185 protein-coding genes (1 of these 185 cut by a window edge) are annotated in these 230,686 nt (G+C 42.5%); 92 read left to right on the forward strand and 93 right to left on the reverse strand.

Going from position 1 to position 230,686, the window contains the following annotated elements; translation table 11 throughout:
* The 3 genes from CLV51_RS21095 to CLV51_RS21105 form a co-directional block, all read right to left on the reverse strand.
* A partial coding sequence (locus CLV51_RS21095; protein WP_211302076.1) for a hypothetical protein occupies positions 1-491 on the reverse strand: 491 nt, incomplete at its 3' end.
* Positions 492-524: 33 nt separating this feature from the next.
* Positions 525-1,382 (reverse strand): hypothetical protein, encoded by an 858-nt coding sequence (locus CLV51_RS21100; protein WP_146151341.1) that lies wholly within the window; start codon positions 1,380-1,382, stop codon positions 525-527.
* A 31-nt stretch (positions 1,383-1,413) separates the two neighbouring features.
* A complete protein-coding gene (locus CLV51_RS21105) occupies positions 1,414-2,754 on the reverse strand; it encodes a coiled-coil domain-containing protein (RefSeq protein ID WP_146151342.1) in 1,341 nt (446 codons plus the stop codon).
* 1,140 nt (positions 2,755-3,894) lie between these two features.
* On the opposite strand from CLV51_RS21105, the gene CLV51_RS21110 reads away from it, so the two are divergent.
* Positions 3,895-4,704, forward strand: coding sequence for an SDR family oxidoreductase (locus tag CLV51_RS21110; RefSeq protein ID WP_106530082.1), 810 nt, complete (start codon positions 3,895-3,897; stop codon positions 4,702-4,704).
* Here CLV51_RS21110 and CLV51_RS21115 read toward each other — a convergent pair.
* Both CLV51_RS21115 and CLV51_RS21120 read right to left on the reverse strand, forming a co-directional pair.
* Positions 4,701-6,893, reverse strand: a complete 2,193-nt coding sequence (locus CLV51_RS21115; protein ID WP_158267088.1) for an ATP-binding response regulator — start codon at positions 6,891-6,893, stop codon at positions 4,701-4,703. The two genes, CLV51_RS21110 and CLV51_RS21115, sit on opposite strands and share 4 nt — an antisense overlap.
* Before the next feature lie 23 nt (positions 6,894-6,916).
* Positions 6,917-7,501 carry a GNAT family N-acetyltransferase gene (locus CLV51_RS21120; protein ID WP_158267089.1) on the reverse strand — a complete coding sequence of 195 codons (585 nt, stop codon included), beginning with the start codon at positions 7,499-7,501 and terminating at the stop codon, positions 6,917-6,919.
* An 844-nt stretch (positions 7,502-8,345) separates the two neighbouring features.
* Here CLV51_RS21120 and CLV51_RS21125 point away from each other — a divergent pair.
* On the forward strand, positions 8,346-9,389 hold the full coding sequence (locus CLV51_RS21125) for a hypothetical protein (protein ID WP_106530085.1): 1,044 nt from the start codon (positions 8,346-8,348) through the stop codon (positions 9,387-9,389).
* Here CLV51_RS21125 and CLV51_RS29865 read toward each other — a convergent pair.
* The 6 genes from CLV51_RS29865 to CLV51_RS21150 form a co-directional block, all read right to left on the reverse strand.
* A complete protein-coding gene (locus tag CLV51_RS29865) occupies positions 9,364-9,477 on the reverse strand; it encodes a type II toxin-antitoxin system YoeB family toxin (RefSeq protein WP_106530413.1) in 114 nt (37 codons plus the stop codon). The genes CLV51_RS21125 and CLV51_RS29865 overlap by 26 nt on opposite strands.
* 323 nt (positions 9,478-9,800) lie before the next feature.
* The gene (locus CLV51_RS21135; RefSeq protein ID WP_106530086.1) at positions 9,801-10,661 is read right to left on the reverse strand and encodes a hypothetical protein; all 861 of its coding nucleotides are present in this window, start codon (positions 10,659-10,661) and stop codon (positions 9,801-9,803) included.
* A 1,122-nt stretch (positions 10,662-11,783) separates the two neighbouring features.
* A complete protein-coding gene (locus tag CLV51_RS29190) occupies positions 11,784-11,945 on the reverse strand; it encodes a hypothetical protein (RefSeq protein ID WP_158267090.1) in 162 nt (53 codons plus the stop codon).
* Positions 11,932-12,402: a PIN domain-containing protein gene (locus CLV51_RS21140; protein ID WP_106530087.1), complete on the reverse strand. Its 471-nt coding sequence runs from the start codon at positions 12,400-12,402 to the stop codon at positions 11,932-11,934. Before CLV51_RS21140 ends, CLV51_RS29190 begins: the two co-directional genes overlap by 14 nt.
* Before the next feature lie 52 nt (positions 12,403-12,454).
* Positions 12,455-12,817, reverse strand: a complete 363-nt coding sequence (locus CLV51_RS21145) for a hypothetical protein (protein WP_146151343.1) — start codon at positions 12,815-12,817, stop codon at positions 12,455-12,457.
* Between the two features lie 108 nt (positions 12,818-12,925).
* Positions 12,926-13,189, reverse strand: coding sequence for a SymE family type I addiction module toxin (locus CLV51_RS21150; RefSeq protein WP_158267091.1), 264 nt, complete (start codon positions 13,187-13,189; stop codon positions 12,926-12,928).
* 248 nt (positions 13,190-13,437) lie between these two features.
* Between CLV51_RS21150 and CLV51_RS21155 the strand changes: the two genes are divergently transcribed.
* Positions 13,438-13,776 (forward strand): helix-turn-helix domain-containing protein, encoded by a 339-nt coding sequence (locus CLV51_RS21155; protein WP_106530090.1) that lies wholly within the window; start codon positions 13,438-13,440, stop codon positions 13,774-13,776.
* A 74-nt stretch (positions 13,777-13,850) separates the two neighbouring features.
* Here CLV51_RS21155 and CLV51_RS21160 read toward each other — a convergent pair whose 3' ends face one another.
* From CLV51_RS21160 to CLV51_RS21225, 16 genes are all read right to left on the reverse strand, one after another.
* On the reverse strand, positions 13,851-14,075 hold the full coding sequence (locus CLV51_RS21160) for a hypothetical protein (protein ID WP_106530091.1): 225 nt from the start codon (positions 14,073-14,075) through the stop codon (positions 13,851-13,853).
* 55 nt (positions 14,076-14,130) lie between these two features.
* Entirely contained in the window at positions 14,131-14,898 is a 768-nt protein-coding gene (locus tag CLV51_RS21165; RefSeq protein ID WP_106530092.1) for a hypothetical protein, read from the reverse strand.
* 492 nt (positions 14,899-15,390) lie between these two features.
* Positions 15,391-15,804 (reverse strand): SRPBCC family protein, encoded by a 414-nt coding sequence (locus CLV51_RS21170; RefSeq protein WP_106530093.1) that lies wholly within the window; start codon positions 15,802-15,804, stop codon positions 15,391-15,393.
* Between the two features lie 4 nt (positions 15,805-15,808).
* On the reverse strand, positions 15,809-16,312 hold the full coding sequence (locus CLV51_RS21175) for an SRPBCC family protein (RefSeq protein WP_106530094.1): 504 nt from the start codon (positions 16,310-16,312) through the stop codon (positions 15,809-15,811).
* Positions 16,312-16,629, reverse strand: coding sequence for an ArsR/SmtB family transcription factor (locus CLV51_RS21180; RefSeq protein WP_106530095.1), 318 nt, complete (start codon positions 16,627-16,629; stop codon positions 16,312-16,314). The genes CLV51_RS21175 and CLV51_RS21180 overlap by 1 nt, the downstream gene beginning before the upstream one ends.
* A gap of 100 nt (positions 16,630-16,729) precedes the next feature.
* A complete protein-coding gene (locus CLV51_RS29805) occupies positions 16,730-16,855 on the reverse strand; it encodes a hypothetical protein (protein ID WP_281261534.1) in 126 nt (41 codons plus the stop codon).
* A gap of 255 nt (positions 16,856-17,110) precedes the next feature.
* A complete protein-coding gene (locus CLV51_RS21190; RefSeq protein ID WP_106530096.1) occupies positions 17,111-18,382 on the reverse strand; it encodes a papain-like cysteine protease family protein in 1,272 nt (423 codons plus the stop codon).
* Positions 18,383-18,585: 203 nt separating this feature from the next.
* A complete protein-coding gene (locus CLV51_RS21195) occupies positions 18,586-19,482 on the reverse strand; it encodes an HlyD family secretion protein (RefSeq protein ID WP_106530097.1) in 897 nt (298 codons plus the stop codon).
* Positions 19,482-21,668 (reverse strand): peptidase domain-containing ABC transporter, encoded by a 2,187-nt coding sequence (locus CLV51_RS21200; protein ID WP_106530098.1) that lies wholly within the window; start codon positions 21,666-21,668, stop codon positions 19,482-19,484. Before CLV51_RS21200 ends, CLV51_RS21195 begins: the two co-directional genes overlap by 1 nt.
* Positions 21,669-21,678: 10 nt before the next feature.
* Positions 21,679-22,617, reverse strand: a complete 939-nt coding sequence (locus CLV51_RS21205; RefSeq protein ID WP_106530099.1) for an SPASM domain-containing protein — start codon at positions 22,615-22,617, stop codon at positions 21,679-21,681.
* Positions 22,601-22,822, reverse strand: a complete 222-nt coding sequence (locus tag CLV51_RS21210; protein WP_106530100.1) for a hypothetical protein — start codon at positions 22,820-22,822, stop codon at positions 22,601-22,603. The genes CLV51_RS21205 and CLV51_RS21210 overlap by 17 nt, the downstream gene beginning before the upstream one ends.
* An 18-nt stretch (positions 22,823-22,840) precedes the next feature.
* Positions 22,841-23,818 (reverse strand): ATP-grasp domain-containing protein, encoded by a 978-nt coding sequence (locus tag CLV51_RS21215; protein WP_106530101.1) that lies wholly within the window; start codon positions 23,816-23,818, stop codon positions 22,841-22,843.
* Positions 23,819-23,960: 142 nt separating this feature from the next.
* Positions 23,961-24,146, reverse strand: a complete 186-nt coding sequence (locus CLV51_RS21220; protein ID WP_106530102.1) for a hypothetical protein — start codon at positions 24,144-24,146, stop codon at positions 23,961-23,963.
* Between the two features lie 105 nt (positions 24,147-24,251).
* Positions 24,252-24,419: a hypothetical protein gene (locus CLV51_RS29195; protein ID WP_158267092.1), complete on the reverse strand. Its 168-nt coding sequence runs from the start codon at positions 24,417-24,419 to the stop codon at positions 24,252-24,254.
* 104 nt (positions 24,420-24,523) lie between these two features.
* On the reverse strand, positions 24,524-24,700 hold the full coding sequence (locus CLV51_RS29200) for a hypothetical protein (protein WP_158267093.1): 177 nt from the start codon (positions 24,698-24,700) through the stop codon (positions 24,524-24,526).
* 75 nt (positions 24,701-24,775) lie between these two features.
* Positions 24,776-26,971, reverse strand: coding sequence for a TonB-dependent receptor domain-containing protein (locus tag CLV51_RS21225; RefSeq protein ID WP_106530103.1), 2,196 nt, complete (start codon positions 26,969-26,971; stop codon positions 24,776-24,778).
* Between the two features lie 186 nt (positions 26,972-27,157).
* Between CLV51_RS21225 and CLV51_RS21230 the strand changes: the two genes are divergently transcribed.
* On the forward strand, positions 27,158-28,255 hold the full coding sequence (locus tag CLV51_RS21230) for a DUF4932 domain-containing protein (protein WP_106530104.1): 1,098 nt from the start codon (positions 27,158-27,160) through the stop codon (positions 28,253-28,255).
* On the opposite strand, the gene CLV51_RS21235 is transcribed toward CLV51_RS21230, so the two are convergent.
* The 4 genes from CLV51_RS21235 to CLV51_RS21250 all read right to left on the reverse strand — a co-directional run bounded on the left by CLV51_RS21235 (position 28,215) and on the right by CLV51_RS21250 (position 31,827).
* Positions 28,215-28,937: a LytR/AlgR family response regulator transcription factor gene (locus tag CLV51_RS21235; protein WP_106530105.1), complete on the reverse strand. Its 723-nt coding sequence runs from the start codon at positions 28,935-28,937 to the stop codon at positions 28,215-28,217. The two genes, CLV51_RS21230 and CLV51_RS21235, sit on opposite strands and share 41 nt — an antisense overlap.
* An 11-nt stretch (positions 28,938-28,948) precedes the next feature.
* Complete coding sequence (locus CLV51_RS21240) at positions 28,949-30,022, reverse strand: sensor histidine kinase (RefSeq protein WP_158267094.1); 1,074 nt, start codon at positions 30,020-30,022, stop codon at positions 28,949-28,951.
* A 31-nt stretch (positions 30,023-30,053) separates the two neighbouring features.
* Positions 30,054-31,487, reverse strand: a complete 1,434-nt coding sequence (locus CLV51_RS21245; protein WP_106530107.1) for a S41 family peptidase — start codon at positions 31,485-31,487, stop codon at positions 30,054-30,056.
* A 148-nt stretch (positions 31,488-31,635) separates the two neighbouring features.
* Positions 31,636-31,827 carry a class I lanthipeptide gene (locus tag CLV51_RS21250; RefSeq protein ID WP_106530108.1) on the reverse strand — a complete coding sequence of 64 codons (192 nt, stop codon included), beginning with the start codon at positions 31,825-31,827 and terminating at the stop codon, positions 31,636-31,638.
* 438 nt (positions 31,828-32,265) lie between these two features.
* On the opposite strand from CLV51_RS21250, the gene CLV51_RS21255 reads away from it, so the two are divergent.
* From CLV51_RS21255 to CLV51_RS21280, 5 genes are all read left to right on the forward strand, one after another.
* Complete coding sequence (locus tag CLV51_RS21255; protein ID WP_106530109.1) at positions 32,266-32,979, forward strand: alpha/beta hydrolase; 714 nt, start codon at positions 32,266-32,268, stop codon at positions 32,977-32,979.
* A 209-nt stretch (positions 32,980-33,188) separates the two neighbouring features.
* A complete protein-coding gene (locus tag CLV51_RS21260) occupies positions 33,189-34,049 on the forward strand; it encodes a helix-turn-helix domain-containing protein (RefSeq protein WP_106530110.1) in 861 nt (286 codons plus the stop codon).
* A gap of 114 nt (positions 34,050-34,163) precedes the next feature.
* Positions 34,164-35,024: a helix-turn-helix domain-containing protein gene (locus tag CLV51_RS21265; protein WP_106530111.1), complete on the forward strand. Its 861-nt coding sequence runs from the start codon at positions 34,164-34,166 to the stop codon at positions 35,022-35,024.
* A gap of 70 nt (positions 35,025-35,094) precedes the next feature.
* Positions 35,095-35,961 carry an SDR family NAD(P)-dependent oxidoreductase gene (locus CLV51_RS21270; RefSeq protein WP_106530112.1) on the forward strand — a complete coding sequence of 289 codons (867 nt, stop codon included), beginning with the start codon at positions 35,095-35,097 and terminating at the stop codon, positions 35,959-35,961.
* 502 nt (positions 35,962-36,463) lie between these two features.
* On the forward strand, positions 36,464-37,987 hold the full coding sequence (locus tag CLV51_RS21280; protein ID WP_106530113.1) for a serine hydrolase domain-containing protein: 1,524 nt from the start codon (positions 36,464-36,466) through the stop codon (positions 37,985-37,987).
* 298 nt (positions 37,988-38,285) lie between these two features.
* Here the strand turns inward: CLV51_RS21280 and CLV51_RS21285 are convergent, their stop codons facing one another.
* Entirely contained in the window at positions 38,286-39,827 is a 1,542-nt protein-coding gene (locus CLV51_RS21285) for an FAD-dependent monooxygenase (RefSeq protein ID WP_106530114.1), read from the reverse strand.
* A gap of 72 nt (positions 39,828-39,899) precedes the next feature.
* Entirely contained in the window at positions 39,900-40,688 is a 789-nt protein-coding gene (locus CLV51_RS21290; protein WP_211302077.1) for a helix-turn-helix domain-containing protein, read from the reverse strand.
* Positions 40,689-40,999: 311 nt separating this feature from the next.
* Between CLV51_RS21290 and CLV51_RS21295 the strand changes: the two genes are divergently transcribed.
* From CLV51_RS21295 to ppsA, 5 genes are all read left to right on the forward strand, one after another.
* A complete protein-coding gene (locus tag CLV51_RS21295) occupies positions 41,000-42,382 on the forward strand; it encodes a hypothetical protein (RefSeq protein ID WP_106530115.1) in 1,383 nt (460 codons plus the stop codon).
* Positions 42,340-43,005, forward strand: coding sequence for a condensin complex protein MksE (locus CLV51_RS21300; RefSeq protein ID WP_106530116.1), 666 nt, complete (start codon positions 42,340-42,342; stop codon positions 43,003-43,005). The genes CLV51_RS21295 and CLV51_RS21300 overlap by 43 nt, the downstream gene beginning before the upstream one ends.
* Entirely contained in the window at positions 43,005-46,181 is a 3,177-nt protein-coding gene (locus CLV51_RS21305) for a coiled-coil domain-containing protein (RefSeq protein WP_106530117.1), read from the forward strand. The genes CLV51_RS21300 and CLV51_RS21305 overlap by 1 nt, the downstream gene beginning before the upstream one ends.
* On the forward strand, positions 46,150-47,073 hold the full coding sequence (locus tag CLV51_RS21310) for a hypothetical protein (RefSeq protein WP_106530118.1): 924 nt from the start codon (positions 46,150-46,152) through the stop codon (positions 47,071-47,073). Before CLV51_RS21305 ends, CLV51_RS21310 begins: the two co-directional genes overlap by 32 nt.
* Before the next feature lie 943 nt (positions 47,074-48,016).
* Positions 48,017-50,626, forward strand: a complete 2,610-nt coding sequence (gene ppsA, locus CLV51_RS21320) for a phosphoenolpyruvate synthase (protein WP_106530414.1) — start codon at positions 48,017-48,019, stop codon at positions 50,624-50,626.
* A gap of 16 nt (positions 50,627-50,642) precedes the next feature.
* Here ppsA and CLV51_RS21325 read toward each other — a convergent pair whose 3' ends face one another.
* The 6 genes from CLV51_RS21325 to CLV51_RS21350 form a co-directional block, all read right to left on the reverse strand.
* On the reverse strand, positions 50,643-51,545 hold the full coding sequence (locus CLV51_RS21325) for an NmrA family NAD(P)-binding protein (RefSeq protein WP_106530119.1): 903 nt from the start codon (positions 51,543-51,545) through the stop codon (positions 50,643-50,645).
* 178 nt (positions 51,546-51,723) lie between these two features.
* Positions 51,724-53,988 carry a catalase/peroxidase HPI gene (gene katG / locus CLV51_RS21330; protein ID WP_106530120.1) on the reverse strand — a complete coding sequence of 755 codons (2,265 nt, stop codon included), beginning with the start codon at positions 53,986-53,988 and terminating at the stop codon, positions 51,724-51,726.
* A 308-nt stretch (positions 53,989-54,296) separates the two neighbouring features.
* A complete protein-coding gene (locus CLV51_RS21335) occupies positions 54,297-55,271 on the reverse strand; it encodes a glycosyltransferase family 2 protein (protein ID WP_106530121.1) in 975 nt (324 codons plus the stop codon).
* 27 nt (positions 55,272-55,298) lie between these two features.
* Positions 55,299-56,324 (reverse strand): UbiA prenyltransferase family protein, encoded by a 1,026-nt coding sequence (locus tag CLV51_RS21340; RefSeq protein WP_106530122.1) that lies wholly within the window; start codon positions 56,322-56,324, stop codon positions 55,299-55,301.
* A 16-nt stretch (positions 56,325-56,340) separates the two neighbouring features.
* On the reverse strand, positions 56,341-57,558 hold the full coding sequence (locus tag CLV51_RS21345; protein ID WP_106530123.1) for a glycosyltransferase: 1,218 nt from the start codon (positions 57,556-57,558) through the stop codon (positions 56,341-56,343).
* A gap of 19 nt (positions 57,559-57,577) precedes the next feature.
* Positions 57,578-59,278, reverse strand: coding sequence for an ABC transporter ATP-binding protein (locus tag CLV51_RS21350; RefSeq protein WP_158267095.1), 1,701 nt, complete (start codon positions 59,276-59,278; stop codon positions 57,578-57,580).
* 454 nt (positions 59,279-59,732) lie between these two features.
* Between CLV51_RS21350 and CLV51_RS21355 the strand changes: the two genes are divergently transcribed.
* Complete coding sequence (locus tag CLV51_RS21355; RefSeq protein WP_146151344.1) at positions 59,733-60,665, forward strand: hypothetical protein; 933 nt, start codon at positions 59,733-59,735, stop codon at positions 60,663-60,665.
* Between the two features lie 120 nt (positions 60,666-60,785).
* On the opposite strand, the gene CLV51_RS21360 is transcribed toward CLV51_RS21355, so the two are convergent.
* Entirely contained in the window at positions 60,786-62,336 is a 1,551-nt protein-coding gene (locus tag CLV51_RS21360) for a glycoside hydrolase family 43 protein (RefSeq protein ID WP_106530126.1), read from the reverse strand.
* A 213-nt stretch (positions 62,337-62,549) separates the two neighbouring features.
* On the opposite strand from CLV51_RS21360, the gene CLV51_RS21365 reads away from it, so the two are divergent.
* The 5 genes from CLV51_RS21365 (at position 62,550) to CLV51_RS21385 (ending at position 68,960) form a co-directional block, all read left to right on the forward strand.
* Positions 62,550-64,763: a hypothetical protein gene (locus CLV51_RS21365; RefSeq protein WP_106530127.1), complete on the forward strand. Its 2,214-nt coding sequence runs from the start codon at positions 62,550-62,552 to the stop codon at positions 64,761-64,763.
* 99 nt (positions 64,764-64,862) lie between these two features.
* Positions 64,863-65,744 (forward strand): aldo/keto reductase, encoded by an 882-nt coding sequence (locus CLV51_RS21370; protein ID WP_158267096.1) that lies wholly within the window; start codon positions 64,863-64,865, stop codon positions 65,742-65,744.
* 11 nt (positions 65,745-65,755) lie between these two features.
* Entirely contained in the window at positions 65,756-66,928 is a 1,173-nt protein-coding gene (locus CLV51_RS21375) for an enolase C-terminal domain-like protein (protein ID WP_106530129.1), read from the forward strand.
* A gap of 16 nt (positions 66,929-66,944) precedes the next feature.
* A complete protein-coding gene (locus CLV51_RS21380) occupies positions 66,945-68,504 on the forward strand; it encodes an SLC5 family protein (protein ID WP_146151345.1) in 1,560 nt (519 codons plus the stop codon).
* 6 nt (positions 68,505-68,510) lie between these two features.
* Complete coding sequence (locus tag CLV51_RS21385) at positions 68,511-68,960, forward strand: L-rhamnose mutarotase (protein ID WP_106530131.1); 450 nt, start codon at positions 68,511-68,513, stop codon at positions 68,958-68,960.
* Here the strand turns inward: CLV51_RS21385 and CLV51_RS21390 are convergent.
* A complete protein-coding gene (locus CLV51_RS21390) occupies positions 68,950-69,723 on the reverse strand; it encodes an AraC family transcriptional regulator (RefSeq protein ID WP_158267097.1) in 774 nt (257 codons plus the stop codon). The genes CLV51_RS21385 and CLV51_RS21390 overlap by 11 nt on opposite strands.
* A gap of 326 nt (positions 69,724-70,049) precedes the next feature.
* Here CLV51_RS21390 and CLV51_RS21395 point away from each other — a divergent pair, with 326 nt between their 5' ends.
* The 3 genes from CLV51_RS21395 to CLV51_RS21405 all read left to right on the forward strand — a co-directional run bounded on the left by CLV51_RS21395 (position 70,050) and on the right by CLV51_RS21405 (position 77,433).
* Positions 70,050-73,166: a SusC/RagA family TonB-linked outer membrane protein gene (locus tag CLV51_RS21395; RefSeq protein WP_158267098.1), complete on the forward strand. Its 3,117-nt coding sequence runs from the start codon at positions 70,050-70,052 to the stop codon at positions 73,164-73,166.
* A gap of 21 nt (positions 73,167-73,187) precedes the next feature.
* Positions 73,188-75,002, forward strand: a complete 1,815-nt coding sequence (locus tag CLV51_RS21400) for a RagB/SusD family nutrient uptake outer membrane protein (protein WP_106530134.1) — start codon at positions 73,188-73,190, stop codon at positions 75,000-75,002.
* Between the two features lie 217 nt (positions 75,003-75,219).
* Entirely contained in the window at positions 75,220-77,433 is a 2,214-nt protein-coding gene (locus CLV51_RS21405) for a hypothetical protein (protein ID WP_146151346.1), read from the forward strand.
* 105 nt (positions 77,434-77,538) lie between these two features.
* On the opposite strand, the gene CLV51_RS21410 is transcribed toward CLV51_RS21405, so the two are convergent.
* Both CLV51_RS21410 and CLV51_RS21415 read right to left on the reverse strand, forming a co-directional pair.
* Positions 77,539-79,158, reverse strand: a complete 1,620-nt coding sequence (locus tag CLV51_RS21410; protein ID WP_106530136.1) for a flavin monoamine oxidase family protein — start codon at positions 79,156-79,158, stop codon at positions 77,539-77,541.
* A 35-nt stretch (positions 79,159-79,193) separates the two neighbouring features.
* Positions 79,194-81,131: a thiamine pyrophosphate-binding protein gene (locus tag CLV51_RS21415; RefSeq protein ID WP_106530137.1), complete on the reverse strand. Its 1,938-nt coding sequence runs from the start codon at positions 81,129-81,131 to the stop codon at positions 79,194-79,196.
* 826 nt (positions 81,132-81,957) lie between these two features.
* Between CLV51_RS21415 and CLV51_RS21420 the strand changes: the two genes are divergently transcribed.
* The 3 genes from CLV51_RS21420 (at position 81,958) to CLV51_RS21430 (ending at position 84,688) form a co-directional block, all read left to right on the forward strand.
* Positions 81,958-82,731, forward strand: coding sequence for a pseudouridylate synthase (locus CLV51_RS21420; protein ID WP_106530138.1), 774 nt, complete (start codon positions 81,958-81,960; stop codon positions 82,729-82,731).
* Positions 82,732-82,844: 113 nt separating this feature from the next.
* Positions 82,845-83,816 (forward strand): 3-keto-disaccharide hydrolase, encoded by a 972-nt coding sequence (locus tag CLV51_RS21425; protein WP_106530139.1) that lies wholly within the window; start codon positions 82,845-82,847, stop codon positions 83,814-83,816.
* Positions 83,817-84,241: 425 nt separating this feature from the next.
* Positions 84,242-84,688 carry a DUF1569 domain-containing protein gene (locus CLV51_RS21430; protein WP_106530140.1) on the forward strand — a complete coding sequence of 149 codons (447 nt, stop codon included), beginning with the start codon at positions 84,242-84,244 and terminating at the stop codon, positions 84,686-84,688.
* 103 nt (positions 84,689-84,791) lie between these two features.
* Here the strand turns inward: CLV51_RS21430 and CLV51_RS21435 are convergent, their stop codons facing one another.
* From CLV51_RS21435 to CLV51_RS21470, 8 genes are all read right to left on the reverse strand, one after another.
* The gene (locus tag CLV51_RS21435) at positions 84,792-87,200 is read right to left on the reverse strand and encodes an ABC transporter permease (protein ID WP_106530141.1); all 2,409 of its coding nucleotides are present in this window, start codon (positions 87,198-87,200) and stop codon (positions 84,792-84,794) included.
* A gap of 501 nt (positions 87,201-87,701) precedes the next feature.
* Entirely contained in the window at positions 87,702-88,772 is a 1,071-nt protein-coding gene (locus CLV51_RS21440; protein ID WP_106530142.1) for a lanthionine synthetase LanC family protein, read from the reverse strand.
* Between the two features lie 10 nt (positions 88,773-88,782).
* Positions 88,783-90,528 carry a galactosyltransferase-related protein gene (locus CLV51_RS21445; RefSeq protein WP_106530143.1) on the reverse strand — a complete coding sequence of 582 codons (1,746 nt, stop codon included), beginning with the start codon at positions 90,526-90,528 and terminating at the stop codon, positions 88,783-88,785.
* Between the two features lie 38 nt (positions 90,529-90,566).
* On the reverse strand, positions 90,567-91,877 hold the full coding sequence (locus CLV51_RS21450) for a putative HlyD family type I secretion protein (protein WP_106530144.1): 1,311 nt from the start codon (positions 91,875-91,877) through the stop codon (positions 90,567-90,569).
* A gap of 2 nt (positions 91,878-91,879) precedes the next feature.
* Positions 91,880-94,126 carry a peptidase domain-containing ABC transporter gene (locus tag CLV51_RS21455; RefSeq protein ID WP_106530145.1) on the reverse strand — a complete coding sequence of 749 codons (2,247 nt, stop codon included), beginning with the start codon at positions 94,124-94,126 and terminating at the stop codon, positions 91,880-91,882.
* A 21-nt stretch (positions 94,127-94,147) separates the two neighbouring features.
* Positions 94,148-94,759 (reverse strand): hypothetical protein, encoded by a 612-nt coding sequence (locus CLV51_RS21460; protein ID WP_106530146.1) that lies wholly within the window; start codon positions 94,757-94,759, stop codon positions 94,148-94,150.
* A 74-nt stretch (positions 94,760-94,833) separates the two neighbouring features.
* Positions 94,834-95,361 carry a hypothetical protein gene (locus CLV51_RS21465; RefSeq protein ID WP_106530147.1) on the reverse strand — a complete coding sequence of 176 codons (528 nt, stop codon included), beginning with the start codon at positions 95,359-95,361 and terminating at the stop codon, positions 94,834-94,836.
* 568 nt (positions 95,362-95,929) lie between these two features.
* A complete protein-coding gene (locus CLV51_RS21470; RefSeq protein ID WP_146151347.1) occupies positions 95,930-96,445 on the reverse strand; it encodes a hypothetical protein in 516 nt (171 codons plus the stop codon).
* Positions 96,446-96,730: 285 nt separating this feature from the next.
* Between CLV51_RS21470 and CLV51_RS21475 the strand changes: the two genes are divergently transcribed.
* The 6 genes from CLV51_RS21475 (at position 96,731) to CLV51_RS21500 (ending at position 105,357) form a co-directional block, all read left to right on the forward strand.
* The gene (locus CLV51_RS21475; RefSeq protein WP_106530149.1) at positions 96,731-97,315 is read left to right on the forward strand and encodes a sigma-70 family RNA polymerase sigma factor; all 585 of its coding nucleotides are present in this window, start codon (positions 96,731-96,733) and stop codon (positions 97,313-97,315) included.
* Positions 97,316-97,405: 90 nt separating this feature from the next.
* The gene (locus CLV51_RS21480; RefSeq protein WP_106530150.1) at positions 97,406-98,590 is read left to right on the forward strand and encodes a FecR family protein; all 1,185 of its coding nucleotides are present in this window, start codon (positions 97,406-97,408) and stop codon (positions 98,588-98,590) included.
* A gap of 131 nt (positions 98,591-98,721) precedes the next feature.
* Positions 98,722-102,255, forward strand: coding sequence for a SusC/RagA family TonB-linked outer membrane protein (locus CLV51_RS21485; RefSeq protein WP_106530151.1), 3,534 nt, complete (start codon positions 98,722-98,724; stop codon positions 102,253-102,255).
* Between the two features lie 37 nt (positions 102,256-102,292).
* Positions 102,293-103,729 (forward strand): RagB/SusD family nutrient uptake outer membrane protein, encoded by a 1,437-nt coding sequence (locus CLV51_RS21490; protein ID WP_158267100.1) that lies wholly within the window; start codon positions 102,293-102,295, stop codon positions 103,727-103,729.
* Between the two features lie 10 nt (positions 103,730-103,739).
* Positions 103,740-104,411 (forward strand): fasciclin domain-containing protein, encoded by a 672-nt coding sequence (locus CLV51_RS21495; protein WP_158267101.1) that lies wholly within the window; start codon positions 103,740-103,742, stop codon positions 104,409-104,411.
* 16 nt (positions 104,412-104,427) lie between these two features.
* Positions 104,428-105,357, forward strand: a complete 930-nt coding sequence (locus CLV51_RS21500; RefSeq protein WP_106530154.1) for a DUF5007 domain-containing protein — start codon at positions 104,428-104,430, stop codon at positions 105,355-105,357.
* Positions 105,358-105,467: 110 nt separating this feature from the next.
* Here the strand turns inward: CLV51_RS21500 and CLV51_RS21505 are convergent, their stop codons facing one another.
* From CLV51_RS21505 to CLV51_RS21515, 3 genes are all read right to left on the reverse strand, one after another.
* The gene (locus tag CLV51_RS21505) at positions 105,468-106,100 is read right to left on the reverse strand and encodes a hypothetical protein (RefSeq protein ID WP_106530155.1); all 633 of its coding nucleotides are present in this window, start codon (positions 106,098-106,100) and stop codon (positions 105,468-105,470) included.
* A 395-nt stretch (positions 106,101-106,495) separates the two neighbouring features.
* Positions 106,496-108,886, reverse strand: coding sequence for an ABC transporter permease (locus CLV51_RS21510; RefSeq protein WP_106530156.1), 2,391 nt, complete (start codon positions 108,884-108,886; stop codon positions 106,496-106,498).
* Positions 108,887-109,041: 155 nt separating this feature from the next.
* The gene (locus tag CLV51_RS21515) at positions 109,042-110,526 is read right to left on the reverse strand and encodes an XRE family transcriptional regulator (protein ID WP_158267102.1); all 1,485 of its coding nucleotides are present in this window, start codon (positions 110,524-110,526) and stop codon (positions 109,042-109,044) included.
* 183 nt (positions 110,527-110,709) lie between these two features.
* Here CLV51_RS21515 and aceB point away from each other — a divergent pair, with 183 nt between their 5' ends.
* Entirely contained in the window at positions 110,710-112,314 is a 1,605-nt protein-coding gene (gene aceB / locus CLV51_RS21520; protein WP_106530158.1) for a malate synthase A, read from the forward strand.
* 68 nt (positions 112,315-112,382) lie between these two features.
* On the forward strand, positions 112,383-113,660 hold the full coding sequence (aceA, locus tag CLV51_RS21525) for an isocitrate lyase (RefSeq protein ID WP_106530159.1): 1,278 nt from the start codon (positions 112,383-112,385) through the stop codon (positions 113,658-113,660).
* A gap of 23 nt (positions 113,661-113,683) precedes the next feature.
* On the opposite strand, the gene CLV51_RS21530 is transcribed toward aceA, so the two are convergent.
* From CLV51_RS21530 to CLV51_RS21550, 6 genes are all read right to left on the reverse strand, one after another.
* Positions 113,684-118,570 carry a PKD domain-containing protein gene (locus CLV51_RS21530; RefSeq protein WP_158267103.1) on the reverse strand — a complete coding sequence of 1,629 codons (4,887 nt, stop codon included), beginning with the start codon at positions 118,568-118,570 and terminating at the stop codon, positions 113,684-113,686.
* Between the two features lie 263 nt (positions 118,571-118,833).
* Complete coding sequence (locus tag CLV51_RS21535; protein ID WP_146151348.1) at positions 118,834-119,811, reverse strand: hypothetical protein; 978 nt, start codon at positions 119,809-119,811, stop codon at positions 118,834-118,836.
* Positions 119,812-120,133: 322 nt separating this feature from the next.
* On the reverse strand, positions 120,134-120,298 hold the full coding sequence (locus CLV51_RS29205) for a class I lanthipeptide (RefSeq protein ID WP_158267104.1): 165 nt from the start codon (positions 120,296-120,298) through the stop codon (positions 120,134-120,136).
* A gap of 246 nt (positions 120,299-120,544) precedes the next feature.
* Entirely contained in the window at positions 120,545-121,147 is a 603-nt protein-coding gene (locus tag CLV51_RS21540; RefSeq protein WP_106530162.1) for a DNA-3-methyladenine glycosylase, read from the reverse strand.
* 108 nt (positions 121,148-121,255) lie between these two features.
* Positions 121,256-121,648 (reverse strand): VOC family protein, encoded by a 393-nt coding sequence (locus tag CLV51_RS21545; protein WP_245898904.1) that lies wholly within the window; start codon positions 121,646-121,648, stop codon positions 121,256-121,258.
* A gap of 53 nt (positions 121,649-121,701) precedes the next feature.
* A complete protein-coding gene (locus CLV51_RS21550) occupies positions 121,702-122,154 on the reverse strand; it encodes a helix-turn-helix transcriptional regulator (protein ID WP_106530164.1) in 453 nt (150 codons plus the stop codon).
* A gap of 756 nt (positions 122,155-122,910) precedes the next feature.
* On the opposite strand from CLV51_RS21550, the gene CLV51_RS21555 reads away from it, so the two are divergent.
* On the forward strand, positions 122,911-124,191 hold the full coding sequence (locus tag CLV51_RS21555; RefSeq protein WP_106530165.1) for a TCR/Tet family MFS transporter: 1,281 nt from the start codon (positions 122,911-122,913) through the stop codon (positions 124,189-124,191).
* A gap of 279 nt (positions 124,192-124,470) precedes the next feature.
* Positions 124,471-125,064 (forward strand): hypothetical protein, encoded by a 594-nt coding sequence (locus CLV51_RS21560; protein WP_106530166.1) that lies wholly within the window; start codon positions 124,471-124,473, stop codon positions 125,062-125,064.
* A 172-nt stretch (positions 125,065-125,236) separates the two neighbouring features.
* Here CLV51_RS21560 and CLV51_RS21565 read toward each other — a convergent pair whose 3' ends face one another.
* Positions 125,237-125,443, reverse strand: coding sequence for a dodecin family protein (locus CLV51_RS21565; RefSeq protein WP_106530167.1), 207 nt, complete (start codon positions 125,441-125,443; stop codon positions 125,237-125,239).
* A gap of 291 nt (positions 125,444-125,734) precedes the next feature.
* Here CLV51_RS21565 and CLV51_RS21570 point away from each other — a divergent pair, with 291 nt between their 5' ends.
* Entirely contained in the window at positions 125,735-126,214 is a 480-nt protein-coding gene (locus tag CLV51_RS21570) for a DoxX family protein (protein ID WP_106530168.1), read from the forward strand.
* Positions 126,215-126,224: 10 nt separating this feature from the next.
* Here the strand turns inward: CLV51_RS21570 and CLV51_RS21575 are convergent, their stop codons facing one another.
* Positions 126,225-128,114, reverse strand: coding sequence for a glycoside hydrolase family 97 protein (locus CLV51_RS21575; protein WP_106530169.1), 1,890 nt, complete (start codon positions 128,112-128,114; stop codon positions 126,225-126,227).
* Positions 128,115-128,263: 149 nt separating this feature from the next.
* On the opposite strand from CLV51_RS21575, the gene CLV51_RS21580 reads away from it, so the two are divergent.
* From CLV51_RS21580 to CLV51_RS21590, 3 genes are all read left to right on the forward strand, one after another.
* On the forward strand, positions 128,264-128,959 hold the full coding sequence (locus CLV51_RS21580) for a DUF2461 domain-containing protein (protein ID WP_106530170.1): 696 nt from the start codon (positions 128,264-128,266) through the stop codon (positions 128,957-128,959).
* Between the two features lie 144 nt (positions 128,960-129,103).
* Positions 129,104-130,051: an SGNH/GDSL hydrolase family protein gene (locus CLV51_RS21585; RefSeq protein WP_106530171.1), complete on the forward strand. Its 948-nt coding sequence runs from the start codon at positions 129,104-129,106 to the stop codon at positions 130,049-130,051.
* A gap of 152 nt (positions 130,052-130,203) precedes the next feature.
* On the forward strand, positions 130,204-130,977 hold the full coding sequence (locus CLV51_RS21590; RefSeq protein WP_106530172.1) for a GNAT family N-acetyltransferase: 774 nt from the start codon (positions 130,204-130,206) through the stop codon (positions 130,975-130,977).
* Here the strand turns inward: CLV51_RS21590 and CLV51_RS21595 are convergent.
* From CLV51_RS21595 to CLV51_RS21665, 15 genes are all read right to left on the reverse strand, one after another.
* Complete coding sequence (locus CLV51_RS21595; protein WP_158267105.1) at positions 130,940-132,373, reverse strand: APC family permease; 1,434 nt, start codon at positions 132,371-132,373, stop codon at positions 130,940-130,942. The genes CLV51_RS21590 and CLV51_RS21595 overlap by 38 nt on opposite strands.
* Before the next feature lie 10 nt (positions 132,374-132,383).
* The gene (locus tag CLV51_RS21600; RefSeq protein ID WP_106530174.1) at positions 132,384-133,475 is read right to left on the reverse strand and encodes an aromatic ring-hydroxylating oxygenase subunit alpha; all 1,092 of its coding nucleotides are present in this window, start codon (positions 133,473-133,475) and stop codon (positions 132,384-132,386) included.
* Between the two features lie 152 nt (positions 133,476-133,627).
* On the reverse strand, positions 133,628-134,053 hold the full coding sequence (locus CLV51_RS21605) for an SRPBCC family protein (RefSeq protein ID WP_106530175.1): 426 nt from the start codon (positions 134,051-134,053) through the stop codon (positions 133,628-133,630).
* Positions 134,054-134,098: 45 nt separating this feature from the next.
* Entirely contained in the window at positions 134,099-134,668 is a 570-nt protein-coding gene (locus CLV51_RS21610; protein WP_106530176.1) for a dihydrofolate reductase family protein, read from the reverse strand.
* 27 nt (positions 134,669-134,695) lie between these two features.
* Positions 134,696-135,283 (reverse strand): dihydrofolate reductase family protein, encoded by a 588-nt coding sequence (locus tag CLV51_RS21615; protein ID WP_106530177.1) that lies wholly within the window; start codon positions 135,281-135,283, stop codon positions 134,696-134,698.
* 150 nt (positions 135,284-135,433) lie between these two features.
* Complete coding sequence (locus tag CLV51_RS21620; RefSeq protein WP_158267106.1) at positions 135,434-138,367, reverse strand: glycoside hydrolase family 2 TIM barrel-domain containing protein; 2,934 nt, start codon at positions 138,365-138,367, stop codon at positions 135,434-135,436.
* 84 nt (positions 138,368-138,451) lie between these two features.
* The gene (locus CLV51_RS21625; protein ID WP_106530179.1) at positions 138,452-140,029 is read right to left on the reverse strand and encodes a RagB/SusD family nutrient uptake outer membrane protein; all 1,578 of its coding nucleotides are present in this window, start codon (positions 140,027-140,029) and stop codon (positions 138,452-138,454) included.
* A gap of 18 nt (positions 140,030-140,047) precedes the next feature.
* The gene (locus tag CLV51_RS21630; RefSeq protein ID WP_158267107.1) at positions 140,048-143,380 is read right to left on the reverse strand and encodes a TonB-dependent receptor; all 3,333 of its coding nucleotides are present in this window, start codon (positions 143,378-143,380) and stop codon (positions 140,048-140,050) included.
* Positions 143,381-143,647: 267 nt separating this feature from the next.
* Positions 143,648-144,844 carry a FecR family protein gene (locus CLV51_RS21635; RefSeq protein ID WP_106530181.1) on the reverse strand — a complete coding sequence of 399 codons (1,197 nt, stop codon included), beginning with the start codon at positions 144,842-144,844 and terminating at the stop codon, positions 143,648-143,650.
* 123 nt (positions 144,845-144,967) lie between these two features.
* Positions 144,968-145,591: a sigma-70 family RNA polymerase sigma factor gene (locus CLV51_RS21640; protein ID WP_146151349.1), complete on the reverse strand. Its 624-nt coding sequence runs from the start codon at positions 145,589-145,591 to the stop codon at positions 144,968-144,970.
* 216 nt (positions 145,592-145,807) lie between these two features.
* Positions 145,808-146,506 carry a LytR/AlgR family response regulator transcription factor gene (locus tag CLV51_RS21645; protein WP_106530183.1) on the reverse strand — a complete coding sequence of 233 codons (699 nt, stop codon included), beginning with the start codon at positions 146,504-146,506 and terminating at the stop codon, positions 145,808-145,810.
* The gene (locus tag CLV51_RS21650) at positions 146,493-147,536 is read right to left on the reverse strand and encodes a sensor histidine kinase (RefSeq protein WP_106530184.1); all 1,044 of its coding nucleotides are present in this window, start codon (positions 147,534-147,536) and stop codon (positions 146,493-146,495) included. Before CLV51_RS21650 ends, CLV51_RS21645 begins: the two co-directional genes overlap by 14 nt.
* An 18-nt stretch (positions 147,537-147,554) precedes the next feature.
* A complete protein-coding gene (locus CLV51_RS21655; RefSeq protein WP_106530185.1) occupies positions 147,555-148,769 on the reverse strand; it encodes an acyltransferase family protein in 1,215 nt (404 codons plus the stop codon).
* Positions 148,770-149,047: 278 nt separating this feature from the next.
* On the reverse strand, positions 149,048-149,779 hold the full coding sequence (locus CLV51_RS21660; protein WP_106530186.1) for a hypothetical protein: 732 nt from the start codon (positions 149,777-149,779) through the stop codon (positions 149,048-149,050).
* Positions 149,780-149,862: 83 nt separating this feature from the next.
* A complete protein-coding gene (locus tag CLV51_RS21665; RefSeq protein ID WP_106530187.1) occupies positions 149,863-150,444 on the reverse strand; it encodes a Crp/Fnr family transcriptional regulator in 582 nt (193 codons plus the stop codon).
* Positions 150,445-150,656: 212 nt separating this feature from the next.
* Here CLV51_RS21665 and CLV51_RS21670 point away from each other — a divergent pair, with 212 nt between their 5' ends.
* From CLV51_RS21670 to CLV51_RS21690, 5 genes are all read left to right on the forward strand, one after another.
* Positions 150,657-151,262: a class I SAM-dependent methyltransferase gene (locus CLV51_RS21670; RefSeq protein WP_106530188.1), complete on the forward strand. Its 606-nt coding sequence runs from the start codon at positions 150,657-150,659 to the stop codon at positions 151,260-151,262.
* Between the two features lie 118 nt (positions 151,263-151,380).
* A complete protein-coding gene (locus tag CLV51_RS21675) occupies positions 151,381-151,674 on the forward strand; it encodes an Ada metal-binding domain-containing protein (protein ID WP_106530415.1) in 294 nt (97 codons plus the stop codon).
* Positions 151,675-151,678: 4 nt separating this feature from the next.
* Positions 151,679-152,392: a 2OG-Fe(II) oxygenase gene (locus CLV51_RS21680; protein WP_106530189.1), complete on the forward strand. Its 714-nt coding sequence runs from the start codon at positions 151,679-151,681 to the stop codon at positions 152,390-152,392.
* A gap of 110 nt (positions 152,393-152,502) precedes the next feature.
* Positions 152,503-153,678, forward strand: a complete 1,176-nt coding sequence (locus CLV51_RS21685) for an acyltransferase family protein (RefSeq protein ID WP_106530190.1) — start codon at positions 152,503-152,505, stop codon at positions 153,676-153,678.
* Between the two features lie 363 nt (positions 153,679-154,041).
* Positions 154,042-154,674 carry a DUF4389 domain-containing protein gene (locus tag CLV51_RS21690; RefSeq protein ID WP_106530191.1) on the forward strand — a complete coding sequence of 211 codons (633 nt, stop codon included), beginning with the start codon at positions 154,042-154,044 and terminating at the stop codon, positions 154,672-154,674.
* Between the two features lie 127 nt (positions 154,675-154,801).
* On the opposite strand, the gene CLV51_RS21695 is transcribed toward CLV51_RS21690, so the two are convergent.
* A complete protein-coding gene (locus tag CLV51_RS21695; protein ID WP_106530192.1) occupies positions 154,802-155,197 on the reverse strand; it encodes a hypothetical protein in 396 nt (131 codons plus the stop codon).
* Between the two features lie 17 nt (positions 155,198-155,214).
* On the opposite strand from CLV51_RS21695, the gene CLV51_RS21700 reads away from it, so the two are divergent.
* Positions 155,215-155,709, forward strand: coding sequence for an HAD family hydrolase (locus tag CLV51_RS21700; protein WP_106530193.1), 495 nt, complete (start codon positions 155,215-155,217; stop codon positions 155,707-155,709).
* Positions 155,710-155,781: 72 nt separating this feature from the next.
* On the opposite strand, the gene CLV51_RS21705 is transcribed toward CLV51_RS21700, so the two are convergent.
* Positions 155,782-156,075 (reverse strand): helix-hairpin-helix domain-containing protein, encoded by a 294-nt coding sequence (locus tag CLV51_RS21705; protein ID WP_106530194.1) that lies wholly within the window; start codon positions 156,073-156,075, stop codon positions 155,782-155,784.
* Positions 156,076-156,354: 279 nt separating this feature from the next.
* Here CLV51_RS21705 and CLV51_RS21710 point away from each other — a divergent pair, with 279 nt between their 5' ends.
* The 5 genes from CLV51_RS21710 (at position 156,355) to CLV51_RS21730 (ending at position 164,436) form a co-directional block, all read left to right on the forward strand.
* Entirely contained in the window at positions 156,355-157,776 is a 1,422-nt protein-coding gene (locus CLV51_RS21710) for an arylsulfatase (protein WP_211302079.1), read from the forward strand.
* Positions 157,777-158,066: 290 nt separating this feature from the next.
* Positions 158,067-160,274: a glycosyl hydrolase family 8 gene (locus tag CLV51_RS21715; protein WP_106530195.1), complete on the forward strand. Its 2,208-nt coding sequence runs from the start codon at positions 158,067-158,069 to the stop codon at positions 160,272-160,274.
* 147 nt (positions 160,275-160,421) lie between these two features.
* Positions 160,422-161,003, forward strand: a complete 582-nt coding sequence (locus tag CLV51_RS21720) for a methyltransferase family protein (protein ID WP_106530196.1) — start codon at positions 160,422-160,424, stop codon at positions 161,001-161,003.
* A gap of 178 nt (positions 161,004-161,181) precedes the next feature.
* Positions 161,182-161,853: a M24 family metallopeptidase gene (locus CLV51_RS21725; protein WP_106530197.1), complete on the forward strand. Its 672-nt coding sequence runs from the start codon at positions 161,182-161,184 to the stop codon at positions 161,851-161,853.
* Positions 161,854-162,060: 207 nt separating this feature from the next.
* The gene (locus CLV51_RS21730; RefSeq protein ID WP_106530198.1) at positions 162,061-164,436 is read left to right on the forward strand and encodes an ABC transporter permease; all 2,376 of its coding nucleotides are present in this window, start codon (positions 162,061-162,063) and stop codon (positions 164,434-164,436) included.
* 50 nt (positions 164,437-164,486) lie between these two features.
* Here CLV51_RS21730 and CLV51_RS21735 read toward each other — a convergent pair whose 3' ends face one another.
* Entirely contained in the window at positions 164,487-165,053 is a 567-nt protein-coding gene (locus tag CLV51_RS21735) for a hypothetical protein (RefSeq protein WP_106530199.1), read from the reverse strand.
* 52 nt (positions 165,054-165,105) lie between these two features.
* On the reverse strand, positions 165,106-166,080 hold the full coding sequence (locus tag CLV51_RS21740) for a GlxA family transcriptional regulator (RefSeq protein ID WP_106530200.1): 975 nt from the start codon (positions 166,078-166,080) through the stop codon (positions 165,106-165,108).
* 147 nt (positions 166,081-166,227) lie between these two features.
* Here CLV51_RS21740 and CLV51_RS21745 point away from each other — a divergent pair, with 147 nt between their 5' ends.
* Together CLV51_RS21745 and CLV51_RS21750 are read left to right on the forward strand one after the other, a co-directional pair.
* Positions 166,228-166,725: a hypothetical protein gene (locus CLV51_RS21745; RefSeq protein WP_106530201.1), complete on the forward strand. Its 498-nt coding sequence runs from the start codon at positions 166,228-166,230 to the stop codon at positions 166,723-166,725.
* Positions 166,726-166,744: 19 nt separating this feature from the next.
* On the forward strand, positions 166,745-166,954 hold the full coding sequence (locus CLV51_RS21750) for a hypothetical protein (protein WP_106530202.1): 210 nt from the start codon (positions 166,745-166,747) through the stop codon (positions 166,952-166,954).
* A gap of 15 nt (positions 166,955-166,969) precedes the next feature.
* Here the strand turns inward: CLV51_RS21750 and CLV51_RS21755 are convergent, their stop codons facing one another.
* Both CLV51_RS21755 and CLV51_RS21760 read right to left on the reverse strand, forming a co-directional pair.
* Positions 166,970-168,055 carry a YXWGXW repeat-containing protein gene (locus CLV51_RS21755; protein ID WP_106530203.1) on the reverse strand — a complete coding sequence of 362 codons (1,086 nt, stop codon included), beginning with the start codon at positions 168,053-168,055 and terminating at the stop codon, positions 166,970-166,972.
* Positions 168,056-168,233: 178 nt separating this feature from the next.
* Positions 168,234-169,019, reverse strand: a complete 786-nt coding sequence (locus tag CLV51_RS21760) for a DeoR/GlpR family DNA-binding transcription regulator (protein WP_106530204.1) — start codon at positions 169,017-169,019, stop codon at positions 168,234-168,236.
* Between the two features lie 298 nt (positions 169,020-169,317).
* On the opposite strand from CLV51_RS21760, the gene CLV51_RS21765 reads away from it, so the two are divergent.
* The 8 genes from CLV51_RS21765 to CLV51_RS21800 all read left to right on the forward strand — a co-directional run bounded on the left by CLV51_RS21765 (position 169,318) and on the right by CLV51_RS21800 (position 181,843).
* A complete protein-coding gene (locus tag CLV51_RS21765) occupies positions 169,318-172,557 on the forward strand; it encodes a SusC/RagA family TonB-linked outer membrane protein (protein WP_211302080.1) in 3,240 nt (1,079 codons plus the stop codon).
* A 24-nt stretch (positions 172,558-172,581) separates the two neighbouring features.
* Entirely contained in the window at positions 172,582-174,141 is a 1,560-nt protein-coding gene (locus CLV51_RS21770; RefSeq protein WP_106530205.1) for a SusD/RagB family nutrient-binding outer membrane lipoprotein, read from the forward strand.
* Positions 174,142-174,143: 2 nt separating this feature from the next.
* Positions 174,144-176,426 carry a glycoside hydrolase family 20 protein gene (locus CLV51_RS21775; protein ID WP_106530206.1) on the forward strand — a complete coding sequence of 761 codons (2,283 nt, stop codon included), beginning with the start codon at positions 174,144-174,146 and terminating at the stop codon, positions 176,424-176,426.
* 126 nt (positions 176,427-176,552) lie between these two features.
* Positions 176,553-177,869 carry a gluconate:H+ symporter gene (locus tag CLV51_RS21780; protein ID WP_106530207.1) on the forward strand — a complete coding sequence of 439 codons (1,317 nt, stop codon included), beginning with the start codon at positions 176,553-176,555 and terminating at the stop codon, positions 177,867-177,869.
* Positions 177,870-177,906: 37 nt separating this feature from the next.
* The gene (locus CLV51_RS21785; RefSeq protein WP_106530208.1) at positions 177,907-178,377 is read left to right on the forward strand and encodes a RidA family protein; all 471 of its coding nucleotides are present in this window, start codon (positions 177,907-177,909) and stop codon (positions 178,375-178,377) included.
* 66 nt (positions 178,378-178,443) lie between these two features.
* Complete coding sequence (locus tag CLV51_RS21790; RefSeq protein ID WP_245898881.1) at positions 178,444-179,484, forward strand: sugar kinase; 1,041 nt, start codon at positions 178,444-178,446, stop codon at positions 179,482-179,484.
* 22 nt (positions 179,485-179,506) lie between these two features.
* Positions 179,507-180,580, forward strand: a complete 1,074-nt coding sequence (locus CLV51_RS21795; protein ID WP_106530210.1) for a dipeptidase — start codon at positions 179,507-179,509, stop codon at positions 180,578-180,580.
* A 279-nt stretch (positions 180,581-180,859) separates the two neighbouring features.
* The gene (locus CLV51_RS21800) at positions 180,860-181,843 is read left to right on the forward strand and encodes an ABC transporter ATP-binding protein (RefSeq protein WP_106530211.1); all 984 of its coding nucleotides are present in this window, start codon (positions 180,860-180,862) and stop codon (positions 181,841-181,843) included.
* A gap of 5 nt (positions 181,844-181,848) precedes the next feature.
* Here CLV51_RS21800 and CLV51_RS21805 read toward each other — a convergent pair whose 3' ends face one another.
* The gene (locus CLV51_RS21805; protein WP_106530212.1) at positions 181,849-182,241 is read right to left on the reverse strand and encodes a YrdB family protein; all 393 of its coding nucleotides are present in this window, start codon (positions 182,239-182,241) and stop codon (positions 181,849-181,851) included.
* Positions 182,242-182,308: 67 nt separating this feature from the next.
* Between CLV51_RS21805 and CLV51_RS21810 the strand changes: the two genes are divergently transcribed.
* A complete protein-coding gene (locus CLV51_RS21810) occupies positions 182,309-182,974 on the forward strand; it encodes a GDSL-type esterase/lipase family protein (RefSeq protein WP_106530213.1) in 666 nt (221 codons plus the stop codon).
* Between the two features lie 31 nt (positions 182,975-183,005).
* Here the strand turns inward: CLV51_RS21810 and CLV51_RS21815 are convergent, their stop codons facing one another.
* The 3 genes from CLV51_RS21815 to CLV51_RS21825 form a co-directional block, all read right to left on the reverse strand.
* Positions 183,006-184,463, reverse strand: coding sequence for a hypothetical protein (locus CLV51_RS21815; protein ID WP_106530214.1), 1,458 nt, complete (start codon positions 184,461-184,463; stop codon positions 183,006-183,008).
* Between the two features lie 8 nt (positions 184,464-184,471).
* Positions 184,472-185,098 (reverse strand): RNA polymerase sigma factor, encoded by a 627-nt coding sequence (locus tag CLV51_RS21820; RefSeq protein ID WP_106530215.1) that lies wholly within the window; start codon positions 185,096-185,098, stop codon positions 184,472-184,474.
* 96 nt (positions 185,099-185,194) lie between these two features.
* Positions 185,195-185,548 (reverse strand): hypothetical protein, encoded by a 354-nt coding sequence (locus CLV51_RS21825; RefSeq protein ID WP_106530216.1) that lies wholly within the window; start codon positions 185,546-185,548, stop codon positions 185,195-185,197.
* A 102-nt stretch (positions 185,549-185,650) separates the two neighbouring features.
* Between CLV51_RS21825 and CLV51_RS21830 the strand changes: the two genes are divergently transcribed.
* The 27 genes from CLV51_RS21830 to CLV51_RS21955 all read left to right on the forward strand — a co-directional run bounded on the left by CLV51_RS21830 (position 185,651) and on the right by CLV51_RS21955 (position 222,669).
* A complete protein-coding gene (locus CLV51_RS21830; RefSeq protein ID WP_106530217.1) occupies positions 185,651-186,106 on the forward strand; it encodes a NanQ anomerase/TabA/YiaL family protein in 456 nt (151 codons plus the stop codon).
* Positions 186,107-186,331: 225 nt separating this feature from the next.
* Positions 186,332-186,961 carry an RNA polymerase sigma factor gene (locus tag CLV51_RS21835; protein ID WP_106530218.1) on the forward strand — a complete coding sequence of 210 codons (630 nt, stop codon included), beginning with the start codon at positions 186,332-186,334 and terminating at the stop codon, positions 186,959-186,961.
* A 66-nt stretch (positions 186,962-187,027) separates the two neighbouring features.
* Positions 187,028-188,221 (forward strand): FecR family protein, encoded by a 1,194-nt coding sequence (locus tag CLV51_RS21840; protein ID WP_106530219.1) that lies wholly within the window; start codon positions 187,028-187,030, stop codon positions 188,219-188,221.
* A 223-nt stretch (positions 188,222-188,444) separates the two neighbouring features.
* Positions 188,445-191,693, forward strand: coding sequence for a TonB-dependent receptor (locus CLV51_RS21845; RefSeq protein WP_158267108.1), 3,249 nt, complete (start codon positions 188,445-188,447; stop codon positions 191,691-191,693).
* Positions 191,694-191,714: 21 nt separating this feature from the next.
* Positions 191,715-193,355 carry a RagB/SusD family nutrient uptake outer membrane protein gene (locus CLV51_RS21850; RefSeq protein ID WP_106530221.1) on the forward strand — a complete coding sequence of 547 codons (1,641 nt, stop codon included), beginning with the start codon at positions 191,715-191,717 and terminating at the stop codon, positions 193,353-193,355.
* Positions 193,356-193,461: 106 nt separating this feature from the next.
* A complete protein-coding gene (locus tag CLV51_RS21855) occupies positions 193,462-194,622 on the forward strand; it encodes an aryl-sulfate sulfotransferase (protein WP_106530222.1) in 1,161 nt (386 codons plus the stop codon).
* Between the two features lie 24 nt (positions 194,623-194,646).
* Complete coding sequence (locus tag CLV51_RS21860) at positions 194,647-195,657, forward strand: c-type cytochrome (protein ID WP_211302082.1); 1,011 nt, start codon at positions 194,647-194,649, stop codon at positions 195,655-195,657.
* A 42-nt stretch (positions 195,658-195,699) separates the two neighbouring features.
* Positions 195,700-196,041 (forward strand): Gfo/Idh/MocA family oxidoreductase, encoded by a 342-nt coding sequence (locus CLV51_RS21865; protein ID WP_106530224.1) that lies wholly within the window; start codon positions 195,700-195,702, stop codon positions 196,039-196,041.
* A gap of 823 nt (positions 196,042-196,864) precedes the next feature.
* Positions 196,865-197,485, forward strand: a complete 621-nt coding sequence (locus tag CLV51_RS21870; RefSeq protein ID WP_106530225.1) for a Pvc16 family protein — start codon at positions 196,865-196,867, stop codon at positions 197,483-197,485.
* Between the two features lie 8 nt (positions 197,486-197,493).
* Positions 197,494-198,681, forward strand: coding sequence for a hypothetical protein (locus CLV51_RS21875; protein ID WP_146151350.1), 1,188 nt, complete (start codon positions 197,494-197,496; stop codon positions 198,679-198,681).
* An 11-nt stretch (positions 198,682-198,692) separates the two neighbouring features.
* Positions 198,693-200,138 carry a phage tail sheath family protein gene (locus tag CLV51_RS21880; protein WP_106530227.1) on the forward strand — a complete coding sequence of 482 codons (1,446 nt, stop codon included), beginning with the start codon at positions 198,693-198,695 and terminating at the stop codon, positions 200,136-200,138.
* A gap of 57 nt (positions 200,139-200,195) precedes the next feature.
* On the forward strand, positions 200,196-200,633 hold the full coding sequence (locus CLV51_RS21885) for a phage tail protein (RefSeq protein WP_106530228.1): 438 nt from the start codon (positions 200,196-200,198) through the stop codon (positions 200,631-200,633).
* Complete coding sequence (locus CLV51_RS21890; RefSeq protein ID WP_106530229.1) at positions 200,633-201,100, forward strand: phage tail protein; 468 nt, start codon at positions 200,633-200,635, stop codon at positions 201,098-201,100. Before CLV51_RS21885 ends, CLV51_RS21890 begins: the two co-directional genes overlap by 1 nt.
* 6 nt (positions 201,101-201,106) lie before the next feature.
* Entirely contained in the window at positions 201,107-201,268 is a 162-nt protein-coding gene (locus CLV51_RS29210) for a DUF5908 family protein (protein ID WP_158267109.1), read from the forward strand.
* Positions 201,268-201,951 carry a CIS tube protein gene (locus tag CLV51_RS21895; RefSeq protein ID WP_106530230.1) on the forward strand — a complete coding sequence of 228 codons (684 nt, stop codon included), beginning with the start codon at positions 201,268-201,270 and terminating at the stop codon, positions 201,949-201,951. Before CLV51_RS29210 ends, CLV51_RS21895 begins: the two co-directional genes overlap by 1 nt.
* 30 nt (positions 201,952-201,981) lie before the next feature.
* A complete protein-coding gene (gene vgrG, locus CLV51_RS21900; protein ID WP_106530231.1) occupies positions 201,982-203,619 on the forward strand; it encodes a type VI secretion system tip protein VgrG in 1,638 nt (545 codons plus the stop codon).
* 10 nt (positions 203,620-203,629) lie between these two features.
* The gene (locus CLV51_RS21905; RefSeq protein ID WP_106530232.1) at positions 203,630-203,923 is read left to right on the forward strand and encodes a PAAR domain-containing protein; all 294 of its coding nucleotides are present in this window, start codon (positions 203,630-203,632) and stop codon (positions 203,921-203,923) included.
* Positions 203,924-203,943: 20 nt separating this feature from the next.
* A complete protein-coding gene (locus CLV51_RS21910; RefSeq protein ID WP_106530233.1) occupies positions 203,944-204,360 on the forward strand; it encodes a GPW/gp25 family protein in 417 nt (138 codons plus the stop codon).
* Between the two features lie 78 nt (positions 204,361-204,438).
* A complete protein-coding gene (locus tag CLV51_RS21915) occupies positions 204,439-208,869 on the forward strand; it encodes a hypothetical protein (RefSeq protein WP_106530234.1) in 4,431 nt (1,476 codons plus the stop codon).
* Between the two features lie 37 nt (positions 208,870-208,906).
* The gene (locus CLV51_RS21920) at positions 208,907-212,425 is read left to right on the forward strand and encodes a hypothetical protein (RefSeq protein WP_106530235.1); all 3,519 of its coding nucleotides are present in this window, start codon (positions 208,907-208,909) and stop codon (positions 212,423-212,425) included.
* A 12-nt stretch (positions 212,426-212,437) separates the two neighbouring features.
* Positions 212,438-213,850, forward strand: a complete 1,413-nt coding sequence (locus CLV51_RS21925) for a contractile injection system tape measure protein (RefSeq protein WP_106530236.1) — start codon at positions 212,438-212,440, stop codon at positions 213,848-213,850.
* 12 nt (positions 213,851-213,862) lie between these two features.
* On the forward strand, positions 213,863-215,290 hold the full coding sequence (locus CLV51_RS21930) for an ATP-binding protein (protein WP_106530237.1): 1,428 nt from the start codon (positions 213,863-213,865) through the stop codon (positions 215,288-215,290).
* Between the two features lie 16 nt (positions 215,291-215,306).
* Positions 215,307-217,163 carry an eCIS core domain-containing protein gene (locus CLV51_RS21935; RefSeq protein ID WP_211302083.1) on the forward strand — a complete coding sequence of 619 codons (1,857 nt, stop codon included), beginning with the start codon at positions 215,307-215,309 and terminating at the stop codon, positions 217,161-217,163.
* Between the two features lie 101 nt (positions 217,164-217,264).
* Entirely contained in the window at positions 217,265-217,774 is a 510-nt protein-coding gene (locus tag CLV51_RS21940) for a hypothetical protein (protein ID WP_106530239.1), read from the forward strand.
* Between the two features lie 19 nt (positions 217,775-217,793).
* Positions 217,794-220,142, forward strand: a complete 2,349-nt coding sequence (locus CLV51_RS21945) for an eCIS core domain-containing protein (protein WP_106530240.1) — start codon at positions 217,794-217,796, stop codon at positions 220,140-220,142.
* 64 nt (positions 220,143-220,206) lie between these two features.
* Positions 220,207-221,901 carry an eCIS core domain-containing protein gene (locus tag CLV51_RS21950; RefSeq protein WP_106530241.1) on the forward strand — a complete coding sequence of 565 codons (1,695 nt, stop codon included), beginning with the start codon at positions 220,207-220,209 and terminating at the stop codon, positions 221,899-221,901.
* A 255-nt stretch (positions 221,902-222,156) separates the two neighbouring features.
* A complete protein-coding gene (locus tag CLV51_RS21955; RefSeq protein ID WP_146151351.1) occupies positions 222,157-222,669 on the forward strand; it encodes a hypothetical protein in 513 nt (170 codons plus the stop codon).
* Between the two features lie 20 nt (positions 222,670-222,689).
* Here the strand turns inward: CLV51_RS21955 and CLV51_RS21960 are convergent, their stop codons facing one another.
* Positions 222,690-223,094, reverse strand: coding sequence for a helix-turn-helix domain-containing protein (locus CLV51_RS21960; protein WP_106530243.1), 405 nt, complete (start codon positions 223,092-223,094; stop codon positions 222,690-222,692).
* A gap of 188 nt (positions 223,095-223,282) precedes the next feature.
* Between CLV51_RS21960 and CLV51_RS21965 the strand changes: the two genes are divergently transcribed.
* Positions 223,283-224,140: a DUF4349 domain-containing protein gene (locus CLV51_RS21965; protein ID WP_106530244.1), complete on the forward strand. Its 858-nt coding sequence runs from the start codon at positions 223,283-223,285 to the stop codon at positions 224,138-224,140.
* A gap of 56 nt (positions 224,141-224,196) precedes the next feature.
* Here CLV51_RS21965 and CLV51_RS21970 read toward each other — a convergent pair whose 3' ends face one another.
* The 5 genes from CLV51_RS21970 to CLV51_RS21990 all read right to left on the reverse strand — a co-directional run bounded on the left by CLV51_RS21970 (position 224,197) and on the right by CLV51_RS21990 (position 229,544).
* A complete protein-coding gene (locus CLV51_RS21970; RefSeq protein ID WP_106530245.1) occupies positions 224,197-226,497 on the reverse strand; it encodes a hypothetical protein in 2,301 nt (766 codons plus the stop codon).
* A 110-nt stretch (positions 226,498-226,607) separates the two neighbouring features.
* Positions 226,608-227,303 carry an alpha/beta fold hydrolase gene (locus tag CLV51_RS21975; RefSeq protein ID WP_106530246.1) on the reverse strand — a complete coding sequence of 232 codons (696 nt, stop codon included), beginning with the start codon at positions 227,301-227,303 and terminating at the stop codon, positions 226,608-226,610.
* A gap of 49 nt (positions 227,304-227,352) precedes the next feature.
* Positions 227,353-227,961, reverse strand: a complete 609-nt coding sequence (locus tag CLV51_RS21980; RefSeq protein ID WP_106530247.1) for a Crp/Fnr family transcriptional regulator — start codon at positions 227,959-227,961, stop codon at positions 227,353-227,355.
* A 270-nt stretch (positions 227,962-228,231) separates the two neighbouring features.
* The gene (locus tag CLV51_RS21985) at positions 228,232-228,687 is read right to left on the reverse strand and encodes a PA2169 family four-helix-bundle protein (protein WP_106530248.1); all 456 of its coding nucleotides are present in this window, start codon (positions 228,685-228,687) and stop codon (positions 228,232-228,234) included.
* Positions 228,688-228,776: 89 nt separating this feature from the next.
* Positions 228,777-229,544: an MBL fold metallo-hydrolase gene (locus CLV51_RS21990; RefSeq protein ID WP_106530249.1), complete on the reverse strand. Its 768-nt coding sequence runs from the start codon at positions 229,542-229,544 to the stop codon at positions 228,777-228,779.
* A gap of 111 nt (positions 229,545-229,655) precedes the next feature.
* On the opposite strand from CLV51_RS21990, the gene lgt reads away from it, so the two are divergent.
* The gene (gene lgt, locus CLV51_RS21995) at positions 229,656-230,486 is read left to right on the forward strand and encodes a prolipoprotein diacylglyceryl transferase (RefSeq protein WP_106530250.1); all 831 of its coding nucleotides are present in this window, start codon (positions 229,656-229,658) and stop codon (positions 230,484-230,486) included.
* A protein-coding gene (locus tag CLV51_RS22000) for a CobW family GTP-binding protein (RefSeq protein ID WP_106530251.1) crosses the window boundary here: on the forward strand, positions 230,464-230,686 show its 5' end (the start). It continues 716 nt past the right edge of the window; 223 of the gene's 939 nt are visible here — the first part of the coding sequence; its start codon is at positions 230,464-230,466; the stop codon falls past the right edge of the window. Before lgt ends, CLV51_RS22000 begins: the two co-directional genes overlap by 23 nt.

Consider the following 230,686-nt stretch of genomic DNA (forward strand, 5'->3'; position numbering starts at 1 on the left):
TTGCCGCTTCGCCCGTTAAAATTATAGAGGTAGGTATCAGGCTCCAGGTCCAGGAAGTCATGACTTAAAGCATAGAGATGATTTGTATTCGATGTGCTGAATGTAGATGGTTTGGCATAAGGGTTATTCAGCATTCCCATGTTCATATCATCCGGTTTTCCTCTCACCATCTGCGTGATGCGGCCAGCGCCGTCTGCCAGGCTAAAGCCTAATCCCACACAGCTGGACAGCTCTTCTACCTTTATCCCGCCCGTGCTGTTGTAGTTAAGCGTGACATTGGCAGATAGGGGGCCACTGGAAATGGTACAAAGAGGAAAACTAATTGGGATGGTACCTGTAAAAGTACCTATAGGTCGTTCCAGTACTTTAAACATAGACGCCGCATTAGGTGGTATGGGCCTTGCTTTGGGTAAGTTTTGTTGATACTGGGCAAAACAAAAAGTGGTGATTATTATAAGTATCAAGGTTGTTGCAAGAAATTTCACCCGCATACGATCTGTTTTAATAGTTTTTTGATTGCTTTTTTATTTTGTCAGTGCGTCCATCTTCTTCTCCTGCAACGCCATCCTCTTATTCAGTTCTATGATATAGAGTGTCAGCTCTTCAACTTTCTGTAACAACTGTTTATTCATCTCTCCCAGATCTAATCCATCCTCTTTTACTTGTTGTGCAGAAGGAATATCTGGTAAGTGATTATTCTTCTGAATAAAGTTTTCTACGTATTGTAAAGAAGGCAATTCATAATTTGATTGAAATACGAAATCAGCCCAGGTAATCTGTTCTACTTTAACCCGGCGCGCTCCTATAATACCATTCACTGCTAACTTATATCCGTTGGTGGTGTTTGTTCCTATGCCTACATTTCCGCCACCGTTTACCATTAGAATATTCCCGGAAGAAACGGAGTTAATGAACATCGCATTATTCGAACCCGGATTGGTTTCCAGCACCAGGTATCCCTCATTGCTGCCTCTGATCTTCCCGCCGGCATTTCCACCAAAATAGGTCCAGTCATTATAGGCATTGCCTAATATTGCTGCAGCCCTGTCCCCGTTTGGCAAGATGCTCACCTGTGTCACATGCAGACCTGCCGAAGGAGAAGTTGTTCCTATTCCCACATTACCCAAAGAAGTGATGTTCATCACATCCGTCCAGGTAGCCGAATTATTCCTTGCGGCAATCCGGAGATCGGTCCTTCCCCCCGGGTCATATGAATAAATCTTATGACCAAAACCAGTTCCAAAGGTAGAAGTGGTCCATATAATACTTTTATTGCCACCCACCCTTGCTGTCAAAGTATCAAACACTATATTCTGCGCTATGGTGGAAGAGGTAAACATGCAGAAGAAAACAGGGATTAATTGTAAGATTTTTCTCTTCATAACTATTTATAGGTTTTTAATTTTTTAATTATCAAAAAGTATAGCCCGTCCTTAGCTTTATAGGATCTGTTCTCGGTATATGCTCATTGTATAAAAAATCAAACAGCAAAATGATACTGCCTTTCATCTTACTATTGATTTTATACTTTTTACTGACCCCTATCAACCCGCTCTGCGTCCACTGTTGTCCACCTCCATTCGGTAGCGTTACATAATTGGGCTGATAGTTTTGTTCATAACCGCCGTTAAGAAAAAAGGTGCCCTTCAGCTTCCAGTCTATAAAAGAGCGTATACCTACACCCTGATTAGAAAACCGAACATTATCGAAACCTGTTCCCATGCCCAGCTTGTAGGAGAGCCCCAACCCGGTACTCCCGTTTTTGTGGAATTTATAAGCTACCTGTCCTGCCAGGTCTCCGGTGGTAGGGAAAAATTTATTACTACGCTGAAACTGGATATTACTCCCAAACTCCAGCCGTTGCAGAAAACGTTTTGTCTTCATGGCATCAGGCTTAAAGTTGGGCATCTCTCCGGCATTATCGAGATCGGGGAACTTACTTTTCAACTCATCCATCTTACCACAGGCTTCCGACATTTGCTGACTCACTGCTGCACCAGCATTAGGACCGGTACCAATGCGTTGCTGTATAAGTTGTTCTACCTGACTACGTGTTTGTAATCCTTCCAGGCTTTGAGCGGAAGCTGCAGCACCCTGTATATTAAATAAGCTGGCCAGTTGAGAATGTTGTTGCATAAAATCATTAAAGGCAGGGACTTTCTTAATCAGCTCCATTGCTTTCTGCTCCGCTTTCTTCTTATCTTTAAATACCTCTTTATATTCTTTCAGTTGCTGAGCATAGTAATAAGCTTCCTTATTCATTTTCTGCAGATCTTTGGAGAAACCGGTGTATTGTTTTAGCTGTTCATTCAGTAATTGTTTCCGTTCCCGTATATATGCTTTGATCTCCTCCGCTTGTTGTAGCTTATCTTTCAACTGCTCCACCGACTGAAGCGAACCATTTAATTTATCAGTAACTCCTTTTGATTGATTCAATAAATTTTTGGATTGTTTTAAGAAAGCAAGTGAATTTTGAAGGCTGTCCAGGTAAGGGGCGCCTGTCTGTAAAGGCCTGGACAGCTTGCCCAGCTTACCTTGCATGCGGGACTTCATGTTACCTAAAGAGTCAATGGAATTAACGAAAAGGTGCTGTGCTTTGAGGGAATCAATACGTGCCAATTTATTTTTCAGCTGTTCTTCTTCTTTCATAAAACGAAGCAGCACCTTATCCGTTCTTTTGGTGACCTGCTTCTCTAACTTTTCTGATTTCTTTTTAACCTGGGAGAGATATTTGACCGGGATTTTTCTAATCATAGCAGCTGCACTATCTTGCGCATGAACATCGAATAGTAGCAGCAAGTGAAAAAATACAAGTAAATAAAGAGATTTCATACGATCAATAACTTCAGGGTAAAAGGGGAAACTGAGCCTGTCTAAATTCCACAATTATTACATGCAGAAAATGCCGATCTATTTATCTATGAATTCTAAATGGAGTATTTGATTCGATTTTTGCTTATGCTAAATCTTGGTCAACTGATATGCTGCCATCATAGCTAATTTGGGGTTTTACTGCATCCAGATAAAATAACTTTCCGCTAAATATTAGTGGATGATTTTTTCTTCCTGGCTTCTTTCTGCCAATTAAGAAATTTTACTTTTCAGATATGATAGTGGATACCAGGTGTATCCTGATTCTGGAAAATGGTTGAATGGCCTGGATTCTTGTTATTCTAATAGCTTCCAAAGGCACAACACAGAATATAACAGGTCCCTGGCTAATAGGAATCCATTTAGCTTTTCGGAAAAAATAATACCAGAAAATAAACTATTAAAATTGATTTGTGATTTGTTTGAGGCCTTTGTAAAACAAACTAAAGCTAAGGTATCGTTATTTTCCTGTCAGATTGTAAACCGATTGTAAATGCGTATAAAAACAGAAACAGATGCGTATAAACACGGTACTACTAAATAATACCATCATAAACTCCTTTATTATTTTTTCAATACAAATTAATAAGATCTCCCCCGAAAATCCCTCTCCCCATTTCTGCTGGTTTAAGATAAGAATGGCAGAATATTCCCAAACCCAGCATAAGCTGATATCAGCCCAATCAATTTCTTGGATCTAGGGGGAGAATTTTTCTTCATGCCAACAAACATGTTTCATTTATGGATCCATATAAAATAATCGGGCTACAATAAAGCAACATACCGGTAAGATTTTTTTGAATTTCGGATGCCAATGGTTTTCTCCTACTAAATTGAGCTTTCTTTTCTTTTTTGTCAATAAGGGATTGACCGTAATTTGGTAGGGGGAAAGCCCTATTTTTAGAAGGGGCCTGGCATTTTATAAGTGGGAATGGGTTGATCTTTTATTTTATTGTAATATATTCGATTTTAAAAGGCCCGGATGATCTGCTATATTATCCATGCCCAAATTGTAAATTAATTATGCATCAATCAAAAAAGGTGGTTCTCATAACAGGTGCTTCCAGCGGCCTGGGATTAGCGGTCGCTTCTTACTTATGGACCAATGGCTATATAGTGTACGGAGCATCCCGAAGTATCCAGGGGGATAAATACCCCTTTCACACGCTTCAAATGGATGTTGCCCAGGAAGCCAGTATTGAAACGGCAGTAGGGGCTATAATCCAGGAGCAGGGACACATAGATGTTTTGATCAATAATGCAGGATTAGGACTTATTGGTCCCTCGGAATATTTATCCCTTAGTGATGTTGCAAAGGTCATGGATGTAAATGTTTTGGGAGCCTTACGTAGCATCCAGGCGGTATTACCGCAGATGAGGAGCCAAAAATCCGGCCTTATTATTAATATTAGCTCTATAGCTTCAGAAAACGGATTGCCTTATAGAGCCGCCTATAGCGCCAGTAAGGCCAGCTTGGACCGGATCACAGAAGCATTACGAGCAGAACTGGCTTCCTTTGGTGTACAAGCCTGCTATATACAACCCGGTGGTTTTAATACGGAGATAAACGACAACCGAATGGTCACACTCCTTAAAGGAGATGCCTATAAAGGAAGCTGGGAAAGATGCCACCGGATAATTAAGGATAGTGTAAGTCTTGGATTATCTCCTGCTATGTTAGGACCTGCAGTAGAAAAGATCATTGAAAGCAAAAGAGTGAAACGATGCTATAGGATAGGGAAACCTTTAGAAAAACTGTCAGTAGTCCTTAAAAAATTGCTCCCGGATCATATTTATGATAAGATGATCCGGAAACACTTTGAGATATACTAGGTATCCAGTTTAAGGAGCAATTGCGTTTTATTGGTAACTTTTATTTTCAAAAAAATATTTTGGATGTGTTTATCGATCGTTTTTTCACTTAAACACAGGTTTTCTGCGATCTGTTTATAGGTGATCCCTTGCCGGACTAATTGTATGATCTCAATTTCCCGACCAGACAAATTGAATATTTTATGATTTTGTACCCTTTTGGACACAATATCCTCCTGCATTTTATCCCGGGACCCCATTTTATTAAGGGCATGTATCATGGTATTGATCATAGTCGTTTTTTGATGATCTCTATTTTCCAAAATGGAGGAAACCTTCTGCAATAGTTCAATCGTTGAAAATGGCTTTTGTATATAGTCAACAGCACCCAGCTCTAATCCAATTAACTTGTCACCAGGGGTCGACTTAGCAGTAAGGAAAATAAATGGGATATGTCGCCATTCGGGAATTTCTGAGAGTACCGATGCAAATTTGAATCCGTCCATTTTATCCATCATCACATCTGAAACAATCAAATCCGGATATGCGGCATAGCTTTTTAATTTGGCAAGGGCTTCGGTTCCATTCAACGCCAGCACAACATTATAGGTATCAACAAGTTTAGAAAAAAGATAATGGATCATTGCCCTGTTATCTTCAATGATCAGGATGGTTTTTAATTGATCATTGTAATCAGTGTCAATTAGTTCCGTTATTTCTATTTCCAGCCCTGAGTAATTAGGAACAGAGTATGTACTTAAACTATCCTCCTTTTCGCCCGGAATATACCTATTCAATACTATTGTCATTATGGTACCATGCTCCTCATCCGGGTTATTGTCCGTACTGATCTGACCTTTAAGGTCATCCACTGTTTTCTTTACAATGGGTAAGCCAAGGCCCATTCCCTGAAAGCCTCCTTTCAATGAATTAATCTGGTAATAGGGTTCAAATATTTTGACACGTAACCCTTCATGGATACCAATTCCATTATCTTTCACAATGAAATAGATCCCGGTACCATCTGTTGCTAATGTAACCCTGATTTTTCCGGGGGAACACGTAAACTTGATGGCATTTTCAATCACATTGATCACTATCGCATTGATGGCATCAGGATCCGCTTTGATCCATACATCTTCTTCTATTTCCGCTAGTAATACCAGATTTTTTTTATTACAATACGACTTAAATAAAATAAGGTTATCAGAAAGTACCTGGCTGAAATCCGTCAACTGTGCATGATCATAGATAATAAAACCTTTATTATATCTTTCCAGCTCAAACAGATTACTGATATTCCTGTTTAATTTGTCGATACTGTTTTTTACGATTGTCAATTCCTTCTTGTGCCCATATTTGGCAATATATTCTTCTAAATAATTATTGATTAACGTGATGGGTGTTTTGGTTTCATGCACCAGGTTTACGAATGTATTGGTTCTTTGTTCATTGGAAGCTTCCAGTTGGGCTGTCCGCTCCCTTACTTTTTCTGAGAGCGTCCTGTTGGATTCCTGCAACAGATTATATTCTCTCCTGGATTTCCTTACTAATTGCCGCATGAAGAAGGCATTCAATACTAAGAAAAAAACATTGCTAAATAGACCTACTATCCATTTAGGGGCACCAGCAAAGGCTCCGACCAGGGGTTGGGTACACCAGAATATTATGGCCAGGAAAATATATAGACGCTCACGGGTGATGATACGATTGTTGTCCTCTTTGTATTCCATAAAGATCCATTTACCGGTGGCATATAATGCTGTAATAGCATACAATCCAGGAATGATAAACACGTACCTCCTGGTTAAGAGTAAATTTTCAGATATTGGATAGTATATAAAGAAAAAAGTTAGCGTCGGGATCAGTACGAACAACCATCCATACCAGCCGTGGAAGCCGGTACGGTCTCCTTTAAAGTTCATCGTTTTATAAGCATAAAAAGGAATGTATGCTGTTACAAAATAGCCGGTACTTTCTGAAATGATCCCCTGGGTTATATAGGGAAGGGGAATATGGGGATCAGGTAACATGAAGAGTGTTTCATCAAAATTATACAGGATTAATAATCCTATTAATAGGGTATGCCATAACCTGCCCTTTTCATGGGGCCTTGCAAAATATAATATGGATTGATGAACGAATATGGCAATTTCAAGAATGATAAGGACCAGAATTACCAGATTAACAGAAATGGGTAAATGGATCATGGGGTACTCTTTTAAGGTTGCGCCTATTCTTTTCCGGGTGCTATTTTCATGCAAGACCATTTCCTGTCCTCATGTATCAGCTCCTTATAAATAGAAAATCCCAACTTTTGATACCAGCTGGTATTTTGCTCCATCCTGGATTCCACACAAAGGATTCGATTTTTTGCCTCGGCATCGCCAATAAGGTCTTTCATTAAAGCTCCACCAATACCCTTTCCTGCATGTAAAGGATCAGTGGCCAGGTACCATAAATGATAAATAGGCCCTGTTGGATGCGCTTTTCTGACAGCATTTTCCCTGGAAAGCGCCTTAAGAGATTTTGAAAATCCACTGATCGTAAACAGGAACTGTATGTCCCAGCCTATAGTCTTTAAAGTGGTCCTTTTCTTTTCCGGAAAGAGTATCAAAGCCACGGCCTGTTTGTCATCGGATAAATAAACTTTGCCAAATTGCTTACACAAGAAAAATGAATATTTCATTAGTTTATGAAGCCTGGCGTTCCTGTTTTTATCCTGCATGATCGTTTCATTGATCGTTTCATTTTTATCATAAGCCTTAGTAAGAATTTCTATTACAAGTGATCGATCGGTATAATCCGCTTTTATCATGGGTTCAACTATTTTATTAGGAGGGTATTGGGGTTCATGGATAATTATTTTATCAATTACAAGATAAGGATAAAAATAAAGCAAATGGCAATCTGCCATTAAGAGTGAAAGGAAAGTGTGATCAGCCTGTAGAATTAAATTTTACCTGGCAAACCAGAATTAATCTATGGCTAAATTGTTGATTTGGAAATGTGGCAGGCCTAAATTTCTGCACGAATTTAATGAACAATTGGGTTGCAATAAATTTGGAATGTGTGCAAGTTTATTATTTACTTCAATAAGGCATAATACACTATCCAATACCCTGGAATAAATCCTGGTCATTCTATCGTACGCTATTATACGTTATTGATTTTACAAAAATGCCGTTTGTTCCAAGCCTTTTTGACTTAGATCGTAGAAAACATTATTATACAAAGAGATAGGATAGAGGCAGGAAACATTAAAATCATCGAATGACACATACATTAAAGACTAAACATTGCACCATCTGTTAATTTCCCAAAAACGTTAACTATATGACTTTATTAGAACTCATAGAATGTAAACCTCCAACCAGCCCCATAATTTCATAATCTAATTTTGACTCGATAGGAGCAATTCCCATATTCTGCTTTGCATTCCTTAATCAATCATTCCATTCATTTTCAAAAACACCATTCATTTTATTCAAAGCAGGAATTTCTCGTATGAATCGAAAAATCACTACTGGACTATTCGAAAAAATAATACCTTTAAATATCCTTTTTCTGGTACCCCTAATTCGATAAGCTCCAAAATTCTGTTTCAAACGCCAAAAATAGGCTTCTCAAAATAATTTCCTTACCTAACTAAATCTAGTCGTATGATTAAGCACTGTATCATTTTGATGGCGATGATTTTGCCACTATTGGCTCTTGGCCAAACCTCAATGAACCTAAACCTTAAAACAAGACCGGATGTTTCCCAAAAGAAGATGCTGGATTTAAAGCAAAAAATAAAGGAAAATGAAGAATCGCTCAACTTCTATAATGCATACCGGAACGCAGTAAATCAGCTATCACTCAATGAGAAAGCAGCCGCCGATTCCATAAGTAATGAACAAAAGACGGATTCTATTTTGAAAAAAGAAAAGGAAAAAATAACTGGCGAAAATACAAGACTTCAATTGGAAGTTGAAAAAATATCCAACTTGAATACTCAGGCGAAAGACTCGCTTCATATTAAGAGCCTGTCTACCTTTGGCCTTTATGGAATTGGGAATACCAACACTTCAACCTTTAACAACTTAAACGCTTCAGGTAAACTGAGTGGTTTTATACGCCCTCTTAAGCATGACAACCAATTTTTAACGCTAAACTTCGCTTACAATATAAATGCAAGTAATTCCGATAGCTTGTTGGCAAGTACATTTTTGTTTTCAGATGTTGGACAAAACTCCTTCTATATTAATGGCACATATGGCATTAAATTAAATTGGTCAGAAGGAGAAGACATTTACTTATGCTCTCCCCTGCTGGAATTCTCCTATAAGAACATCAAAGGTAGGAATACAGATTCTACAAGAAATTTCTATACTATCAACTTAACAGTAGGTTGTACCCTTCAATATTTGCTGATTGATGGTAATGATAAAATTTCCCTTGCGCTCACTGGGTACTATGCCAATATAAATGTTCCCTCTCAAAGTGAAAAGGACTACAAATACCTATTCAAAGCACAGGACGTTAAGGATTTGAGTAATTCGATTAGTTGTTGGGGCTTTAAAATAGCGTTCCAATACAATTATTTTCAAATTTTTTCAGATTGTAGATGGGTGGTAACAGATCCTAAAAAGTTGCCTGAAAGCATGGGAGGATTCCATCCCAATATTGGCGTGACTTTCAATGCTCAAATTTTTGAGCGATAATATTTTTATTAAGCACTTTAGGTTTCCCCAAGCCTTCAAATGGCTGTCGCATTGTGTCTTTTAATAATTCATTAATCTTTTTCAGGATTCTTCGATCCGTTTACAATACAACAGAAAAGAAAGTTGCAAAAGTAGGTGGACCAGCTGGGCATGGCTGTATGGACCTCGCAACTAAAGATTCTATTTGGGTATAGAATGAAAAGGGATCTATGTCTATACTTTAAAGAAGAGCGTGGCTGCCTTCTCACAAGATTGAAAGTAAAAAATTCCTAATTGATTGCAATATTTATCCTGGAAATAGCGGGGGACCTGTTTTTAGCTTCCCTTTCTAGGAACTATGAAAACGGCTAAAGGTACTGGCATTTTAAAAGAAAAATTATTGGGAATTGTTACTCAAAGAAGATTAATTAATTACATTCTTACAACGTGCGTAACAGATCCTGATAAAACACTTGAAATGAGTCTATTTATTGTTTTTTGACCACCGCCAAAATTATTATAAAAGCCTATAATTCTTGGATGTATTTCGGCATCTGCTTCATATATCTTAGCTTTTATAGCAGCTAATGCCATAATAGCATTTTGAATTGTTGTTGTATTCAATTGGCTTGGCATCGGGATTAATGTAGAAATATTTTGACCGCTGATTCCTAACGTTTGAATAACCAATGTGCCGTTAATTTTATTTGATTCCGCAGCTAATCCTAAACCAAAAAGATTGCTTAAGTTGACATTTCCATCCAGTACATGAATTGTTGCAGTAAACCGCAAACCAACCCCAACATACACGGGAATTATTCTAAAAGGCATTTGAAGTGTATCCGGTTTGTTTGTTGTTATAGATTTAAAGTCAGTAATATTCCCAGTATCATCCTGTTTTATTAATGCTGTTAAAGATTTAGTATCAAATTTAATATAGTCTAAAACTATAATGTAATTACTGTCCTTGTAACCAATACTCGTTGCCCCGAATGAAATACTCCCTGTTTTATTTACCTGTCCAATTGCGAGGCGCATGGTTTCATCAGGTAATGTCGCCATGATTTTTATATTTTCAACCTTAGGTATTTGGCCTATTTTGGGGCCTTTCCCAATAGTGTCCCCAGCAGCATTAAGTACAACTTCATAAACTGGTAAAGGGTCTAAAGGCTGATAACCATTTGATTCAACATTAATTTCATGCTCTAATGTTTTGGGTAATATGGACTGCTTTGAAGTTACACAACCAACTAATAAGATAGCTATTGTAAGTAATAGAAAATTTTTTTTCATGGTGCAGATTTTTTATTGCAAGTGACCAACGGAGAGGAGCAATGTTATTTTGGTTTAAGTATCAAATTCAGCTATTATTATTTGCATGGATAGTAATTTGCAGTGCCGTTAAACCCAGCGAAGGCATCTGGTCATATTCATAAACGCTTCTGTCGTTGGGCTTAAGATAGATTTTTTCGGTTTTGCAATCTTCCGGCTGGACCATGCCGGTTAAGTTGTAATTATCAAATAAATAATTATTATCTTCAACCTTTTTTCCGGGTGCTATGGTAAGTGAAAAACCGGTAGAAAGCCTGTTGTAGCAAAAGGTAATCTAAAGTTTCGAAAAGTGGAAATTTCGAGGTGATTTGCGTCAATTGCAAGTCTGAATTACATTCCAGAAGATGATAAAAACTGGATTTGGACCTCTGCTTGAGGGATGACCATTTTACCACTAGCTTCTTTGTTAATCATGCGACACTGAATAATCAATGCTTGCTTATAAAGCCCTAGCAGAGAAAAAGGTCTCACTACGGCCTCAGTCGGCAAAAAGGGCACTAGGCCTCCGTTCGGGTAACTCCCGGTTTGGTTAAGGTTTGCTTTTAAATGTGGTCGTCTTTATGCCCGCCAGCCACCCCGGCCTTGCATTTTTGATTTTGCCGTCCGCTGGCGCTCCCGGCTAGACAAAGGTCGAAGGCGCGGCGGGGCGACAGTAATTCTATTGAGCGGGAGATTATAGCACTGAACGATAGTCTCTGATTAAGCGACCAGCGGGGAATCAGGCGCGCGAACACCAGCATCAGTACCCTGGTCGACATTGTACTATCGCGCGGCGTCCGTGAGAACAGATGATGCGGGCATCGATAGAACATAGGCTCAGCAGTATCACTTTGATCAGCGGTAGATCATAACCTCAGCTGTTGTAACGCATCATCTATTCCCCCGGACGTTAACGCGTTTGATCCAACCGTAATTTTTAATTGTTCTGACTGATAGCCCAATAACTGGTCGCCTCCTGGTAGCGGTCCCTCCAAATAACAGCCCGCACGTTATCAGCCTGGATAAAACAGGCGGATAACGCTGGCAGCAATGTTATAAAAATGATTAGTTAATTATCAGGCTGTAGTACGCCTATAAAAGATTTTATCCGTGAGCAGCACGGGCTTTCGCCTCGCTGTGGTAGCTGTCACTGGCAGCCTTCAGGTCACGAAATAGCAATTCAGGGTGTTTCCAGTATTTAACACTCAACTTTTCCCGAATCTTACGGACCTCAGCAACCGCATCATATTTTTTAGCTTTTTTCATGGTCGTTAGGCTTTAAAATTTCTTGTGGTGTTCTGATTTCAATGATTGGATAACCCATCTGTAAGTTAATGGAATTATACAATTTTATACGGTTTAAATTAACAATATGCTTAAAATTCCAGCTGGCCAAAACTTCCGCTTTGCTCAGCGTAGCAATGGCAATATGTAATGCGTCATTAAAACTCTTATTACTTAGCGCGCCACCCGCAATATATGCCTCTGCCAGGTCTACGGCTTCTGGTGTGTTTTTATGTTCTGCTTTAAAACTGTGTGGTACTTCATCCAGTTTTAAGGTCACTTCTTCGCGGGCCTGTTTTAGTTCCAATATTACCAGATCAGATATAACCAGGTGCTTTATTCCACTTTTAAATTCTTCAAATAATGCGTTGCTGAATTCTTTGAATTCAATATCGAAACAGCCTCCGATCACGGAGGTGTCAGTATAAACATTCAACATGAATAACAATTAAAAAATGAGAAGAAGGGGTTAAAAACTAAGCAGGAGGTGCTTAGTGACTGGATGCCAGTATTTCAGTGCTGTTACTGTTATTCAGCGCATATACGAGGCTCGGTGAAATATCCAGGTATCGCAGCAGGTAGGAGAGCTGCGTTTTAATAATTATACGAACCTTCTGTATTTCTTCATCTGTTGGCCTCATATTCCTGCCGCCAAGCGTAGGCAGTACCAGTTGTGAAAATTGGGATTCTGTCCAGCCCAGTTCCCGGCGCAGATACTCTTTAATGTATAATGGAAAATTGCATAACCTCGTATAGGTATCATGCAGTTCATTATCTGATAAAGGTGCCGGAGGAAATAATTTTGCAAGGTTTTCAGCGAACATCTTTTGTTCGCTGGTGCGGAATTTTTTCATTAAAAAGATGGTTTGGTTAACAACCCGATCCCCGCGGGCGGAAAGATCATAGATGCCGCCCGCCCGCAGGCGCCCGGTTGTCAGGGTTAACAATAAAGAGGGGACACGTTATATTAGAGCATTGCGTATTTCACGCATTTTCATTTTACCATTTGCTTTTTCAGGTGTTGTTTCAGATGGATCCGGTTTCAATCTGCTAATAACAATCCGGTTTTCCTCTACGTCAACCATTACTTTATCACCAATTTTAAAACCGGCATTTTGAACCCATATCCCAGCTAAAGAAATTGACGGTACCTGCTTACATTCATAAGTTCGTTCCTGATGAATGTAGTTTACTGTTAAGTGTCTTGTTTTGTGTTGGTTTTTCATATTAATTGTATTTATTGATACATAAATGTACTTATAATTACAATATAAAACAAGCATTAAAAGTACTTTTTTGTACATTTAAGTATAAATATTGTCATTTATTTGATCTGTTTTCTTACCTATCAGTACAATATTTATATTGGTATTAATAATAATGTAATTGTAATATTCCAGCTTCTTCATAGATTTAGGGTAGTTTAAAATTTTACTTCAATTGATTTGAATTAACCCAATCAAAAAAAGAAAATATGACATTCGGACAGCGTGTAACAATAATGCGTAAACAGAAAAATATTAACCAATCTGAACTGGGGACTTTAATCGGCACCAGTGGGAATATTGTAAGCAAGTATGAGAGAGATTTTATTACACCATCGATTGACGTAGCCGCCAAAATTGCGAAAGCGTTGAACGTATCCATTGACTACCTGGTTAACGGAATAACCACGGAAAAGGGACCAATTACTGACGAAGAAGCAAATCAATTGCAACACTTTGACCAGTTACTACCAGAAGACAAAGTACATGTCCTGGCGGTTGTTGATGCCTTTCTGACAAAATCAAAATTGCAATCCCTAATTGGATAAAAAAAGCTCTCGCATTTAGCGAAAGCCTTTACACCAAACAATCCGCAAGGTAACCACACCTTTGGCCGGATGCACTATTTCGTTGCGGTTTTACTCTTATCACTTTCTACCGCAAACTGACTAACGCCAGCCATCACGGTACCAGCGACCGCCAGGTAACCCGCTATTTTTGCCACAGTTATCGGCACTACCGGCATACCAAGTAAAGCTCCGCTGATGGCTGTAAGTAACAACCCAATATTCCGGGCCTTACTGAAAAATGATGGCGTAGAAGCAATAAAACGTTCAGTTAATTTCATACGCTCTTTTTAAACTGTTAGTGAATACTTGTTTAATTGATGCAGCTAGCCTTTATTACGGTGCTGCTGGCAAGCCCGAAATGGACACCAATGCCAGGGCATTGTAAGCGCCATTTTTAAGACTATACAGCGCCCCGTTTACCTGTTGGAAGAACGCTACACCCAAAGCGAGAAACAGCGGTTTAGTGCTGTTTGCTGTTACATTAGTAGACAAACTGAGAACAGCTGTCGGGGCTGCATCAATTGGTAACGCTGCACTGCTCGCATTGCTATTGACGAAGGTTTCTGCCTCGAAATCAATCTCAGCACCGGCGGACATAATTTTAAAATGGGTGGCACCACCTGGTGCCGCTACCATGTTAATAGGTATGAAGACCGGAATATCTACTTTGAGAATTCCCGTCGCCCTGTCAATCGCCGCGATGAAAGGTGCAAACAGCGTACTAGCCAGCCGTGCATTGATATTGAACTCAAACCCATTCAAAAGCTCAGCTTCACCATCGATAACATTGCGCTGACCACGAACACTCTTAGCATCGGCTTGAATTACCTTCAACATATCACGGGTTAGCCGGGACGTCATGTAACTATCACTGGTATTTAACAGCATAGCCCGGAAAGCAGCCCTTAACAGTTTACCGGCTTTACCAGCCCGGCCAAACTCCGCCCCATTTTCCCGCGTACGGACAAAGGCGGCATCATTAGCAATACGACTTCCATCTATACCACCTTTCCCGCGGGCCAGGTGACCGGCTTTAGATTTATAAAAAGTAATGTTGCCGATAGTCCCTTTCAGTGGGATAATTCCATTTTGTTTTGCCATTTGAAAACAATTTTTTTGAGAACGAAAAGGGCTTTCACATAGCCAGGCCCGTTAGGCTCACATCTGCGCAGGATGTAGTAAATTTTCATTTAACCACACCAAACTAAGCCGGCATTTTATCTCAACAAAATTTCCATTCCGATTATGCCGATTTAGCGCACATTAATACCTAATCGCATAGTGATTTATGCAAAAGACATCAGGAATATTAAAAAGTTCAATCACTCAAACATAGATTTTACTTAAATCCACATTGGCAGCGTTAGCGCCAAAATAGGTATGGACACTTATGATATGAGCAATTTTTTCGGAGATTTGTCTGAATTATTCGCCGGAGCTGAATGAGACAAGAAATTTTCAGGAAGAATCTATAAATGATGTCAGTTCTTCAAAAAAAATCAAAAGACTTACGAACTTTTACATTCATAAGTCTTTTGATTTTCAATCGGCCGGCCTGTACAATTTTTTTAGCAATGTTTTTTCTTCCGTCCGTTAGTTTGTTTCTGCATATTTTTTAAAGTTGTCAAGTATTACTTGCCAACCTGCTTTTTGCATTTCTGTAGGATTTTCTTTTTCCGGGTCAAACGTAACATTAACCTCAGTTTGGTTGCCATTTTTCCCGAAAACAACGGTTACTTGCCTGCCGTCCGGCATTGTATAAGTGAACTTTTCATCGTCAATAATTTCATCGTAAATAGCATCGAAGTCAAAGCCAAAACTTCCATCTTTGGCTTCCATTCTTGCCGAATATTTTCCGCCTACCCGCATATCATTTGATGCAGAAGGACAATGCCAGGAAGGGTCTGCGAAGTTCCATTTTGTAATATGTTCAGGATTTGTATAATAGTCCCACACTTCTTTTGTATCTGCATTTATAGTAGCGGTAACAGTAATTTTGTTGCTCATTTTTTTACTTTTTCAAGGTTAATAATAATTTATCAAGTTTTTCCAGTGTTGCTATCATCCCCTGTTCCATACCCATTTGAATAACTTTTTCCAGGTCTGAAAGAGATTTATAGGTAACGATGGTTGTTACCAAAGCATTTTCTCCCTTGTCAGTAAAAGTTACAAGCCACTCTGCACTGGGCAGGTCTTTATTTATTTCACCTGCTGCATTACTGAAAGCATCTAAAGATGTGTAATAGTCAATTGGCTTGATTTTCAGGTACTCAGTATAACCCCAATATTCCGTTCCGTTGGGTTCTACCATTGCATAATGCCAGTGGCCTCCTTCGCGAAATTCCATTGATTTCGTCTTTGTGGTCAACGGGGCGGGCGCAAACCACTGGTCAAGCAATTCACTTTTTGTGTAACAATCCCAAACCAGTTGCCGGTCTGCTAAAAGCTCACGCCTGATTGTCAGCGTGTTTTTTTTCTTATCTGCAATGAAGTCGAACTGCAAATGGTGTTTCATTATTTCTTCTTTTTTATTGTTGCTAAAAGTTGATCGAGTTTTTCGAAGCGGCTTTCCCAAATCTTCCTGAATTGTTCCAGCCATTTATCTATCTCTTTTATTTTGTCAATTTCAAGTTGATAATATATTTCGCGGCCCTGGTATTCCTGTTTCACCAGTTCGCATTCAGTTAAAATTCTCATATGTTTTGAAATTGCCTGCCGTGTCATGTCAAAATGATCTGCAATAGCACTGGGTGTCATTGCCTGTAAGGCAATTAAAGCGATGATAGCCCTTCGTGTCGGGTCGGCAATGGCTTGAAAAATATCTCTTCTCACTGAAGTATCATTTTGATTTGTTGATTGTTGCTAATCGGGCCAATTCACAGTGAATATATACCGGCTTGAATTACGGGAATCAGGCGCTGTAACAACTAAATTATTTCCTTATTTTTTCAGGCATTTCCTTAGGCATCGGTATACAGTGGAAAAATTTATCCAAACCCGCATTTATAAACATTAGGCTGGCCAGCAGGGATAAAACAAAAAGAATTTTACTTTTCATAATTGTTATTTTATTTAGTAAACCAATCGGTTGCAAATATACGCGCAACCATTCGGTTTATCAAATTAATTTCAAAAAACTGTCAAGTAGTCAAGGATTTTAGAGATAGAATTGAATTAAAATAATTTTCACAACTCGTGCTGCCTACCCTCGGTGGCAGGAATATGAGGCCAACAGATGAAGAAATACAGAAGGCAAACAGGGCAAAATAAAAATTACTGCTAAGAACAAAAAGCCAGTAACATGTTGGTATTATCATCTGCTGGTTGTTATGGTATGCATCCAACCTCCGTTTGTGGGCACGGCTGTACTAAAGACATTTGCTTTTAACCGGATACTTCCCAACGCGAAAAATCTGTAAGGAACCCAATAGAAAGATCCAAATTGAGGATCAAATATTTTCAAAGAACTATCAAGCGGAGACACTGCGTCATGTATGTATCCTCCTATGATCGTTCCGTGCCCGGTACCGCCTAATGACATAGATGCAACAATGGGTCTGCCCGCATTTATTTCCGCCATAACGCGATCAAACGGAATTATATTATTAGTATGTGTTGCAGTAATTCCGATTGCCGTAAGCGTTGTTGCAACTTCATTTCCCTCTTCCAAAGACTTGCCTGTTGCTGCTGCAACCGTTTCCTCATTCCAATCATTGGAAAAGTAATAATTATGAATGGCTGCACTTACAGCAGCCCAACAGGAACTACCTGTGCTCTGTTGAAGTAGCGGTATTGCCAGTTCTCTCCTGACTCCGGCCGGTACATGACCAACTGTTATCGCATTTGTATTTACAACAGGCATGTCATCAACCTGATTTTCCTCATCGAAAGTAAGGTGAACAACATCATGTACCCTAAACAATCCTATATGAAAGAATTCACTCAGGTTTATCGGGTGTGGTAGCCCTGCTACTGTGATCTCCTCTTCTTCCTCATTGATTGCTGTTATAGTATAATCACCATCAGGAATCTGTTGCTCCATGGGCATCACTGCAGGCGCATGAGTAGGAGCAGGAGCAGGAGGCATCTCCTCTTTACCCTCATTGTTTCCTGTTGTATCATAATCAATTTCATCCATGTATGCATTATCCTCTTCCTCTTCTTCTTCCGGCAATCCACCGATGATTGCCTGTGCGGCGGTATAAAACGCTGCAACATGACTGACATAGTGGTGCATTCCATAAGGCGCTTCTTTTCCAAACATCTCGTTTCCTACTATTTCATGAAGGTTACTGATGAAATTCATAAAAGCGAGCGTTGTATTTTCTGCATGGAAGAGGATTGCCAAAGCATCACTGATTTCCGTGTTTATTACGATGTGAAATACCCCCAGCAATTTTATTATTATTCCCTGTTGTTCTTTATCGACTACCCTCTGTATTATATTTGCGCCGGAGAGGTTCTTTTCTATTTTCTGCGCCTGCACTACGGCCGGCATGGAAATACCTGTGGATCCTGTATTATTGGCTACGGCAGAACTGGTGGGCTGACGGGATCTGGTGGGTTGATGATGTCTATGTTCCATAAAAAGGGGCGATAATAGGATAACCGGACAATACTAATTTAAAATGATCATCTTCATAACAGTAATAAAATTCATTTCGTGTTGCAGGCGATGAATCCTGGCATCATGATAATTGAATACTTAATACAGTATCGTCGGGGTTAAAGATAAAATTTTCTCAGACAATAGTGATTATAACAGCTATCATTTATTTTAGGTCAGTTTCATTTGAAAAATGCTCTTGCAAACATACTCTCTCTGCCTGTGATAATTTCTGCATTGCCGGCCGCGCCCGGGTGCAGGCCTATCATTTTTTCACCGGTGTTATGTTTATTGGGAAACAGGGCTACTTTGGCCAGGTACAGATTGTTGTCAGCAGGAACGTCGGATATGGCAACTATTTTACCTTGTAATGTACCATAAATGGATTCCTGGTAGCCGTCCAGTCTGATTGTAACATCCTGTCCGATGTTGATAGCTGTAATATTGTCCTGTGTAAGGTATAACAGTCCATAATACACTGCTTTTTCAGGAATGATATAGGCGAGTTCCCTGCCGGTTTGAAGATCGTTGAAGAATATTTGTCCGCTGACGGGGGCAGCAATGAGTTTTTTGTTGAGCCATTGATGCAGTTTACTATAACTACTTTTCAATTGCCTGATGCCACCGGAATAGCCGGTAGCCGTTAAATTTATCTGCTGTTGACCAACCTGCTCCAGGCCGGCATTCAGTTTACTGAGCTTTTCAGGTGACAGGTGCTGATCTGTTCCGGATAATTCCTGCATCATCAGCAGCAGTTGTTTTGCAGTATTATATTCTTTCGCTGAGCCTTTGAATATAATGGGTTGCGCCATGGTTACCATGGTATGGCTGGCAATAAGGTAATAAAAAGCGTTATTGCTGCTGTCTGCCAGGATCCTGCTGATACCCGGATTGGTGAGTATTTGTACTTTACTGCTGCGTGTTGAAGGGAGCACCGTAAAGGTGCTCCAGCTGATGACGACGCATAGTATGATAAAAATGAGGCAGCTTCCTGTTCTGACGATCCAGGAGGGGATATTGCTGATAATTTCCTGCATTTCCTCACTCCGGACGTTATATTGTATGTTATTTGTTTCCATTAGTTACCAAGTTCAAGTTGATTTTTTACTAATTCGTAGTACTGCCCTTTTTGTTCGCAAAGAATAGTGTGTGTACCGCGTTCTACAATCTTACCCTGATTAATAACGATGATCTGGTCCGCATGCTTAACAGTGCTGAGCCGATGTGCCACTACCACTACTGTTCTGCCTTTAAAGAACTCATGGAGGTTTTCCATGATGATCTTTTCATTGTTGGCATCCAGTGCATTGGTAGCTTCGTCAAAAAACAGGTACCTGGGATTTTTATAGATGGCTCTGGCTATGAGGATACGCTGTTTTTGTCCCTGGCTGATACCATTTCCTTCTGCTCCTATTTTAGTACTGAAGCCTAACGGCAACGACTGTATGAAAGAAAGTATATTGGCTGTTCCGGCGGCATATAATAATTTTTCCTTATCGGGCACTTCTTCGCCTACGGCAATATTGCTGGCAATGGTATCTGAAAAAATAAATCCGTCCTGCAACACTGCACCGCAATTGCTGCGCCAGCTGGAGTGGCGGATGTTTTCCAGGGAAGTAGTATTTACAGTTACCTCTTCCGGGCTGGTTTGATAAAATTTCAGCAATAGTTTGATGAGTGTAGTTTTGCCACTGCCACTGGTACCAACAATAGCAGTGATCTTGTTTTCGGGTATCTCCATAGAAATATCTTTCAGGATATTGTTTTCTACTCCGGGATATCTGAATGAGAGGTGATTTATTTTGATGGAATTATCTGCAGTTAATACTTCATCGTGGGGGATCTTATTTTCTTCTTCTTCGTTTTTAAACTGATGGATTTCGTTCATCCGCTCTATGCTGATGCGGGCATCCTGTACGGAGGTCATAAACTCAACAAATTGTTCAATAGGATTATTGAGTTGTCCGATGATATACTGGATTGCCAGCATGGTACCAAGGGTTATATCACCGGAAAGTACCAGGCTTGCGGAAAAAAATGTGATCAGTATATTTTTCATTTCATTGATAAAATTGCCTCCTGTTTGCTGATACTGAGAAAGTTTAAGTCCCTGCAGATTAAACCGGAACAGGCTGGCCTGAATATTTTCCCATTCCCATCTTTTCTGCACTTCACAGTTGTTGAGTTTTATTTCCTGCATACCACCTATCAGCTGTACAATAGTGCTCTGATTGCGGGCATTGAGTTCAAAGGCTTTGTAATCCAGTGAACGCCTGCGTTTCAGGAAAAGTGTTACCCAGCCCACGTAGAGCGCACTGCCTGCGATGAATATGATAAAGATGGTAACGTTGTAGAAAAGCAATACTCCTGCAAATATCAGCAGGTTCATAAACGAAAACAGGAGGTTCAGTGTGGAGGAAGTGAGAAATCTTTCAATCCTGTGATGATCATTGATCCTTTGCAGAATATCTCCAAACATTTTTGTGTCAAAAAAGGAGAGGGGTAGTTTCATTAATTTGATCAGGAAGTCCGATAGGATAGAGATATTCACCCTGGTACTGATGTGCAGTAATATCCAGCTTCTGATAACTTCTATGGAAGTTTTGCCTATAAAGAGGAACAGTTGTGCAAACAGTATCAGGTAAATAAAATGCATACTTTTTTCATGAAGACCAACATCCACTATTACCTGGGTAAGAAAGGGAAATAGCAGTTGCAGTAAACTGCTTGCCAGTAGCCCGATGACCAGTTGGAAAAGTAGTTTTTTATATTTTTTCAGATATTGAAAGATCAGTGAGAAGCTGATACCGTTATTTTTCTCTTCGGGTGCATTGTAGAAGGCGGGGGTTGTTTCAAACAATAGTGCCACACCTTTTGACTGATCGCGTTCCTGCATGTTCATCCATCCCTGCAAAAATTCCTGCCAGGTGTATTTTATCAGTCCTTTACCGGGATCGGCAATATAGGCGATGCCCTTACTGATCTTATATAATACTACAAAATGGCTTTGTTTCCAATGGATAATGCAGGGCAATGGTACTTCCGCCACCAGCATGGCTGCTTCCAGTCTTACTGCCCTTGTTTTCAGGCCAATGGCTTCAGCAGCCTTACTGAGCCCGAGGAAGGAAACGCCTTCCCTGCTCATGTCGGAAAGTTCCCTCAATTTTTGCAGCGGAAAGTTCTTTCCATAATACGTGGCTATCATCCTGATGCAGGTGGGGCCACAGTCCATGGTGTCATGTTGTTTGTAAAACGGAAATCTCATAATACCTGGTTTATCGGGTGATACTGTAAGTACCGTCGTTGTTTTGTTGCAACGCTGCGGTGGTGTAAATGGCATATCTCATTTCTGAATCCCGCAGATCTGTGATCTTGTCGGGAGATACGTGCCATAGCTGCTGAAATTCTTTACTGTTCACTATTGCTGCTATATCGTCTGTATTAACATTACCAAAGCTCTGTGCGTGGGATAAACAGTTTTTGATGTCTCCGTTCCTGGAAATACAAACTTTTTTATTGTAGTAGGTATTGTAGGAAAGTGATTCCGTGAAAAAACTAAGGTTAACGTGGTAACTGTTTAATGGAAAAATATTGTTTATCCCTCTTACTGAATATATAATGTTACCTCCTGCCTGTTTCCCTGATTGCGGGGCGTTGTAGATATGTATCTTGCCGATTTTCCGGTACCTGTCTATAAGACTGATCAGAAAATCTTCTTTCATATCCGGGTGATAATCTATCACCAGGTTGATGCATCTGAATATGGTGCCATTGGCGCTGTTGAGCAGTTTTTCCAGCATTGCAGCTGAATAAGTGTGCAGTTGTACTTCCATAAACCGGCACCCCATTGCAGCCAGGTGGGGGATTAGTGAGGTTGTATTGTCTTTTATGAATGGATATTCCAGCACACAGGATTGCAGCAAACCGGGATACTTCCATTCCAGCGACATTTTAGGAAAACACTCCGGCGTTGTTGTGAAAAATCCCAGGCCTTCTGCCTGCAGTAATTCAAAGTAGCTGTCGAAGGTTTGCTGGTCATCTCCTTCGTAAAAAGACCGGATTTCTTCATATGGGTGTTGTGCTGTTTCCTGCAATATTTCGTACAGGGATACCGGGATCAGGCGGATGCGTTTGAATTGCAGATTGTAAATGGCTGCCCTGCTGGCGCCCTTTACGGGTATATTATATGCATATAGCTTAAAGTAGGTCTTCATCTTTTTCAGATAAATAAATGTTAGAAATGGGTTTATACAACCGTACCGTCATATAATCGGAGGTCCGGTGAATATCGCTGGTAGAAAAGCGCTGGCCCAGGTTTAGCTCTCCCTGTTTGTTTGCAAGTTCCTGTACCATATATCTATAGTTAACGGAAAGTTCTTCCAGCACTTCTTCAGGGAATATGGAGATCCTTTTTTTCATGCTTAATAATTTGACAGATTAACAGGAATGTGTAATGAGCCAGTCTGCAATTTTTTCTTCGAGATAATAATTGCCTCTGAAGCCGGGGGCATTGTATTGTCCGCCGGTGTTTACTTCTATAAAATAGTATGCTCCTGATGTTGTTTTAATGAGATCAATAGATCCGGTATTGTTATCGGTAGTCCGTAATAGTTTTTCCAGTTTTATTTCCAATGAACGGGGTAACTGATAGGGTACCCATTTGGTGGTGCTAAGTCCGAAGCTCAGCTTGATATCTGTTTCCTCTTTGCTTTCCTGGTCTGTTAATATGGCCATCGGGTAAAATTGCCCGTCGAGGTAAAAGCAACGGATCTCTATTTCGCCGCAGATCCTTTCCTGGAAAAGGGTGGGGAAGAATTTTTCCGGTAAACTTTCTATGGCTTCGTATGTGTTGAATGTGTTGGTATAAACGCTGTATACATATTCTTCACTTACAAAATAGTGTGAGTGATGAATTGGTTTGCTGATAATATTATTGTGGCAGCGGTGAAAGAAGGCTAGCAGGTCTTGTTTGTTATTGATCACTGCCGACGCGGGTACATTTAAACCTGCAGCAGCAGCGTCTTTCAGCATAGAAAGTTTGTTGACTTCATGGAACGGGCTACTGAGCCATATTTTATCCTTGAAACATTCATGCAGGTAATTGGTGAGGTAATTAATTTCATGATCATGCTCAAATATCAGTTGTTCATAAGGCCATTCATTTTCCGGATAATTGTTCAGTATCAGGCCGGAATCCTGCCATCTTCTGTCCCAGATCACTTTTACTTCATCCAGGTTTATCTGTATGCCATTAATAACAAGACTGCCTTCGTTTACATTCAGATCATACCTGTTTTCCCTGCCGATAATATCCTGGCTGGAGATCCGGATGAAATTTGCTTTCCTGGCATAGAGCCAGTCTATAACGGGATCTGTGCCCTGTTCATATTGCCTGAAGCTTAAGATGAGTATCATTGATAACAATATTATAAAGATGAATACCAATGTGTAAAGAAAAATGAGAGCATGGTGTAACCATTGACGCATGCTCTCTATTTTTCTTTTTTTGACGCATGCGATTTTCTACACCTCCATGTTTATGAAGGCTGAAATATCACTACAGTGCGGGTTTAGAAGGAGGACCAAAATGATCATGCTTTTTGCTGTCCTGTGTATTAGAATCATTTTTAGTTGAATCTCCGGCTGCAGCTTCTTCTAAACCGCCTTTGATCAGGTTCAGCTCTTCCTGATTAACCGCTTCGAATTTTTCGATGGATTCGAGGTTTTTTTTCAGATTTTTCATTTCTGTTGAGATTTATTGATGCCTACTCTATGCGGTTTTCGGCTATCCCGTGTTATACCATGGCGTTAGTCCAGGTGTTGTTGTTTGCCGTCAGTTTCCCTTTTCTCAGGGGTGTCCGAAGGTGTCATGCTTTTTGCTGTCCTGTGAGGTAGAATCATTTTTAGTTGAATCGGCTGCCGTCATTTCTGTACCGCCTTTGATCAGGTTCAGTTCTTCCTGATTGATAGCTTCGAATTTTTCGATTGTTTCGAGGTTCTTTTTCAGATTTTTCATTTTTGTTATGACTTATTGATTGATGCCTACTCTAAGCGGTTTTCAGCTTCCCCGTGTGAAACCATGGAGTTATTCCCGGTCATGTTTGTTTGCCGTCAGTTTTCTCAGCCTTTTCCGGGAGGAAAGTGATCATGCTTTTTGCTGTCCTGTGAGGTAGAATCATTTTTAGTTGAATCTCCGGCTGCAGTCATTTCTATACCGCCTTTGATCAGGTTCAGTTCTTCCTGATTAACGGTTTCGAATTTTTCGATGGACTCGAGGTTCTTTTTCAGATTTTCCATTTTTGTTAAGATTTATTGATTAGTGCCTACTCTGAAAGGTTTTCGGCTTCCCCTTATCTTTGTACAAATGATTTCTTATTTACCGATGGATACCCGGTTTGTTTCTTCTTCGTTTCCTGCTTCTTTTTCCCTGCCGGAGAAGCGGGTACCTTTGCGGAGGTTTAGTGTAAAGGTGAGTGTGAGTTTACGCGAGTCATAAAACTGGTAAAAGCGGATATCCTGGTTATCGAAGTGTATAAATCCCCTGCTTTTATCAGTCATGAAAAGATCGGTGGCACTGAGTTTTATAGTTCCGTTATGGTTAAGCACATATCTTTTTATTGCCAGCGATATGCTGCCGGCAGGTTCAAACGAAGAGATGTCCTGCAGGTAAGCGGAAGTATAAGTTCCCATTAATTGCACGTTTGTTTTCTTATCTATTGTAAAAGTGTTGTTGAGCGTTATCTTCCAGCTGGTCTGTGATCTGTTTAATATAGTGCCGGATAGCCCTGAATTGAACCGGTTATTGTATAGGGTAAAGCTGTTTTCTGTTTCCCACCAGGGGGATATGCTTACCGGTACCAGCAGATGAAGGCTTAGGTTATGTTTGCTGTCGAGGTTTACGGGAACGTATTCCAGTATTTTTGTGCTGTCGTTGAGATGGGAAATATCGCTGATAACATTGGTGGACGCTGTGTATCCTAAAGAGAGCATGTATTTGGACCGGAAGGTGTAAGACAGCTCAAACGAATTGGCAAATTCCGGGTTGAGATATGGATTACCCCTGGTGAGTGAGTATGGGTCGAAGTAGAACTCAAAAGGATTGAAGCTGTTATAATCCGGGCGGGTTATTCTCCGGCTGTAGGACAGGTTCAGTGTATGATCCGGAGATAGTTGCTGTTGCAGGAATATGCTTGGGAATAGCTGAAAGTAATTCCGGGAAACAATATTATTCAGTGTAATGGAATTACCGCTGGTGTTGGTGTGTTCGCCACGAAGGCCGGCCTGAAAGCTAAATTTTTTCCATTCTTTTTTTACTGATAGATATGCTGCGTTTATACGTTCATGATAGTCAAAATTATTACTCCGGGTTGCATCTGGTTTCATTATGCCATTAACGGGGCTTGCATATTTTATGTCGTTGCAGGTGTTAATAAAACTGCTTTTGGCACCTGTTTCGATTGTATATCCTGCTTTGTTGACCGTATAATCCAATTTCAGCACGTGTATATTAATCCGGATGGGGTTATAGCCACTCAGTATCGCAGCATCTCTGTATATTTTTCCGGTATTATTGTAAAAGTCTGTTCTGTAGCTGAGATCCTGCCGGTCATCGAAATGTGAAATATCGTAACTGAATGCCAGGCTTTGTCCGGAAGTATCCAGTTGTAGTGTATAATAAAGGCTGCCGTTGAGGTTACTATACTTATTGCCAAGTTGGTTGTTGGTATTAAATGAGGAATCGATGCTGCCGGTTTTAATGGTTGCTACATCTGTTACAGCTGTGTAGGGGTTGTTTTTACGGGAAAAATTCCCGTCTACAGAAAACCCTGCCGTATGTTGCGCATTTATTTTCCAGTCTATTCCTGCCTTTACAGAAGGGCCGCTGGCATTAGCCTTGTCGTAGCTCTGTTGCCGGAATTCAGTAGCAATACCTTTTGTATCAAAGCGTCTGTTTTCTGTACCTTGTGAAAAATAAGCGGAGTTGTAATAATCCATGTTCAGCAGGTAAGTAACTTTATTTATTCTGCTGCTGAGATTTGCGCCTGCTCCGTATGAACCGTATTTTCCCTGTGAGTACCTGGTGAAAAAAGTACCGCTATATCCTTGCTCCACATTTTTTTTGGTAACTATATTGATCATGCCGCCAGCACCTTCTGCATCATACTTTGCCGGTGGTGTATAAATGATTTCGATTTGCCGGATATTGTCGGAGTAAGTATTTTTAAGCATGTTTTTTAGCTGATCTCCGGACAGCATTACTTTTTTTCCATCGATCATGAAGGAGATACCTGTTTTGCCGCTGATGCTTACATTGTCTTCTCCTGTTACAATTACGCCGGGCAGATCTTTCAGCAGTTCGTAAACATTTTCGCCGGATGCTTTTGCGCTTTTCTCAACATTTACTATCAGTCTGTCCGCTTCTCTTTTTAATATGATCGTTTTTGCATTTACATTTACTTCCTTCAGGGTTTGTTGCTGCATTTCCTGTGCAGCTGCCGTTTGAATAACATTCAGCAAAATGCCGATACAACTATATATGAGGTATGATACTTTTAAATGCTTATTCATGTTAATAATTATTTTGATGATGTAAAGATGAAAAATGAAGCATCTCAAAAAAAAATCATTACACGTATTTGCATTTTATAGGGACAGATATCAGTTATAGAAAGAAAAATGAAATCCTGTTGTTATTATTCGGATGGTAGTAAAGAAAAATATTTTGATATATTTGGATAACCAAAATGTACTCCCGTGAAACATGTTGTTATACCCTTATTGTTAGTCATACTGACTTTAAATCGTTTACAGGCACAGGATCATATAGCCGTTGACGTAAAAATAGATCCCCGCTTTGAGGCGCTTAGCATTTTTTATTTCCTTGCTTTAAAAGATTCGCTGGATGCTGATGAGCGTCCTTCTCCATCTGTTTATTATAAAGCGGTAAAACAACATTTTGGGCCGTATGATGCACATCCTGCGTTGATGTGGTATAGGAAACTAAGTAATTGGGATGGTTATGATATGCCTTCACTGGGCATATTTTTATCAGATACACCTGTATTAAAGCCGGTCGCAAAAATGGAATTTTCTTATGTAAAGAACGGTACTACGTTGCAGGTATTACTGGATAAAGTGAATACATTTTATAAAGACAGCAGGGCGGGTGAATTTATGCAGGAGCAAAAAGGGCGCTATAAAAAAGTGGAAGCAGATGGAAAGGCTGCCATTGTTAACAGTGGTATTCTACGTGATGTACAGGCGTTTTATGGGAATCATCAGGTGAAGCGGGTTGTTATCTTCCCTGATCTGTTGAATAATATTGGCAATAACGCTATTCCGTTGCAGGATGGGAAATACAAAGAAGCCTGCATGATGCGTATTGGCTACATTACTGATTCTACGGATAATCTGACGGACGACAGTATGGTGCGTTTTAGTCCGCCGCTAAATGTAATTGCACATGAATGCAGTCATGTTTTCCTGCATGATTTCCTGGTACGTTACCGTTCACGTTTATTTGCGGTGCGGCGCATTTTCCTGGAATCTGCTGACGGAGAAAAATATGAAGAACAGGAGTGGGAGAATGAAATGGAAGAGTTATTGGTGAGGGCTTGCGTAGCTGGTATATTGGCGCGCAGGGATGGAGTGGTGGCTGGTGAAATGGAATGCAGCGGACAGGCACGCAAATACCGGTATATGCCTGGTTTATATGAGTTATTGGGGAAGTATGCGGCTGAAAGAAATAAGTATCATACCATTCAGGAATTTTACCCCCGGATAATGGCCTGGTTTGAGCAGTTGGCAGCCACTACTTCCGCAGGTTTATCAGGTCAAAGAAGGCGGTCTTAAAAGTTATTCCGATAGGGATATTTACAGTGGTGTTATCTCTCTTTCGTAATATAACCTGGTTACCTTCCACAGAAGTGATGCGGTTGAGGGAGATGATAAATGAATTGTGGATACGGGCAAAATTGTTTTTAGGGAGTGTGTTTTCCAGGTCTTTCATGTTCATGAGCGCCAGCACTTTTTCTTTATGGCAATGGAAAGCCACATAGTTTTTGATGCCTTCCACATATTCCACGTCTTCAAAATTTATCTTTATCTGTTTTCCTTTATGTTCTGCCTTAACAAAAATGTAGTTTAGGGCAGGGGGTTCTATGGCCTCTGTTTCGGTAGACTGAAAATAGATGAGTGCTTTCTGTGTAGCTTTCAGGAAGCGTTGTTGGGTAATAGGTTTGAGTAAGTAATCTATTACATCCAGTTCAAATCCGTCAAATGCGTACTCACTGTAGGCAGTGGTCAGGATAACGCGGGAAGTGCCGCCTACAATCTTTAGCAGGTCGATACCAGAGATTTCAGGCATATGGATGTCGAGAAAGATGAGTTTGATATTGCCTGCGCTGATGGCTTTCAGTGCTTCCAGCGCATTGGTGGAGCTGCCGGCCAGTTTGAGGAAAGGCGTTTGGGTTACGTATTTTTCCAGTAAGTCTATTGAATGTTGTTCGTCGTCTATAATATAGCAGTTAATCATAGCACAGGTATTTAATTTGTTTTCAGGTGGAGGTTAACAGTGTATAAATACTCCTTGTTGTCAATGTTAAAATGGTAATTGCCGGGATACATCAGTTCCAGGTGTTTTGCTACGTACTGTAATCCTACACCACTGGATATTTCTTTAGGTCCAAAACGTTTTTTGTTATGGATGTGGAAGTTGATATCCTTATCTTGTATGTCCAGGCAGATGATCAGCGGGTTGGCAGGATCGTGGAGGTCACCGTGTTTAAAGGCATTTTCCACGAGTGTAATTAGTATATGGGGCATAATCCTCAGATTGTATTCTCCTGCTTTGTTAAACAGAATATACACTTTGTTATTGTACCGCATCCGGTATATACTGATCAGGTATTCTATGTTTTCCACTTCTTCTTCCAGTGATACAAGGCCATCATGTGTTTTTTTACTGATAGAAGACCGCATAATATTGGTAAGGGCTACTATTCCTTCCGCTACATCCGGGTGTGTATCGGAAACTTTATTATAAAAATACCCGAGTGTATTGAACAGAAAATGCGGGTTGATCTGTGTTCTCAGAAATGCGTTTTCCAGTTCAAGCTTTTCCTGCCGTAGCTTTAGCTGTTCAGTTTCTTTTATAGTCATTTCATCTCTTACCATACTTACTTCCTGTTCCCGCTTGATGGATACTTTTGAAAACCAGTAACCGAATGAAAACAGGGTGGCCTGAAACCACCACCATGTGCTGATGATGGTGAAGCTGGTGAAATTCATATCTACTACCGTAGATGGGCTGCCCATAACAAACGGATCAATGTAATAAGCGAACAGGTAGCGGATGCCCAGGTGTACCAGGAATGAAATGATGATGCAGATAGTATATTTTACATATTCCTTTTTTTCGAAGAAAACGGGTAAAAAGAAATCGGAGTTGGTATAAAAGATAGCTGCGCAAATAAAGAAAGTTTCTATTGTTTCATAAATTACGATTTTGGGATGGGAGGACGAACTGGCATATACCAATAGGGTCACTGATGCATATAGTGTCCATACAATGAAATGCACCAGGATGGTAATCGGCGGGTATTGTCTGTATTTTCCCATGTTATTCTTCTGGCTGGGGGGGCAACTTTTGTTAGTGATTATTATGAAGGTGTTTTGCAGCAATCGTGATCCAGTCTGTTCCATTGTCCAGGATAGCAAAATCCGGTGCGATCCCTATATTGTCTATCGGATGTTCCGGTAGCCGGTTGCTTTTGGCAGTAGGGCAATACAGCTGAAAATAGCTGCATGGCAGTTCTCTTGGGCCTACTATGTTGGTATAATCTATAATGCCGGCAGAGCGGTGTCCCATCATTATACATTTTTTACTCTGTTTGGCTTTCAGGATTAGTTGTTCTGTTGCGCTGGCGCATTTTTCATTCATGATAACAGCTATTTTCTCCGGGTATTTATAGATGTGTGCCTGTTTATAGATTTCATCTTTTTCAACCAGGTAATTATTTTTCTTTTCTTTTAGTTGCTGTATGAGTGTCATTATTTTTTCTTTTCCGTCGGGCAGTATGTTTTTGTCGCTGAGCATTCCTTCGTAAAGGGCTATATTTTCGGGTGTGGCGAGAATACTGGTTCCGGAAGAAACGACCGGGTTGGTATACAGGATTGGTAAAATCTTTTCAAAGGACATATTAAAGCCCCCTAAGTTATCCCTCAGATCCAGGATGAGATAGGGGGTTTTTGTAATGAGGTCCAGGTTATTGGAGATCAGGCTGTCGATCAGTTCTTTGTAGTCGAGTGCGAAACTGGATATCCGGAGTACATTTGTTTGGTTGTCCAGTTGTTTAAAATAAAAAGGTGGCAGTGCTGAGTTATTAACCGGTGGCTGTCCTGCGGTTGCGGGCAGGATTTTTATCCAGCGGCTGTCGCTCATTTCCAGGATACCGGTTTCCGGCCGTAATATTATATCTGACACTTCATTTTCATGGCTTCTTTTTTTAAATACAACGTGGTATTTATTGTTGTGTGTTGGGCTGATTTTAAATTTAATTTGTCCGGGGAGCCAAAAAACACTGTCAGACTTCATCACTACGCCGGCATAGGTATTTGAATCCGGGAGGCGGATAATAGCCACCTTATAATTGCCGTCTTCCATTTCCCATATTCCTTCTATCGGATTTTGTGCAGGGGCGGGTTGTGCATAATATCTCAGGAGTGAATCTGCATTGATAGTAATGTGTTCTTCATCAGAGAATAAGGACCTGATGAACGGTGCACTACCAGCGTCCTGGTTAATGACAACGCTCAGGTGTTGATCGTTAAAAAAATTGATCCATTCCCCCATTAATTGATAACAAGTTCCATTTTCTGCGCGGGTAGCCAGCTTGCGCAAGCTATCTGTAAATTTGTAGAAGGAGGCCTGGCGGGCAGCGGTAACTTTGTCGTGGAATCCGGGGTAGTTTGCCGTTACCTGTTTCACAAGGGAGTCGAAGTTATTGCTGCAATCACATTGCTGTGATGACGCTGCAAAACCCGCAGCTGTGAAATATAATATCAGTACCACTCTTTTAAGCATCTTTTTAATTTAATGGGTTTAGCAGGTAAGGCATTGGATGCCTCTTCATCGTTAACGGATTATTAAGGGTTAACTTAATAACGGTTCATTCAGGCTAATTTAAGCATTGGCCGGCTAAAAGAGAAATCAAATGATTGGTTTTTGTTATTCAATGTGTAGGCCTCCTGCGGGTGGTGCGGGTAGGTACACAACCAAAGGAATCGCCGTCGTTACCGGCTCCTCCGTTATTGTAGACAGCCTGGCCTCCACGAATATGATACATCTGATGTTGGGTTAAATCAGCGATGTTGATTTTACCAAGGGAGAGTTTTTTTTCAAGGATTTTAGTTTTCTTTTTCATGCTATACAAGTTTTAAGAATCAGGATTAAATTATTTGGCTTGTGTTGATGAAACGAAACTATTGAAAGGGGTTTTGCGGAACAATTATATTGTATGGTTTATCATTTTGGCGGTACCGTTTACAGGATTAGCATTATTCTTATGAATGTTCCTTTGTTCATTATAACCTTAATGGTAATGAGGAAGGCAACAACAGGGAGAATATCATCATTAGCTTGAATAGTTTAAAAATATTATTTGTACCATCAATGAAATATCAGTGCAAATTTGCTGCACCTGCGCCATGTCCACCTTTGTTGTTTCGGCGGAAAACGCAGCCGGGAATTTCAAAAAAGGGAAATAATCACAACTAATCGGGAATTCCGTTAATAACCTTCGCCATGTTTTGACTGCATCTTTGTATCGTTAACAAAAACAAAAACTTCAAAATCAAACAAAATGGAAAATCTAGCAAATAAGCAAGCGGTAAAGAATGTGGTATTAGTACACGGCGCCTTCGCGGACGGTTCCGGTTACAAGGGCGTTTATGAAGCCCTTACCAAACAGGGTTACCATGTAACTGTTGTACAAAACCCATTGACTTCCCTGGAGGATGATGTGGCAACAACAAAGCTGGCGCTGGACGCCCAGGATGGCCCTACTATCCTTGCCGGTCACTCATGGGGCGGCGCTGTTATCACCCAGGCCGGAAACCACCCGAAAGTTGCCGGATTGGTTTATATCGCTGCCTTCCAGCCGAATAATGACGAGTCCGCGCTGCAATGGTTCCAGACCGCCGAACCTGCTCCTGAGAACGGGGTGCTGCCTCCCGATGATAAGGGTATCGTTTACTATGATAAAGAAAAGTTCCACGCTGGTTTCTGCGGTGATCTGAGCAAAGAAGAAGCAGCGTTCATGTATGCATCACACGGTGCGTTTTTTGCCAAATGCTTTGTGACCCCAATCACAGACGCCGCATGGAGAACCAAACCAGCATACGGTATTGTAGCTACTGAGGATAAAAGCATCAATCCCGAAATCCAGCGTAATATGTACAAACGCTCCAACACCAGGGTTACCGAGATCAAAGGCAGTCACGCCGTTTACATCTCACAGCCGCAGAAAGTAGCCGCTGTTATTGCAGCAGCAGCGCAAGAGGTGTCTATCAAATAGCCGGGATCTTCGATTATACCTTAGACCCCATTTGCTGCAATCGGTAAATGGGGTTTAGTACTTTACAGGACCGGGAAGGGTACACTAAAATAGCCGGAATGGTGGAACTTAAACTTTGGGCTTCGATGCTTCTTTTGTATTTTGAGTGATCATCCGGCGGCGCTATCCCGGTGGCTGCGCTGTATTCGCTAATAATTATTTAATCAATAATGAGGCTTAAACTAAGAGAGGAAAATACAGGAGGAGAATTGCTGCTTTTTAAGGAAGAAGCGGGGTTTGACAGGTTATTTTTTACCAGAGACCGGTTCAATAAGTACTTTACGATCGCATGGAACCCGGCGGAAAGCCAGACCGTTACCATCGACGGCGCTGAATATGAATTCCCGGCCAATTCTCTGCTGACGCTCCTGTTTAACCAGTCTTTTAGCTTTGAAAATTCCGCAGGCATCGTTGCCTGGCAATTTAACCGGGAATTTTACTGCATTATCGATCACGATAGCGAAGTGAGTTGTGTCGGGTTCCTGTTTAGCAGTACAGATCATTTGTTTGTTAAGCTAAACGACCAGGCTCAGCAAAAGTTACAGCTGCTATCGGATGTTTTCGTTGAGGAATTCAAGACCTCGGACCATATCCAGAATGAAATGCTCCTGGTGCTACTCAAGCGGCTGATCATCTATGTAACCCGGTTGGCTAAGTCCGGGTATGCGCCAATCAAAAAACTTCCCGACGAAAGGTTTCATATTATCCGAAAGTACAACCTGCTTGTTGAAGCAAATTTCAAATCCGAACACTCCGTTAGTTTTTATGCGGAGCAACTCTGTAAGTCACCCAAAACCTTATCCAATCTTTTTGCGATTTTCAACCAAAAAACGCCTTCGCAAATCATACAGGAAAGGATCACGGTGGAGGCTAAACGGCTTTTATGTTATACCGACAGATCGATAAAACACATCACTTTTGAGCTCGGATTTGAAGACGTGTCTTATTTCTCTAGTTTCTTCAAAAAAAACACCGGGTCATCGCCCTCGGATTTCAGAAATTCGCCGGTAGGCTCCCAAGAAGGGAAATAATAACCTTTTTCTGCTAAAAGTCTTGAATGCAAAACCGGCGGTTTGTTCTTTACGCCACCGGCCTAAAAAATAGATACTTCCGAATAAGCTATCATTCTAAACGAACCTCAAACAATGAATAATAATATTGCAACACATTCATTAAGGGATATAACCGACGAGGAAATTAGCATAGTAAAATTTATTGAAGCAGAGAATAGTGTCGCATCCTATAAAAAATCAGCACACCGCAGAGATGATCATTACCTGTTTATATTTCAAAGGAGCGGGCGCAGTAACGTTGTAGTTGATTTTAACGAAATCGAATTAACAGGGAGTGTAATCTTATGTGTATTGCCCGGTCAGATTCATTATGGAGTGTCTGTTGATAAAAATACGGAAGCATGGTTGATCACTTTGGATAGCGCTTATATAAATGATGATTACAAAGTGATTTTTGATAATTATTATTTTCAACCCAAACCACAAACCCTTTCAGGCATAGCAAACATTTCGCTCAATACATGCATTGAATTAATTGCATCAATAAAAGAAAATAACGGGCAACTTAATTTCCTTCCTCAGGCTGAACATTCTTTAATTAGCGCCTGTGTTGGCATGTTTGCATCTGCTTATCATCAATCTGAAAATAGCAATTCAATTTTACCACGCACACGTATTTTAACACAACAATTTAAGCAACTACTATTGCAGCAATTTAAAACGTGCAAAAGCACAGCAGACTTTGCCGCAACTTTAAACATTACACCGGCTTATCTGAATGAAGCTGTAAAACTGTCTACAGGTTTTACGGTCGGCTTTTGGATACAACAAACCATAATCATGGAAGCTAAAAGGCTGCTTTACGCAACGGATACTTCTATCAAGGAAATCGCCTACCTGTTGGGGTTCAACGATCACGCTTATTTCAATCGTTATTTTTCTAATGCTGAAGGTCAGCCACCCTTACAATTTCGAATGAAATACCGCAAATAATCCAATAGCTTCCTCCTTTTATCCATTTCCTGCCACAAGCCCTATCTCTAATTTTGCATAAAAATAAGGAATGGGAAATAGCATTGTTTTTATTATTGGTACATTATCAGCTGTATGGCTTTTGTATAGGTTAATCCGATTCATTCATCCTTATATCCGTCGTTCAAATCTTAAAAAATATCTGGTAAATGATGCTTACGCCATAGTAACAGGTGCTACTGATGGTATTGGAAAAGCCATTGCCATAGCGCTCGCCCACAATGGTTTTAATATCATTTTACACGGAAGGAACCGAAATAAATTACAGGCTGTAGAATCAGAAATCAAAGCAAACCACCCGGAGTGTAAAGTCATTTGTTTGCTGCATGATGGAAGTAAAAGTAGTTGGATGGACATTAAGGCAATTGCACATTTACCTATAAAGGTGCTGGTAAATAATGTTGGCGTCGGCCCGATCAATGCACTTGAAAATTTTTCAGGCAAAGAAATTGATGAAACAATTACACTCAATACAGCGTTCCCTTCACAACTGACGAGTAGCTTATTGCCACATTTTAGCAAACCATCATTAATACTAAATGTTTCATCCTATGCCGGCCTTTTTCCACCACCCTATTTAGCAATTTATGCAGGCACAAAAGCATACAACAATGCTTTTTCTATTTCGCTTGCCCGGGAACTGGAAAATATAGAAGTAATTTCTTTGATAACCGGAAGTGTAAACACAGGGACTAATACTAAACCGGTTACATTTATGCGGCCGGACGCAACAACCTACGCAAAACATGTTTTAGCGATTGTTGGTTGCGGCAGAAAAAGTATTATGCCTTACCTCCCGCATGCCATCCAGACCTTTTTAATATCGTTACTACCGGAAAAACTGATCGATAATGCGACCAAAAAAGCCATGCAGAAAGAAATAGACTATCATAGATGATACTCGTTTGAAACCGGCGCCGCAACTCCATACCATTCAAACATTAATACAGCTGGTTAACATTAAAATTCGTGAGCAATTAATAATATCTGAATCGAATGCATGTCAGCTTTATTTATTATATTTAGTTAGACCAACCGACACTGGTGCTGTGATCAACATTATACAATACTTGCCAATCGCAAACAGATTTTACAGAAGACCTTAAAAGTGTGGATGTTCCTGTACTTGTTCTACATGGCGAAGATGACCAGATTGTGCCATTTCCAATTACTGGGGCAAAGGCTGTAAAGCTTTTGAAAAATGGAAAACTTATTTCATACCCAGGTTTTCCTCACGGAATGCCAACTACAGAAGCTGCGACAATAAATGCCGACCTTTTGGCTTTTATTAAATCTTAATGAGTAAAAAATATGACGGAATTACGTCTAATATTTGTGACAAAACCGGCTGTCCAGGAAATTTTTTAACTTCACCCATATAGATATATAAATTCCTATTTATGCACAGCTTCCATTACAAAAGGATTACTTTGTTGCTACTGTTGCTGTTTAAAACAGTGCTGATTTTTTCTCAAATAACAAAGGTCTCTAAATCTAAGATTCCGGATGAAACATTTTCTTTCTCTGCACCGGAAGACGAGGGATTTTCCTCAAAAGGCTTAAGTGATATATTTACTTATGTGAAAGAAAAAAAAGTAAATATTCACAGCCTTTTAATCGTACGGAATAAGAAGATCGTACTTGATGCCTGTTTTTATCCCTTTCGCTCAAATCTACGGCATGATATAGCATCGTGTACCAAATCAATAACATCCATACTTATTGGCATAGCCATAGATAAAGGCTATATAAAGAGTGAAGATCAATTGGTTTCATCATTTTTCCCAGAGATCAAACTAACAGGTAAGGGGTTTGAAATATTATCAATCAAAGACCTGCTCACCATGACGTCGGGTTTTGATTGCGGCTTTTCAAATGAAGATAGTCTCTTCAATGAATTATTTCCATCAAACAATTGGCCCAAATTTATTTTCGATATTCCTTTTGTAGCTAATCCCGCCCAGCAATTCTCTTATTGCAGTTGCAATTATTACTTGCTGGCTGAAATTATTTACCGGGCAACTGGATTATCCCCTGAAGATTTTGCTAAAAAATACCTCTTTAATGATTTAGGGATAAAGTCCTTTTATTGGTCGAAAAATAATCAGGGTATTAATTACGGTTGGGGAGACCTTGCCCTAAAACCACATGATCTTGCTAAAATTGGCCAGCTATTGTTAGACGGTGGCAAATGGAATAATAAATCCATTATTTCCGCAGACTGGGTAAAAAAAGCCAAATCGATGAACACGGTATTTTCAAACGGAAATGGCTACGGCTATGGTTTTTGGATCGACAAGGATCATGCCTGCAATGCGGAAGGCAGGGGCACACAAAGGTTACATATCGATTCCATACACAATGCAATTGTCGTAATTACGGCAGGAGGGCTTGATGAGGATGAGAAGGAACGGATTGGTGATATTATTGGTAATTCGCTCCACTCTGATAAAAAATTGAAAAGTGATCGGGTGGCCTTTAATAGCTTGAAAAAAATGGAACTTCAAGCGGCAAAAGCGGTTATCGATTCGCCCGGGTACATTTCCATTGCTAGTGAAAAAGGGAAGTTATTTAATAAAGCAATCATTTTCCCAAAGAACAGTTTGGCCATTAAAAGCGCCGAAATTATATGGAAAAAAGGGAATCTATCCCTTATGTTAAAGCAAACCGGGGAACAAACCATCATCTATCCTTTAGGAATTGGTACTGCTTATAAATTTTATCAAGATGCCGGTTCAGGCCATCTGTATGCGTTAAGAGGATATTGGAAAGCCACCAATGAATTTGAAATCGAGTTTAATATGCTATCAAAGATTAATAAATACCTGGTTGATTTTAAAATTGGCGATAATGGAAACGAGGTTTTGATTAAGGAAGGGACCCATAAAATCAATGAAGTTTTTCCGGTGTCAATAATGGATTAAAAAGAGAACAAAGTGTGTATATTTCCACTTCCCGGATATAAGCATTTCGTCAGCTATCATGAAATGCCTGGCGCTGATTTCAAAGCCCGCACATGGAGTGTGGGCTTTGTTGTTTGTGTGCCGGCGGTTGATTTCTTGATGCACCTATTTTAATAGCTAATTTACCATCGTCTACTTTGTCTTTTTTAGGATTGGTAATTGGTAATAAGATGAACATTCTAAAAAACTCAGTATCTCACATAGGGATTATGGATATGATTGATTTCAAGTTTGCTGAAAGCCTTTTGGATAGTGGCTATCAAGCAAACCAAAGAGCAACCGCTTGTCTGATTGATTGTTCATTAGGTTCGCTGTCAGAAGCCCAGGCGATAAACCCATCAGGGCGTATCAGTACAGCGCTCAAGCCTAATTGTTCTTTCGCCCGGCCCGAAACATACTTCATTTGATCGCCATATTCACTCGCTAAAGTTTTAAGTGAAGCATTCATATCGAAGTCCAGCAGTATTCCTTGGCCATCGTGCATTAACTCGCCAATTCTTGCACCGTCTTCGAACTCAAAGTTGGGAACACTGTGGCCTACTAAAGGGTGGTCGCCACCGGGATTGTAGTGTGTGAAAACGCCCCACACCCTTCCTGCAATATAGGTGGCACCATCGTGCGTATTCATAAGGTCGCGGACAATTGCATTCAACGCGCGGGCATGTGGGTCTGGTCTCATGATTGCAACCTGGGCGCGTGACCAATCCAGGACCTGTACACCAATTGGGTGTCGTTCAGTATGATAACTGTCCAACAAACCTTCCGGCGCTTTCTTTTGGATGGTTGCGGCGAGCTTCCAGCCCAGGTTCATGGCATCGCCCAGCCCAAGGTTAAGTCCCTGGCCTCCCAGAGGCGAGTGAATGTGCGCGGCATCGCCGGCTAAAAGTACCCGTCCGTTGCGGTAGGTGGTGGCCTGCCGTGCGCGGTCAGTCCAGGTGGTTGCGAAATGCAGGGCGCCGATAGTCACGTCGGTGTTCGAGATGCGGCGTAACACCTCCTGAACGTGTTCAAGCGTGATTGGCTTTCCTGAATGATGAAATGCCCCGCTATCAAAATCCTGGATCGCCAGGTAGCCTGGCTGCGATTGGAGGTACATGCCTCTTGATGTCACGTTTCTGCCCGGGCTGAGCTTCTCCGGGTTGGTGATGTCCACTTTAGCGGAGTAGCCGGTAAATTCCGGCTCCGTACCGGCGAATTCAAAACCACCTGCCTTGCGAACAATACTACGGCTTCCATCGCAACCCACGAGCCATTTACTTTGATAAGATTGGCCACCTGCCTGAACAGTTACCCCGTCCCCGGTTTGATGAAAGTCAGTAATCGCAAGCCCGCGCTTGATGGCTACGCCCAGGGATGCTGTGCGGCAGGCCAGCACAGTTTCAAGCTCCTTCATTTCGGAAATTAAACTGGTATCGGTCGAACTTGGCAGGCGATACCTCCACTGGGAAGTGTCAATATCGCCGTCATGGAATGGAATGCCGGCGAAGTGTCCTGCCTGACGGCGTGGTCCTTGTACAGCGTTTGAGTGTGGATTTTTAAGATGTTTATATATCTCAAGTTCATTTAGCAACCCACGGCGGTAAAGTGCTTCAATAGTAGGCGCCGAGAGTCCTCGTATCCCGAAAGGAATTTGCTTCAATGGCGTGTGCGGATTTTCCGCCTTTTCCAGCATCAGAACTGAACATTTGGCTAAGGCCAGTTCACAGGCGAGGAATAGACCTACAGGCCCTGCGCCGGAAATGATTACATCGTGTATAGAATGATTTTGTGCAGATTTCTTGCTTTCAAGTGTAGCTTTCATATAGCATGATTGAAGCACAAAATTCTGAAATGCTTTTGCATTAGGCTTGTATAAACGCGACAAAATCGTTGCTTACAGCCTGTTTCTCTCTCTCTTTATTTTTCGCGCGAATGCCGCTGGCGTAGTACCGCTGTAGCGCTTGAATTCCTTGCTTAGGTGGGATTGATCCGTATAGCCCAGCTCATGAGCCAAGCCGGCAATGTTGGAATTTGGATAAAGCCATAATTGGTTTCGCACCTGCTCAAAGCGCATCAGACCGGACACGTCTTTAACAGTATAGCCAGAAGATTGCTTGAACTTCCTTTCCAATGTACGAACCGTTGCATGAGCCGCCGCCGCTACCTGGCTTACCGGCATGGAGCCGTTTGCTGCACTCATAGCAACTCCCGCTTTGAATAGCATATTGTCAATAGCAATCCGCGACCGGGCATTCAGGAAATACTGTTTTACCTGAGCCAGCGCTTCATCTATCCTACCAGCATGAACCCACTTATTTAACGCGTATTGAAGCTGGGCGATAGGATGCTCAAATATGCGCACTCCGTCTTTACCGGTCGGCAGTTCGAGCAAATCGAACACGGTCCAGGGATAGCATCTGATACCAATGATTTCTAAACAGTTTTTCGTGTGAAAAATAACAGGCTGATTGAGCAGCTCCATCATAAACGGTGATGGCAATGGCTGCAAGCCTCCATTGTAAGAAATGCTACAGGCACCTCCGAAATGAAAAATAATTTCAGCGTAGCCATCAGGTAGTACCTCAAAACTCGATTGTAGTTCTCCGACATCTCTTCTGTTGTACCAAAAGCATTTTATGGTATCCCGTAGCTCTTCAGGAGGTTCAAATTCTTGATGCTGCATTTTGAAAGATATGATATGGTTGATAGCGCAGTTTCAAAAGTAATGAATATCTCCAGAAAGTATGGTATTCAACCGCTATTTCATGAATTGTCCTTTGGAGCTGAGATGTGGTTAGATCAAAAGCTTGAGGTATAATCCTAGTAACTTAGAAATGGACCAACGAATGATAGATTACAACTTAAATGATGCTTGATTTATATTCTTATCATGATCGGATTAACATATGATTAACTGTCTGTTATTGATTTATTCTTTTTTTTGCAAGGATTATCCCTTGAAAAAGGTTTGTTATCCGATAAAGGCTCTATGCAATGAGAAGCAAGGAAATATACGACAACTATGATTTGTTGCTCCCTCGAAAAGAACGTGGCGGATATCTTGTGATTGCGCTATATGAAAAGATTGAATCTAAAGAGCTGGATTATTGTTTTAGTCTGTCAGACATAGAAGAAGTACTGCATGAAATATATCTGGACCGTAAGCATGAATTTAAGTCGGAACCGCAATGGAGCAAAATCCGTGATGTATTATTTAATTATTATGTACGAAACGTACCTGGTGAACCATGGAAGTATTACCTGACAGATCATGCAAAAGGCATTGTAGAACTAATGAGAGCCAAGTTGGAGAATCCCTATAAGGACCACCTGTTACAAAAGAGTTTTCAGGAAGCATTTACATTAAGACATGGAGAAATCAACTCAGGTGAAGAGTTGGAAAGGAAGTTTGGCCGCATTTTTATCATGGGACCAAAAGGAATTGTGCTTCAAAAAATTGAATCACTTGAGGATGAACTCAGAGATGCCTATGAAGATCTGAATCATATTTTGGATAATGATCAGGCCACAGCAACGAAATTGGTTCAGGAGTTTGCAAGAGTATTCAAAACATTTGGTGAAAAGGCAGAAGACATAAATAGAGCCATTTTCAGCAAGGATAAGTTTTTGTCGGATTTAAAGTTTAAGAAAGATGATTTCTATTCCTTAATGGAAACTACATCTCCATACGATCATGCACTTCTGGTCAATCGTAAATCCGATTGGGAAAAGGCTCAGCTTATTCTGACAGATATTGCCGATTTTTTCAAGGAGGTGGATGATAAATTAAGGATGATTCGTCAACGCATTTATCATGCGAATGATAAGTTGAATGAATTGAAAGAGACCATTTCAGCCAGGGCTAGCTATAAAATTCAGCTAAGTAAATTACAATCATTTTTGCTTCAGTTTAGTCAATACAGCAAGGAAGATGATGTGCTTTCCATTGATCTGCCCGTGAAATATTTTTATAGCCAGTATCGCCCATTGCCGGATATTAAAATACATCAACTGATAAAGCGTCCTCCTGATACAATCATAGAAGTGAGTCCGAATCAAGCATATGAAGATGAGGAAAGAAAAAGGATCAGGCAGGAAGTGGAAAGGCAGGAAACAATTAATAAATGGACCCGGCATTTTGTGGATGAATTGGTTCTTGGTAAGCAGCTGAAAGCAGAGGATGTAATGAATCAGGTATTTCAGCAAGAGGCAGATTTGTCGGTTGCTTATGCTGTGATGAGTACACTGATTGGGAGTGTGTCAGAGAATCCGAACCTGTTAATTAACGTTGATTACCATTTGACAGAGATAAAAAGTGATGAAAATATATACTTATGGCGAACTATCTTGCAGAGGAAAAATCATATGAATTCCTGAGTTCGGGCAAAGTGGAGGCTTGTTTCCATGAACTATCAGATTTGCTCTTATCAGGTAAGCATATTGATGAAAAGTACTATGCGTTTTTTACATTGCTTAGAGATGAGGAAGCAGGTTTCAGGGATTTTTTCAAACATCTGTATAAGCTCGAATTTGTCCATGACGTTTTTGACGGCACTCCCTGTTATTATCTAAACCCTATTCCGGGTGTACGTAGCAATTTAGTGGATAAAAAGTCAGCAGGATTCCTGTCGTCGCGGGAGACTATTTATGGCTTGATGTTAATAGATATCTATTATCTGAGATATTTCGATAAAGTAAAAATTGTCGTTTGGGAGGATTTGATGCACAAAATATTGGAGAGTGAGCATCAGGAATCTTATCAGACTCTCCTATTCAGTTCAGTCAGAGATTCTTATGATGAAAAAGAATGGAATATGGTGAAGAGTACCTTTGAACGAGTTTTTAAAAGGTTTGTAACATTAGGATGGTTGGAACAGGTAGAGGTTGAAGGAAAAGAATGGGCATATGAGTTGCGCCCGGCCTTATTCCGCCTCGCCAAGCTGTATGAGTTGGAGCTGAATGATTTTGATAAATTCTGTGAACTTTACAAACCGGTTTAATGATGATGTATCCCTACATTTATTCCTTATCTACAGTTGGAATAATCAAGCACTATATTCATGACTATCATTTTCACAATAAGCGAACGGATATCATAGGCCCCAATGGTGTTGGGAAATCAGTGCTGGCCGATTTGCTACAACTGATCTTTATTTTTGATCCCAATCTGATCCGGTTTGGAACGGATGGTGTGAATAAGGAGAAGCGGGAGATAAGAACACTTCCTTACAAATCAAGATACGCATATGCATTTATTAATATTGAGGCTAAACAAGGGCTGTTTTTAACCCTTGGGGTACAAATTAATAGTCAGCACGGAAAAGTATTGACGCCCTTTTTAATCACTCGTGAGGCAGATTTTGAACAACGATCCGATGATGTCTTCTTTACTAAAGAAAAATTGTTATATGCTACAGACTTTATTGTAGAAAACGTGATAACCGGCCTTGACGAACTATCGGATCATATTTCAGAAAACTTTGAGTTGAAGCTAAATATATTTAGGACGAAAGAGGAAATAAACCGCTATTACAAGGCCTTGTATCAAAAGGAAATACTACCGCTGGATTTAAGTCAGGATAAAAGTCTAAGGGCTTATGCTAAAGTAATCCAATCATTTTCCAAAGTGAAAACCCTGAATCTTGGAGGGGAGAATGTTTCAAAGAATTTGAAAGAGTTTCTTTTTGAGGAAACAGACAGTGATATCAAGAACCAGTTTGAAAGTAATAAGAATAAATTTGAAAAGTTTCTTGACGACTATAGACAATTGGATGAGGATATATCAATACTGTCTGAGAAACAGAAATACCTGCAAGAATCCACAGCATTATTTAAAGAGTACCAGGAAAAGAACAGACGATACCTTGGCGCCACTGTTAATGTTTTGGGTCAAACAGCTAAACACCTGGCGAATCAAATTCGTCAATTAGAAATAGATGACCAGAAGGAGCAAAAAAGGAAGGATATTAAGCATAACCGACTTTTGCTAATAGCCAATGCAAAGGGCATCATTGATAAAACGCTTCATAAAATAAAGGATCAGGAGGAACAGTTGGAGAGTAGTCGGAACTTGATGAATGAATTGAACGATGTAAATGAGCAACTGGATGTCTTACAAGCCTTTGAACTACCACCGCTAACTGAAGGATGGTCAAATTTTGTAATCGAACAGGAAGATACAATTCCATCAGTGTCGGAGGTATGCAGGGATATTAAACACAAGATGCCATTTTTTAGTAGATACGAGAGTATGGAACACCTACTCTATCAGCGGACTAGTCAGCAGGAGAGCCTGGAGGCGCTTAAGAATGAAGTGGTGGAGAAGAAAAAAACAGTGAATAAACTATTGGAATTATTGGCAGGTAAAAATGACTCATCCGTTATTAGTTGGTTTTTGAAGCAGGGCAAGAACTTATCTGCGGAACAAATACAGGCAATATTGCATTTTGCCGTATTACCTGTATCTCAACCAGATGAAGACACCGGCAACAGGCAGTATCTGGATATGGATTCCTTTATTGATGATTTTGAATTTATTCCGTCAAAAAAAGGGGGATGGCTGAAGCTCGGTGCCTTGAGGGAATATGTTCCATTTACAGAGGATGCGGTGTTGATTAAAAATGCAGATGCTACTGATGTATCCATCGGCCTCCTGAGAAAACGTTTGGAAAGTGACCTCAGTATTTTAGAAAGCAAATTGGAGGCAATCAGATGTGTGCAGGATGGCGGTGAAATAGATAAGGAACTTGTGCCTGAGAACATTGATGTACAGATAATAGAATCTACTGTGGTAAAGGCGATCCACAAGGCACTTTTCTACATAAAGAAAATGCCTGCAATTGAAAGAGGATTGATGGGAAAATGTAATAGTCTTCAACAAAAAATAATTTCTCTGAAGCAAGAGTTGGATGTTTCAGGAGCCACTATGGAGGATATCCGCCAACAACTGGTTAAGAAACGTGAGAAGTGGAACAATAGAAATAATTTGTGTGGGAAGACAGAGGTCCAATATAAAGCGGATGTAAAGACTGCTGAGCTGGCACTACTGCAAATTTCAAAAGATATGCAGGATACTACAGAAAAGCTCTCTGAAAACCGGTCAGATCTTGAGAATTATATCCGTGTTTATGCAAATCTGTTTGAGGAGGAACCACAGATCACTGAGGGGGCATGTGATGATTTACAACACCTCTCGAGTGATTACAAGAACGCTCAGGAAGCATATAAACGCCACTATATCACTACCTCCGCGCATTTTCAGGAAACCAAAGATGGAAAAAATGCTGATGTACAGATGGAGATCACAAGTTTGTCTCTTTCTTTTGCTGTGCTGGAAAGGGCATTGCTGGGAAACAGGGTGAAGGCAACAGATGATATCGTAGAGGCGCTAAAAGAAGCCAATGCATCAAGGAGTAGTATGGCGGATGGAGTTAGTGACGAAATGCTGAAGGTATTCAATTTAACTGTTACCAGGTATGATTTGTATAAGAGCCAAATTCAACGGATTAATAGCTTTTTTGTGGATAGAAAGATTAGCGGACACTTTTATTTTAAGGTAGACTTTGAAGAAAATAAAGTTATTAGTATTGAACATGTAAAAGACATAGCAGTTGAAATGAGAATAGCGCTTATGAAAGGTGCACTTGGTGTTACTGAATCCATAGTATCATTTATTGAAAACTCGTTCAACAACAAACTTAATCTTAAAACGCGGATACCATTCGAAGATTTATTGAATCCCAAAACCTACTTTGAATTATCCGCCCGCCTGACAGATGAGTTCGGGGTTGAAGTGCCGGGCAGTACAGGAGAAACTTATTCCGCAATTGCATTATTGGGTATAGCACGCCTATCACTCTCCCAGAAGGAACAAAGGAAGGGATTACGTTTTCTTATACTGGAAGAATTAGGAAGTCTGGATAATACCAATTTCAATACCTTTCCAGCCATTGCGGAGGAATTCCAATATCAAATTATTACGATGGCTCCTCATAGTTTTAACATTGGATTTTCTGATCACTGGTATGCTCATCATTTGATAAAAGGAATAAGCGATAAAAATATAAATTACTTTCCTTCTTCATCTTTTTTTAAGACCCCATTAGGGAATGAGAGCCTTTCGATATACCTAAAACGACAAAGGAATGAATTGGCTGGTGCTAAAAGCTTTGAATAACCTGTACAATGGATTAACATTGACGCTAAATGCAACATTGAATGCTGATCCTGAGATCTTTTATTTAAGCAGATCTAGAAAAGCATTGAAAATAGCTGGCAGCAAGATCTTTGCTTTACCCAAGTTTGGATACCTATATGAAAAGGATTATAAAGTCAAATTTTTGTTCTATCATGCATTCCTTGAGAGGTATGATCTGCTGAAGCCTCAGTTGAGAATAGAGGAGAAGGATATTAAAATTCTGATGAATGTGGCTCAGTTGTATGAGGCCGGCGATTTGGAGTCATTACGAGCTCAGATAATAGCCGCAGATGAATCACTCCGTGGTATTTCTGAAATGTTTTTCAGGGATGAAAAGTACCTTGATAATAAGGAGGCACTTGTAAAAGCATTAAAAAATATTTTAAACGTAGAGACCTTTGCAAACGAGAAAGACCAGCAATACATCTACAAATTGGAATGTCATAATCCTCGTATTATTGTGCTTTGCGAGAACCTGGATTTCCTGATGAAACCCGTTAAACCCCGTCTATTAGGAATTGAATTATGGTATGCAGGGGGGAAAAATGTGAATAAGCTGGAATTTGCAGATACCCGTGGTTTGCCCGTTTATTATTCCTGTGATTGGGATTATGATGGCATGTTTATTATTTATCCTATGGTTAAACGTTTGCTCCCGAATACACAGTTATTAATTCCAGATGGGGAACCAAAAGGAATTGTAGCTAGTGATCATAATAGTAAATGGCAGCTTAGTAGTCGAACCGTAGCTGATTTGGAATTGTCTGTTACTGGCAAACAATTGCTGCATAAACTTATTCAAAAAAATGCCTGGATTACTGAGGAGTCTAATAGCTTGGTCAATATGACCGTCAACCTACTATCTATATAACCCCCTATGGGATTTATCCACACCTGTTGAAAGTAAAATCCGTTGGATAAAATTACTCCTCATACATTTGAATTGTTATCGGGTTCATATACAGCAACGTACTGTAATGGTTAATAGGGAAGCCAGTGTAAGTCCGGCGCTATCCCGATAGCCGTAATCCTGACGTCTTAGCTGAATGATCTTCTAAGATCACTTTTCTTACCGGATATTGTTTATTTCGCAGTATTCCCGCAAACGTTCCTCCTGGTCACGTTGCGAATAGCCCTTATCGGCCTGTTTGTCCGTACTAACCCGTACATAAAGGCTTGCTATTTTCATGCATAATTCGTTATCCCGTTTGTTCTTTCAGGGAACTTCTTTTCTTTCCACATAAGCGGCCAAAGAAAAGATGTAAAAGAACGCCGCTTGATTGAATTAGTTTTTTAATTATTCACTGAATTTGTTATCAACAAAATAGTCGCTTGGTGCTGATATACAAAATACGCAATGCGTCTATTTTGAAAGTTACCAGCATCATCAGCTTTGAAGACCTGTAAAAAGACGACTGGTGGAAACAGCAGGGCGTATCCCTCATCCTGCTCTCTGACGCCTTTTCAGAACAGACCCCCGTGGAGAGTCGTGTTGAAGAGGACTTGTTGTTTGTGTAGAGGGTTTATATCGGGTTAAAAAAAGTCGCTCCCAGAGCGGCTTTTGCTATTTAGTGCATTTCCTGTTGCTTGTAACTATTTGCATGGAAAACGTAATGATCACAGCAATTATTGTACAAAAAAAATATAGTGCAAAATGATTTTTTTACACGGAGCTATTAGATATTTTTGACTGCTCAGTGCTGGTTTTTATTAAAGTATTCACATCTCAAAGCATACTTTAATTATGGAAGCAAAAGAAGAAATAGTATTAAACGTAGACCCTGCAATAAAAAAATATGGCTAATATTATAAGTATGAGTTCATTTGTATTTGGGTTTCAGCACATTGACAAAACAAAACTCAATGTTGTCGGGGGGAAAGGCGCGAACCTGGGAGAACTTACCAGGATTGAAGGAATCCACGTACCGGATGGGTTTTGTATTTCTACGGAAGCTTTTAAAAGAATCATTGCCGAAACGCCGTCGATTAACGAATTATTGGACCAGTTATCGCTGCTGAAGGTGGAAGACCGGGATAAAATCAGTGAACTTAGCGGTGAGATTCGCAGGGTCATCGAAGGGATAGCCATTCCTCAAGACATGAATGAAGAGATCACCCGCTTCCTCTCCTGGTTTGATGAAAAAAATGCCTATGCAGTACGATCCAGCGCAACTGCAGAGGATTTACCGACGTCCTCTTTTGCAGGCCAGCAGGATACGTATTTGAACATTATTGGAAAAAAGGCAATCCTACAACATATCAGCAAGTGCTGGGCATCGCTGTTTACAGAGAGAGCAGTAATTTACCGCCTTCAAATCGGCTTCGATCACCGTAAAGTCCACCTGTCTGTGGTTGTTCAGCAGATGGTCTTCCCGCAGGTGGCAGGAATTTTGTTTACTGCCGATCCCGTCACCTCTAACAGGAAAGTGTTATCCATTGATGCCGGCTTCGGACTTGGTGAAGCTATTGTCTCCGGCCTGGTGAATGCTGATATCTATAAAGTGTGTAACGGCAAGGTGATCGATAAGAAGATATCCGCCAAGAAACTGGCTATTTATGCTTTAAAAGATGGCGGTACGAAAGAACAAACGATTGAGCCGGAGAGGCAGAATAGACAAGCGCTGACGGACGAGCAGATTTTACAGCTTGAGCGTACAGGCAGAAAGATCGAAGAACATTTCGGATGCCCGCAAGATATAGAATGGTGTTTGGTGGATGATACATTTTATATTGTCCAGAGTAGGCCCATCACTACTTTATACCCGATACCTGAAGCGAATGATGAAGAAAATCACGTTTATATATCTGTTGGTCATAACCAAATGATGACCGATGCCATGAAACCATTTGGATTGTCATTTTTCCAGCTAACGACTTCCGGACCTATGTATAAAGCTGGCGGAAGGTTGTTTGTTGATATCACACCTCACCTCGCTTCACCAAACAGCAGAAAAAAGATACTGGAAACCGTTGGACAATCCCATCCACTCATAAAAGACGCCCTCATGACCATTGTAGGGCGAAAAGGATTTATCAGATCGTTACCGGATAGTACAGCGCAGAGCCCGGGGTACGTCGAAAAAGTACTGCCATGGAGTTATCTGGCACCATTCGAAACCAATCCGGCAATCGTTGCCGATTTGATTAACAGCAATCAAACATCCATAGCAGCGTTAAAACAAAACATCCAAACGAAATCAGGAGCAGACCTATTTGATTTTATCCTGGAAGATATCCCGCAATTAAAGAAGATACTGTTTAGTCCCCAAAGTTGGGAAGCGATTAAGGTTGCGCTGTATGCTTCATCATGGGTCAACAAAAAAATGATGAAGTGGTTAGGTGAAAAAAACGCAGCAGATACGCTTTCCCAATCTGCGCCCAACAATATTACTTCGGAAATGGGTCTGGCGCTATTGGATGTTGCAGATGTGATTCGTCCTTATCCGGCAATAATTGAGTATTTACAACATCTGAAAGAGGATAACTTTTTGGATGAACTGATTCAATTTAATGGTGGACAGGAAACACAAGAGGCTATCTATGCTTATCTCAACAAATACGGAATGCGATGTGTCGGAGAAATCGATATTACGAAAACCCGTTGGAGTGAAAAACCAGCTACACTTGTCCCCATAATACTCAGTAATATCAAAAACTTTGCGCCTGAAGCGGGCAAACGGAAATTTGAGCAAGGGCAACAGGAAGCGTTGAAAAAAGAACAAGCGCTATTAGATCGATTGAGGCAACTACCGGATGGTAAACGAAAAGCCAGGGAGACAAAACGAATGATCAACCTGATCCGGAATTTCGTGGGTTATCGTGAATATCCAAAATACGGCATCATTAATCGCTACTTCATTTATAAGCAGGCGTTACTGAAAGAAGCCGAACAACTCGTACAAGCCAACATTATTCGTGAAAAAGAAGATATCTACTATCTCACTTTTGAAGAATTTCGCGATGTCGTAGGCACCAATAAACTGGATTACCAGATCATCTCCAAACGAAAAGACGAGTACAAATTATATGAAAAACTAACTCCCCCACGCGTCATCACGTCTGATGGTGAAATCATTGCAGGGGAGTATAAACGGGAAAACCTCCCGGCGGATGCTATTGTAGGTCTGGCTGTTTCTTCCGGAGTTATAGAGGGACGGGCACGTGTCATCTTAAACATGGAAGATGCTGATCTGGAAGATGGAGATATATTAGTTACCTCCTTTACTGACCCTAGCTGGACACCATTGTTTGTATCCATAAAAGGCCTGGTCACCGAAGTTGGTGGACTGATGACCCATGGAGCAGTTATCGCACGTGAATATGGCTTACCGGCAGTTGTCGGAGTAGAAAATGCTACCAAACTGATAAAAGATGGGCAACGAATTCGCGTGCATGGAACAGAAGGGTATGTAGAAATCCTATAAACAGGAGAAGGCAATATTATTGATTATAAACCGCAGCAAACTCCTTTGCAAAATGAGTGAGCTTAACTTTTCCCAATGTTGGTTTATTTCGATAATAATCTTCATACAACACACCATCACGCATACTTGCTTGCATTTCCACAAAACCTTTGGCAATTTGCGGGTTCATTCCTGCTGCCAACGAACCATTCAGTAATTGTTCATCAGGAATTACCAACCATTTCAAATCAGGTTTTCCGATTGCTTCACCCAAAAAATTTGCTACTTCATCTGGCGAAACTTCATCGCTTGCTATGTAGCGAATTTTTCTGCCCTCAAAAGGTTTCTCCATTTCTTCGGCAATAGCAGCCGCAATATCTAAAGGCGAAACCCAGGGTTGTTTTTCATCGCCTCCATAATTTTGCACAATTGCGCCTTGTGTTTTTATGGTTCGTATAAACGCAAACATATTGTTATAGAAACCAACAGGACGCATAAATTTAATGGAAACATCATTGGGCAGTTGTTTCAAAATATTTTCTACATTGTAATGAACAGCAAGAATGCCATTTCCTTTGTCCATGTGAGCGCCAAGGCTGCTTAGATGCACTACACGCTTTACGCCGGACTGTTGAATAGCTTGTTTGTAATTACTGCCGATCCTGCTGATAGCAGCTATGAAGTCAGTATTTGGGTCAAAGAAACTGCCAACAGCGCCAAGTGTTTCCATAACATAAACTACATCTGCCCCTTTGAAAGTTGCCGATAGAAAATCAGCGTCTTCCATTGTGCCGATAGCAGCTTTTGCACCTAATGCTTCAATGTCTTTTTGTCTTTCGGTTTTGCTGCTGATAACGGTAACCGAATGCCCTTTTTGCACCAACTCTTGTGCGAGTGGTTTTCCAATGTGCCCTAACGAGCCTGTAAGTACGATGTTCATATTTCTGTTTTGTTTACGGCCATGCCTATGTAAAAGAGGCTGTATCAAAAGTACGATACAGCCTCTTTTAATTCAGGTACCTGATGGAGACACATGGTCGTTTAAGTGATTCTCAGCGCCTTAGTTTATTTTTGATACAACCTCGTCTGTTATATATATTCTTCGCTAAATTTTACAATCAGGCTAAATCAAATCTATCCAAATTCATCACTTTATTCCAGGCTGTTACAAAGTCTTTCACAAATTTGTTCTGAGCATCTGCGCTTCCATATACTTCTGCAATAGCTCTCAGTTCTGAGTTAGCGCCAAACACAAGATCTGTGCGGGTGCCTGTCCATTTTATTTTACCGGTGGCACGGTCGCTGCCTTCATAAAGTTCTTTGTCCGCTGATACTGCTTTCCATACAGTGCTCACGTCGAGCAGGTTTACAAAGAAATCGTTGGTAAGCAGGCCTGGGCGTGGTGTGAAAACACCATGTCCGGAACCATCAAAATTAGTGTTCAATACGCGCATACCACCTACCAATACCGTTAACTCAGGTGCTGTAAGTGTGAGCAACTGAGCCTTATCTATCAGCAACTCTTCGGTAGATGCGGGGAATTTTGATTTGCGGTAATTGCGGAAACCGTCAGCAATGGGCTCCAGGTAGCCGATTGATTCAACATCGGTTTGTTCCTGCGAAGCATCCATACGGCCAGGTGTAAAAGGAACGGTGATCGTATGTCCTGCATCTTTCGCTGCTTTTTCAACACCTGCGCAACCGGCCAGTACAATCAAATCTGCCAGTGAAACTTTTTTACCGTTTGATGGCGTACCGTTAAATTCTTTCTGAATGCTTTCCAATGTATCCAGTACTTTTTGCAACTGCGCCGGATTGTTCACCCGCCAGTATTTTTGAGGAGCCAGACGAATGCGGGCGCCATTAGCACCACCGCGTTTGTCAGAACCACGGAAGGTGGAAGCGGAAGCCCATGCTGTGGAAACCAGTTCAGATACGCTCAATCCGGATGCCAATACTTTTACCTTTAAGGCTGCAATATCATTTTCATTTATCAATACATGATCAATCGCAGGAATAGGATCTTGCCAAAGCAGTTCTTCTTCCGGCACATCAGTGCCCAGGTAACGTGCACGAGGTCCCATATCCCGGTGCGTTAATTTAAACCATGCCCGGGCAAAAGCAGCTGCCAGTTCATCGGGATTTTCCAAAAAGCGCCTGGATATTTTTTCGTAAACCGGATCAAATCTTAAAGAGAGATCGGTAGTAAGCATGGTTGGTACATGCTTTTTGGAGCCATCATACGCATCAGGAATAATACCGGCTGCATCTTTAGCTACCCACTGGTGCGCACCAGCCGGACTTTTAGAAAGTTGCCATTCAAAACCAAACAGGTTTTCTAAGAAATTATTGCTCCATTGGGTGGGCGTTTTCGTCCATATTACTTCAAGCCCGCTTGTAATAGTGTCTGCACCTTTACCGGAAGCATAACTGTTGCTCCAGCCCAGGCCTTGCATTTCCATGTCGGCCGCTTCAGGTGCTTTGTCTACATGGGTAGCAGGAGCAGCGCCATGGGTTTTGCCAAAGCTGTGACCGCCTGCTATCAGGGCAACCGTTTCTTCATCGTTCATTGCCATGCGGCCAAAAGTATCACGGATGTCTTTAGCGGCAGCAATAGGGTCTGGATTACCATCAGGGCCTTCGGGATTCACGTAGATCAGCCCCATTTGCACTGCAGCAAGCGGTTTTTCCAGGTTGCGGGCATTCGCATCGTCGTTCGATACAAGTACGCCATGACCCTCTTCCATGTCCGGGGAACCATTAGCATAACGCAGGTCGCCACCGAGCCAGGTAGTTTCGGAGCCCCAATACACTGCTTCATCCGGTTCCCATACATCTTCACGTCCACCGCCAAAGCCAAATGTTTTAAAACCCATCGACTCCAGTGCTACATTACCGGTAAGGATCATCAAATCTGCCCATGAAATTTTGCGGCCATATTTTTGTTTGATAGGCCAAAGCAGCCTGCGTGCTTTATCGAGGCTCACGTTATCGGGCCAGCTATTAAGCGGAGCAAAACGTTGCTGTCCTGCGCCTGCTCCACCACGGCCATCACCCACACGATAAGTACCTGCACTATGCCATGCCATGCGAATGAACAAGGGGCCATAATGCCCGAAGTCTGCGGGCCACCAGTCCTGTGAGTCGGTCATGAGTGCATGCAGGTCTTTTTTCACTGCTTCCAGGTCGAGGCTTTTAAAAGCTTCGGCATAGTTAGCATCTTCACCCATCGGGTTTGATAAGGACGAATGCTGACGCAGGATACTTAGCTTTAACTGGTTGGGCCACCAGTCATGATTCCTGGTGCCGCCACCGCCAACATTGTGCTTCATACTGCCATTATGAAACGGGCATTTACTGATGTCGTTTAACTCTTTTTCCATTTTTATTAGTTTAGGGTATGGAATGACATATGCTTGCACCTGTATTTGTGCAGGATTATAAAGTTATGGTATTGGATTAATAATCACAATCAATTAATTTCTATACTTCAATAGATAAAATCTATTATGATATTGTCAATCCAGACTATTTTATATCCGCTGATGGCAAAATAGATAAGGGGGCTTCTGGCAAGTACATGCCCTATCCTGATTCATTACGGGGTTCACTTTTTTTTAAAAGGATGGGGGCGGATTCCTACAGTATGATGCGTAATGATATGATACGCGATGATACATTCTTCTCCTTCTTATTGATTGTTTGCTATCTTTTTTGAAACCTTTCTTATCATGCGATAGATGATTCTCAGGAATACATCTCCGGTCAAAAAAGGGTTTGAACGCAATGCTTGCTTTAACAAGGTATTATCCCTGGTTGTATTTTTGCGCTTTAATAATTTATGCAGATAAAATTCATAAATGTTGCGGGAAATTCTTTTATTAAAAATTGCGATTTCTGATTTTTTCAGGTTGTGTTTATACCGTTCTAAAATTGCGGTATTGTCCCTGATACCTAAATGCTCTATCAGTTCAATGGGATTTCTTCCGTCATATATATTTTGACCATCAGTTCGTTTTGTCCATAGCTTTTCCGTCGTAAATGCTGCGTTACATCCCTTTAACAAAATCATGTCCAGTAACAGGCACCAGTCGTCTGCGATATTGAGTTGTTCATTCCAGTTTCCAAACATGCACTCCCTTCTGAATACAAAAGAAGAAGAGGGGGAAGGGCATGTATCGAGATAGATCTTTCGTAATTCTGCATTCTCTAATAATATCCAGGTTTTATTGAACGAACTAATATATTTACTTAACGTTTTCGTTTGTGCAAAGAAGTCGAAACTTTTTTCATCATTAACAACCTGTAACCAATTTGCAAAAGCGAAACCGATATTTTCATGCTCAAGTTTTTCAATACATCGCTCCAGGAAATCAGCGTTCCAGGTATCGTCGGAATCCAAAGAAGCTACATATAAGCCCCTGGCATGGCAAAGGCCTGTATTACGCGCCTTGCCTTGCCTTCCATTTGTCTGGAAAACATATTCCACCTGGGGATATCGTGCAACAAGCTCACGGGTCTTGTCAACAGAACCATCATCAACAACAATGATCTGCTTATTAGGGTAGGTTTGTTTAATAGCGCTTTCAATTGCACCTGAAAGTATATGCTCCCGGTTGTAAGTAGGAATAATAATTGAAACAAGAGGTTGCGAAACTGAGCTCATAATTTTCAGTAAAGGATGATTTTTTAGTTAATGATTATTTGCCTTTAAACGAATACCTGTGATAGTTTGCCGCAATAATTGTTTAATATCCCTGAGGATTCTCCATATGTTTGTCTGAAATAAAAAACAGTGGAAGCATAAGCCTGTTACGTTTACAGGGCTTTTATATATACATATAATCAATACCGACAAGGGAAGAAAAACCTGGTAGTACTCAAACAAAAAAATCCGGTATTGTTGGGGTTTCGGATTTATTAGTATTTGTTTAACATGGTATTGTTTTAGTAACAGCCAATTGTAGATAAAGTACAGAATTAATCCGGGGATAATTAAAAACAAAGCGTTGAGTGAGATGTAAGCCGCAAAAGCAATCATTTCCACGATGATGATAACGGTACTCAATCGTGACAGTTGCACTTCACTCATTTTTTGAACTAAGGTGACCAGCCCGCTAATTTTATCATTTTCTTTGTCTGCCAGCTGGTGCCAAAGAATCCCCCGCAGCCCGAAACAGAAAAGCCAGGTTCCCAGGAAAACAAATGGCAACACCCTTATTTCCTGATTTGTCCATTGATAAAAACAGATGGCAAGAAAGAATGTAGGAAACACTTGTGAACCCAGGGCATCTGCTGCAATGCCCGCAATCCCCCTTTTTTTCAGACGGAAAGGAGGTAAGGAATATAAGGTAAAAGAAATATAGGCAGCGAGGTAAAACAAATTTGCGTAGGAAAAAAAATCCAGAAAGCCGGCAATGATACAAAGCCCACCAACCAAAGGTAATAATACCAATATTATTTGGTGACCGGTACTGTAAGCGGCCATCCCGTTTTTTTTACCGGCTTTGGCATCTTCCGCAACATCTGTAGCATCGTTCAGCAAACTAACATAAATGGCACACAGGATGATAGCACCTAGCGAAATCATCATTAATGGCAGTAAATTGAAAAAAGTGTATTGGCTGTTTTGTATTATCATATATGCAATGGCAAGCATCGGCGGAAGTTTATACTCCCACCAATCGTTTGCTCTGACAACAGCTAAAATCTTTCTCATATACCAGCTTACAGGTTTATCCCTTCATCCTGCTTAAAAGCGAATCGGTAAATTGTTTTTCTGGTTGCAGGGGTACTTTTTCTTCAATAAAAGTATATGCGCGTTTTCCCATCACTTCCCACTCCTCACGTGCGTCCCATGCGCGTTCCATTGCCTTATCAAAATCATCTTCGTTAGCGTGGCCAACAAAACCGCTTACCCCGTCAGTAATAACCTCCTGGTTGCCACCTGCCGCTGATACAATGGCGGTTCGCCCGCAGGCCATAGCTTCGAGTAATACCAGTGGCAATCCTTCGGAACGGGAAGGCAAAATCAATGCATGATGATTTTGCCACAGCCCTGTAATATCCTCGACGTAATCGAGGAACTGCACATTTTCCACGCCCAGCAATTCCACCATTTCCATTAGACCTTCTTTATCTACACCTGAACCAATAAACGAAATTGTTACTGGTCTTGTTCTCCACTTTGGCTGCGCCATTATTCTGATCAATATATCCTGTCCTTTGTCCAGCAGGAAATAGCGGCCTATGCAGGCAAGTCGAAATCCTTCTTCCGTGCCGGGCATTGGTATGATCTGCCTTGCAACCTTCACCGTATTATAGATAATTTCTGACTTTGGAAAGCGTGTACCAAACTGCTCTTCAGTCAACTGTCTGTTATGATTCGATACGAAATAAGACCAGGAGGCTTTGAGGTAAACATCCCGCAATGCAGCTCTGTTAATATGAGAGGGCCAATAGAAATCCACTGCCTTTTGGGCTATGAGCACGTAAGGTATCCCAAGCTGTGAACAGCTATTGGCTAGTTCAAGCCCATCAAAATTTATACCCTGGGATACAATTACAAATTGTGGCTGTATCTTTTGAAGCTTTTTTCTAACCCGATAGTCGCCGTTAAAATACAGGGTATTGTCCTGTTTAACGCTTCCAAGGACCCGCCTGAAAACTTTATTAAGTAATCCGAAAGAAATAGTTATTGCCTTACTCAGATCAGCAGACATTTTAGCATTGTTTGATATCCTGAGCCCGGGTAGTAATTCTTCCAGCAACACCCCTTGCCTGGCAAGGTTGACAAATTGTTTATGTCGCTTATTTAAGTTACGTTTTAAAACGGTGATGCTGTATCCTGCCGATTGAAGGTGTGGTATAGCGCGAGCCCAAAGTTCCTCGCTGCCTCCCCAGTCTTCCTGGCAGCTCGCAATAATGGCAAGTTGTTTATTGGCTTCTGCCATCAGTAGATTTATTTATTATTTATGATTTATACAATGCAGCGTAAGTCCCGTTATTTTGAAGGAGTATTTCATGTGTTCCGTATTCGATAATTTTTTTGTCTCCCATCACATATATCAGATCTGCTTGTTGAATTGTTGATAACCTGTGGCTGATCACTAATGCTGAACGGCCACCCAGTTTTTGTTTGATATTTACAAACAATTCATGTTCGGCAATGGCATCAAGGGAGCTTGTAGCTTCATCCAGGATAATCAGTTGGGACTTGCCGTAGAATGCACGTGCGATAGCCAGCTTTTGCCATTGTCCAACGCTTATTTCATGACCATTCTCAAAAATTCGTCCAAGGATAGTATCGTATTGATCAGGGAAATTATTGATGTAATTTGCTGCACCTGCATCTTCAGCAGCTTTTTTTATCTCAGCTGTATTGGTGGGTGCATGGATGTTTCCCAACCGGATATTTTCATTTGCGGTCAGGTTGTATTTGACAAAATCCTGGAACACCACACTGATCTTACTGCGATATTCATTTATATTCAATTCACGGATATCTTTGTCTCCAATGCGGATCATTCCTTCCACCGGATCATATAACCTGCAAAGCAATTTTATTAAGGTAGACTTGCCTGCACCATTCAAGCCTACGAGCCCGATGATCTGGCCAGCGGGGATACTTAAATGAATATTTTCTAAAACATAGTCTGAGGCATGGGGATATTTAAAATATAGATTTTCTACGACGAAATCGTTCGACTCCTTTCCCTCTTTGAAGCCGGTGAAAACGGAAGATTCTATCACTGGCTTCAGATCAAAAAGGGCAAAGACATCTGAGAGATACCGGTTGTTTTGATATAAACGTGAAATGCCACCTGCAAGCCCCTGCATGACAGAAAAGGATTGTGGAAAAACAACCAGAAAAACAGCAATGTCGCCAACACTGGTTTTGCCGTTCATTATTCCGAAAATAATATAGGCTGTGACTGCAAAAAAGGCCACTGTTGTTACAACAGTGGAAATAAGTTCAACTATTGTCCTTTGCCTGCTATGTTCTACCTGATGTTCCAGCAATGTTCCTTTGATCCCACAATATTTATTTAACAGGTGCTGACCCAGGGAAAAAGATCTTATTTCTTTGGCAGATGAATCTCCCGTTATCAGCGTGCTTAGGTAGGATGCTTCGCGATCCATCCCCGTATGCTTTCTTTGCCACAAATAAAGCTTTTCAGAAAAATTAAGCCTTACCACCAGAAGAGGTGCAACAAAAAGGCACAGCAACGGAAGCAATATCCAGTCTATGGAAATTAAAATGTATCCCATAGAACCAAGCATAGTAATGTTTTTGCCTATTTCATGCAGACTTAATACAACCGCGTAAGGCCTGTCAATTCCCCCTTCTCTGGCTCTTTTTAAAACATCAAAGTAAGCGGGATCTTCATAGCAGCCATAATCCAGGCTAATTGTATGCTGATGAATCTGTTTATCTATATAATTATTGACGGCTGCTGATTGTTTTTCATTAAGAAAAGCAGATATGCTTTTAACACACCCATACAGGATCGCAACACAGCCAGCCAGTAAAATAGCAGACGTAATACCGGCGGCATTATTTACAGCAGGACGATTTACCAGTCTATCGATTAATAACTTTAATGTGTACATAGTACCTATCCAGCATATATTCTCGAGCAGCAGAAAGAGTAAAGATACTGTTGCCTGCATCGGTGAAATTTGCCAAATAAGCTGTAATGTTTTTTTTAAATGTAGATTCTGGTATAAATTCTTTACTTTGAATTTTAAATTGATCATTGATAGTTAGGGACGACAGTTTGCTAAGCACTTACGTGTCGTGTAAAGTAAATTAAATGTTATTTAAAATACAATAAGTGAAAGTGAAATTAATTTAGTATGAACTCATCCTATCAGGAAAGAAAGCCCTAAGCCGCGAGCAAAGTAAGTTTTAATTTTGATCTATATCCCCGAACATATTGATCATTTAACATAAATTCCAGTGAATAGTTCAAAGAGTGACGTTAATTCGAATTTTTTTTTACAGCCTGATGAAATCGTCCATCCTGATGCTACTGAAGCGGCAATCAATCGGGGATTAGACTACTTATCCCAACACCAATATCCAAACGGAGAGTTTTGCTGTTATATTTCCCCGGATGATCCTATGCAGGGCCCGTGCACTGTCGATAGTACGGTGTTTATTACCTCGGTAATAGGCTCCTGCTTATTGCCGCTGTCCAAAACAACTGCTGCTGAACCAATACTTTCCAGGGTTACTGATTATCTCCGCTACCAGATGGTTGGCGGTGGGGTATGGAACTTTTTTTCAACTGTCCATCCAATGCGAAGGATTCTTCCTTATGATGGAGACAGCTTATCTTTTGCGAGTAATTTCCTGCTGGAAAGGGGAGTACAAATACCAGAACGAAACAATAAACAGTTGTTATTGGATAACCGGGCCCGCAACGGCTTGTTTTACACGTGGTTTGTTCTTCACCCTAAACTGCATACCAATAGAACGCTTTGGCGTTTATCCCTCCGGGGATTACGGACGCCTGTTGCTTATTTTTTATTCATGATAAGGAACGCTGGTCACATCGATTTAGGTGTCAATGCAAGTGTCTTGTCTTATCTGGGAGATATTCCGGAAGTGGCTCCGGTTATCAATGAAGTTATCCGCGTCATTGCCAGCAACGAGGAAGACGACTGTGATGAATGGTACCGTAATCCCTTTGCAATTTACTACCTCATATCCAGGGCTTACAATCGTGGGGTGAAAAAGCTTCAGCCTGTGGTTTCCCCAATTATAGAGAGAATTCTTGCTACAGCTTCAGCCGACGGGCAATTAGGCAAATCGATTTTCTATACGGCCCTCGGTGTTACCACTTTAATCAATTTTGGATGTAAATCCAAAGAGCTGCATCAGGCAATCAGCTTTCTTATCAAACACCAGGGAAAGCACGGCGAATGGCCCCGTTGGCTGTTTTTTTACATAAATCCCACAATAGCATATGGCTGGGGCTCGGAAGAGTTGACTACCGCATTCTGTGTGGAAGCAATTGCCCGGTATAAACTTGATTGCTCTCATACAAATTGATAAGAATTGGATAGTTTTAGAAAAAGTAACAGTGGTATGAGATTGGTGTTGTTGTGACAATAATTAATTTAAGGAGGGCGCCTCTTCATTGTTGAGGCGCCCTTTTACATTTATAATAAATTATCGCCGGAACCAGTTGATATCTACACATCCGCCTGCAGCAGGCGTTGATAAGCTGGTATTGAAATTAAACAATGCAAACCGGTTGGCTGTCCAATCCAGTCCCAGACCCATTTTTAATTCGTTTCCGATAGGAATAAAGTGCTTGCCATTGGTACTGTAGGCAAAAGTGGCAACAAAGCCCTTCTCCCTGACATAGGATTTAAACCAGATCTTATTATTGCCCTTTAAATTAACAATCGCTACAGTGCTGTCATTGTTAGCCATTATAATTTTTTTTCTTCCGTTGGTTTGCTGAACGGCCACATAAGCATAGGGAATCTGAAATATGCCCAAACCGGCTATATCACCATCTTTCATCCCGCTGATATCCATTTCCACGGTTCCTTCAGAATAAGGGCCTTCGACCCGCTGACTTAAAGTGTTGATGGCATACAGCAATTTTGAAGCTTTTCCCGCTTTTAAACGAAGATAACCCGGACGTTCAGTCAGCGACCATTTGCTATTATCAGGATTATGGTTCCATTGCCATTGCAATGCCAACTCCGCAGAATTGAATTCATCGGAGCTGGCAGGAACGGTAATCGGGCAGGTTACTCCAACCACAGGTTTTTGGAACGTATCCACCCCCATCCCGTTTTTGCCCGGCATGGGCCAGCCATCTACCCAGGTAACCGGTTCCAGGTTAGGCACACGCCCTATAGGTCCGCGGTCCTGCATAATTATAAACCACCAGGAACCATCTTTCAACTGCACCATACCGCCCTGGTGTAAGCCATTGCCCGGATAGGTATGGTCATCCTGTATCACCACTTTCGATTCATACGGCCCGTAAATACTGTCTGAACGCAAACAAACCTCCCGACCTGCCGTGCCGCCGGTGGAGCCGAGCAGGTAGTATTTATTATTGACTTTGTACAGGTGCGATCCTTCGAGATAAGGGAAACCGGGATTGTCGTAAATCTTGCGCTGCGGAACTTTTACGGACTTCGCATCACTGTTTAACTCAGTGATATAAAGGGTTTGTTGCCCGTGTGCAACATATACTTTACCATTATCATCAAAAAAGAGCCCCGGATCATACAGGTATTCGTTGAAGATCGTTCTTGTCCATGGTCCGTTTATTTTTTTAGCGGTACAGATGGAAAAATGCCCTTCCTTTCCTTCCATCTTAGGCGTGCAGAAGCCTACGTAAAAGGTGCTGTCGTGGTAGCGGATCGTGGCCGCCCAGGAGCCGCTGAGGTACATATCTCCCCCTTTCATATCATAACGGGGATCTTCATCATACCGCGATACGGCATAACCGTTCATTTCCCAGTTTACCAAATCGCGGGAAACGGCAATGGGGCAACCCGGCACATAATGCATGCTGGTGGAAATAAAATAGAATTTATCATCCACCCGGATAATGTCCGGGTCCGGCCAGTCGCCCCACATGAGCGGATTGGTAAAATGTCCGTTGCCCAAATCGGGCGTCCAGCTTTTGCTAGTTTGTGAGAAGGTAGTGGTGAAGCACAGTAAAAGTGCAGATAATGCTAACATTCTTTTCATTGATCACTGTATTTTGTTTTCCGTATAACGTTATTTTTCTGAGTGCGGCCTTATCGCTTCTGACTGCAAAGGAGCAAAAAAACATTGATGAATGCAAAATTAGCGGATGTTTATATGTGTTGCCTTATAGTAACTTTGCTTTACGATAATTAAATTAACGCGCTTGTTTCAGCGCAGTTGTCAAGGCTCACAAATTTAATCAATAGCAGAACAATGAAAAAAAGCAATGGTTGTAACCGGAGGCGTTTAGCCGCCGGGATATTCATTTGTACATTACTGACTTTTAACAAGCAGGCAGGTGCGCAGTACATTACGCTGGCCACCAGGTATTCATCCATTGCTATCAATAAGAGCGGGTTTATTACCAGTATCAGGGGTAAACAAACGGCAACAGAATACAATCCGAAAGGACTGAGCTCACCGTTGCTGGCGCTGGAAAAGAACGGACGGAATATTTACCCGACAGGCGCAAAGCTGCAGGGGAAGCAGCTAAAGCTGTCTTATCCCAACGGCGCTGTTGCAACATTAAAAGTGGATCAGAACAACGACTATCTGCGCTTTGAGCTGCTGTCGCTGTCACCAAAGAACGGAGTTGATAATGTTGTATGGGGACCTTATAAAACCAACATCTCTAAAACCATCGGTGAAATATTATCGGTGGTAAGGAGTGATAATTTTGCCATTGGAATTTTGGCAATTGACGATAACACTACCAGTGGCCCGCCCTGCAATGGCGATATGTATCAGTCATGCTACATTATTCATTCGCCGGATTCGGTGAAGTACCCACTGCCGGCTAATCTCAAAGAAGGCCAACGGTTCCGTATCGGTGGAGATGGAATAAATGATGTTGCATTTTATTCGCATCCGGAGGAGTATTACCGATATCTGAATGGCAACGGCGCCAGCCTGGAACCTGCTTTTGGTTCTTCCATTGTATTGCATTCCCGCGACAGGAAGAAACCGTATACCATCTTTTATCCGCATTTTAATGATTTTCCCGGTGTTAAGTCGCCCCGTCATATGGAGCTAACCCCCGTTGACGTGGACTATATTGGTTCTTCTATCGCTTTTTATGCCTGTCCTGATTCACTGGGTCTCCGGGTAATTGAGCAGATTGTTAAAAATGAAGGTTTACCTTATGTAACCCGAAATGGAAAATGGGTAAAAGATCCTTCCAATTATCAGACAGATATAGCCTGGTCAGGTCCGCATGACAGTCTCGTATCCTATGCCGGTCAATTAGGGCTAAAAGCCGTTCAGGATGAAGGTATGGGAGAATATTACACTAATCCTGCAAACCGCTGGGGGGACAAAAAAGTGATGCTCAATCATCAAAAAAGCCCCATCAGTGATTTAACGGCTTTAACCAATAAAGAAGGAATTGCTTATGGCCTGCATACGCTGACCGAATTTGTTCAGCCATTTAGCAGCGATGTTCATCCTGTGCCTAACGATGGTTTGTGCACGGTATTGAAAACCCGTATTGCAAAGGCTATTGGTGCAAATGATACACTGATTCAAGTGATGGATACAAGCTATTTGAATGAGTTTGGCGGATGGGATGACAACCGGGTGAATGTGTTGAAAATCGGAAAAGAGCTGATCAGGTATAAAGGCGTAACCACTACAAAACCCTATACACTTACCGGTGTGGAACGGGGCGCTTTAAAAACCAATGCTGCATCGCATAATGCCGGAGAGCAGCTGGCCAAACTCCAGGTCAATTGTTATGGAGGATTTATTCCGGATATCACCTTACAGGACGATTATGCTGCATATTATGCCCACCTGCTGCATGACGGAGGTATGAATTTTATCGACTTTGATGGATTCGAAAGCTTTACCTACCAGGGACATGGACAATACTCTTTTAAGCGTTTTTTGCGAAGCCTTTTTGGTCATCTTGAAAAACTGGGAGTGCCTTACCTGAGAGTTATGGGGTCCTGTGTTTTTGAAGGAAACTGGCACTATATGAGCGTATGCAATGTGGGTGGTGGTAACAATATGTTCGACCCGGTTAATAATAAATGGGGTATTGAGGGAAAGGACATGCGTTATTCATTCAACGGTAGCTATTTCCCCTGCACTTTTGGTATACAAAATATTCAGCGTGATTGGAGCGTACAGGTAATAGAAAATCTCCAGTGTAAATCCATTGCCTGGGATGCCACCTATATGCTGGGTCTGAGCCAGGATGCAATGGAAAAAAGATCAGACAAGCAGGCTATATTCAAAGCCTTCCGGACCTGGGAGAATGCAAAAATAGCAGGTGCATTCGGCGACACATTGAAAAAGGAAATGCAGGAGGAAAAGAACCGGTATCATCTGGAGCAGCTGGACGATAATAGCTGGAAGCTTTATCCGGTAGCACCGGATGGTGTTTTAGGTACACCAAGAATATTGAAACGCAGCGGAACCAGATAATTGTCTACAGGGTAAATATAACATTGATGCTGGTCAATATTGATGTGTTGTACCTTACGAAGGTTATTTATTTTTGTCTGGTATTACTATGTATTAGTTATGGTCAGCGAACGTTTGGTACTTGGTACTGCCGGTTTGGGCGGTGTTTGGGGGAAGGTTGATCCGCATCAATCTGTATTGACAATTTTATCTGCACTGGAATCCGGTATAGCTGCCATCGATACTGCGCCGGCTTATGGAGATGCTGAAATTTATCTGGGACAGGCGTTACGGCAATGGCGTGGGGCCATGCCCGTTATAAGTTCCAAAGTGGGTCGCCTGAAATCCTATGCGGCAAACCAGGGTCATTATGATTTTACAGACAGGGCTATGGCAAAAAGTGTGGAAGATAGTCTCCGTACTATTGGTACTTCCTGTCTTGATATCCTGTTTTTACACGATCCCCATGTGATCCCGGAGGAAGACGCGGAGCGGATAATTGCCACGTTGATAAAATTCAAAGAGCAGGGACTGGCAAAGCGTTTAGGCGTGGGAGGCAACTGGCCCTCCTGGATGAAGACCTGGTTGGATGCGGGGATTTTTGATGTTGTGATGGAGTTTAATCGCCTCAATGCTTCAAATATAATAGCACTCAAGGATTCGTTGCCTTATTGTTTAGCACGTAACATACAGTATTACGCTGCGAGCCCTTTAAATATGGGGCTGCTGGGAAGATGTATTGGATCGTTCAAACAGATGCGCCCCGAATGGCTGCCCATAGCCACGTTGGAGATTGCCATGCGTCTGGAACAAATTGCAGCAAAGCATCAACTCACCTTGCCGGCCATGGCCCATAGGTTCCTTTTGTCTTTACCTTATGATTTTAATATTGTGCTCGGACCATCAGATAAATTGGAACTGGATGCCAGTATTGAAAATTTTAATAAAGGTAAATTACCGGAAACAATCCTGAAAGAAATTTTGAATTGCAGTAATGGTTAAAAGATCTTACGATGTGCAATATTGACAACGAAATATTTAATATTCAAAGTATACAGATAAGGGAGTTAGCGCCGGTAAAGGCAGTTACTCCATTGCAGGATGCCACCATGGGACCGTTTCCTGCTTTTGGGATGTCCCTGATTACTATTGAAGATGAGAACGGGAATATTGGAGAAGCGCCGGTTTATAGTAGTTACACTAATATCCTGGAAGCTTGCCTTTTGCCTCTTTTATTGTATTGCCATGATGTTTCTTATGGCCAGTTGTATTCGAAATTATATTGGTCTATTCGCAACGAGGGTTTCAGAGGTCCTGCCTCAGCACTGTTGGGCCAGGTGGATATGGCGTTGCACGATCTGGCTACCAGGCGGCTTGGTATCCCGTTGCATAAATATATGGGCGCCCATCGGAATGAAGTGAAGGTATATGGTAGCGGAGGTGGAACAAACTATAGCTATGAGGAATTGGAGAAAGAAGTAACGTATTTTACCGCAGCAGGGGTGGATTGTTATAAGATGAAGGTGGGTAAGGATTTTGGTATGAACATGACGGAGGATGTAAAGCGGGTAAAGTTTGTACGTAATCTGCTGGGAAAAGATATCAGGCTTGCCGTAGATGCTAACCAGATATGGAGCTGCGACCAGGCGCTTAGATTCATAGATCAGACAGCCGGGGAAAACCTGGCCTGGTTTGAGGAACCTACTCATTCGGCATCTTTTGATCAGATTGAAGCGTTGTGCAAACAAACGCCTATGAAAATTGCTTTTGGAGAATCTGAACGGACAGCGAAGGTATTTCCTACGCTGGTAAACATAGGCGTAGCGCATTTACAGCCAGTACCCGGCCATTTGGCCGGGGTAAAAGAATGGACGGCAGTGAAGGACCTGGCAGCAAAACATAACATTGATTTTTCCTCCGGGGGGTATTCATTGTTTACGGCTTCGCTGATGACCACCTCGTCTGAGCGATGTGAGGTGGAGTATATGTATTCAATTATGTCGGGGCTGGAAACGTATTTCGATGTTAAACCGGAATGGAGAAACGGGAAGTTTTTTCTGCCCGAGCTGCCTGGCTTACCTGTTCGGGTAAGTTGGAGCAACTGTGAAGATACCGGTAAACTGATCAGGAAGCGGATATGGAATAAAAAGAACGTCAGCGAATATAAGCCTATCGTATCTTTGTGATCCTTAAGTTTTTTTTGTGAAGATAACATTAACTGGAATTGATTATCTCGTCCTCTTTGTATATGTAATAGCTTTATTCCTCTTTGGTTTTTACCTTAAATCCCGCCGGTTACAATCGGGGGGAGATATTTTTTTAGGCGGGCGCTCTTTGAAGTGGTGGCAAATTGGCTTCTCCATGTTCAGTACCAATGTAGGCCCTATGATGTTGATAGGCTTATCCAGTCTTGGTTTTTCACAAGGTGTGGTGGGCGGCAATTTCGAGTGGCTGGCATGGATATTTCTGATGTTGCTGTCTGCATTTTTTATTCCACGTTATATTTCATCAGGGATCAGTACTATTCCGCAATTCCTGCTTTTGCGTTATGGCCGCAGGTCTTACAATTTCCTGGTAGTTTACAGCCTGGTCTCTATATTGTTTGTATGGCTTGGCAGCGCACTGTATGCAGGCGGACTTGTAATATCGGAGATTTTCCAATGTTCGCTGTTGGAAGCAGTTGTACTCGTAGCCCTCATTTCTACCAGCTATACAGCCATTGGCGGCTTAAAAGCGGTGGTGAGAACCGGCGTTTTTCAATCATTGATCATTATTATTTCCTCTCTTATACTAACGTTGCTGGCTATTGGAAAAATTGGCCATATGGAAGGTGTTGCCAATGCAGCTTCTCCCGACTATTGGAAGCTGTTTCATGTAAGGTCTGATCCTGAATACTCCTGGCTGGCTATTGTAGCCGGTTATCCTGTTGTAGCTGTTTATTATTGGTGCGCAGATCAAACAATCGTACAGAAGGTTTTGGCGGCAAAGACCATCAAAGAAGGACAACGCGGCATTCTTTTTCTGGCAGCGCTCAAAGTGATTACACCATTTATTTTTGTGCTGCCGGGAATTATTTGTTTTTTATTATATAGAGATAGTACCTCGCCCGATAATTCCTACATCACACTGGTAAAGAACCTGATGCCGGAGGGGCTCCGCGGACTTTGCATAGCAGCACTGGTGGCTTCACTTATTGATACGGTATCTTCGGGGCTCAACTCATTCAGCACTGTTTTTACATTGGATGTGGTGACGCAATTTGTGTCTTTAAAAGCGGAAGATAAAATAAGAGTAGGCAGGTGGATGACTGCTATCGGCGCGCTTTTGGGAGTAGGCATCGCGGTATTATTTTCTTATTCAGATAAAAGTTTGTTTGAATTAACACAAGGGCTCGTGTCTATATTGGCGCCGCCGTTGTCGGTTGTTTTCTTAGGTGGTGTATTCTGGAAACGTACGCACCGGATTGCGGCAGAAGCAGTATTGTTTGGAGGAGGGTTTCTCTGCCTGTTGATGGGTGTTTGTTATGTATTGAATTATCCGTATAAAGGATTCTGGCCGCACTTTCTTTTGCTCTCCATTTATATTTTTGTATGCCTCGTAATTTTAATGGCGTTGATAACCGTTATTTTTAAGGTGCCTGAAAAGGAACGTTTGTCATTTATTTTTCCGGATAATGGCAAACCCGTAATGGATAAATGGCTATGGGCAGGTTGGGGCGTACTGGCTTTAGTAATGGTGATGATCTATATTGTATTAAATTGAAGCGTCATGAATAAAATACATCTCTCAACTTTGCATCGCATTTTACTGATGGCTGCAGTTGTTATATTCGCTGCATGTAATGCACATAAAAAAGAAGTGGATAAAAATGCAGACTTGCAAGAGCATGTATTTGTTGTGAATATCGTACATGATCCGCAGAAACTGAAAGAGTACCTCGCTTATCATCAACATATATGGCCGGAGGTGGAAGCCGGTTTTAAAAAAGCGGGCTACCGGAAAATAGTGCTTTACCGGTATGAATACCTGCTTGTAATGACAATCACAGTGCCGGCCGGAGCGGATCTGGGGCAAATGGGAAGAACGGCTGAATCCTATGATAAACGTTGTGCGGAATGGAACAGGTTAATGGATGGTTATCAAACCGGCGTACCCGGCGTTCAACAGAACGAAAAATGGGTGGAAGCGAAACCTTTTTACCACTTTATCAAAGATTGATTGCATTGGCTGCTTTTTTTTCCTTGTCTTCATACTGCCTGAGAAAATCCCTGGGAGATAGTCCTTTGATTTCCTTGAAGTGTTTATTAAAATTCGAGATATTATTATATCCACTATTATAGCAGGCCTCTGCCACATTATGATGTCCTTCCAGCAAAAGTTTGGCGGAATGACCTATACGCACTTCCTTCACAAAGTCGATTAATGTACGGTTGGTACTACGTTTAAAAAAACGACAGAAAGCTGCAGACGACATGGGGATAAGGTCTGCAACATCCTGAAGCACGATGTCATCTTTGAAATGTTGAAAAATATAATCGAATACCTTATTGATTTTTTTTGCTTCACCGGAACTTTCAATAGTGTTGTAGTAGGGAGATGATAACACGCCCGATGATTCAGATTGCGCGAGGATATCCAGTAACCGGATCATCAGCGCCACCCTGGTTAAGCCCGACACATAAAGCATCTGATGCATGATCATTTTTGCATCGCGGAGCGTGCTGCCCGTAAATAACACGCCTTTTGCCGCTTTCCCGAAAAGTAGATTCAACTGCCTTGCCTCAGGTTTTTCAAGTAGTTCCTTTCCAAGGAAATCGGGAAAGAAATGTATGACTACCGCCTGCGTAGGTATAAGCGGATCAACTGCCTTATAATACTGCCAGCAATGTGGAAGGTAACTGCCCAGCAACACCAGCTCAGGTCCGTCAAAATCTTCGATATGATCTCCGATAAATCTTTTACCACTGCAGTTTTCAAGCAATGCAATTTCAAAATTAACGTGCGATTTTAGGGCGGTATACTTTTTTATTTCAAGAATCTCTGACCTCACAGTAAATGATTGGTCCGGTGGAAATGTAAAATTCTCGTATATATATTGCATGAACTTGTAGGTCTGGTTCTGTGTTACAGGCAATTCAAAGATAATAAAATCCGGTAGAAACTTACTACTGCAAAAATAGCATCCATAATGGTCAAATTAAGGGTTGTGTTCCGGTAAGGGGAATCAGATCTTTATATCCGGCAAGAGATATCATGAGCCGGATTAGAGTCAGTATTCCACAATTTACCACCTATACAATTCATTTTATGAACCGATCTAAATTGATGTTATGGACACTCACGTTATTGAATTTTGTCCTTTATTCCACGCACATTTACTCACAAAGCAAAATTACCGTAAAAGGTGTTATCACAGATTCCACAGGCGTTCCCTTACCAGGAGCCACAGTGAGCCTGAACGGGGATATGAAGATTGGAACCGCTACCAGCAAAGATGGGGCGTTTGAACTGAACGTACCGCTGGGCAGCAAATTGAAAGTTACCATGACGGGTTTTCAAACCACCTTTGTTGTGGCCAGTTCCCCGCAGTTGACAATTAAAATGGCGACTTCCACCACGGACCTGAAAGACCTGGTAGTGGTGGGGTATAGCACGCAATCACGTAAATTGGTTACCGGCTCAATAGCCACCATGAAAATGGATGATAACCGAAGAAATGCGCCTACCACATCCCCGGCTAATTTGCTGGCAGGACAGATGGCAGGTGTAAGTGTAGGAACCCCTTCCGGCATACCGGGCAGTCAGGCAAGTATCACGATCCGCACCGGAAGTTCATGGAACAAACAGGATGCACTCTTTGTGATCGATGGAATTATCAGTACCGCCAGCGATTTTAATAATCTTAGTCCAAATGATATCGATAATGTATCCGTGCTGAAAGACGCGGCAGCAGCAGCTGTTTACGGATCAAGAGCTGCCGGCGGTGTGGTAGTGGTAACCACACGCCAGGGCAAAAACGGTATTCCCCGGATCAGTTATTCATTCAATACGGGTGTAGACAAGCGCGGTGGAAATGCTTCGCTCACCAGCGCTGTTGAAACGGGCGAAATCTATAACCGCATTAACCCTAATTCAAATTCTATCTGGACACCATCCGACTTTGACTATTTCAAAAAGATCAACAATGGCTGGGGATACAATCAGTTAGACGCTGTATGGCGCGATCCTTCCACACAGGCACATAATCTCAGTGCATCCGGAGGCAGTGAAAAAGTCCGTTACTATATAGGTGGCTCCTACGTGAAACAAGACGCCATGTTAAAGAACCTCACATTTAATAAATACAATATCCGCGCAAATGTTACCGCCGATATTACAAACAGATGGCAACTTTTCGCAGGTCTTTCCTTAAATAATAATGTTTCCGACGGGCCACCAAGCACCTCCGTTGGTGGCAACGTTAGTGACATTTATAGAAAAGAGATGCTCTGGCAGCCGGAACAACCTATCTGGACAGATGGCGGTAACCCGATCGATTACGGCTGGATAGGAAACGTAGGAGCTGAAGTAAGAGGTGATGGTGGTTATATTAAATCCAATTTCCTGTACCCTGCGCTGAATCTTAAACTTACCTATAAGATACCAGGCATAGAAGGACTCAGCGCATCCACACAGTTTGGTAAGTCGTATTACATGTTCCGTTCTAAGTCTTTTGAGAAACAGTATAATATGTGGGTAATGAAGACGACAGGTGTGCGGCAAATAAGTACCAAAGATGCTGATTTGGTGACGTTGAAGAAGTCATCCCAGATATCAAAAACATTCCTGGAGGAAGATTATAACTGGTTTAACATGTCGCAGTTGAATTTTCAACTGAACTATGACAGTACATTCGGTGGTGTGCACCATGTAAAAGGTACGATGGTATATGAGCAATACGAAAACCAGTCTGGTGGTATCCAGTCAGCACGTGATAATTTCCCGGTTTACACAACTGACCAATGGTGGGCGACCAGTAACGACAGGATCGATTCCTATAACGGGGGTAATACCACACAAAAAACAGGCAGAAGATCCTGGGTGGGTCAGTTGTTTTATGACTATGATGGAAAGTACCTTGCCAATTTTTCCTACAGATATGATGGATCAATGAACTTTGCGTATGATAATCGCTGGGGCTTTTTTCCTTCTGGTTCGGTAGGTTGGATATTATCAAAAGAATCATTTTTTGAGCAATTGCATAGCATTGATTTTTTGAAGATAAGAGCTTCTGCAGGGCTTACCGGAAATGATGCGGTAGGTGGATGGCAATGGCAGCAGTCGTACCAATCCGGATCCGGTGCATATTTTGGAACCAATCCGCTCACCAACGCAGGGATTACCTATGGTCCAATTGTAAACGAGCACCTGACATGGGAAAAAACACTTAGTTATAATGCAGGGGTGGATGTAGAATTCCTGAAACATTTCAATGCCACCGCAGAATATTATTTTGTAAAAACCTATGATATTCTGGGAGCAAGAAACGCGTCAGTACCGCCCACTTTCAGCCGCAAACTTCCCAGTTCAAACTACGGCCAGATAAATGCCCGGGGACTTGAATTTACTGTAGGCTATCGTAACAAATACAGAGATATCGATTATCATATTAATGCCAACGCATCATACGGCGGCGCGAAATATATAATAAGAGATGAGAACCCAACTTATCCTTATCAGCAACAAGTGGGAACGGACATGACCCGGATCACTTCCCGTATTGCTACAGGTATGCTGAGAACGCAGGCTGATGTGGATGCATTTGTGGCGGCTCACCCTAATTACAACTATTATGGCATCGCACCACAAGCCGGCCAGCTGGTTTACCAGGATATCAGTGGCCCCGATGGAAAACCGGATGGGAAAATTGACGACTGGGATATCGTAACGGTTAAAGCCAACAACAATCCATTATTGCTTGGGTTAAATATGGGTTTTGAATGGAAAGGATTTTCATTGGATGCAACATTTAGCGGTCGCCTGCACCAGTGGAGATTTGTAAATAACCTGGTGGATGGTAATGTGGAATGGAATCGTATGTGGCGCAAATGGTATACTGATGGCTGGACGCCGAACAATACCAATGGTTCCCTGCCGATTCGCTATTCTGCCAATGATGGTACCAGAAGGGTGACAAATGATCAAAGTACTTTCTGGTTGCAGAACGCCAATTTCCTGAGATTACGATTCCTGAGTATCGCCTATTCCATTCCTCAAAAATATGTTTCAAAAGCAGGGTTGTCTGGTTTGAAATTTTATTTCAGCGGATCCAATCTTTTTGTGATCAGTAAATTCAAACAGAAATTCTACGATCCTGAAATCGGCGATGGGTTTTCATTCCCTATCATGAAAACATTCAACTTCGGTGTGAACGTATCTCTCTAAACAAACTAATTTTTGTCAACTATGCAATTATATAAAAGAATTTTGACGCCCTTTATTTTGGGGATCGCAGTCATCACCGGCGCGACATCGTGTAAAAAAGGGCTGGACTATGCAAACCAGAATAACCTGAATCCAAATAATGTATGGAGTGATTCTACCATGATAGGTGCTTTTTTAAGCGATATCTATGGCGGAATGATGCCAGGATGGCCGGTTTCAGGTGTAAATACTGATGAAGGCATTTCAAATGCCAAAGGAATGCCCGATTATTCAAGGGGTATTATTGCGGTATCAACGACTAATGCCGGTCTCAATTACACTAACATAGACAAAATTAATTTCTTTCTCGACAAGCTGGAAACCTTACCCGGAACTATACTATCGGAAAGTAAAAGTAAACAGTTTGCCGGAGAAGCTAAATTCTGGAGAGCATGGGCTTATTGGGGAATGGTAAACAATCTGGGAGGTGTGCCACTGATATTGCATACCCAGGTAGTTGACAAGGTGGATGCGCTGTTTGTTCCACGCAATAAGACTTCTGAATGCATCGCGCAGATTGTAAAGGATCTTGATAGCGCCATCCTGCTTTTGCCTGCAGCGTATCCTAATGCAAATGCAGATTATGGTAGGATCACCAAAATAGCTGCCATGGCTTTTAAAGGCAGGGTATTACTGAGCTACGCAAGCCCGCTTTTTAATCCAGCCGGTAATGCCGCCCGTTGGCAGGCGGCTTACGATGCCAATAAAGCTGCGGTTGATTTTGCGGTGAGCCAGGGCTGTGCTTTAAGTCCGTCTTACCTGAATATCTGGTATAAGGAAAGGAACAACGAAGTAATTATGGTGAACCAGTTTCAATATCCTAACCATCCTAATAACTTTAATTCGATCCGTCCTGAACCACTTACCAAAGACGCGTCAAATAATAACCAGCCTTTGCTATCGTTACTGCTGGCATTTCCAAAACGGGATGGTTCGGCGATGCGCTTAAATAAAGAGCAGCTTTCCGATCCTGTTTACAATAGCCAGTTCCTGACAGATTTTTATACCAACCGCGATGATCGGTTTTATGCCACCATTTTTTGCGGAGGTACACCATATCCTGCTCCTGATGAAGTGGCGCCGGTTTATATCAAGGGTAACAGTTTCTGGAACGTTTGGAGGTATGATGCTGCCGGCAACCGCTATGTGAATATTTTAAATGTTATCCATCCGGCAATGCCGGGCAATCCGGGTCTTACCGGTTTTTTTGACCGTAAAGGACTGGATACTACGGTGACTGCCGGATTGGGAGGACAGGCACAGACTGACTGGCCGGAGATCCGTTTTGCGGAAGTGCTGATGAACTATGGAGAGTGCGCCAACGAAACCGGAAAGAGTGGAGAAGCCCTGCAGGTGCTGAAGAATATCAGGCAACGGGCCGGCGTACTTCCGGGAGAAAGCAATGCCTATGGCATCACAGCGTCCTCACAGAGTGAGATCCGCGAGGCTTATATCGCGGAACGCCAGGTGGAATTCGCTTTTGAAGACAAACGTTTTAATGATCTGCGTCGCTGGAAACGCTATGATATACTTAATAACCAGGGTACGCGTCATGGATTGTATATTACGCTGCAGGATGGTCAAATGGTGACTCCTTCGGATAATATCATGACAGCCGCTGTAAGGGCTAAGTTCACCGCAAATTATATTGATAACCTGGATGGTGATCCGGCGTTCAAATTTAGCCTGGATCTGAATCACTGGTTTTATGCGATTCCGCCTGCGCAGATTTCACAATCAAAAAATGTATTGCAACAAAACAACGAATGGGGCGGTAGTTTCGATCCGCTTCAGTAACTACGGGTGGAGATTTTTTTCTGAATGAACGGGATATACCGGGAGATTTTTCCGGTATATCCCATTAGCATGATGGCGTTAGGTTTTCTGCCCGCCGCAACTGTATTAAATAGAAAGTATGTGTAGAATTAAAGCGAATTTTTTCTTATTGTTTTTAATAATTGTCACCACATCAAAAAAATCTTTTTCCCAGCTTTCCGATCCTGAAATGAACAGGATGTTGAAGCAGGTAAGCGGATCCATTACTTTTTTACAAAGACAATATAATGGCACCAACCTGGTGTCAGAAAACGTCTTCCGCTCCAAAGAGCTTCCGGGAGCCTGGCAACTGGCACTGAAAGTGAACCCGGTAAAAGAAAGTAGTGATGTAGTGGATGTCAATGCTACCTTCAGACTGACAGCAGGCCAGGTGGCATCCGCAACAGTGGCTGTTAAATTTGACTTCAGCAACTGGAGTGCTGCCAATTATGTGCTGGTCCCTGCCTCGCTTTATAACGGGAACCGCTATCGTTCGATAGGATATGGTTATAATCCCGAATATCCACACGATATGTATTATAACCCCCAGGTTCCGCTGACGATCTCAAATAATCCCCGCTTATCTATAGAAAATGATAAGGCTTCTTTAGTAGAATTGCAAACAGGTAATATGGCAACTCCCGCTGTTTGCTTTTTTTCTCCTGCTGAACAAACAGGTTTTATCTTGTTAACAGAACAGCAAACGAAATGGGGAAACAATGGGATTACTATAACGGAGGATACCCATAAGGACAATTTTTCTTTCGACATCTCCGCACCTGCTATCCGTAAACTGGCGACTGGTTTCGGCGACTTTCATCTGAGCGGTGATAAAGCACCGGATTGGAAGGCTGGCGATGAAGTATCGCTGCGCCTCCGGCTGTATGTGTTTAAGGCGGCGGATATTCCGGCTTTGCTCACAAAATTTTTCAAAATACGGAAAGATATTTCCGATAATTCAGCTCCCCGGAACCTGGTACCTATGAGCAGGTTATTGGAACTGGGAACGGGAATATGCAGCAGTAATTTTACGCAACAGCAGGCAGGCAATTATTATAAACCGGAGAATAATAACGATTTTCAGCTTGGATGGGTTAGCGGCATGATCAACACCTATCCGATGTTATCACTGAACGATGAGAAGGAACGCAAAAGGGTGAGCGAAGAACTCGATTTTGTGGTGCGCAGATTACAGGGTAAAAGCGGTTATTTTTATGGAGGTATCAAATCAAACGGAGAAATTATAGGAGAGAAGATGTCGCACGATTTCCCGGAAATTCAGGCAATGGTGAGGAAAAACGCGGATGTATTGTTTTGGTTGATGAAACATCTCCTGTTGTTTAAGGAAAGTGGACATGCTGCGATGATTAATAAGGACTGGGAAGAAGCAGCTAAAGGACTGGCAACTGCTTTTGTAAAAACATGGCAAAAAAATGGTCAGTTTGGCCAGTATATAGCGCCAGAAACGGGCGAGATTGCGGTGTTTAACTCCACTGCGGGCGCGATTGCTCCGGCGGGCCTGGCCCTGGCAGCCAATTATTTTAACAGGGCAGATTGGTTAAAAACAGCAGCAGCTGCTGCGGATTATTATTACAAGCGTGATGTAGCAGGGCAGGGGCTCACAGGTGGCGATTGCGGGGATATTTCGCAGGATGCCAATTCAGAATCGGCCTTTGGGTTCCTGGAGTCTTTAATGGCATTGTATAATTATACAGGAGATCATAAGTGGTTGTCGATGGCCGAAGTGCAGGCAGCCCTTTGCGCTACCTGGACCCTGTCTTATGCACCGGTTTTCCCTCCGTCAAGCACCATCGGAAAATTGCAATCCAATATGACGGGAGCCGTTTGGGCCAGCATACAGAACAAACATGCGGCACCGGGTATCTGCACCTCCTCCGGCGATTATCTTTTTAAGCTGTTCAGAGCTACCGGAAAATCATTATATGCCGATTTGATCAGGGATATCCAACATGCGCACACAGAGGCGGTTAATATGCCCGGGCATATTACCAGCAATTACCTGGTGGGTTCTTCCATGGAACGTATTCAGCCAAGCGATGCGGAAGGGAAGGAGAGCATTGGAAATTTTATACATACCCGTAACTCCTGGACAGAAACCAACGGAATGCTGATGGCACTTGAACTGCCGGGTATTTATGTGATCAGCGACAAAGCAAAATGTTATGTTTTTGACCACGTGAAGGTAACAATCATTAAAAAAGATAATAGGGAACTGGTGATGGAGTTACACAATCCAACAGCCTATGATGCCAGTGTAGCCGTTATGTCGGAAACTACTCTGGAGGCAAAGCATCCCCTGGGTTATACTGCCTTTCTCCGTTGGCCAAAAGTACCGGTGAAAGCTGGTGGTAAGATCAGGGTGCATATTTCAGGAAAAGATATCAAATGGTGAATCCCGGCAGCTTGCATTGCAATGTCTGCTTAGAGAAGATTGTTTTATAGAGAAAAAAGAGCTGGTCTAAAAAGACCAGCCCTTAAAGTTCTTTTTAACTTTTCCCTACCGGAATGCATATTCCAGTGGCTTATGTTCCGGTAATAAACGTTTAAGCATAATATCTGCTGTCTGCAGTGCGCCTTCTACCCAACCCTGGGCATCAGAATAGGCTTCTCCGCAGATGAACAGCGGACAGTCGGTAATGGGATGTACAATTTTATCCCTTACCTCCCAGCTTTTAACACCTATGTTCCAGCTGTTCCAGCCACCACCAAAGGGGTCTTCCCCCCAATCGCGGAAGGCAGCGCTTTTTACTTCCGGCGTAGCTTTGATATCGTGTACCTGGCTAAGCTGCCGGGATATTTCTTCTACCATCCGTATGGGTGCAACGTAATCACTCCATTGCTGATTGAGGCGATATTCCCCTGTTGCTGTTTTTATAGCAAGTTTATCATCTGCACCGCGGAAAGCATCTATAATCGTTTTTGATCTGCCCAGTTTCCAGGCCAGGCTGCGTTTCGGTCTGAGGCCATCCCAGAAGCCAGTGTTGTTCCCGTCATCATAACTGGCCAGTAACATGGATTTTCCTTCTGTTGGCGGATTTCCGTCATCTTTAGGCCAGTAGTAGGTTTGCCTGACTGGTATATCCGTTACCGTGCGACCGGTTTCAATTGGTGGTGTGCCGCCTATTTTTCTCCACCAGGGTTCATCATAGGTAGTGAACAGTTTGAACAGGGGACGACCGGTTACAGTGTTGATCAGCGAATTGATCTCCTGCAGCTTAGGGCTTTGGGGGGCCAGCAGCTCCAGGGAGCGACGGGGCATAGCCAGGATCAGCTGACCGGCAGTGATGGTTTCATTGTTGAATATGAGCTCAAAGAAGCCGTTTTTCCATTCGAAACGTTCCAGCTTTTTATTTAAAGAAATGGTGCCACCCAGCTCTTCAAAAAATTTCCCTAGTGTAATAGGCACCTGTTGGAAACCGTTGGTGAAGCCCATGTAGCGGGGTGTGATACCAAAATCCGATAAGAACCAGGGAATAGCATCTGCTGCATTCCAGTTTACGAGGGTGGTGTCGTAACCACCGGCATCTAAGCTGAACTGGTAGCCTTCACTGCTTACCACCCGGTATAACAGGTTCCAGAAACCCCACTGGTAGAGTGGAACTCCTTCATAGGTGGCCTTTTTAACCATTTCACGACGCTCCTCATCGGTAGCCTCAGCGATGCCGGGCACCACTATTTCGATGGCTGCTACGATGATGGCGCCCGGACCTTTGCCATATTCTTCTTTGGAAAGACGGTAGGGCACTTTAGCCGGATCTTTTACGAAGTCGGAGAGCCGGAGATGGATACCCCGCAGGTAAGCAATGTTCTGGTCTTCATCTACCGGGAAATCAAATAAAGAGATTTTTTCTGCTTCCGGTAGCTTTTTGTTTAGTTCTTCTATCAGCGCCATCACCCTTTCCTGCACATTTTCCAGCACCCGCATACCGCCGAGTTCTGCTACCATGTTATCAATGCCTGGTGGCCTTACGGAAAGCAAACGGCCACCAATATGACCGGAGCCTTCGAAGAGGGCAATCTTTTTCTTGTCGCCATATTTTTCTTTCAGTTTCCAGGCAGTGTATACTCCGGAAACCCCACCGCCAATGATAGCGATATCGATTTGCGCATTTGTCATAAAATTTATTTTTGGGTTTATAGATGGTTTTGGTATTAGAAAATGGCAGGCATGTTAGCGGGAATATGAATAGTCCCTGCTTCTGCTGCGTGATCTGCAACTCCATTGCTATGGAAAATATCCAGTACCGGTTGTAGCATATAATGCCGGGTGATAGCTGGCTCACTTACCTTAGCCTGAACGGTAGGCGCTTGCGGTGTATCCTGCGCAATGCGCATATCCAGGATGTAGGATGTTTTATTGTTCAGTACATGGTCTATGCCTTTTTCAATAGCGGCTTTTACATCACCGGGCGTATTGACCTGTTCTCCGGCATTAACACCAAATCCTTTGGCAAGATTTACATAATCGATATGGGGTCTTTCCAGTCGAAGATAACCGGGATCCATGGTTTTGGGGTGCCATCCATATCCGGGAGCAGATCCATAGGCGGCTACTACCTGTTGCAATCCCAGTTGCAGCGTATGGTATTCCTGATTGTTGGTGATAATGTAGAGAATAGGTAATTGTTCGTGGGCTGCTGTCCACCATACCTGCGGATAGAAGAGGGCAGAGCCATCTCCCACGGCATTGATCACCAGCCGTGTGCTGATGCCCTGTGCTGCTTTTTCTTCCAGCTTTATTCCCAGAGATGCTGGCATCGACCAACCGAGTGAGCCGCCGGCCACACAATAATAACTGACAGGCTTGGCGCCGGTGGTACCTAATGGCAGGTAATACTGCAAAGGGGCGCCATCGGAAACAGCTTCATGTACATATACATACTTATCGGTCAGTTTACGTTGCTCTATCGCATCTTTCAGGGCTTTAGCAATGACTACAGTCCATATTTTTTCCTGCTGCATAGCCTCTTGCAGGTACGCCTCCCATTTTTGGGCACGATCATCAGCCATCTCCTGCATTGCTAAGTTCCTGTCGGCGGCTCCTGTTGGCGGCTTTGCTTTTATGTACTTATTCAGGATGGGCAACGTCATTTTTACGTCTCCGAAAATGGCAGCTTCACCGTAATAGTTTTTAGCGATGTCCCAGGTGTTATTGGTGAGGTATATCTGTTTCAGGCTGTCGGGAAACAGCGGCCCGTCTGCGTATTTGAATACGGCCAGCTGCGCCTGTGCGCCAAAGCCTATCAGAAATGCTACATCATGTTTTTTGAACACCTCCTGTATGGCAGCCTGACTGCCCGGTAATTCTCCCTGCCAGTGATAATCGTTGTTGGGGAAGTTGGCTACGCTACTGAAGGTTTGTAATACAACAGGTGCACCGAGTAGTTCAGCAAGTTCCTGCAACTCACTCCACGCGTCTGCATAACCAACTGCATCTCCGGCTACGATCACAGGTTTTTTGGCAGCAGCCAGCAGGTTGGCAGCCTGTCGGATAGTAGCATCATCGCCGGTGAAATGAGGGGAGATACGGGTAACGCCCTTTACTTTATCTGTATCGCCAATGGCCACCATGGTAAAGTCCCAGGGTATGGAAACAAACACGGGGCCATTAGGAGGAGCCATTGCTTCTTTAAATGCCCGCTGTAATACCAGTGGAATTTCGGATGGGGTGCGTACTTCGTGTGCCCATTTGGTATACTGTTTCGCCAAATCTGTCAGGTTGGATGCCAGTAATGGTTCCTGGGTGATCAATTCATTTTGCTGCTGGCAGCAAAGTATAACCAGGGGCGTTTCTGAGCGCCAGGCATTGAACAGGTTGCCGATGCTATGTGCAATGCCGGGGGTAACATGCACTACCAGTACACCGGGTTTACCGGTCATGCGGGCCGACCCCATGGCTGCACCGATAGCAATGTTTTCATGCAGGCATTCAATGTATTTTACGCCATTGGCTTCATAGCTGGCGCCGTCAATAATGGGTATTTCATTGGTGCCGGGCACACCAAAAATGTAATGAATACCGAGGTCTTTGAGGATGTCGAACACGTAGTCCCGCGTCCATCGCGTAGGGTTGGATAATAACTTTGTCATAACAGGAAATGATTAGGGTAAGTGTTAAATTACATAGTGATTTGTAGCTTGTTATTTTGAGTGATCGCGAATGTTATTTTGAGATGTATTTACCGTCAGGATAATAATTGGGAAATGCTGAATATACCGGATTGATAAACAGCTTTGTGCATTCAAACATGAAAGTTAGGAGTCCGATATAAATTTGATTGCTAATATAAGTATCATTTCAGTAATTAGCCAAATTTTTTTTGGCAGACCCGACAACGATAACAGTCACATGTCGCCCATACGGGTAGTAGGAATCACTATGAATTAACAGGCATCACCTGGTACTATATTACCAAATATTCTTACTACAAGGTTAGCACAATGTCAGAAATCAGATCTATTGGTTAAAATAATATTATCAGGCTTAAGTATTATGAAAATATAAGTTGGGAGCTGTTTTAAGGAGATATGAATTTTAGCTTGTTAGAAGTAGTGAGTCAGCTAATAAAAAATTAGATTTTATAGGCTATAAAGATAAGCATTGATAGATTATTAAATTCAGTAAAAAAAATTCGATTTTCGTAGCATAGGAAATTATTGCATAGCGTAATTGTTCCAATTAATTTCATTTGGATTCATCATAATAATGCGTGCTTATTAGCATTATAGCAATACTGGATGAAAATAAAGCTTGTGCCATCTCGGCGAATCTTACTACTTTTGCATACTAATTTTAGAGGTAACAATATAACTAGTCTATTAAAGAACTGAAGAATAGCACTGAAATCCCAAGGGGATCACGAAAAAAGCTTCAGATTTTTCTGAAGCTTTTTTATTAAATATTATAACGTCAATAATGGATAGCCTGGTTTATGAGAAGTCAGCGTTCTGCCCTTTTGACGAATCAACAGAGATTAATGCACTAGCCGCAGGGCTTACTTTTTCATTAGACGATGCACCGCACCCGCTTTGCATACTGGCAGCAAGCAAGCTACAGTTACATCTGGAGTCTCAACAGGAATGGAAGCATAATTTTGGTTTGTCATCCGGAACAGAAGGCGTAATTATTGGGAAGATGTTCGGCGTGTTGATCGTTCGAACGAAGGATGGTGAGCTGGGTTACCTGGCAGCATTTTCGGGCAAATTAGCGGGCGGAAATCATCATGCTAAATTTGTTCCGCCAATCTTCGACGGACTGGTAGCCGGAGGTTTTGTGAATGCCGGCATGACAAAGCTTACCGGGATTAATGAGGAAATAAATTCCCTTGAATCGTTTAATCACGAGATACATGCTGAACAGATCCGTCTCCTGAAAATATTACGGAAAACGCATTCCATCTCCTTACAAAATAAAATTTTTGAACAGTACCATTTTTTGAACAGGGCTGGTGAATCAAAAAGCTTAATTGAAATTTTTGAGAATACTGTTTATAAGAAACCGCCTGCTGGTGCCGGGGAGTGTGCTGCTCCGAAACTGTTACAATATGCCTTTCGTCATGAGATGGAACCATTGGCGCTGGCAGAATTCTGGTGGGGCTTATCTCCAAAATCGGCTTACTGGAAACACGGTCACTTTTATCCTCCGTGCCGTGAAAAATGCGCATCTATACTGGCGCACATGCTCACCTGACAGAATGGATGGCATAAGTGATCTCTGAGTTGAAATAAGCCAAATAAAGGGCTATTAGAACAGGAATCTAATATTTATCTTTATATCTTTCTTCAACAAATATGATCTTGAACATGAATAGAAAATGTATTATCGCAGGTCTAATATGCTGTATGGGACTGGGGATGGCGAATTCTTCCAATGTAATGGGACAAGTAGCAGCTATTAAGGCCGATGCCGTTAAAGGTGGATCCCTGATAGGTCGTTGGGATATTAAGGTTAATGAAAATGTAACAGAGAAGCCTTCCTGGCTTGAAGTTGAACTTTCCGGTTTCCATACACTGGTAGGGCGTTTTGTCAGTACCGGCGGAAGTGCCAGACCGATCTCCAAAGTGACCTTTGATAATGGCAAATTCAGCTTCTCGATCCCGCCACAATGGGAATCGGAAGACAAGGATCTGTCGCTGGAGGGAACGCTGACAGCTGCAGGAATCAGTGGTACTATTCATACCAGCAGCGGTCAAACCTACGCTTTTACCGGTGTGAAGGCACCTGACCTTATCAGGACTTCAGTACCTGTTTGGGGTAAGCCTGTCAGATTATTTAATGGGAAAGATCTAAGTGGCTGGAAAGCATTAGGAGAAAATCAATGGATCGTTAAAGACGGTATCTTGACCAGTCCTCATTCAGGAGCCAATCTGATCTCTGAACAAACCTTTACAGATTTTAAACTGCATGTGGAATTCAGGTATCAGAAAAACAGTAACAGCGGGGTTTATCTGAGAGGCCGTTATGAAACACAAATCATAGATAATCCTAAGACTGAACATCCATCCAGCCATCTGTTTGGTGGTATATACGGTTTTTTAGTGCCGAATGAAATGGTTGTTTTAAATCCAGGACAATGGCAAACTTTTGATATTACGCTGGTAGGCCGTATAGTGACTGTTGTCGCAAATGGCAAAACCATCATCTGCAACCAGGAAATCCCCGGCATCACTGGTGGAGCACTGGATAGTAACGAGGGAGAACCCGGCCCAATCTATTTTCAGGGAGATCATGGACCTATTGAATTCAGGAATATTGTTATTACACCTGCAAAATAAAGGTGCCTGATAGTGTTGCTGGTTCCAGGCTGTTATAAGTTGTAAATTAATATAGTCCCAAGGAATCACAGGAGAGTTTTAAACCTCGCGCTAGTCGCGGGGTTTTCTTTTTTACGCTATAATAAAGCTTGTGCACAGCCAATCCATGGTCTACACAATACTCGCGGAAAATATTTTTTATGAGCGTGCAGCGAAAGCTCATCATTGAAGTGTTTACCCAATTTCAGCACCAAAAAATAAAAGCACACCTAATAAGATCACTATTAACCCTTTAATTGAGATTGTTTTGCTGAAAAACAGGGTTGGATTAAAAAATAGCAATTTTGGAGAAATGAAGTTTTAAGTAATGCCTGTTCTTTACGTAAATAATTTTAAACGCAAAAGGTGTTTAAATGTCCTTGTAATTTCAAAATTTATCAAGAAACATGAAAACAATATTTGACAAAACAACAAGAGAGGAATTGATCGACAGGATTAATCAACTTAACGAAAACAGCACGGCTCAATGGGGCAAAATGAATCTCTTCCAAATGCTGAAACATTGTACCCTGTATGAGGAAATGTTATTGGGAAAGAAAAAGTTTAGACGAATATTCATTGGCCGCCTTTTTGGTAAAATGGCCATGAAGGAATTAATAGGTGATGATAGACCCGTCAAACGAAACCTTACTACTATTCCGGAAATTAAGGTTAAAGAAGACAAGGGCGATATAGCAGCTGAAAAGCGGTATTGGATTACGCTGATAAATGAACATGCCAATTGTTCAAACCTGGAATTTATGCACGCTTTTTTAGGGAAAGTAACAAAGGAGCAAAGCGGCTACTTAGCTTATAAACATACCGATCACCATCTGCGGCAGTTTAATAGTTAGAGGATGCAAGTGGATTATTTTGACCTTTATCTGTAATGGCCACTATTTGAACTGACAAATAGTAAATTGCAGTGAACACTTCAGCTTACAAATGAAACTAAATTTATTCGACCCTTAAACTTTTCACCGGATTGGTGATTGCTACCTTTATTGACTGGAAACTCACTGTAATCAAAGCAAGCAATAACGCCATCATACCAGGAACAATAAAAAGCCACCAATTGATAGTCACCCGATCTGAGAAACCTTGAAGCCATTTGTTCATAGCCCACCATGCCACAGGCAGAGCGATAACGACAGCAAAAAATACCAGCTTTAAAAAGTCCCCCGATAGCATGATCAATACATCACTGACAGTTGCCCCCAGGACCTTGCGGATGCCGATTTCCCGCTGTCTTTTCTGTGCGGTAAAGGCAGTAAGGCCAAACAAGCCCAGGCAAGATATAAGAATAGCCAGAACAGCAAAATGGCGGGATAAAGCGGCTACACGCATCTCTGAAGCGTACAATGCCTGGTAATCATCATCCATGAATGTAAAGTCAAACGTATAGCCGGGAAGGAATTCACTATAGTACCTTTTAAGTTGTTCTACGGTATTTCTTTCCATTCCGGCTTTTATTCTCACCATGATATTTGGCCCGGTGGGGTCAAACCTTAAAATGAGGGGTTCTATGGAATTATGGAGTGACCCATAATGAAAATCTTTAACCACGCCGATAATTTGACTTTTCCCATTGAGATCAATGTTTTTACCCACCGGATTTTTAAGATCCATCATTTTAACGGCTGCCTCATTTAATATAATTTTCGAGTAGTCGTCGTTATACATCCTTGAAAAGGATCGACCTTCTTTAAGTCTCATATCAAGGGTTTCAAGAAAGTCATAACCTACCATAGGTGATTGAAAGAGATAATTCTGATCCGTTGCCTGCCCTCTCCAGGAAACACCGGATTGGAGGGGGATCTGGTCCAGAATATTACCGGGCATATTTGTTGCACTTATAACTCCCGGTACATTTTTTAGTCCCGCCATAAAGGCTTCGAACCTGTCATTTGACTTTCCCTCTGATAATCCATTCCAACGGTTATACAATGCTCCTTTCCATTGAAAGCACAAGATATTGTCTTTATTATATCCAAGGTTCTTGGTTTGAGAGTATTTAATTTGTTCATTGATGATTAAAAAACCTATAATAAAAATGACCGATATGGTAAATTGAACCACAACCAACCCCTTGCGTACCCATAGTTCCCCAAACGAAGTGCTGAGCCTTCCCTTTAACACAGCTACCGCGTTAAAACGGGAAAGATAAAATGCAGGGTAGCAGCCCGAAATAATTCCGGTAAATAAGGTAATGGCTACCGCAGGCAATATAAAACCGGCGACATTGTCCGGTTCAATATGCTTGGCTGTAATAGCGTTGAATTGAGGCAGAATCAAGGCTATGATAGCAAACGCAATGAATAGTGATAAGAAAGCCATAAGTATGGATTCTGCAAGGAATTGAATAATTAACGATTTCCTGCTTGCACCTATCGCTTTTTTCACCCCTACCTCCTTCATTTTTCCTGAAGCCTGTGCAGTAGACAAGTTCATAAAATTAATACACGCAATAAGCAATATGAACAAGGCAATAATGGAAAACAGCCTTACATAGGCGATTCTTCCGCCTGCCGGTACCCCGTTTTCATATTTACCGTTGAGATATTTTGCAGAGTATTGCTGAAGAAACAATGAAAAAGGATCTAATCCAGGATTCTTTGTTTTTAAGTACCCGGCAATCTTTTCATTAAACTGACCAACATTTGTTCCCTTTCTTAAAGTCAAATACGTTTTAGCGAGATAGTTCGTCCAGTTCTTTGCCTCGCGGTCATTTTTCAGTAATACCCCGATATTGAGTACGAAGTCAAAATGGCTGGTAGAGTTAGCAGGAGGATCCTTAAAAATACCGGAAACCCGGAATACGCCTTTGTAGAACGGGTAATTCCATTCCAGGGTTTTTCCAATAGCGTTGCCTGTAGTATAAAACAATTTTTTTGCTAGTGTCGCCGATATCACAATATCGTTTTCATCAGCCAACGCCTGGTCTTTATTTCCCAGGATAAGGTCATAGGAAAACACATTAAAAAAATCTTTGCCGGCATGCCAGCCCTGTGCCTGTATATGCTTGTTTCCGGATGACAGAATGCCGTCCTTGCTTTGCCAGTTAAAAAAATCATTTACAGCTACCGCATATTCCACTTCGGGCATTTCTTTTACTAATGCTTCCGACAGAGGTACGGGCGTTATATCAAATGTATGGATGCCCTGTGAAGTTTTCAGGTTATTCATCACCTGATATAGTTGCCTGTCTTTTTCGTGAAATTTATCGACGCTCATCTCATCACTTACCCACAAACAAATCAATAGCGCACCAGCCAGGCCGGTTGAGAGCCCAATCAAATTAAGGATAGTAAATTGTCTGTCCCTCAGGAGGCGCCGCCAGGCGGACTTGAAATAACTTTTTAACATATTAGCATAGTTAGTTCATTTCTGAAAGTTATTGACCAGTTTGCGGACTCCATCATCTTTGCGAGGCCCGGTGAAATTTTTTAACAGGTTCGGCATCAAAAACAGGAAACCTGCAGGTAGTTTGATACTGCCGGACCCAAAATAATGCCCATTTCATATTTTATTGACAATCAAATATATAAGAATTGTAAATTGAATAAAACTGTTCACATTCGATACAGCCGGTGTTCATTTCTGCAATTTGATGTCTCGCTTATACGCATTTTTTTAGTCACTGAAGAAAGTTGAATTGGAAGATGATTTGATGCTTAGGCAATGAATATTGTACGATTAAATCTTGACTATTACACCTAAATCAGTTTTTAACTATTTTTGATAAAAGGGTCAAAATATAACCCTGATTCTGAACCCTGATTTTTGACTTTTACACACTTAGTGAAATAGTCCCTTTAAAACAAGGCTTGTCCCATTTTCTTTATTGAATCTAATAATATATTAAAATCAAATAGCTAGTAATTCCTGCCAACTACCAATAAATTCCTTATAATTCAAGCTTAGTACAGTCAGCAATAATGCACCTCTTCCACCTGATAATTTCAAGGGCAAATTTTTAAAGGCTGTCAATTGCAGGTAATTACTCCAATCGTTCCCCACTATAGGGGACTCTAAATATAAATGCATTAGCGCACGGGTACTTATGGCTTTCAATTGCTGCTCCATTCGCTGATTTTCATCATTCATATCCTTTCTGCTCAAAATTTGCATTAATTCATACCCCTGTTTTTCCCATACGTTATGCTGATGATATTTACCGGCCAGGTAATAACAGGTTGCCAGGTATTGATAAGCAACCAATATCGGGCCTTCAGGAGCTAATGAGTTTTTGGTATTATTCAATATGGGCATTAATATTCCTGCTACTTTATCTACCAGGATGTATAATGTTTTTTCCACCGTCACCTGGTTTATCCTGCGCTGTAAAAAGGTACTCAAAAAAACAAGTGCGTGCCCAAAATTTTCTAATAAAATGATATCATTTGCCGTATTATAAATATCAGGTGTTTGTGAAGCTTCTGAGATTTTATCCCATAATTCATCTGTGAGCATGACCAAACACTCTTCTAAATATAATCTCTTATACATGTGCTGCCCTTGATTTCTACTTTCGAATCTTTTAAAGAAATAAAACAATTTCCCTAAAGTGCCGTTGGCTAAAAAGAACGTTTTATCAGGAGCATACATAATTGCTTTATAAATGATGGCATCTACATCTTCAAGTATTTCGTCCGTATTAATGTCCAGCATTTTGTTTTGCGCTGCCCATTCTATAGACCAGCCAATACCAGCGAGTCCGTTTTCAAATCCCGCTTCTTTTACTGCAGATATATTTTCACTGACTTCATTTAATAATAATAATGCATGTTCACTGTAGGTAACATTACCTGAGTATTGGTGAAGAAGAAAATGGATCATAGCGAGGCCGGATTTGCCATGAAACAATCCATTATCATGCACATGAGCCGTTTCCTCAAATGTAAAGGAAGAAATAAGTTGATCTAAAAGAGTTATCATTCTTCAAAATTTATAGTTCGCCAGTTTTTATCCAGCTCCACTTATCTATATATGATTCCAATTGTGCTTTTTCCATATTGCATATACTGATGTATTCACGCATGTAATCCAGATGTACCTTGTTATTTGAATATCCAGAATTGGTCAGACGCTCATGGGGTAGATGGAACAATGCTCCTTCCACACGACGAACATGATACCCGAGATTCTTCATTCGCTTCACACGTTCTATATCTTCCGGCCCCCAGCTTTTAAAATATTCGTTGTCCATTCCTGCTGCAAGGAATACTCCCTTTTTAATAAAAATAGCGCCTCCCCATGACCGGTATGTAGCTGTGGTAAACTTATCAATATTTAATACAAACAGCTGTGGGTCCAGTATTTTTTTGAACATGCCTTTAAATAACTTATCTATTGCTACAAACTGGCCGTAATAGGGAGAAACAGCGTCTGCTTTGTTCGCCCTTAATAAATTGATTGCAGTAGTTATTTGGTTAACAGGAACAATAGCATCTGTATCGTATATAGCGATTAAAGGTGTTTTTGCTCTTTTTACGAGAAAATTATTTATATGTGTATGGTTAAAAAGAGGGCTGACATCCGGCAAAAAATGATAAGTGCAGGATGGTGGCAGCTTGTTCACCGGAACATGTGGAATACGGTCAGATTCTCCAATTATTATATTGGTATCAAAATATTTCGTAAGATAACTAATTATCAGCAACAGGTTTTGCAATCTATCCGGGGAATCAATACGCACCGGAATCAAAAAGGTCATATCTCTCATGGGGATGCGCGCAGCCTCTATTTCCATCCGGTATTCCTTTATTAATCCGGCTATTGCAAAACTACAGGTATGCTGATTAATATCGTCCAACGATGCATGAAACGGGTTTGAATGAACATAATCCCCTTTGCAAAAAGCCCCTGAATTTGCATTTCTGCTTACACCACTATAATGGAGCAATTTATGCCGATGCCATTTGCTAATATGATTTTCAGGCCAGCAAAAATCTAGTTCTTCACTTATTTTCACTTTCTGCTTTATCAACCAGGCATTCCATAATACAGCCCACATATCCGCGCACCATGATTGGATGCCTTTATATTCACTCCTCATCGCACCTGATTGCAGATAAGTTTTTTCTGCTTCTCTGTTATTGTGCGTGTTCATCAGAATATATAGCTGTTCACAATCATCTTCCACTTTGTTCCAGAAGCTGTAAGACAAATTTTTCATAAGATATTGTGCTCCTCCTGTATCTCCATCATTAGCCTGTACTATTTCTGCCGGAATATTAACCGTTTCGCACATTTGCAGGAATAATTGTTCTCCTCCGGTTTGTTTTATATACGCAGTATTCAGATAGCTACGGGTATCAGAAACATACCAGCAATCATCTTTCAATAATTTCTCAAAATCGGGTATACTACGGAACAACACATCAGCATCCATATAAAATACGGGACTTTCCTTCAATTCCGGGAAACACTTAAAATGTTGCTTCAGGATATGCGGCCGAATGGACGACGGGTAATTTCTGTGAAGACGGTTATCAGGGTATACATAAAAAACTGCTTTTCCGCTACTACGGATGAAATCCGCAAAATAGTGCCGGAGGCCTACCTGAGGATCATAGGCAATTAATACATGGATATTACCGGGTGATATGCCAAGTTGGTGCAGGTTAAATAATTGTAATTGTATTTGCCATAGAAAATAATAATCATCAGGTTGCGCGGAAATAAAAAGCATGATGTCGGTTTTAAACAATATTTACTCTTCTCAATTGCTTACTTTTTTGCTACATATTTCAGATTGTCGAACAATCGGCTGATTAAAGTACGATCGCTCGTAATTATTTCAGCGTTACCAATTATTTCATATTGATCATTCAACTGTGTTCCATAACTGGTGACAAGTTTTTCCGGCAAATCAACTGTAACAAGGTAATTCTCCATATTTCCTTTTTCTGTTTTCATTGTATTGGTTGTAAGAGATATCTCAGAGACATGTCCTTTCAGTGTACCATACTCCTCATATGGATAGCTCAGTAGCTTTATCACAACCTCCTGATGGCGAGCTACTTTACCAGCACCTTCAGCTGGTAACATCAGTTGACCGAGTGTTTTACGCTTAGTGGGCAAAATTGTGAAGACAGGTTCTCCCTGGGATACAAACTGCTCATTACTCCAAAACTTCAGGAATTGCATCTTCCCATTAATTGGAGATTTTAAGACATACTTTTCTTCCCACACTTTAAAATCATCCTGTAATGCCGTATAAGAGGAGATGAGCTCCAACTTTAATTGCATCTCTTTCTCATTTTTCTGAATTTCCAGTTGTTGTAATTTGTTAATTGTTTCCTGTATTTGCTCTTTCAAAGTCATATCTTCTTTGAGCATACTATTATAATTATCTTTTGTTCCAAGAAAGCTCATCTTAGATTTTTCATAATCAGCTTCAGCCAATACTTTATCATAAAAAAGTAAAGAATCACGGTGATGAGATTTACCCATCAGAAAAAGGCTTTCCTTACTAGTCAAAAGCCTTTCAGTGGTTACGCCAGATATATCTTTTTGTTCCGAGAGTTGTGTTTTCAATACTTCTTCCTGCTTTTCCAGCAGGTTTTGACTATAATAGGTGATGAATTGTTCATAACTACTTAAAAAAGCAAAATACTTTGCACTTATTTCACCCAATGAAACATTTCTGGAAAAGCCAGCCAAATAGTTTCTGCCTAAAAGATCTCCTAAACTGAGCTTGCTCAGGTGACTTTTTAATTGAACAATGTCTTCTTGTTTTGCCGGATTGGCAATAATAGCCAGATAGTCTCCCTCTTTTACGTCATCCATTGATCGATGATTATTTAAAAGTAATTTACCGGAAGTGTTAGCGATCAGTTTTATTGGTGAACCGGTTGAATTAATAACAATTTGTCCGGTAATGATATCAGGGTATTTTATAAACCATCCGAATCCAATCATTGCAATAGCAAATGAAAATACAATGAATGCAACATAGACGCCAAACTTTGTAGGCATTCTATCAATAATATGTTGTATTTCTTCCGTTCGTTCCTGTTTTTTTACTACCTGTTGCATGCCTAATTTTCAGTAACTTTTAATGGCTGAATACTTTTATCATCTTCATTTTTATAAGAAGGTAGTGTTATATTTCCCTGTGACTGTACCAACTGAAAATATCTTCCTTTTTTTTCTATAAGCGTTTCATGAGAACCAATTTCAACTATGCCCCCTTGCTGCATTACAATGATCTGATCTGCTTTTCTGATAGTACTTAATCTATGGGCTATTACAACTACCGTTTTCCCTGTAAATGCTTTATCCAGTGCATCTACTATTTTTTGTTCGTTAATAGTGTCTAATGCATTAGTAGCCTCGTCAAAAAACAAAAAATCAGGATTCTTATACAAAGCTCTGGCAATAAGTATACGTTGCCTTTGTCCACCGCTCAGCCCTCTTCCTGTTTCTCCAATAATGGTTTCATATCCAAGTGGCAATTGTTCTATCTCTGTTGCAATATTTGCTGTTTCAACAGCATGTCTGAATCTCACAAAATCTACTTTGTCATCAGCCATGATTATATTATTCAAAATGGTTTCACTAAATATTTTCCCGTCCTGCATTACTACTCCACACATAGACCGCCATTGCTTTAGATTAATGTTATTGATATTCAAACCTCCCATTATGATCTCTCCATAAGATGGTTTGTACAGGCGGAGTAATAACTTCATCAGTGTAGATTTTCCACTTCCGCTATCCCCTACGATTGCGGTGACCTTACCTTGTGGTATATTCAGATAGATGTTTTTTAATACAAGCTGCCCGTTTACACTATATTGAAAAGCCACATTTTTCACAAAAATATTTTTATCTGCGCTTAACTGGATATCATTCTTGCCCACCTCCTCATCTTCATCATCAAGCTGATGAATTTCGTTCAGGCGCATAAAACTAATTTTGGCAAATTGGGCAGAAATAACGAATTGAATAAACTGGCTAACAGGAGTATTAAGCATACCAATGATAAACTGAGTAGATATCATCACACCAAAAGTTATTCTATCATTGACAACAGCTTTGGCGCAATAAAATGTAATGGTTAAATTCTTGATATTATCAATAAACTGCGCTCCGGATTGTTGAACATTGTTTATAGATAGTACGTTCCTGTTAACTTTATACAATCTGGCCTGAATGTTTTCCCACTTCCATCTACGGCTTTTTTCATAGTTATTCACTTTTATATCCTGCATTCCTTCTATCGTTTCCACCCAATAGCTTTGATTTTTAGCATTCAGCTCAAAGTATTCCCAATCTAATTTTTTCCTGACCTTTATAAATAATAGCACCCAACCAATATACACAACGCTGCCTACCAGAAATATGGAAAAGATAATAGGATCGAACGTAAGCAATATGATACTAAAAACAATAAAAGTTAGTGTAGAGAAGATAAGGCTGATAGAATTATTTGTAATAAAGCTCCTGATACGTTCATGATCGTTTGCCCGTTGCAGGATGTCACCAGTTAGTTTTGTTTCAAAAAAAGTAACCGGCAACTTCATTAGTTTTATCAGGTAATCTGAAATTAATGCAATATTGAGGCGTGCAGTTACATGTAATAAAATCCAGTCCCGGGCTGCATTTGATAACATTACACTAACGAGGATAACAATATTTGCAAAAAGCACAATATTTATGAATGTAATATCCCTGGTTTGAATACCTACGTCAATTACTGCTTTTGAAATAAATGGTAACAGTCCTTGCAAGCCCGTTACAAAAAGCATTACGACAAAAAGATTTAAAAAACTTTTCTTATAAGGAGTAAAATAGGCAAGGATATGCTGAAAGGTTTTTCTTTTCTCTATCTTCTCATTTGCAAGATATTGTTTAAAATTAGCCTGAGGCTCCAATGCCAATAAAATACCTGCATCTTCCCCGGCGGGATACCAATTATTTACAAATTCCTCGTAGGTATAGGTTAATAACCCGGCTGCAGGATCTGATACATAAACCTTTTTTCTGCCAACTTTATAAACAACTATAAAATGACTATTATTCCAATGTATAATACAAGGGAGTGGCACTTTTTCATATAGTAACTGAACAGTAGCCTTAATGGATAAAGTTCTAAGTCCTATATTTTCAGCAGCATGACTAAGATCCAATAAAGTAACCCCTTGTCTGGTAATGCCGCACTTATCACGCAGGTATTGCAGGGAATAAAACGTACCATAATGCCTGGCAATTAACTTCAAACAAGTAGGCCCGCAATCCATTTTGTCATATTGCCTTTCATTTGGGAATGATCTGAAAATCATGTGAATTTTTTAAAAGAACAGCTACTCCTTAAAAGTGAGCATTTCTTGTGTTTGCTTGATACATTGCTTTATATAGGGCTTGCTACTTTCATTGTAGAAATAAGATATTTCAATGTCGGTCTTATCTTTTTTGTGAATAGAAAGCACCTTGCAAAAGGGATATTTATTTCTGTACGAGGTGGTATTATTCAATTTATAAATGGCAGCATCACTGGCATGAAAGGTGTGTTTCACATATTTTTCAGGGAAGAAAAAATTCTGGTCGTGAAGCGTATCAGCATAAAGCCGGATCTTCCGGATGAAATTTGCGTTTCTATCTGCCATGGGATCAAATTTAATGATGGCAGAATCATTAATTGAGGCAAGGTCCATTACACTTATACATATGGTGATATCAGATTTTTCGGATTGCAATTCATAAATATATGCATTAGGAACAATTCTGTTTCCGGCAAAATAGGGAAGCTCTGGATATACTTCCACAAAGCCAGCCGGCTTATTATAAACGAGGTCATATGCTTTGATACAGTTATTCATGTATTTATCTACCTGCGAATAAACTATACTATGCAGCAATAAAAGTGTGCTGGTAATGACTAAAACCTTTCTGGTAAGAACGTTGTTAGTTTGCATAATGGCTATGTTTTTTATTCGTAAAAGTAGTGGCACCTCAAAGGTGCCACTACTTTCATCAATTAATTATGTGGTTATGGAAGGCACGTGCCATTTACCCCAATAGCTAATGATGCATTGAAGAAAGAGGCACCCGCGGTACTACTAGTTTTGTCTGTTGCATCATGATAAGAGTATTGACCGGTTGTGGAATTATAGCCGGTTATTACTACAGCATGTGAATATGCTTGCCCTGATGAATCTACGCCCTGATATATGTCCGTCATAATCATGCCTCCGTTGGCAACATAACCCTGCCACTGATTGGTAGCAAGATTCGGTGTAGTGTTAAAATACTCACTAGTAAATGTGTTTGCCTGAGCAGCAGTAACTCCGGTCTGCATATATCCATAACCATATTGGTGGCCAAAAGAGTTGAGATAGAAATTCTCATCATTGGTTCCTCCGCATTGTTGATCAATGTATTCCAGTGAATCAAAATAACAAAAAGGTAATGTAGTAATGGGTACGCTACCACCGAAAATTTTCTCCTGGTCAATTTCCCGCAAAACCGGGGCTTCGTTTTCCAGGCTGCTGAGAGAGAGCTTTTTTAGTTTTTGCATAAATAGAATTAAATAGTAACGCACTCGTTTTAAGCAACATGGCTGTTGCAGGGCATACAGTGCAATATTCCCTTGTGGCCACAAATATTTTATGTTCTAAAGAATGTAAAAAATCTTAGTCGGATATATTCATAGAGGTTTCACTACGCATTTATGCATTGCGTTATGATTAAAACAGATTTACGGATATCCCTATAGTAAAGGAAAAATAGGTAATGGACAGGTAAAATTAAAAAAATAGTAGAGAGGTCGGGGTTATACAAGATGGTTATCAAACTCACATCTCTGAGATATTCCAGTTAACACATTCTCTAAATACTATTCCTGGTTGACAAAAATTAAAATTGTTAAGTATGCTGCATTGTTCACTTTTTATTAAGAATAGTCAGGAAATTATTTTAAACTTCTCATTGGAAAAATAAAGCTTTTCTTAAATACTTTAAATTAAAATCTGATTAAAAATGAATCTTATCAACCATACCAACAATTAGTGTTCCATCATATAGAAATGGGTAGACCAATCTTGGCTATGAAAAGAATAGTCGGGAAGGAGAGAAGTCCGGCACAACTACTCCTTAAAAGTGAGCATTTCCTGTGTTTGCGTGATACATTGTTTTATATAAGGCTTGCTATTTTCATTATAGAAATAAGATATTTCAATATCGGTCTTATCTTTTTTGTGAATAGAAAGCACCTTACAAAAGGGATATTTATTTCTGTACGAAGTGGTATTATTTAATTTATAAATGGCGGCATCACTGGCATGAAAGGTCTGCTTCACATATTTTTCAGGAAAGAAAAAATTCTGGTCGTGAAGCGTATCAGCATAAAGCCGGATCTTCCGGATGAAATTTGCATTTTTATCCGCCTCATGATCAAATTTAATGATGGCAGCATCATTAATCGAGGTAAGATCCATTATACTTACACATATGGTGATATCAGATTTTTCGGATTGCAATTCATAATCAAATGCGTCAGGAACAATTCGATTACCTGCAAAATAGGGAAGCTCAGGATATACTTCCACAAAGCCAGCCGGCTTTTTATAAACAAGGTTTACTGCCTTTATATAATAATTCATGTTTTTATCTACTTGTGCATGAACTGTGCTAGGCAAAAATAAAAGTAAGCAGATAATGACTAAGGTATTCCTTGTAAGTATGCGATTGATTTGCATGATAGCTATATTTTTTATTCGTAAAAGTTGCAGGGCATAAAATCAGCTCAGTACCTCCCTTTTGTTAACTTACTATGCTATTTAGCGAAAATTTTATAAGGAAATCTTGTTTAGTATCCTTAATATTGTCACAATCCCTTTTAAACTAACCTGGCCGTTTAAACCATCAACCAATTTTTAAGAGAGATCATGGGGTTAAATTGCATCGACAATGAACGTGAAATACTGGAACAAATCGCCAGCGGCAGTGAGCAGGCGTTTGCTAAGCTTTTTCATGGTTATGTTAATCAGGCTGGTCGGCTTGTCTATGCCATTATAGGTTCCCGGGAACAAACCGAAGAAGTACTGCAGGATTTATTTGTTAAGCTCTGGAAAGACAGGGAAAAGCTGACCGGTATCAAAGCCTTTAACGCCTATTTTTTTATTCTCCTGCGCAATCATACACTTAATTACCTCGTGAGTGTTGTAAATGAAAAAAAGAAACAAACGGAGTACGCCCGGCTTGCACTTATACCAGAGAGCTTGGAAGACAGCCAGCCTGACGGTCGCCTGGATATACTGGACAAAGCAATCGATGCTTTGCCTACGCAGCAGAAAACCGTTTTTCTGCTGCGGGCGCAAGGTTACAGGAACCCGGAAATCGCTACCCGCATGAATTTATCCACCGATTCGGTGAAAAAATATAATCAGCTCGCCCTTAAATTCATTCATCAGTTTATTAAAGTGCGCGTAACTGTTTTGTTTACACTGGCAGCCATTCGTTTTTTTAAATAAATTTTTTTTCATCTCCATATCTCCTTTTTTACCCCTCTGACTGTCTTTTATATTAATACCTATTTAGAATAGACTTTAAGTCGCGGGAATATGCAGCATAACCGGTTAAAATATTTATTTCAAAAAACTGTTAACGGCAGCACCACTGAAAATGAGCGGCAGGAGCTATTTGTGCTGCTGACAGATCCGGACGCCCGGCAGCTGTATGATGATTTATTTGACCAGCTACCTGCGCAGATTGAAGTACAGGAAGATATGTTTTCAGACCAACAGGCCGCCGCTTTACTGGACCGTATTAATAAAGAAAATAGGACGCAAAGTCCTGATGTTAACCCCATCGTATTTAGATTAAAACCGGCTCTTCTCTGGGCAGCCGCCTGTCTTGCGCTGTTATTATCGCTGCTTTCTTACAGATTTTTCGCCGGCCAAGTAACGGATAAGGGAAAAATTGCGCAAACAATGCCTCCTCCTGTTCAGTCATCGGCAAATGTGATGCTTACACTATCTGATGGCAAACAGCTTGTACTGGACAGTACAGGAACAGGACATACCATTGAGCAAAAAGGAGCCCGTGCTGTTAACAGCGGAAAGGAAACGCTTACTTATACCGGGAATGCAGATGGTATCGGACCAGCTGAAATGGTTTTTAATACCCTTACCATCCCCAGGGGAAGACATTATAAGCTCGTATTACCTGACGGCAGTAAAGTCTGGTTAAATGCCGCCTCGTCTATTCATTACCCAACACATTTCCCTGAAGGGCAACGTAAAGTAGAACTAACCGGTGAAGCGTACTTTGAAGTGGCTAAAGATGCAAGCAAGCCATTTGCTGTGATAGCCGGCGGACAAACTATCTCGGTGCTGGGCACTGCCTTTAACGTGAAGGCCTATACGGACGAACCATATATTAATACCACACTGGTGGAAGGCAGCATAAAACTTGATCTGCAAAACGGAAAGGACTCAAGGTTACTCCGGCCGGGTGAACAGGCCACGCTGGAAAATAACCTGCTCCAGGTGAAAAGGATTGATATCAAGGAAGATATTTCCTGGATGTCCGACCTGTTTTATTTTTCCAATACGGATCTGCAGGTGGTGGCACACCAGTTGCAACGATGGTACAATATTGAAGTGGATTTTGCATCGCTGCCACCAGAAAAATTATATGGACAACTGCCCAGGAGTACTCCGTTGCCACAGCTATTGAGAGCAATGGAAAAAACAACTGATTTAAAATTTAAACTGACTAATAACCGGCTAACGATAGAAAAATAATATCCGGATAATATCAACCATCAATCGCAAAAAAACTGACGTATAATTTTAATTGACTTATAGCCGGCTATTAATAGTGAAATAGTATCCGGAATTTATCAACCATCAATCATCTCTTTAAAATTACATTTATGAGAATTCAACGTGGCCACCGCATGGGCCGTTGGAAGCGCTATGCCTCCTGCTTATTGCTTATTGCCCTCCATTATCTGGTAACTGCTGCTGCGGTTTTTTCCCAGCAGGTAAATCTCCAGGTAAGTGGCGCCCGGCTCGAGCAGGTACTCGAATCTATCAGAGCCCAGACTGGCTACTCTTTTGTATTCGATGCCCGGTTTGCCAAAAATGCCTTGCCGGTAACAGTAACGTTAAAAGATGAGCCCTTACAAAGTGCGCTCGAAAAAGTATTTAAAGGCCAGCCATTCACATTTGAGGTGAATGATAAAATTGTAACAGTACTGGCTTCCAGACAAGTGACACTGGCCTCCCTATCCGGAAGAATCCTCAGCCCCGACAATCAGCCCATTATTGGCGCTACTGTTATGGTACAGGGCTCAAAACAGGGCGCGAACGCAGACGAGAACGGAAAATTTTCCCTCACAGGCGTTCCTGAAGAGGCGAGTATTTTAATATCATCTATAGGGTTCAATCCTTTAATGCTTCACCTGAATAATGGGGTGATAACTGTTGCCAGTAAGGAATTTAAAAGCCAGTTAGTCAGAAGTACTTTACAAAATCTGTTGATAACACTGCAGCCTTCATCTTCACAGCTCCAGGAAGTTAATATAACAGTTGGATATGGTACGCAGAAAAGAAGGGAAACTACGTCAGCGATATCAACCATCAAAGGATCACAGCTGCAGAATAAGCCAGGTGGTTCTATAGAAGGGCTGCTCCAGGGATTGGCCCCCGGCCTCGTTGTTCAGAACAATTCCGGTATGCCGGGTGGAAGAAGTATGGTGCAGATAAGAGGCCTTGCTTCGTTCTCTAATTCTGCTAACTCCGGCGTAGTAAGCACGCCCTTGTTTATTATAGATGGCGTTCCGCTGGAACAGGATGTATTCAATCCGTCAGATCCGCGTCAGGCAATTACAAGTGTATTGGCCGGATTCAGCCCTTTTGATCTGGAATCTGTTGATGTATTAAAAGATGCTTCCGCTACTGCCATTTATGGTTCAAGAGGTGCAAACGGAGTGATCATCATTAATACTAAACGTGGCAAGATCGGAAAGCCCATTGTAACCTTAAACACACAATATGGATTAACTTATTATCCTGCTCTCCGCAAAACACTTGGTGGTAAGGCTGAACGTGATTTTAAGATTGATCTGTATAATCAGTATAAGTCTTCCAAAGTAGGTGGCGGCTTTACAGATATGCCCATTGAACTGTCAGACAGTCTGAATAGTTTTTATAATAATTCCACCGACTGGCAAAAGCTATACTTTCGTGACGCGGACCTGAAGAATGTTAATTTAGGCATTAGTGGCGCCACTGAAAATGCCAGCTACAGGTTAGGCGTTGATTATTATAAGGAAAAAGGTATTGTGCTCGGCTCCGGCTTTTCCCGGTTTGCGCTGACCTATAACGGTATATTCAAACCCAGTCCCAAATTAACCATCACGGGCCGGGCAAATTTAAGTCAGACGGATGCCAGCCAGAAAAGAGGTGACACATATAATGCAGCAGTGGTAGGAAATAATTTTTCCTCCTCTTTCCGTCCCGGACCCAACAGCGGCTTTTTTGATGCTTTCCTGGAATCCTATAACAAAGGTGTAAGTATAGATCTGACGAGAAGAGCGCTTGCGCAATTAGAGGTCAGCTATGATGTTTTCAAGTTTCTGAATATCACTTCCAGGGCATCCGGTAATTATGAATTTTATCGTACACGCACGTTCGAACCATCAGCTACCAGAACAGACATGAAGGCCGCAGCTTCCTATTATTCCCAGGAAAAGGTCAATCTGCTCAGCGAAACTTTTATGCGGTTGTACCACACATTTCCATCAAAGCACTCCTTTGATTTTGTAGTGGGCAACACCATCAACACCAGCGAAAACAATAACATATTCGGTTCAGCATTCGGTGGCCCGAGTGATGCACAGCAGGTGATACTGGGATATCCCCAGGCGAACCTGAAACTGGAAACACATAATCTAAAATATGGCCTGCTGTCTTATTATTCAAGGTTGTCTTACAACTACGACAAAAAATATATTATACAGGGAGTAGTACGCGCCGATGGTTCCTCCAAGTTTGGAAAGAATAATCAGTGGGGATACTTCCCATCTGTTTCAGGAGGATGGGTATTTACGGAAGAAAAATTTGTTCGTAACAATATAGGCCGCTGGCTGAATTTTGGAAAGATCAGGGCCAGCATGGGTAAATCCGGTACACAGTACGAGGATAACTATCTTGCTGTGGGCGCCTATTTAACGAAAAGCGGAGATAATGCTACCTATAACGGAACACCTTTACTGGCTCCCAATTATGGAGGTGGCAATGGTATCGCCTTGCCTAACCTGACCTGGCAAACCACAAAGGACCACGGTGTGGGCATGGACCTGGAGTTTTTTAACAGCAGGCTAACTATGTCGCTTGACTATTACAATAAAAACACAGATGGCTTCCTGTTTCCCGATGCACTAAACGGAACAAGCGGATACGCTTCCCGTTATATCAACAGCGGGGCTGTTCGAAACACGGGTTATGAAGCGGCGATTACCGGATACATTACAAAGCCGGGCAAAAACTTTCAGTACTCCGTAACTTTAATCGGAGCCATTAACCACAATGAACTGACGAAACTCCCGGATTTCGGCAGAAGCGTTTCCAGGAGCAATTACGCTGTAGGACAGCCTTACCTGCAGATTGGCCGTCCGCTGAACGGTTTTTACCTGATGAAATACTTAGGTGTATATCCTGATGATGCTTCAGTGCCTGTGAATAAATATACCGGCAAAAAATTGTATCCCAATACCAGCGGTTTTTCTTCGCAGGACCCTTACCGCGCCGGCGATATTATGTTGCTGGATGTGAATGGAGATGGCAGAATCGGTGTGATGGATAATTCTGACAGGGTTTATTGCGGTGATCCTAATCCTAAATTTACAGGAAGCGTATCGCAGACTTTCAGCTATAAGTTTAAAAATAACTCCACTATTCAACTGGATCTGTTCTTTAACTACTCTGTAGGAAATAAAGTATTTAATAAAGTGAAGGCCGATCGTATCCGTGGAGTAAGCTGGACAGCCAGTGAAAACGTTAACTATCCCGGCGGACAAAGAAACCTGCTGGATGTTTCGGATCTGGATTTCTGGACACCTCAGCATACCAATGCAAAATATCCGGTGCTCAATCCATGGAGATACTACGGTCTTTCCAGTTATGACTTCATCGGAAACTATGAAACGAATACAGATATGTTCCTGGAAGATGGAAGTTTTTTACGGTTAAATAACATAAACGTCAGCTATGATTTTTCGCCGGCCTGGCTCAACAAATTAAATATCCGGAGATTGAGGGTATATGGCGGAATGAGTAATGTATTCATTCTTACAAGGTACACCGGTGTAGATCCTGAAAATGTGGACCCTTATGGATATGACCTGGGTAATGGATATCCGATTCCATACAAATTTAACTGTGGCTTTAACTTTGAATTTTAATAATATGAAGATAATAACTACTCGCAAAAATGGAATAATGATGTGCGTTTTGCTGGCATCTTTCGCATTATTATTTTCCTGTAAAAAAATACTGGACCCTGAAATCATTGAACTGCCTACCGCTGATAACGCCATTACTTCTTCTGCTGACGTGGAGAAGGGAGTAGCTGCTGCGTATTCTTTTCTGCGCACGGTAGTACCTGATAAAGTTTTTCTCATGGGCGATGTGAGAGCGGATGTGTTCTCCAGTTACTCGCAGAGTTCCAATGTCCGGATAGAAACGCCGATTGCCACCAATACAGCAGCTGCGTTATTAAATAACGGGGGAGGTAACTGGAATCAGTTCTACACAGTAATTGCACAATGCAACCTGTTGCTTGAAAAGATTCCGCTGATTACTACCTATGACGCCGCACTCCGGAGAAGGCATATCGGTGAAGCCAGCTTTATAAGGGCGCTCACTTACTTCTACCTGGTACGTTTCTGGGGAGATGTACCCCTGAACTTAAAGAGTGTTGACACCGAAAATTTGTCCAGGGCTAAGCAGGAAGATGTATTTAATCAGATCAAAGCTGACCTGGATATTGCGATTACTAATCTGGAGCTTGATTACGGCGATGGCGACAGAGCTGTAAGAGCCAGTAAAGGAGCCGCCTGGGCTATCAAAGCACATGTGCTTGGCTGGCTGCAGGATTTCGCCGGCTGTGAAAAATTATGCGACAGCGTGATCACCCGCGGGCCATTCAGCCTTGTTACAGACACCACTAATCTGCTCAGTATTTTCGTTGGTAAGTCCGGCGAAGGAATCTTTGAACTGAATTTTGATGCCAGTTTAAGAGAGGTGCAGAAAAACCGTGTTTACAACAGAACGCTTGGCAGGCCATGGTATACAGACCAATCAGACGGTGGCGGCGGAACGGACAAGTTTATACTTTCTCCAACCAGACAACAGCTCAATAAGATGTTCACTCCCGGCGCACGGGATGGCCGGTTGTTTACCTGGTTTACCCGCGAAACTTACCTGCAGGGAGTGAATAATGACCGTATCTTTTTAGGCAAGTACAGAACGTTGCAGGTAAAAGGCGATACATCTTCTCAAAATATCAATGAATCAAACATTATTATTACCCGTTTGGCAGATATTATGCTGCTGCGCGCAGAAGCACTTGCCAGCACGGCAGTAGGCAGGGCCGCAGAAGCTGCTGTATTGCTGAATAAAGTAAGGGGGCGTGCATTTGCCACTCCATATACCGGTGGAGGAGATATTCAGGATACCATCCTGCTGGAGCGTAGGAAAGAACTGATAGGCGAAGGGCAATATTTCTTTGACCTGGTGAGAACAAGAAAGCTGGATAAGGACTCGAAAATTACCGCAGCTGATTGGTATCAAAAAGGCGCATGGCTACTCCCGATTGATCAGGGCATCATCGCCAAAAGCAATTTTATGATTACGCAGAATGAATACTGGAAATAATATTTATCGTATGAAGAAAAATATTTCATTGAAAAAAGCAACACTCCTGGCAGTAGCCACCATTCTGGTATTTTCGGCATGCAGGAAAAATAATTATTACATAGACGGCGGCCTGTCACAGCAATCCGAAGCAGACAAAAAGATGCTGGTCTACGATTTTCTGGCAAGCAGGCCTAATCACATGTTCGATTCCCTGGTTAAAATAATTGATCTGACCAATACAAAGTCGGTCGTTAACCAGGACAACATTACTTTTTTTGCAGCACCCAATAATGCGGTGATGCGTTTGCAGATGAACTATAATCCGGACGACCGGCAAGTGCCCAGGGCATTGGCTGACATTGGAAAGGATACGCTTTTGAGCTTATTGAACAGGTTTATCATACCTAATGCCAGGATAACCCTCGAGCAGGCTGTAAAAGATGTACAAAAGTATTATAAGGCCGGTAACGGCGATAGCCTGCTTATTTATGGTAAGGGCGGAGGCACGACCTCAAGTAGCTCCATACCAACGTCCGCATATTATATAGAGTATACGCATTTAAAAATCCCTGGTTTGGATTCAATAAAATATACAGGTAATATCCAGACACATAATCTGATAACAGCTAATGCAGTCGTGCATGTATTAACTTATGGCTCCAGTTTCGCTGCAGGATTAAAACAGAAATATTTCAGATAGTCTTAATCATTTTATCATGAAAATATCATTGAAAATAAAGTGCATATTATGGCTGGCCATCATCTTGTTTGGCATTTCATGCAAAAAAGAAAGTAATGTTGGTTTTTTAAGCCCGGCACTCAAGTATACCAATCCCTCCATTAAAATTTCAGTAGGAGCGTCTCTTATCCAATCAGGCGCGATGGTAACTGATGAATCTACCAAGCCGCTGGAATTTAGCATTGATGCTATTCATTCTGAGGACGGAAAAATAGCAGACAAGGTGATGAGCTACAAAGTAGATACTTACTTTTGGAAGGCGGAGTATACCGGGAAAGAAAAAACAGTGGATGAACTCAATCAGAAGCGTACGAAAGTTAACCGGCCTGCTATTGATATTAATCCGGAGAACGGCAATATTGTGATATACCCGGAAGCTTCCGATACCTTACAACTAACCAAAGGCAAGTACACGATCGATGTAAAAGTGAAGAACAGTGCCGGAGAAATCGTTCTTAAATCTGCACTAACAATTGACGTTAGTTATGCATTACCATATACATACAGGTTTGCCGGTATTGATGGTAATCTGACAGGTATAGATGTAACGTTTGAAAGGCAGGTAAATACCGGCAATAAGATCATGGTGTATGTGTTGAAAAAAGATGGAACACCTGTTGATCCGAAGGCATTAACCGGATATGATTATTCAAACACTCCCGGCGTAACGGATTTGAAAGACTGGCACAATATGGGTTTGAATAATCCTACAAAATATACTGAATTCCCTGATCACCTGGAACTGGAAATAGCAGGCTTCCCTTTACCTTTTGTGGCCGGACAGGTACTGAGAATTGATATGTACAACAACGGCGATGTAAACGGGGCGTATTTCAATTATTGGTTTGATTTGTCTATTCTGAAAGAAGGCATTTGGAAGGTTACTATTAAATTGAAATACAATTAGGGAAATAAAATTTCCCGATGAAATTTTTAATAAATAAATGCAAAAGCCTTCAAATCAAATGATTTGAAGGCTTTTGCATTTATTTAAAAGAAAACCTGGGTGGTGTTACTTTACTTCGCAAAAAACGTCAACATGGGAATCATCACAAGTGCGTACAGTATAATAAAAATAGCCACCATCTTTTTTGAAGGAAACAATTTATACAGAACGAGTGGCCCTAATATCCAATACACCTGAGCTGTGTAAAATCCGGGGAAATATCCTTTTGAATAGATGCTCCACCAGGTATGCGCAATTGCATTACCTATGGCACCATAAACAATATAAAATAAAACAGGTACCAATAAAAAATTCAGCCTCTTTTTAAAAGCTAGTACACAGGTAACAGTAAATACGAAGTAGGATAACATATTTATAGTCACAAATTTTGTAGCAGAATATTCTGATACGCTGTATAAATGTGGAAAATCAATCCTGAAGCCAGTATAAAACTCTTCGTTAAAATGTATAAACTGCCATGCAAATGTTATGAAATAGAACGGTAAAAATGATGACAGGCTTGGTAATGTTGTTTTTTTAATGAATAAATAAAGAAATGCAATCCAGGTGAAAAGAAGGCTCACAACAAATGTTACAATTAATGGTAAACCACCAATGATTGTAAATATAGTTGCCATAATAATCACTATTACGGTTCCGATTAAGAAGTCTTTCTTGCTGATAATATTTTTTGTTTCGTCCATGACTGTTTTGTTTAGAATTAAGATTGTTGATTGGAGTGAGCTGTTATTTATTTTGTTAGTGATCCGGTAAGTGCATGACAAAGGTGTAATTCACGTCTGGTTATACCCAGCGTGATAGAAGAGGGAATTGGTGTATTTTTGTTGTTTTCTTAAATGATGAGGTACCCTTGATGACTAATATAGTGGCTGTTTAGACCATAAATATATAAATAAATGATAATCTAAACAAAATTATATTTCCTGGCAAAATATTAAGCGTCATGAAAGACGCTTTGAAAATAGCAGGCAAAGAATAGAAAAACAGAAAATATTTATTACGCTGTGAACTTTAAGTTATAACAGAGAGGGCAATTTACCCTCCCTGTTATAACTTAAAAGACTATACGAAATTATATTTATTCTCCCCGTAAACTCTTTATCAGGTTAATATTGATGGCTTTAATCGCCTGGAAGCTGACAGTACCCAGTGCGATGAGTACCGCGAGTAAACCGGACAAGCCAAATACCCACCAGCTGATATCTGTTTTGTAGGCAAATTGTTGCAGCCATTGATGCATAGCCCACCATGCAAGAGGGGCAGCAATCAGGTAAGCGATGCCTACCAGTATCATGAAGTCCGTCGACAACAAGCCAAAGAGGGAGGCAGCGCTGGCGCCCATCACCTTACGGATGCTGATTTCTTTGGCTTTCTGTTCTGCTGTGAATATAGACAGGCCAAGTAATCCGAGACAGGAAATGAAGATGGCCAATACAGCAAAGATGACGGAAAGCCGGCCTATTACTTCTTCGCTTTTATAGAGCCTGAAGTATTCTTCATCAGAGAATTTATAGGTGAAAGGGAATTTAGGGTTCAGTTGTTTATAGAGTTGTTCCAGTGTGGCCAGCGCCTGTTTGGTTTTGCCGGGCCGGGTTCTTACAAGGAAGGTATTGCCTGTGAAAGCGCTGAGGAAACCTTTCTGGGCAGCGGGCTCCAGTCGCATTATCAGCGGGTCAATAGCATTGTGTAATGACTGGAAATGGAAGTTGCGTACAATACCGATGATCTGTCCTCTTTTTCCCCAGAAGGTGATGTATTTGCCTATCGGATCTTTAAGATCCATTACTTTGAGTGCAGCTTCATTCAGGATGTAACCACTGGAATCTGTAGCGAAATCTTTGGAAAAGTCGCGTCCCTGCAGCATTTGCAGGTGGAGGGTTTTAATGAAATCGTAACCGGTGATGGTGTGGGTGAAATAATGGGTGCTGCCGGGGTTTCTTCCTTCCCAGTCCACGCCGCTGGTGCGTGCATCGAGCGTAGTAGGGCTGCCCATCATTTTGCTTACAGCGCTGATATACGGGCTACTCATAGCTGCCTGTTTGAGTACATCCTGCTTTGCAATGAGGTCGCCTTCCAGTGGGATATAGATCAGGTTTTCACGGTCAAAGCCCAGGTTGGTATGCTGTACATACTGTATCTGCCGGGAGATGAGTATAGTGGAGATAATCAGAATAATAGACAATACAAACTGGAATACTACCAGGCTTTTTCTGAACCATAAAGAGCCGGAACCCGATTTCAGTGTGCCTTTCAGCACTTGTATCGCGTTGAAAGAAGACAGGAACAGCGCCGGGTAGCTACCTGAAAGTATGCCTGTAAATATAGCCAGTACGGTGAGCATCAGCCAGAATACCGGATGAATGAATGGTAGCACGATCTGTTTGCCGGTAAGCCCGTTAAAGGCCGGCAGCGCTATCCAAACAATCAGGCTGGCCAGTATCGCCGAGAGGAATGCTACGATGATAGCTTCACCAACAAATTGCCGGATCAGTTCCCAGCGTACCGCTCCCATCGCCTTGCGGACGCCGATTTCTTTTAACCGGTTAACAGAGCGGGCAGTGGTCAGGTTCATGAAGTTGATACAGGCTATCAGCAGGATGAATATTGCCACCAGGCTGAAGAGGTGTACATATTCAATCCGTCCGCCACTCAGGTAGCCATTTTCAAAGTGCGAATGCAGGTATTGTGCATCAAAGCGTTGTAACCCCATCTCATAACGGGGGCCTTTGTTTGCCTTATTATAGGCATCCGGGAAATGTAGCAGTTTGTTTTCCAGCTGGGCTATGTTTGCGTCAGGGCGTAGCAGCAGATAGGTGTTGGGGCCGTTGCTGTTCCAGTCTGTCAGCCATTCGTTTTCTTTCTTCATGAACTCCCAGTTGAGCAGGAAATCAAATTTCTCTGATGCATTGGCCGGGAGATCTTCAAATACGGCTGTTACTGTAAAATCCTTGCGGTCATCATACCTGATAGTCTTTTCTATGGCCTGTTCCGGGCTGCCGAAAAAAGCAACTGCCATCTTCCTGGAAATGGCGATACTCTCCGGGGATTTCAGCGCATCGGCTGCATTACCCGCCAGCAGCGGATAGCTGAACATGCGGAAAAATTCCGGTCCAGCTGCATTTCCATCTTCTTTTAGTATCTTATCCTTAACGGAAAAAGAGTTGTTGGTAGACCAGGCAAATCCAGCTGCCAGCTCCACTTCAGGCATCACTTTTCTGAGTTCTTCCGCAAGCAGCCCTGGAGTTGCATGAGAGGCATCTACCTTTCCATCAGGGAATGAGCGCAGGTACACACTGTACAGCCGGGAACTGTTTTTATGAAATCCATCTACCTGCCTTTCATCCTGCACCCAGAGGAGGATCAGCAGGCTGCAGGCCATGCCCAGCGCAAGCCCTGCTATATTGATCAAAGAAAAAACCTTGTGCTTCCAAAGATTCCTGACCGCAATTTTAAAATAACTTTTAAGCATTAACGACGTTTTATTGTTTGATACCTTCCCACTGTGTTTCAGCTCCCGGAGCTAGTATAATGCCATTTTGGTTGATTGCTGATTTTCAATATATTGATTGATCGTTAATACCTCATATTGTCCGGTTTTGATACAGTGTAATGTCCGGTTTCGTGCTACTGCTCCAATCCTTCCAGTGCCGTTCTGACTTCCTGCTCCTTCTGTTTTTTTACAATATAAGTGGCGGGTACAGCGCGTTCCTTACAACCTGCTATCGAACATCTTTCACAGGTAGTATGAACGGTACGGGTAATGATGTTTTCATCATTTACAAAGCGCATCAGCTGCATGAGTGAGCTATCGAGCAGAAGCCCTAAAGTTACGCTTACTGTTTCATGGCTGTTTTTGTTTTTGGGTTTAGCCAAAGTAATGCATAAATAACGGTTATGTGTTTGCCAATAATGCGAAATCTGAACATCAATCAATGATCCCTTGTTTTTCTTTTTTTCCGGTAATTGCTGTACATCCTGCATGAGTCTTACAGATAACCACCGGCGGCAATAATGTTCATTGACGAGGTTCGCATGCGGGTTGTGTAGTTGCGACAAATGCAGTTCCTTGTTGATTTCATATCCTTCTTTTTCACTGCCTGACATACGAAGGAAAAAGAGCTGGTCTATACTGAAATGATGCGGGAGTATATTGGTAAGCCTTTGCAGGAGCATCTCGGCTGATACATTATATTTATCCAGGAGTTGAAGCCAGGCAGCAGGGTCCCATTTATCATTTCCTGAAATACTTTTTATGTCTTCCACAAAATAATCTTCTGGTATCAGCAGGGCTGCAGCAAAATAGGAAGCCCGGAAATTATTTAGCAGCTGGTCGAAAGAAGAGGGTTGCTGCACAATGGTTTCAAAAGGACGTAAGGTAATATCCAGAAATTGAAAAGCCAGCTCCCTGGCCAGTAAAAAAGCTTCCTGCCCGGAAGAAAACTGTTTGTTGATATACAATATTTTTTTTGCAGCACTGTAATAAGAGCGGATATTTCCAAGGGAGCTGATACTGCCCATTTTTTTGCGGTCTGTAAGAATGCCGTATTTTTCTTTCAGGGCTTGCTCTAAATCATGAACGGAAACCGGAAGTGTTTCTGTTATAGAAAGTTCCTCCCTGAACTTCCGGGAAGCAACTTCCAGGTCTTCAAAATAATTATTGTGGATGTCCTGGTAAGATCGTAGGGCTGTTGTATAGAAGTTTTCCCGCGTAAGATGGTATGCTCTTGATATCTTCACCAGCGTGCTGATGAAAGCCGTTACTTTATCAGGCGTATTGGTAAAGAGTTCCAGGAGGCTTGCCGGTGCTATACCGAAATGCTCCCAGGGTATCACGTTAATAAAGTCCGAACTGATAAGATCAATCAGGGGTTGTAATTTTTTATCGCCGGTAAGTGATACCAGGTAGTCGTAATCTGTACCTAAAACTTTTCCCAGCGCCAATATTTTATCTGTCTTTGGATATTTTTTACCATTCTCTATATCGTGCAGGTAGGAAACCGTAATTTTTGTAGCATCAGATAGTTGCTGATAGGATAAATTCCGCTGTTGTCTGAGATTGCGCAGCTTCAGACCCAAAATCAACCGCACGCTTTCGTTTTCAGTAATCATGGTGTTCAGTTTTAAATCAATGTATAGTCTGGTGTATGAAACCATCTACACCGCTTTTTAGTGCCGGATATATAAATATACTGCACAACAATGTACAAAATCCTCCAAAACGCGAAAAAAAATATTTTAGCGAAAAATTCGCTATTCAAGAAATTTCCTTATTTTTAGGTAAATATTTATATTATGGCATCAACCACTATAATCCCCCCGGCTCGTGCACAGGTGGTGGTAGAAGGTCCTGCTGTTTATGGCATGGATGAGGTACTAACCACTCCTGTTGTTGATTTCCTTAAAGCATTACACCTTCGCTTCAACCATACCCGGAAGGAGCTTTTGAAAGAAAGAGAACTGGCCCAACAAAAAATAGATGCCGGCGAATTACCCGGATTCCTGCCGGAAACGGAAAACATCCGGAACGGACACTGGGAAATAAACCCCGTCCCTCCAGGCCTCCAGGACCGCCGGGTAGAAATCACAGGGCCGGTAGAATGTAAAATGATCATTAATGCGCTCAACTCAGGCGCAAAAATGTTCATGGCCGACTTTGAAGACAGTAATACCCCCAGTTGGGTAAACATCATCCAGGGACAGATAAACCTGAAGGCGGCGGTGCGCAAAACCATCCGTCTTGTGACTGCCGAAAAAAGCTATCAGCTGAATGATGAAATTGCGACCTTATTGATACGGCCACGCGGTTGGCACATGGAGGAAAAACATTTTACTATTAACGGAGAACCGATAAGTGCCAGCCTCTTTGATTTTGGCGTTTATTTCTTTCATAATGCGGAGGAATTACTCCAGCGTGGAACAGGCCCATATTTCTACCTGCCCAAAACAGAAAGTTATAAAGAAGCCCGTTTATGGAATGCCGTTTTCGATTTTGCAGAAAATTATATCTCTATTCCGGCAGCATCAATTAAAGCCACTGTATTGATCGAAACAATTCCGGCAGTATTTCAACTGAATGAAATTTTGTATGAATTGAGAACACATGCTGCGGGGCTTAATTGTGGCCGCTGGGATTATATCTTTTCCTTCATCAAAAAATTCAAAAACGTACCTGGCTATATCTTTCCTGACCGCTCACAAATTACGATGACAGTTCCTTTTATGCGTGATTATACACAACTGGTGGTGCAAACCTGTCACCGCCGGAAAGCCCATGCTATTGGCGGGATGGCTGCGCAAATTCCAATTAAGCATAATGAGGATGCCAACAGGAAGGCACTGGAAAAAGTAAGCGCCGATAAAATAAGAGAAGTAAAAGACGGCCATGATGGTACATGGGTAGCGCATCCTGGTCTGGTACCTGTCGCTATGGAGGTATTCAATAAATATATGCCTCAACCCAACCAGATCGATAACAAGCGGCCCGACTTCGTAACGAATGAAATCAGACTGCTCGCATTGCCAGAGGGTACTATTACAGCGGAAGGTTTGCGTATGAACATAAACATTGGTATTCTTTATATCGAAAGCTGGCTGAGAGGAAATGGCGCAGCTGCTATCTATAACCTGATGGAAGATGCTGCCACCGCAGAGATATCCCGCACACAGGTATGGCAATGGTTGCACTGTAAAGCTGTAATGGAAGATGGCAGAGAGATCAACCAGGAACTTTATGAAACGGTAAGGGATGAAGAAATTGAGAATATCAGGCAAACGATCGGCTCCGAAGTGTACCAGAAAGGTAAATTTCCTACTGCCATACAAATCTTTAACCGCCTGGTAGTACAAAAGGAATATGAAGCATTTTTCACCATCAATGCCTATAATGACATAGTATAAAGCAATATCAAAAGGTTTGCATTGGATCAGGTATTTCATAAATTTTTTAACTCAAAAAATGATATGTGATGTGTACTCCACAAAAAGTAAACGAACTACAAAACGATTGGTCAGAAAATCATCGTTGGAAAGGTGTACTCCGGCCTTATACTGCTGAAGAGGTATTGCGTCTCAGAAGCAAAGTATCAATAGAATATAGTATTGCCCAACAAGGCGCACAAAAGCTCTGGCATTATCTGCATACACAATCCAGCACCACAGCACTCGGTGCACTTACCGGTAATCAGGCGGTACAGGAAGTGGCGGCAGGCCTGCAGGCTATTTACCTGAGTGGCTGGCAGGTGGCAGCAGATGCCAATGTAGCCGGACAAATGTATCCTGATCAATCTTTATACCCGGCTAATGCAGTACCTGAAGTAGTAAAGCGTATTAACAATGCGCTGCTGCGTTGCGAGCAAATAGATTCCGTGTCGGGTGATAACAGCAAAGACTGGATGGCCCCCATTGTGGCCGATGCAGAAGCGGGCTTTGGCGGTAACCTGAATGCTTTTGAGCTGATGAAAGCCATGATAGAAGCGGGTGCGGCAGGTGTACACTATGAAGATCAATTGTCTTCAGCAAAAAAATGCGGACATCTGGGAGGGAAAGTCCTGGTGCCTACGAGAGAGGCGGTAGATAAGCTGGTGGCTGCCCGCCTGGCGGCTGACGTAATGGGAGTACCCACTGTATTAATAGCCCGCACAGATGCTGAAGCAGCTAACCTGATCACCTCGGATGTAGATGAGCGCGACAGGAATTTTATTACAGGAGAGCGTACCGCAGAGGGCTTTTATTATGTGCGTAATGGTTTGGAACAATGCATCAACAGAGGCTTGTCTTACGCTCCTTATGCCGATATGCTTTGGATGGAAACATCGAAACCGGACCTGGGAATAGCCCGTGAATTTGCACAAGGCATCCATGAAAAATATCCTGGAAAACTGTTAGCTTATAACTGTTCACCGTCCTTTAACTGGAAGAAACATCTCAGTGAAAAGCAAATGGGAAACTTTCGGGAAGAGCTGGCAGCATTGGGTTACCGCTTTCAGTTTATTACGCTGGCAGGATTTCACGCATTAAATACTTCCATGTTTGAACTGGCTACTGCTTATAAAGACAAAGGAATGAGCGGCTTTTCTGAATTACAGGAGCGTGAGTTTGCCTTGCAGGATAAAGGCTTTAAGGCGGTAAAACACCAGAGCTTTGTAGGTACCGGCTATTTTGATGCTGTTCAGAATACTGTACAGCAGGGTAGCGGCTCAACGGCAGCGATGAAAGATAGTACAGAAATAGCACAATTTATTTGATGGCATTGGTGGAATGTGCAGGGTTATCTGATCAGAATAATACTGCCTTTGTATTGAAATTTTTCACCACTTTCACACACTGTTTGCATGAAGTAGATATAGGTCCCTATGGGCGCTTCCTGGTTTTTACTGCGGCCGTCCCAGCCTGCTGATGGCGCATTCACAGGGAAGTGGGTATTCTCAAATATAAGCTTGCCCCACCGGTCATAAATACGCATCCATTCAATTTCTTTTACGCCCTTTCCTTTGGGATAAATGGTTTCATTCAGCCCGTCATGGTTAGGTGTAAAGGCATTGGGCATAAATACTGCTCCCTGGTTGCAGACAATATGTACTATTATGTCGTCCGATGCTTTGCAGCCATAGATATTTTCTACCTCTAAATGGTAGCTGGTAGTCAGGTTGGGGATGGCCCGTGTACGCTGACAGGTAGCACAATCCAGGTAATCAGGCGGCGACCAGCGCCAGCGCACCACATCACTGCTGTTGTTACTAACCAGGTATACAGGGGTACCGGCCATTACTTCCTGGTCGGGCCCTGCATTCACAAAAGGCATCGGGCTTACTTTTACATTCACGGAGGTATGGTCTGAAAAGCAGCCCTCTTTATCATAACCGGTCACATTGTATACATAACTGCCGGCACTGGTAATTACAATATTGGGGGCGGCACTGGAAGGGTTGTCAATACCAGTACCCTCCCACGTATATTTATCGGCACCGGATACGTGGAGTGAAAGTTTATCACCCAAACATAATGCAGTATCAGGACCGGCCTGTATAGTGAAAGGTTGTACCACCCGGATTTCCACCTGATCATTGTTCACGCAGCCATTGTTATCAGTCCCTTTTACTTTATAAGTAGTAGTTACAACGGGGCTGGCTTTCGGGTTAGCGCTGGATGGATTATCCAGGCCTGTGGCGGGTGTCCATTCATAAGTGTTGCCGCCGCTGGCGTGCAATATAATTGTGTTTTTTAAGCAGATAAAGTCAGCCGCTGCGCTGGCTTTAATATCCGGTAATGGTAGTACACTGATGGGGTGAAATACTTTGTCTGAGCATCCCTCTTTGCTGGTAACGGTAAGGGCTATATTATAATTAGCAGGCGTTGAGAAGGTTTGTGGCGCCGGTTGTTGTTGAGTAGAAACAGCACCATTACCAAAGTTCCAATTCCAGGTTACATCCGTGGCTTTAGTAACACCACCGCCCAATGTAACGGGCACTCCCAGGCAGGCCTTGTCCGGACCCGTGATAGCGGCTAACGGTGTGGGATATACGTTAACGGTTGCTTTCGCAGTTTGTACACAACCATATACCGTAGTGGCCAACAAACTGAATGCATAGGTGCCCGTTTTATTCAGGTAAAATTCAGGTGTGGCCGTGTTAATTCCTTTTGGATGAAGAGAAGGATCGTATGTCCATTTATAGGTGCCGGGGATGCCCAGCGTATCGATGGAAAAGCTGTTGAGTTTAGGTGCAAAGAAAAGTGTTCCTGTGTCGCAGAACAAACCAGGCGAGAAATTCATTTTTATATCCAGCTGATCTATTACGATCGGATGATCCAGGTAGGCGCTGCCTTTACACCCTGCATCATCTTTCAGCAGGAGGCGTGGTTTATAAATCCCGGGTGTTCTAAAGGTATGTTTTATCTGCAGGGCATTCGTTTGTTCAACAAAACCATCAGTAAAGTCCCAATTGAACGTGGTGGCGCCATGTGGCTGGATAGTGAATTCAATTTCCTTCTCCAGGCAGCCACCTGTTGCATTGGTTTGTATCTCTGCCAAAGGGCCTTTTACAATCACTGTTTCCTGCACTTCATCTTCTATGCCATCTTTTCCCTTTACTTTTAAAATTACAGTATAACGTCCTGGTGTGATATAGGTATGTATCGGGTTAATCTGATCAGAAGTATTGCCATCACCAAAATCCCAGAAGTAGGAAACTGCGTTAAAAGAGATGTTACTGAAGCGGAACAACATAGGAGCACAGTTGCCGCCGTTTACGAAAGAAGAGGTATAGTTGAAACCAGCCAATACGGGAGATACTTTAATTGACTTTCCTGCTTCATCTTTACAGCCATGATTATCCATGATCTGCAGCTTTACTGCATACACGCCTTTATTGGGATAGTTATGAATAACGTTTTGAGGTGCAGTGGAAGTATTACCATCTCCAAAATTCCAGCGGATAGAAACAATCTTACCACCTGTTTCTGAGGAGGTATTGGTAAAGGACACATTGCTTCCAGGTTTTACCAGGTAGCTATCCGCGTAAAAACCAGCATTGGGACCATTCACCTGTAATTTTTTTCCACTATAGGTATTTACACAACCATCCTTATCAGTTACGGTTACAACGGGATTAATATTGGTTGCTGCCTTTGTGTAGATATGCCTGAAAGGTCCGGTGGTAAAGGTTTCAACAGGTGTGCTGTCGCCGAAGTTCCATTCCCATTTTTTAATGCCGCTGCTGTTGGTAACGTCTGTCGCATCTGTGAAGGTAACTTCGGTGCCACGGCATGGAATGGTACCCGGTAGTTTATAGTTTGCCAGCGGACCACGAACGGAAATATTTATCACATTGCTGGTGTCATAACAGCCCAGCTGGTTAAGGGCAAGCATGCGGATGGACTTTTTCCCCGGTGGAATATCGGTATACTTATGGCTTCTGTCACTATTGCCCGATACAAATTTCGTACTGTCATTCAGTTGCCAATGGAAAGGAGCTGAGGAGTAAATAGCATAATCTGCTTTAGTGATGTCCGCAGTAAGGATTTCATTACTGCAAAGTGTGGTTTTGTCAGTAGTGATGGTGACTGGTGAAGCGGTAATGATCTTTGTATTTGCACTGAGATGCGTTGTACAGGTACCATCAGCGGTGGTCAGTTGTATCGTATAATTACCTGCTGCAGGATAAGTATGCGTGACAGTATTACTATGGATGGTATAGGAGGTATCTTTTCCATCACCCCAGCTCCATTTCCAGCTATTGGCGCCCAAAGAAAATTCGTTGACGCTGATGGTGGTGCGATTGCCACAATTGATGGGGTCAATCCTGAACCGGGGGAAAGGATTGATGGCTTTGATATACCCCTTTTTGATAACGGTAGTGGAGCAGGTATGATTCCATACCGTTAAACTAATATCATAAGTGCCGGGTGCTGTATAACTATGTGTAGCAGTTTGCGTATTGCCGGAATTACCACTTTTGTCGCCAAAATTCCATACCCACCGGTCCCCTATATCAGACTTGCCGATGAATGTAGCAGTGTTATTGCCGCAAACGACCGGTGCATCAGGCGAACTGAAATCCGGTATGGGCTTTTTATATATTTCCATGTCACTGCTGCACCTTACTTTTCCTGTGCAGCCTTTCGTCGTAGTATATTCAAGGTATACCACATAAGTGCCTGCTTTGGCATATACGTGTTTGGGCGTTGCGTCAGTGGATATAGGAGAACCGTCACCAAAGTCCCACGCATAATTTTTTATCTGACCATTGTTGCTGGTAGCGCTGAAAACAGTGGCCAGTTCCTCGCAACCGCTCACATTGCTGGCATTGGCTGTTATTTGGGTAGAGGGAAAATTCACAAACCCATAGAAGGTAGTGGTACAGCCTGCGGCACTGGTTGCCAGGAGAATGACTTTATAGTATCCTTCTGCCAGGTAAGTATGCGCGGGCGTTTGCTGTGCAGAACTTTGCTGGTCGCCGAACAACCATTTCCAGCTGGTGGCGCCGGTTGTATTGTCCTTGAAATGTACGGTAGCAGGCACATTACATATGGATGCGTAGTCGGAGCTGGGTAGTCCCACTGGTGAAGGGTTTACATTCACTACTTTTTCCACTACATCTTTACAGTTGCCATACATGGTGGTCAGTTTTACTTTTAGCGGACCTGCTGTTTGGGCAGTATAGTTAACACTATCGCTTGCCCCTCCGTAGCTTTGATCGTTAAATTCCCAGGCAATGCTTTGCGGTCTTGCCGGTGAAAATACTCCTCGATAGGTTGCAGGGCTATTCGTACAAACCGGGGTAGGGACCGTCAGGCTGGTGGCGTAATTACCCACAGTGATATCATTTATTGTTTTGGTGGAAGTACAACCCAGCTCATTCGCTACCGTTAATTTTATGCTATGCGTGCCTTTGGTAATAAAAGTATGCGCACCGGGATCTTTAAGATGACTGATAGTACCATCATCAAATTCCCACTTGTACGTGATGTTTCCGGTAGCAATGGATGTATTGGTGAATAGCACATCCGCCGGCGCAGTACAAAACACTTTTTCTGCTACGTTAAAATCCGCATTGACAATGGGCTCTGCATCTACGGCTTTGTCCTTTTGTTTAAAACTCGTACAACCGTAACTGTTAGTAACGGTGAGGACTATACCATAAATACCGGCCTGGTTATATGTATGCGAGGTACTGCTCCCTCCGTTTAATGCCACATTACCGTCCCCGAAATCCCAGCTGAAGCGTTGAAGGGTGCCATCTCCCGGTTGGGATTTATCTGTAAAGGTGGTAACAAAAGGTACGCAGTTTTTTGTACCGGAAATGCTGAAATCCACAACAGGATTTGCTCTTACATGGATGTAAGCGGCCTTCGTTTCCTGTACACTGCTGCTATCAGCATAGGTTACTTTGAGCGTTACTGTGTATGCTCCGGGAATTACATAAGTAGCCCTTGGATTTTGCTCTATTGAAGTAGATCCATTCCCAAAGCTCCATAGCCAGGAAACCGGGCTGCCGGTAGACTTATCTGTAAAGGTAGTGATGAGTGATTCGCACTCACTGAGGCTACTGGCACTAAAGTCAGCTTTTTGTTGTGCATTTGCGCCCGATATGATGAAACAACTTACGAACAGGCACAACAGCACGGAGCCGGCATATTGGGACTTGATGGGGAGCAAGAACATTCGATTTAGGAGTCTATGCTAATTATAAGTCTGTATACTAATTATTGTTTTTCACAGGAATTGTTCCTGCCATGGCTTAAAGATCAGATTCATCAGGTTAACAAATTTCTTAGCTGCTTTGTTGCTTTTACCCAAAAAGAAGAAGCCACCTCAATTATTTTTGAGATGGCTGCTTCCTACCCGGGATCTGGTAATTGCTGTTTAAATTTTGGAAAGTAGATTGTCCGGTTTAATAAAACCAGGCAGTTAAAAAGTGATTAATAATACAGATCTACAATGCCGTTAGGCGTTCCCGGCGTTACGATAGTGGCATGTTGTCCGCAATCGGTAACAGCATTTACTGCGTGCCAGGATAAAGGCGCCTGTGCACTGCCCACTCTCAGCTCAATAGCACTCAGCCTGGTTTTGCTGGTTGCAGGGTAATCAGTACATGTACTCACACCATATGCCTCCAAAGACTCAGCAGCCCAGTAAAGCTTCGCAATATTATTTACAGTTAAAGTAATGGCAGGATAACCTGCAAATGCGGAAGTATAATTGTAGTGGCTGCCTGAAGTGCCGGTGAGTGTCATTATGCCCTGTAAATTGGTACCCGGATTAACAGGGATCAGGTTACTGAACAAAGCGGTACCGTTTGATCCATCAACATACCAGTTGGCAATAGCCCAGTAATTACCGCCGCCTGCTGCTGATGGGCCCCACTGCAGCACTGGCTGTAGTATATAGGATGAATTTTGTAACCCGTTGAAAATAAAAATAGTCTGACCGGAATTAGTGGAAGGAGCCGGTGGCACCACCCAATTGGTGTTGAAATAAGAAATAGGGGTGGAAGAGGGATTACTCCAATAAGTATAAGTAATCCAGCCAGATCCGAGCGGCAGTATCCTGTGGGCAGGTACATTAACATTGCCCGGATAATCGGGGGCATTGCCGCCTTTATTTTCAACAACGCCGTAATCGCTGATCACCTTACCATTAAGATTATCAATCTTACGGAGCCTGTTGTCTGCTCCACTTAAATGGTGCCCGTTCTCAACCAGGGCAACTTTTGTTTTGGGCCTCCAACCACCTGGAGTAAGTACTTCATCTTCATGAAGTAATGAAGGATTAATACTACTAGCTACCGTTTGGGTAGTTAATGTATTATCGCCGGTGTTTTTTGCCTGTTCTTTCCGGCAGGAAGTAAAGATTAGAATGCTCATCAACAATAAGGCTGATACGATATGTTTGCTCATAAATAGGGGAGATGATAAAAGTGAATAAATGAAGAAAATGACGATTCCGGGTTTACAGCAATACTATCACTAAAGTACTTTAAATGATTGCAGGCAGCTCGCATGGGAAAAGGAGCATTTGAGGAGATCTTAAGGAGAAAACAATTACAGGGAATAGTATAGCTATATCATTTGATCAATGATAAAACAGACCAAACAAAAATATACCTGTGATGAAGTCTTTTTACGCTCAGATAAGTAGCATACAAACTTCACCGCAGGTATATAACTCAGTCACTTTTTACAATCCTGTCAGCTTACACTAACAGGTTGTTGCTAATCATTAAACACACCAACAAGTTCTCCATTCAGAATAAGGAATACAGGTGTTAGGAGGGCAGGAATAAGAAAGGCTTTTACCGCCTTTTACCTGGTTCTGGCTGGCAGCATCAAGACTTGCAATTTTGATTTTACTCAAGGTTAGCTTTTTTGTTGTTACTTTTTTCATGGAAATTACGGGTTTGGTTTAGAATAAATAATAGTTATTGAATATTGGGATTTTTATAATTGATAGACGGGAATCCCTTGGCAGCAAATAAGGACGCCGATATCATTTGATGGCTAATAGGTTCACACAATAGCTTGCACTGCCTGAATATGAATATAGTGTGATTTTATTAAAAAAACGCATTATCGGTTTTTTTTATTTTATCTGCGGTATAAATAAGTATCTCGTCTTTTTATTATTTACGCTTTATAAACCTTTTCCTTTGCTTACCCAGTTATTATTTTTAATACAAAAGCGGTAAGGGAGATAAGCATCCTCTCCGGCGTATTGCACACCTACACGGGTAGAAACAGACACAAGATTATCATTAATTTGGGCAGCTTGTTCAATCCAGATTTTATTTCCGGTTAAACTTTCACCATTCATGCCGGAGTTTATGCCTAAAGCTTTACTAAGATTGCCTGGTCCCGCTGTGAGTTGAGCACCGGCTTTATTATTATACCGCATTTTCATCATGCCAATACCATCAACGGGTTCCAGGGCCCGGATTAATACAGCATGTGGGGTGTTTTCAACACTGGTAACAACATTAAAGAGATAGTGGATACCGTAACATAAATACACATAAGCTACTCCGCCAGGCATATACATTGTTGCTGTGCGTTTTGTCCGGCGATTGTTCCATGCATGAGATGCTTTATCGTTAATGCCGGCATAAGCTTCCGTTTCTACTATAATACCAGCCGTGCGCACGCCGTCAATTGCGGTTACCAAAATTTTACCCAGCAATTGTCGTGCAATAGCGGTTACATCTTTTTGTTGATAAAATGCTGTTTGAAGTTTAGCCATTCCGCTTGGTTTCCTTACTACAGGGATTATGAATCGTGATATAATTCTTAAAGAAGGTATCACGATTCGTCTTTTCAGATTTACAGCAGCAATTTATGCAAATATTCCTTAATCAAGTTTTGCGAGTGAAAACCAGTTACCCGAATCGTCTTTAAATATTGCTTCAGTACCGTAGAATTCTTTTTTAGGTGCCTTGGTAAATTCAACACCTTTTGCTTTTAGTTCTTCATATGTTGCAAAGATGTTGCTGCAGGTAAAAAGACCTACACCAAAAGTTCCTTTTGTTATAAGGTCTTTCATGGTCTCAGCTGCTTCTTTGGAGAACATATGCGTTGTTATCGGTGTTAATGTTATTTCAAAACCCGGTTGTTCTGGTGGAGAAACTGTGAGCCAACGATCTTTACCCATTGGTACATCTGTTATAACTTTAAATCCGAGTTTATTAGTGTAGAAGTCGTAAGCACTGTTCTGGTCGAGAACGTAGAGGCTCACATGTGTCATTTTAGTTATCATGGCTTTGCGTTTTAATTGTTTACGCAAAGGACAGTTATAAATTAAAAATCCGGTTCTCTAAAATTGCTATTTTTAATCCAACCGTTTTTTTCAGCAAAGCAACCCGGAATAAAGTCTAAAGGTGCGTTGACTATTTGTGCTTTTATTTTTTGGTGCTGCATTAAATATATGGAAGGGGTTATACCTACAATACGCTTAAATAATCCGCTGAAAGAACTTAAACTTTCAAACCCGATAGCATAACAAACTTCAGAAACAGGTATGTCAGCTTTCAATAATTCCATTGCTTTTTCAATTCTAACAACAATCAAATATTGATGTGGTGTTTTCTGGTAAATATTTTTGAACTGCCTGATGAAATGAAATTTAGAAAAGCATGCTTCATCAGCGATGTTATCAAGGTCAATGTTATCTGCATAGTGGGTGTCAATGAAAAGTTTTGCCTGAACTAATCGCCTGTATAAATATATTTTAGGATATTGATCATTGATCATTTTAGGGCCTTTTTATTGCTGCTAACTTTTTGAGGTGAAAAACCATCAATAGATACCGATATGTTTAAAATGAGCTTCCTCACAATCATATTGCTTTAATTCCAATATTAATTAATTATAACAAAGTTATCGTACTAAGCTTAATTAAAGGGGGTGTGGTTGTGACTACTTAAGGGGCAAATCAGGACATATAATGCGTAATACCTTATTCAGAAGGTTATCCTCTATACGGAAGAAGCAACAGAAGTTGTTATTAAAATAAAAAAGCGGGATACCTGCCATAAGAAAGTGTTTGGGCCTGTCTGGATCAACATTGACTCAATCGCCCCTGTAAATTGACGCATTTACCTCCTCCGTTATTAAGTATTTCGGCGTAAGTTTGTTCCGTCAAAAAACAGCGCATCACATGCAACCCGTATCCTTAATGATTATATTTCTATTGATGTTAACATATTTTCAAATGAATGCACAACGAGAACAAACAGGCCACTATGCGGCAGTGAATGGTTTAACTTTAGCAACCCGATAAACATACTTTATACCTTTTTACCGGCAAAATCATAGCTTTCACCGATATAGCAATGATCTTAACCGGGCGCCTCTTTAACAAAATAAAAGCGAAAGGTAACTTTGATTACACATTTGAAAGAGGTATTCAAGAAAATTAGCCAGCTTGCTGACCTATCCCGGCATCTGAAAAAATGAAATTTAATCCTGTAGAAACATTCAATTTTACGAATCTCCAAAGTAAATATTATGCATACATCTAAGAAAGCCGCCATCAGCTTTATATTCATTACCCTACTGATCGATGTAATGGGATGGGGGTTGATTATTCCTGTAATGGCAGATCTGATTGCACAGTTAAAAGGCATTCCGGTTAATCAGGCCAGCACTTATGGTGCCCTTTTATTGTCGGTTTTTGCCATCACACAATTTTTATTTGCACCGGTAATCGGAAACCTGAGCGACAAGTACGGCCGCCGTCCTGTCTTATTACTCTCATTACTGGGCTTTGGGGTCGATTATATCATTCTGGCATTGGCGCCGGCGTATGGATGGTTATTTGTAGGACGCGTTATCGCCGGTATTACAGGAGCCAGTTTTACTACTGCCACCGCTTACATTGCTGATGTAAGCACCGATGAAACATCAAAGGCTAAGAATTTCGGTATGATTGGCGCTGCTTTTGGTTTGGGCTTTGTCCTTGGGCCGGCGCTCGGTGCTTTTCTGGCAACCTGGGGCATAAGGGCTCCTTTTTATGCTGCGGCGGCACTCTGCCTGCTTAACTGCCTATACGGATACTTTTTATTACCCGAATCATTAAGCAAAGAAAATCGCCGTCCCTTTGATTGGAAACGCGCCAACCCGTTTGGCTCCCTGAAGTTTTTAACCAGGCACCCTGAGATCGGTGGATTGGCATTCGGCTTTTTCCTTATCTATCTTGGAGCCCAGTCTGTTCAGGGTAACTGGAATTTCTTCACTATTTACCGTTTTAACTGGAGCGAAAAAATGGTTGGTATTTCCCTTGCAGTGGTAGGGGTGTTGGTGGGAGCGGTGCAGGCCGGGCTGACAAGAGTCATAAATCCCAGAATCGGGAACGAAAAGAGTATCTACCTCGGACTGTCTCTCTACACCCTTGGATTGGTCCTGTTTGCCTTTGCCACACAGGGATGGATGATGTTTGCTTTCCTGGTACCTTATTGTCTGGGAGGAATATGTGGACCTTCATTGCAATCTGTTATTTCGGGCCATGTGCCTCCTAATCAGCAGGGAGAACTGCAAGGTGCGCTTACAAGCCTTATGAGCCTTACCACCATTATTGGTCCGCTGATTATGAACAGCGCATTTACTTATTTTACTACTAACAAAGCACCATTCTATTTTCCGGGAATACACTTTTTAATTGGCGCGGTGTGCATGTTACTCAGCATAATTATTACCAACAAGGTGTTGAACAAGGAAAAGAAAGTTCGGCCTGAACTATTGGAAGTGATGAATGGTGTGGGTGAACATAATGATGTACCCATGCACTAATGATAGTGATAGGGTTGTTTGTTTCAATGATTTATAGGAAGAAAGACTTACAACCGCGTCGGGTTTTGTATTTCGGAGAATAGCCAATTGATTTAAACGGGCCAGGAAGAGATGGCGAAAATAAAATAAACGCCTTCAGGTCATTGACCTGGAGGCGTTTTTGTGTTCGCTGTTTTTTTCGCGCTTTATATTTATCTTATAAATGGTTATTTTCAATTATCGCAAGGTTGGGGCCTCAGGAGGATTAACATACATAACTGACATCTTAATAAATAAAAAATGGTTTTAAACAAAGTCCTCTCCAAATTGGCGCTCTTTTTTTTGCTGATCCTCTCTGCTAATGTGTTTGGGCAATCAGAAAAGGCGACCGTTACTGATGTGACAGTAGATATGCTTGCATGGGTGAAACACTTGAATAATGACGTAGATAAATATTATTCCCGCGAAAAAGGAGAGGCGTTAAACCAGCATTTCGAATGGCTGAAACAAGACCTGAATAATTACATGAAGACGAGAAAGGTCCTGTCAGACAGCTTGTTTCGGAATAATATCACCCCTGGAAAAAAGGATATGAATGACCTGGAAATCCTTAAAGTGAAAATGGGTTCCATTATGGAACGGATGCGCGGGGTTACAGATTTAGTAAGTCCGGACCTCCGGGCAGAAGGTGACCACCTGAATGACGAAATTTATGACATTTTGTACGGACAGAAAATTCGGTTCCTATCCAATCTGGAAGCGTTTTTAGGCGGTATGGATATTAGTAAAAGAGACCTGGCTGTTGATGGCAGTCAAAGTTATCTCCGCCTGGAAGAGTGTATTAACCTTATTGCAGTATTACAAGGTAAAATTGATAAAAAGATGAAAAAATAACACCTGGTATTTTATAGATATTGGTTCACTATTTTATCTGGAATTTAGTAAAAAATGAGGCGGGCAGTTGATTACGTTGGATGAAACACAAAATGCTGCTTCACCAGCGTACTGGTTAGATTTGTGAAGATTTTATAAACGTATTTTTATTGATCAGCTATTTTTGCTGCGCTTACTTATTATCTATACGGAAAGACACTTTGCAGATTAATCCATAGGTGGTTATTTTCCCATCTTTTACGTGGGCTTTGATATCTTTAACGTATACAGAATCTATGTTGTGAATTGTTTTTGAAACCTCTGTTACAGCACTTTGTATAGCATCCTCAATTCCTTTTTCTGAGGAAGCAATGACTTCAATTACTTTTACAATAGGCATAAAAAAAGTTTTTTGTTATGAAATAGATATGTAATTATAAAAAGATCGACAGGTCTGTTGCATAAACTAATAGGCTTGTCGTTTTTTTGTTTTTAAATTTGGTGAGCAGGAGGTATCCCGGCGAGCGGGGGAAACATGCTGTATAGCATATAACGGCGAAAGTGTAAAATTGTTCAGCACTTATGTTTGAACATTGTAGGATTACCTGCTGCTGGACTACTTACTTTATTGTATCTGGACTATAAAAATGTCTCAATACCGCTATATGTTTGTGTAGTAAAACATTAACAGATGAAAAACAAGCAAGGGCTTCCTCAACTATTTTTACGTCTTGCCCTGGGGGCCGGTTTTCTCGGTGCGGGCCTGGACCGCTTTGGCGTATGGGGCCCTGCCGGTGCTCCAGGCATCAGTTGGGGCGATTGGCAACATTTTATGGAATACGCATATAAGCTGATGTCCTTTTTACCCTATGGTGTTGCCGAATTCTTCGCCGCAATAGCATCTGGCGCTGAGGTCTCTTTCGGCCTGTTGCTGATTGCAGGGTTGTGGACACGTTGGGCAGCTATGGGTAGCGGATTGCTTACATTCATTTTTGCTATGGCGATGGCCAGGGCGTTCGGTATACAATCTCCACTGAATTATTCTGTATTTACAGCCAGCGCCGGCAGTTTCCTGTTATCATCCCTTCCTGCTTACAGGTGGAGCCTTGACAACATGCTGAAAAAGCGGAAAGAGGCGAATGCAAGTCCTGGTAACATTCTTTCGGTTTGATGATGAGCTATCATTTGGGCAAGGGCTTTATCCAGATTGCCTGTCCTCCTGATGGGAGTAAACGGGTATCCAGTACAGTGGAAGCATCTACTTTTATTCGCCTGATAGCAACTTTAGTTCGGGTATTCACCATTGGATCATCTGCGTAAATACTTGCTTCAAATTTTTTCCCCTGTGGTAAAAAGCTAAAAGATATTTTCAGTTCGCGGGCTTCATTATTGGTGATGGTTCCAACAAACCATTCCTCACCCTTGCGGCGGGCAATGGTAATATACTGAGCAATTTCACCATCCAGCACCTTTGTGTCGTCCCAAACGGTAGATATTTTATCAAAAAACTCGAGTTCTGGTTCGTCCTGTACATCTGATGGTTTGTCGTACCAATACAGAAATTGAAGAGGGCTGTAGTAGATCATCGACAGCGCAAGCTGATGACCAGAAGTGGTTTTCAGGCTATGGGGAGACTTTATACCACGTAAGCTGGCTTTCAATTCAGGGCGTTGGTAATAGCAAATAGTGTAATCAGCTGCACCAGCTATAAAACGGGTAAATGGTAAAGTAGTGTTGTGGGTGGCATCGGGCATCTCTTCGTTGCCATAAACGCCTTCCTGGGTTAGCAGATTGGGATATGTGCGGCTGAAGCCTGTGGGCCGGTATTCATCATGGATGTCCACCATCAGCTTGTATTCAGCACATTTTTTTACTGCATCATGCAGCCATGCGGTCCATCTATAAGACCCTACTTCTACAAATCCAAATTTGATACCCCGAACGCCCCATTTTTTGAAAAGCGGCAGTATCTCATCCAATTGATTGTATAAGGCACGTTGATTGACATACAGGAATACGCCAATACCTTTTTCATTTGCATATCGTATGACTTCCTGCAAATTAAGATCGCTGTTGGGGTTACGCCTGGGATCTACATTAACCTTAGTGGCATCAGATCCAACCACATATTCATACCCGTACCAGCCTGCATCGAAATGAATGTATTGAAGATGGCGCTTCACTGCAAAATCTACGAGTTCCCTGGCACCTTTCATCGATAGTGACATTTCCCGCATCACCTTTCCTGGCTGTATCCATGAGGTATTAGCTATTTCGCAGGGAGGATTCAGATTTAAAATCAAATCATTATTTTCCAGTAATTGCCCCGGGCGTTCAGCCACCATCACCACTCTCCAGGGAGTAGCAAACGGAGTGAAAAAATCCACGCGATCATACATGGAACAACTAATCGTATTGGCTTTTTTAGGGTTTAATGCAAACTTAGTACGGGAGTAATTTACCATTCCGGCTTCTGCAAGACAGGCATATAATTTATTGGGCAGTTGCAGGACCAGCGGGCGTTCACTTTCGTCGGTCCAGCCACTGAGTGGCAATAAACTGTATTTTGCCTGTGCCCTGTTGGTAAACCAGGCTTTTGTACCTTCAGGCATAGTAAAATCTGTTAGTTCCTTTTGAATACTCACATCTATTCCTCCCTGAGGGTGTTCCGGAAAATAATAACGGAAAGCAATTCCTTCATTGTAAGCCCTTACCTGAAGCTGCATTTTTTGTTTTTCATTATTACTTCTCAATAACGTGATGGTCATCTCTTCGTAATGGTCACGAATCTGACTCCGCTCACCATAAACAGGTTTCCAAACAGTATCATGCTTTGAAACATCCGCACCGGATAATACAAAATCTTTTTCCCAATCGCCTGATCCAAGCGAAGAAGAAATTACAATGGGATTCTTTTTATAAGAAATAGCATAGCGGGGAACGCCATCTTTTGAAAGAGAGAAAGAGAAAGTGAGTTGCCCGTCAGGCGAAGTAAGTTCTCTGGATTGTTGTGCAGCAAGGGGCTGTATACAAATAATAAAATAAAAAAAGACGAATAAAATTCTTGGCATCAGTATTTTTTGAAACTATTAATTAAACAGTTATTTTTTTTGAAATAGCAGGAGCGTACAGCGCTCACGGCGAATTAAAGAATTAAAAGATAATAGATGGTATATTTGCTGCACGTTAATATCTCTTTAAAAAATTACCATAACAATATATGGCAAAGAATTATACAGAACAACCATTAATACACCAATCTGGCTTTGATTTTTTAAATGCATTGAAAAAAAACAATAACAGGGATTGGTTTAATGCCCATAAAACGGAATTTCAAAAAGAATTAAATCTTGTAGAAGTCTTTGCTGAGGCATTATTAGAACGTCTCAGTACACATGATCTGATAGAAACCCCATCAGGCAAAAAAAGCCTGCACCGCATTTACAGGGATACCCGTTTCTCTAACAATAAAATCCCTTATAAAACAAACTGGAGCGGCAGCTTTAAACGTGCTACCAAATATCGCAGAGGAGGGTACTATTTTCATATCGAACAGGGCAACAGCTTTATTGCCGGAGGTTTTTGGGGACCGGTTCCACAAGACCTGAAACGGATCAGAGATGATATCTCTTTTGATGCGGCACCCCTGAGAAAAATATTAAAAAGTAAATCATTTATATCCATGTTTAAAACATTGGAGGGAGAACAATTAAAAACTACACCCAAAGGTTTTGATCAGGGCCATGAAGCCATTGATCTTTTGCGTTATAAGCAGTATCTCCTCATAAGAAGATTTTCGGATAAAGAGGTGTTGAGTGAACAGTTTTTAAAAGAGGCCAACCTGACCTTTCAGGGGATGCGCCCGTTCTTCGACTATATGAGCGAAGTATTGACCACAGATACCAATGGACTGTAAGGTTAGTTTTCTCTTAGGTTTTTCCATCCGAATGTAGTACCTTTTTGATACCAAATATGCCACTTTGTAGTATCGTTCCTGATTAACTGCATGCCCCTACTGTAGCGCGATAGCTTATCATTCCATCCTTTTAATTTTACCCTGATGAGGAAAATTATGCTATTCTTGTGCCTGGTATGCTGCAATTATTATGTCAATGCCCAGATTTGTAAAGCGCCCTATCATATTGTAGTGATAGGTTCTTCTACTGCAGCAGGAATGGGAGCTACACTCAACCATGGCTGGGTTGCCCTGTATACACTATATCTGAAAGGCATTAATATCCATTACCAGGTAGATAACCTGGCAGTGGGTGGATATACCACTTACAATTTATGCCCCACCGGATTTGTGCCTCCGCCATCCAGGCCCTTGCCCGATACAAATCATAATATCACCAGGGCTTTGTCGCTGCACCCGGATGCCATCATTATTAATCTGCCTACCAATGACGTAGGCAGGAATTATACTTTAACAGAGCAACAGGATAATTATAAACGGATGATCAGTGCGGCAACAGCGCAGGGCGTAAAAGTATGGGTTACCACCACGCAGCCCCGGAATGCTTATAACGCAGCACAGATAGCTGCTTTGAAGGCGATGCGTGACTGGACAATCTCCTATTTCGGCAATAAGTCCATAGACTTCTGGACCGGCCTCGCAGCCTCCAACGATTCCATCAGGCAGATGTATAGTTATGGTGATGGCACACATCTCAATGATGCAGGGCACCAGTTACTGTATACCCGGGTAGTAAACAGCAATATTCCGGATACGCTTTGTAATCGCGATAGCAGTAGTGGTATTGTTTCGGGTGATTCCAGTTTCTTAAAGACGATGATGGTACCTAACCCGGCACAGGAAAGTTGCCGGATAGCCGGCTTAACCAGCGGTAATCACCTGGTAAAAATATATGACCTGTCTGGTCGCCTGGTTTACATCAACCGCCAATTCCGGATGGGCAGCAGTATTGCAGTAGGCGCCTGGGCAAAGGGGATGTATGTTATAGTAGTTGATGGAGTGAAACAGCAACTTAAACTAATAAAAGAATAGATGGCAAAGGACGCTGATCTGTATTTTTTAAGATTAAAATGGAGCTGCAGCTGGACTACCTATCTTTTTATTACTGGTCTACAAAAGCATCTTATCAAATATTTACATTTGCAAAGTATGCAGCATGCATATTTTGACCAATAGTAGATTTTATGATACAGAGAGAAAAAGATATTATCAATAACCTGTTTGAATTCTGGAACTTCGTTGGAAATAGTTCCAAAACTATTTTAGTTGCGCCGGATTTTAAGGCGATCAATCTTCACGATTCGGATTGGCCCAAAAGAATATTTGACCTTGGGAAAAGGGCCGATCCGGAAAATTCAATATTTAAACAATTATCATCTCAGATAGCGCAGCGCAGCTTGCCCAACTCACTCACACTTACTGAATCTGTAAGCTTTCGTCATAAAGATCATATCTCTGAAGCCGGCTTTTTTCCGCGGTTAAAACAACTGGGAATGATCATTAATTTATCTGAGGCAGATCTCCTGGATGATACAGCCGGATTTACGTTTAAAGCGGTCCGGAATGCTGCTGATACTGATTTATATGCCTCGATTGCCTCCCAGTCATTTCAGTACCGGGTTGACCCGCGGATATTGGAAAGCCTGCTGAATAATGATAACAGGGTTAAGTTATTTATCTGTTTTTATGATGATGCTGCAGCAGGTTGCGGGCTTATCTTTTATGATGAGAATGAGTATGCAGGTTTGCATATGATCGGGACTTTACCTCAGTTCAGAGGCAAAGGGGTGGCCTCTTATATGACTACTCATCTGATGAAGGAATGCATTAAAGATGGCAAAATGCATTGTGTACTGCATGCTTCTGCAGCAGGAGAAAAGGTGTATGTTAAGTTAGGTTTTACACCTGTAAAACAAATTGTTACTTATTCGTTGCAACTGGACGGTCAGCCTTCTTAAAATACAGGTACAACGGAATGCCCAGTGCAGTGATCACGAGTCCCAGCACGGAGTTGATAACAGGTGTTTCTCCGTTGATATACCTGCTGATATCATTCCATACAGTGCTCACCAGGTAAAAGGCGGCAAAGGCAATAAATATGACAGGAACTACCGGATAGCCCCATGTTTTGTATGGCCGGGGCATATCCGGCATTTTTTTTCTTAGCACAAATACACCTATTGCACCAAAGAGGTAAGCCACCCAGGCCACAAAGGTGAACATATCCGCCAGCATATCAAATGAGCCGCTCATGATCAGGATAGATGACCATATACCATGCAGCCACAGTGCATTGCCAGGTGTACCAAAGCGGGGATGCTCCTTGCCGGTCCATGCAAAAAACAATTTATCTTTCCCCATAGCATAAGTAACCCTGGATATAGCCATGGTATTGCCGTTGATAGCGCCAAAGGCACATATCACGATCATAGCGGCTACAATGGCGCCACCGGTTTTGCCCAGTGCTACATCAATGGCATCGGCTGCCACCAGCCCGGAGTGGGCCATTGCGTCAACAGGTAATACATAGAGGTAAGCCTGATTCACCAGGAGGTATACCCCAATGCAAAGTAATAAGCCGGTAAGCAAACTTTTAGGAATGTTCTTTTGCGGCTGTTGTATTTCACCACCCATAAAAGTAACATTGATCCATCCGTCATATGCCATAAAAGCCCCGGTGAGCGCAGCTACCAGGCCTCCTGTTAAATTCCATCCATGTTTGCTATGGGCACCCGGTGTAATGAAATTTTGTGCGTTGCCATGACCGGAAAAGAAAATACCGCCTACCAATAATGCTACCACCAATATTTTTACTACGGTGGATATCACCTGTAAAGCGCTACTGGCGCGTACACTGAGGTAATTCAAATAAGTAAGTCCTAATACCAGTACTACCGCAATTCCTTTTACGCCTATATCTTCCAAAGGATAGAGGTTACCCAGTAAAGGAATATGCCATACCCACAAATGTTCTGTGGCTGCCGGGAGTCGTGGCAGGTGCAGGAAATAATTGGCGTATTGCGCGCACACAAAAGAAATGGCTGATACCGATGCGGTATTGATTACTGCAAAACATGCCCACCCATAAAGAAAAGCAAAGAAATCACCGAACATGTACTGGAAGTAAACATATTGGCCGCCGGTTCTTGGTAGCATAGCGCCTACTTCTGCATAGATGAGTGCACCGAACAAAGAGATGACTCCGGCGATCACCCATATCAATGCCAGCCATATTGGCGATGCCACCTGTGCCGCCATGGTAGCCGGTTTCATAAATACGCCGGAGCCTATAATGCTGCCGGCAACAATTGCGGTGGCAGCCAGGTAACCGATAGCGGGTGTTTTGGTTGACATACAGGTATATTCAGGGGGTGGTGGCAAGAAAAGCAGCAATGATACGGTGGAAATGATGGGTGCCCTGCTCCCGCGTGACCGAATACCTGCCATGCTGGTAAAAGCGGGAGCGCACGCCCTGTTGTACTGCCTTTACTACTTCCTCATCTTCCATCTCTACAGTATCAAGGTTGGAACCTGCGCCTGTATTAAATTTGTCGTCTTTCCACACATAGGTGAGGAAGCGAACATTACAACGATCAATACCTGCCGGCTCTACGATGTTGATACTTAATCCCCACGGATAAAAGTTGAACATCATATTCGGAAACACGAAAAAATAATAAGCTGCTACTTTTTTGCCATAGTCCGGTGAGGAAGTGGGTAGATCAAAACAATCTTCATCATCTTTGGCAATGCCCAGTTGTAAGTTGGCGTATTGGAATAATTCTGTAGTATAATTACCGAAATCAATGACCGCATTGAGACCCGCATGTACAAAGGGAATATGAAATCCTTCGAGATAATTTTCGCAATACAGTGCCCAATGCGCTGCCACCTCATATGTTTTTGAATGTTCCGGCCTGAACACAAAATCATTCACCGGTAGCCATCCTATCCGGTTGATCATATCCTGTAGATAAGGTTGGTAGCCGGATTGCCGGTCCAGCGATGTGAACAGCCACGGACCCCATTGGAACAGCGGCAATGCGGTAAGATCATCTGCTTTACTGGGAAAGTTTGCTACTTCTTTAAACTCCGGCATCGATTGGAAACCGCCATCCAGCCTGAATATCCGGCCATGATAACGACAGCGCAGTTGTGCCAGCCTGCAGGGCTCATGCACCACAATGGTACCGCGGTGTGTGCATACATTGCTCAGGCAATGCAGTTGTTCCTCTTTGTCTTTGATTAATACCAGGGGCTCATCCAGGAAATGCTCCAGTAGCACGAAAGGATGGCATTGCCCTGCATCCTGCACCAGGTGGCTGCCGCCAATGAATTGCCAGGAAGGCGCAAACAGTTTCTCTTTTACTGCTTCGTACAATACAGGGTCTGTGTAAAAACGGGTGTTGATGGTTTGGGCGCGGGCAATATCCGGATCTACAGAAAATGGCGACATAGCTTTTGGTTTATGATGAGCCCCGGGTAATGTGTCCCGTAAATTAGCTTTCGATCAATAGCTAACTTATCATTTTATCTGTAGAATACAAAATGATTGTCCGCGAAATATACTCCACCATCGGTCCTTGCCGCCTTGAATATGGGCTGCGCTTATTCTTTGGTCGTTTCTACGTACTTTTTAAAACTATCCAAAATAGCCTGCCATCCTGTTTGCTGCATTTCTATAGAGTTAGTAGTTTCAGGTTCAAATACTTCTACTATTTTGGTTTCATTCTTATTGTCAGTAAATGTTACACTTACCTGTCTGCCGTCTCCAATGTTGTATTCAATATGTTTGTGTTCCTGCACTTTTTTGTACTCTCCACCAAAATCAAATCCCCAGCTTCCGTCCCTGGCCTCCATTCTGTAATTGAATTTTCCACCTGGTTGCAGATCATTAGTTGCAGTGGGGGTGAACCAATCGTCAGAGGCCCGGTTCCATTTGGTAATATGTGCTGGTGAATTCCAGAATTCCCATACTTTTTCTACCGGTGCATTTACGGTTGCTTCTACTGTGATAGTTGCCTGGTTTTCCATTTTTTATTTTTTTATTGTTGAATAATTTGAAAGATAAATATGTTACTATTTTTCAGGCTGATAAATTAATACAACTGTTCCTGTATTAAATATTTTTGTGTCAATTAGCTGTAGTTTTTTTCTCCCGCCAATATTACTGTATAACCGGTTACCTGTTCCCATAATTGTTGGATGAATCATTAACCGGTATTCGTCGATCAGGTCATGTTGCAGCAGTGTCTGAATAAGAGTGCCACTACCAAAGATCATTATATCCTGCTCTGATTGTATTTTGAGCTTTACAATTTCCTCAATAATATTTTCTTTTATCAGGATTGAATTGTTCCAGTCTGATTTGTCTAGGGTGGTAGAAACAACAAACTTTGGTAAACTGTTCATTTTATCTGCAAATCCCATCTCATCAGTACGCGAAGGCCAGGCAGCAGCAAAACCCTCATAGGTCTTACGGCCAAGTAATAAGGAGCCCGCTTTAGACAGCTCATCCAGCTTAAATTGCAGGTATTCATCATTAAAGTATTCCGCACTCCAGCCTGTATACTTAAATCCTGGTTCACCACCCGGTGCTTCAATTACACCATCAATAGTAATAAATTCTGATAAAATTAATTTACCCATAATTGATATTAGTTAGTGTTATTTTTTTTAATGAGATACATAGTGAAGAGCTACAATTCCATCGTTATGAGAGGTAGCGGATACCAGGTTCAAATTGAGGTTATTGCCCACTTCTTTAAATATGGAAAGTCCGTCGCCCAGTACTGTTGGGTTAACCACTAAATGAAATTCATCAATAAACCTGGCTTTGATGAGTGCAGATACAAAAGCACCGCCGCCATAAACAATGATATCCTTGCCGGGCTGTCCCTTTAATTTATTGACTTCTGTTGCAAGATCACCTTTAGCCAATTCAGTATTCTTCCAGACAGATGCAGGAAGCGTTTTGGTGAAAACAACTTTGTGTGCTGCCGTAATATTTTTAGCAAACGTAGCTTGTGGATTATCGGAATTTTTTGCCATCTCCTCCCAATGCCCAATAAACCCTTCTGTGGCCATTTTCCGGCTGAGCAATACACAGTCAGCCGTGGCTGTCAGATCCGTATGATATTTTCTTAACGCATCATCCCACGGCCATTCATTGCCCCAATTCCAAATCATCCAGGCAGTGCTTCCGTTCGCAGCCGCAATATACCCGTCGATAGACGTTTGTATCTGTAATTTTAATTTTCTCATCTTAATTACTTTTTCCTGCTTGTGAATAATTTGTTTGAATTGTTGACACAAAGATGCAATGAAAAAATATACAGCAAGATGGGTAGACGCGACAAGAAACGGGTGATTTGCGACTTTCAGGTAAGAGGCCTAAGATAAAGTAATTAACAGTTATTTTTTTAATTGCAGCTGCCCATATAATTGTATTTCACGAACCGCCACCTTACTGCTTTCCGGCTGAATGCCAGTAATCAGAAAACGTACATAACGAACATTTGCCTGGTTCAGGGATACAGGCTTGTAATCCTGTCCTGATGCACGTTCCGCGCTTTTTGCAGTTATCCAGTCCTGGCCGTTGGCAGATACAGCGATGCTGTAGATGTACCAGTCGCTGTCTTTACCCCATACAATGCGGCTGTCGTTGATATGATACTGATCTTTTAAATCTATCGTGATGCTGAGCGGAAAGTTTGATGAACCGGCTATCCATCCTGTGGCAGTGTTATTATCGATGATCTGTTGAATGTTTTCCGGATGGGTAGCAGGTGTGATAATGATCTCTTTATCCGAAAGTTTTATTTCCGGGAGATGATGATCAGCTGCAGTAGTGTCAGCGTAGTATATGGCAGTTGTTTTTTTATGTTCATCTATCCAATGGGGATGTGTACCATCGGCTACATATGCGATTGTAGCCGCGACCGTTGTGATGGTTTTTGTTGCGGGTGTAAATCCTTTTCCACCGGCGTGAATAATGATCTTTCCTGCGGCGCTGCTGTGGCGGATGATACCGTATGCAATGCCACCTTCCGTTTGTTGCAGGGAGATGCCCGCAGCGGGTATATTACCGCCAATAAGGGCGCCTGCACCGGATACGCTGATGTTAATAGCATAAGATTGCCCGGCGCTTTTATTGGAAACGAGTGTGCCATTTTTATCACATACTTTAACGTAGAAAGGTGTCATATCCGATCCGTCGGCAAGGGGTGGAGTAGTGCAGGAAGGGATTATGATTTCCAGGTGGTCAGGGGGCAAAGGCGTATTTACGGTATGTATACAGCTGGTATGCCCGTACATAAGTCCTACTGCTTTTAGTGTGCCTGCCTCATATTTTCCGGTGTGGAAAAGGAAAAAGGGGCTGCCACCTTTAGCTGCCACAAAAGGTGCGGTGCCGGCATTTTGTTGTCGTGTTATTTCGCCCAATAATTTATTGTTCCTGTAAAGCCTTACTGCATCACAATTTGAGAACACCATGATGGCGCTGTCTAAGGAAGGCTGGTTGTTGTAACCGGCAATGTATACCATGGGCCCATATGCCGGATTGTGCGCGTCCTGCATAGCTTTGAGCTGGTAATAACCGAATTTTTCATAACGGTCGAGATCTACCACACCACTAAATGCAGTAACCGGATCTGAGCCGCGGGTGTAATCATTGTAGCTCCACACAAAATAGCCGCCTATTCTTGTATTGGCATCCAGTCCGCCATGATCCCAATAGCCACCTGCTGCTTCTGATGTTTCGCCATTTAAGGCATTTTGCCGGAGTATACATTGATTGATCAATCCTTTTTCTGTAAACATCCTGCCGGCTCTCAGGCTGTTTTCTTTTGCAACATCGGCCATCCAGGTGTCGCCCCATTCGCGGGTAAGGAATGGCTGCGATGGCATAGGATCGCTGCCGTCTTCGTTGATTACCTTATAGGAAACGTCGTAATATTTTTTACTGCGACCATTAAAATCATCGGCTACAAACATTTGGTGGCCGGGCATTTCAGCATATGCCACCTGCACTGCTTTTTGCATCCATGCTTCGGGGGTAGGTGATTCGTTGAGGGATGTTTCCCATAAAAAAACCGACGGATGGTTGCGGTCGCGGCGGATCATCTCCCTGATATCTCTATAAGTTCTTTCCGTAAAGAGGCTGTCTTTGGAAAAAAATTGCCATCCGGGCTCGCATTCAATTACCAGCAGCCCCAATGAATCACAGGCATCGAGGAAAGCAGGTGATTGCGGGTAGTGAGCGGCGCGTACAGCATTAAATCCACCTCTCTTTAATTGTGCAGCATCCAGGTACTGCATGCGGTCGGCAGCGGCATCGCCAATATATTCGTATGCCTGGTGCCTGTTAGCTCCCCGCAGGTATAGCTTATCTCCGTTGAGATAAAAACCATCTGCCCGGAAAGATAAATTTCGTATACCCGTATACGTTATCAAGCTGTCGATAACAGTATTATCTTTATAAACCAGCGATATAAGTTTGTAGAGATAGGGATGATCCGGATGCCACAGCTGTGGATGGCTAACAGTAAGGGTTTGCTGGAAATCTTTATCAGACCCGTGTTCAATTGTTTCGTGGCTAACAGCATCCGCTACTACCATACCGTTTTTATCCACCAGCCTGGAAACCAGGGTGGTACTGACCGGCGTATTGCCGGTGTTGATAATATTGGTTTTAATCCGGGCATCAGCAGCTGATTTGCTAACAGCCGGATAGGTCACAAATACGCCACCACCGGCAGTTTTATCTGCTTCCAACGGGTGAGAAATAAATAGTTGGTTGGTTATTACCAGTGATACATTTCTATAGATACCGCCAAAATAATTGAAATCTAATTTGGATTGAGGTTTCCCTGGCGGCGTTTGCGGGTCATCAGTATTCGATACCCATACGGCTAACACATTATCTTTATCAAAACTAACAGCATCGCTGATATCTGCTACAAAACCCATATATCCGCCTGCATGTTCTTTTATTTTTTTTCCATTCAGATATATTACACTGTTCATTTGTACCCCATCAAAACAAAGGGTTATTCTTTTATGCATGCAGGCAGCAGGCAGGCGGAAATATCTTCTATACCAACCGATGCCCTGGTAAACATTATTACCACCGTTATGCTTTTTCTCGATGCGCATTACATGCGGAATGCTGACGGCGGACCAGTCTTTATCATCAAAAGAAATATTTTCAGCACCTTTTACATCACCCCGGTGAAAAGCCCAGTTGGTATTGAAGTTTAGCACTTCTCTTGTTTTATCCTGTGCTGAAGACACCAACGGTGAGATAAAAAAAGCGAAAAAACAGATAATGAGTAAGCAGTATTTCATGTGATATATGCTGATACTTTTAGTGGAATAAAAAATCCCGCTCATTTTGCAATTCGCGGGATTTTATAAATGTATTAGTATAAATTAATAACCGGCATTTTGTGGCAGGCTTTTATTCAGATCTCTTTCTTTTTGTGGTATTGGCCAGAGATAATCTCTGCCGGCGTTAAAGGATCTTGTCTCTACCTTGATATGCTCTCCGGTGAGGGTAAGTTTACCGGTAGCGGCATCCACAGTGCCAAGACGCGTACCGTATACAACGCCTGATCTTACAGCCGGACCAATCTGCCAACGTTGTACATCAAACCAGCGGAGGCCTTCCAGCGCCAGTTCTACCCTGCGTTCGCGTCTAACCAAGGTACGTAATTTATCCAGTGAATTGTAAACATTTCTGTCTACCACCGGCATACCTGCACGGGTTCTGATAGCATCTAATGCACTGTATACGGAGTTGTCCATGATACCGGATTCGATTTGTGCTTCTGCATAGGTGAGCAATACTTCTGCATAACGAATCACAATCGTATTCATTCCTGTGTTCCATATATCAGTAAAATCTGATAAGTTGGAGGTGAATTTTTTCTCTATATAACCGGTCGGGGAGTTATTATTGCCGTTATAATAATCCGGGGCATTGGCTTCGATAGAGTTATAGTATTTACCTTCATATTTCAGACCAGGATAAACGATGCTGGCAGATAAACGGGGATCCCTGTTGCTGTACGGATCGTTTTCACTGTAGCCAGAAGCAGGATCATTGATCGTTTTACCATTGGTCATTTCGTAAGCGTCTACCAATGATTGTGTTGGACTAAGGGATGACCAGCCGCCGAAGCTGGAAGAAGGCATGATACCCATATCGCCATTGGGTTGATCATTGGCTTTATATTGAATATCCAGTATTACTTCACTGTTGTTTTTATTGGCTATGCGGAACAGGTCCTGGTAGCTGGGGAAGAGCGTATAGCCTAATCCCATGATCTTTTTACAGTCAGCAATACAATCTGCATATTTCTTATCATATAGTTCCATTCTGGCTTTCAGGGAAAGTGCAGCACCCTGTGTAACACGTCCTACGTCGCTACCGCTGTAGCTTGCAGGAAGGTCCGTGGCGATGGCTGCAAGTTCATCGGTTACAAATTTGCGCACATCCGCAGCCGGTGTTCTGGTAACAGTCGCTGCTTCGGCCGGAGTAAGGCTTTTGATTACCAGTGGTACATCTCCGTAGAGCTGAGACATGATGAAATACTGATAGGCCCTTAAAAACCGGGCTTCTCCCTTGTATTGTGCTTTCAATTTATCCGCCATTGTTACACGGTCAATGTTTGCCAGGAACCAGTTACATTTCTGGATGGTGGTATAATCCCATCTGCTGGCGGTATTGAGATCTGAAGGGTTAGCTGTGCCGTTACCCAAATGCTGGTAATTATCCCAATAAAACTGGCTGTAGCTATTATCACTTACTGCATCCAGGTAAATGATATTATAATCACTTTCCCAGCCAGCGTAGCAACCATTCAATGCTGCGGAGGCATCCGATTGTGATGACCAGAGTGATCCGTTACTATAGGCATCTGTTGGATTTTTATTAAGAAAATCTTTCTGACAGGCTGATTCCAGCAGAGAGGAGAAGAGTAATATATATAGTATGTTCCTTTTCATGATCAAGTTTCTTATCGTTTAAAAACTAACATTTACACCGAGTGTGTTCACTTTTACCTGCGGGTAGTAGTAAATACTGCTTGTATTGGGCGCTTCAGGATCTATCCATTTATACAGGTGGTCAAAAGTGAGGATGTTTTGTCCGCTGTAATAAAAGCGCACTTTAGTCAGTCCTATTCTTTTTACCAGGCTTTCCGGCAGGGTATAGCCTATCTGTAAATTTTTAAGGCGCAGATAAGATCCGTCTTTCACCCAAAAGGAAGATGGTGTACCATTGGGATCATTCTGCATATTACTGTACCAGATACGTGGTAAAGCAGCATTGGTATGTTCAGGTGTCCAGGTGTCCAGTAAAGCAGAAGTAGGTTTTCCTACGGAGCCGCCAACAGCACCCAGTTTACCGGCATCGATGTAGGTTTTTACACCCGTCGCACCCTGTAGGAATACACTGATATCAAAGTTCTTCCAGGCACCACTTAGATTGAGGCCAAAAGTTACTTTTGGAAAATAATTTCCCAGGTATTGTTTGTCGGCACTATTAATGGTGTCATTACCATCCTTATCCTTGTATTTAATATCGCCTGGGGCAGTATTTACAGACTGGTACGGAGATTTCGCTATCTCCTCTTTCGACTGGAAGATACCATCAGCTATATAACCGTATAAAGAGTTGATAGGATAACCTTCCTGTTGAAACGTATAGCCGTTAATGATAGGACCTGTTCCTGCCAGATTGGTTATTTCAGTTTTGATGATGGAAGTATTGAAGGCAACGTTGTAAGAAAAATCACCTTTGCGGTTATTGTAACCAAGTGCAAATTCCCAACCCTTATTGACTACTGCACCGGCGTTCTGCACCGGGGCATTTAATCCGTAAGGAGCACTAACGGGAGGCGACATCAAAATGTTTGTGGTGTTTTTATGGAAATAATCTGCAGAGAAATTAATTTTTCCATTTAAAAAACTTGCGTCAATACCTGCGCCGGTTTCTGTAGTGGTTTCCCATTTGATATTCGGATTAGCTCCGTTTACTGGTGCCAAACCTGTAGCAATTACTGGTGAAGTACCACCAAATATGTAGTTCTGACCGACGGAACTAACGGTGGGAATATATGGATAGTAAGGGAAGGTAGGCTGCCCGTCAGGATCAATAGTTTTCACATTCTGGTTACCCAATTGTCCCCAGGAAGCTCTTAATTTAAGATTGGAAACATAATCCTTTGCAGGCGCGAAGAAGTCTTCTCTGTCTATGTTCCAGCCTGCAGAGAAAGAAGGGAACAAGCCCCATCTGTTATCAGCTGAAAAACGGCTGGCACCATCGTACCGGAGGTTGGCCTCAAACAGGTATTTGCCATCATAATCATAATTCAGTCGTCCGAAATAGGATTGCAGCCCTAATTCATAAGTATATCCTTTTGCTGTTTGTCCATCTGTAAAACCGAGGTTCATATCTGTTAACAGATTATTCAGGAAGCCTTTCCGGAAGCCGGCATCAAAGGTACCTTTGGTATGTTCCTGTGAATAACCGCCCAGTATTTTGAAGTTATGTTTGCTGAATGATTTGGTGTATTCCAGCAATGCCTGTGGTGTAAGTACGTTGGAAAAAGCATTTTCATCAGTGATGGAAGAAGGGCCCTGGTAGAATGATTTGTTGCCACCCGCATCGTAATACTGCTGATCCGCTATAAACTTCTTATTGTGGTTTATCTTCATTACATAGGCCAGGGATGGTTTGAAATGTAATCCTTTTATGATTTCCCAGTCTGCGCCCACATTACCTATGAGGTCGTAAGAAGCGTATTGACCAAGACTTGCTCCTTCCAGCCATGCCATAGGATTACCATCCGCTACAGCTCCATAATTACCGTTGGCATATTTATATGGAACAGTAGAAGAGATACGGTTGGCCAGTCTTACTAATTGTGTGAATTCATTGGTATATGGATTACTGGGTTCTCTTTTACCGGTAGAGGTGAATCCTATATTGGCATTTACATGCAGGTTATCCCTTACTGCAGAAGTAAGATTGAGACGCGTGGTATAGCGGGTGGCATTGGTTTTCTTTACAATACCATTTTCATCAAATAAGCCTAATGATAAATTATACTGTGTTTTTTCATTACCACCAGATAAGCCCAGGTAATGATTTTGCTGAATGCCGCTGCCTTTATAAAATAAGCCAAGCCAGTCAGTATTAGGGTAGTTATACGGATCAGAACCATCTTTAAATTTCTGGATTTCTGCATCTGTATATCGGGCGGTTTTGCCTTCATTTATTCTTGCCTGGTTATACAACGTAGCTGCCTGCCAGGAAGGTAAAAAATCAGGTAACCCGGTAGCTTTTTGTTTACCTGCATAAGCATTGTAGGTCACCTGTACACCACCTTTTTTACCTTGTTTGGTTGTAATGAGAATGACACCATTTGCTGCACGTGAGCCGTATATAGCTGCGGATGCTGCATCTTTCAGCACAGACATGCTGGCAACGTCGTCCGGGTTAATATTATTCAGATTGCCCAGCGGGGTGATAACGCCGTCGATTACAATAACCGGGTCGGCATTATTTAAGGTACCAATACCTCTGATACGGATCTGAGCAGCATCAGCACCTGGCTGTCCGCTGCTTCCTGCTGTGACAGTTACGCCGGGCATGGTTCCCTGCAACGCATTACCCAGGCTGGTGGCAGGTCTGTTGGCTAATTCCTTGCTGCCGATAGTAGCTACAGCACCAGTAAGGTTAGCTTTTTTCTGTACACCGTAACCTACTACTACAAATTGTTTCAGGGCACTTACATCTCCTTTCAGTGTGATATTGATCTGTGTTCGTCCTGCTACTTTAATTTCCATGCTTTCGTATCCGATACTGGTTACCAGCAGCACAGCATCATCAGCTGCACCGGTGAATTGAAATGTACCGTTTGCATTGGTAATAGCACCTTTTGTGGTACCCTTTACCACCACAGAAACGCCTGGAATCGGGGCACCGTTTTCATCGGTTATCTTACCGGCAATAGTAATGGGAGGAGGCGTGTTGGACACTGTTATTTCTACCGGCTTTTCATTTTTTGTAATAAAAATGGTATTGCCCTGAATGTCAAAACTTAATCCCTGCTCCCGCAATGCCATTTCCATCGCCACTTGTGGGGTAGCGTTTTTGAGATGTACAGAAACGGGATGGCTGCTTTTTAAATCTTCTTTATCATAGAAGAAAACATATCCCGTTTGCGCTTTGATGGTATTTAATACTTTCTGTAAAGGGACAGCGTTTGCCGAATAGGTCACTGTTTGTGCAGCGCCTTTAGCACTAACCTGTAGCGCGGCAATGAGTAGAATAAACGAAGTTAGCTTCATAACTAACAGAATTTTGGATGGTAGCTCCGCATATTTCCAATATTTGCGGGTACCGGAATTACAAATAGCATTTACTTGCATACTTTTGCAATGTTTGGTTGAATTAATAAATAGTGTTTACTGACTTGTTTGTTGATTAAACTGAATCAAAGCCGGGGTAGGACGCCAATCTTTATCCCCGGTTTTTGTTTAATGTGCATAGGAGACCTGTGGTCTATTGTGAAAGCCTTATTTTATTCATTGTTCTTATATTTTCATTGTTCATAACTATGGCTGGATAATAATCCTGTTGCCATTTTCAATTCTATATTTAATCCTTGTTTTACTTAAACCCTTTAGTACCTGCGAGAGGGTAAGGCTCCTGCCAATTTCTCCGGTAAATTCCCGTTGAGGAATAGCTCCCTCATATTTTACTTCTACATTATACCAACGTGCCAGTTGCCGCATAACAGCAGGCAGGTCTGCATTTTCAAAGGAAAAAAATCCTTCCTTCCAGGCAATGCTTTCCAGTAAATTAACATCGTTAATTACCTGGATGCGGGATGACTGTGGTGTCACCCTGGCTTGCTGACCTGGTTTAAGTGTTAGTTGCTGGTTATTTGCATGGATACGCACAGCACCTTCTAACAGCGTGGTGCTGATTGCTGCCTCATCTTTATAGGCATTAATATTAAAGTTCGTGCCCAGTACTTCTATGGCTGTATTACCGGCTTTTACCCTGAAAGGCATTTTTTCATTCTTTGCCACTTCAAAGTAAGCTTCACCGGTAATGGAAACGCTTCTTTCATTTCCGGTGAATGCTGTTGGGTAGGTGATGGATGATCCGGCATTGAGCCAAACAGCAGATCCGTCAGGTAAAATAAGTTTGAATTGTCCGCCCAGTGGAGTGCTCATCGTATTATACAATACTTTCTCTTCTGTTCCGCCGGATTCATCATAAGCCAGTTGTCCATTGGCCAGCTTAGTGATCTTTGTATTGCCTTGTTGGGCCAGCAGGCCATTGGTGGCGCTGTCCAGGGTTATCTGTGATCCGTCGGCCAGTGTCAGGATGGCTTTATTGCTGCCCGGAGCGATATCTTGTATGGGTAACGACGCTATTATGGCGGGCTGCTGGTGTTGTTGCAACAGGAAGTAAGCACCGGTAGCAGCCAGGAAAATTGTGCAGGCAGCTGCCCACCATTTCCATGGTACAAAACGAATGCGTCGTCCGTAAACGGTAGGTTCGGCTGGTATTTGTTTATCCGTTGCCAGTATTTCTTTTACTGCTGCCTGCCAGTATGCCTGGTCATATACATCAGTGTCCATTGCAGGACCGGCTGATGCGTGGAAGGCATCTATCTGCGCAATGATTTCACCGGAATCATCGCCCTGAATCATTGACAGCAGCTCCTGGTATTCGGCACTGTCAGCCTGGCGCTGACGCGCCCGCGTTAATAAGTATTTCAGTCTTTCGGTATCTGGCAATGACGTGGTTTTAATAGATCCGGTATACAGTTGATAACGTTGGAACGACTGCCTCCCTCAGGAAGGCCGCTGCATATACGTACCGCCACCGGACAAATAGTACCTATTGACCTGAAAAAAAATTTAAGAAAAATATAACAGGTAGCTGAACAACAGCATTAACGGGAGAATAATACCATGTCCGATAAGGTATTCCCTGATGGATTTAAGTGAGCGGACCAGCGAATTTTTAACGGTTTGCGGAGATAATTCCAGCTGACTGGCGATTTCTGCAATCTTCAGCTCTGTTTCCCGGCTAAGCAGGTAAATCTTTTTGGCCTGTGGTGGTAATTGATGAATGGCTTGTCTCACCAGCCCTGCCGTCTCGGAAAAGGAGAGGTTCTCTTCTGTGAGGTTGGAATAGTCGGGGTTTTCCCGGGTAATGATATTACTGGCTTTATTTCTGACCCCCTGTCTTTGCAACCAGGTATAACAGCGATGGTACACCATCTTAAAGATCCAGTTATGGGGTGCTACCACCTCAATGAGCTTTTCACGACTCATCCATATACCCAGGAATATTTCCTGGATAATGTCTTTCTCAGGCCCTTCTACCTGGATGATCCGGGCAATAACAGGCTTTATCTTAGGAACATACAGATGGAATAATGCCTCAAATGCAGATTCATCCCCCTGCGCAATTTGGTGGAAAAGCGCCGTTTCATGTCCTGTATTATTATGCATCCCCTTTAAGTCCTGTTCACTCACAATCAAATACTCTTTGATTACCGGAAGTTTATAAATAAAAAATCGGAATACCGGTAAATACCGGGGCTGTAAAGTACAAAAAATATAGTAGCCAGTGAAAACAGCAGCTAAAAGCGATCAGCTAAAGATTAAAACAGATGATATTGTTTATCATTCATTGACACTTTTATTACCCTGGAAGAATTGAAAAAAGAGATGATGAAAGAAATAAGTAGCTTACCGCACAATTGCTGCTATTACTACTTCCCGGAAGTTCCTGCTCACCGGAACCTGGTGTTTCCTGATATGCAAAAGGTTGCCCTCAATACGCTCTACTTTATCCAGCGCTGCAATGTAAGATTTGTGTGTTTGCATGAACTGACGCGCAGGCAGCTTTTCCAGGAAAGATCTAAGGGTCGCATGGGTGATCACTTTTCTATCTTCCAGGTGAATAATCACATAATTTTCCAATCCCTCTATAAATAAAATGTTGGAGAAGATGATCTTTTCTAATTTACCATCTGCCTTAACAAACAGGTAGGATGCTTCCGGTGCCTGTTCCCGCTTGCTTTGGAAGTATTCATAAGCTTTGTTGGACGCTTTTAAAAAGCGCTCAAAAGAGATGGGTTTGAGCAGGTAATCCAATATATCCAGTTCAAAGCCGCGGATGGCATATTGTTCAAAGGCAGTTGTAAAGACAACCTTAGGCGGTTCCCGCAATGTGCTTAAAAATTCGATGCCACTTATATGCGGCATCTGGATATCCAGGAATAGCAAGTCTACGGGTTGCTGTTGCAATTGCCGGCCCAGTTGCAGACCATCCTCGCAAACGCTTTTGAGTTCCAGAAAATCCACTTTTTCTACGTACCCCTGTAACCCTTTCCTGGCAAAGGGTTCGTCATCGGTGATAATACAGCTAATTTTAGGATGCGTCATTTGTTATTTCCAATTGAAGTGCTGCAATAAATAAATGATCCTGCCGGCTGGCTGTAAACCGGTGTTTACCGGGATACAGCAGTTGCAGTCTTCGTTGTAAGTTTTCGAGCCCGATGCCTGCTCCATTTTCCTTTACAGGTATCATGGCGTGCAATGAATTGCTGACAGCCAGGATGATATCATTCCCCTGCAGCGCTAATTTAATGTGTAGCTGGTAATCGCCCCCCACATATTTAAAAGCATTTTCGATCAGGGGCAAAAATAGTAAAGGATATACGCGTTGCTGCTGTAGCCTGTCATCTATCTCCACTGCCAGCGCTAATTGTGTACTGCTTCTTATTTTTTGTATGTCTACATAATTATTTAAGTAATCTATTTCCTGGATGACCGGCACCTGTTGTTGCTGGTCATATAGCTGATAGCGCAGCAACTCAGAGAATTTTTCCAATGTCTTTTTTGCGCCATCCACATCTTCATCCATCTGGAAATAAACCGTATTGATGGCATTAAATAAAAAGTGCGGGTGGTATTGTGCTTTCAGGAATTTAAGTTCTGTTTCAAGCTGTTCATTTGTGACCCTTTCCAGTTGTATCCTGTTATCTACATAAGCGTTCAGGAATTGGCTACTACGAGCGATACCGTAATAAATGACCGCATACAGCATCGGGATTACATTAATGTCCGCCAGATCTCCCCATGACAGGCCGTCATCTGTGAGGGCAGCCATGGGGGTAAAGACCAGGTTCTGCAGCGCTAAATTTATCAGTATCAGCCATCCCAGCTCTTTAACAATCCTGCCATAGTATATATTTAATACCTGTTGTTGCCGGTCAAAGTACCGCAATAAGCGTGTAAAAAGAAAAATTTCTACGTAACCAATAAATATGCTAATAGCTATCTCCAGGGCATTTAAAGTCCAGGGGCGCTCCCAGAACTTTATCTGGGCTACACTGTCATTCAGCAGCCTTATGGTCAGGTAAACTGTTAATCCATAAATGGCCGGGAAAATAAATTTCATGAAAAATTTCATAGCCTTAAATTACACATTTCAGGTAGAAAGAACGACAGGTTGATGCACATCTTCCGGTTGCCTTACGGTACGCCGGGCTGTTTTTTCTTTTGGCTTCATCCCAAAGAGGAACCGGGTAAGGGCATAAGGCCTTATAAACAGGTGATAGATGCCCATTGTTATAAAGAATGTCACCACTACGGTAAATAAGTATTTGGATAAAATGCTTTCATTGGGCACCCGCACAATGTAATAAACCAGTATCACAATTACCGTTTGATGCAAAATATAGAAAGGATATACCGCCTGATTCAGGTAGCCAAGTACTTTGTGAGGGCGGTTCAGGTACCTTTTTCCATAACCTACCAGCGCTAATACCCAGCTCCAGCCTATGAGTGATCTTAACATCCTGAGCGTATATAAAGTATATGTTTTTAGTGTCGGATCTGTAAAGAATCTGAGCTCATGATCGTTCCATTGCAGATAATTGATCAGTAACAAACTTACAAAACCAATTGTCAGTGCAAAACGGCGGTTGCGTTCTAAACTATCCAGCAGCTTTGGTTGTGCCACACAAATAAACCCTGCTAATAAAAAGAACAGCCAATAAAAAAAGTAACAACCATCATGCACAAGATCATTTGTTTCAGGGAATTGCCTGCTAAGTAATGTGTACCACACAATACCAGGGAGCATCAGCCAGTAAATCCGTTTGCCCCGCGCGAGTGCCACTAATTTTTCCTTAAACTGTATGCTTTTGGGTGATGCTACCCAGGCAAAGAACGGTGCCAGCAGCAAGTCGTAGAGGAACATGTATAAGATGAACCACAGGTGATGCCAGCTGAAGTTGCCTTTGGGATAAGGTACAAATTCCAATACCCTGGGATAAAACTGCCAGAAATTACCGTGAAAATTTTGTGTAAGCCGTTCCATATAAACCTGGGGAGGAACAATAACAAACATGCAAAACACCAACGGAATAAAAAGCCTTCTGCATCTTAAACCGATGAAAGACCACCCTGACCTGTGTTGCATCATATAGTAACTAACTGTTCCCGAAACAAAGAAAAGGAGCGGCATGCGGAATAAATGCATAAAATGATTAAATACCCCTATGAGATCACTGGTTTCGTGATTTTTAATATGCCAATCATCCTCAGCAACAAAGGGCATAGCAGAATGAAAGAATAATACTCCCAGAATCGAAAATATTCTTAGCCAGTCGAGGTAAATTTGGCGTTTGGTTGTTTCCATGGCGCTTTTTTATGTAAAGAAAGCAGACCTGCCCGGCCCGGAAAAAGGTTTTTGACAACAAGCAGCATTTCTGTGACCACGGGAATTTTTGAAGGTATCGTAAGCTGTTATAAACCCCGAAAGCCACTTTCCCAATAGGTTAGAGAATTTTCTCTAACCTATTGGGAAAGTGGCAATGATAGGCGGATTATCCAATTCATTTCTCGACTCAAAATGGCTCCTTACTTTATCACTAATCTCTTTATAGCCATAATAGCGCCTACATGCAATCTAATATTTTACGTAGTCTTTATTTGCTGTAATTTTCTGAAAATTACAGTGTGTAAAAACAATATTGTCGCCGGGGCAAATGCAGGGAACCACACAAATGGGAATATTGTCATTTCCAGAGCTCCACGCTCACCACTGCTGATGGATTTTATTGTAGTAATAACCGCAATAATAAGCAGCGAAACAATGTCCAGTATTCCAAAAATGTTCCAGGCATAAACTGCTTTTATGCTCCATGATTTCCCTTTTGAAACCATTTTGGCTAGAGGCAAAGCCAGAAGCGCCGTAATAATATCCCCTATTCCTGATGAAAAAGCAAGTCCGGCAGGAAGCAAGTGATAGCAATAAAGAATAATGAAGAACGCGCCAACAAGCCGAAATACATGAATAGCGATCAGGGATTCCAATGTAATTGACCGGAGTAATTTTTTGAATAATCTTGTATTTCCGATAATTACAAATAGTATAATAGCCAATGGTATAGTAGTAAAAACAACTATTTTAGGCGGTATTGAGTTGATGTAAAACACACCTTTTAAAGATAATATTGAAACATAAGCGAAGTAAATGATATAAAAACCAAAAATACTGAATTGGATATTTCTTGATCTGTCCGCAGTCATACCGGCGTTGAGGGCCGCCTGTTTTACCGGGTTTGCGATGAGCGCAATACAATAGAGAAAACTTGGGATGAATAGAACTATAACCCATAGGGGTATAGTTGATATGTAGCTTGCCATTTTATTTGTTGATTTAATTGATAGGACAAAGATAAATCAACTATCCTGGCTTATACTTAGCAAATGGCAAGAAATGAGATGGGCTATTTTTTCATAAATTCTTTTCTTATCCTGCTTAATGAGGTATCGGTTATACCCAGGTAAGTGGCAATGTGTTTTAAAGGCGCATTTTGAAGGATCTCAGGGTTCGAATTAATCAGATCGCCGTAACGCTGTTCTGCGGTTTCATGCAACATTGACAACATTCTTTGTTTCAGTATACCGAACTGGTTAATGATGTTTAACCGTCCAAATTCACGAAACTCAGGGATTGTGTGGAAGTTTGTCTGCATATCCTCATAAGTAATATACCACGTTTCGCAATCTGTTAATGCCTGGATATATTCTTTTGAAGGTATCCTTTTAAAGAATGATAGAAGATCACTGGCTTGAATTTTTTTTGAATAAAATGCGGTTGTTACATCATTGCCTTCAAGATCATAAGTGTATGACCTCATAATACCTTCTTCAATGAAATGAGACTCGTTACAAACGGCGCCTTCTTTCAATAAATACTCGTTCCTGGCAATTTTCCTCTCCTTAAATTTCTCCACTAACTGTTCGGCTTTGCCGGTACTCATTGGCAATACATTTTGAACAAACTGAATTAAATGATCCTTATTCATATGTCAATTTATGATGCCTCTCTTTATTAATTAAACTATCATACAAGGCGATAAAAGTAATAAACGCTGTCAAACTTACGGATTAAAGCTTGTTCTGAGTACATTAGTGTCCCGAAGCGATCAAAATGTCAAAGAACTTTTATATAATCAATTGCAAATCTGGTAGTTTAAACGGGACGCTACTGATTCAGTATAATTAATAAACCAAGCACATGAAAAAGAATTCTTCTATCCAGGAACTCCTCGGCCAAACCGATATTTACCTCATTGACCAGATCATGAAAGGCCGCTACGATTTTGATCATAAAATCCTTGATGCAGGCTGCGGTACGGGTAGGAATATGCATTGGTTTTTACTGAATAATATGGATATCCATGGGGTTGATCTGAATGAGGGTGCTATCAACAGCATTAAAATTAAGTATCCCCATTTTTTGGATAACCATCTGCATATAGCTGCTGTAGAAAAAATGCCATTTCACGATCATCACTTTGATCATGTAATTAGTAGCGCTGTACTTCATTTTGCCAATTCTACCCTACAATTTCAACATATGCTCGCTGAAATGGTCCGTGTATTAAAAAATGGGGGCACTGTGTTTATTAGAATGACTTCCAATATTGGTATAGAAGACAAAGTAGCATTGATAGCAGATGGTGTTTATCAAATACCAGATGGTACAAAACGTTTTCTTTTGACCCGATCATTGCTGCATGATTGTATGCAGCAGCTCCACTTATCATTTATAGACCCTTTGAAAACAGTAAATGTGGATGATATCCGTTGTATGAGTACGCTGGTATTACAAAAGCATTAAAGTCTTTCCAATATCACCGGTTTGCCGCGCCTCACCTCATTTTTATAAATAAAGAAAGCAAGATTCGGGTTTTATAGGAGCAGGAGTGAAAATATCTTTGCCAACAGAGATCATGCTTATGATACATCATATAAAATTAGGAAACACACAGGAGGAGCGGAGAAAGGTACTGAGAACAATGATCAGAGGGGGAGCCGTTTGCCTTGGCGGCTACAAAAAAGCAAAAATATATGGACTACTGCGCTGTACCTCCGGCATGCGGATGAAGGCAGAGCATCGTGTTTTTTTCAGGGATGAAGAGGAAGCTATTAAAGAAGGTTATCGTCCCTGCGGGCATTGCCTGCCGGAAAAATATAAATTATGGAAGGCTGGTCTGGCATGGGCAGGGAATGTACAACCACATAAAAACTAGTATCATGGAAAATATAAGAGAACGCCTGGATAATAAAAATTGGGCGGCAATAACAGAGGATCTCCATCAGCAGGGTTATACCATCGTTAAAAATGTGCTGGATAAAACAACGTGTGAGGAGTTGATAGCAGCGTATAATGCAGATGGCACCTATCGTAAAACCATCAGCATGGAACGTTATCGTTTTGGTATGGGAGAATACAAATATTTCCAATACCCTTTGCCAGACTTGATTACAGACATCCGGGAAGCCGTGTATGCTAAAATTGCACCAGTGGCTAATACGTGGATGTCGGCGCTGAATATAGCCACGCGCTTTCCACCAACACATAAAGAAATGACAAGGCTTTGTCATGATAATGGGCAAACCAAACCTACTATATTGATCCTGAAATACGGAGCCGGTGGCTTCAATACCCTGCACCAGGATTTGTATGGAGATATTTATTTTCCGATGCAACTGGTACTTTTCCTGAATGAGCCGGAGGAAGATTATACTGGTGGTGAATTTGTACTCACAGAGCAGATACCCAGGGCACAATCAAAGGCGAATGTGTTGAAACCCAGGCGTGGTGATATGTTGCTGTTCACAACAAATTTCCGGCCGGTGAAGGGTACCAAAGGATATTACAGGGTAAATATGAAACACGGTGTAAGCCCATTGCATAGTGGTCAGCGCCATACTTTAGGTATTATTTTTCATGATGCCCAATCCTGAAAAAATAAAAAATTAAAAAAAGAAAAAAGGATATTCATAACTTAAAGCATGAAAATTTCAGGCTACAATAAATTATAATCAACCTAAGCCTGGATTAATTATTTTAATTTATGTCCTTTCAGAAAAAGATTGCCGGCGCTGCTTTACATGATAAGATCGCCTCACTGGATCATTTGCGCGCACTGGCTATTATCCTTGTTTTTATATTCCATTACCGCATGTTTAAACACCCTGAATGGGTGGATACTATTGGTCATTTCGGATGGACAGGTGTTGATCTCTTTTTTGTATTGAGTGGATACTTAATTGCGGGACAGCTGTTCCGGACAATAGCAAAAGGGAAGGCAATAGATCTGAAAACGTTTTTCCTTAAACGTTTTTTTAGAATAATACCTGTATACCTGGTGGTACTGTCGTTGTATTTTTTTATTCCTGCATTCAGGGAAAGGGAAGCGCTGTCGCCGCTATGGAAATTTTTAACCTTTACGCAGAACTTCGGACTGGATCTTAGCCATCATGGCACTTTTTCGCATGCCTGGTCTCTTTGTATAGAAGAGCAGTTCTATCTGTTATTGCCATTCCTGGTAACTGGTTTTGTTTATTTTAAGGCGGGCAAAAAAGGGTTTTATCTGGTAGTATTGTTGTTCCTGGCTGGTTTTGCCATACGGCTGATCAGCTGGAATAAGTGGGTAGTGGATGCCAACGACTTCGTGATGGCATGGTATCAATGGATTTATTATCCTACGTATTGCAGACTGGATGGCCTGTTGACAGGAGTGTCTGTTGCCGGCCTGTATCAGTTCTTCCCGCATATTAAAAACATTGTCAGTAAATATGGAAACTGGTGGTTGTTGGCCGGACTGGCACTCCTCACAGTCGCTTACTTTTTATGTGATAATCCTTATTCGTTTGGTGCCACTATTTTTGGGTTTCCTTTGGTTGCTATTGGGTATGGGGTAGTATTAGCTGCAGTAGTTTGTCCTGGTTGTATCCTGTATAAATTTAGTTCCCGTATTTCTTCGGGCATTGCCACGTTGTCCTATTCCATCTATCTTTCGCATAAAGGCGTAATACATCTGACTCAGGGGCTGCTTGTAAAATGGGGTATTGAAGGAGATAGTATTATCATGTTTTTATTTTGTGCAGGTGCTGTTGTAATGGCTGCTTTACTGCTGCGTTATACTATTGAAAAACCTTTTCTGCGCCTCAGAGAGAGGATGCTGGACAAGCGTACAACCAGCCATGGAAAAGAATCCGTTGAGATGGTATTAAAAAATACAGCATAATAAAGTCGAATGAAAGAAAATGCTGTATTGATCTTTCATATGGACTAATACAAGCAGGAGAAGCCTTGTTATCCATAAATTGTGGATGGAAAAGCTGAGTTGTCCCGTACTTGTTATTGATGAAGATTTACCTGTAGCAGATAGAAGAAAGCTGATTATTGAGAAAATAGATACAATCGGGTAATTAAACGTTTTTATTGGATGTTAACAGGCCGGTTGTATGGGGCTGACAGAAAATGTGAGCCCTTTCTTACGCTAAACATATTTCATTTATATAAATATATTTTAGCCGTAAGGCCGTATTATCACCTGGATGTAAGATAAATTAGCTATTCTTGCACTATAACTCTAAATCCTATTCATATGAAGCTTGAAATCAAACACCAGCAACGCTATTCTCGTGGAGAATTGTTATTGCGCTCTTTCTTAGGTTTTTTTTATATCATGATCCCGCATGGTTTTTGCCTGGCTTTTGTGGGTATCTGGGCATTTATTCTCTGGATTATTACCTTCATCAAAATTTTGGTTACCGGACAATACCCCAAATCCAATTTTGACTTTTTTATCAAATTCTTTCGCTGGAACCTGCGTGTAAATGCACGTGCACTGAACCTTTCAGACGGATACCCGGCTTTCGGTCTTGATGCCGCTGATGATAATACGACTTTTGAAATGCCTTATACAGAAAATGTAAGCCGGGGGCATGCAGCACTGGTTTTTTTCCTGGGATGTTTCCTGCTGATCCCTCAGATATTTTGCCTCTATTTCGTCGCAATCGGGGCTATGTTCGTCATGCTCTTCGCATGGTTTGCAGTACTGTTTACCGGTGAATACCCTGCTGGTATGCATGATTACATGGTAAAATATCTCCGGTGGTCGATGCGTCTTAGTACATACCTGCATTTCATGATTCAGTCTTATCCTCCTTTCAACGGCCGGCCGGATGAAGGTGATGAACAGGACACCATTGATAAGATAGGTCTTACCGCAGCATAATAACCAATATTTATAAAATAAAATGGGACTGACTCTTTTGAGTCAGTCCCATTTTATTTTGTAGAAAAGGTCTGCTATGTAGTTTTAATTATTACACTAAAAGTGACCACTTTTTTGTAATACATCTTTAGCTTTTCTCATTGATGAAATTTCCGTCGTTATCAAAAAACAAACGTTTTTTATCGCTGCCTTTATGGATACCAACTTCAATTTTCTGCGCTGTTTTATCAGGACGGATAGTTTTTTTAATTTTATCTGAGTCAATTAAATATCCTTTGTAATTAGTAACAATGTAAGTAGATACTTTACGTGGCAAACGGGAGTTTACCAGCAACTCTTTTGCTTCTACCAGATTGCCTGCATCATTATAGGTAGCCTGTAAATTGCCGCCGTTTTTACCGGTAATATTTAACACGTATAAGTCAATGTCATCCTGACTTACCTGGGAAAGATCATTTTCAGAAACAGCCCAATTGGATTTGTAAGTTTTCAGCGGCATTTTAAGTACCTGCTTTAAAGTCATATGGGGAAACGCTTTCTTTGATTTACCAGCCGCAGTTAGAGCTACTGGAATATTTACGGGCCAATGGCTTCAAAACATTTATATGCTCCGGCGGAACAGTAGAATTAATGCGGGTCATCTCACAAAAATATTATGGTATTCCTCCCGAACAGGTAATAGGGACTGAATTTAAGTATAAGTATGTAGATAGTACAGGTATTAATGATATCATGCGACTGAGCGGACTAAGAACATTTAACGATAAGCAGGAGAAACCTGTAAATATCCAATACCACATCGGTAAGCGGCCCATATTAGCATGTGGTAATGAAGGAGGGGCGGGAGATGTATACATGTTGCGTTTTTCGCAGGGCAACAAATATCCTTCCTTACAGTTGATCGTTAATCACGATGATAGCGCACGTGAATTTTATTATCAGGAAACAGATAACCGTTCTCTTGGTTTAGCCCGTAAATATAACTGGACAATCATCAGTATGAAGGATGACTGGAAAACAGTATTTGTGAAGTGAGTGATTGTTTTTTCAGGTGATGGTTGATACTAATAAACGGGTATCCATTTTTCAAGTGCTGCTTGTTTCCGGCTATTCATTGTAAGTTTTATCTTTCCAATACCACCAGTTTAGTTTTTCTTTTTCATGATGTTGTGCCGATGCAAAATATACAGCACAACGAAAGGTATATAACATGCAGATATCATGTTTCACGCCTGTAATAGTATTCAGTCTGTCATAGAGGATAGCAGGGTTTTGCCCTTTCAGATCCGGAATACTTCTGATTCCGATGTTCCAGAGATCAATAGCACAGGCTTTCCCTATACCTGGAATAATTTGGAGTTGTTTTAAAACAGTCTGTTTATCGGCGGTATTTTTATCCATCAGATAAATGTTTATTTTTTAAAAAAGTTTAAAGCCTGCTGATATAAGGTTGCCACAGGGGCAGGTTGCATCACTTTCATTATTTAGCGCATTTTACTAAAATTTAATCACTTATTTCCCTAGATTTGTTTTTTATAACATTTCTATATCAACCAAATAAATGCCTTTGTATTCAGCATATGTGAACAATGCTTTATCAGATTCCTTCTAATCAAACGGTATTGAATCCGAATATGGCGCAGAACCCTCTGGCAATAGAAAAATTTAAAACAGTACGCAATGATGATTAAAAAGATGACTGCGCTGGCTCTGCTGGGAACGATGTTGGCTACTACACACATAATTGCACAGCAACGTCCTAACATTGTCTTTATCCTGGCGGATGACCTGGGATATGGCGACCTTGGCGTATACGGACAAACAAAGATCAAGACGCCTAATATTGATCGCCTTGCAAGGGAGGGGATGGTATTTACACAGTTCTATGCAGGAACATCCGTATGTGCGCCATCCCGCTCATCGCTGCTTACCGGGCAGCATACAGGCCATACTTTTGTACGCGGCAATAAGGAGATAGCGCCGGAGGGGCAGGAACCCCTGGCCGATACGGTACAGAGTTATGCCACTTTGTTGAAACAGGCCGGTTATGCTACCGGTGCCTTCGGCAAATGGGGACTGGGTATGGTTGGCACTTCCGGCGCACCGGATAAAAAAGGCTTTACTACTTTCTTCGGGTATAACTGCCAGCGGCAGTCGCACCGTTATTATCCCACGCATCTGTGGAATAATAACGAAAAAGTAGAGTTAACGGGAAACGACCTCACACAGAAAAAAGTATATGCGCCTGACCTCATCCAGATAATGGCGCTGGCATTTATCATGGATCATAAAGACAAACCATTCTTCCTCTTTATTCCTACTACACTGCCACACGCAGAACTCCAGGGACCTGACGATGAATATTACAAAATGTATGAGCACAGCTTTGAAGAACATGCCTACAAAGGCAATGATTACGGCCCCGGTGCAAAAGTAGCCGGCTATGCTTCCGTAGAAAAGCCGCGGGCCACCTATGCTGCCATGGTGAGCCGCATGGATGCTTATGTGGGGCAGGTGCTGGACAGGCTGGATGCATTAGGGCTCACAGACAACACCATTGTGATTTTCGCAAGCGATAACGGTGCACATCAGGAAGGGGGAGCAGATCCTCTATTCTTCAATAGCACCGGTGGTCTTCGGGGTTATAAGCGTGACCTGTATGAAGGCGGTATTAAAACACCCTTCATCGTAAAATGGCCAGGCAAAGTGAAGGCGGGTAGCAAGAGTGATTTTGTTGGCGCTTTCTGGGACCTGATGCCCACCTTTACAGAAATAGGTGGTGCTCCCAAGCCACGCTATACTGACGGTATTTCAATAGTGCCAACATTGCTGGGAAAGAAAAAACAGGCCACACATCCGTACCTGTACTGGGAGTTCCATGAAGATGGCGGCCGGCAGGCAGTACGCATGGGCAAATGGAAAGGCATCAGGCAAAATGTAATGAAGGATCACAATGCACCATTAGAGTTATATGATCTTAGCAAAGACCCCGCAGAACAACATAATATCGCAGCAACAAATGCCGGGATAGTTAAGAAGATGAGTGCTTATATGAAAGAAGCACATGTAGAAAGTGACGTGTTTCCTTTAACGGGGAAATAATGTGATAGCAGATAATATTTTTAAAATGATCCCGGTTGCTGTAAAGTGGCCGGGATCATTTTATTTTCCAGAAAAGTTCAACAGTTGGTAGCGATAATTAGCTCTATACTGCATCTCCGTCGCAGTTTCCTCAAACCCGGTTTTTTTCTTTATAAAATAAATATGTATCTTAATATTAGTATTTTGATGAATTATGCAATCGATTGAATAACCTATAAGTTCCCATAACATACACGTAGCATTTAAAAACCCTTTTCCTCAACAACTATCACCCTAAAACCCAAACCTGTATGATGTATCGTTATTCATTACTGCTTGTTTACCTGTTGAGCATTACCGGCTTATTGGTACAGGCGCAAAACAAACCTTTCCCCCAGGCGATCAGTTATCCTAACTGTATTAAGCCTAACAATGTTACACAATCGGCTATGAATGCCAGTGTAGCCAGTTATTACGACTACTGGAAATCCCGGTACCTGAAAAATAACCTGGCATCTTTACCCGGAGGCTATTATGTAAAAGGCGATATCACCGGTAGCGCGGATGGTTATAAGCCGCTTGGTTCCTCGGAAGGGCATGGCTATGGTATGGTGATCACTGCACTGATGGCTGGTCATGATCCCAATGCACAAACTATTTTTGATGGCTTGTACAAAACATTCCGTGCTTACCACAGTTCGGTAAACAGTAACCTGATGGGCTGGGTGGTAGCCGATGCCAAAGGTGCGCAGGGCCATTTTGATTCAGCTACCGACGGTGATATGGACATCGCCTACTCACTTATTCTGGCGCACTACCAATGGGGTTCTTCCGGTAACATTAATTATCTCAGCGAAGCTAAAAAGATGATTACAAGTGGTCTTAAAGCCGCCTACGTTACCAGCAGCAATCGCCTTAACCTGGGCGACTGGGACACCAAAACGGCGCTCAATACGCGGCCTTCCGACTGGATGATGGATCATATGCGGGCTTTCTACCAGGAAACAAATGATGCTACCTGGAACAACGTTATCAATAGCCTGTATACGGTGTATGCACAGTTCAGCACTGCCTATTCTCCTGCTACCGGCCTGATCTCCGATTTTGTAGTGAAAAATCCACCGGAACCGGCGCCTAAAAATTTCCTGAATGAATATCCGCCAACAGATGAATATAATTATAACGCCTGCCGTGTACCTTTGCGGATCGTGATGGATTATGCCATGTATGGCAACGCCAACGCATATAACATCTCCAACAAACTGGTGAACTGGATCAAAACAAAAACAGGCGGAGATCCTTCCCAAATAAAAGATGGTTATAAACTCAACGGTACAGTGAGCGGTACTGACCCTGAAGGCGTATTTGTAGCACCTTTCGTAGCAGCATCCGTTATCAGCAGCAACAACCAGGCATTTCTCAACAGCGGCTGGAATTTTCTTAAAACAGCCAAGACAGGCTATTTCAGTGACTCTTACAGCCTCTTATGCCAGCTGTTTATTTCTGGTAACTGGTGGATACCCGGCAACAGCGGGCCTGCTAACATACCGCCGGTAGTTAGTATTACCGCTCCGGTAAACAATGCCACCTTCCCTGCACCCGCCAGCATCACCATTACTGCCAATGCAACGGACAGCGACGGCACCATCAGTAAAGTGGAATTCTTCAACGGCACCGGCAAGCTGGGAGAAGCCACCAGCAGTCCTTACACGTATACCTGGAGCAACGTAGCAGCAGGTACCTGGTCCATTACTGCCAGGGCAACAGACAATAGCAACGGCGCCACTACTTCTTCGGTGGTGAATGTAACCGTTACAGCAACTGCTGGCTGTGATCCGGCAAAAGCAAGTAGTGATGATGGCAACATCGCAGCTAATGCCATCGATAATGACCTCAATACGCGCTGGTCTGCCACCGGCGACGGACAGTGGATACAATTCTGTTTGGGTACCGCGCAATCAGTAACAGGCGTAGACATCGCCTTCTATAAAGGGGATACCCGCAAGGCTGCTTTCGACATACTCACCGGCAACGATGGGGTTAACTGGACCACCACCGCTTCCGGTTTGCATAGCAGCGGCACCTCCCTGGCTTTTGAATCATTTAACTTTACTGCAGTAACGGCAAAGTATATACGAATAGTAGGGCACGGCAATAACGTAAACGCCTGGAACAGTTATGCAGAAGTGAAGATAAAAACTGCGGTTGCAAAATTTGCAACGGCTGCTTTCACAGCAGTAAATGATGCCCCACCAAAAGAAAGCCAGCTTCAGGTAGATGCGTTTCCTAATCCGTTTAGTGGTAACGTAACTATCACCTGGCAAATCAAAAAAGCCGGGCTAACAAACCTGACTGTATTTAATGTAGCCGGTCAGCCCGTAGCAATATTGGCTAACGGTTTCCTCCCGGCCGGCACACAAAAAGTAATATTTAATGGTGAAAAACATCCGTCAGGCATCTATATCATCAAATTGGTACAGCAAGGATCAGTGATTACAAAGCGGATCGTGCGTGAATAAATATAGCAGGTAAAAGAAAGCGAAATGAAGATTTTCTGCTGAAAGAAAATCTTCATTTCGTTTGTTATAAAGTGGCCCCCGGAAAATGAACTACAATTCATTATCTTTATAGCAGTACTCATCTCAGGTATTCAACCATTTCCCAATATGACCGGTAACATCAACATTTTTGTTTGGAGCACTATCATTTGTTGGACCTTATTTGCAGCTTGCTGGCTCCTGCTGCGTAACGAGACAAAAGAGAATGTCAGTACAAGAACATTCCGTCAGCGTAATATGGGCTTTCTCGGTTATCTTATTATCTTTTCGCTGCTTTATTTGCCTTTCTTTGTCACCAATCGTTTCGTGTTCCGTATCATTCCGCCTTACGCGGCCCTGCAATCAGTGGGCGCGTTACTTTGTGCTGCCGGTGTAGGTATCTGTATCTGGTCGCGCATTGTTTTGGGGTGGAACTGGAGTGGGGGCGTAACGGCAAAAAAAGACCATGAACTGGTTATTAAAGGCCCTTACAGATTAGTCAGACATCCCATTTATACAGGATTTATCTGCGCGGTGGCAGGTACCTGCCTGGTGACGGGCAGCTTACCCGGTATCGTGATAAGCTGCGTGTATACATTAGGGTTATGTATGAAGATCAGTGATGAGGAAATATTATTAAGCAATGTTTTCCCGGATAGCTATGCAACTTACCAACAGCATACGCGTAAGCTGATCCCATTTATATGGTAGCTATAAATAATCATCGGGGATCATTCTTTCCAATACCTTTGATCATTTTTATAGGAGGCAGGTATTTTTGCGGACCCCCATTTCCATGATCAGGATCCGGTAAAATTATTTGTTGTGCTATGATAACTTTTAAGTTAAAAATGACTATTATTTTTGTGTGTATAAAAACCACAGGATAATGACGATCAAAGCACAATTAATAGAAGCGGAAGAAAAGGCGCTGCTGTTATTTAATACAATTGAAGCCCGCGGATTAATAACAGCAGGTAAATCTGAAAAGCAACTGAATACAGAAATTTTCAACCTGGCTAAGGAGCTGTATGGCATTGAAAAGTACTGGCATAAAAGGATTGTCAGAACAGGCCCTAACACACTACATCCCTACAATGAAAATCCACCTGACCTGATCATCCGGGAAGATGATATTCTTTTCATCGATTTCGGACCTGTTTTTGAAGACTGGGAAGCCGATTTTGGCAGAACATACGTAATAGGGAATGATCCACTAAAACATAAACTAAAAAACGATATCGAATCCGCGTGGCAGGAAACCAAAGACTGGTTCGGAAAACAGGAACAGCTTACCGGTGCTCAATTGTATCATTATACCGTGGAGTTAGCCCGTCAGTATGGCTGGACTTTTGGCGGAGAAATTGCCGGTCATATTATCGGGCAATTCCCTCATGAAAGGTTAGTGCCAGGTACACAGGACCTATATGTACATCCTGACAATCACCAGGACATGTTCACAACAGATAAAAATGGTCAGCCGAGAGAGTGGATTCTGGAAATCCATTTTATAGATGCAGAGAAACAAATAGGTGGCTTCTTTGAGCAGTTGTTGACATGAGGAAGCAGATAAACGGATTATTTAATAAACAGGTAGCCGGATATCAGTAAAACGAAATCGGTCATCTACTGTATCGAAATCGAACAATTTAAACGTAATTATAATATGTAAACATGTAATTATTAATTATTTATCTTCTGGTATTATTTTTAAGAGATATATTTCGACAAGAAGAAACAGTTGTAAATAACTGATAAAAATAGATGCATGTTTAGGAATCATTTCAAAATTGCGTGGCGCCACCTGTTTATTAACAAAGGATATTCTGCTATAAATATTATTGGACTGGCCGCAGGCATGACAGTAGCACTGTTGATAGGTTTGTGGATATGGGATGAACTTTCTTTCAACAGATATCATCAGGAACATAACAGCGTGGCACAGGTAATGGATGCCCAGACTATCAATGGTGAAATCAATACCAATGAAGCGATCGCCATCCCATTGGCAGCGGAGCTGCGCAGTAAATATGCAGCAGACTTTAAGCGGGTGGCACTTGTTTTTCCCAACTTTACACATACACTGGCTGTTAGTGATAAAAAGCTTTCAGCGTCTGGTATATGGGCGCAGCCTGATCTTCCTGAAATGTTGACTTTAAAAATGTTGAAGGGCAAAAGAGATGCCTTGAAAGATCCTTCCTCCGTACTGATCACCCAATCACTCGCCAGGGCATTGTTTGGTGATGCAGACCCGTTGAATAAAACAATCAGGCTGGATAATATGGAAACGGTGCAAGTGGGCGGTGTGTATGAAGATCTTCCACAAAACACTACTTTTTACAGCACAAAACTTATCCTCTCCTGGAACAAGGCGCTGGGTATAATGCAATGGCTGAATGATGCCCAGACACAATGGGACGGCCGCTACATGAAGCTATACGTACAGTTGAATGATCATGCCGACATCAATAAAATAAACGAAAAAATTAAGCATATAGTCCAGCCTCATGTGAAGGGTGGTAATGAAGAAATACTGCTGCATCCGATGAACAAGTGGCATTTATACAGCGAGTTTAAAAATGGGAAAGTGGCTGGCGGCCGTATCAGGCTTATCTGGCTCTTTGGCGCCATAGGTGCACTGGTGCTGTTGTTGGCCTGTATCAACTTTATGAATTTGTCTACCGCCAGGAGTGAGAAGCGGGCGAAAGAAGTAGGTATACGCAGAGCAATGGGTTCATTGCGTGGGCAATTGATCGGACAGTTTCTTAGTGAATCACTGCTGTTAGCGTTTCTGGCTTTTATGCTGGCTATTGTGATCGCGCAGGTGTCGCTGCCTTTCTTCAACAGGCTAACAGAAAAACAAATGTCTGTTCCTTTTGCCCAGCCTTTGCTTTGGGTATTACTGATTGGCTTCACGCTTTTTACCGGCTTTATTTCCGGCAGCTATCCGGCTTTTTATTTATCAGCTTTCCTTCCTGTTAAAGTATTAAAAGGTAGTTTCAGGATGGGACGTTTTGCGTCGCTGCCACGTAAAGTGCTGATGGTGGTGCAGTTCACGGTATCCATTGTTTTGATCATAGGAACTGTTGTTGTATATCAGCAAATACAATATGCCAAAAAACGCCCCGTTGGTTACACACGTGAAAGGCTTATTACAGTGACAATGAATACCCCGGAAATTTTTGGTGCTTCCTATAATGCTTTAAGGAATGAATTGATAGAAACGGGTGTAGTAACAAATATGACCAAATCATCCACTCAATCCACGGAAGCGCCGGTGAATAACACCGAATTTAACTGGAAAGGTAAAAACCCTGGTGCTACACCAATGATCGGATTAGTGGAGGTTACACACGACTACGGTAATACACTCAACTGGCACATAAAAGAAGGCCGTGATTTTTCAAGAAGTTATGCAACGGATTCCGGTTCGCTTATATTAAATGAAGCAGCTGTAAAGCTTACAGGCTTCAAGCATCCGGTAGGCGAAACAATAAGCTTTGGCGGCGAGAACCACGTCATTACAGGAACAGTGGAGGATATGGTGATGGAATCACCTTACAGGCCTGTACAGCCAACTATCTTTTTGCTGAAATATAGCCCGTTTAATGCACTCGCTGTTTGTATAAAACCAACCATTCCCATACGTGAGGCGCTTTCCAGGATAGAACCGGTGTTTAAGAAATTTAACCCGGGAGGTCCTTTTGATTATAAATTTACAGATGAAGAATATGCCAGGAAATTTTCTGATGAAGAACGTATCAGCAAGCTGGTAACAGTATTTGCGATACTGGCGATCTTCATTTCCTGCCTGGGGGTATTTGGTCTTGCATCATTCATAGCAGAGCAGCGCACCAAAGAAATTGGTGTTCGCAAAGTGCTGGGTGCATCCGTTGTGGATGTATTGGGATTGTTGTCAAAAGACTTTGTGATGCTGGTCATCATTGCACTGCTTATTGCATCGCCACTGGCTTACTATTTTATGTTTAACTGGTTGAAAAACTATCAGTACCGTACAGGTCTTTCCGGATGGGTATTTGTAATGGCGGGTTTCGGCGCGTTGTTGATGACTTTATTAACGATAAGTTATCAATCCATTAAAGCAGCACTGATGAACCCTACGAAGAGTTTGAGGGGAGAATAGAATAGTTATCAATTACAAAGAAATGAATGGCTCCGGGAATATTTCTTAGATCAGAACTTTAATTTATCCCTGTCGCAATAATATCGGGCAATTCCCCCAATGCAGGTTTCTGCATTATATTGGTTGCCAACAATGTTTGAATAAGTAACTTTCCCGGAAGGAGAAATAGTCCTGACCAGTGGTAGTCCATTTCCATAGGCGATTTTATAAACCTTATCGGCTTTATGGCATTTAAGGCATATAACCTGCTGTAAGCTATCTTCGTGGATGTCTGCCGGAATTAGCAAAGTAAGGTCAGGTGTGTCGCTTTCAAATGATGTTACCGATGCAAGTAATATTGTATCAATGCCTATGCCGGCACAAAAGAAATCAAAACTCTTTTCATGTCGCGGAACAAATGTTAAATTAAAATCGCCATGGGCATCTGTTATAGCCCTGGCTAAAACTTTGTCGTTACCTTTTACAAATATGTTTAAGCTGATGATGTAGGCACTTGTATCTTTGGGGTTGTTTCTGATATGTCCTGTAATGTGAACAGGGAGTGTAGTAGTACGAACGTTGAAAACTGATGCCAGTAAGAGTATCAGGGGTATTGTAATCAATAATAGTTTGGGCATAGCGGTATGGAATTTATGATTAAATGGGAAACAGATCTGAGCGGAAGAACCATCATTTTATCACATTAAACTTTTCCCTGTATTCTGATGGTGTCATGCCCACTGTTTTTCTGAATATTTTTCTAAAAGCTTTAGGGTCGTTATATCCTGAATGGAAGATGATTTCATTCATTTGTTGCCCTGTTTGTTCCAGTAGTTTCTTAGCCGCTTCAATACGGGTTTGTTGCAGGTATTCGATAGGGGTGATACCTGTTACCAGTTTAAATCTTCTCACAATATTTCTTCGGCTGGAGGGGATATCTTTGATCATTTCCTCAATGGTTCCGGTGTCGTGATAACTGGTTTCTATCTTTTGTTGTGCAGTCGCTACGAGGTCGTCATGGTGGTTGCGGGAAGGCTGAAATGTGCTGAAGTAGGCTTGTTTATCTCTGCCCATATCTATAGCAAATATTTTCGCTGCCCTCACAGCGATTGCTATTCCGCAATGTATTTCCAGCAGATGCAGCAATAAATGAAAGGTGGAAGTAGCGCCACCACTGGTATACATTCTTCCATCACGGGTAACCGTTTTATCCGGACAGAGATTTACCGCGGGAAAAGCGGCAGCAAATTCCTTGCAGGCATCTACATGTGTGGTGGCTATTTTACCGTCGAGCAATCCCGATGCGCCTAATAAGAAAGCGCCGGTACAAAAACTGGCTATTTCTGCGCCGGTGTGGTATTGCTGATTAAGCCAGGGCAGGTATTCATGATTTTCTTCTACAGCTTCCCGGAGATTATCTGTGGTAAAGGAGGGTACTAAAATCAGATTCAGTGCAGCGTTATCGCTGATTGATTTCGTTGGATAACCAAAGAGTGCATCTTCCATTGCTGATGTAGTCTTTGTTGCATAAAGCAGTGTGATTTCAAAAGGGGCCAGCTGATCCTTTTGGTTATAAATTTTATTTACAGTTTCAAAAACATCCAGTATGGCGGCCAGACTTAGTAATTTATATTGTCTGGGAAGTAAAATACCTATCTGTAACATATGGTTTGCAATTAAATATTCTCAAACATAAGGCATTTGTCGTAAATGCCCCCTAAGATTGACTTTTAAGGCACCCTTCTGAGTCCGGATTATCGTTTACCTTAGATACCTGTTAAACCTGTAATATAATACCCAAAAATAAAAGTTATGGAAACAAAAACCGCTAGTAACAGAATGTTAGCTATCATTACATTATTTGATATGCATACTAGTTTTTTACCGAAAGTAGTGGATGGCTTTTCGGAAAAAGATGCACAAAATCGATTGAATACAAAAGCGAATCACGTTGCATGGCTTACTGGTAGCCTTGTTCAGGGAAGATGTGAAGTTGCCGGCTTTTTAGGTATTCCTTTAAAACAAGCTGCAGACGAACTATTTAAAATGCACAAAGGGATTCAGGATGATGTTACTTATCCATCGCTGGAAAGCTTTAAAAAAGACTGGGAAATTGTTACCCCTCCTCTAAGAACAGCGCTGCTGACGGTAACTGATGAGCAGCTGGATAAACGGCTGGAGATTCCGGAAATGTCTATGTCTTATTACGATTACATTAGCTTCCTTGTTTATCGTGAAGCAAATTGTATTGGTCAGATTGCTTTATGGCGCAGACTTTTAGGATACCCAGCAATGAATTATATGCCGTAACCCCCATATTAATTGCTCAATGATAGAGGTATTTAAAACAGATGTGCAACGTGTCGCTCAGGCGAAAAAGTTGGTAACCTTGCTGCTTCAGAATTTTCCCAAAAGCAAAATTAATTTTGACCTGGATGATTGCGATAGAGTGTTGAGAGTGGAAGGGGAGGACTTTATACCGGAGAAAGTGATGATGTTGGTAAATGAAAATGGTTTTTTATGTCATATGCTGGCATAAAAAACCATTAGCTGCTTATCTGTGCCGGCCTTCACGAGGGCCTTCATTCTGATGAGGATTTCCACGTGGCTGCGAACGTTCCTGCACGCGCTGTTGCATACGTTGTTGTTGCGGAGGTTGCTGCATACGTTGTGGCGGACGCATCTGCATTTGCTGTTGTTGCATATGCTGCGGATGCATTTGCATCTGTTGCGGTGTGCGCTGCTGTTGGTGCATCTGCATTTGTTGTGATGTTTGCTGCGGTGCACGTGTAGCTACCAGCTTGTTATTTGCCTGCCTGTTATTATCAGTAGAAATATGTTGTCCGTTAGTCACCTGTCTTGCAGGATTGAGTGTTGCCCTGGCAGGCTGATGTGATGATGTTGCCTGACCATTATTGCCACTGATACGCGCCTGTTGGTTAGGACGATGATCATTTACGGTATTCATCGCTGCAGTGGCCGGACGCCCGTTATTTACTGCGGCCAGCTGACCACGGTCGTGACTTGCAGTTTGCTCATGAGAAAGCTGCGCGGAAGTTGCTGTTACGTGCTGATCTCTTGTGGCTGCCTCTTCCACCCGGGTTGGCCGTGCTGTAATACCTCCTTCTCCGTTGAAACTGCTGCGGTTGTTTACCACGTTTGTATTATTGTTAATGACTGTATTATTAACGTAGGTATTATGTACGATAGTAGTATTAACATTTGTTACGGCAGTATTGTAGTGAAAAGAATTGCCCTGCCACATTCCGCCTGAATATCCACAACCACCATAACCATAGCCATAATTTACACCGCCGTAGAAACCGATATGCGGCCCCCAATAGCCCGCGTGCCATCCGTAGATACCACCTGCAAATCCCCAGTAACCTGGCGTCCACAGTATGCCTGGCCGTGGTGGAGCTATCCATACTCCGGGAACCCAATAGTAGCCATCCGGTCCATAAGCCCAGTAGCCGGGTGTCCAGATATATCCATCATACGGACAGGCTGGCTGTGTATACACCGGCAATGGCGGAGGAGCTATTCTGATAGATACGCCTATACTTACCTGTGCGTATATTTTTGACGCTGCAAAGAAAATAAGGCATAACAGCAGCGCAGATTTAACAAAATTTTTCATAGCATCTGTATTTAATACTCCTAGCTATGACTATGTGAGAAAAGGGAAGTTTAAAGGAGGGGAGAAGGATTAACAATTTGTGTTTTGGGTGATTACTAACGTATACGTATATACGAAGGCCAGCTGAGAAAGCCGGTTCACAATCAGAAAAATGATGAACGCAAAAGGAGAAACTGTTTTAAAGGATAGTGAGATTTTTTGCTTTATAAGGTTGTAGTTCCGCGCTGCCGGCCGGCAGTTCGGTGATCAGGTAGTGAATATCCTGCAGGTCTGCAATTTTCATCTTCATAGAAGAATTCAGTTTTTCAGAGATGGCCAGGATGGCTACTTTGTCGGCCGCTTTTATCATGGCTTTTTTCACCTGGATGGTTTCCCAGTCGGCATCCGTTAAGCCGTTGGCCGGGTCAATAGCATTGGTGCCAATGATGCAGAGGTCTGCTTTAATGTTGGAGAGATATTCAAATACTTCCCCGCTCACGGTCATCTGGCTGTAAGCCGATATCTGTCCGCCTATCACAATGGTTTTGATCATGGGTTTGTCTAGTAGTTCCACTGCCGACAGCACATTTACAGTGAGGAAAGTGGCACGCAGGGTAGTGGGTATCTTTTTAATAAATTCCCGTATGGTGGTGCCTCCGCCAATCAGTACAATGATATCATCATGTAATAACTGCAACGTTTTTTCAGCAATTACCAGCTTGTTGTTTTGTGCGTAGGTTTGCGATTCATGTCCGTAATGATAGGCGATGGACATAGCGCCGCCTTTGATCTTCACTACTTCTCCGTCCTCTGCGAGTTCATTCACATCCCTGCGGATGGTGTCTTCAGAAACATTAATAAGACTTACCAGTTCGCTGTAGGTAATACGAGTATGGATATTCACCTGTTGAATAATTAATTGTTTCCTTGCTTTTTTAGTGAGTGAAACCGGAGGCAACTGATCTTGTGTGTTAATACTATCCATAGCGTGTGAAATAATTCAAAGGGTGATGATAGTTAAAAATCTCAGAATTTGCAAAAAAGTATCTCTTCTCTTTACATACCCTGATGAGGTTATAGCTATATAGGTTATAAATGGTACGACAAAAATATGCGATCGCAGACAATTTTGCACTTTTATCAGGATAAATAATTTTTCTGCAATAATGTGGGTATCTAAATAAACAATATAAAATATTATTAATCAATATTTTATAAAATTAATAGCAATGATTGATGTGCATATTTTGCAATTATTATTTGCAAATAATTTGCAATAATAAATGAAATACCTATTTTTAGATCTGTATTCCGCATTATTTGAAGAATTTATCAACCAAACCACAATGATGAAAAATATCATAAAAGTGGCTGCTTTCTCAAAACTATTCCTACCTGTAATAGGCTTATTGTTTTGTATCGGAAGTTATGCTCAAACACCTGCCAACCATCCATCACAGATTTCAGGAACCGTTACCACTGCTGATGGTCAAAAAGCTATTGGAGCTACGATCTCTCTCTTGTCGGCCAAAGGCGTTGGCGCCATGACCGATGCAGAAGGAAAGTTCACCGTAAAAATTCCTGGTACACACCAGGCAGATATCGTTCTACTCATCACTTATATCGGCTATGAGAAAAAAGAAGTAAAAGTGGCAGCCGGACAAACACAAATCACCGTTCAGCTGGAAGTGGCTTCCAAAGCGCTCGGCGAGCTGGTGGTAACTGCGCTGGGCATTAAGAAAGATAAAAAAGCCCTGGCCTACGCGGTAACGGAAGTAAAAGGAGGCGAGTTTACACAGGCCCGCGAAATCAACGTGGCAGATGCATTAACCGGTAAAATTGCCGGCGTTAATGCTTCCAGTCTGGCTGGTGGCCCTGGTAGCTCCAGTCGCGTTATTATCCGCGGCAACGGCTCCCTGAATGGCGATAACCAACCCCTGTACGTGATTAACGGGATGCCCATCGACAACACCACGCAAAGCACACCTGCCAGCGGCAACGGTGCCATCGGGTTAAACAGTGATCGGGGTGATGGTATTGCCGGTATCAATCCGGATGATATTGAAACCATTACGGTACTGAAAGGCGGCCCTGCTGCTGCGTTATACGGTGCACGTGCCTCTAATGGTGTGATCCTCATCACTACCAAAAAAGGAACGAAACAAAAAGGCATCGGCGTAGATTATAACTCCACCTTTACAGTAGAAACACCGTCCATTATTCCGGACTGGCAATATGAATATGGCTCCGGTGTGAACGGTGCAAAACCCACCACAAAAGACGAAGCTGTTGCTGCAGGAAGACTTTCCTGGGGACCAAAAATGGATGGCAGCAATGTGATCCAGTTTGATGGCGTGAGTCGTCCGTATACTGCACAGAAAAACAACATCAAAAACTTTTATAACACGGGCAGCACCTTTACCAATACAGTAGCGTTTTCCGGCGGTTCAGAAATTGCTGCCTACCGTGTTTCGTTGTCAGACATGAACAACCACGGACTGGTACCTAATCAGCAACTGAATAAAAAAATAGCCTCCTTAAGTGTAGTATCCAATCTGAGCAAGCGGCTCACCGTAGAAGGATACGCGCAATACAATATTGAGAAAGCAAACAACAGAAGCGGGGTATCGGATGCACCAGGTAACGTTAACTGGGGTACTTATATGCTCGCAAATACTGTAGATATCCGCAACCTGGATCCGGGGTATGACAGCAAAGGTAACGAGGTGTCCTGGAATCCTTCCGGCTTTGCCAGCAACCCATATTTTGTAGTGAACCGTTTTAAAAACAATGATGACCGTAAACGTTTCATTGGTAATGTAAGCGTCAAATATAACCTGCTGGATAACCTGTTTGTACGCAGCCGTGTGAATCATGATTATCTGAACATCGGCTACACAGGTGTTGTACCTACCGGTACTGCTTATGCACCCAAAGGTTTCTTCCAGCAATATAATACTGCCAGCACAGAAACAAACGGTGAACTGACCGTGAATTACCAGGGGAAATTAAGCCGCGATTTTGCATTAACAGCAATGGCCGGCGGTAATCAAAGGAAATCAAAATCAGATGCGGTGAATATGGACGGTACCAGTTTTTTTGATCCTGGTTTCTATGATCCATCCAATGTAGTGAGCTTAAGCACTTACAATGTAAACTTACGCCAGGCTACCAATTCCTTATTCGGCTCAGTAGATCTGTCGTTCAGGGATCTGTTATTTATCACTGCCACCGGCCGCAATGACTGGTTCTCTACCTTATCTCCTAAAAATAATAATATTTTTTATCCTTCTGTAGGTGCCAGCTTCCTTTTATCTGAAGCAATGAAAATGCCTTCCTGGGTCAATTATGCTAAAATAAGAACTTCCTGGGCACAGGTAGGCGGTGCTACCCCGCAACCATATGCGTTGTATCAAACTTATAATTTAGTAACAGGAGGCGGACATTTTGGATTGCCATTGCAAACACCTACACAAACCAACGGTACCAGCTCAGGACTGCTACAGGCACCTAACCCGGATCTGAAACCACTGGTGTCCACCACCTTTGAAGCAGGTGTGGAAGGCCGCTTTCTCAATAACCGGTTGTCTGCAGACGTTACAGTATATAACCGCAGAACTTCCAACGATATCATGCAGGCAGCTATTTCTCCCGGTTCCGGCTACAACTTTGTTTTGCTGAACGTAGGTGAAATGAGTAATAAAGGAATTGAAGTATTACTCTCCGGTACACCCGTTAAAAGAAAGGATTTTTCATGGGATGTGAGCTACAACATGGCTTACAATAAAAATGAAGTACTGAAGCTGACCAATGGTATCAACAGTCTGCAGCTGGACGTGAGCGTAAATAGTTATGCCTACATCTTTGCAGAAGTTGGTAAGCCATACAGCACCATCAAAGGCTTTAAAGTGAAAAAAGATGCAGCCGGTAACACGGTATACGATAAAGCTACCGGGTATGAAATGAAAACCGCACTCACTGATCTGGGCACGGGCGTTTCTCCTTTCTCAGGCGGTATCACCAACAGTTTCCGGTACAAACAATTTAACTTCAGTTTTCTGATAGATGGTAAATTTGGTGGTCACGTATATTCCGCTACTAACCTCTACGCCACCCGCTTTGGCTTGAACAAACTGACTTTGCCAGGCAGGGACAACGGATTAACCGTGAATGGTGTGGATGCCGATGGTAAGCCATTTACCAAAACGTTTACCTATACTACAGGACTGCAAGGGTATTATGATAATTACAAAAATCTTTCTGAGAAATTTGTATACGATGCCAGCTTTATAAAATTAAGACAGGTAGTACTGAGTTATAACATTCCAACAAAAGCCATTGCGTTTACAAAATTGCAGGCTATGTCTGTATCATTTGTAGCGAGAAACCTGTTCATCCTCTATAAGAATGCGCCCAATATTGATCCGGAATCTACATTCAGTAACTCCAATGCACAAGGCTTTGAAATGTTTGGCGTACCACGCACAAGAAGTTATGGTGTAAACCTGATGGTAAAACTTTAGTTCATTCTTTTAAATAGTAAGCACATGCAACGATTTGCTAAATATAAATTCATAATAATTTTAGGGGCAATACTGGGCTTGTCCTCTTGTGATAAGGGTTTTGAAGCACTCAATGTAAATCCGAATGCTTCCATCATGCCTAACGTAGATTTTATGTTTACACAAAGTCTGCTGAAAGGCAACCTGGTGTATGACCGCGCCTATTTTTACACTTCCTATCTCAGCTGCGGTAACTTCATTCAGCATTTTTCTACTGCCAAAGAAATTTCCGGCGCTGGCGCCGGTGATAAATATGGGGTAAATGATTTCTACCAGGGCTTTTATTATCGTTATATCTATACCAATGCGATCCTCACCCTTGGTGAAATTATTACAGCAGCAAAGGTGCCGGAAAAAGCAGCGGATAACGTCAACAAGCTGTCTGCCGCCCGTATCTGGAAAGTATTGCTCATGCAGCGTATAACAGACCTGTATGGTGATGTACCTTACTCAGATGCCTTAGCCGGAAAGTCAGGTGTATATCTGCCTAAGTATGATCCACAGGCAGATATTTATGCTGCCATGCTGAACGAGCTGGACGAAGCCATCAAGGCTTTCGATAATACCAAACCTACCTTTGCAGCAGCTGATCTGTTATATAAGGGAGATATTGTACAATGGAAAAAGTTTGCCTATTCGCTGATGCTGAGAATAGCCATGCGTACCACCAAAGTAACCGGTGGCAACGTTAGTGCTAAAGACTGGGTGCAGAAAGCCATTGCTGGCGGTGTAATATTAAATGCGGCAGATAATGCGGTAATCAGATACACCAATGGTCCGCAAACATACAATGATAACCCGGTGGCTTTTGAACTGGTGGGACAGGAGTATGTACCTGGTGCCAATGGTGCAAAAAATACAGAATGGGGTAAATACAGTAAAACATTTATTGATTTTCTGCAAACACATAACGATCCCCGCTTAGGTGTGGTATCGGTTGTATGGAACAACAATGTGCCCGACACCACTGCTGCTATTCAAAAAGGCATGCCTAATGGTACAGATGTACGTACTGCAAATTTTGTAACTTATTCAGAACCCAATCCGGCTACTATCTTACAATATGCTGCACCATTATTGTTGCTCACCAATGCAGAAACAAACCTGCTCCTGAGTGAGGCAGCGCTGCGTGGATGGAGCAGCGGCGATAAAGTACAGCTGTATAAAGACGGTGTAACCGCCGCACTGCGTAACTGGGCTTTGTTTGGCCCCGGTGGCGTGATTGCAGCAGATAAAATCGACAAATATGTAACAGATAATGCACTGAATACAACCGGTTCTTTTGATGCACAGATGAACCAGATACATACCCAGTTCTGGGTAGCATTATTACTGGATGAACAGGAAGCTTATGCTAACTGGAGACGTACCGGTTATCCGCTGCTCACGCCGGTAAATTACAATGGAAATGCTACCGGCGGTACTATTCCGCGCCGTTTGCCTTACTCCCAGGTGGAGCAGGGGATCAACGGGGTAAATTACAATGCCGCAGTAGCCAGACAAGGTCCGGATTTATTAACAACCAGGATGTGGTGGGATAAATAATTATGAAAAAGATACTGCTGTTATCATTATTGATTGCTTTTCATAACTGCCTGTTGGCACAAAGGAAACAGGCTGCCCCACAGGCAGCCTTAATTCCTTTGCCTGTAAAAGCTGCTTATAGTACAGATACTTTTTTTATCACCGCGCATACGGTTATACTAACAGATCTTATCCTGCAAAAAGAAGCTGCCCTGCTGAATGAGTATATCCGCCAGGAAACCGGCAGGGTATTGCCATTTGTTACGGAAACAGGCAACGCACAGATGGTATTGCATATTGATACTTCGTTAAGTAAATCGGCCGAAGGATATTTATTACAGGTAACAAAGAACCGGGTCTCCGTTACGGCGCACGATGCAGCTGGTATTGTGCATGGCATTGAAACGATCAGACAGTTATGGCACCCCGTAACGCCAAAAATACTGGCAGTGCAGGGCGCTGATATTGCGGATTACCCCCGCTTTGCTTACAGGGGCATGCACCTGGATGTGAGCCGTCATTTTTTTTCAGTAGATTTTATCAAACAGTTTATTGACCAGCTGGCGTTATACAAGATCAATAATTTTCACTGGCATTTAACAGATGATCAGGGATGGCGCATAGAAATAAAAAAGTATCCGGCCCTGCAAAGCGTAGCTGCATGGCGGGATCAGACATTGATTGGTCATAAGAAAGAACAGCCACACCGTTTTGACGGAAAAAAATGCGGCGGTTTTTACACGCAGGAAGAGATAAAAACAGTAGTGGCATATGCTGCTGCCCGACATATTAATGTAATTCCGGAGATAGAAATGCCCGGCCACGCATTGGCTGCCCTCACGGCTTACCCGGCATTGGGCTGTACAAAAGGGCCTTACAAAACGGCGCAGTTCTGGGGTATATTTGACGATGTATTTTGCGCCGGCAACGACAGTACATTTATCTTTTTACAGGATGTGCTGGATGAAGTGATGGCCTTGTTTCCATCTACGTATATCCATATAGGTGGTGATGAATGTCCGAAGGTGCGATGGGCACATTGTGCTGCCTGTCAGCAACGCATAAAGGACCAGCACCTGCCGGATGAAGCAGCCCTGCAAAGTTATTTTATACGTCGCATCAGTGACTACATCCACAGCAAAGGACGCAAATTAATAGGCTGGGATGAAATACTGGAAGGTGGCCTGGCGCCGGGAGCTACGGTGATGAGCTGGAGGGGTGTGGAAGGCGCCATTTCAGCTGCAAAGCAACACCACCATGTAATCATGACCCCTGAAGAGGAACTGTATTTTGATCATTATCAATCGTTGTATCCGGAAGAAAAAGTAGCTGCCGGCGGATACACCCCGCTGGATGAAGTATACGGATATGATCCGTTACAGACAGCAGGAGATACCGCATTGTTGCCGTACATCTCCGGCATACAGGGACAGGCATGGAGTGAATACCTGAACACAACGGATCAGGCCCAATACATGATTTTCCCGCGCTTACCGGCAATGGCAGAAAGAGCCTGGTCGCCGCAGGGAGTAAGGGATTATAACAATTTTACGCAACGACTGAAAGCACAGCAACCGCTGCTGAAAAAATTGCGCATCCATGCGGCTAATAATTTTGAGGGAATCAATTATACGCTGGACAGCACTACAAAAGGAAGGCTCATTATTTCCTTGCATACGGCCTTACAAACAGGCGCCATCCGTTATACAACTGATGGCAGCATACCCAATGGGGAAAGCAAAATTTACAAAAACAATATATCTCTCTCAAAAAACAGTACGGTAAAGGCAATGTTGTATGAGCGGGGGAAACCCGTTGGCCGGATATTTCAACAATCATTCGGGATAAATAAAGCAACAGGTGCTGCCATTACTTTACAACAGGCAGCCAACACAAAATATGCCGGTGATGCGATAAAACTGGTGAACGGTGTGGAAGCAACTAACCGCTACAACGACGGGCAGTGGCTGGGTTTCAGTAAGTGTGACCTGAATGCGGTGATAGATCTGGGCACAGTACAGGCAATACAACAGGTTGGCGCCAATATCCTTAATTATCACTGGCAAAAAATGTGGGCGCCCACGTCATTGTCATTTGAAGGATCTTCTGATGGGGTTAATTATACCTCGTTGGCCACCGTCAACACTTTCCCGGTCAATGGCATCAATAAAATAAGGTTGTTTGTTAAGCAGGCGAAAGTGAGATATATCAGGATAGTAGCCCGCAACAAAGGTATTATTTCCGCAGGGGAATATGGCGCAGGTGGAAATAGTTTACTGATGGTAGACGAGATCATTGTTAATTAGAGGTGTTAGCTGTTAGCGATTAGCTTTTAGTTAAATGCATCGAAGGTTATGTTTTGCACAATATCCGATGCATTTAACTAAAAGCTAAAAGCTAATCGCTAACAGCTGGAAAAATCCTTTTGCATAATGGCTTTCTTTATCGTTTTTTCCTGCATGCTGGTATTAATCCTATTACTCACTTGGGGTAAGATGAATGCCTTTATTGCTTTTTTGATAGTATCTATTCTGACCGGTTTACTTTTGGGTATACCGGCAGATAAAATTTCCACCTCTCTGCAAAAGGGAATAGGAGATACACTGGGGGGCTTGCTCATCATCATTATCTTAGGTGCTATGTTGGGTAAGCTGGTAGCCGAAAGTGGTGCTGCACGGCAGATTGCCAATGCACTGATGCATGTTTTCGGTCCCCGGTACGTACAGTGGGCGCTGCTTATTGCCGGTTTTATTATTGGTATTCCGCTATATTATGGAGTAGGATTTGTGTTGATGGTGCCGCTGATATTTTCTGTGGTATATCAATATAAATTACCTGCAGTATATATTGGATTACCCACGCTGGCGGCATTATCTGTTACGCATGGCTTTTTGCCACCGCATCCTTCTCCCACAGCATTGGTGGCTCAGTTCCATGCCAATATGGGTTTAACACTGATTTATGGATTGGCAGTAGCCATTCCAACGTTGGTAATAGCGGGACCATTTTTTGCCAGGTACCTGAAGCATATTCCATCAACACCAGCTTCGCTGTTCCAGGTAAATGAAGTCAATGAAACAGTGTTGCCGGGGAAAAGCAATAGTTTTATTACTGCTTTGTTACCTGTTTTTCTACTCATTATTACAGCGGTGTTGCCATATGTTTTTACGGGTGCCGGCACTTCTTTCAAATGTTGGCTAGCGTTTGCCGGCGACGCGCCGGTAGTGATGTTGTTTTCTTTGCTGGTAGCCACTTTTTCGTTAGGCATTTTGCAACACAAAGCAGTGAAAGAGATCATGCGTATTTATGCAGATGCGGTGAAGGATGTGGCCATGATCCTGTTGATCATTGGTGGGGCCGGTGCTTTAAAGCAGGTGCTGGCAGATAGCGGTGTAAGTTTGCAGATTGCAGCGGCTATGCAATCGTGGCATATTCCGTTGCTGGTGTTAGGATGGTTAACAGCCGCTATCATCAGGGGTTGTGTAGGATCTGCTACTATTGCCGGCATTACAGCTGCAGGCATGATCGCCCCTTTAATGCTGCAGGGACAGGTGAATCCTAACCTGATGGTATTGTCGGTAGGTGCCGGTAGCCTGATGTTTTCTCATGTAAATGATGCCGGTTTCTGGATGTTTAAAGAGTATTTTAATTTAAGTATAAAGCATGCGTTGTTATCCTGGTCTGTTATGGAAACAATTGTAGGAGTAGTGGGCCTGTTAGGCGTATTGGTATTAGACAAAATTGTGTAAGCCATTGTTTTGAAGTTAGAAATTTAAACCAGTAAATATGATAAACAGTAATGCAGAAGAAAGGTTAACAGGGTTGGGATTGGAATTACCGCCGGCGCCTACACCATTAGGCGTGTATAAACCATTTTTGATAGATGGTAAATATTTGTACCTGTCGGGTCATGGTCCGGTACAAAATGATAAGTCGCTGATCATAGGCCGCATCGGAGATGCGCTGGATATGGAACAGGGCAAGCTGGCAGCAAGACAGGTAGGCTTAACAATGTTATCTACTATTAAAACACATGTAGGTAGTCTGGATAAAGTAAAACGCGTGATCAAGGTATTGGGTATGGTAAACTGTACACCTGATTTTGAGCGCCACCCTTACATCATCAACGGTTGCAGCGAATTGTTTGCTGCGATATGGGGAGAAGAAAACGGGATCGGTGTAAGAAGTGCTGTTGGTTTTGGTTCCCTGCCGGATAATATTCCGGTGGAGATTGAAGCATTATTTGAACTGTACTAGTGTAATCAATACATATAGTCTGGTAAAGATGTCGGGGAAAACATTTACTTTTCCTTAAAATATGTGATGATGCAAAAGCCGGATGGTAACAAAGCAATTCGATTGGCAGCCTTCGGGGAATTTCTGCTGAGGCTGCATAGTAAGGGAGGTAAACGGTTTCAGCAAACAGATGGATACACGGCATATTATGCCGGTGCGGAAGCAAACGTATGTGTGTTATTGGCACGTTTGGGTATGCAGGTGGATTATATTTCCTGTGTACCTGATAACGATCTGGCAGCAGCAGGTTTGCAACAGCTGAGAAGTCATGGTGTAGGTACAGACAAAATGCTTTACGGCGGCGAAAAATTAGGACTCTATTTTACAGAAGCAGGTAATAGCATCCGGCCTACGAGAGTTATTTATGACCGCGTAGGTACTGCCTACGCTGATTTACAGCGGGGAACAATAGATTGGAAAAGTGTATTTCAAAATACCGGTTACTTTCATTGGTCTGGTGTGGCAGCAGCCATTTCGGAAAGTGCAGCAGCAGTTTGTGAAGAAGCCTTGCTGGCGGCACTCGAAGCGGGTGTTACCATCTCCTCAGATTTTAATTATCGTTCTAAACTATGGAAATACGGGCAGCATCCGAAAGACGTGATGCCTTTATTATTGCAGCATAGTGAAATAACAGTGGCTGATCTGGATGCTGCAAATGTATATTATGGTATTGAAACAGATAAGAAATTACCGCAGGAACAAAGGTTTGAGCAATGTTATACAGCCTTGCAGCACAAAATGCCCCGTTTAAAAACACTGGGTATGAGCTTTCGCAAAGTACAGGGAAACCAGTTGTGGTACACGGGTGCGTTAGCGCATGAAGGGAAATTTTATTTTTCGGCAGGCTTTGCATTATCCGATGTGACGGATCAGATTGGCACTGGCGATGCTTTTACCGCGGGTATGTTGTATGGCTTAATGAATAATTATCCGCCACAAACCATCATCGATTTTGCTACTGCCTGTGGTACTTTAAAACAAAGCATACCAGGCGATTGGGCTATTATTAGTAAAAATGAAGTAGAAGAACTGATGGCGAACGGGGTATCAGGAAGAATTGTACGCTGATTAAAATTATATAACAGTTACTATGTTTACGATAGATGCACATTTGGATCTCAGCATGAATGCGATGGAGTGGAACAGGGATTTGCAACAACCTGTTATTGCTATTCGCAACAGAGAAGCCGGACTTAATGATAAACCTGATCGCGGTAATGGTGTAGTAGCGTTTCCTGAATTAAGAAAGGGAAACATAGGATTAGTGGTGGCTACGCAGATCGGGCGTTATGTAGCACCAGATAATAAGCTGCCGGGCTGGCATTCGCCGGAACAGGCATGGGCACAAACCCAGGGGCAATTATCCTGGTACAAGACCATGGAAGATGCCGGTGAAATGATCATGATTAAAGACAGGAAAGGATTGGAGCGGCATTTGTCGTTGTGGAACGATGGTACACCCAACGACAATAAACCTATTGGCTACATCCTGAGCCTGGAAGGGGCTGATTCCATTGTCACCCTAAAACACCTGGAACGTGCCTACAATAAAGGGTTGCGTGCTATCGGGCCAGCACATTACGGCCCCGGGCGTTATGCCAATGGTACAGATGCTACCGGCCACTTAAATGAGCAGGGACGTTTGCTACTCCGGGAAATGGAGCAGCTGCGTATCATCCTGGATGCTACACATCTTTGTGATGACGCCTTCTGGGATGCCATGGAACTTTTTAACGGTGCTGTTTGGGCCAGCCATAACAATTGCCGCGCATTGGTTAATCATAATCGTCAGTTTAGTGATGACATGATCAAAGTGCTGATTCAAAAAGGTGCGGTCATTGGTGGCGCATTGGATGCCTGGATGATGGTACCCGGCTGGGTGCGGCAGCAATCTACTCCTCAGGGAATGGGTTGTAATCTGGAAACAATGATTGATCATATGGATCATATCTGTCAGATTGCAGGAAATTCGCTGCACGTTGGTATTGGTTCAGATCTGGATGGCGCTTTTGGTAAAGAGCAGTGTCCGTACGATCTGGAAACCATTGCCGACCTGCAAAAACTACCGGCATTGCTGACTAAAAGAGGCTATAGCGCTACAGATATTGAAAATGTAATGCATGGCAACTGGTTACGCTTTTTGAGAAATGCCTGGATTGATTGAGTGAAAAGGGAAGGCCTTCGGCCTTTGTCTTTTCTTTAGCAGGATTTAGATGATTAATCATGATTTCCCTGATTTTATTTCTTCCTAATCATTAATCCATACTAATTTTCTAAACGCATATTGTATAGAGATGTAAATACTTTTTAGAAGAAGATAAAATCAGGGAAATCATGATTAATCATCTAAATCCTGCTAAAGAAAAGACAAAGGCCGAAGGCCTTCCCTCCGCTACAACAGCTTTTTGCTGGGAAATTGTGTCAACTTTTCCTAATTTGCACCATGGATTTTTTAAAAGTATCAAACATCAGTAAACAACAGCAAGGAGTTTTTATAGTAAAGGATGTTAGTTTTACACAGCAGCAGTTTCAGAAGATGGTGATTGCTGGTGAAACGGGTTCGGGTAAAAGCACACTGATGAAAACCATAGGAGGGCTGAGTCAACCGGATGCTGGTACGGTGTTGTTTGAAAATGTGCGGGTAGAAGGTCCTCTGGAAGTATTGATACCAGGACAACCGGGAACAGCGTACCTGTCGCAGCATTTTGAACTGCGCAATAATTACCGGGTAGAGGAAATTCTGTCGTATGCCAACAAATTATCAGACGAAGACGCCGCAGAAATATATGCTATCTGCAGGATCTCTCACTTATTGAAAAGAAAAACTGACCAGGTATCAGGAGGAGAGAAACAGAGAATTGCGATGGCGAGGTTACTCATATCTGCTCCCAGGCTTTTTTTGCTGGATGAACCCTATTCTAACCTGGATATGATCCATAAAAGTATCCTGAAAGGAGTGATCAATGATATAGGTGAGCAGCTGGGAATTACCTGTATGCTGATTTCCCATGATCCGCTTGATATACTCCCGTGGGCCGATGAAATCCTGGTGATGAAAGAAGGGGAAATTGTGCAACAGGGCACTCCCCAACAGATTTATAATCAGCCGGTGAATGAATATGTGGCCAGATTGTTCGGTAAGTATAATTTAATTACACCAGCCCGTTCCGGCGTACTTGCAGGATTGCCGGGCATTGCATTGAACGGTAAAAATATCTTTATCCGTCCGGAGGATTTCAGGGTGGTATCAACTCCCGGCGAGGCGCTTACCGGAAAAGTAAATCAACTCACTTTCTTTGGCAGTTATACAGAGATGGAAGTCCTGCTGGCAGAAGATATCATCACGGTAAAAACAGCAATCTCCAATATGAAAAAGGGGGATACTGTGCATGTAGCTGTAGCTCCCGATGCAGTATGGTATTTTTAGGGATTTTATTTAGCATTACCTGTAAATCCGTTATACGGCTTATTTCTAAGCATGACCCATGTTCTGTCGTAGGATACAGCGTAGTGCACCAATACAATAATTGCCATCCACCAGCTTAGCTGTACATATCCTAATGCATGCAGTCCCCAAACTGCTGCACCAAATAATCCTAGTTCCAGTAACAGTCGAATCTGGCCGGGAATTGCCACGGGCGCAGGTTTTGGATCATTAGGAATACGGAATATTCCCCAGAGTGCCGCCGCTATTAAAGGCAGGCCCACTGCAGCGATGTAACTCATCCAATGGTCTCCCAGGTGCCAGCCCCAACAGCCTAATACAATCAGCATAATTATTTCCAATAAAAAACGGACTGCTAAATTAACAGGGTTTGTATTCATAGTAGTTGGGTAGGTGATAGCCTTATTTCTAGCAAAATAATTAATTTCAATTGTTATCTTAACATTTATGAAAAAGTATTTTTGCCTTTTATTGTTTACCCTATTGGGCTTCACCGGATATCTTTCGGCGCAGAGCAAACCCAGTTTTCAGAGCGATATCCAGACAATACTGAATTATGATAAAATATATGCACCACCGGAGCATCCGATCCTGTTTATAGGAAGTTCTTCTATCAGGAAATGGGACGATCTTGAAAGCGTATTTAGTAAGTATGTAGTATTGAACAGAGGCTTTGGTGGCGCACTTACCAATGATGTAACCTATTACGCCAACAAAATTATCTTTCCATATCATCCACGTCAGATAGTGATATATGTAGGGGAGAATGACCTGCCCGATGCCGGTACTACCGCCGATATTATTTTCAGCCGGTTCAAAAATTTGTATGCAACAATAAGAAGTCAACTGCCCAAAGTGCCCATTATTTATATCTCTATTAAGCCAAGTCCGGTCAGGGAAGCCTTTTTTGCGAAGGCACAACAAACGAACAAATTGATCAAAACATTCCTGGCAACAGAAAAAAATACGGTATTCATAGATGTGTATTCACTGATGCTCGACAAGGAAGGAAAGCCCCGCAGGGAACTGTTTATAGGGGATATGCTACATATGAATAAGAAGGGATACGCCATATGGGAAAAAGTAGTGGAGCCTCATTTAGTCGAAAAATGAGGGAAGGAAATTCATAGCTGGTCTTACAAAATTATTTGTTTCGCCGGTGCGGCAGTTTATACCTGAATATCAGTTGTACCTGCACCGGCGATTTTATTTTTGTTAATACGGTGTCGGAGCGGTTCGTGTTAATGGGTACGCCTATACGAATCCCGGTTTGCCATCTGGGGGCATCGTAATACACTTCACCTGTAGCCTGCCAGTCCAGGTTATAGGAACGTTCTTTTACAAATTCTTTTGCGCCATTAAAGAAGGGATCGGAGAGTATTGGATTTTTATTGACTCTCTGTTGATAAGTATTGGCCTTTTGCCAGTAATTAATTTGTATGCCTGCAGCTGCCTGCCATTGTCTGCTAATATGATGATGGTAGGCCAATGATGTGCTCCACCCAAATTTTTTGGTCAATGCTTTTATTTGTTTGCGGACAACGCCAAAGGTATCCGTAGTGGTTTTTTCCTGGTAGATATGATCATTATATGTTTGCGAGGTAAATGGTACGAGGTCGAGCGAAACGCTGGAATTTTTCCATTGCCTTACAATGCGGGCTCCCGGAAGCAGCATCCGGTATGCCTGGTTATTGCCGTTAGGTCCTGTAAAGTAATAGGCGTTACCAGCAAGGGGAACAGGGAAAGCCCATTGCAACATTAACTGCCAGTGTTGTATGTGGTCTTTATGTGTACGAATACCTGCTGTTATAGAAAGGGCGCCGTCCGGACGGGCTTTGAGTAATTTGGAACTATCCGGAACAGCTAATGGCAATGATTGCAGCAGTTGGGCAGTGCTGCCTGTTGTGGTGATAGCAGCAGTTGTTGGGGTATAGGTCTCATTTTCGCCCTGTTGTTGCAGTGTTTGTGCTATATATTTTGCGTTTGATTTTTTTAAAGATTTATTTAGAGCGATAATGGATGATTTTTGATGTTTATTATCAGGAATATCTTTCGCATTGGTTTTCTCTTCTTTTTCCGGTAATGTGATGCCGGCTATTGAAGCATTGGTGACAGTTGTTTTTAATGTCGGGTGGTTAGTTTGTTGTTGCTGGAGTGTATCCGTATCTATTCCTATTTCCGTTTTTGTTCCAGCTTCAGCTCCAGTGCCTGTATCTGTTCCGGCTATCACACCTGGTTGCCATACCGGTGTATGTCTTCCGGATATTACCGGATCATTTACTGTTTGTTGTTTACTGATAGTATCCCATGTGATATAGGAGCGTGCCATTGATGCACTGTCTGCCGCTGTTGTTTGTGCAGTTGCAGGAGCTTGTTGGTGTGTATGCGTATGTTGTACAGTGAGGAGCGCCACAGCAATGCCGCCGGTTACTGCCACTACCGCCGCTATTTTCATATATTTTGCCCAACGAAATTGGTTGGCGGATGGCAACGAGGCTTGCAGCCGCCGATCCATATCCGCCCAGCCTTCCCCGACAGGTGGAATCTGAATAGGGGAGTCCTTTTCATTGATAAAACCCTTATGGAAGCTATTTTCTCTCACAGATATAACTATTTATTCAGATAGTATTGCGCTAATATTGGCTTTAATTTACTTCTCGTTTCGCTCAGGTGCCATTTTACTGTACCCGGACGTAGTTGTAGCCTTTCACTTATTTCCGGGATTGAAAATTCTTCCAGGTAATAAAGACAACAAACTGTTCTTGTAGCGGGAGGCAGCACATCCAATAACTTGTAAATATCTTTCCATTCCAGTTTGCTCAAACCCGGATCGTTTTCATCCGGTGTAAAATCATTCAGTTCCAGATGTGCAGGCCATCTGCGTTTTTTAAGTTTATCCAATGCGGCGTTTCTGACGATAGTATAAACCCAGTTAAAAAATTCACCTTTCCCGTGATCGTACTTGCCAATATGCCTGAATACCAGCATCATACCATCATTCAGGGCTTCCAAAGCCTCATTGTTATCACTGAAAAACTTCCGGCATAATAAAAAAAGCGCCGGATAAAACTTATAGTAAAGTTTTTCCTGACTACGTCGGTTGTTACCAGCACATTCCCTTATTAGTTGTTCCAGGTTTTCCAAATGTTGTATCCTTCGCAGTATAAAAAATAGGCGTCGATCAATAAAGAAATGAAAATGTTGCCATTGCGTAAAGCAATATAGCAACACTTTCATGGTAAAATACACTAAGTGCAATTAAACTTTGGCTACCCAATAGCGGCAGGCCGGGCTAACAGTTGGCAGAGGCGTCAATGAACGCCGCGGTAACTATTAGTGGTTCCGGTGACGCAGGCTATCTCCAGGATAATGCGGTATACTATCTCCAGGATAATGTGGAATGCTGTCTACCGGTGGACGCGGAATGCTATCTCCCGGGTGGTGCGGAATGCTATCTCCCGGGTGATGCGGGATAGTATCTCCCGGATGATGTGGGATAGTATCTCCAGGATGATGAGGAATTCCAGGATGAAGGTGGCTGGTATCCCCTGGAATGGAATCGCGTTTTGCACTCAGCAAGGCTTTTTCCTTTGCTATCTGATCCGGCGTACTCATATCCTTGCGGCATCCGAATATAAAGCCAATACCCAGCAGCAGCATTACTAAATAGAGTGGTACATTTTTCATGAGAAAGTATTTGACATAGTAAACGGGTGCTAAATAGCAAAAGGTTGGGTAAATAGAAAAAAAAGTATCTTGCCTCCCAAATTAACACATTCATTATTACGCATGATACTAGATACACTGCAAAACGCCCATCTTTATTACCGTCTTGGCATCAAATTTATCAAGGCATTTGAATACCTGGCGCAAACGGATTTTACTACGGTGGAAAAAGGCAAATATGAAATAGATGGCACCAATATCTACGCCATCGTTAATGAATATGATACGGTGGCTGCTGCTACGGAACAAATGGAATCACATAAAAAGTATATCGACGTACAATATATTGTTTCAGGCTCGGAGTTAATAGGCCATGATTTCCTGCAACAACAGGTACCATCCAAAGCTTACGACCAGTCGGCAGACTTTATGCTGTTTGCAGAAGATCCCGTTTTCTTTTCCAGGCTGGAACAAGGAATGTTCGCTATTTTTTTCCCTTCTGACTTACATATGCCTAATATTATGGTGTCCACACCTATGCAGGTGAAAAAGGTAGTGATTAAGATAAGTGTGGAATAGCTTTTAGCTATTAGCTTTTAGCCCATCAGGAAGGCCTCTTTTTATAAAACTAATTGCTAAAAGCTAAGTGCTAACAGCTAATAACATACGACTAAAACATAACAGGAAGGCGCTACTGCTGCCGATAACAGATGAACTTTATATACCACGTGAACATGAATATTCCCTGTAATATCTATACCGGTGACTGATTCAATTTTCTACACCTAAGTATTTTTCTGCGCTATGAACAGCGATCAACCAAAACCATCCCGGGACCAACCAGTTACAGGTTATCCGGGGAGCGAGACAGCAGCTAATGTCATTTTATGGAATCGTGTGCGTCAAAACGACCAGGAAGCCCTGGTGGGATTGTACGAACACCTGTATTTGCAGCTGGTTAATTACGGAATCCGCATCTGTAGCGATGTAGAGCTGACCAAAGATGCTATTAACGACATGTTCCTGGAAATATGGGATCAGCGGCAAAAGCTGCACGAGGTGAGCAATGTAAAGTCGTACCTCTTCACTTACCTGCGTCGCAAAATATTTGCAGGTATCCGTCAGACAAAAAAATCCCTGCTGGCTGCAGATGTTTTTTCCGATGATACTTCCCCCCACGAGCTTTCATATGAAGAATGTATTGTAGCGGTACAGGCCACAGAAGAAATAAAACAAAAAATAAAACGGGCCATCTCCAGGCTTACGCCCCGTCAAAAAGAACTGGTCCAGCTCCGTTATTTCGACGGACTGAGTATGGAAGAAGTAGGTAAAAGGGCTGGTATCACTACTAAAACCGCTTATAATACCCTGGGCTTTGCCTTAAAAACATTGTCCGTAGAGTTTATGATATGGGTGATATTATCACTTTTCTAAAAAAAATTGTCGATTCTCTTGGGAATAATTCCCGATTCCTTACACTATCCCTTAGTAACTGTAATAATGAACCAAAATTTTAGCATCGCTGAAGATTTCCTGCTGGATGATTCTTTCCTGCGCTATTGCATGGGAACTCATGAACAGGATATTCAACACTGGGAAAAATGGATCGCCGGAAATCCGGACAAGCGCCCTGCTTTTGATAGGGCTATCCTATTATTCGGTATCATCAACGGGCAACAGGGCAGATTGGATGTGGAGGTGAAGAAATTCAGGTCCCTGTTAGCGGAGCATATCGCTAAAACACCAGTAACAGGAAAGGTACGTAATCTCCGCTGGTGGCGTGCCGCCGCTGCCATCTTCCTCCTGGGAGCAGGAGCAGCTACAGGTTATCATTTCATGGGTAAAAAGGCAAGAACTTCCGCCACTAACGCTGCTATGGCTGATGTAATGCCCGGTATGTCCAAAGCCAAACTGGTATTAGGCGATGGCACAGTAGTACAGTTGGATTCTTCTCATACTAATCAGTTAAAAGAAAAAGACGGGACCCTTATTGATAAAGACAACGGGCAACTGGTGTATGACGTAACACGTAATACCAGCGAAAAAATAATGTTCAATACTTTGTCCACCCCACGTGGCGGCGAATATCAGCTGGTATTGCCCGATGGCAGCAAAGTATGGCTGAATGCAGCTTCCTCCCTTCGTTTTCCTACAAAATTTGTTGCATCCGACAGAACAGTATACCTCACCGGGGAAGCTTATTTCGAAGTAGCACCAAATGCACAACAACCTTTTCATGTAGAGCTGAGCAATGGCCTGAATATAACCGTGCTGGGCACCGCTTTCAACATAATGGATTACGATGATGAAAGTACGGTGAAGACGACCCTGGTATCCGGTAAAGTAAAAGTATCGCAGGAAACAGGTAACAGTGTGCTGCTGGCCCCGGCACAGGAGGCGGTGCTGAACAAACAGCAGCAGCATATAGCCGTAAATGAAGCAGATATAGATAAAACCATTGCCTGGAAGATGGGCATGTTTGAATTTGACGACGATGATTTAACCACTATTATGAGACAGCTGGCCCGCTGGTATGATGTAGAGGTGAAGTTTGCCGGGACTATTCCGGATAAACATTACTCCGGTTCTATCCGGAAACAATCCACGCTTTCACAGGCATTACGCATTTTAAAAACAGCCGGAATACAATATACGATTGAAGGAAAACAAATCACTATTGAAATAAAACAATAATACACCTGTTATCAGGGACCAACTTTTTTTGTGTTTAGTGCTCATTATCAGGCAAAAGAAACCGGGAACGCGGCAACGTTCCCGGAGGAAATGTCTGGTAAACACTTAAACGCTTATTTGACGTAAACTGCTCAATGCTCACCAAAAACTTAACAAATCTATGCTATTTAGACATGCTGGCAAACACCGAAACAGTGCGGTGTTCGCTCAAATGCTGAAAGTTATGAAACTAGCTGCTTTTTTGCTGTTGGTCCTGGCTATGCAGGTAAGTGCAACCGGGTACTCGCAAAAACTAACCCTGAACATGCGCAATGTTACGCTCTCCAGGGTCTTTAAAGAAATCAGGAAACAAACCGGATTTACCTTTTTCTACAATACGGAAATGCTGCAACAGGCAGACAAAGTTTCTGTGCAGGTAGAGCAGGCAGATCTGGAAGATGTGCTGGGTAAATGTCTGCTTAATAAAAAGCTGAATTATAGCATTGTTGATAATACGATCATCCTTTCTGTAAAAACCACCGGCCAGGAAAGTCCAAAACCAGTGGCAAATATTTCTGTATTTGGTAAAATTACAGATGCCTTAACCGGTGAGGCATTGTCTGGTGCTTCCGTTAAGCTGAAAGGCTCTGCCAAAGGTACCAGTACGGATGCAAATGGTAATTATACCCTGCAGCTGCCCGATGGTGGCGGCGTATTGATAATCTCTTACATCGGTTATGAATCAGCAGAGAAGAGTGTAACACAGGCAGGTGCCCTGGATATTGCTTTAAAACAGAAAGCAGTACAAACAGAGGAACTGGTGGTAGTAGGTTACGGTACACAAAAAAGGAAAGATGTGACCGGTGCTGTTTCTTCTGTGAGAATGAGTTCCCTCAGTGCAAACGTATCTAAAAATATCAGCTCTGCTATACAGGGCCGCGTTCCGGGAGTATCTGTAGAATCCGCCAGTGGCGCACCGGGCGCAGGACTGATCATCACCATCCGCGGGATGAGTACCCTGGGCAATAACGCACCACTCTATATTGTGGATGGTGTTTTTGTAAGCAGCATTGATGGCGTAAGCCCTAATGATGTTGAATCTATTGAAATATTGAAAGATGCTGCCACTGCCAGTATCTACGGTTCAAGAGCCGCCAATGGAGTGGTGCTGATCACTACCAAAGGAGGTAGAAAAGAAAGCGCGCCTAAGCTGGAAATTGATAGCTGGTTTGGCGTACAGTCCATTCCTAAAAGAATGAGCTTACTGAACGGCGAACAGTGGACTAAACTGATGAGCGATAATATAACAGGTATTCCTGCTTACAACGGAGTTAATACCAACTGGCAGAATGCTATTTTCAGACAAGCCACTATCACCCGTACAAACATAAATTTCAGTGGCGGCTCAAAAGATTTTACCTATAGTTTATCTGGTGGTTATCTGAAAGAAAATGGCACCATGGTGCATACAGATTATGCGGCGGCAAATTTCAGGATAAAGACGCAGTACGAAAAAGGAAGACTTAAAATAGGCGAAACGGTAATGATCAAAAGAGGTATTACCGATAATAGCCCCGGTGGTGGCGATCAAACGCATAGCCTGGTGGGTAGTGCTTTAATGATGCCCGCTACTGTGCCGGTATATGATCCTACGCAGGATATGGGTGGTTACGGAAGAAGACCCACTTTCATGAAAAATTTATCCAATCCCATCGCACGTTTAGAGACGATCAATAACAAAGCAACAGATCTGTCTTTGCTGGCAAATGCTTTTGTGGAAGTAAAGCTGATCGAAGGGTTGAAGTATAAATTTAATGTGGGTTTAACAGAAGGTCTTGGAAGCACCCGCCTTTACTCCGGTGTATATAATGATGGTAATAATGGAAATGCAATACCGGATCTGGCGGAAAGTACTTCCAAAAATGATTCCTGGTTAGTGGAAAATACCTTGAACTATAGTAAAAAATTAGGCAAGCATAGTATTGATGCGTTAGCAGGATATACCGCACAGAAAAATATCAGTAGTGGTTTCAGTGCATCAAGAGATGATTTGCCGCTAGGTACCAGTGTACTGGGAGCCGGAACTGCTACCACACAGAAAAATGATGGCAGCGCCAATGTAAGTACGATCGTATCTGCTTTTGGCAGGATCATGTATTCATACGATTCAAAATATCTCTTTACTGCATCTGTAAGAAGAGATGGTTCTTCCCGTTTTGCGCAGGATTATCAGTATGGCGCCTTCCCTTCACTTTCAGTAGGATGGAATATGCATAATGAGAATTTCTTTTCCGGACTGAGGAATGTAGTGAGTAACTTAAAACTCCGTGGTAGCTGGGGTGTGTTGGGTAACCAGGAAATCGGTAACTATTTAACACAAAACAGTATTAACAGCGGTATCAATTATGTACAGGGGGGTGTGTTATGGCCTGGTGCTACTGTTAGTAGTTTTGCATCACCTACGGATTTATCATGGGAACAGACCAAAATCACCAACGTTGGTGTGGATGCAGGTTTCCTGGATAATAAGTTGTTTTTTATCCTGGATGTTTTTAATAAAAAAACAACGGGTGTATTGCTGAATGTACCTTTCCCATTGTCTGTCGGGAAAACAGGCTCACCTACTTTAAACGCCGGTGTTATCCAAAATAAAGGCTACGAAGTTTCCCTGGAGTATGCAGATAAAAAAGGAGATCTTAACTACCGCGTAGGTTTGAATTTCTCTCATATCGAGAATAAAATGACGGCTATCAACATCGGTTCCGGTAACCAGGAATTTGGTGGCATATCAAGAGCTAAAGTTGGCTACCCTATTGGTTCTTTCTGGGTAGTTGCCACTGATGGTATTTTTAATTCTGATGAAGAGATAAAAGCCCACAGCAAAGGCGGTACAGCCATTCAGCCCAATGCCCAACCAGGCGATATCCGTTTTGTAGATTATAATCATGATGGTAAAATTGATAACCAGGACGAACAATACCTGGGTAGTCCTTTCCCATCCATGACCATGGGCTTCTCTACCAATTTATCTTATAAAGGTTTTGATCTGAATCTTTTCATCGAAGGAGTTACCGGCAACAAAATTTACAATGCAAGAAGAAAGTGGATGGAGAAAATGAATGAAGTCACTAACTTCTCTACAGCTGTTTTAAATGCCTGGACACCTACCAATCATTCTGATTTCCCCCGGTTTACCTTATCTGATCCAAATAATAACAATCGTGAAAACAGCAACAGATGGCTGGAAGACGGATCTTACCTGCGTTTCAAACGCCTGGAAATAGGTTATAGCGTTCCAAAATCACTGACAGGCAAATGGGGTATTGATAGAATAAGAGTATTTGGCTCTGTGGAAAACCTGTTCACCATCACAAAATACAAAGGCTACAACCCGGATATCGGTGGCGGCGCTTTGTCCAGAGGAGTGGATAATTCATGGGATGCATATCCTTTGTCCCGTACTATTTTGTTTGGTCTCCATCTTACCTTTTAATCGTCAAAATTGTATTGCAACATGAAGAAATCATTTAAATATATAGGCGCACTTACCCTTGTGCTGGCAATAGCAGGTGGGTGTAACGAGAAAGATTTTCTCAAACAAAATGATCCTAACAGGATTACAGAGGCCAACTTCTGGAAAGATGAAACCAGTGTGAGCGGTGCGCTGGCAGCAGCATACAGCCCGTTAAGATCACAGCTGTACAGTTACTGGGGTGCCTTTGATGGTATCCAGGATATTAATGCTATCGGCGATGATGTTTTTACCCTGCCCGGTGAAGAGCCCGGCACATGGGGCATTGCCACTTTTGTGGAAGATGAGAACAATGGCGATGTGAACGATATCTTCAGTAAAATGTATCAGTGTATCCACAGGTCTAATCTGATCATGTCCAGGATCGATAAAGTACCCATGGATGCTGCCAAAAAAGATAGCTATATAGCAGAAGCCAAATTCCTGAGAGGTGTTTCCTATTTTATATTGGCTGCCAACTGGGGTAGTGTACCTATCAGAACAGAGCCGGTAGAAAATACAACGGCATATGCAGCGCCTTGCAGTCCAAAAGAAAAAGTATGGGAACAGGCAATCAGTGATTTAATGGCTGCCAAAGATAAGCTGCCGGTAGTGCGCGATCCTAAAGAGCAGGGCAGGGCCACCCGTGGTGCGGCTATCGCTTTCTTAGGGAAAAGTTATCTCTATTCAGAGAACTATCCTAAAGCAGAAGCAGAATTTGATCTGCTCACACAAAGTCCGTTTAGTTATTCACTGGTAAATAATTATGAAGATAATTTTACCGACAGGAATGAGTTTAACAGCGAATCCATTTTTGAATTGGTATTTGCGCCTATCGGCGATCAGTACGGCGCATGGGGTTCTGAAACGGCCAATGCTTCTATGTATAACTACCTGCCTCAGTTTATAGGCCCGCCGGCAGGTGGTGGCTGGTTTAAATATGTACCCTCTAATTACCTCGTGAATGAATTTGTGAAAGAGAAACGTCCTGCAGGTTCAGATACGAAATATGATAAAAGGATGTACGCTTCGCTGATGTGGAAATATTCATCTTTAGGTGAAAAAGATACCACCTGGTATGATGGAAAAAGTTTTGATGCATTATGGGAATCTGCCAGATCCAAAACCATTCGTTTGTATCCTGAAACAAAGCTGGATACCACTACCAACGGTCGTTTCCTTATCAAAAAATATACAGGTGCATGGCGTAATGTGGCCAATGCTGATAACTATTGGGGCGCCACACCTTCTACCGCCAACTATCGCGTAATGCGATATGCAGAAGTATTATTAATGCGTGCTGAAGCTGCTTTGCAAAATGGCAATGCACCAAAAGCAATTGATAATATTAACCAGATCAGGAGAAGAGCCGGACTGACAGATAAAACTGCAGCTGATCTTCCGGGTAAAGATCAGATCATGGCTGAACTGGATCATCAGAAATTGCTGGAAATGTTTTACGAGCAGAACCGCGTATATGATTTAAGAAGATGGAATAAGAGTTCCGCGCAGCTGGCGGCTATTCTGACTGCCCGCCAAAAGCAGGGTGCTAACGCTTTCCAGGCTAAGCACTATGTATTTCCGATACCTGCAGGAGAATTAAAAACCAACCCTAAAGCCACACAGAATGATTTGTGGAAATAAGGTGAGATAATTACGAATTACGAATTGTGAATTACGGATCGAAGCGATCTTCGCTCATAACCGTAATTCGCAATTCGTAATTTTTAACGCTATAGCGATTTCAAAGATGAAAAAAAAATTGCCTGTTCTCACAGTATTATGCCTGCTCTCTTTATTTTGGAGTAGTTGTGCTAACCATAGCAGCAAAACTGCTATGGAGCCTAAAGCGCCTATGCCTTATTGGCTGCAGGAGCCCTTTAATACAGACAGTCTGCAACCCGCGCTGGTTTCCCCTGTTTTTAAAAACGGATACATACTGCTGAGTCAGCGCGATGAACCAGGTTTGTTATACTTATTAAATGCAAAAGGAACAGTAGTATGGTATCACCAGGTGAAAGGCACCGGCTTTAAAACAGCGCACTTCACTGAAAATAAAACACTGCTCTGCATTTTAGGCAGCAAAGAATATGCTACGAGTTACGGCAATGAAATAATGGAGTTATCCCTGAAAGGTGATACACTGCTGCACCTGAAAAAAGGACAGCAGGATTTTATCAATAATGTACATCATGAGGTATTGCTGAGTCCTGGCAACAACATAGTTACCCTGAGTACAGAAGAAAGACTGGTAGACCTTACTGCACGTGGTGGTGGCCCCAAAGACACCGTGAGAAGTGATGGTATCCTGGTAATGGACAGAAAAGGAAACAAGGTATGGCAATGGTCAGTTTTTGATGCATTACAACCGGTTAACGATAAAGATATTATCCGCACCAGGATGGATTGGATGCATGCCAACAGTCTGAGCTTTGATAAGGATGGCAATTACCTGATCTCTTTTTATAACAACGGACAGATCTGGAAGCTGGATGCTAAAACCGGTAAAATAATCTGGAAGTTTGGCAAGGGAGGTGATTTTAAATATCCCGCCACCGCAGCTTTTGATATGGGCCATTCCGTGCATATCAATTCCGAAAATAACCTGATGTTATTTGATAATGGCGTATCCCGTCAATTATCCCAAACGCTCGCATTCAAATTAAATGAAACCACCAAAGAGGCAACAGTAACCATTCAGTCGCCCATACCATCTTATTTGTTTAACGACAGGATGGGCAGTGCCTACCTGGTTGATAGTAACAGCATTTTGCAATGTTGTTCCAAACGTAATACTGTTATACTAACAGACAGGAAAGGAACCCTGCTGTGGAGGCTGCGTTGCAGCTTTATTCCTTACAGGGCGGAATTCATCACAAAAGAGCAGTTGCCTGCTTTTATTGTTAATTAATTTTTACATCAGATAAGCATACTTATGCCACCTATCAATAGTCCTAAACGAATTGTTACTGCCTGTTTGTTGATGGCTACAGGAGCTGCTATTTTTTATTCCTGTCAAACTGATGTGAAAGGAAAAGAGAAAGCGCAACCGGTGGTGGTTACCCCGTCGCTTTTACAGGTAGATACTGCTGCTATTCCCAATGATAAATTCGGAGAAGCCGTGAGATACGGAATGGAGCTCATGTATAACACTGCTTACTACATAGGGCCGGCCGGTGTTAATGGAAAGTATCTGGGTAATAAAATGAATTGCAACAACTGTCATCAGCAAGGTGGTACCAAACCATTTTCTTTTAACCTGATGTTATCGCATGAGCATTATCCGCAATACCGGGCAAGAGAAGGCCATGTGCTCACCCTGGCGGAGCGGGTAAATAATTGCGTAACGCGCCCGCATAATGGCAAACCTTTACCGTTGGATAGTAAAGAGATGGTGGCTTTCCTGTCTTATTTCAGATGGATTAACAGTTTTGTGCCTAAAGAGAAACCATCCAAAGGCGCTAAAAACCTGGAAGTTACTTTCCCGGATGTAGCTGCCAGCCCGGAACGCGGCGAACCTTTATTTATGCAGCATTGTGCCAGATGTCATGGTAAAGAAGGAGAAGGGAAAATGCGCGCTGATAATATCACTTATACCTATCCGCCATTATGGGGAAACAGTGCCTACCAGCCTGGTTCCAGTATGCATCGGATCATTAAACAGGCACAATGGCTGAAGGCCAATATGCCCTACGACAAAGCTACCTGGGATAAGCCTTTTTTATCTGATGCTGAAGCAATGGACATTGCTGCATTTGTAAATGATGATGCCATACATCACCGCCCGGATGTAAAAAGCTTTGACTATCCGCATCTGGAGGAGAAAGCCCTTGACTACGACAGGGGGCCTTTTGCCGATACGTTTTCTATCGCACAACATAAATACGGACCCTACGAGCCGATGATCAGTTACTGGAAAAATAAAGGCTTAAAGGCCGCCTACTAACAAACGCTATATCCCAAAGTAGAAGATGATGCTACTATCATCGTGGATTACGATGGTGCGCAATGTATTATACAAGCCTCCTGGAACTGGACCTTCAGTCGCAAAGACATGGAAGTATACGGCGATAAAGGCTACCTTTTGGCGGCCGATAAAAATACCCTGATACTGCGCAACGCTGAACGGGCGCCGGCTACAGTGCGTCATATAACGGCAACGGATATACCCGTTTATGAAGATCCTTTTACCTACCTGGCAGATGTGGTACAGCACAAAATTAAAGTACCGGCAGACGGCCTGTATGCGCCGGAGAATAATGTAATTGTAGTACGTATCCTGGAAGCAGCAAAGGAATCTGTAAGAACAGGCAAAACAGTAAAATTTTAGCGTGATGGGAACCTGGTTATACATATGTGAAAAATGTTCGTATGAAAATTATTTTCAGGTATCAGATCAGCTGAAACCGGAAGTTTAATAATCTCATTGGACGTTGTCTGAACCAGGATTTAACAGATTGAATGGATTACCCTGATGGATGCCGAAGATCTGAGTGAACGCATTTGTGTTTTTTTTTAAAGCATAACACCCATCAGGGTAATCCATTCAATCTGTTAAATCCTGGTTCAGACAAAATCCGCTAAGATCTACGCTTATCAGGATCATCCTACTAATCATAAAAATCACAGTTCAGACAATCCACCGCGATTTCTCCCATCCGTATTTATACGTAATTCATAAATCAGGAGAAAGAAAATCAGGATTTATTTTTTTATGTGATTTCTTTTTCACTAACTTTAGGGTAGTTATCGATAAGTGTTTACCTCAAACTGAATAGTTTACTCCAAAGAAAAATTGTTTTACCTCAAAGTCTGGTGTTTCTCAATAGCATAATTTTTCAAGTAATTTCCTGGATTGGCCCTACATTTTTTTAGCGTAGATAACAAGCTATTACCGTATTGGTATTTAGGCTGCATTCCTTATCTATGGCTATGTAAGCCCTGACTGTTCAGCGGGATAGTTTTGTGTGGTTATATGCATCAGTCATTTATTATGGTTATGAGGTAGATGATTATCGATCTATGCTGGAAATGTTATTCCCCAAAGCTTCTATTCATTTTCCAGAGGTAGCGTAAAAAAGAAATCATATTTCTTTTCAGGATTGTATTGTCTTTTAATATCCGATTTAGTAACCACTTAATACACTTGGTAAATGATCCGCACTGCACTGGAATTTATCAAAAAAGAACTGGAAGCCTATATGGTGGAAAGGGAGCAGGACCTTGCACATTACGGTCCCGGAAATATAGTGGACCTCAAACCACTCATGACAGCCGGCGGTACGCTTAACATCGACGAGGCTACGCACATTTCCATAATGCTGGTAGGCGTGGAAGAAGAACGCCGGGAAGGCAAACGTCCTTACTTTGTGCCGGTTCCGACGGATAATAAAAAGTTTTATCAGTTGAATGCTCCTGTAGAACTGGAGCTGTCAGTACTTTTTGCCGCCCATAATAAATTCTATGAAACCGCACTACGCGATCTCTCTGATGTAGTGTCTTTTTTCCAGTCGAACTCCGTATTTGATGAACAAAAATATCCATCGCTGAATGCCAGTGTAACTATGCCGGCAAATCGGCCATGGCAACTGATTGAGCGGCTCAGTTTTCGTCTGATGAATATGTCGTTTGAACAGCAGAATAATTTGTGGGGCATGCTGGGTGCTAAATATCTTCCATATGTAGTATATAAAATCTCTATGCTCACTGTATTCGAAACGAGAGGAAAAGATAAAACAGCAGGCATTGATGAAATTCACTTTAAAGAAAATTAATGTCCGTTATGAGTGACTATCAAATAAAATATTCGGTGCTGTTGTCTGTAGCTATTGAGCAGCTATTCTATCAGAATAAAATATGCCCTGCATATAAAGTGGAGCCCGTGCTGGATATCATGTGTGTACCTACAGAGGAATGCAAAAGTATTATGAATAACCTGGACATGCTCTTCCGCACGTCCGGTAACAGCGGCGGATTTACTGTATTGGGAAGGGTTTCGGGGAAAAACGGCGGCGGTAACGACTTGCTGCGCTTCCAACCCGGAAAAACAATGAAGCTCAGTTTCTGGATGATCCTCCGTAATCCGGACCTGCTTGGCTTTAATGACCTGCCACTACAGCCACCGGATAATCAGTTTTATTATTTCAGTAACCAGGTAGCTGACCTGGCTGCACCACGCAATAGTTTGCATCTCACCAAAGACGCTACCGGTGTAAAAGGAATCAATGAGCTGATAACATTATCACGCAGCACTTATCGTTTTCATTTTGGTGCAGCAGTAACTGCAGGTACAGCGAAAGTAAAACATAAATTAACCGGTGCAGAAGTACTGCCCTGGTCAATTGTAAACATAGCCGGCCAGGCGGATCTTGCTTTTAATCTTTCTACTTTACTACCCGGTATTTGCGAATTGTATATTAATAATGTCCTGGAAGATACTTTTTACTATGCAGACAGCATGCCTACCCAACCAGTGTTCGGCATTATTGAATGCGCACTGTCGCCTTTACTGCCAGCTAACTACAGGGTAATAGAGCCGGACCGGTCACTCAAACCACCGGCGCCGCAATACCTGATACGTTTTAAGAACCGTCAGACACTATGGCGCTATACTGTTGAATTGTTGCCCAATAGCCCGCTCTACCTGGAAATGGCAGCCCTCAGCCCGGCAAATAAAATAATCTTTCTGAATAAGCTCAACATCGTCAGCAATGATACCGGTGTTACGTTCAAGAAAGGAGTTGTGAGTGATACAGCGATACAATTTGTATCCATGAGTGCACTCCCTTTGAAAGAAAAATATGTTTCCGGTTCCAGTGCCACGCATGATCCATTAACACTGTCATTAAAAAAACTCATCGGTGATCCGCAGGAAGATGCAGTGAAAACAGATCTTCCTTGTCCGCCGGTTGGCACTATCAATAATCTAAGTATTCCATTTATCTACTCAGATATATTTTTAACACTTTAACTTTTTAAAAAATGGCAACTTACCGCTCCCCAGGTGTTTACGTAGAAGAAATCTCGCTTTTGCCACCGTCCATTGCAGAAGTGGAATCGGCTGTCCCGGCCTTTGTAGGATACACAGAGAAAGCAACATCCATTCTCCCTGATGACCTGCACAATGTGGCTACGCCCATTACCAGTTGGGGCGATTATCTGCAGCTGTATGGTGGACCTGCACCTGAAGATCCGGCGCATATCACCATTGCGGTGGATGAACATAAAACAGGTACTACCACTACCGGTTTTAAAGTAACTATCACACCGGATTATAACAACATGAGCAAATATTTTCTCTATTATGCGATTAAAAATTTCTACGCCAATGGTGGTGGCAGATGTTATATCGTTTCTGTAGGAAAATACGATGCACCAATTGCAGTTGCTGATATTCAGAAAGGATTAGACCTGATAGCACTGGAAGATGCACCTACCATCCTGTCGGTACCGGAAGCAATCCGCTTAAATGCAGGTGACTATCTGACTGTTAATCAGCAGATGATTAACCAGGCAGCTACACTGAAAGATCGTTTTGCTATACTGGATACCTTTCAGACTACAGTACCTAAAACCACTACTTCTATTGCTGCTGATGTAAAAACAGCATTAGACACTGTACCGGTGGATAATAGTATTCGCCGCTATGGTGCTGTATATTATCCGTTTGTGGAAACGACTTACAAGCTTGGATTTGATTTCGGCGCCCTCACCTTAACCACGCATCATATCAATGGTGTTCCTGCTGTAGGTCCTGATAACAAAGCCGGACAAACAATGACTGCCTTAAATAGCAGTGCGTCTGCCATGTACAATGCTATCAGCGCAGAATACGGCAAATACCATGTGTCCCTGCCGCCATCTGCCTCCATGGCCGGTGTGTATGCCCGTGTGGATGCCGATAGAGGTGTTTGGAAAGCTCCTGCCAATGTAGGTTTGATGGATGTGGTAAAACCACTTGTATCTGTATCCAGGATGGACCAGGACCTGCTGAATATTAATACAGATACCGGTAAATCTGTAGATGCTATCCTCAGCATTCCCGGCGCCGGTACTGTTGTTATGGGTGCCCGTACACTGGATGGCAACGATAATGAATGGAAATACATTAACGTAAGACGCTTTTTCAGTGTAGTGGAAGAATCTGTGAAGAAGTCCACCAGCTGGGCAATTTTTGAACCTAACACAGCTGCTACCTGGATCAAAGTACAATCCATGATAGAAAACTACCTGTTCCTGAAATGGAGAGATGGTGCATTGGCCGGCGCAAAACCGGAACAGGCATTCTTTGTCAATATAGGACTGGGCAAAACCATGAACTCAACGGATATACTGGAAGGCCGGATGATTGTACAAATAGGTATGGCAGTAGCAAGACCTGCAGAATTCATTATCCTCCAGTTCGAACAAATGTTGCAGACTTCCTGATGAGGAACAGCATGCATACAAGGTTCATTATTTCTTTAAAATTAAATATTACATACAATGGCAAATTATGCTTTACCGGTTTTCCATTTTACCGTTTCATGGGGTGGAGACAATATAGGATTCTCGGAAGTTAGTGGTCTTTCGCAGGAATTACAGGCAATTGAATACCGTGATGGCCTGATGTCCGGTACTACCTTACCATTGAAAAGACCAGGACTGAAAAAAGCCGGCAACATTACCCTGAAAAGAGGATTGGTGGCTACTAATAATGATCTCTACAAATGGCTCAATAATAACGGCCAGCCTAATGTGGAACGCCGCAACCTGGTGATTACACTGCTGAATGATGAAAGCGCGCCTGTATTTATATGGACCATCACACAGGCATGGCCCGTGAAATGCGATGGCCCTGGCCTGAAGGCTTCCGGCAACGATATCGCCATTGAATCTGTTGACCTGGTACATGAAGGAATAACTGTTAAAATAGCTGGCTGATGCCTACCTATTATCCGCCCACCTGCTTTCATTTTAAAGTAGAGTTTGTGGGCGTAAGCGGTACAGATACCGATACGGAACAACGTTTCCAGGAAGTGAGCGGTTTATCATTTGAAGTGGAAACCGAAGAGCTGCGCGAAGGCGGTGAAAACCGCTTTGTGTACAAACTTCCTAAAAGAGCGAAGTATCCCAACCTGGTACTGAAAAGAGGGCTGCTGAAAGGTACTGCCTTGCTCGACTGGTTTAAATCTGCTATGAGCACATATTTCACCGTAGTGATCTACGATTTTAAACCAGCTGACCTGGTGATTACACTCCTGGATGAAGCAGATCAGGCGGTAGCTATCTGGAACGTCGTACAGGCGTACCCGTTAAAGTGGGCTACTTCTGATCTGAAAGCATCAGAAAATGGTATCGTAATAGAAACCCTGGAATTGGCTTACCAGTATTTTGAACGCAAAATGTAATAGCATATGCCGGTACAAATCAATGAAGTTATTATCAGAACGGTGATAGAAAGCCCCTCCGGTAGCACCGGCGGTGGTACACACGAGGATGTTCCTCCTGCTATCAACAGGGAAACAGAAACAGTAGAAAAGGTATTGGAAATTATCAGAGAAAAAAATGAAAGATAATGGATACGCAAAGTGCGGCAAAACTGCCTTTTAATCTAAAGATCCTCCCCATCAATGATACCGGGTTTCCTATTGGTATTCCGTTCCTCGCGATGTTTAATCCGGAGCAATTAGCTATCAGGGAAGACATAGACTGGACGGCCAATGCAGCACCAGGAAAGGCAGGCGCCGATCTGAAATATAAAAAGACGAAGCCCAGAACTTTTACACTGGATTTTACACTCGATGGAACCGGCGTAAATACTAACGGGGTAAAGATACCCGTAACTGCCCAGGTGGTATTATTCCGGGCTGCTACAACCGGTGTGAGAGGTGCGTTGCATAAACCTGCTTTTCTGCTGGTTCAGTACGGATTATTTATCTGCACCTGCGTACTTAATTCGTCTACGGTTACCTATACGATGTTTGACTTTACCGGCCTGCCTATCCGCGCAAAGGTAAATGCTACGTTTACAGAACGTACCATCCCCACACTCAGTGATATCCTGGGGATGCTGTCATCACCGGATCTTACCCACCGCAAGACGGTAAATGAAGGTGATCTGTTACCACTGTTGACTTACCAGGTATATAACAATCAGGATTATTATCTGCAGGTGGCCCGTGCAAATAAGCTGAAGAATTTCAGAAGGCTGCAAGCCGGCAGCACGCTGGTATTTCCGCCCATCGCAGATAAAAAATAAGCAATATTTATTTGTAAATACCCCAATAGCATGTTAGATAGCTTACCTCCCGGCACACGGCCCGCAACAAATGTAGTCAGCAGAAAAGTATTTATTAACGGCACTGAGCTGAGCAATGAAATATTGCTCACCCAGATCATTGTAAATAAATCTTTTAACAAAGTGGCGTATGCAAAGGTAGTGTTGATAGATGGCTCGGCATCAGACCGCGATTTTCCACTCAGCAACGACAATAATTTCAAACCCGGCAGCGAAATAAAAATACAACTGGGTTATCAGGGTAATGTGGACACGGTATTTGAAGGGATCATTGTAAAACATGGTATCAGAGTAGCGCAGCATAGCAACTCGGTGCTGATGCTGGAGGCAAAGGACAAAGCCATCAAACTCACCGGTGGCCGCAAGTGTGCTTACTTCATTAATAAAAAAGATAGTGAGGTGATCGAACAACTGGCCTCAGACCTGCAACCGGATGTGGCATCTACCACTGTAACGCATAAACAGCTGGTGCAGTTTGATACAAGCGACTGGGACTTTATGCTCACCCGTGCTGAAGCCAACGGCATGCTGGTGCTGACAGACGATAATAAACTGATCGTGAAAAAACCGGATACCAGTGGGTCTGCAGTCGTTACTGCTACTTACGGTGATAACATCTGGGAATTTGAAGCAGAAATGGATGCCCGCCGGCAAATACAATCAGTTACCAGCCACTCATGGGATTACACCCAACAACAACTGGAAACATCTGATCCCGGTGATGCCACCTTTACAGAAACCGGCAATCTCTCTTCCAATGACCTGGGCAGTGTATTAGGCACTACGTTGAAGTTAAGCCATGCCGGTCATCTTACCCAACCACAACTGCAAGACTGGTCAGATGCTTATGCACTGCGCAATCACTTATCCAAAGCTACCGGTCGTGTGCGCATAGAAGGCAATGCAGATGTAAAACCCGGCACTGTTATAACATTGGCAGGAGTAGGAGATCGATTTAACGGTAATGTTTTTGTAACCGGCGTGTTGCATCAGTTTGAAGGTAATTGGTACACCGATGTACAATTTGGCTGGCAGGAAGATTGGTTTTATAAAAAAGAAAATGTGATGGACAAACCGGCATCGGGCTTATTACCCGGTATCAATGGTTTGCAGATAGGAGTAGTGCTGGATGTAGATGATACGGAATCAGGCGGACAATACCGCGTAAAGGTACATGTGCCGCTTATTACGGCCGGCAATGAAGGTATTTGGGCCCGTGTGGCCACACTGGATGCCGGCTCGAACAGAGGGGTTTATTTTCGCCCGCAAACGAATGATGAGGTAGTATTGGGGTTTTTGAATGATGACCCCCGTGAAGCAATTATACTCGGCTACCTCCATAGCAAAGACAGTAAGAAATCGCCGCTGCCCGAACAGAACGGCCAGCTGCAATATGGCTTTGTAACCAAAGAAGGCATCAAACTGATTTTCGATGATACCAATAAACGTATGACGCTATTGGTACCTGGCGCCAGTGGCGATAAATCACTTGTCATCAACAGCGATGCGAGCGCCATCGAAATAAAAGATGAAAATCAGAACAGTATAAAAATGGATACATCCGGTATCACCATTCAGGCTGGTGCCGGTAATGTGACCATTAAAGGAATTCAGGTGATGATCAATTAAAAAAATAAGCATGCCCGCAGCAGCACGTATATCAGATAATCACGTATGCCCCATGTTGAATCCCAACGGGAGCCCGCATACCGGCGGACCAATTCTGCCTCCTGGTGTGCCTACGGTGCTGATAGGCGGACAACCCGCTGCTACTGTGGGTAGTATGTGTACCTGCGCAGGCCCGCCAGACAGTATTGTTATGGGCTCGGCAACGGTCATGATCAGCGGACAGCCCGCCGCCCGCATGGGCGACAGTACCGCACACGGCGGCAGCATTGTGATAGGCTGCCCCACAGTAATGATAGGTGGATAATCTTTTAAAAAATTATAAGCATGGAAAGCGTAGACAGATCATTTTTAGGAACCGGGTGGAGTTTCCCACCCACTTTCAGAAGAGAATGGTATGGTGTGGAAATGCTCACCGAGGAAGCAGATGTACATAGCAGTATTGAAATTATCCTTGCTACCGTCAACGGTGAAAGGGTAATGCTGCCCAACTTTGGCTGCAATCTGCAACCACATGTATTTGATCAGATGAATGTACCCACCATCGCCATGATCGAAAAAATAGTGCATGATGCATTGGTCTTTAATGAACCGAGGATAATAGTAGAAAACCTTACTACTACTGCTTTTCAACAGGAAGGAAGACTGGAGATCTCCATAGATTACTCCATCATCACCACTAATACCCGGTATAATTACGTGTTTCCTTTCTACTTCAACGAGGCCACCAATATTGAGCGATGAACACAACAGGAATCCCGGAAGTAAATCATTCATCTGCCTGTTGTATCACGGCAGGTAAGCTATAAAATAATTATCCAGATGAGTAATTGTCAATGTCATACTGAAATAAACCGCGATGGCTCAGGCCAGCTAAACCGCTACCTCAGCGCCCTGGACCCTTCCTATGCAGCGGTGGATGGCCGCAGCCTGGAAGACTTACTGGTGTTTGCCCGCCGCTATGCCGCGCAGATCCGGTTTTACGATATCCCTGGTAGCACCATTAAAGATGATACTGTACCCGCTAAAGTGAGCTGGGCAGAATTTTTCAGACGCGATATGGCAGTCATCGCAGCTTCCATCGGTACCATTGACCTGGATGCTATCAAAAAAGATTATGATGATTTGCATACACAACTGGATCTTCACCCTGATGCAGATATATTTGAAAGTTTATTCAAACCTGTTATTGGTATCATGGTACGACTGGATGGCTGGTACACATTAGCCATTCCGCAAAATCCCCTGTATGCAGATCTGCACCTGGCTATCAATTCCAACCTCAGTGAACAGACCAAAAAAATGATTGCCTATGCAGAAGGATTCAGAGCTGTTGATACTAAAAAAACTATACTGCTGGATTTCACCGCCATTAAAAACGATGCTGTCTGGAAAATTAATGATACCATTTTTGCAGATGAAAGTATCTACATCGGTGCCACCCCGGAGGATAGAATCCGCTATGCTGCATTGTTTGTAGATGATGTGTTCCTTAGCTTTTTTGGACTCATCAGTCAGCTCGTTAATAACGCCGACGGCTATCTGCAGTTTGCTATACAACAATACCCCGCTCATCAGCCACACATGGGCCTGTTTATTGCCTTCCTGGAATTATTCCGGCGCGCGCAGGACCAGATGAATGGACTGACAGCAAGGATGTTGGACTTTTATTATCGTGATGTATTACACCTCACAGAAAAACCTTCCTTGCCTGATCGCGCACATGTGATCTTTGAACTGGCAAAGGATGTTACAGCATACGATATAGCGCCGGGTACTGCCCTGAGTGCAGGAAAGGACCTGTCCAACAAGGATCAGATATATCAAACTGAAGGTGGTCTTGTTGTTAATCAGGCAAAAGTAAAAGAGCTGAAAACAATCTTCATAGATAAATCTCCTGTAGATGCATTAGAAGAAAATAAAACAGTGAATACCATCTACGCCAGGCCTGTAGCCAATTCGCAGGATGGTTTTGGTGCAAAATTTACAGATCCGTATCCGATGTGGCCTACCTTCGGACAAGGCATCCCGCAGGATACAAAATTTCTTAATAAATATTGTCACATCCTGGATGTATATCATCAGTTATATGACCGTCATGATCAGGCGCGTGTAGGCTTTGCTGTGGCTTCTCCGCAGTTGTTGTTACAGGGGGGCAAACGTTACCTGGAAATACAGGCCACCGGCCTCAATGTATTGCTGAAAGATGCAGCTACGTTGACACCTGGCGATAACTTATTTGAAATATGGTTTACCGGTGAAAAGGAATGGGTAAAAATAGACCAGGTGCTGGACCTCTCAGCTATGCAAACAACCCTGACGCAAAATGGTGTATTCCCGCTGGACGATAATATCACTACAAGTGGATACTCCATATCAGGTCCGGCAGATACCATCTGTATTTATCTGCCTATGTCTGAATCAGCTGTAATAGGCTTCGATAGTAAGTTGCATAAAGGGTATGAATTTACTACTACCTTACCGGTGATGCGCATCATGCTGCATCCTGATATTAAATTGGCGGCGCCGGATTATAATAATTTGTCGGTAAAAGACTTTGCTATTAGTGTAAGAGTGGGGTCTATTAATCCTAAAATTCAAACAACCGGAGGAGGTACTATTCCCATTCCCGCTGCTGCTACGGGTCCTAAAGTAGATCTTACAGGTAGTCATTTTGACGGATTAAAAACACTGGTGCTACAGAACGATGCAGGCGTGCAACCTGTGGGCAAACCATTTGATCCGTTTTCTGCATACCCTGTCATGGGAAAATCTTTTTATTTAGGTAGTGGTGAAGTATTTAATAAGTCGTTATCAGCGTTGGCGGTTAATATAAGAAGAACAGTAGACCCGGAATTTGGTACTGCCAATAATGATCCGGCCACTGGTGCGGTACATCCAAAGTACAGCGTTAGTTTATTGGAAGAGAGGGCATGGGTACCATTGAATGCCTCTTCAGATAACACTAACACCGGTCCTGATTTTGATACTTTAGCATTAACACATAATATATTAAACCAGTTGATAGCGAAGGATCTGCCCGATTTGTCCTACCAACCGGTACCCTATACCCGTTCTCCCATATTACCGGTTACTGAATGGAATCTGCAAACAGTGAAAGGGTTTTTACGGATCACTAGCCTGGTGTCAGTAAATGCTGATGCAATTACGTTTTTCGCTGAAAGTGCGAAGCTGGCCAGGGAACTACAAATAAAGGAAATATCTGTTAGCTATTATTCAGCACCGGAAACGCTGACACAGGGCATCGATCAGTTTTTTCATGTGTATCCTTTTGGAGTGGCAGAAATTGAATTGCCTGTCAGCAAAACAACAGGATCATCTGAATTGGAGGGGATCACAATGAAACGTAACCTGACTTATCAGAATTTCCTGCCGGTGATGCGCAAAGCTGCTGTTGCTAACCTGTTGGATGCGCACAATTGCCTGTTACCACAGTTTACCTATAAAAGCCCGTATAGCGATTACAGTCATGGTATCAGCAGTAGTATTAACAACTCAACCGGCAATAATCTCACCGTGAACGCTGTCAATGATAGTGTAATGGGACGTTTATTGCTCAATGCCAGCGGTATCAGCAGCCGTTTAACCGGTGGTTTTAATCAGTATTCGAATGTTTTCCAGGAAGAGGGTATGTTATTCATCGGCCTTGAAAATTTGCAACCACTGCAAACATTGTCGTTGTTGTTTGAATTTGCAGATGGTACAGCGGAAGATGAAGATAATGATCCGCCGCAAATTAACTGGTCCTATTTAATCAACAATGCGTGGCGGCCACTCAATGGTGAATTTATTGTCTCTGATGGTACCTATGGTTTTCAAACCACCGGTATTATGAAGATAGATATTCCGGAAGATGCTACTAACCACAATACTATTATTACCGATGGGTTGCATTGGCTATGCGCCAGTGTGACAGCCTATGCTAACCGTTTTCCGCAATTGATTAATGTGGTAGCGCAGGCTACGGAAGTAGTATTCGTGGATAATGGTAACGATCAGCGGCATTTCGATACTGCATTACCTGCCGGCACCATCAGCAAGCTATCGGTGAAGGTGGCTGAAATAAGTAAAGTGCAGCAACCTTTTGCTTCTTTTGATGGCAAACACAAAGAAGTAGGGAAAGAATTTTATACACGGGTAAGTGAGCGTTTGCGCCACAAAGGCCGTGCAATAACAGCCTGGGATTACGAACACCTGGTGCTGGATCATTTCCCGATCATCTATAAAGTAAAATGTATTACGCATACAGATCCTGATTGTTTATGCCGTCATTCAGGCGTAAAACCGGATGTGCCCAACGAAGTATTTTGCTGTGGCCCGCAGGTGGCCCCCGGACATGTATTGATGGTCCCCATTGCCAATCTTAAAAACAGGAACGCCATCAACCCGCTGCAACCTAAAACGGGTCGTCGCACCATGCTGGAAATAGAACAGTACCTGCAGCAACGCACTTCTCCTTTTGTAAAAGTACGCGCGCGGAACCCGGTGTATGAACAGGTGTTGGTATTTTTCCGTGTGAAGTTTGTAACAGGAACAGATAAAGGTTATTTTCTCAAAAAGCTCAACCAGGAAATTGTACAATTCCTTACCCCATGGGCTTTTGATCAAAATGCAGAAGTGAAGTTCGGACAAAAAATATATGCTTCTGCTGTGATTAATTTTATTGAAGAAAGAACTTATGTAGATTTTATTACCGATTTCCTGATGTTTGTTTGCTCGGAAGGTTGTTGCCCGGATACTCCTGCTACAGCTACTGATCAACCGAATACCGGTAAAGATGACCTGGCATCGCAATTCAACAATGTCAAAGGTTGTGACGACCTCGAACACCTGGAGCAGGATAAATCCAATTTCATCGGCATTGTAGTAGCCACACCTTCTACGCCCCGCTCCATATTGGTGTCTGTACCACAGCATATTATTATACCGTATGAAGCACCACCGGCATTATCGCCTTGTGAAAAAAGGCGCACTACCATGGTAACTAACACACCCGCGCCGATAAGGATGGTAGCTACCCCTGCGCCAGTAGCAACGACCACACCAACAGCTACGCCTGTACTGGTTGCTACACCCGCAGCAGTAGTAGTCAATCCTGCACCGGCTCCTGCTCCTCCACCTTCTCCGGCGGATACACCGAAGACGATGCCGGCAGATGAGATACCAACAGAAAATACAGATCCGGCAGCAGAAAAAACGAAACCACCAGGGAAAAAGACGCCCAATAAATAGCAGCCTAAATGATCTTTTTGATTAAAAATATTTTTCCATGCAAGCGCCAGTTTCATTAAATAAAACAAATCCATTATTGCCCGCAGAGGACTATAAGGCCATGCGCAAAGAAGGTATCAACGATATTGAACACCTCTCAAGTGATATATGGACGGAGTATAATACCTCCGATCCGGGCATAACCATACTGGAAGCTGTATCGTATGCTATCACAGACCTGGCCTACCGCACAGGATTTGATATCAAAGACCTGCTGGCACCGGCGCAACTCACAGATAATACCTGGAAACAGATCTTTTATACAGCCCGGCAGATTTTGCATAACAACCCTGTTACCATCGATGATTACCGCAAACTCATTATTGATGTAAAAGGGGTACGCAATGCCTGGATAGAACCCGGCAAAGAATACGAGGTACCATTGTGGATGAATTATAATGTGGTAGAACTGGAAGAACATCCTTGTGCCTGTGAAGAGGAAAAAGATAAAATATGTTTTGGTAAACTAAGCATCCAGGCAGCTACCAATGCAGACGTAACCAATTACAGAACTACCGCTACTGCTGCCTACAACGCTACTAAAACTACGCTGGATGCAGAAAAAACCGCGAAGCAAGCTACCTCAACACAACTACAGGGACAGATTAACATGCCCGATATTGATCCTGTAAGAAAAGCCACCCTGCAGGCCCAGAAAGATGAGTTGGATGCCCGCATAGCAGCCATCACAGCAGAGATGCTGGTGCTGGATAAGATAATCGGCTACCTCGCCAATCCTATTATTATTCCACCTAAAATTGTTGAACTGGAAGGATTGTATAATGTAATGGTAGAATATGAGGAAGATGTGCTGGCAGAAGATCATCGCGAAGAAGTAAGACAACTGGTGGTAGATCGTCTTTCGCGCCATCGTAATTTATGTGAAGATTTTTTAACGGTGGAAGCAGTGGAATACCTGGACTTCGGACTGATGGCGGCTATTGAACTGGAAGAAAATGCAGATCCGGACATGGTAGTGGCACAATTATTTTTTACTGTTTACAAATATTTTACACCATCTGTTCCCTTTAATACCGTGCAGCAAATGATGGATAAAGGGTATCTGATAGATGAAATTTTTGAAGGCCCCGCTTTAAAACATGGATTTATTGATGATGCAGAGCTGGAAAAAACAGCACTCTACCGCGATATCCGGCTCTCCGATGTCATCAACGAAGTAGCAGAGATCAGCGGCATCAAAGCCATTACCTATCTGCATATGCCGGCAGATGCAGTGAATCAGCCCGGCAACAAAAACTATTTTAATGAATGGCTTGATCTGTTACGGCAGCAACGTAAAATAGCCCGCATAGATCCTGCACAATCGCAGGTGATATGCTGCAAAGACCGGGAACTGATCACCTATAATATAGGCAGAAAAGAAGACCGGTCGCCCCTCCGCATGAAGAAATTATTTGCCGACCTGAAATCACTCGAACGTAAATATAAGCTGGAAGGCCATGAGATCGATTTCCAGGTACCGGCAGGCGAAAATATGGAGTTGGAGGATTATTTCCCCGTTACCTATTCGTTACCCATGTGTTATGGTGTTAGCGAAACCGCAGGACTACCGGGTAATGCAGACGCCAAGCGCAAAGTACAGGCACTGCAACTGAAAGGCTACCTCCTGTTTTTTGAACAGCTGCTCAAAGGGCACCTGGTACAGCTAAACCACCTGCGCGACCTCTTTACTTTTGATGATACAGTAAAGCATACTTACTTTAATAAAGCGCTCACGGAAATACAGGGACTGAGCGACCTGCTTGTCAACTTTGGTAATCATGATATAAATCATCAGGAAGATATTATAAAAGATTTTGCGGGAACATTACAAAACCTGGTAGAAACCCCCATTACCTTTCATAAACGCCGTAACACCTTCCTGAATCATATGCTGGCCCGCTTCAGTGAGGACCTGAGTGAATATGAAACCATGAGCAGATGGCTTACACCTGCGAAGGTAGAGGAAAGACTGATCCATGATAAAACACGTATCCTGAAAGATGGTGAGTATTATCATATCAGTACCAACCGTGGTAAAGGCTACAACTACGCACAGCTCAATGTTTGGGACACCACCAATGTATCCGGCGCAGAGAGAAGATTAAGCAGGTTGCTGGGATTTGAAAATGCTACCCGTCGTACCCTGGCGCCGGCGTTTATTGTGAGCGAGCCCGTGATGATAATTGATGATAAAACAAAATTGCCTGTCTGGAAGACTAAAAACGGGCAGCACGTAAACGTAATTAAAGTGCTGGACCCTGATAATAAAGATGCCATTTTGCTTACCAGTGTAGAAGTAGAAGATGGCTGCTGTACAGAACTGCTGATGAACGATATGCTGGAACATGCAGATGATCGCCGCTATTATAAATTCCATGACGAACTAAGGCAACGCAGCCGCAAAGCTGCGGGGCAATTAGGCACTTTCTGGCTGGAACTATATGATGATACAGATCCTGCAAATGCAGTGCTGCTGGCCACCAGCGAGAAGTCAGAGAACAAAACAATCCGCGATACCACTTTCAAAAGAATTCAACAGCTGATGGAGAAAATGAATACCAATGAAGGGTTACATCTCATCGAACATATCCTGCTCCGGCCAAAACTGGACCAGGAGTTTACCGACGGTGGCATTACCCCCATTGACATCAGCTTCATCCATACCTGCCTGGATAAATGTGATCTCGGTATAGGCGTTAACGATGGTACAGACGTACCCGACTACTGGAAAAAGGTAACCCGGATTCCGGCAGATAAATGCTACGATAATATGCCATGGGTACTGGAGTATTTCAGAATGCGCACCAATCCGGCTACTGGTAACAAAGAACCCCTGTCTGTACTCTTCCAGGAAACATTTCCGGATGCCAGTAAATTGCCCACCATGCTCAAATTCAGGCTCTACACCGGCATGACAAAAAGAATACTGGATTTGCAGGAATATGGTGCAGAAAGGATCAATTATGAAATTGTTTCCAATAACAGCGATGATCCGGCCGTTATTAAATACAAGTTTATCATCCATGGGAACAAGCAGGAAGTATTGGCACAAAGCGCCTATCTCTACAATAAAAGAACCGCTAAACAGATCAAGGATGGCACAGTAGTACCGGATGATATTGATGATGAAATAGCAGGACTGATGCAATATTTTAGTTATCAGATGGATTGGTATTGTGCTGCTAACCCCTGCGATAACAACGAAGATCCGTATTCATTCCGCACTACCGTGATACTGCCTTGCTGGCCCAAACGCTTCAGGGACCTTACTTTCCGCAACCTGGTAGAAAAAACCATACAAACAGAATTCCCTGCACATGTGCATACAAAAATTGTGTGGGTAGGCATTTCAGAAATGCAAAAGTTCGAAAAAATATACCAGGACTGGTTATTGGAAATGGCACAAACAGAAGTACCCGGATATGAAAAATTAAATCCTTTGATAGATGCTATCAATGGCATTCAACCTTGTGGTAGCTGTGAAGATGATTGTAGCAGACCTCAGAACAGCTAAATAACAAACGATATGACGCACATGATCAATCGGCTGGAATTTGAAGTAGGCTGTTCTGATGAAGAACAGGCACTGAATCTGCGTCATAACTTTTCATTGACGATGCAGGACCAGGTCATGGCAGTAATGGACAAGATTTGCTCCAAATATGTAACTGATGAGGAATGGCTTCGTATAGATAAACTGGAGATTGATCTCGGAGGTATGAGTCAACATGCTTTTACAAACGATTTTGAAAATATACTCAGCTATAGATTAGAAGAAGCCCTGGTAAAAAGATTGGCAGCTATTCCGGCTACCAGCCGGGCAGTATCGCAGGAGCTCTCCAAACTGGAGCTGCTGCAATTTTTTTTACTTCATGGCATCCTGCCCTGGTGGGCTGCTATGCCTGACATCAACATCAACACTATTTGTCTTGATGTTTTGCTGCAGCAACAAAGCGTGCTGCAAACCTGGTTGATGGAGCATCGCCAGGAGCAATCCGTATGGACCAGGATAACAATGCAGTTAGGGCAGGATGTCAAAGCATTGATCCTTGCAATGCCGACAGCATTAGCCACTGCGCACGCCCAATTTATTAGCTGGATCGCAGCGGTCAGTAATCAGCTGTTTGAAACAGGGAATATGGATACCGTTACTACTGCCAGCGCAGATGAATTTATTCAACAGGTGTTGTCTGCAAAAGGTTCGTACATCCATGATATCCTGCTGGGAAACGCACCGGCTATTTTCAGTAATACATCGCTGGTAAATATTTTCAGATCAAATGCGGTAAACATCTTTTCAATAATAACAAATAAAGAAAATGCACTACTGCAAATAATAGCCAGTGTTACCGGTACCGCGTTGTTACCTGCTGATATGTCTGTAATAACGGAAATGGATACACGCATACCGGATGCCGGGTCAGCAGAAATTGATGAGATAGAAAAAATTGCTGTCAAACATGCCGGCATTGTGCTGCTGGCGCCATTTCTGAAGACTTTCTTTACCGCTATCACTTTACTGGATGGGAACGAATGGAAAGATCGTGCCGCACAACACAAAGCATTACATGTATTAAAATACCTGGCTACCGGCGATCTGGAAACGCCGGAATATAACCTGGCATTGGAAAAATTGTTTTGTGGCATTGCCTTAAACGAACCGGTGCCACTGAAAGCTGATTTATCCGAAACGGACATGCAGGAAGCGGAAGCATTGCTCACAGCGGTGATAGGCCACTGGAAGTTGCTGAAAAATACTTCTGTAAACGGGCTAAGGTCCTCCTTCTTAAAACGGGATGGATTGATCACCCGTAAAGACGGCGGCTGGCTGGTGCAGGTGGAGCGGCAAACGCTGGATGTGTTGCTGGATGGTATTCCATGGGGATATTCCACCATCACATTACCCTGGAATCAATACCTCATTTTTGTTGAATGGTAAAATTTGATCGCTATGGATTTTGATAACAAGCTTGCTGAAAATGCCCCATCGCAGGAAAATCGCATTAACCTCAATGCAAAAAGTCTGGCGCTGGAAATCGGGTGGTTTGCCAGTGTGGTAAATGCGCGGTTACGTAATTGTTTTGGCAATGAAAATAACGGACTGAGTACTGATTTTGTAGTAAAAGATAATGGTACTTATATAACCCCCGAAGAAATCCCTGCACCGGATTTTTCCGATGATCATTCTGTGTATGCAGAATTCGTAAGTTATTATAAACTCAGCAGGGAAGAGCGTCTGCTGCTGATGCTCACCATCATTCCACATGTGCAGCCGCATTTGCTGGACGTATTTTTTTCGCTGAATAAATCTATCTCCCGCGGCTATACGGAGTTTGGTGGTATCAGGGGAAGCCGCCACAGTGGCTTTATTCCTACAGGAGAAACCGCCTTGTTCCTGCTCGCCGGCAACGATCTGGCGCGGCGTTTTAATGCCTATAAATTGTTTGAACCAGATCATATTTTTACAGCACATAATATCATCAGCATCGATGGTAGCCAGAACGGGGAACCTTTTTATAGTAGTACTATCAGTCTTTCTACGGAGTATGTAGACTTTTTTACTACCGGTAATCTCCGCAAACCTCCTTTCAGTATGGAGTTTCCGGCCCGTCGGCTTGTTACCCGCATGGACTGGGAAGATCTGGTAGTAGATGATTTTACCTCAATGCAGCTGGATGAGCTGCGGATATGGCTGCAACATGGACGTACGTTGTATGAAGACTGGGGCATGAGCCGTACCCTGAAACCCGGCTACAAAGCTTTGTTTCATGGTCCTCCAGGTACGGGCAAAACCCTCACGGCTGCTTTATTAGGCAAGCTGTATAATCTGGATGTGTATCGCATCGACTTATCCATGGTGGTATCCAAATACATTGGTGAAACTGAGAAAAATCTTGAAAAAGTATTTTCCCGCGCAGAAAATAAAAACTGGATACTTTTTTTCGATGAAGCAGATGCGTTGTTTGGTAAGAGAACCAGTATTTCTGATGCCCATGATAAATATGCCAACCAGGAAATCGCTTACCTGTTGCAACGGCTGGAAGACTACCCCGGCCTGGTGATCCTGGCTTCCAATATGCGTAATAACGTAGATGAAGCCTTTGTACGCCGGCTGCAATCCATTATTCATTTTCAGAAGCCACAACCAAGGGAACGGCTCCGGCTGTGGAGCGGCGCATTTAGCAAACAATGCCAGCCGCCGGTCCGTGAGTCTATTGAACGGCTTTCACAACAATACGAATTATCCGGCGGAGCTATCATGAATGTAGTGCAGTTTGCATCGCTCATGGCGCTGAACCGGAACGATAACACCATTACTATGGAAGACCTTTTACAAGGTATACGAAAAGAGTTTATGAAAGAGGGCAAGACCATGTAAAAAGTAAAACATGTCAATGAAGCATACCATCGCACCTCAAACGCAGCGCGTAATTCCGGCCTCGGATCCTGATCTGCCAAAAGCAGGTGCAACGCAAATAATGCGTATGCCGGAAGCTAATTTTATTCAGCGCAAATGTTCGCATTGTGAGGAAGAAGAAAAAGAAAAGGTGAGGCTTAAACCACTCGCACCTTTTATTCAAAAAAAAGCGGAGCATGGTAATAGTGTAGTGAGCAATACGGTGAGTGATGGTATTGCTGCAACCCGCGGTAGTGGCACTACTATGGTAGCAGACACACAATCTTTTATGGAGAATAGGTTTGGCGAAGATTTTTCTGATGTCCGTATCCATACAGGTAGTGATGCAGCGCAGCTGTCGGGAGATCTACAAGCCCAGGCTTTCACTGTTGGGAAAGACATTTATTTTAATAATGGAAAATATGCACCGGAGTCGGATAGCGGCAAACACTTACTGGCACATGAGCTGACACATACCATACAGCAAGGTGGAGAGGGTAAGATGGTGCAACGCAAAGCCACTGCTACCCGGTTTATGGAAGATCCCGTATTGGACGATATTTCAGAAGGGAAAAAAGTACTGAAAGAAAAAGATAAAGGCCCGGCAGTTATAAAAATTACGCAGGCAATTTCAGAACTGGGTTTTTATCCTACTACTGTTATCGACGAAAGTTTTGATCCGCCACTTACAACTGGTATTACAAATTACCAGGTTAGCAAGGGAATAGCAGGATCAGCTATTGCAGGGCAAATGGATAAGCCAACCTTTCTTAAACTGGATAAAGATTTTTCGAATAATTTCCAGGTAGAGAAAGATGTATTAAGCAAGCAAAAAAAAGCTGATTTGCTAAAAGGTACCGACGCTATTGATGATGAAGAAAGAAAAGAAATAAATAAAGTAATTTCTACAGAAGTGCCTGTTAATCCCATTACCGGGCTAAAGCCTGAGTTTAAGCCGAACTTAGTGGGGAAAGGAAAGTATGCGGATCGGCTACTGAGTACAGTAGAAGCTGCCATTATTTCTGAATATAATACTTATGGGAAGGGAAAATCAGCAGCACATGCAGATGCCAGCAAATTATATGCCCCGCCGCAAATAGATGTGATTGCAAAGGAATCCCAGAAAGCAGTTGACAACATATTTCATGAATATGAAAAAGGTGCCCCTGCAGCCTTAAAGGTAGGTTCAACTGTGTTTGATGCATGGACGTTTAAAGAGCAGGAACTAACTGCCGGGGGCAAAGCGAAAGAAGACCGATCCGCGATCTGGCGCATTAATAAAATACTCACTGGTGATGATGATGTGAAAACGCTGAATAGGGAGCATGGTGCCATAGAATCAAGGGCGGATGAATTGCTCATTGTAAATAAAGTGAGAAAGGACATGTTTGCTAAATACAGAACGGAATTGATAGAAACACATAAGGGGTGGCCAGGATTTGAAGATAATAACAAAGTATACGTACAGATGTTTAAATCAGATAAACAAAAGCGGAACCGGCATAATATGTGGGACTATTACCAGACATTTATCCACGAGTATATTCACTCACTGGAAGATCCTGTTCATATTGCTTATCGTAGTGCCAAGGATGACGAGAAAGGTGGATTTGTACTGAGAGAAGGCGTAACAGATTATTTTACAAAAATTGTATGGAACAGTATTACCATTACGGATGCATTAAGAAAAACCATTGAAGGGCCGTATTATGATCCGGTTAATAAGTTCAGTATACAGGCACTTAATACCTATGGTGAATCAGAAAATGCAGAAAGACTGGCTGGGGTAGTGGGAATCCGTAATCTGGCAGCCGCATTTTTTGCAGGTAAAGTAGAATTAATTGGTAAAAAATAGCAACTATAGTGAAAATACCTGTTGTCATTTTTTTCTTTATGTGTAATTGTTTTCAGCCTGTTGTATGGCATAAAAATTCTCAATTAAAATCAACCCCGGTTATGAACGACTGTCAACAAACCATCAATAGCTTCATCAACCGGGAAATTGGTGATTGGGAAGGTTTGCCTGCTGATTGTGAGGAACAGGCCCTGAAGGAACTGTATCCTTTAAGTGAGGTGGCAGGCGTGTATACAGTGGGCAAAGCACAGAGACAATACACTTTTAGAACAATGACAATGAAAGGTTTTGAGTCACCGGTATTTTTTTATTTCGCCGGTACTAAGTTGAGCATGATCACGACTGAATACTGGTCGTTCAATGCGGAGGAATGCCGTCATATTTATATAAAATCAGGAATGCCATTTTCACGATTGGATTTTTACTGGGGAAATGAAATCCTGGCGGATGCAGAATGGGTATACCCTGAAAAAGGGATTACGTTATGCGTTATACCGGAAACAGGCTTGCTCGTAAAAGTAATAGTTTATCCTGCCTGTAGCCTGGAAGTGTATAAATCAACTTACTATCATACAACATCCGGCAGAGAGTTTCCGGCGAAGAAAATATAAGAATACAAAATCTATTGCTATGTCAGAACATAATATCATAGCACCTGCAACGCAGGCAATATCTCCGGCAGCACAACCCGTTACGGTGACCGCCACTGAAATACAGCCGCCAGCCTTTTATATGGAAGGGCTGCAGCGGTTGCCTATTCAATATAAATTATCTGTTGGCGCAGTAGATGACCCCATGGAGGCGGAAGCTGATTCCATGGCTGATCAGGTAATGCGCATGCCGGAAACAAGTTTTATCCAGCGCAAATGTGCGCATTGCGAGGAAGAAGAAAAAGTGCACCTGAAGCCATTAACAACTTTCATTCAAAGAAAAAGCGATAGTAGTAACCAGACAGTAAGTAATTCGGTTAGCGATAGTATTGCCGCTACCCGCGGAGGTGGCAATGCTATGCCAGCTACTACACAGTCTTTCATGGAAAACCGGTTTGGAACTGCTTTTTCAGATGTGCGCATCCATACCGGCGATTATGCTGTACAGCTGTCGAGAGATCTGCAGGCACAGGCTTTTACAGTAGGCAACGATATTTATTTTAACAGTGGAAAATTTTCTCCTGAGTCAGATAGCGGCAAACATTTATTGGCGCATGAGCTTACGCATACCATGCAGCAAAGTGGCCGTTCGCAGCCTAAGCTGAAGAGAGAAAATTATACCTCTCTTCGTACTGCCGGTCCCGTTATACAACGTACACCTGCGGACCAGGATTTTGGCACCCCGCAACATACTGGTCCTGAAAATGCGCGTATGGTGACGTTACCGCATGTTTTCAATGGCCCGGCTGAAGTAATTCCCCATGTAACCCGTACATTGATAGCTTGCCCTTGCAGGAGGGTACCCGATCCGAGAACGGGTCTCTTCTGGGATCCTGATCTCAATAACTTTGCGCTCGCATTCAGCTACTGTACTGGCCAAACGCGGGCAGATATATATGCACAACTGCAATCCAACCTTACTTCTATCCTGACGAGCGGCGCTAACCCTGTTGGAACGCTTCGTGCGGGTGTGGATATCACCACTGGCGGTACTACTGGTCCCGGTGCACAGATAACTGCAGAAGGTGTTGGTACCAACGAAGGTGCCGGTACGGCCGGCCGGCCGGGTGCTATTCCGGAAGGCACACCCGGAGCGGGTGGCCGCGTAAGGGTACAGGTCCAGGGCAGAGATGGACAACAGTGGAGTTTCTTTGTAGAGGGAGAATATATCAGGCGGTTGGGTAGTCTCCCGACAGGAGTCGATCCTAACCAGGGCAGCGGCGGATTAGGCTTCAGGTACAGAGACTTCACTATAACCGTTACCGGTAGTGGTGGTGCCGGCGAAACACGGGGTATGGCTACATTCGGTGGCACTTTTGGTAGTGTTACACCGCCGGTTTGTTATAATTGTGTGTGCCCGCAACCGCATCCACATTACGAATGTATTGATTTTGAACTGGACCGGAACGAGCCGGTAACAGAGAATGTAACGACTCATCCGGCAGATGATTTCAGGGTATATTACAGATATGTGCAAACAGATCCTTCAGAAGATCCGCAACTAAGAACAGAGTCTGACCGCAATCTGTCGGAAGTAGCCAGCCAGGTAGCCGGAGGTGGTGTGGTGGAATTAATCAGGGGGTATGCTTCACCGGAAGGAGATGAAAGCAGGTTAAACCAGGACTTATCAGAAAGAAGAGCTAACAAAACGCTGGACCTCATCAGAGGTCGTGTAGGCGCTAACGTTACCCTGCCTATACCATATGGTGGTGGCGAGTTGCTGGGAGCAAGACCTACACCGGCTCCAAGCAGCAGGCTTGGTGATATCATTACACCAATGGGCTTCAGATCAGCAGAAGATTTGACCGTTTTATTAACCGGTGCTGAAATACCGAATGATGAATTATCCGATCAGTTTATTTCTTTATTTAATCGGGTGACTGTGCCGGACGACAGGCTGGCTTTGTTTGGCCTTACTGCAGATAATCCTATTGCACCACAGGTGTTGGTAGCGGTAGATGCATTCCTGGCCAGCCGTGGCCGTGGCCGCCGCCCATGGGAACATATCTTCCGGTTATTGCGTGTTGGTATTATCCGTGTAAGAAGAACGGTTGTAACGCCAACAACAACAATAGTAACACACAGGGGCAACACTACACAGGCTGATGATACTACCTGCGCAGCACGCGGAAGACAGGCAGAAATAACCCAAAGCTTCGGGCCGATAGCACCATCTTCTACGTCTGCTTCCGATGCCAGAGAGGAATGCCGTACAGATGCTCCTGATACAAGAACGGCGGATGGTTGCAATTATAATTTGCAGCACGCATCGCAAGGCCGGTTGGATCCACCAAGGGTAGGATCAACGCCTTTCGGCACCCTGCCATAAAGTGTACTAAAAAGAGCACTATAATATAACATCAATAAAAAATAGAAATATAAAATCTATTGCTATGTCGGAACATAATACCATAGCACCCGCAACACCCGCAATATCTTCCGCAGCAGAGCCAGTTGTATTAAATACAACGAACACGCAGCCGCCAGCCCTTTATACAAACGGATTGCAGCGGTTGCCTATTCAGTATCAGCTATCTGTTGGCGCAGTAGATGACCCCATGGAACAGGAGGCCGATGCGGTGGCGGATAAAATAATGCGCATGCCGGAAAACAATTTTATTCAACGCAAATGTGCGCATTGTGAGGAGGAAGAAAAAGATAAAGTGCGGCTCAAACCACTGGCAGCGTTTATTCAGAGGAAATCCGGTGACAGCAACAAGGCAGTAAGCAATACAGTCAGTGAAGGTATTGCCGCCACACGCGGTAACGGCAGTGCGCTGCCGGCAAGAACACAATCATTCATGGAAAACAGATTTGGTACTGACTTTTCCAATGTAAATATTCATACAGACACTCCGGCGGTACGGCTGTCGGCAGAATTGGGGGCAAAGGCTTTTACGATTGGAAATGACATTTATTTTAATGAGGGTAAATTTTCTCCGGAGTCTGATAGTGGCAAACACTTGCTGGCACATGAACTGACACATGTTATACAACAGCAGGGTGGGGCAGGCAATGGTATGGTGCAGCGCGCAGAAGTGGACGATCGCTCCTGTGCCGGATTAACTGATATTGAAACAGATATTAACACACTCGTAAATGCGGAAATTGCAGCTGCCCGTACAGCTGCAGGTCCTGCACCTCTTTCCCCCGCAGCAATTGTTGGATTATTGAGAGATGTGGAGACCCGCCTTGGTGATGGCGCAGTTTCGCCAATAGAACATTTTATAGAAGCCTTGCCCGCTACAAAGAGAAATCTTCCAAATAGTAGCCTGACAGGAAATAAATACGAAGGTGCAGGGTCTGCAAATAATTTTTACCGGCTACAAACACTGGGACTGGCCCATGTTGTTGGCTCCTCAGCAAAAATGCATGGCCTTTGCATAGGTGCAGATAAACTGGGACATTTCTTTGAAGAAGGTTTCCTCTACTTCCGGGTAGCCCATCGTTCAGGAGGCTCCGTAGCGGATGCGCAAAGTACAGGTCGTGCGGCCGAAATAGGTATACAGGGATTATCATCCACTGGTGTTTATTCTAATGCCGATCAGGCTGCAAACCTGGCAGGCATGCAGTTTTACAATGACCTGCTGGCAAATCCATCCGGACTTACCTTTAGTCTTGCCAGCTATATTACGCCTCAATGGAATGAGCAAACAAATCCAAGTTTTTATGAATCGGGTGTAGGAACAGTCGTCTGGAATAATTTGCTGAGAGGTAACTGGCAGGGACCATTTACCTCCGCAGGAGGAACCGGTACGCCTATTGATGCAAAAGTAACGCTGGCTATATCTTCATCAGGCGCAGTAACAGGGACCTATAGATGGCCGGCTGCAGCACCAACAAATACAGGTGTAATTACAGCTGGCGTTATCACACAAAATACCACTACCGTAACCGGTAATCTACCGGGAACCGCACCCGTAACAGCATCTCCTGTGAGCAGCATTACCATTGATTTTGACTGGAGAGAAGGAACCGCATCCGGTAAGGGAAGGTGGAACTCTGTAAATGAGCAAACATTGGATGGTACATGGGGTATAGGTGCTTCCAACACCAATGGCGGTACCTGGCACATGGTAAAAATATAAGCGTTTTTGTGAGGGGCTGTTTTTTGATGGCAAGCGCTCAAAATTAAATGATATATACCTGTCATATGCAATCTTATGCCATTCAATTAAATGTCATTACTATCTGTTATTAATAACATGAGATGACCCGTAATCCGCCTGTTTTGCAGATAAAAACAGGCGGCTGCGATCTTTTTAGTCAGGAGAAGTCGTAACTTAACTAAAGAGAAAATAGGGTAGGCGTCAACGTTATTTCATGATATGAAAACAGGTACTATGAAATCTAACAGCTTAAGAATTGTAATGCTTAGTGTATGGCTGGCATTTATCAGTTTAACGGTAGGAGCGCAACAAACACCTGTCATCAATAATACCTATCAGCAACTAACCAGATTCATAGATACTGTATTAATGCCCCTGAAAAGTACCAGTACCAGTCTCGCTTTTTCCATTAAGGCAGAAATTAATTCAGCCGGCAATATTACTAAGCTGGATTGTTCTACAAATGTGGCCGGAGATCTAAAGCCACGGCTGTTCCGGCTGCGGGAGCTGGATATTAAATGGAATAAACTTACCGGTAAAAGTGGAAAATATTACGTGATTATCCCTGTTTATTTTATAGTAGAACATTCGTCAGGAAAAGTGCAGCTCAACTCCAGAACAGAGTTTACAAACGGGTTTTATTTTGATGATGGTGATTTATTCGACAATAAATTTCTGAGTAACTATTTTTTTCTGAAACCCATTTATGTGCAGCGTTATTTTGGCGAAAATATCGGTAAAATGTAAGCGCATTATCTCCCCAAAAACTATTTGTATACTGTTTCCTTCGGCGTAATCTTTATAAGATTTTGTCTGTATTGACTAGGTGTAACGCCTTCAAATCGTTTGAAAAATTTGGTAAAATTTGAATTGTCGAAAGTGAGGCGCGCTGCAATATCTGTAATCGTCATCAGTGGATTTCCGAGCATCTTCTTAGCCTCATCCATGAGTCTTTTTTCAAAAAAATAACAGGGCGCATTACCGGTATGCAGCTTGATAGTATTGCTCAGGTGCACCGGATGTATGAACATCAAACCGGCAATGTCCTTGATGTGGTACATATGATCTACACTACCATCCACAATCTGATCAATGTGTTTATTAACTGCTGCAATAAAAGTTTCAGTGATCTCAGCTTTCCGGGATTGATATTTTTGCGGAAGTATGGCCATGGTTTACAAGATAAGTAACAAAGCTACAAAATAATAAATGAAACATCCGGCGCCACTGCATCAGGATAGATATACTTATGAAAGCACTGAAGGTCAGGACGGATAACGAATTTGATAACTGTTGATTTTAACATTTTGGAAAGGTTACCTTTTGGCGCCTGCCAGTATAAAATGGAAATTATCCTGCTATGCGCCATTCATTCTTTTATTTGCTTACACCCTTAGCATTGCTTTGTGCCTGTAGTCAGTCAACCCATAAATCAATGGAAGATTATGTGAAGACCGCTGACTCCACCACTTTTTCAAATGATATCAGCAGTCTTACATCTGCATCCCGCAAACGAATTAAATCGGCTGATGTACGATGTCGTGTTACCAATGTTTTTGCCGCTACATCGCGCCTGGAGCAGATTGTAAATGAAATGGGCGGAGTAGTTGCAGAGAGTTCTCTCAAAAACGAATTTGTGCAACAACACGAATTACTTTATACATCGGACTCCGTTAAAAGAGTACAATTGTATACGCCTACTGCTAACCTTACCTTAAAAGTACCAGTAATGTACCTGGATACAGTAGTACGTTCGCTCACTGCTATGGCAGGTTTCATTGATTACCGGATTATCAGGGATCAGGACCTTACCCTGAAGTATTTATCCAATGCTTTGAAGAATGAAAACGAGAAAAAAGCAGCAGAAAAAATTGTTCCCGAAAAGAAAGGTAAGCCTCTGGATGTAGCCGTTTACCAGCACCAGCAAGAGGATCAGGTAGTAGATAGAAAAATGGTCAACCTGGAAATACTTGATGATGTGGCCTATTCTACTTTTACGGTACAACTATTTCAACCGGAAGTAGTAGATGTACAAGTAGTAGTGAACCCTGCACAGGCTACCAGAGCGGGTTTTGGAACAGAAATAATAATGGCGATGCGTAGTGGTGCTGAATTGCTCCGTAATATACTGTTGTTCTTTATCCAGATATGGCCTTTCGTACTGGCATTAGCGTTAGGTTGGTTGGGTTATAAAAAACTGTTAGCCCGTAAGGGATAAGCACTATCATTAATCACCTTCCCGACCCCTCCTGGCGAGTTGCCGGGAAGGTGATATTACCGGCCCATTTGTGCCAGCACAGTATCAATCATCTTATTACCAGCCAGCCGCAGGTTGATGCGGTTGATGGTGGTATCTGACATAAACCAGTTCATGGTGTAAGAAGGCTCTTTGTCTGGAAACCTTACCCTTAAAGGGTCTTGCTGCCATTCCAAACTATCTTTATACAGTGGTATTTGTGTATATGATGCTTTCCGGTGATAATAATTATTGATATCATACAGGAAGTGTTGTAACCGTATATCGTTGACGGTAGTTTGCATATCATACGCGCCAATAATGGTGAGTACCGGTGCAAATAAATCGTTTTTTATAGGTGCTACTGATTTAAAATTGTTTTTGTCGGGTATCACCGGGCTGTTTGTAATATGCAGCACTTTAAAATTTAATTTACTGATTTGTTTATAGAGGGTACTGTTAGCGCCGTTTTCCCGCAGATCATCATCAGCAATATTGGTGATGCCCCGGATGATTTCCTGAATTACACCGGCTCCGGAATTATCAAAGTAGCCGCCATCTACAAAGTATTGGTCCTTTATTCTGCCTGCCGGGCTTAAATAGGGGAACCTTGCTCCCAGAATGGCACCGGCAGTAATGGTGATGTCTGAATCGTGGCGTAACAGGCTCAATACATCCACACGGTTATTAAAGATGTTGGAATCCAGTCGCAGATTGCTTACAACACCGGGGTTGCCATCCTGCATACGTGTAGTGTTGATGCAGAGGATAGGCATTGTTGTCAGGTTGCCTTTCATAGCCGGAAAGGCGGATAAGGCATTGTCAAAAGGAACGGTGTAGAGTGAATCGCCGGCTACGCCTGTACTTTTTTCAAAAGATTCTTCCAGTGCGGCTGCTCTGTCGGACTGGCTGCTGATCCGCAGGATATATTGAAAAAAGTCGGGTCCCAGCATCCTGGCAAAAGTATAGCTGAAATAATCCTGCTTGAGGTACGTCATAGCAGATTTTGTATATTTTGGAGCTGTCTGTTGCTGATCTCTCAGTAAAGCAAAAAAGGTAGCTACGCCTACACCGCCACCGGAGGTACCGGATAAACAAAAAATATGTTTTGAAAATCTGTCTTCTTTATGAGAGATGATAGAAGCGTCTTCTATTTTTCCCAGCACGGCAGCTGTCCAGTAAGCGGAGCGCGATGCGCCACCATTGGCCATTACAAAATACATATCGTAGGTGCTGTCTGACGATACATTCCGGGTATTCAGCCATGCCTGTAAATAGGTACGCAACGATGGGCGCTGACTATAATTATTTTCATGGCCCGGAGCCGCTAAGGTGCGCACATTATGTACTTCTTTTAATCCAAAAATTAATGCCAGTACAATAAGAATAAAGTGGAAACTCAGGCGGAAACGAACAGAGAAAGCCGTCACCACGTTGCCGAATAATAGTAACATGCCGGAGGCCAGCAAGAGATAAGGGAAGGGGCCCATTTGCCGGGCAAACCGGAGGTTGTTGATGGCTACCACATAAAAAATGAGTGCGGCAAGTCCAATAAATAACAGCCAGCAGAAATATCCTTTTTCTTTCAGGGGTATGCAAAAATAATTCATTACAGGATCCAGCCAGCTGTGCTCCGGTGGTCCCTGACGGGCACGTTTATCCATTTCAAACCGGCGCAGATGAATATACAGCAGAAACACCACGTGCATCAGCAGGAGTAATCCCAGCAAAGTAAGTATATGCGTATGCGTTACCAGGTTACTGATAATGGTTAATGCCAGCCAAATAAACAGCAGGATATAAAAAAGTGTTCTGAAAAAAGGATGTTTTGCCATCTTCGTCAGATAGCCATTGAGGAACAACAGTCCGATGCTGGCAACTCCCAATATGATCCAGGCTGCCATAATGGGGATAGGATGACTTAATGCTGGTGATTGCAGCAATGCCAGTTCCAGCAATAAAAAGCAGGTGTTCCCTATGATGCGTGGAAACTCATCCAGGAAAGGCTGACTGATTTCAAATAAACGATTTCGCTCATTATAGGCCTTGGTAGCTTCTTCGGGGGATATGTGGGCACCTGCCTCCAGGTTGCTGATCTGCTTTGATTTTTTGGTGTAGGAAATAATGCGGGAGGAATACCAGCTTACATATACCCAGAAGCCAATGGCCAGGAAGAAAATGATACGTATGCCATACCGGTTTTCCGTGAAGGCAATGATCACATCTTTCCCCTGATTGAGGGTCCAGCTAATAAAGAAAATAAGCAGCAAAAACAGGATGCCGGGAAAGAACAGCCATATGGCCCTCAGCAGATGAGAGATAAATCTTAAGGCACGCATTGTTATTCAGGGTTGTAATTAAATGTACGAAAATAATTACGAATTGCGAATTACGATTTTACGCGAAGATCATCCGCTATAAACCGTAATTCGCAATTCGTAATTCGTAATTATTTGATGAATATTTCCAACAGCGCATTAAATTCCACAGGTCTTTCCATCATGGGGGCATGTCCACATTGTGGAATCATCTTTAATGTTGACTGGGGCAGATAACGTTTAAAATCATGTGCTACTTCCGGAGGTGTAATTTTATCGTCTGTTCCCCATATCAGCAGTACCGGGAGCTGTATATCCGGTAACAGGTGTGCCACATAATTACGCTGGGCCGATTTGGCCATCCTGATAATACCAAAACATTTGCGGTTATCGGTGGTAATGTGGAATACTTCATCTACCAGCGCATCGGTAGCAGTGGCAGGATCATAAAAAGTGTAGGCCACACGCTCACGGATATACGCATAATTGCCACGTTTCGGGTAGCTGCCCATACTGGTGTTTTCGTATAACCCCGAACTGCCGGTAAGTACTAATTTAGCCACCTTTTCGGGATGCCGGTGCGTATACAGGATAGCTACATGTCCGCCCAGTGAGTTACCGATAAGGATTACCTGCTCCAGTTGTTCCGCTATAATATATGTTTCGAGGAAATCTACCAGGTATTCGAGGTTGTCGCATTTATGCTGATCATAGATAGGCAACGGGGGAATACGGATATCATAGTGTGGTCCGAAGTGTGCCACTACGCCTTCCCAGTTACTTAAACCACCAAAAAGGCCATGCAATAGAATAAGGCTTTGCTTCATATCTTTTTTGATACAAAACTACCAGATGGGAAATTGAGCGGCTGTGATCTCAATCACAAAAGTTACGGGTCTGATCCAGCAGGTATAATCGCGCTCTGCTTAAGGCTTCGCGGCTGGTGTACAGGTACCGGGCAATATTGGTGAGTGATATTTTTTGTATGATAGCAGGGCGGCGTTCCATCAAAAATCTATAGCGTTGCAGCGGGCTTTTTAAAGACAGGATATACTGGTGTTCGGATTGTTGTTCCATAAGTTCCTGGTACAGCTGCAGGTTTACATGCAGGAGGTTCAGGTGAAGGTCGTATAGTGGCTGCATTTTTTTGATATTGATCCTTAATATCACGGCATCTTCTACGGCAGTAATGCTCACCGCAGAAGGTGCTTTTTTATTATAGCTTTCGCAATTGGCCAGGAAGTCGTCAATAAAACTAAATTTTACAATTTTCTCGTTACATTCTTCATCCAGGATAGAAAATTTAAACATACCGGATATCACAAAAGCGGAGTACCGGGCTACTTTGCCGTAACGTAAAAAGGAATCACCTTTTTTGATATGTTTGATCGTGGCAATGTTATCCAGTAGCTGCCATTCAGCCAGCGTTACAACAGGATATTTTTTCATCAGGCGCTGATAGTGCGGCGCTAGTTCATGTATCATAAGCTGCAGTTTGCAGCTGTAAGATAAGTAAGAAAGGGAATATTTGTCTTACTCAGGATTAGACTGATTATGCTGATTACCCTGATTTTCTTTTTTTGATTATAAAAAGGTTGGCGAAGATCAAAGCGAATAATACCCGCTCCGATCTTTGCTAATCTTTTTATAATCAAAAAAAGAAAATCAGGGTAATCAGCATAATCAGTCTAATCCTGGGTAAGACAATTCCGGGTAAGACAATTGTTGTACAATCTCCCCATTATGGGCATAAAATTAGGCTGCTTTATTACGGAGTGCCTTCACTTTATCATGTGCCTTTTTCAGTTTTTTTTGTTGGGTTGTCAGTAATTCGCGGATGTAGGCAGGTATATGTTCGTGGTCCAATGCGGAGCTATAGGCTCTTTGCATGGCATCTTCACTGGCTTCGCAGTTGGTGAGTATAGTGCGACGGTCAAATCCGGAGAAAACGGCTTTAATATCTGTCCAGGCGCGGTATATTTTGCCCGCGGCGGTGCTTTTTGTTTCCATTTTGCCGCCTGTGGCCTGTACTTCTGTGCCAAGGGCATTTCTGATCTTATGACTTTCACTGATCATATCCGCGAAAAGGGTCTTCAGGTCATTTTCTTCGGTTTCCTGCATGGCGTGCTCGTAGCCGGCTATACGGTCGTTGTTGATAGCAATCAGGTCATTCAGGATTTCATTGGTGGCTGCTGGAGTGATCGTTTCCATGGTCAAAATTTTTAGGTGTATGGGATAGGCGCCATAAAACATGCCAACTAATGTTGCTTTTTTCAACTGTTACTATAAAATGAATGGTATCAGGCCATGATGTTGAATACGGCCGTTTCTTCAAAGCGGGAGGCTACAATGATCCTGGTGCCATTGGCATGCTGATCAAATAATTCCTGCACCAGCGCAGGGCTGTTATTGTCTTTAGATAGATGAGATAAGAGGAGATGACTCATAAAAGCGGGCCGGTAGGTAGTGAAGATTTCGAGTGCCTGTTTGTTGGACAGGTGTCCTTGCCCGCCACGGATACGGTTCTTCAGGTAGTAAGGGTATCTGCCCTTGTCCAGCATTTCCTCGTCATAATTAGCTTCCAGGAAGGCTGCGTGGCATTGCTGAAAATGACGGATCACATGTTCACAGGGGGCACCGATATCTGTAAATACGCCAATTTTTATTTCGTTGCCGGCTACTATAAAACTATGTGGTTCCGAGGCATCGTGGATTTTTGGAAAGGCTGTTACGGACAACGAACCTATTTGTACCGGCTCATATGGTGTGAACGATATGACCTGTTGGGCATTTATTGTAAGCCCGCCATGGGCGAGCGTGTCAGGGGTAATGTATACAGGCAGCTGGTATTTTTTAGCGAGCACTGTAACTCCTCTGATATGATCAATATGTTCGTGCGAAATGAAGATCGCTTTCACCTTACTCATTGTCAGCCCCAGGCGGCTCATCCGCTTTTCCGTTTCCCTGCAGGAGATACCCGCATCCACCAGTACGGCTTCATTGTCATTACCAATGTAATAACAGTTACCGTTGCTCCCCGAATTCAATGACGTAATAAATAGTGACATGCTGCCAAAGGTAGAATTTCATTCTGAGATTTAATTATTTGGTTCTTTATAAATGCAACATTGTTGCATATTGTTTTTTGAGTTATGTTTGCATTTAATTGAGTTGCGCAGATGATGATGTATTTACAATGGGACGTAGCGCCCGAAATTTTCCGGATCGGTGGCTTCGCCCTGCGGTATTATAGTGTAGCCTTTATGCTGGCATTTTCATCAGCCTATGGCGTACTGTTTTATGTATTTAAAGGAGAGGGCAGGCCCAAAGAAATGCTGGACAGGCTACTGATCTATATTATGCCGGGTACCCTGGTGGGCGCCCGTTTGGGGCATTGTTTCTTTTATGATTTCGCTTATTATAAATATCATTTATGGGAGATGTTCCTGCCCTTTACGATGGAGCATCATCACTTTGAGTTTACGGGCTACCAGGGCCTTGCCAGTCATGGTGGCGCCGCAGGTATTTTGCTGGCAGCCGCTTTGTTTTGCCGCAGGTACCAGGTGCCGTTTATCTGGCTGCTGGACCGGCTTTCGATAGTTGTGCCACTGGCCGGATTTTTTATACGCACCGGGAACTTTTTTAACTCCGAAATCATCGGGATACCTGCCAAACTGCCATTGGCCGTGGTGTTTACCCGGATAGATCTTATTCCGCGTCATCCGGCTCAGTTGTATGAAGCGGCATGTTATGTCATCATCTTCGCGGTATTATTGTACGGTTATAAAAAAGGAATAGCCTTTACCAAACCGGGTTATCTGTTTGGGTGGCTGCTGATACTGGTATTCAGCGCACGTTTTATGATTGAATTTATGAAGGAAAACCAGGTGGCCTTTGAAAACGGTCATCCCCTGAATATGGGGCAGCTGTTGAGTTTGCCGCTGATAGCTTTGGGTATGTATTATATAACTTATTATAAAAGGAAATATGGAAATAAAACATCCCATTAACGTATATATCATTACCGGTTTTTTGGGTGCAGGTAAAACAACAGCCCTGAATGCCCTGCTGGCACAGTTCTCCGGCTCAAAAAATGTGGTGGTCGAAAATGAGTTTGGTAAGGTGAATATAGATGCTACCCTGATTGCTGAAAAGATAGATCACCTGTACGAGCTCACCAGTGGCTGTATTTGCTGCTCGCTGGATAATG

This window comes from Chitinophaga niastensis (assembly GCF_003014755.1).
Classification (GTDB): domain Bacteria; phylum Bacteroidota; class Bacteroidia; order Chitinophagales; family Chitinophagaceae; genus Chitinophaga; species Chitinophaga niastensis.

Bases quoted from the DNA above. Each gene is read 5' to 3' on its own strand.
- CLV51_RS21515 (WP_158267102.1), bottom strand. From the start codon at position 110,526: ATGATTACTGAAAACGAAAGCGTGCGGTTGATTTTGGGTCTGAAGCTG.
- CLV51_RS21970 (WP_106530245.1), bottom strand. From the start codon at position 226,497: ATGCGTGCCTTAAGATTTATCTCTCATCTGCTGAGGGCCATATGGCTG.
- CLV51_RS21690 (WP_106530191.1), top strand. From the start codon at position 154,042: ATGAAGCTTGAAATCAAACACCAGCAACGCTATTCTCGTGGAGAATTG.
- CLV51_RS21590 (WP_106530172.1), top strand. From the start codon at position 130,204: ATGATACAGAGAGAAAAAGATATTATCAATAACCTGTTTGAATTCTGG.
- CLV51_RS21830 (WP_106530217.1), top strand. From the start codon at position 185,651: ATGATACTAGATACACTGCAAAACGCCCATCTTTATTACCGTCTTGGC.
- CLV51_RS21120 (WP_158267089.1), bottom strand. From the start codon at position 7,501: ATGATAAAAGCGGATTATACCGATCGATCACTTGTAATAGAAATTCTT.
- CLV51_RS21480 (WP_106530150.1), top strand. From the start codon at position 97,406: ATGCAGCATAACCGGTTAAAATATTTATTTCAAAAAACTGTTAACGGC.
- CLV51_RS21310 (WP_106530118.1), top strand. From the start codon at position 46,150: ATGAATTGGCTGGTGCTAAAAGCTTTGAATAACCTGTACAATGGATTA.
- CLV51_RS21990 (WP_106530249.1), bottom strand. From the start codon at position 229,544: ATGTCACTATTTATTACGTCATTGAATTCGGGGAGCAACGGTAACTGT.
- CLV51_RS21825 (WP_106530216.1), bottom strand. From the start codon at position 185,548: ATGAAAAATGTACCACTCTATTTAGTAATGCTGCTGCTGGGTATTGGC.
- CLV51_RS21955 (WP_146151351.1), top strand. From the start codon at position 222,157: ATGAAATCTAACAGCTTAAGAATTGTAATGCTTAGTGTATGGCTGGCA.
- CLV51_RS21885 (WP_106530228.1), top strand. From the start codon at position 200,196: ATGGCAAATTATGCTTTACCGGTTTTCCATTTTACCGTTTCATGGGGT.
- CLV51_RS21250 (WP_106530108.1), bottom strand. From the start codon at position 31,827: ATGAAAAAGAAAACTAAAATCCTTGAAAAAAAACTCTCCCTTGGTAAA.
- CLV51_RS21215 (WP_106530101.1), bottom strand. From the start codon at position 23,818: ATGATACTCATCTTAAGCTTCAGGCAATATGAACAGGGCACAGATCCC.
- CLV51_RS21770 (WP_106530205.1), top strand. From the start codon at position 172,582: ATGCAACGATTTGCTAAATATAAATTCATAATAATTTTAGGGGCAATA.
- CLV51_RS21715 (WP_106530195.1), top strand. From the start codon at position 158,067: ATGATGTATCGTTATTCATTACTGCTTGTTTACCTGTTGAGCATTACC.
- CLV51_RS21155 (WP_106530090.1), top strand. From the start codon at position 13,438: ATGACATTCGGACAGCGTGTAACAATAATGCGTAAACAGAAAAATATT.
- CLV51_RS21550 (WP_106530164.1), bottom strand. From the start codon at position 122,154: ATGATCAATGATCAATATCCTAAAATATATTTATACAGGCGATTAGTT.
- CLV51_RS21395 (WP_158267098.1), top strand. From the start codon at position 70,050: ATGAACCGATCTAAATTGATGTTATGGACACTCACGTTATTGAATTTT.
- CLV51_RS21290 (WP_211302077.1), bottom strand. From the start codon at position 40,688: ATGCAGCATCAAGAATTTGAACCTCCTGAAGAGCTACGGGATACCATA.
- CLV51_RS21655 (WP_106530185.1), bottom strand. From the start codon at position 148,769: ATGGAAACAACCAAACGCCAAATTTACCTCGACTGGCTAAGAATATTT.
- CLV51_RS21810 (WP_106530213.1), top strand. From the start codon at position 182,309: ATGAAAAAGTATTTTTGCCTTTTATTGTTTACCCTATTGGGCTTCACC.
- CLV51_RS21450 (WP_106530144.1), bottom strand. From the start codon at position 91,877: ATGCAACAGGTAGTAAAAAAACAGGAACGAACGGAAGAAATACAACAT.
- CLV51_RS21510 (WP_106530156.1), bottom strand. From the start codon at position 108,886: ATGCTTAAAAGTTATTTTAAAATTGCGGTCAGGAATCTTTGGAAGCAC.
- CLV51_RS21960 (WP_106530243.1), bottom strand. From the start codon at position 223,094: ATGGCCATACTTCCGCAAAAATATCAATCCCGGAAAGCTGAGATCACT.
- CLV51_RS29200 (WP_158267093.1), bottom strand. From the start codon at position 24,700: ATGGAAAATCTGAAAAAGAACCTCGAGTCCATCGAAAAATTCGAAACC.
- CLV51_RS21790 (WP_245898881.1), top strand. From the start codon at position 178,444: ATGATGCAAAAGCCGGATGGTAACAAAGCAATTCGATTGGCAGCCTTC.
- CLV51_RS21145 (WP_146151343.1), bottom strand. From the start codon at position 12,817: ATGAAAAAATTCCGCACCAGCGAACAAAAGATGTTCGCTGAAAACCTT.
- CLV51_RS21340 (WP_106530122.1), bottom strand. From the start codon at position 56,324: ATGAGAAAGATTTTAGCTGTTGTCAGAGCAAACGATTGGTGGGAGTAT.
- CLV51_RS21465 (WP_106530147.1), bottom strand. From the start codon at position 95,361: ATGCAAAAACTAAAAAAGCTCTCTCTCAGCAGCCTGGAAAACGAAGCC.
- CLV51_RS21375 (WP_106530129.1), top strand. From the start codon at position 65,756: ATGTGCAATATTGACAACGAAATATTTAATATTCAAAGTATACAGATA.
- CLV51_RS21405 (WP_146151346.1), top strand. From the start codon at position 75,220: ATGTTGAAGCAGGTAAGCGGATCCATTACTTTTTTACAAAGACAATAT.
- CLV51_RS21570 (WP_106530168.1), top strand. From the start codon at position 125,735: ATGAAAAACAAGCAAGGGCTTCCTCAACTATTTTTACGTCTTGCCCTG.
- CLV51_RS21630 (WP_158267107.1), bottom strand. From the start codon at position 143,380: ATGAAGCTAACTTCGTTTATTCTACTCATTGCCGCGCTACAGGTTAGT.
- CLV51_RS21295 (WP_106530115.1), top strand. From the start codon at position 41,000: ATGAGAAGCAAGGAAATATACGACAACTATGATTTGTTGCTCCCTCGA.
- CLV51_RS21975 (WP_106530246.1), bottom strand. From the start codon at position 227,303: ATGAAGCAAAGCCTTATTCTATTGCATGGCCTTTTTGGTGGTTTAAGT.
- CLV51_RS29210 (WP_158267109.1), top strand. From the start codon at position 201,107: ATGCCGGTACAAATCAATGAAGTTATTATCAGAACGGTGATAGAAAGC.
- CLV51_RS21910 (WP_106530233.1), top strand. From the start codon at position 203,944: ATGGAAAGCGTAGACAGATCATTTTTAGGAACCGGGTGGAGTTTCCCA.
- CLV51_RS21190 (WP_106530096.1), bottom strand. From the start codon at position 18,382: ATGGAACATAGACATCATCAACCCACCAGATCCCGTCAGCCCACCAGT.
- CLV51_RS21750 (WP_106530202.1), top strand. From the start codon at position 166,745: ATGATAGAGGTATTTAAAACAGATGTGCAACGTGTCGCTCAGGCGAAA.
- aceB (WP_106530158.1), top strand. From the start codon at position 110,710: ATGGCATCAACCACTATAATCCCCCCGGCTCGTGCACAGGTGGTGGTA.
- CLV51_RS21680 (WP_106530189.1), top strand. From the start codon at position 151,679: ATGGAAAATATAAGAGAACGCCTGGATAATAAAAATTGGGCGGCAATA.
- CLV51_RS21775 (WP_106530206.1), top strand. From the start codon at position 174,144: ATGAAAAAGATACTGCTGTTATCATTATTGATTGCTTTTCATAACTGC.
- CLV51_RS21850 (WP_106530221.1), top strand. From the start codon at position 191,715: ATGAAGAAATCATTTAAATATATAGGCGCACTTACCCTTGTGCTGGCA.
- CLV51_RS21200 (WP_106530098.1), bottom strand. From the start codon at position 21,668: ATGAGATTTCCGTTTTACAAACAACATGACACCATGGACTGTGGCCCC.
- CLV51_RS21150 (WP_158267091.1), bottom strand. From the start codon at position 13,189: ATGAAAAACCAACACAAAACAAGACACTTAACAGTAAACTACATTCAT.
- CLV51_RS21795 (WP_106530210.1), top strand. From the start codon at position 179,507: ATGTTTACGATAGATGCACATTTGGATCTCAGCATGAATGCGATGGAG.
- CLV51_RS21285 (WP_106530114.1), bottom strand. From the start codon at position 39,827: ATGAAAGCTACACTTGAAAGCAAGAAATCTGCACAAAATCATTCTATA.
- CLV51_RS21595 (WP_158267105.1), bottom strand. From the start codon at position 132,373: ATGTCAACCAAAACACCCGCTATCGGTTACCTGGCTGCCACCGCAATT.
- CLV51_RS21160 (WP_106530091.1), bottom strand. From the start codon at position 14,075: ATGAAATTAACTGAACGTTTTATTGCTTCTACGCCATCATTTTTCAGT.
- CLV51_RS21645 (WP_106530183.1), bottom strand. From the start codon at position 146,506: ATGACGCATCCTAAAATTAGCTGTATTATCACCGATGACGAACCCTTT.
- CLV51_RS21535 (WP_146151348.1), bottom strand. From the start codon at position 119,811: ATGAGCAAACATATCGTATCAGCCTTATTGTTGATGAGCATTCTAATC.
- CLV51_RS21575 (WP_106530169.1), bottom strand. From the start codon at position 128,114: ATGCCAAGAATTTTATTCGTCTTTTTTTATTTTATTATTTGTATACAG.
- CLV51_RS21455 (WP_106530145.1), bottom strand. From the start codon at position 94,126: ATGATTTTCAGATCATTCCCAAATGAAAGGCAATATGACAAAATGGAT.
- CLV51_RS21265 (WP_106530111.1), top strand. From the start codon at position 34,164: ATGAATAATAATATTGCAACACATTCATTAAGGGATATAACCGACGAG.
- CLV51_RS21585 (WP_106530171.1), top strand. From the start codon at position 129,104: ATGAGGAAAATTATGCTATTCTTGTGCCTGGTATGCTGCAATTATTAT.
- CLV51_RS21965 (WP_106530244.1), top strand. From the start codon at position 223,283: ATGCGCCATTCATTCTTTTATTTGCTTACACCCTTAGCATTGCTTTGT.
- CLV51_RS21370 (WP_158267096.1), top strand. From the start codon at position 64,863: ATGGTCAGCGAACGTTTGGTACTTGGTACTGCCGGTTTGGGCGGTGTT.
- CLV51_RS21475 (WP_106530149.1), top strand. From the start codon at position 96,731: ATGGGGTTAAATTGCATCGACAATGAACGTGAAATACTGGAACAAATC.
- CLV51_RS21100 (WP_146151341.1), bottom strand. From the start codon at position 1,382: ATGAAGAGAAAAATCTTACAATTAATCCCTGTTTTCTTCTGCATGTTT.
- CLV51_RS21935 (WP_211302083.1), top strand. From the start codon at position 215,307: ATGAAGCATACCATCGCACCTCAAACGCAGCGCGTAATTCCGGCCTCG.
- CLV51_RS21170 (WP_106530093.1), bottom strand. From the start codon at position 15,804: ATGAGCAACAAAATTACTGTTACCGCTACTATAAATGCAGATACAAAA.
- CLV51_RS21175 (WP_106530094.1), bottom strand. From the start codon at position 16,312: ATGAAACACCATTTGCAGTTCGACTTCATTGCAGATAAGAAAAAAAAC.
- CLV51_RS21360 (WP_106530126.1), bottom strand. From the start codon at position 62,336: ATGAAAAGAATGTTAGCATTATCTGCACTTTTACTGTGCTTCACCACT.
- CLV51_RS21625 (WP_106530179.1), bottom strand. From the start codon at position 140,029: ATGAAAAGGAACATACTATATATATTACTCTTCTCCTCTCTGCTGGAA.
- CLV51_RS21490 (WP_158267100.1), top strand. From the start codon at position 102,293: ATGATGTGCGTTTTGCTGGCATCTTTCGCATTATTATTTTCCTGTAAA.
- CLV51_RS21920 (WP_106530235.1), top strand. From the start codon at position 208,907: ATGCAAGCGCCAGTTTCATTAAATAAAACAAATCCATTATTGCCCGCA.
- CLV51_RS21880 (WP_106530227.1), top strand. From the start codon at position 198,693: ATGGCAACTTACCGCTCCCCAGGTGTTTACGTAGAAGAAATCTCGCTT.
- CLV51_RS21840 (WP_106530219.1), top strand. From the start codon at position 187,028: ATGAACCAAAATTTTAGCATCGCTGAAGATTTCCTGCTGGATGATTCT.
- CLV51_RS21545 (WP_245898904.1), bottom strand. From the start codon at position 121,648: ATGACACATGTGAGCCTCTACGTTCTCGACCAGAACAGTGCTTACGAC.
- CLV51_RS21600 (WP_106530174.1), bottom strand. From the start codon at position 133,475: ATGTCGCCATTTTCTGTAGATCCGGATATTGCCCGCGCCCAAACCATC.
- CLV51_RS21220 (WP_106530102.1), bottom strand. From the start codon at position 24,146: ATGAAAAATCTGAAAAAAAACCTCGAATCCATCGAAAAATTCGAAGCG.
- CLV51_RS21675 (WP_106530415.1), top strand. From the start codon at position 151,381: ATGATACATCATATAAAATTAGGAAACACACAGGAGGAGCGGAGAAAG.
- CLV51_RS29195 (WP_158267092.1), bottom strand. From the start codon at position 24,419: ATGAAAAATCTGAAAAAGAACCTCGAAACAATCGAAAAATTCGAAGCT.
- CLV51_RS21915 (WP_106530234.1), top strand. From the start codon at position 204,439: ATGAGTAATTGTCAATGTCATACTGAAATAAACCGCGATGGCTCAGGC.
- CLV51_RS21255 (WP_106530109.1), top strand. From the start codon at position 32,266: ATGGAAAATCTAGCAAATAAGCAAGCGGTAAAGAATGTGGTATTAGTA.
- CLV51_RS21650 (WP_106530184.1), bottom strand. From the start codon at position 147,536: ATGAAATTTTTCATGAAATTTATTTTCCCGGCCATTTATGGATTAACA.
- CLV51_RS21930 (WP_106530237.1), top strand. From the start codon at position 213,863: ATGGATTTTGATAACAAGCTTGCTGAAAATGCCCCATCGCAGGAAAAT.
- CLV51_RS21735 (WP_106530199.1), bottom strand. From the start codon at position 165,053: ATGCCCAAACTATTATTGATTACAATACCCCTGATACTCTTACTGGCA.
- CLV51_RS21365 (WP_106530127.1), top strand. From the start codon at position 62,550: ATGAAAAAAAGCAATGGTTGTAACCGGAGGCGTTTAGCCGCCGGGATA.
- CLV51_RS21495 (WP_158267101.1), top strand. From the start codon at position 103,740: ATGAAGAAAAATATTTCATTGAAAAAAGCAACACTCCTGGCAGTAGCC.
- CLV51_RS21415 (WP_106530137.1), bottom strand. From the start codon at position 81,131: ATGACAAAGTTATTATCCAACCCTACGCGATGGACGCGGGACTACGTG.
- CLV51_RS21805 (WP_106530212.1), bottom strand. From the start codon at position 182,241: ATGAATACAAACCCTGTTAATTTAGCAGTCCGTTTTTTATTGGAAATA.
- CLV51_RS21905 (WP_106530232.1), top strand. From the start codon at position 203,630: ATGCCCGCAGCAGCACGTATATCAGATAATCACGTATGCCCCATGTTG.
- CLV51_RS21720 (WP_106530196.1), top strand. From the start codon at position 160,422: ATGACCGGTAACATCAACATTTTTGTTTGGAGCACTATCATTTGTTGG.
- CLV51_RS21615 (WP_106530177.1), bottom strand. From the start codon at position 135,283: ATGAGAAAATTAAAATTACAGATACAAACGTCTATCGACGGGTATATT.
- CLV51_RS21800 (WP_106530211.1), top strand. From the start codon at position 180,860: ATGGATTTTTTAAAAGTATCAAACATCAGTAAACAACAGCAAGGAGTT.
- CLV51_RS21110 (WP_106530082.1), top strand. From the start codon at position 3,895: ATGCATCAATCAAAAAAGGTGGTTCTCATAACAGGTGCTTCCAGCGGC.
- CLV51_RS21725 (WP_106530197.1), top strand. From the start codon at position 161,182: ATGACGATCAAAGCACAATTAATAGAAGCGGAAGAAAAGGCGCTGCTG.
- CLV51_RS21240 (WP_158267094.1), bottom strand. From the start codon at position 30,022: ATGGGAAAATACAGACAATACCCGCCGATTACCATCCTGGTGCATTTC.
- CLV51_RS21760 (WP_106530204.1), bottom strand. From the start codon at position 169,019: ATGGATAGTATTAACACACAAGATCAGTTGCCTCCGGTTTCACTCACT.
- CLV51_RS21755 (WP_106530203.1), bottom strand. From the start codon at position 168,055: ATGAAAAATTTTGTTAAATCTGCGCTGCTGTTATGCCTTATTTTCTTT.
- CLV51_RS21435 (WP_106530141.1), bottom strand. From the start codon at position 87,200: ATGTTAAAAAGTTATTTCAAGTCCGCCTGGCGGCGCCTCCTGAGGGAC.
- vgrG (WP_106530231.1), top strand. From the start codon at position 201,982: ATGTTAGATAGCTTACCTCCCGGCACACGGCCCGCAACAAATGTAGTC.
- CLV51_RS21980 (WP_106530247.1), bottom strand. From the start codon at position 227,961: ATGATACATGAACTAGCGCCGCACTATCAGCGCCTGATGAAAAAATAT.
- CLV51_RS21335 (WP_106530121.1), bottom strand. From the start codon at position 55,271: ATGAGCTCAGTTTCGCAACCTCTTGTTTCAATTATTATTCCTACTTAC.
- CLV51_RS21500 (WP_106530154.1), top strand. From the start codon at position 104,428: ATGAAAATATCATTGAAAATAAAGTGCATATTATGGCTGGCCATCATC.
- CLV51_RS21620 (WP_158267106.1), bottom strand. From the start codon at position 138,367: ATGAAATACTGCTTACTCATTATCTGTTTTTTCGCTTTTTTTATCTCA.
- CLV51_RS21355 (WP_146151344.1), top strand. From the start codon at position 59,733: ATGCAGGGCCCGTGCACTGTCGATAGTACGGTGTTTATTACCTCGGTA.
- CLV51_RS21225 (WP_106530103.1), bottom strand. From the start codon at position 26,971: ATGAATAAGCATTTAAAAGTATCATACCTCATATATAGTTGTATCGGC.
- CLV51_RS21445 (WP_106530143.1), bottom strand. From the start codon at position 90,528: ATGCTTTTTATTTCCGCGCAACCTGATGATTATTATTTTCTATGGCAA.
- CLV51_RS21925 (WP_106530236.1), top strand. From the start codon at position 212,438: ATGACGCACATGATCAATCGGCTGGAATTTGAAGTAGGCTGTTCTGAT.
- CLV51_RS21950 (WP_106530241.1), top strand. From the start codon at position 220,207: ATGTCGGAACATAATACCATAGCACCCGCAACACCCGCAATATCTTCC.
- CLV51_RS21890 (WP_106530229.1), top strand. From the start codon at position 200,633: ATGCCTACCTATTATCCGCCCACCTGCTTTCATTTTAAAGTAGAGTTT.
- CLV51_RS21605 (WP_106530175.1), bottom strand. From the start codon at position 134,053: ATGGAAAACCAGGCAACTATCACAGTAGAAGCAACCGTAAATGCACCG.
- CLV51_RS21610 (WP_106530176.1), bottom strand. From the start codon at position 134,668: ATGGGTAAATTAATTTTATCAGAATTTATTACTATTGATGGTGTAATT.
- CLV51_RS21945 (WP_106530240.1), top strand. From the start codon at position 217,794: ATGTCAGAACATAATATCATAGCACCTGCAACGCAGGCAATATCTCCG.
- CLV51_RS21125 (WP_106530085.1), top strand. From the start codon at position 8,346: ATGATTAAGCACTGTATCATTTTGATGGCGATGATTTTGCCACTATTG.
- CLV51_RS21860 (WP_211302082.1), top strand. From the start codon at position 194,647: ATGCCACCTATCAATAGTCCTAAACGAATTGTTACTGCCTGTTTGTTG.
- CLV51_RS21105 (WP_146151342.1), bottom strand. From the start codon at position 2,754: ATGATTAGAAAAATCCCGGTCAAATATCTCTCCCAGGTTAAAAAGAAA.
- CLV51_RS21345 (WP_106530123.1), bottom strand. From the start codon at position 57,558: ATGGCAGAAGCCAATAAACAACTTGCCATTATTGCGAGCTGCCAGGAA.
- CLV51_RS21560 (WP_106530166.1), top strand. From the start codon at position 124,471: ATGGTTTTAAACAAAGTCCTCTCCAAATTGGCGCTCTTTTTTTTGCTG.
- CLV51_RS21985 (WP_106530248.1), bottom strand. From the start codon at position 228,687: ATGGAAACGATCACTCCAGCAGCCACCAATGAAATCCTGAATGACCTG.
- CLV51_RS21205 (WP_106530099.1), bottom strand. From the start codon at position 22,617: ATGAAGACCTACTTTAAGCTATATGCATATAATATACCCGTAAAGGGC.
- CLV51_RS21140 (WP_106530087.1), bottom strand. From the start codon at position 12,402: ATGTTGAATGTTTATACTGACACCTCCGTGATCGGAGGCTGTTTCGAT.
- CLV51_RS21730 (WP_106530198.1), top strand. From the start codon at position 162,061: ATGTTTAGGAATCATTTCAAAATTGCGTGGCGCCACCTGTTTATTAAC.
- CLV51_RS21765 (WP_211302080.1), top strand. From the start codon at position 169,318: ATGAAATACCTATTTTTAGATCTGTATTCCGCATTATTTGAAGAATTT.
- CLV51_RS21460 (WP_106530146.1), bottom strand. From the start codon at position 94,759: ATGCAAACTAACAACGTTCTTACCAGAAAGGTTTTAGTCATTACCAGC.
- CLV51_RS21325 (WP_106530119.1), bottom strand. From the start codon at position 51,545: ATGAACATCGTACTTACAGGCTCGTTAGGGCACATTGGAAAACCACTC.
- CLV51_RS21855 (WP_106530222.1), top strand. From the start codon at position 193,462: ATGAAAAAAAAATTGCCTGTTCTCACAGTATTATGCCTGCTCTCTTTA.
- aceA (WP_106530159.1), top strand. From the start codon at position 112,383: ATGTGTACTCCACAAAAAGTAAACGAACTACAAAACGATTGGTCAGAA.
- CLV51_RS21835 (WP_106530218.1), top strand. From the start codon at position 186,332: ATGAACAGCGATCAACCAAAACCATCCCGGGACCAACCAGTTACAGGT.
- CLV51_RS21820 (WP_106530215.1), bottom strand. From the start codon at position 185,098: ATGAAAGTGTTGCTATATTGCTTTACGCAATGGCAACATTTTCATTTC.
- CLV51_RS21135 (WP_106530086.1), bottom strand. From the start codon at position 10,661: ATGAAAAAAAATTTTCTATTACTTACAATAGCTATCTTATTAGTTGGT.
- CLV51_RS21470 (WP_146151347.1), bottom strand. From the start codon at position 96,445: ATGAATTATTATATAAAGGCAGTAAACCTTGTTTATAAAAAGCCGGCT.
- CLV51_RS21420 (WP_106530138.1), top strand. From the start codon at position 81,958: ATGGATAGCCTGGTTTATGAGAAGTCAGCGTTCTGCCCTTTTGACGAA.
- CLV51_RS29205 (WP_158267104.1), bottom strand. From the start codon at position 120,298: ATGAAAAAAGTAACAACAAAAAAGCTAACCTTGAGTAAAATCAAAATT.
- lgt (WP_106530250.1), top strand. From the start codon at position 229,656: ATGATGATGTATTTACAATGGGACGTAGCGCCCGAAATTTTCCGGATC.
- CLV51_RS21565 (WP_106530167.1), bottom strand. From the start codon at position 125,443: ATGCCTATTGTAAAAGTAATTGAAGTCATTGCTTCCTCAGAAAAAGGA.
- CLV51_RS29190 (WP_158267090.1), bottom strand. From the start codon at position 11,945: ATGAAAAAAGCTAAAAAATATGATGCGGTTGCTGAGGTCCGTAAGATT.
- CLV51_RS21280 (WP_106530113.1), top strand. From the start codon at position 36,464: ATGCACAGCTTCCATTACAAAAGGATTACTTTGTTGCTACTGTTGCTG.
- CLV51_RS21685 (WP_106530190.1), top strand. From the start codon at position 152,503: ATGTCCTTTCAGAAAAAGATTGCCGGCGCTGCTTTACATGATAAGATC.
- CLV51_RS21400 (WP_106530134.1), top strand. From the start codon at position 73,188: ATGCAATTATATAAAAGAATTTTGACGCCCTTTATTTTGGGGATCGCA.
- CLV51_RS21235 (WP_106530105.1), bottom strand. From the start codon at position 28,937: ATGATTAACTGCTATATTATAGACGACGAACAACATTCAATAGACTTA.
- ppsA (WP_106530414.1), top strand. From the start codon at position 48,017: ATGAGTTCATTTGTATTTGGGTTTCAGCACATTGACAAAACAAAACTC.
- CLV51_RS21555 (WP_106530165.1), top strand. From the start codon at position 122,911: ATGCATACATCTAAGAAAGCCGCCATCAGCTTTATATTCATTACCCTA.
- CLV51_RS21580 (WP_106530170.1), top strand. From the start codon at position 128,264: ATGGCAAAGAATTATACAGAACAACCATTAATACACCAATCTGGCTTT.
- CLV51_RS21670 (WP_106530188.1), top strand. From the start codon at position 150,657: ATGAAAAAGAATTCTTCTATCCAGGAACTCCTCGGCCAAACCGATATT.
- CLV51_RS21300 (WP_106530116.1), top strand. From the start codon at position 42,340: ATGGCGAACTATCTTGCAGAGGAAAAATCATATGAATTCCTGAGTTCG.
- CLV51_RS21780 (WP_106530207.1), top strand. From the start codon at position 176,553: ATGGCTTTCTTTATCGTTTTTTCCTGCATGCTGGTATTAATCCTATTA.
- CLV51_RS21705 (WP_106530194.1), bottom strand. From the start codon at position 156,075: ATGGATAAAAATACCGCCGATAAACAGACTGTTTTAAAACAACTCCAA.
- CLV51_RS21410 (WP_106530136.1), bottom strand. From the start codon at position 79,158: ATGACAAATGCGCAAATCGATATCGCTATCATTGGCGGTGGGGTTTCC.
- CLV51_RS21660 (WP_106530186.1), bottom strand. From the start codon at position 149,779: ATGGCAAGCTACATATCAACTATACCCCTATGGGTTATAGTTCTATTC.
- CLV51_RS21740 (WP_106530200.1), bottom strand. From the start codon at position 166,080: ATGTTACAGATAGGTATTTTACTTCCCAGACAATATAAATTACTAAGT.
- CLV51_RS21665 (WP_106530187.1), bottom strand. From the start codon at position 150,444: ATGAATAAGGATCATTTAATTCAGTTTGTTCAAAATGTATTGCCAATG.
- CLV51_RS21430 (WP_106530140.1), top strand. From the start codon at position 84,242: ATGAAAACAATATTTGACAAAACAACAAGAGAGGAATTGATCGACAGG.
- CLV51_RS21260 (WP_106530110.1), top strand. From the start codon at position 33,189: ATGAGGCTTAAACTAAGAGAGGAAAATACAGGAGGAGAATTGCTGCTT.
- CLV51_RS21165 (WP_106530092.1), bottom strand. From the start codon at position 14,898: ATGGCAAAACAAAATGGAATTATCCCACTGAAAGGGACTATCGGCAAC.
- CLV51_RS21270 (WP_106530112.1), top strand. From the start codon at position 35,095: ATGGGAAATAGCATTGTTTTTATTATTGGTACATTATCAGCTGTATGG.
- CLV51_RS21115 (WP_158267088.1), bottom strand. From the start codon at position 6,893: ATGATCCATTTACCCATTTCTGTTAATCTGGTAATTCTGGTCCTTATC.
- CLV51_RS21870 (WP_106530225.1), top strand. From the start codon at position 196,865: ATGATCCGCACTGCACTGGAATTTATCAAAAAAGAACTGGAAGCCTAT.
- CLV51_RS21440 (WP_106530142.1), bottom strand. From the start codon at position 88,772: ATGATAACTCTTTTAGATCAACTTATTTCTTCCTTTACATTTGAGGAA.
- CLV51_RS21210 (WP_106530100.1), bottom strand. From the start codon at position 22,822: ATGAAAAAAAGGATCTCCATATTCCCTGAAGAAGTGCTGGAAGAACTT.
- CLV51_RS21425 (WP_106530139.1), top strand. From the start codon at position 82,845: ATGAATAGAAAATGTATTATCGCAGGTCTAATATGCTGTATGGGACTG.
- CLV51_RS21245 (WP_106530107.1), bottom strand. From the start codon at position 31,487: ATGCTTAAAAGAGTGGTACTGATATTATATTTCACAGCTGCGGGTTTT.
- CLV51_RS21695 (WP_106530192.1), bottom strand. From the start codon at position 155,197: ATGACTTTAAAGCAGGTACTTAAAATGCCGCTGAAAACTTACAAATCC.
- CLV51_RS21195 (WP_106530097.1), bottom strand. From the start codon at position 19,482: ATGGAAACAAATAACATACAATATAACGTCCGGAGTGAGGAAATGCAG.
- CLV51_RS21540 (WP_106530162.1), bottom strand. From the start codon at position 121,147: ATGGCTAAACTTCAAACAGCATTTTATCAACAAAAAGATGTAACCGCT.
- CLV51_RS21745 (WP_106530201.1), top strand. From the start codon at position 166,228: ATGGAAACAAAAACCGCTAGTAACAGAATGTTAGCTATCATTACATTA.
- CLV51_RS21485 (WP_106530151.1), top strand. From the start codon at position 98,722: ATGAGAATTCAACGTGGCCACCGCATGGGCCGTTGGAAGCGCTATGCC.
- CLV51_RS29805 (WP_281261534.1), bottom strand. From the start codon at position 16,855: ATGAAAAGTAAAATTCTTTTTGTTTTATCCCTGCTGGCCAGCCTAATG.
- CLV51_RS21895 (WP_106530230.1), top strand. From the start codon at position 201,268: ATGGATACGCAAAGTGCGGCAAAACTGCCTTTTAATCTAAAGATCCTC.
- katG (WP_106530120.1), bottom strand. From the start codon at position 53,988: ATGGAAAAAGAGTTAAACGACATCAGTAAATGCCCGTTTCATAATGGC.
- CLV51_RS21785 (WP_106530208.1), top strand. From the start codon at position 177,907: ATGATAAACAGTAATGCAGAAGAAAGGTTAACAGGGTTGGGATTGGAA.
- CLV51_RS21505 (WP_106530155.1), bottom strand. From the start codon at position 106,100: ATGGACGAAACAAAAAATATTATCAGCAAGAAAGACTTCTTAATCGGA.
- CLV51_RS21350 (WP_158267095.1), bottom strand. From the start codon at position 59,278: ATGCAGGCAACAGTATCTTTACTCTTTCTGCTGCTCGAGAATATATGC.
- CLV51_RS21710 (WP_211302079.1), top strand. From the start codon at position 156,355: ATGATGATTAAAAAGATGACTGCGCTGGCTCTGCTGGGAACGATGTTG.
- CLV51_RS21305 (WP_106530117.1), top strand. From the start codon at position 43,005: ATGATGATGTATCCCTACATTTATTCCTTATCTACAGTTGGAATAATC.
- CLV51_RS21940 (WP_106530239.1), top strand. From the start codon at position 217,265: ATGAACGACTGTCAACAAACCATCAATAGCTTCATCAACCGGGAAATT.
- CLV51_RS21875 (WP_146151350.1), top strand. From the start codon at position 197,494: ATGAGTGACTATCAAATAAAATATTCGGTGCTGTTGTCTGTAGCTATT.
- CLV51_RS21385 (WP_106530131.1), top strand. From the start codon at position 68,511: ATGAATAAAATACATCTCTCAACTTTGCATCGCATTTTACTGATGGCT.
- CLV51_RS21845 (WP_158267108.1), top strand. From the start codon at position 188,445: ATGAAACTAGCTGCTTTTTTGCTGTTGGTCCTGGCTATGCAGGTAAGT.